Origin of the sequence: Bradyrhizobium sp. HKCCYLS3077, from assembly GCF_051167555.1 — a bacterium.
In the GTDB taxonomy this organism is placed as follows: Bacteria; Pseudomonadota; Alphaproteobacteria; order Rhizobiales; family Xanthobacteraceae; genus Bradyrhizobium.
The window spans coordinates 1-189,880 of the sequence record NZ_JBNPTH010000012.1 but is presented as its reverse complement, the minus strand read 5'-3'; the positions used below and the strand labels follow the sequence as shown (position 1 = coordinate 189,880).

The following is a 189,880-nucleotide window of genomic DNA, read 5'->3' as shown; positions in this document are numbered from 1 at the left end:
TCGGCGGTCTCCTCAGGGTGAGGGGAGGTGCCGGAGCGCGGGGCTTGAAAACCCTCAACAGGCGCTTGGTCCTTCCCTACGAGGGCGCTGAACATGACCAATGTGCAGCTCCGGCCTCCGCCCGTCTCCTCATGGTGAGGAGCGTCGCCCTTGCGACGCGTCTCGAACCATGAGGCCGAGGTCCGGGCCTCGCCCTTCGAGACGACCGCCTTCGGCGGTCTCCTCAGGGTGAGGGGAGGTGCCGGAGCGCGGGGCTTGAAAACCCTCAACAGGCGCTTGGTCCTTCCCGACGAGGGCGCTGAGCATGACCAATGTGCAGTTCCGGCCTCCGCCCATCTCCTCATGGTGAGGAGCGTCGCCCTTGCGGCGCGTCTCGAACCATGAGGCCGATGGCGCTGCAACCTGTCAGCCAACGAGCTATTCCGTCTCGCAGACATGCGCCATCGTCTCCCGCGGCGCATGGCGCCCGAGTTGTGCGTCAGGTTCGCCCTCGAAACAAAAGGAAGGCGCAGGGAAGGCCGGGCGCTGGCCGCGCCCGTGGCCCGCCTGCAGTAAAAAAAGCAGGCGGCAGTCACCACAGGTCTGGCCGAACACACCCGGCCTTCCCTGCGCGACGGTTGGAACGGCTTATACGTGGTCTCCCTGGTGCGCCGGGCTTGTTGGCCACCATCACCGGCGTGATGCGCGAGCACCGCCACCTGCTTGATACCAGCATCGGGGTATCAGGACCGCACGACTTCGCCGTGCGCAACGAACCGTTCGTCCGCGCAGCTCGAGGCCACGCTGCGATTCGCTGCGCCCATCGCATCCCACCTCCCACGTCTCGTGACGGTCGCGGCACGCTCCTCCGGCGGAAGCAGGACGGGGAGGGTTATACATGATTTCGGAAAAAAGAAAAGAACAATATTCGGCCAATCAGAATTGACTCCGGGCAGGCGCGCGGACCTTGCAGTTGGCGCTGCGGGCACCGAGGGGAGGAAAGCCCGCGTGCGCTCCATTCGCGGTTCACTGGTGTTTCTGCTAAATGGTCCCGATGGTCCGGAGCGGAGGCTTTGATGAAGTGCCTACGGGTCTACGCCACCGAAGATGGCGAGTCGCATTTCGATGAGGTCGACATTCCGACCGTCGCGCGGCAGGTTCACCCGGAGGCTGCCATCTTCGACGTGTCCGCAAGATATGCGAGCACACACATCAGCTTTACACGTATTCCGGCTGGGGCAGGGCAGGTCGACTGGCACACCGTGCCGCGGCGCTCGCTCACCGTGCGGCTCGGCGGATCGGCGGAGTACCAGACCAGCGACGGAGACCGAAGGCACGTGCCGGCCGGAGGCTTCATCCTGTTCGAGGACACGCACGGCAAGGGACACAGGACGGTCCATTCTCCGGAAGAGCAGACCGTCATCTGGATCAGTCTTCCGCAGGGGCTCGGTCAAGCCTGACGTTGGTGGCTGCGGTCAGCCTGGTGGTCTGTCGATCATCTGCAGGGGCAAGCAGCCAAAGCCATCCTGAGCGCCGGATCGCTCGGATCCTGTCAATCGACGGCACCGTGGCTGCTGCGCCGCGGCTCTCGTCTGACCGTGATGCTCGATGCGGACTTGTCGCAGCCGCGCACTACGATAGAACGGCGGACAGGGTAGCTCCATGAGTGCATGCAATGACGGACGGCTTTAAATATTCGATCGACCTGTCCCTGGCGCAATCGCGAGCGGAAAAGATCATCGCATGCATCAAGCGGTGGCAGGCGGAGCACGACCTCCGTCCGTTCGAATATACGAGGCATCTGAGGGTTTCGCCGACGTCGATCCCTCACAGCCATCCAGTGTTGACGTTGAACACCGAGCTCTACGATCCGGCCGCGATCTTGTGCGAATATCTGCATGAGCAGATGCATTGGTATCTCACCAAATTGAAGGTCGCTGACGACGGCGCGCCTCTGATCGTCGAGCTGAAGCGTCGCTATCCGGCGGCGCCCGTCGGGGTTCCGGAGGGAGCAAACGATGAATATTCGACCTATCTTCATTTGCTGGTGAATTGGCTGGAGATCGAGGCGGCTTCCGTGTTTGTCGACCGTGACCGTGTAGAGGAGATCGCCCGCAACAAGCGCTATTATCGATGGATGTACCGGACGGTGCTGTCGGATTGGCGTTCGCTCGAAGAACTCTACCGAAGCTACGATGTCGTGCCGGTCAAGCCGGCCGAAGGTTTCCGGGATTGAACGGATTGGCCATGGGAGGTCAATGATCGCCGTAGTCTATTTTCCAAATGTCCAGTTCCGTAGTTTCGCGGACGTCATCGTTCGTGACATTTTGTAACGACGCTGCGTGCGGCCTTCATTAAGCAACACGTGCTGCTATCGTCTGACGACGATGGAGCTCTCGATGTTGCGTTCGACACTTGCCGTTCTGTTAGTCGCGAGCCTGGGGCTCGTGCATCCCGTTTCGCTGATGCCTGCCAGCGCCGGGCCCTTCCTGGAGCGGCTGCAGGCGCGCATGGCGGCGCGCGAGGCCGAGCGCCAAAGTGCGCCGGCCACCGAATATGCCTACGGGACCGATCCGTTGCAGAAGCTCGATTTCTGGCAGGCGAGGGGAGGCGCGGCGGCGCCGCTGGTTGTGTTCGTGCATGGCGGCGGATGGAAGCGGGGCGACAAGCGTAACGCGACGGGAGCTGCGAAGGTCGAGCACCTGCTTGCGCAGGGCTACGCGTTTGCCTCGATCGACTATCGGCTGGTGCCGGCGGCGACGGTCGAGCAGCAGGCGGCGGACGTCGCCGCGGCCGTCGCGTGGCTGCGCAACAATGCCGGGCGGCTTCGGATCGATCCGTCGCGCATCGTGCTGATGGGGCACAGCGCCGGTGCACATCTCGTCGCGCTGGTCGGGACCGATCCGCGCTACTTCACCGCAGCCGGGGTGTCGCTGCGCGACGTCAGCGGCATCATCGCGCTGGATGGCGCCTGCTACGACGTGGCGCGCCAGCTCACCGACAGCGGCCGCTTCATGCTCGACACCTATATCCAGGCGTTCGGCACCGACCCGGCGCGTCAGCGCGCGCTGTCGCCGACGCTCCAGGCCGCCAAGCCGAATGCGCCCGCGTTCCTGATCCTCCACGTCGACCGCGCCGACGGCAAGGTGCAGTCCGAGGCGCTCGGCGCGGCCCTGACGCAGGCGGGGACCCCAGCCGAAGTTGCGGGCGTCGGCGGCACCGGCCTGCGCGGCCACATGGAGATCAACCGCGAACTCGGCGATCCCAGCCATCCCGCCACTGGGATCGTCGACGCCTGGCTGCGCAGGATGATGGGCACGAAGTGACGTTCATCGACTCGTCGCCGCACGGCACGACGGTAACGCTGCCCCCAGCTCGGCGCGGCGCTCCCGTCGATCCGCTCGTGGCCTACAGCCTCACGACAATCTTGCCAAAATGCGATCCGGACCGGAGATGGACACACGCCTCGGGAGCGTCGTCGAAGTCGTAGACGCGATCGACGATCGGATGGATCGCGTGTTCGCTCAGGAAGCGATTCATCGCCGTGAAATGTTCGACCGAGCCCACGGTGACGCCGATGATGTCGGCATTCTCCCATTGCAGGCGGGCGAGGTCGGGCTTCGGGCCGAACCCCGTCAAGACGCCGATCTGAACGATCTTGCCGCTGGATGCGACCGAGCGCAGAGATCGGTCGTAGGTGCCGGGTCCGCCGAGTTCGAGGACATGACTGGCGCCTTCGCCGTCCGTCACCTTCATCACGGCGGCATCCCAATCGGGCGTGTCGCGGTAGTTGATCAGGATCGAGGCGCCGAGCGCCCGGGCGCGGGCGAGCTTCTCGTCCGACGACGAGATCACGATGGCGCGGGCGCCGAGTGCGGCCACGAACTGGAGGCCGAACAGGGCGACGCCGCCGGTTCCCTGGACCAGCAGTGTGGCGGCTTGGCCCATTCCTCCCCGCGCGATCAGGCCGTGCCAGGCCGTCACGCCGGCACAGGGCAGGGTCGCGGCTTCGATCGATGTGAGATGCGCCGGCACGGCGACCAGCGCCGTCTCCGGCAGCACCACGTACTCTGCCAGCATGCCATCCATCGTGCTGCCGCCGAGGGATGACGGAACGTAGCTCGCCTTGAACGGTCCGGAGATCCAATCGCGAAAGAAAGATGCGGCGACACGGTCACCTCTGCGCCATCGAACGACGTCGGGGCCGACGGCATCGACGACTCCTGCGCCGTCGGACAGCGGAACGCGGCCGTCGAACCCGCCTTGGCCCGCTCGGTCGAGGATCAGCAGGTCGCGGTAGTTGAGGCTTGCCGCCTCGACCCGCATGCGAACCTCGCCGCCGGCAGGTTCGGGTTTGTCGAGGTCGGTGCGCACCAGGCGCCCTGCACCTGCGTGGCCATTCAAATGATAGGCTTTCATCGTTGCTCCCAGCACAAGGGAGACTCCACTTGGGCGAGCACGATCTGTAAGGTCTGACAGCACTGTCAGGGTCAAGAGGTTTTCAGATGAAGATCGGCGAATTGTCCCGACGGACGGGGGTGAGCATTCGGATGCTGCGCTACTATGAGGGCGAGGGCTTGCTTGCGCCGCAACGAATGTCGTCCGGTTATCGCGACTACGGTCCGGAGGATGAGGAAGCCGTGCGCCGGATCAAGCTGCTTGGCTCCGCCGGGATGACGCTGGAGACGATCAAGCAGTTGCTTCCGTGCGTGCGGAACACCCGTCCAGACTTCAGACCTTGCGACAATTTGCGAAGGATACTGGCGCAGCAGGTCGGCCTTCTCGATCAACGCATCGAGGCACTCAGCCAGAGCCGGACGATTCTCGCGGGCTTCATCTCGCGCGTGAACTGATCGCCGGAGACGGCGTCGCCCCTTTCCTGCTATCTTGTCGCGGACGGACGGAGCAGTGGAGGGACGGTCATGGCAGTCAACATGGCACAAAAGCGGGCCAAGAAGGCGCAGCGGCGCAAGCAGTTGGCAACCCTGGCGAAACGCGAGGACGCGATTCAGAACAGCTTGCCCGGCCGCGTGGCAAAGGCGGCGCAGGCGCCGATCCAGCATTGTTGCGTCAACGAAGGCCTTTTCGATGTCGGCATGGGGACGCTGCTCCTGGCGCGCGGCCACACCTCCCCCTACACGATGGCCGTGTTTCTGCTCGACAGCTTCGCGCTGGGCGTCAAGGACGTGATGTTCAGGACCATGGAGCGCGAGTATATCGAGCAATATATGGGGATGGCGGATGCGGGCGGGACGATGGTCCCGATCGCTCCGAGCGAGGCGCGCAAGTTGCTGCGCGATCTTTCCGCATGCTCAAAGGCCCATGGCTTCGCCCCGCACCGGGATTTCGCCACGGTGGAAAAGATCTTCGGCGACATCAATGCCGATGATAGCGACAGCGTGTTTCAATTCGGCCGCGATGGAAAGCCGGTCTTGATCGGCGATCTTGATCGCGACGCGGAACTGCTGTTGCCGGACGATGCGCCGGATGCGGAGCTCGAGGATCGCGATTGAACTGAACCGTTGAGCTCCGATGGCGTACCATCAGCCTGCGAGGGGAAGATCGTATCCTGCACTGTGACCGCAGCTGATCGGCCACCGTCACTGCGTTCGGGATGCTGCGGGCTGGCGGCCTGCGCCATCAAGAATTTCTGATCGCTGCAATCAGGCAAACTGACTGGCAATGGGCAAGGCCCTTCTTTAGAAGCGTTCTAAATTTATTCGGAGAACGCAAGATGCCCTTCTGGAAGGTTCGCCAAGGCGTGCGGCTCACAGTGACGGCCGCAGGCCTTGCCGGGCTTGCCTCGCTTGCAATGGCGCCGGGGCTCAGCGCAGAGGCGCCGCCGCAGCCAGCCTATGTGCCGACTGTCAGCGACCTGATGATCGCGACCATCCAGCCGCGCCACGTCCGGCTGTGGATCGCGGCGCACAGCGGCAACTGGGCGTTCAGCGCCTATGAGCTCGGTAATCTCAAGGGCGCGTTCAACCGCGTCAGTCGCGCGCAGCCGCTGGTCGACGGCAACTCGTTCGCCGACATGAACGCAGCGGTGACGCAGGAGCCGATCGAGGCATTGGCGCAAGCCATCAAGCAGAAGGACATCGGCCGCTTCGATCAGTCCTATGCGGCGCTCACCGAAGGCTGCAATTCCTGCCACCAGGCCCTCAACCGCGCGGTCGTCGCCATCAAGGTGCCGAACGGCGCCAGCGTTGCCGATCAGGAGTTTTCGCCGGGCACGGAGTGACCCGTAGGCTCGGCAGCGCCGCGCTTCGCACGATAAAGCGCCTGCGGCACGGCTCACCATGGAAATCGACCTGACCACCGCGATATGATCACGCCGGAGAGGGGGCGGCATGAAGTTTTATTCGTTCTGGCGGTCGCTTGCGAGTTTTCGTGTGCGCATCGCGCTCAACATCAAGGGCGTCGTCTACGAACAGATTGCTGTCGATATCGACCGCCGGGAGCATCGCGAGGATGCCTACGCGGCGCTCAATCCGCAGATGGCGCTGCCGTCGCTGGTGCTCGACGACGGCACCGTGCTCACGCAATCGCTGGCGATCCTCGACTATCTCGACGAAGCCTGTCCCGGCCCGGCGCTGCTGCCTGGCGATGCCAAGGGACGCGCCCGCGTCCGCGCGCTGGCGGCGATGATCGCCTGCGATGCGCATCCGCTGACGACGCCGCGGGTGCAGCGCTATCTCACCGAGGTGCTGCACGTCGGCGATGCGGCCCGCGCGGCGTGGCTCAGGCACTGGGCGGCGGAGATGCTGGCGGCGTTCGAGGCCCAGCTCGCTGGACACGCCGCGACCGGCCGCTATTGCCATGGCGACGCGCCGACCGTGGCCGACATCTGCCTTGCCGGCCACGTCGTGTTCGCGCGCAACCAGGGGCTCGATTTCGCGTCGGCGCCGACGGTCCAGCGCGTGTTCGAGGCGGCGATGGCGATGCCGGCCTTTGCGGCCGCGCATCCTCTGGCGCAGCCGGGTGCGCCGCAGGGGCCGCGCGTCAAGCCTGCGACGCCGTAACCCGCACCGTCACTGCCGCGTGGGCTGATTGCCGTCGCGCTTCATCCAGTCGCGGAACTGCTCGAACAGCACCCTCGTCTCGTCCTCGCTCAGCCGCTTGCCGCCGGTCGGCGCCCGCGTGCTCATCCACTCGTCGAACTGCTGCTTCACGGCGACGTTGCCGGCCTCCGGCGGGCGCGTGCTGGCGAGCAGCTCCTCCGCGGCGCGGAAGCGCGTCCAGCCGGGCAGCGACGACGACAGGCTGATCTCGTTCCACTTCGGATGGAACGGCGGCTGCTTGAACTGGTCGAAGCGCTTGAACAGATAGTCGACGAAGCGCGCGACGCGGCGATAGCGCTCGGTCTCCGCCGGCCAGTTGTAGACCGCGAGCACCTGCGGCACGCCAATGGTCTCGACCGTCTCGCCGGGCTTGAGCAGATTGGGATAGTCCTGCGAGGTCAGCTTGGTCGGCACGTAGTAGTCCTGCAGGCTGCGCGCGAACGGCACGGGGAGGAAGTGGAAGCCCGGCTCGGGCTTGAACTTGGCGAACAGGTCGGTCGGCTTGCCGGTGACGTGGACGACGCCGGCGAGCTCGCCGTTGCGCATCTTCTCCATCGCCACCGAATTGTTGATGAACACCTTTTCGACATTGATCTTGAGCCGGTCGAACACGATACCGCCGGTCAGGTTCGCCGCGCTGCCGACCGTGTTGAACGACACCTTCTTGCCGGCGAGATCCTCGAGCGACCTGATCTCGGGGCGGACATAGACGTGCATCTCGTTGATGTAGAACGAGCAGATGTAGCGGATGCGGTTCTTGATGTTGGCGAGCGTGCCGTTGCGCACGAATTCGTCGAGCACGTCGGCCGAGGTGATGGTGACGTCGACGCCGCGCAGATACAGCAAATCCTCGATATTGCCGAGCGCGCCATAGGTCACCATCGGCAGCACGCGCAGGTTCGGCCGGTCGTCGAGCACCTTGGCCATCTCCGCGGCGAAGCGGATGTTGGTGCCTTCGAGCAGGCCGCCGGCGATGCCGACCGTCCACTCATTGGACTCCTGCAGCTTGCCGCCTTCGCCGACGGCGGTGGCCGTCGCCGCCGTAGGCTTGGCGGCTCGCGCCGTCTGCGCGGCAGCCGGCATAACCCCCGCGGCCAGACTCATTCCGGCCGCAACGACGCAACTCAACAACGCAACCCGCATACCTTGATGTCCCCCGCCTACGGCCGCTTGGTGACCCATCATTTGCGGCTCATTTGCTGCGCGATTATGCGCGCGCCTGTCGCTGGCCGTCTACTACTCTCCGGTTGGTTGACCCGGCGCCGCGAAGCGCGCGCCAATTCGCCACCAAAACGCCACATCCGTATTTTCGCCCTTGCTGCGGCGGAGTTGCGTCGAGGTCTTCGTGTGGATGAGCCGCGATGACGAGCCTGTCGGAGCTCGCTCGGCCAAAATGACCGCGTCCTAGGGTTGTGGTCGCGAGAGGCGCTGATAGTTCGACAGCGGCGCACGTCCGAGCGGACGGCGCGGCAGCGGCCTGAGATGAGAGCCCTGGAACTTATGAGTTCCATCGCTGGAACCCGGTGGCCACGGGTATTCGCGTGCTGCGGCTGAGCGGGTCGAGCTGACGCGCGACCCGTTGCTGCCGCAGGCCAACGCGCCTAGCTGCGCCGCGGAGCGGCGGCGCCGGCGCAGTAGTCGCGCCAGAACTGTCGGTAGCCGGCCTCGACGCAGCGCGTGTAGTGGGCGACGTCGCCGGCCGGCGAGCGCGCGACCATGCCGGGCAGTTCGGCGCGCAGCTTCGACAACAGCTCGGGCTGGGCGGCGAAGGTCTTGGCGATGCGGATGTAGCCGTCATCATCCTCGGCGACCCAGTCAGCGAGCCCGGCCGCGGTCAGGATGCCGCCGGCCGCGCGCGACGCCGCGGCGGTGCCGAGCTTGGCGACGACCGGTACGCCCATGTAGAGCGACTCGAAGGTCGAGATGCCGCCGTTCTGCGGGAACGGATCGAGCGAGATGTCGATGTGCCCGTAGGATTTGAGATGCTCGACGCGCTCGCTGGCGCCGAGGCACACGAGGCGCGCGTCCGGCACGCCCTGGGCGACGAAGCGGGCGATGAGGCCGTCGCGCACCGTGGGATCGTTGAGCGCCAGATGCTTGATCACCAGTTTCGCGTCCGTGACTTCCGCCAGCAGCCGCGCCCAGAGCGCGATCGCCGCGTCGGAGATCTTGTCGATGCGGTTGTAGACGCCGAAGGTGACATGGCCGTTCCGCAGCATCGGCAGCGGCGCGGGCGGCACGTCCAGCACCGGATCGATGGTGATGACCGACGGCAGATCGTAGACGTGCTCGGCGAACAGCGGCCGCACATTCGCAGGCACCGTGACCGGATCGGCAAAGAAGTAGTCCATCGTGGCGAGGCCGGTGCCGGTGCCGCTGCCCCACGCGGTCACCTGGATCGGCGCCGGCTTGCGCGCGAACACCGGCATGCGCATGCCCGTGGTGTAGCCGGAGAGATCGACCAGGATGTCGACGCCGTCGGCTTGGATGCGGTCGGCGAGCTCGTCGTCGGAGAGGGTCGCGGCGTCCACCCAGACGTCGGCAATCGACTGGAAGGTCGCGGTGTAGGCATCGTGCTGCCGCGAGGTCGAGTAGCAGTTGACCTGGACCTGCGTCTTGTCGTGGCCGCGCAGCACCGGCAGGAAGGCGAACGCCGCCGAATGCGTGCGGAAGTCGGCCGAGACGTAGCCGACGACGATGCGCCGGTCGGGATCGAGCGCGCGCGGCGCAAGCGTGCGGCGCTTGAATTTCGATCCGACCGCCATCCACCAATATTGCCGCGCCATCTGCTGGACCGCGAAATCGGCGCCGGGCAGGAAGTCGAGATAGAAGATCTTCTTGGTGATCGCCTCGTCGTAATCGGGCTGCACCGCGAGCGCCTGGTCGAACTGCGCGATCGCGCCTTCGACATCGCCGAGCCGGCCGCGGCAGGCGCCGAGCAGGGTGAGGGCGACCTGCGCGGTCGGATTGGTGTCGAGCACGCGCTTGCAGGCGGCGATCGCCTGGGCGACGTTGCCCTTGATCATGCAGATCTGCGCCTTGCCCTGCCAGCCGACCTGCAGCTGCGGATCGAGCGTGACGGCACGGTCGAAATCGGCTTCGGCTTCCGCGGTGCGGCCCGAGACCATATAGAGCCGGCCGCGATGCGCCAGCAGTTCGGCATGCCGCGGCTGCGCCGCGAGCGCCGCATTGAAGGCCGCCTCCGCCACCTCGTAATGGTGCAGCTCGAGATGGGCGAGGCCCTTGTTGACCATCGCCTCGAAATGGTTGGGATTGAGCGCCAGCGCGCGCTCGGCGCTGGCGGCGGACGCATCCCAGCGCCGCAGCATCAGCTCGGCGACGGCGCGGTTGCACCAGCAGTCGGCGTCGTTGGGATTGAGCTCGAGCGCACGGGTCGCCGCCGCAATCGAGGCCTCGCCCTGCTTCAGCCGCAGCAGCGCGATGGCGTGGTTGCGCAGCGTGATCGGCGCGTTCGGCCGCAGCGCCAGCGATCGCTCGATCGGGGCGAGCGCCTCCTCGAAAAGCTGGCAATTGATCAGCGCCCAGCCGAGATTCGACTGCGCATCCGCCGAATTGGGCCCGAGCTTGATGGCTTCCTTCAGGAACACCGTCGCCTCGCCGAACCGGGCGGACGACACCAGCGAGATGCCCATCAGGTGCATGCCTTCGAAGCAGTCCGGCACCTCCTGCAGCAGCTTGGCGCACGCCGCCTGCGTATCCGCATGGCGACCGGCGCGGTAGGCGGTGTAGGCGGCCGTCAGCTGCGTCTCGATGAGCTTCTTCTGCTTCTTTTCCTGCCGCGCCTTCTGGAAGGCGCGCGAACCGACGGTGCTCAAGGGCTCATTCTCCGGGCTGACAGTGACGGCTGGCTCCGGCGTGCCGCCGACGCACGAGCAAAGCACGCCGCGGCCGCCGGTCGAGCCCGTGGCCGCACGGACCAGGACGCCTCGGATCGGTTGTCCGACGACCGGCCACGCGCAGCGCGACGCGGCAAATCTTGCCGCGCGCATGGTTAGCAAATGGTTAATGGGCGGCCCGCAGGGCCGGGAGAAGCGGAGCTGAGGACGGCGCGGCGGCATGGGATGATCTCTGATGTCACCAGACGTGCCATCGGGATCTCGCGGCGCGTGGCGCCCGAGCTGTGCTTCACGTCTCGCCCTCGAAAGGAGGGCGCGGGGAAGGCCGGGCGCTGGCCGCGCCCATGGCCCGCCTGCAGCATCAAAAGCAGGCGGCAGTCACCACAGGTCTGGCCGGAAACACCCGGCCTTCCCCGCGCGACGGTTGGAACGGCTTATACGTGGTCTCCCTGGCGCGCCGGGCTTGTTGGCCGCCATCCCCGGCGCAATGCGTTGGCACTGCGCCGCGTTGATACCAGCGTCGGGGTATCAGGACCGCACGACTTCGCCGTGCGCAACGAACCGTTCGTCCGCGCGGCACGAAGCCACGCTGCGATTCGCTGCGCCCATCGCATCCCACCTCCCACGTCTCGTGACGGTCGCGACACGCCCCTCCGGCGGAAGCAGGACGGGAAGAGATGTACATGATTTCCGAAAAAAGAAAGATGAATCTGGCGCTGTCGCGGAGAACATTTTCCAGCTTTCCACCCGCATGGCCGGCGATGCCGTCGAATTCAGCCGAGACCACAGGATCACTTGCGGCAGGATCGTCATATGCTGGCCATGGGCTCCCGCCGCGGAGCTTGCCCGGTCGGTTCGGCGCCGATACGGTGAGAAGCGGTTACAGCGGACGCCAGCGAGGAATGCTCGGTCTGGCTGTCTCTCATAAGGAGCGAGCATGCAGCCCTGGCGGCATGCGGAATTGACGGCGCGCCCGCGCGGCGCAGATTGGCTCGATGATCTGTCGATCCACGAGTTCGTCGACTCGACCAAGACGGCGTGTCCCGATCTTCGGCACCGGATCGTGCTGCACAACAGCGATCTCGGCGTCGTACTGACGGAGCGGGCCTTTCCGGAACGAGCCGATTGCGCGGACATTGTGCGCGAGCATGTGCGCCAGGACCTCGGATCAGTCCCCACTTTGGCCGACTGGATGACGACGGCTCAACGGCCGTCTCGCGTGCGATGGCGCGAACCGGATGACCAGGATGTCATCAGCGAGGCATGTGACAAGCTGGGCTTGCTGGACGACACGCTCGTACGTCAGGTGCTGGGAATCCTCACCGCGGCAACGCCGTTCGTGCAGGGACACGAAGATTTCGGACGCGCCATCTTGATGAACAACTTTGGACCCTCGCTGGTGCGTCGCTTGCTTGGACCACCGCGCGCCATCCATGCGCCGGGCCGAAAAGACGTCATCTTCGACGCCTCCTGGGTGGCGGAAGGAATCATCACTGCCAACTTCGGCCGCATTCCACTCCTCGGCGACATATTGGTCCCGTTCTCTGGACAATATCCCAAATGACAGAGCTGCCGAGCGCGGACAGAATTGAATTGCATAAGCTGCTGAGAGCGGCGGCGGAGCCCTGGCTCGTGAGTCCAATCACGCCAGTCATCATCGGCTGGTACCAATATCGCTCATCGCTTCCGCATGCGTCGCAATTTGGCATGTTCCGCCTGCAATTCGGTTCGCGGGCCTGGTCCACCGGAGCCTACGAAATCGGCGGCCGCAAGGAACCGATCGCCCCGAAGTACCAGGCTTCGTTCGAACAGCAGGCGATTGCGCTGAGAAAGGCCGGATGGGATCGGCTGAGTGCGAGCCTGTTGCGGCCGGACAAGCCGTCGACAGATCAGTCAGCGCAGGCGGACGCAGAAATGTTCCTGCTGATCGGCAATCAGTCCTGTTATTTCGGTGTCAGGAGCGCGTCCTCAAAGCAGCAAGCTTATTTCATCGTGAATGACGCGGGCCTGGAGCCTGCCACGGACGTACCCAAGGTCTGGTTCGACGCTTGGCCAGGTCAACTCGATCCACCCGTTTTTTCCCCAATCCCTATGTCTTACGTTCCAAACCTGCGGAGTCCCGCCGATGTGGCGCGGCATGTGAGGTGGTGGTACCAGACGCCGCTCATGCCGGCGGACGAGGCCCGTGAGCGCCTGGGCGATCTCCTGAAACTGCTCTTCGAGCGCCTGTCCCGCCTCGGCAAGGCCGTCGCGATTGCGACGAGTCCGCATCGGTTCAACGACGCCTGCGGCGATGAAAACTGGCTCGCAGCTTTCGTCGACGGATGGCTCTGGGAAAACGGCGTCTATTTCGAGAGCTCGGCAAAGTCTCTTGCGAACGCGCCACGCCAGCTTCACGAAGCCATGGGTTTATTGCAGGAGGTGTTGAAAGGCGGGGTTCGTGCGAAGCTTTCCGAATATCTGGGCAGCGAGAGCGCAGCTCCGGACACGCTCATCCTGTCGTCCGACGAGCGCGGCCATCTGATCGCACTATCACGTTCGATGGACAATGGGGGGCCTGTCTATCGCGTCGATCCGGACAGCGGCCTGCCATCGCTGGTCGGCGTTGCGCCCCGGCTCGATTGGCGCTTTGCAGAGTGCGGCTCACCAGGAGGCGCCAGGGTGGGAGAAGCCGAGCCGATTGGGACATCGGAGGCTGAGACGTCGGGGGCTCAGACATCGGAGGCTGCAGGATCGTCGGGCCGAATTGTCCAGTTCGTTGCTCTTGCCGAGTGGATCGAAACGCTCGGCGGCGATGAAATACCCTTCGATTATCCCGAGTTGAATCACATCTATTCATCTTAGCGTCGCCCTTGCGCAAAGCGGGCAGGGGGCATCGTTGGCGGCTCGGACGTCTATCTCCATGCTCTCCCAAAGCCGACATGCCCGCCTCGCATCAAGCAAGGCGGCACGGCGACCTGCCCGGTCCCCAGGCGGGTCCGCGACGGCGGGATCGAATGCCATTCGCTCAAGGCCGTGACTTTGTCGCGAGAAGCCAGGTGTCCTGTCGAGCTTGTCCTCAAGCTAACTGGGACCGGCGCGAACCGGGTTTTCACACGTCGTTTGTTGCCGTCAGGCGGGCGATTGGGAATGCGACGAACTCGCCCGTATCGGCATGCGAGATGCAAAATCTCGTCTGTCCCTCGACGCCGATGGTTTCTCCGTCGGCCAGACGTTTTCCGGATGTCAGAAGATACTCCGCGGTCGACCAGGCCTGTTGAACGAGGTCGCCCGGTTCGAGCGGGGTTGCTGCATATTCCAACTCCCGCAATCCGAAGATCCGCAATCCCGTCGTCCCCGCCTTCAGGGTCGCTTCGCCCCGCGGCCCGGACTCGCCGTTTGCCAGCATGATGCGGACCCAGAACGGGACCGCATTGGCGCCGGGACGTCCGATAGTCTCGGTCATCTTGAGTAGACCGGCCGCACGCACCAGATTGGCGCTGTCGGCCCAACTCACGCCAAGGGCGGGCACGAGCCGCGCGATGGCGACCGTCACGAGCGTCACGGCGCGCGCCTTTGCCAGCGCAGCCGTCCGATCGATCGGGTTTTCCAGACCGAGAACGATGATATGAGCCTTGTGGTGCTCCGCCTCTTGTTCGGCATTCGGCCATAGAAAGGTCGGGAACGGGCCCGGCCGCAAAATCGCCGCTGGTGCGGGAGCATCGACGACGAGAACCGACAGTTTCTCGTCGCCGAGGGTCAGCATCTCGACGCCGAGGTCGGCGCCGGGATCGGCAATCGGACCAGTCCAGTCTCCGAGATCCTGGTCGGGCGCAAGACGTTTTATCTCGTCCTGCAATTGGCGGAACGAGAGCGTCACGTGACGTTCGAGTATCAGCGTTGCCGTGAATTGCGGCTGGACCCATGCATGTCCGGATTCGCTCACGACGGCGGCTCCATCTCGATGTCGTCCAGCCCGACGAACAGCACCCGCGCCACGCCTTGTTTGCCGATTACCCGCATTTTCGGATGTTGACCCGGGAAGTGCGTGGCGACGAATTCCTCGAGGAAAGGCGGCACGATTTGCGGGTAACCGAACACATCGATGATCCAGAGGATATCACCCGATTGCCACTCGTCCGGAGCCAGGCGTAACGAGCCGGTCTTGTCCTCGGAAAGCCGGCGATCGACGTCTGCAGACACCTTCGCCCAAAGGGCTACGCCGTAAGGCGATGGAGCGCTCTCGTCCTCGCGCATCGCCTGGACGAGCGCGACCTGCCCCGCCAACAACGGGGTCACGATGAGCAATGGCAGATCGCCCAAGGGCAGGTGCATGTGGGACGCACAATGCATCATGAGAGCCACGATCTTCGCAAACGCCGGTCCAAACAGCAGCTCCTGACGTCTGTGCTCCTCCGTCTCGGCGCTGGTAAACGACGAAAGAATTTCGATGCTGACAAATGGGGCGTCTTCGGCAGTCATTCGCACCTTTTCTCAGACGCCCTCGCAGGGCGATCTGGCGAGACGGGGTTGAAATGCGTACGAGGTCGTCGAAGTGCGGATCATGATCGGGCGCCGCGGGGCGCTCCCCCGTAAAATTACGGGAGCGGTTCCACTTAAGCAAGGCTTAGGGAGCGTCGTGCACATTCAGTCAAAATCAAAACATGGATGGACGCCTCTGCGATGAAGATCGGTCGATTGTTTGCGGTCTCGATGCTGTCGGTGACAGCCCTGGCGCTCGTGCCCGCCGCGCAGAACGTGTTCGGGCAATATCGGACCTATGTCGATCGCAACGAGGCGATCCGGTCGGTCGAGGCGTTCGGCGCCGTGCTGAGTTACGGCCAGCATGTGGTCGGGCACCGCGCGCCCTACATCACGCCGCTGTTCCAGGAAGCGCCCGCCACCGAGCCGCAGCTCGCCGCCATCGCGAAGATCAGGCAATTGGGGGATACGAGCTTCGAGAAGGCGAAGGCCGCGCTCGGCGAGCTCGCCGAGTCCAGATCCATCACCGACAGTTTCGCGCAGGCCGGATCCAAGCTCAACGACATCCGCGCCGCGACCGATCCGATCCTGACGCGCCCGCTGAGCGGTCGCGACCAGAACGCGGTGAAGGGATTCCTGCCGGGCGTCACCCAGGTGGCCGCGATGATCGATCCGATCCTGGACGGTCTCGCCGACCGCGTCGCCGCCAACGACGCCTCGTTGACACCCTTGTTGAGCGTTGCGCGGACGGCGCAGGATCTGCGCATCGCCGCGGGCGGCCGTGCGGCCGCGCTGTCGCCCGCGATCAGTGCGCGCCGGCAGGTGACGCTCCCTGAGAAGGCCACGATGGATCGCGGCCTCGGCCGCATCGAGAGCAATCGCGACCGCCTGCAATCCGGCGTCCAGCAGCTCGGCAATCCGCCGCGGCTCGCGACCGCGCTGAAGGAGGCCAACGACGCCTATTTCGGCCGCGCCAATCCGGTCGTCGACCGCGAGATCGCCACCGGCCTGGGCGACGCCAACTACACGATCAATGCCGACCAGCTGGCCGAGACGGTGGTGCCGGCGATCGAGAAGTTCTTCGTGCTGCGCGACGCGACCATTGCCGAGGCCCGCGATCGCGCCACCGCGGCGCGCGACAGCGCGCGGCTGATGCTGATCATCGGCTGCGTCGTGGTCGCCGTGCTGCTCGCGCTGCTGGTCGGCGTCACGCTGCTGCTGCGCCGCCGGGTCATCGCGCCGGTCATCGCGCTCACCGGGGTGATCGGCGAGATGGCGACAGGCCATGACGACATCGCCATTCCCACGAGCCGCCACGACGACGAGATCAGCGCGATGGCCGCCTCGCTGCAGACCTTCAAGGAGGCGCTGCTGGAGAAGAAGGCCGCCGAGCGCGCGGCCAATGCCGAAGCTCAGGCCAAGATCGAGCGCGGCCAGCGTGTCGAGACCTTCACCCGCGAGTTCGAGGCTGCGATCGGCGAGGTGATCGAGGTGGTCGCCTCGGCCACGACCGATCTCGAACATGCGGCCGACGCGCTGACCACGACCGCCGGACGCTCGCTGGAGCTTGCCACGGTGGTGGCCGGCGCGTCCGAGGAGGCCTCGACCAACGTGCATTCGGTGGCGGCGGCGACCGAGGAAATGACGACCTCGGTCGACGAGATCAGCCGCCAGGTCAAGATCTCGGCGCAGATCGCGAGCGACGCCATGGAGCAGGCGCGGCGGACCAACGACCGCGTCGGCGAACTCGCCAAGGCGGCGGCGCGGATCGGCGACGTCGTCGAGCTGATCAATGCGATCGCAGGCCAGACCAACCTGCTGGCGCTGAACGCCACGATCGAGGCGGCGCGCGCCGGCGAGGCGGGCCGCGGCTTCGCCGTCGTCGCTTCCGAGGTCAAGGCGCTGGCGGAGCAGACCGCGAAGGCGACCGGCGAGATCGGCCAGCAGATCGGCAGCATCCAGGGCGCGACCCAGGAGTCGGTCGGCGCGATCAAGGAGATCGGCGAGACCATCGCCCGCATGTCGGAGATCGCCGCGGCGATCGCCTCCGCCGTCGAGGAGCAGAGCTCGGCGACGCGCGAGATCTCGCGCAACGTGCAGCAGGCCGCGCACGGCACCGAGGAAGTCTCCGCCAACATCTCCAGCGTGCGCCAGGGCGCCAACGAGACCGGCTCGGCCTCCTCCAACGTGCTCGCCGCCGCCAAGTCGCTGGGCGGCCAGAGCAGCCGCCTCAAGCAGGAGGTCGCGCGCTTCCTGAACTCGGTGCGGGCGGCGTGAGGCCGGCGCGCGGCGAAGACGCACGGCTACTGCGCCCAGTCAGTTCCGGGACGACTCCATCTCCACGTCATTCCGGGGCATTCGCGGGCGCTTCAGCGCCCGTGAATGAGCCCGGAATCCATAGCCATAGGCCAGCATGAACGCGAAGATCGTTGTGGCCTTCAGCTCGCGCAGCGACTGACAGTCGTGGTTATGGATTCCGGGCTCGCGCTACCGCGCGCCCCGGAATGACGGGCGGAGAGAGTAGGGCCAGCCAGCTACTACTTCCCCTTCTCGATCTTCGTCACCGTGTAGCCCGACGCGTCCTCCTGCGCTTCGAACTTCACCTTGTCGCCGGTCTTCAAGCCTTTCAGCATGGCGGCGTCCTTGACGCGGTAGACCATGGTCATGGCCTCGTCCATGCCGAGGCTCTTGGCCGGGCCGTGATGCAGCGTGATCTTGCCATTCGCCTCGTCGATCTTCTTGACGTCACCGCTGATCGCGTCGGCCGCAATGGCGGGAGTGATGAGAGCAACAAGCAGCGCAGCGGTCGTGAGGTGACGATAAGCTCTCATGATGTGGTTCCTTCTCGTTGGTTGAAACGGTGCGTAAAGCGGATGAGCGCAGCGTCATCCGCCATGTCGCCAAGCGCGGGGGTGGCGGCGGATGACGCTCACGCTCATGCGCCCTACGGGCTCGTGGGCGTGGTTGAAGCGCTGCGCTCATGCGGGCTGCGTTACTTGACGGTGACATGGCCGGTCATGCCGAATTCGCGATGGTCGGGGATCAGGCAGGAGTATTCGAACGTGCCGCGTTTGCTGAACCGCCACAGCAGTTCGGCGGTCTTGCCCGGGGCGAGACGCGCGCCGTTCGGCTCGTCGTGCTCCATGTGCGGATGCTTCTTCATGACGGCGGCATGCTTCAGGTTCTCGCGTCTCGTGGCGAGCAGGAATTCGTGATCCTCCTTGCCGGTGTTGCGCAGCACGAAGCGGATCTGCTCGCCGCGCTTGACCTCGATGCGCGCCGGCGTGAACTCCATTTCGCTGAGCAGCACCTCGATGGTGCGCGACGGCTGCTTGGGATCGCCGGGCTCGCCTGCGGAGTAGGCGGGCGTGCCGTGCTGCTCATGCCCATGCGCCGCTACGACGAGCAGCGCGGTGGCGGCCATGGCCAGTGAAATCGCAATCTTCATCCAGAGCTCCTGATTGTCGTCTGTGTGTCGCGGTTGATCGCAGCCTCAGCGCTGCGCGCGCGTCCGTGTTTTCGCACTGTCGCTCCGCCGCACGGCCTCCGGCGCGCTCGCGACTTCGTAGGCGACAGTGCCTTGCGGAAACTGATAAGGGCCGGGATCGCGATAGTCGTCGCGCGCCAGCCCCTCGCGCACCTTCACCGTGGTGAACATGCCGCCCATCTCGATCGGGCCGAACTGGCCGTTGCCGGTCATCATCGGCAAGGTGTTGTCGGGCGCCGGCATCTCCATGGTGCCCATCGCCATGCCGGTGTGGCCCATCACCATGCCCTCAGGTGCGAGCTTGCCGACGGCGGCGGCCAGCTCCTTGCGCGACACGCCGATCAGGTTGCGCATGTCGTGGCCCATCGCATTCATCGTGTGGTGCGACTTGTGGCAGTGAAACGCCCAGTCGCCGGGGTTGTCGGCGACGAAGTCGAGCACGCGCACCGCGCCGACCGGCACGTCGGTGGTGGTCTCCGGAAATTGCGCCGCTTCCGGAAGCCAGCCGCCATCGGTGCCGGTCACCTTGAACTTGTGGCCGTGCAGATGGATCGGATGGTTGGTCATGGTGAGGTTGCCGATGCGGATGCGCACCTTGTCGCCGAGCCGCACCGGCAGCGGGTCGATGCCGGGAAACACCCGCGCGTTCCAGGTCCACATGTTGAAGTCGGTCATCTCGTTGACCTTCGGCATGTAGCTGCCGGGCTCGATGCGATAGGTCGACATCACGAACACGAAGTCCCGGTCGACGGGCGGCGGCTGGGCTCCGCGCGGATGCACGACGATCATGCCCATCATGCCCATCGCCATCTGCACCATCTCGTCGGCATGCGGGTGATACATGAAGGTGCCGGCATGCTTCATCTCGAACTCGTAGACGAAGGTCTTGCCGGGCTTGATGTGCGGCTGGGTCAGGCCGCCGACGCCGTCCATGCCGCAGGGCAGGATCACGCCATGCCAATGCACGGTGGTGTATTCCGGCAGCTTGTTGGTGACGAAGATCCGGAGCTTGTCGCCCTCGACGGCCTCGATGGTGGGGCCTGGCGACTGGCCGTTATAGCCCCAGAGATGCGTCGTCATGCCGGGCGCGAACTCGCGCGTGACCGGTTCGGCAACGAGATGGAATTCCTTCCAATCGCCGTTCATGCGGAACGGCAGCGACCAGCCATTGAGCGTGACCACGGGCTGATAGTCCGGTCCCGCCGTGGGACGCAGCGGCGGCTGCATCACGGCCTTCTCCATGGTCGGCGCTTCGGGGATCGCGGCGGCCTGGACGCGGCCTGACACGGCGGAGGCGCCGGCCAGCGCCGCGGAGCCGAGCAGGGTTCGGCGTGACAACATGTGGGCTCTCCTGTCAGTCGTTGCTCGGCGCGAGCGAACTCGCGGTCTGTTGCGTGCCATCCTCGGCCGCCGCCACGCCGCCGTTGACGGCTGACAGTTCGGCCTCGGCGAGGAAGAAGTCCCTGACCGCGTCGATCGCGGCGCGGCGTGAGGCCAGGCGCTGCCGCGCCTCGAGCAGCAGCGCGAAGATGTCGACCTGCATGCTCGAATAGCGCAGCTGCATCTCTTCACTGATGATGTTCCGCAGCGGCAGCACTTCGCGGGCGTAGTGGCCGGCGATGTCGAATGCGGCGCGATAGCTGCGATAGGCGTCGCGTGCTTCCGAGCGGACCGTGACGGCGCGCTCGGTCAGGCGGTTGAAGGCGATGTTGTAGGTCTCCATCGCCTGCCGCACGCGCACCTCGCCGCCGTCGAAGATCGGGATCTGGAATTGCACATCGTAGCCACGCTCGCGAATGACGCGGCCGTCAGGCTCTCCCGTCTTGCGCTCGAGGCCGGCGAGGTCGAGCAAGGTCACGAACCGCGTGGCGTCGCTGAGCCGCAGCGAGATCGCGAGCGCCGTGAGCTCGAGCCGCGCGATCTGCAGGTCGATGCGATGCGCCACCGCGTCGCGCTCGACGAACGGCTCGGTCAGCGGCTTGCGCGGCAGCGCGGGCAGCTTGTTGGGCAGGCGGAAGTCGAGATCGTCGCCCCACAATCCCATCAGCCGGATCAGCCGCTCGCGCGCGCTGCCCGCGGCACGGCGGGCGGTCGCGAGCTCGGCCGTGGTCTCGGCGTAGAACACCTGCTCGCGCGCCTGGTCGAGCCGGTTCAGCGCGCCGGTCTCGCCGAGCTTGGCGGCCAATTTTGCGGTGGCTTCCGCGGCGGATTGCGCTTCCACGAGGAGCGCCACCAGCTCGTTGGTGGCGACGACGCGCACGTAGGCGCGGCGGACCTCGGCGGCGAGCCGCAGCGTCGCCAGCGCCGCCCTGAGCTGCGCCTGATGGAAGCGCTCGCGCGCGATCTCCGAGCGCAGCGGCAGGGTGGCAAGCGCCAGGATATCGCCGGCGACCTGGCGCTCGGCCTCGAACGCACCGTCGCCGCTGATGCGCATCAGCGAGAACGTCGGGTTGGGCGGCAGGCTGGCCTCGACCGCATCGGCCTCGCTCAGCGCGAGTTGATGGAAGGCGGCCTGCAGGCCCTTGTTGTTGAACAGCGCGACCTGCACCGCGGCATCGGCCGACAGCGGCCGCGCCAGCAGTTTCCGCGTGGCATCGCGGACGCGCGCGGCGTCGTCCTCGGTTCGCACCGAGGTGACCTCCTTGGCTGTCGTGCGCCCGGTGATGTCGGCGACGACGCCCATGCCGCCGTCGGGCGAGAACGAGGCGCAGCCGGCGAGTGCCGTCGCGGCCAGGCCCAGGGCCATGAGCCGTTTGATCCACTGCATCGGGCGCTCCTAACGGCTCGGCTCGGAGCGCGGGTCGCGCTGGCCCCAACGTGTCGGTGCAGCAGGCCGCAGCGGCGTGTAGGGCGCGACCACGGCCGAGGTCCGCACCGGCGCCACGCGCGCTGAGGGATCGGCGGGGTCTGCCCCCGACAGCGCAACTGTGCGCGGCTGGCAGGCGGCGAGTGCCGTCGCGGCGACCAGTGTCACAGCGATCGGGAGACATGGGAACGGCAGGCTGCGCCGCGCCGGACGTGCGGCTGCGGGCGTCGCCTTGGGATGCGACAACATGATGTGTCCTTCAGTCTGTCGATGACAAGCAAACGGCCGCGCGCGCGAGGCGCGACGAGCCGGCGTCGTTCGCTCAGGCCAGGACGATAGGGGGGCGGTACAGTAGCGGCGGCGCGCGCCCGGGCAGGCCGGCTTCGCCGATGGCTTCGCTGGCGGTGGCGACCGGCGCGGGCAGGGTGACCGCCGGCAAGGCGGCGGTGAGGCCGACCGCGCACATCATGGCGCAGCAGGGGCCGGGCAGCTTGTCGTGGTCGTGATGGGCCGGGAACGGGGCGGGGTCAGGCTGCGTCTGCAGGCTGGCCTCCGCGACCCCGTCATCCTGGTGATGATGCGCATGCGCCGCATGTCGCGGCATGATCGTGCCGTCGTGGCTCTCATGCGGGGCGGCGTGATGGTGCGCGGCGGCGACGGCAACGAACGCTTCGTCGAGGCAGGGCGCCGCGCCATGGGCGAAGGCCAGCGTGACGCCGGGGCTGAGCACGCAGACGAGGTAGGCGAGCACGAGCAACCGCCCCGCCACCATCAGCATGTTCCGAGTGAGCCCCAACGACATCCGCGCGCAAATCGCTCCGTGAGGTGTGCATTGTAGCGCAGGAGGTGCCGGGGGGCAAAGAGGGGAGGACACCCGGTCCACTCTTCACGCTATTGCGCGCCGTGGTTCCGCAACAAATCTCGCCGGGAGCTTGTTCTGCGGCGGTCGTACCGCGCGCTCGCTGTTCACCTCGCCCCGCCAGGGCGAAGCGAAGCTTCGCTAAGGCGGGGAGAGGTCGGATTGCATCGCCAGATGCAATCCGGGTGAGGGGGCTCTCCGCACGGTCGGTGGGTGTGGCTGCCCCTCACCCCAACCCTCTCCCCGTGAAGAACGGGGAGAGGGAGCGCCCCGTGCACTGCGCGAAAGCTTGCCCCACATACACGACGGTCGCTCTCGCGTTGCCCAACACGTCGGGCGGCAACGCAGTTCGCGCAAATACGTGCGCTCGATTGGCCGAAGCGCCTTTGTTGCACTGCTTCTGCATGGGCTGGCCCGCAGCAATGCGGCTTGACCCCGTGGCATGCGGCGACGAAGTTGCGGCCATCGTGCACGGACCCCAGACAAGATTCGAGGAAGCGCCTCACTTCACACCGGACTCGCGCGAGGCCTGGGCGCGGCTGGCGCTTGCGCTTGTCATTGGTTCCATCGGCGGCGCCGGCATGTGGACCGTGGTCGTCGTGCTGCCGACGGTGCAGGCCGAATATGCCGCGAGCCGCGGCGCGGTCTCGCTGGCCTATACGCTGACAATGTTCGGCTTCGGTCTCGGCGGCGTCATCGTCGGCCGCATCACCGATCGCTTCGGCATCGTCACCGCGATGGCGCTGTCGATCGCCACGACCGCCGCGGCCTATCTGCTCGCCGGCGCCTCGGTGACGCTGTGGCAGTTCCAGGCGGTGTATTTCCTGATCGGGCTCGGCTCCTCCGTGACCTTCGCGCCGCTGATGGCCGAGGCGTCGCACTGGTTCGAGCGCTATCGCGGGCTGGCCGTCACCATCGTCGCCTCCGGCAATTATGTCGCCGGCACGGTGTGGCCGCCGCTGGTGAACTACGGCGTGCAGCAGATCGGCTGGCGCGCCACCCATGTCGCGCTCGGCATCTTCTGCGCGGTGACGATGTCGGCGCTGCTGCTGGTGCTGCGCGCCCGGATGGGCGGCGCCGGCGCGCATGACCACAGCCAGGCGCCGCCGCCGCAATTGAGCCTGCCGATCTCCACCAACGCGCTGACCGTGCTGCTCAGCGTCGCCGCGATCGCCTGCTGCGTGGCGATGGCGATGCCGCAGGTGCATATCGTCGCCTATTGCGGTGACCTCGGCTATGGCGTCGCCGTCGGCGCGCAGATGCTGTCCCTGATGATGGCGCTCGGCATCGTCAGCCGGATCGGCTCCGGCTTCCTCGCCGACCGCGTCGGCGGCATGCGCACGCTCCTGATCGGCTCGCTGGCGCAGGGCTTTGCGCTGCTGTTCTATCTGTTCTTCGACGGCCTGACCTCGCTCTATCTGATCTCCGGCATGTTCGGCCTGTTCCAGGGCGGCATCGTGCCGAGCTACGCCATCATCGTCCGCGAGGCGATGCCGGCGCGCGAGGCCGCCACCCGGGTCGGCATCGTCATCTTCGCCTCGGTGTTCGGCATGTCGTTCGGCGGCTGGGTGTCGGGCGTGATCTTCGACGCCACCGGTTCCTACGCCGCGGCCTTCGCCAACGGCATCGCCTGGAATGCGCTGAACCTCGCGATCGTGGTGACGCTGCTGATCCTGGCACGGCGGCAACACCGGCTGGCGGCCTGACGTCAAGGCGTTGCGTTGAAGCCACAGCCGGACTGCGAGGTCCCGCTTATATGCACGTCGTCATACAAAATCCCGTTCGCCGCCGCAAATCCATCGAATCCGATTCGACAACTAGGGAACTCGATCGGAGCCGATCGTGGCAATTTGGCCCGGCGCGCTCCGCATCGCGAAGTTGGTTGTCGCGAGGTCTCAGCCGAGGCCGCGGTCGCCCGTCGCATGCCCAGGGCCGGGCAAGCCGCGCGGTGAAAGCTCCGGACCGGTCGAGAACGCTGCGGCGCATCGCGATGGTGCAGGAGGCCGTTGCGCTATGTCCATCGTCTCGAAGGCAGCTTCGCTCATCGCGCTCGCCGGGCTGGCATCCGGACTCTTGATGAGCCAGGCGCCCGCGCAGGTGTGGCCGCAGTTTCAACAGCAGCCGCCGCCCGCCCAGGCGCAGCCGCAGCGCCCGGCCGCAACCCGATCGGTCATCGTGCCGGTATCGCCGGCGCCGGCCAAGCCCAATGCGGCCAACGCTCCGGCGCCGCCGCGTCCCGCCGGCCTGCCGGCGTCGCTGTCGCCCGCGCCCGGCAGCGGGCCGGACGTCTGGCGGCTGCCGAACCCGAACGACGTCAACGACGGCACCGTCACTATCATCACCGCGCCGGCCGGCGGCGCGACCTCGGTGTTCGGGTCGGACATGGCGCGCGTGCTCGACGACCAGAGCAATGTCCGTGTGCTGCCGGTGCTCGGCAAGGGACCGGTGCGCAACGTCTCCGACATCCTCTTCCTGAAGAGCATCGACATGGGCGCGGTCGCCGCCGATGTGCCCGAGTTCTATCGCCTGCAATACGGCATCCCCGACATCACCTCGCAATTCCGCTACATCGCGCGGCTCTATCACAACGAGATCCACGTCATCGCGCGCTCCTCGATCCGCTCGATCGCCGACCTCAACGGCAAGCGCGTGATCGCGCCGACCGATGTTGGCTTCTATTCCGCGCGCGTGATCTTCAACCGGCTCGGCCTCACCGCATCGTTCGACTACGCGACCGACGACGCCAAATCGATTCAGAAGCTGATCGACGGCGAGGCCGACGCCTACATCGTCTCGACCGGCAAGGTGTTCCAGCTCGCCCGCAACATCAGGAACGACAATCGCGCGCTGCACCTGGTGACGATCCCCTATGACCGCCGATTGCAGGATCTCTATCTGCCGACCACGCTGTCATCCGAGGAGTATCCGAACCTGCTCAATCCCGGCGAGACCATCGAGACGGTGGCGATCGGCATGCTGCTGGTCAGCTACAACTGGCCTGAAAATACCGAGCGCTATCGCAAGGTCGCCCGCTTCGTCGAGGCGTTCTTCGCCAACTACGATGAGTTCATGAAGCCGCCGCGGCATCCGAAATGGCGGGAGTCGAGCATCGTCGCGACCATCCCCGGGTGGAAGCGCTTCAAGGCGGCGGACGATTGGCTGGTGGCGCGCAACATGGTGCCGCGGCCGCAGGTGGCCGATGTCCAGCAGCAGCAGTTCGAGACCTTCGTGCGCCAGAGCGGCGGACAGGTGTCGAACGATCCGGCCGAGCGCAGCGCGCTGTTCAAGCAGTTCCTGCAGTGGCGGCAGCAGCACGGCGGTCCGCCGACGCCGTCGCGCTGAGCTTGTCAGTTATCGTCAAAGTTACTTGGCGAGCTCCTTGGAGCGCGCGGTCGCGGCGGCCACCGCCTTGGTCAGCAGCGGCTGAAAGCCGTCCGCAGCCATTAGCACTGACAAGGCCGCTGCCGTGGTGCCGCCGGGCGAGGTGACGTTCTGGCGCAAGGTGGCGGACGGCAGCTCCGACTGGCGCAGCAGCTCGCCGGCGCCCGACACGGTGGCGCGCGCCAAGGTCGTGGCGAGCGCCTCGGGCAGGCCGGCGGCGACGCCGGCGCGGGCGAGTTCCTCGGCCAGCAGGAAGACATAAGCGGGGCCCGAGCCGGACACCGCGGTCACCGCATCCATCAGCGCCTCGTCGTCGACCCATTCCACCGCGCCGGTGGCGCGCAGCAGCGCATCGGTGAGCGCGCGCTGCGCGGCGCTGACATTGGCGGCGGGCACGGCCACGGTGATGCCGCGGCCGATCGCGGCCGGCGTGTTCGGCATCGCGCGCACCACGGCGCCGCCGAGCGTGTTCTGAAGGCTCGCGATGGTGGTGCCGGCCATGATCGACAGCACCAGCGTGGCATCGCCGACCCACGGCTTCAGCGCCGGTCCGGCCTCGGCGAACATCTGCGGCTTGACGGCTGTGATGACCACCTCGGCCGGCGCGCTGGTCGTTGGATTCAGCCGCACGCCTTTGGCCACGACCGCGGTGATCTCCGCCGACGGCATCGGCTCGATGACGACCACGCGCTCAGGCGCGAGCCCGCCGGCCAGCCAGCCGGTCAGCATCGCCCCGCCCATCTTGCCGGCGCCGGCCAGCACGATTGTGCCGGTGGTGTGTTGGAGTTCGGAGATGGTCGTCATCAAGCCACCATTCGTCATGGCCGGGCTTGACCCGGCCATCCATCGACTGAAAGGAGCGGCTTTTTGATGCGAGATGGATGCGCGGGTCAAGCCCGCGCATGACGAGAGGGGGGGCTTTACGCCTCGCCTTCCGTATCGAACAGCGCGGCCGCCATGGCGTCCTGGGTCGACTTGCCGGCCCAGACGACGAACTGGAACGCCGGGAAATAGCGCTCGCAGGCGTGGATGGCGCCGGCGAGCATGCTCTCGCATTGCGGACCCGAGGCGGTGATGCCGCCGGGCAGCACCAGCGCCTGGCGATGCATCACCATGCCGGTGTGGGTCCAGATGTCGAAATGGCCGAGCCAGAGCTGCTCGTTGATGGCGGCGATCAGCCGCTGCACCTCGGCGCGGCGCGCTTCCGGAATCTTCATGTCGAAGGCGCAGGCCAGATGCAGCGCCTCGATCTCGGCCATCCAGGTGAAGGAGATCTGGTAGTCGGTCCACTGCCCCTTGGAGGCGATCGTGATCTCGTCCTCGCCGGAACGCTCGAACATCCAGTTGTTGTCGGCGGCGATGTTCTCGACGACGCTCAACGGATGATTTCCGGAATCGATAGTGCTTTCGAGCAGGGACATGCCGTCTCGACCTCGTCTTCTTGATCTCGTTGGTACTTACGCGGCGACCCGGCCCACGCCCTCACGGCGCATCGCGACCCGGCTTGCAGCCCCGGAGGTACCCCGGGCGTGCGAGGACAAACTGATGTGATTTGCGGAATCTGCGCAACGGGGGGGCGAGTCCGTCCACAGCGAAACACCGCTTCGTCCACAACTCCTGTCCAGCCTGTGGAATCATGCCGTTTTGAGAACAAAACGGAATCGGATTCGCCGCAAACCGCCCGTTCGGGCCAATTTGGCCGCGGAAAAGGCCGCAGGACGCTGCATGGCGGGGCTTCGCCGGCCGCGGGCGTGAGGCCTTGCCGCCGCTGCCGGGGGCCTGCATAGTTCCTCCGGGCCGTCCATCCGGGCGGCTCATGTTCTCAGGGCGGGGTGAAATTCCCCACCGGCGGTAAGCGGTCTCGGTCGAGAGCGCGAGCCCGCGAGCGCCTTGTCGGCAAGGTCAGGTTTGGAGAATCCCGTTCTCCGGATCGCGCCGAACGGAGAAGGGTCAGCAGATTCGGTGCGACTCCGAAGCCGACGGTCACAGTCCGGATGAAAGAGAACGGGTCCCGGCACCCCGCGCACTCCGCGTGGGGGCGTCGTCGTTCCGTGTGCCCTGATTCTGGTCTCTCAACGAGGACAACCATGAATCAGATGTTGCAAGACTCCATCGACACCACCGCCACCGACACTCCCACCGATATCGCGACCGAAGCCGCTTCGCCGGCGGACACGCCGGTGGCATCTCCGCCTGAGGACCAGCCTCCGGCACCCTCGCATCCCCGCTTCACCAAGCCGCAGCGCGTCGCCTTCGTGCAATCGGCCTGGCACCGTGATGTCGTCGCCGAGTGCCGCACGGCGTTCCTCGACGAGATCGAGGCACGCCACATCGCCCGCGACCGCGTCGACATCTTCGAGGTGCCGGGCTCGTTCGAGATCCCGCTGCATGCGCAGCTGCTCGCTAAGACGCGGCGCTACACCGCGATCGTCGCGGCCGGCCTCGTCGTCGACGGCGGCATCTATCGGCACGAGTTCGTCGCCGACACCGTCATCAAGGCGCTGATGGACGTGCAACTGCGCACCGAGGTGCCGGTGTTCTCCGCGGTGCTGACGCCGCAGCAATTCCACGAGACGCAGGCGCATTTCGATTTCTTCCGGAAGCACTTCGCGACCAAGGGCGTCGAGGTGGCCACGGCCTGCGCGGAGACCCTGCTCAGCCTGGAGCGCCTGCGCAGCCAGGTGGCGGCGGGGATCATCTGAGTAGGTGAGGGCGTGTGGCTGGCGAGGCCAGCCACACGCCCTTCTCACGGTAAGAGCTGTAATTCTCGCTCTTTGCGGCACGGGCAGTGCGCTCCCCTCCCCCTTGCGGGGAGGGGTTGGGGGTGGGGGTCTCCGGGCGCCGAAGCCCATGGGACTCACATCCGCCAAGATGCTTTCTCGGAGTCGAAGCTCATCATTTTGAGCGGAATGCGTGGACCCCCACCCCCAACCCCTCCCCGCAAGGGGGAGGGGAGCGCACCACCTCCGCGGTGAAAGTCCGGATCTCACTCGCGCCCGATAGCCACGGTTCAACGCTCCCCGCCCAGCGACATCACGCCCCCTCGTACTCCCCGCCTTGTGTTGTCATCCCCCGCTCGCCCCCTGTAAAACCTCCTCCGGGAGGAGGCTGGCCCGTGGCGACGGGCGGCCGGCAAGGATGATCGAAGGATACGATCCTTATCTCGTCGCGCTCTCGGTCGTGATCGCGAGCCTGGGTGGCTATACCGGATTCAGTCTCACTGCCCGCATCCGCAGCGGGCCGGGGGCGAGTCCGCGCGTGCTGCTGTCCGGGGCCGCGGGCATTCTCGCGGTCGGCATCTGGACCATGCATTTCGTGGGCATGATGGCCGCGCCGCTGCCGGCGGATGCGGTCTATCTGGTGCTGCCGACCATCATCTCCTTCCTGATCTGCGCGCTGGTCGTCGGCGTCTCCCTGTTCTTCGTCAGCATCGGCGATGCTTCGCCGCAGCGCGTCGTGCCCTCGGCGCTGCTGCTCGGCGCCGGCATCGCCAGCATGCACTATGTCGGCATGCACGGCCTCGCCGGCCGCTTCGGGCTGACGCATGATCCGCTGCTTGTGGCGCTGTCGGTCGCCATCGCGATCGTCGCCGCTTACGGCGGCCTGCGCATCTTTCTCGCTCGGCAGGATGGCCTGCGGCTGGCCATCAGCGCGCTCGCGTTCGGCATCGCCGTCTCCGGCATGCACTACACGGCGATGCTGGGCATGCATGTCGTGCCGGCCGGAGAGGGACATCAGCATGCCCCGGCGGGATTGGCCGCATCGCCGCAGGTGCTGGCGATCGTCGTGGCCGTGCTGTGCTTCGTGGTCGCCGCCGGCTTCCTGCTGTCGCTGGTGCCGGACCCGCGCCGTACAGCGGAGCCGGCCACGGCTCCCCCCATCACTGCCCCTGACCTTGCGCCGGAGCCGGTCACTCCTGTGGCGCAACCCGTTGCGGTGGCTCCTCCCGACGCGCTCGAAAGCGCTCCACCCGCACGCATCAAGGCCGCGCCGCTCGGGGGCATCGGCCAGCCGCCGCGCATCGCGGCAGCGCGGCTGCCGCTCGAAGGCGCAAACGGCACCCATTTCATCGATGCCGGCGACGTCCGCAGCGTACGCGCCGATGCGCACTACACCAGGGTGCATGACGGCACCCGCGAGCGGATGTGCCCGTGGTCGATCTCCGAGGCCGAGGCGCAGCTCGATCCCGGCCGCTTCATCCGCGTCCACCGCAGTCACATCGTCGCGATCGAGCATGTGACATTCGTCGGCAAGGAAGGCGAGGGCGCGATCATCGAGCTCGACGGCCCGTCCAAGCCGCGCGTGCCGGTGAGCCGCGCCAAAGTCGCCGAGGTCAAGGCGCGGCTCGGGTTGCGGCGGCCGGCGTGATCTCACACTGTCATTTCGCGATCGCAGCATCAGGCGCGCGCTTCGTCGCAACGCACATCGGCTGACACCGAGCGTCTTACGCCGATGCGGCGTCGCGCAACCAACTGCGTTCGTCATTCGCATCATTAGGTCGTGTCGACTGACGCAATTCGTGCGCGATCATCCGCCGTTCGTGCGAATTCATCGCTCTCCGTGCCCGCTTCGTTGCGCGGCCGGCAATCCCGATCGACTCTCCCGCCCAATCCGCGATCCGCTGGCGTTCACACTTCGCTCCTGCAGCACGAACGTTCGCCGCATCGACGCAAACGGCCAAGCCGGCAAGGCAGGCCAGAATGAGGGAAGGGAAACGAGATGATTCCTGGTCCGTTCGACTATCACCGGCCCGCGAGCGTCGGCGATGCGATCAAGCTGCTCGCCGATCTCGGAGACGAGGCGCGTCCGCTCGCCGGCGGCCACAGCCTGCTGCCGATGATGAAGCTGCGGCTGGCCACGCCGGCGCATCTCATCGACCTGCACGGAATCGCCGGCCTCAAGGGCATCTGCCGCGACGGCGACCGTATCGCGATCGGCGCGATGACCACACAAGCCGAGCTGTTGGCCTCTGCCGAGATCGGCGAGGCATTGCCGATCCTGCACGAGACCGCGCTGCTGATCGCCGATCCGCAGGTGCGCTATCGCGGCACGCTCGGCGGTAACGTCGCCAATGGCGATCCCGGCAACGACATGCCGGCGCTGATGCTGGCGCTGGATGCGAGCTATCGCCTGGAGGGGCCGAACGGCGCCCGCGAGGTGGCGGCGCGAGAGTTTTACCAGGGGGCGTATTTCACCGCGCTGGAGCCCGGCGAGATCCTGACCGGTGTGAGCATTCCCGTGCCGCCCGCGGGACATGGCTACGCGTATGAGAAGTTGAAGCGCAAGGTCGGCGATTATGCGACCGCGGCGGCAGGTGTCGTGCTGACGATGGCGGGTGGCAAGGTGGCGAGCTGCGTCATTTCGCTGACCAATTTGCACGAGACGCCGCTGCTGGCGACCGATGCGGCGAATGCCGTGATCGGCACCACGCTGGATGAGGCGGCGCTGAAAGCCGCCGCGACGGCGGCGCGCACGATCATGCAGCCGGCGTCCGATGCGCGCGGCCCGGCCGAGTATCGCGTGCATGTCGGCGGCATCATGGTGATGCGCGCGCTGCAACGCGCGGCGAGCAGGGCGAAGTAGCAGCTTTTGCCAGAACCGTGGCCGCGCAGGCGGTTCCTTCTCGCCTCACGGCACGCTTTCTCCTCTCCCTCCCCCCTTGTGGGGGAGGGGCGGGGAGGGGGGTAGCCCCAAGCGAGACCGCCGCCGTGGACCCCCACCCCCGACCCCTCCCCGCAAGGGGGAGGGGAGCGCACCGAGATCGCGGCTGATAGCTCGGCCCAAAGTTCAAAGACGTCTTCAGGGAGCACCGAATGCCCAAAACCCACGTCACGATGAAGGTGAACGGCAGCGAGGTCGAGGGCCTCGCGGAGCCGCGCACGCTTCTGGTCCACTTCCTGCGCGAGCAGGCGCAGCTCACCGGCACGCATATCGGCTGCGAGACCAGCCATTGCGGCGCCTGCACGGTCGATATCGACGGCATGAGCGTGAAGAGCTGCACCATGCTGGCGGTGCAGGCCAATGGCTGTGAGATCACCACCATCGAAGGCATGGCCAATGCCGATGGCACGCTGTCGCCGCTGCAGGAAGGCTTTCGCATGATGCACGGCCTGCAATGCGGCTTCTGCACGCCCGGCATGATCCTGCGCGCGCACCGGCTGCTGAAGGAAAATCCGTCCCCGACCGAGGCCGAGATCCGCGCCGGCATTTCCGGCAACATCTGCCGCTGCACCGGCTATCAGAACATCGTCAAGGCGATCCAATACGCCGCCGCCAAGATCAACGGCGTGGAATTCCAGGAGGCCGCGGAATGAACGACATGACTCCCACGCGGGAACAACGCGAAGCCGCCCTCGAAGGCATGGGCTGTCGGCGCAAGCGCGTCGAGGACATCCGCTTCACCCAAGGCAAGGGCAACTATGTCGACGACGTCAAGCTGCCCGGCATGCTGCATGGCGACTTCGTGCGCTCGCCGCATGCCCATGCGCGCGTCAAGGCGATCCACACCGAGGAGGCGCTGAAGGTGCCGGGCGTGCTCGCGGTCATCACCGCCGAGACCTTGAAGACCGTCAACCTCGCCTGGATGCCGACCCTGGCCGGCGACGTGCAGATGGTGCTCGCCGACGGCAAGGTGCTGTTCCAGAACCAGGAGGTTGCCTTCGTCGTCGCCACCGACCGCTACGCCGCCGATGACGGCGTCTCCAAGGTGGTCGTCGACTACGAGCCGCTGCCGGTGCTGGTCGATCCGTTCAAGGCGATGGACCCGGATGCGCCGGTGCTGCGCGAGGACCTCGCCGGCAAGACATCAGGCGCGCACGGCCCGCGCAAGCACCACAACCACATCTTCGAATGGACCGTCGGCGACAAGGAGCTGACCGACGCAGCGTTCAAGAAAGCGGATGTGACGATCAAGGAGATGATCTCCTATCACCGCACCCATCCGTCGCCGCTGGAAACCTGCCAGTGCGTGTGCTCGTTCGACAAGATCAAGGGCGAGCTGACGATCTGGGGCACGTTCCAGGCGCCGCACGTGATCCGCACCGTGGTGTCGCTGATCGCGAAAATCCCGGAGCAGAAGATTCACGTCATCGCGCCGGACATCGGCGGCGGCTTCGGCAACAAGGTCGGCGCCTATCCGGGTTACATCTGCGCGGCGGTCGCCTCGATCGTCACCGGCAAGCCGGTGAAGTGGGTCGAGGACCGCATCGAGAATCTCACCGCGACGGCCTTCGCGCGCGACTATCACATGACGACCGAGATTGCCGCGACCAAGGACGGCAAGGTCACAGGCCTGCGCGTCCACGTGCTGGCCGATCACGGCGGCTTCGATGCCTGCGCCGATCCGTCGAAATGGCCGGCCGGCTTCTTTAACATCGTCACCGGCTCCTATGATTTCCCGGTCGCGCATCTCGCGGTCGACGGCGTCTACACCAACAAGGCGCCGGGCGGCGTCGCCTATCGCTGCTCGTTCCGCGTCACCGAGGCGGCCTATTGCATCGAGCGCGCGATGGACATTCTGGCGCAGAAGCTCGGCATGGATCCGGCGGAGCTCCGCTTGAAGAACTTCGTCAAGCCGGAGCAGTTTCCCTATCACTCCGCGCTGGGCTGGGAATATGATTCCGGCGACTATCACACCGCCATGCGCAAGATGATGGAGACCGTCGACTACGCAGGCCTGCGCAAGGAGCAGGCTGAGAAGCGCGCGGCGTTTAAGCGCGGCGAGACCCGCGAGATCATGGGCATCGGCATCGGCTTCTTCACCGAGATCGTCGGCGCCGGCCCGTCGAAGAACTGCGATATTCTCGGCATCGCCATGTTCGATTCCTGCGAGATCCGCCTGCACCCCACGGGCGCCGGCATCGCGCGGATGGGCACCAAGAGCCAGGGCCAGGGCCACGAGACCACCTGGGCGCAGATCATCGCCAGCGAAATCGGCATTCCCGCCGACAACATCATGGTCGAGGAGGGCAACACCGACACCGCGCCTTATGGCTTGGGCACCTACGGCTCGCGCTCGACGCCGGTCGCCGGCGCGGCGATCGCGATGGCGGCGCGCAAGATCAAGGCCAAGGCCCAGATGATCGCGGCCTACAAGCTCGAGGTCCACGAGGACGATCTCGAATGGGACATCGACGGCTTCCGCGTCAAGGGCCTGCCGGAGAAGGCGATGTCGATGAAGGACATCTGCTGGGCGGCGTACAATTCGGTGCCGCCGGGCATGGAGCCGGGGCTGGAGGCTGTCAGCTACTACGATCCGCCGAACATGACCTATCCGTTCGGCGCCTATCTCTGCGTGATGGACATCGATGTCGACACCGGCGTGTACAAGGTCCGGCGCTTCTACGCGCTCGACGATTGCGGCACCCGCATCAACCCGATGATCATCGAGGGCCAGGTCCATGGCGGCCTGACCGAGGCCTTCGCCATCGCGATGGGCCAGGAGATCCGCTACGATTCCGAAGGCAACGTCGTGACCGGCTCGTTCATGGACTTCTTCATGCCGACCGCGGTGGAGACGCCGCATTGGGAGACGGACTACACCGTGACCCCGTCGCCGCACCACCCGATCGGCGCCAAGGGCGTCGGCGAAAGCCCCAATGTCGGCGGCGTGCCGGCGTTCTCCAACGCGGTCAACGACGCGTTCGCGTTCCTCGGCGCGACCCACATCCAGATGCCCCACGATTTCTGGCGCAACTGGCAGGCGGCGAAGAACCTGGGGGTGGTGGCGTAGACTGGATCCTTGAGCACTGCCGTCATTGCGAGGAGCGAAGCGACGACGCAATCCAGAGTCCCACCCGAGCCCCTGGATTGCTTCGCTTCGCTCGCAATGACGCAGAGAGAGCGAACGAAATTGCTGGAAAAGACATAGCGGCATCGGCAGTGCGCTCCCCTCCCCCTTGCGGGGAGGGGTCGGGGGTGGGGGTCTCCGGCGGCAGTGTCGCTTCGGGCCAACCCCTCACTAGCCCTCCCCCACAAGGGGGGAGGGAACGCACCGACTTCGAGGCGAGATCGAGAACCCAACCAACATGAAAACCCGCGACGACATCGCGCAATCTCTCGCCGCCTGCGGCTACATCGCCGATGGCGAGCTGGCGACGGCGATTGCGCTGATGCAGCTGCTGAAGCGGCCGCTGCTGCTGGAGGGCGAGGCGGGCGTCGGCAAGACCGAGGTGGCGAAAGCGCTGGCCGCGGTTGAAGGCACCGAGCTGATCCGTCTGCAATGTTATGAGGGGCTCGACCAGAGCGCCGCGCTCTATGAGTGGAACTATCAGCGCCAGCTGCTGGCGATCGAGGCGCATCGCGGGCATGCCGATGTCATCGAGGACCAAATCTTCTCCGAGAAATATCTGCTCGAGCGTCCCTTGCTCGCCGCGATCCGCCGCGCCACGCCGCCGGTGCTGCTGATCGACGAGATCGATCGCGCCGATGACGAATTCGAGGCGTTCCTGCTGGAGCTGTTGTCCGACTTCCAGGTCTCGATCCCAGAACTCGGCACCATCACGGCGACCAGCATCCCGCATGTGGTGCTGACCTCCAACGGCACCCGCGAGCTGTCCGACGCGCTGCGCCGGCGCTGCCTGTACCACTATGTCGACTATCCCGACGTCGATCGCGAGGCGCGGATCATCCTGGCGCGGATCGACGGCGCCTCCGCGCAGCTCGCGCTGCAGATCGCGCGGATGGTCGAGGGCCTGCGCAAGGAGGAGCTGCGCAAGGTGCCCGGTGTCGCCGAGACGCTGGACTGGGCCGCGGCGCTGGTCGGGCTGGATATCCGCGATCTCAAGGACCAGCCGGAGGTCATCCACGACACGCTGATCTGCCTGCTGAAGACCCATGAGGACCGCGCCCGCATCACCCGCGAGGTCTCGGCGCGCTTGCTGGGGAAGGTCGCATGAGCTGCTGCGGCGCCACGCCCGATCATGAGGACCTGGACGCGGTGGCGCGGCTGGTCGCCGGCCGCCTTGGCGCCTTCCTGCGGACGCTGCGCGACGACGGCTTTGCAGTCGGAATGCCCGAAGGACAGGACGCCGCTGCGGTGATGGCAGCTGGCTATGCCGACAGGCCCGGCCTGCTGCGCTCCGCCTTCAAGCATCTGTTCGCGGCACGCAAGAGCGAATGGGATCGTTTCGACGGTCTGTTCGACGCATTCTGGCTCGGCAAGCGCGCGCGTTCGCGGGTGCTCGCGTCGGGATCACAGCAGGCGGCAAATAGTCCATCGCTGAAGAGCCTGCAGGATGCCGGCGTGGGCGAGCGTGGTCCGCAGGGCGCGACGGACCAGGTGCCCTCCGATGAGACACCGCGTGAGGCGTCCGGTGAGGGCCAGCGCGAAGGTGCCTCGCGCGTGGAGGCGATCAGCGACACGGACTTCCGCAGGCTCGCCGATCCCGACCAAATCGCGCTGGCGCATGAGGCCGCGGCGCGGCTTGCGCAGGCGATGCGCACGCGGCTGACGCGGCGCGATCAATTGCGCCGCAAGGGCGAGCGCTTCGATCTGCGCCGGACCATTCACCGCAACATCAGCCATGGCGGCGTGCCGATCGCGCTGGTGCATCGCCGACGCAAGGTGAAGCCGCTGCGCCTCGTCGTGCTGCTCGACGCGTCCGGATCGATGAGCGCCTACACGGCGGTGTTCCTGCGCTTCATCCACGGCGTGCTCGATACGTTTCGCGAGGCCGAGGCGTTCCTGTTTCACACCCGGCTCGCCCACGTCTCCGACGCGATGAAGGAGCGCGACGCGGCGCGCGCGCTCGACCGTCTCTCGATGATGGCGCAGGGCGCGGGCGGCGGCACCCGCATCGGCGAAAGCCTGCAGACCTTCAACCGCTGGCACGCCGCGCGCGTGATCCATTCGCGCACCTGCGTGATGATCGTCTCCGATGGTTACGACACCGGTGATCCTGATTTGCTTGGTCGCGAGATGGCGCAGCTACGCCGCCGCTGCCGCCGCATCGTCTGGCTCAATCCGATGCTCGGCTGGGACGGCTACGCGCCCGAAGCGCGCGGCATCAAGGCCGCGCTGCCGCATGTCGACCTCTACGCGCCCGCGCACACGCTGAATTCGCTCGCGGCGCTGGAGCCGTATCTGGCGAGGTTGTGAGGCCATGCCGTCAAGAGGAGCTCGTCCATGACGACGTCCACGGAGATGCTCGACCTCGCCGCGCAGCTGAAAGCGAACGAAGAAAGTTTCGTCCTGGCCACCGTCGTGCGCACGGTGTCGGTGACCGCCGCCAAGGCCGGCGCCAAGGCGATCATCCGTCCCGACGGCAGCATCGTCGCAGGGTGGATCGGCGGCGGCTGCGCGCGGGGAGCGGTGCTGAAGGCGGCGCGGGAGGCGCTCGCCGACGGCGTGCCGCGGATGGTGTCGGTGCAGCCGGAGAACCTGCTGGCGGAGCTCGGCGTCAAGGCTGGCGAAACCAAGGAGGGCGTGCGTTTCGCCGCCAACATGTGCCCGAGCAAGGGCACGATGGACATCTTTGTCGAACCGGTGCTGCCGCATCCGTCGCTCGTCATTCTCGGCGCGAGCCCCGTGGCGCTGGCGCTCGCCGCGCAGGCGCGGCCACTGGGCTATCATGTGACGCTCGCCGCGCCTGCCGCCGATCTCACCGAGATGCCGCAAGCTGATGCGCATGTCGACGGCTTCGCGCTGGACGACCTCGCCGGCGGCCGCCGCTTCATCGTCGTGTCGACGCAAGGCAAGGGCGACGAGGCCGCACTGCGGGCGGCGCTGTCCTGCGAGGCGGCGTATCACGCCTTCGTCGGCAGCCGGCGCAAGATGGACAGTTTGCGCGACAAGCTGCTGAAGGACGGCATCGACGCGGCGTTGCTGGACAGAGTGAAGGCGCCGGCCGGGCTCGATCTCGGCGCGATCACGCCGGAGGAGATCGCGATGTCGATCCTCGCCGAGATCACGCTGACGCGCCGGCGCGGCCAGCGCGATTGAGCGTCAGGCCGTCAGCGGCAGATCGAACGTCACCTTGAGACCATCGGCTCCGAAGTCGCGCGTCACCTCGCCCTTCAGCGCGCTGCCGAGGATGCGCTCGAACAGCAGCGAACCGAAGCCGGTGCGCGAAGGCGGCGTGACTACAGGCCCGTCGCTCTCCTGCCATGACAGGGACAGCCGGTCGTCGGCATGGCTCCAGCTCAGCGCCACGCGTCCCGCCTCGTTGGAAAGCGCGCCATATTTCACCGCATTGGTGACGAGCTCGTGCAGGCCCATCGACAGATACAGCGCGATGCCCGGTGATAGCTGCACGTCGGGACCGTCGACGACCACCCGATCGGATTGCAGCGGCGCCAGCTCGGCGCAGACCAGCTCCTTCAGCGCGATCGCCTCGCGGCCGCGGTCGAGCGCCAGCGCGTGGCTGCGGGTCAGCGCGGCGATACGGCCGCGCAGCGTCTCGCCGAACTCGGACAGCGCGGAGTCGTCGCGGATGCTGAGCGCGATCACGCTGTCGACCAGCGCCAGCGTGTTCTTGACGCGATGATTGAGCTCGTGGACCAGCACGCGCTGATGCTGTTCGATCGTCCGTCGCCGCGCATTTTCGGCGCGCAGCGCGATCTCGTCCATGACGATCTCGCCGAGCTCTGTCAGCTGCGCGACGTCGTCGTCGCTCCACTGCCGCGGCTGGTGATCGATGGCGCAGAGCGCGCCGATGACCTCGCCGCTCGGCAGCTTCAGGGGCACGCCGAGATAGGCGATGACGCCGAGGCTTGGGATCGCGAGATTGTCCTTCACCAGGGGATGCTGGGTGGCGTCGTTGACGACCAGCGGTCCGGACGAGGTCACCACATGCTGGCAGAACGAATGGCTGAGCGGCGTCTCGCGCAGCGAGGCCCAGGGCTCGCACAGCCCGACCGAGCTCTTGAAGAACTGCCGGTCGCGGTCGACCAGCGCGATGATCGCCGCCGGCGCCTGCAACAGGCGCGAGGTCAGCCGCGTGACGCGGTCGAAGCCGGGCTCGGGAGGCGAGTCCAAGAGCTCGGTCTGCAACAGGGCAGTCAATCGGTCAGGCGCGGAGGCGTCGCGATCGGACGTCATGCAGCTTTCGTCGGTCGGGCATTCAGCCGGTGAGAGATCTGCACGACAGACCGACGAGAGCGCCAATCCCGGTTCGGTCGATCGCGCGGGCGCAGGGGTATTCGGCTGAAACGAAGCCGGCACGGAAACAGTCAGAGACCTTTGGAGACGAGCGCAGCTCGCGTCAAGCCGTTGGCCGAATCCTGGTTCCATCAAGGTAACCAAGGTGCAGATCATGGCCTGACCAAGGCAGACAGGACATTCTGTCGCGGCTCTCGTCAGGCATATCATATACCGAACTGAGGTGCGGCAGAGGCTGTGTCAGCGCACCGCTCAACCTCCCTTGACGGCGCCCGCCGTCAGTCCCGCGACGATCTGCCGTTGTGCCGTGACTGTTAGCAGCAGCACCGGTAGCGTCACGATCAGCGCCGCCGCCGCGAGCGGTCCCCAGCTCAACTGATCGAATGAAATCATATTATATACGGCCACCGGTAACGTGCGCGTCTCGCGCCCCGCCAGCACGATCCCGAACACGAAATTATTCCACGAGAAGATCACCGCGAGGATGAAGGCGACGGCCAGCCCGGGCTTCGCCACCGGCAATGCCACGTGGCGGAAAACCTGCCAGCGCGTGGCGCCGTCGATGCGCGCGGCCTCCTCGAGCTCGATCGGCGTGGTCTCGAAATAGCCGATCATGATCCAGATCACGATCGGCACGGTGACCACGAGATGGATGATGATCTGCGGCCACAAGGTGCCGAGCAGGCCGAGCCACTGAAACAAGAGAAACAGCGGAATGAGATAGGACAGGCCGGGCGTGATGCGCGCGATCAGGATCACGATCGCGGATTTATGCGCGGCCATCCGCGCGATGCCGTAGCCGGCGGGCACGCCGACCAGCATCGCGAGCGCGGTCGCGCCGCCGGTCACCAGCAGGCTGTTCTTGAAGTAGGTGAAGAAGCGGTTCGACGACAGCACGTCGGTGTAGTTCTTCCAGGCAAAATGCTCCGGCCAGAACACCGGCGGATAGGCGGCGTTGTCGACCTCGAACTTCACCGACAGCGAGATCATCCAGAGGAAGAACAGGATCGCCGGCGAGACGATCAGGAAGACTCCGAAGGCGAGGCCGAGCCGGCCGAGCAGGGTGTTCACGCTCATGTCTCGTTCCCCAGCGCATTCCACTGCGCGCGCCGGCGCAGCAGGAGCAGCAGCGCGGTCAGCGCGATGATCAGCGCGAAGAACACCACCGCGATCGCCGAGGCATAGCCAAGGTCGTAATAGACGAAGGCGACGCTGTAGAGATAGAGGTTGATCGTCTCGGACGCCGAGCCGGGCCCACCTTGCGTGATCGCGAAGATGATGTCGAAGCTCTTGATGGCGTCGATCGCGCGGATCATCGCGGCGATGAACAGAAACGGCATGATCAGGGGCAGGGTGATGTAGCGGAACATCTGCCAGGTCGAGGCGCCGTCGATCTGCGCGCTCTCATAGGGCTCGGTCGGCAGCGAGGCGATGCCGCCGAGCACGATCAGCATGACCAGCGGGGTCCACTGCCAGGTTTCGACCAGCACCAGCGACGGGATCACCGTGCCCGGATGAAACACCCAGAGCTGCGGCGGCAGGCCGACGAGGGAAAGCAGGTAGTTCAGGATGCCGAGCTGCGGGTGGAACATCATCGTCCACACCAGCGCGATCGCCACCGGCGTCGCCATCATCGGCATGATGAACAGCGCCCGCAGCAGCCCGCGTCCCGGAAAGCGGGCGTGGAAGATCACCGCCGCGAAGGTGCCGAGTACCAGCGGCAGCAGCACGGACAGCGCCGTGTAGGACAGCGTGTGCCCGACCGATTCGACGAAGCGCGGATCAGCCGGCAGCCGCAGATAGTTCGACAGTCCGACGAAGGTCGTGGGCGAACCGACCTTCCATTCCTGAAAGCTCATCCAGATCGTGAACAGCCAGGGAAAGATGATCACCGCCAGCACGGTGATCAGCGCCGGCACCACGAACGGCCAGTAGGACGGTGGCCGCAATGCGCGTTCCGGCGCAGCAGCTTCCGCTGCCGCGCCAGCCTGTTCGACGATCGTGCTCACGCTTTTTCGCTGCGCTCCAGGATCGGGCGGAACTGCTCGTGCGCCTTCTTCAGCTCGGTCGCGGGATCGGCGCCCGATAGCGTGGCGGTCAGCGCCGCGCCGACGAGATCGCGGAATTCAGCCACCGGAATGATCACGGGCAGGCCGAGCTTGGAGATCTTGCCGGAGTCGATCGCCGACTGCAGCCACTCCTTCGGCATCTTCACGCCGCTCTGGATGCCGGGATCGTTGAGCACGGAGTTGCGGAACGGCACGCCGCCGCCGGCCTGCACCAGGCGCGCGCCCTGCGCCTTCGAGACCATCCATTGGCACAGCAGCCAGGCGGCCTCCTTGTTCTTGCACGCCGCGGGAATGCCGACGCCGTCGCCATAGGTCGCCGAGAACTGCCCCTTCGGCCCGGCGGGCACCACGGTGTAGCCGACTTTGCCGACGACGCGCGAGGCATTGGGATCCTCCAGCGGCGGCGCCCAGCCGACGCCGTCGATCCACATCGCCGAGCGGCCTTGCGTCAACGAGGCCATCGACTCCATCCAGTTGAAGCCGGCGACGCCGGGGGGCGCGCAGGTCGTCAGCAGCTTCTGATACAGCTTGGTCGCCTCGACCGCCTCGGGGCCGTCGGTCTGGATGTTGCCCTTGGCGTCGAGGAACTCGCCGCCGTAATTGAGGAAGAAGTTCGTCCACAACGTCATGTTGGCGTTGCGCAGGCCGCGGCCGACGAAGCCGAAGGTGCCGTCCTTGGGATCGGTCAGCTTCTGCGCGGCCGTGACCATTTCGTCGAGCGTCTTCGGCACCTCGACGCCCTTCTTCGCGAACAGCTCCTTGTTGTAGTAGAGGATGAAGTAGTCCACCGACCATGGCAGCGAGAACATGCGGCCCTTGTCGTTGCTGGCGTAAGTGAGGCCCGCGGCGGAGAAATCGGTGGGGACGAGGTCTGGCGCGGTGAGGTTCGGGTCCTTCATCATGTCGGTGACGTCGGTGAGCCAGCCGGCCTTCTCGAACTGCCGCTTCTGCACGTGATAGCTCAGGTGCACGACGTCGAAGCTCGGCTTGCCCGACGACAGCTCGATCACCACCTTCTGGCGCTGCTGCTGCTCGGGGATCTGCTCGGATTCGACCTCGATGCCGGTCAGCGCGGTGAATTCCTTGATGTTCTTCTGCAGATTGTCGCCGCGCGGCCCCTTGGCCAGGATCACCTCCAGCTTGGTGCCGGCATACTTCTTCCACTGCGGCTCCGACCAGGCCGGCTGGCCGGTGAGCGCCAGCGCGCCTGCTGCTGCCGTGCCCGCAAGCATGTTGCGGCGCGTGATCGCGGTCATTGGTATCCTCCCCGAAGACTTTTTGTTTGGTCGGGAAGTGTAGCGCGATTGAGCGGCGCTGCAACAGCGTGTTGCCCGCTCGGCCGGGATAGCGACATCAAAGCGTGGTGCGATGCGGCAGGCGCGTCAGGCGCTTGCCTCCGCGTTGAAATCAGCGCGCTCCAGCAGCCATGACAGCGCGAACCCCGCCACCAGGCCCCAGAACGCAGCGCCGATGTTGAGCAGCGGCACATCGGCGACGGTGACGAGAAAGGCGATGAGAGCACCGAGCGAGAACCGTGTCTTGAACGCGGTCACGAACGCCGTCTGCAGCACGCGCAGCATGGCAAGCCCGGCGAGCGTGGTGATCAGCGCCTTCGGCGCGATCAGCAGCAGCGCGGTGAAGGTCGGCGCCAGCAGCCCGAAGCCGAGCGCGAGCACGCCCACCGCGATCGCCGCGGTGTAGTGGCCCGTGCGCTCGCCGCCGGAGACGACGATCGCATTGGTCGGTCCTGTCAGGCAGGTCGAGACGCCGCCGACGATCGCAGCCAAGGCCGAGCCGAGACCGCAGGCGACGGTGACGAGATTGACCGGCGGGGTGTGCCCGGCGGCGGCGAGCACGGCAAAACCCTGGCTGTTCTGCACCACCAGCACGGTGACCGCGAGCGGCACCACCAGCTCGATCATCGCCGCCAGCGACCAGGACGGTGTCGGGATCACCGGCGTGATCAGCGCAAGCTGCAACGACGCGCCGTGATCGAAATTACCGAACACGATGGCGGCCAGCGTGCCGACCACCAGCGCGCCGATGATCGGCGGGCAGCGCCGGCCGAGCGCGGGCAGGGCGGTCAGCACGAGCCAGATCGCGACCATCGGGCCCGCGATGCTGAATTCGCCGAGCACGGCGCGCACGAGATCGAGCCCGAAGCGCAGGAACACGCCCGCGACCATGCCCATCACGATCGGCATCGGCACCAGCAGCATCGCCCGCTTCACCCAGCCGGAGAGGCCGAGGACCAGCATCAGCAGCGCCGTGCCGTAGAACGCGCCGACGACCTGCGCGAAGCTGAGATGCGTCAGCGCCTGTCCGACCAGCACGGTGCCGGGAATGGTCCAGAACAGCACCAGCGGCTCGCGATAGCGCCATGACAACAGGATCGTGATCAGCCCGTTGATGAAGAACACGCCGAAGATCCACGACGCGAGCTCGCCTTGTGACAGCCCGTCCTTGGCGCCGACCGACAGGATGATCGCGACGGGCCCGGTGATCGCGAACAGCCAGCCGATGAAGCCATGCGAGGCATGGAGCGGTCCGAAATCACGGGCGATCTGACGGAGGCCTGGCGGCGGCCCTGCGGGCCGTTCGATGGCGCTGAACATGAGGGGCAGGGCTCGATGCGTGTTCTTGTTGTTGTCCTTGGGGTCGTCGGAGATGTTTTGACTGAATGGGGCGAACCGTGCAAGGCGCGGGGAATGGCGACTGCCGGTCAGCCGGGCGGTGGCTCGTTCGGCCCCCCTCTTTCCACACGTCATTCCGGGGCATTCGCGTTCGCGAAATGGCGAAGCCCTTGCGTGAACGCGAATGAGCCCGGAATCCATAACCACAGGCAGTCGTTTGTGACGTGAAAGGAGCCCCGAGCGAACATTTCGATTCACGGCAGGTGATCGTGGGTATGGATTCCGGGCTCGCGCTCACGCGACTTCGTCGCTCCGCGCGCCCCGGAATGACGACGGAGTGAGAGTCTCTGCTTCCGACGATGTAGGCCGGGAATGCGTAGGGCGGATTAGGCGCAGCCGTAATCCGCCGCCAGGCCGCGCGCTCGGCCGGGGCTAGCTTGTTGGGTCGCCTCCTTTCGGATAGCCTCGCCACAATCAATCACAACTGGCGTTGGTCCATGCCCAACTACCGGCGCGCATTCGTTCCAGGCGGTTGTTGGTTCTTCACCGTCAACCTCCTCGATCGGCATCGAGATCTGCTGATCGAGCACATCGATCTCCTGCGGTCGGCAGTGGCTGCAACCCGAGTGCGCTTTCCCTTCGAGATCGATGCCTTTGTCGTCATGCCGGAGCACCTCCACGCGGTCTGGACCTTGCCGCCCGGCGATGCCGATTTCTCAACCCGATGGCGGCTCATCAAGAGTCGTTTCGCCCGCGAGCTGTCACCGACCGAGCAGCTGAGCGCGGTTCGGATCGCGAACCGTGAGCGAGGTATTTGGCAGCGCCGATTCTGGGAGCATCTGATCCGCGACGAAGATGACCATGCTCGGCACGTCGAGTATTGTTACATCAATACAGTCAAGCACCGTCTGGTCAGCCGTGTGGTCGATTGGCCCCATTCGTCATTTCACCGCGACGTGCGTGCTGGCCTGTTTCCAAGCGACTGGGCGGGGGATGTCAATTCAAGCGGTGAGTTTGGGGAACGATGATCATTACGACGCACCTTGAATTTGGCGGGCGACGGCGGATTACGCTGCGCTAATCCGCCCTACGGTCCCGCGCGCGCGGCGGAGTGTAGGGCGGATTAGGCGCAGCCGTAATCCGCCGCCATCTGCCCAAGGAGTAGCTCAGTCGGTTACTTCCAGGGAATATCTGACTTCGGATAAAGATAAATTACTTGACGACTTCGCCAAATCAGCAGTATGGTGCCGCTCGTTCCGTTGCGTCGGAGGGGACGTATCGCGGTCGTCACGGACGTCGGCAGCGGAATGCGGTGGGTGTGTCGGGTCGCAGCGTGGCTGATGTCGCGCCGACGAACGATCCGGCACGCACGGTCAAGTCGCACGGTCCTGGCACCCCGATGCTGGTGTCACGCTTGTGCCGGCGCTCACGCGCCGCGCAGGCAACGGTGGCCAGAAAGCCCGGCGCACCGGGGAGACTGCGAAGCAGCCGTTAAAGCCATCGCGCAGGGAGGGCCGGGTGTATCAGGCCAGACCTGTGGTACCTGCCGCCTGCATTTTTTCCGCAGGCGGGCCACGGGCGCGGCCAGCGCCCGGCCTTCCCTGCGCCCTCTTTTGGATGAGGGCGATTGCGAGATCAAAGCTCGGACGCAACATGCGCCGCGAGATCGCGAAGGTGTACCTGCGATGCTGTCGATAGTTGCTGTCGTGGAAGAACTCACAGGCGAGGCGTCATTGCGAGGAGCGCAGCGACGAAGCAATCCAGAGTCGTGGGCGGGACTCTGGATTGCTTCGCTTCGCTCGCAATGACGGAGTGCAAGCGAACTGATTGCGACAAACTCTGCCGTCATCGCCCGGCTTGACCGGGCGATCCAGTACTCCGAGACGCTTGTGATTGAACCGATGCGCCGCAGCGTACTGGATTCCCCGCTTTCGCGGGGAATGACAATGGGGACCAAAGCGAGGCTTCCGATGCGGGACGATCAGCTTGGTGCAAGAGCCTTCGAGAGTCGCAGCCGCGATGCCTCGGCCAGCCCCTTGCAGCCGGCAATCTCAGTCGAACAGGCTCGACACCGACTCTTCCGCCGCCGTGCGGCCGATGGCTTCCGCGATCAGCGGGGCGATCGGCAGCGCGCGGATGTTGGGCGCGTTGCGGACGGCTTCGGTCGGCAGGATGGAGTCGGTGATGACGAGCTCCTTCAGCCGCGACGAGCTGATGCGGGTCGCCGCACCGCCGGAGAGCACGCCGTGGGTGATGTAGGCGTAGACGTCCTTGGCGCCGTATTTCAGCAGCGCATCGGCGGCGTTCACCAGCGTGCCGCCGGAATCGACGATGTCGTCGATCAGGATGCAGGTGTGCCCCGAGACGTCGCCGATCACGTTCATGACCTCGGACTCGCCGGGACGCTCGCGGCGCTTGTCGACGATGGCGAGCGGCGCGTTGATGCGCTTGGCGAGGCCGCGGGCGCGCGCCACGCCGCCGACGTCGGGCGACACCACCATGACGTTGGAGAGGTCGAACCGCTCCTTGATGTCGCGCACCATCAGCGGCGCGGCGAACAGATTGTCGGTCGGGATGTCGAAGAAGCCCTGGATCTGGCCGGCATGCAGGTCGAGCGTCATGACGCGGTCAACGCCAGCATGGGTGATCAGATTGGCGACCAGCTTGGCGGAGATCGGCGTGCGCGAGCCGGACTTGCGATCCTGCCGCGCGTAGCCGAAATACGGAACCACGGCGGTGATGCGGCGCGCGGAGGCGCGGCGCAGCGCATCGGTGATGATCAGCAGTTCCATCAGCAGGTCGTTCGCCGGATAGGACGTCGACTGGATGATGAAGACGTCGGAGCCGCGGACGTTCTCCTGGATCTCGACGAAGATCTCCATGTCGGCGAAGCGCCGGACCACCGCCTTCGTCAGCTGCAGACCGAGCTCGGTCGCGATGGCGGCGGCGAGAGGCGGATTGGAGTTGCCGGCGACGAGTTTGATGGAGCCGTTCTTGGCCGACATCGCGATTTCTCCCCGCGGCTCGCTGGAGACCTTGTTCAGCATATCGGGCTATCCGTGGAACCGGCAGTTTTGCACGGGCGAGGTGATATCAAGGACATAGCGCCGCTGGCAACCCGCCGCGGGTGTTTTCCCGGTCAAAAAACGGCGCAAAATGCGCCGCTTTGCCTAATGGTCGGTGTAGCCGAGGGCGGCGACGCTGGTGCCGTCGGAGGCGGGCGAGGCCGGCTCGACCGCTGCAATCGCAGGACCTCGGGGCGCAGGCGCTGCCGGCGGCGTGGTGGCGGCAGGTGCGCTGCCATTGAGCATGTTGGCGAGGCCGCTGAAGCCGGCCTGCGCGATCTTCCGCAGCACCATGTCATCGACCGCTGCCCACGGATCGCGGCCGCCGCGGCCGATCGGCTCTTCGCCGGAGAGGCGCAGCGCGCGCTGCTGATTGCGATCGTAGACGTCGAACACCCAGGCGATCACGCTCTTGCCGCTCACGACCTGCGCCGAAAGATAGGTGCGGACACGATAGGCGGACGGCGCCTCGCGCGACACGATGGCCAGGCTGCGCAGCTTGGACTCGCTGTCGAGCACGTTCACCATGCGGTCGAAGATCTGCGGTGGCGGGCCGTCGATCTGTTCGAACGCGATCGTCGCGCCATCAGCGGCGGGCGCCATCGCATAGGCATTGGCAGGACCCCCACTGCCGCTGCTCGCGCAGCCGCCCAGCGTGGCCGCGGACAGGATCAGCACGGCGGCAACGCAGGCGTGCTGCGTCGCGCGGCTGATCAGTCGAAGTGGTGTCGGCGCTCCCGTCATCATCGGGAGCGATATCGTTAAAATCGATTAACGTCTAGGTCGCCGCTGCCACAGATTGGGACAGAACGCACTCAGTTGTAGAGAAAGGGTTAAGCAATCCGGATGCGGCCACAATGGCGCCCAGCTTCAGCCTTCGAGCATGATCGCGTGCACGTGCCGGCCGTAGTCCGGTTCTTTACGGTGCACCGAGCGGCGGTAACTGAAGAAGCGCTCATCGGCATAGGTGTCGACACCAAGATCGTCGATCAGCAGCACGCCGGCCGTTTCCAGTCGCATCCGGATGAAGCCGCCGAGGTCGAACATCGCGTGGCCCTCGCGCTCGGCGGGCAGGAAGAAGCGCGCATGCTCGGCATCGTCATCGACGAAACGGGTCACGAATTCGGGTCCCACTTCGTAGCTCGGCTGCCGGATCAGCGGACCGATCGCCGCGATGATCTGCCCGCGTTCGGCACCGAGCTGCTCCATCGCCTGCAGCGTGGCTTCGAGCACGCCGGTCAGCGCGCCTTTCCAGCCCGCATGCGCCGCGCCGATGACGCGCCTTTCGGGATCGACGAACAGGATCGGACCGCAGTCGGCGGTGGTGACGCCGATCGCCAGATTCGGTGTGACGGTCACGAGCGCGTCGGCCTTCGGCCTGACGGCGCCGTCCCACGGCCCGGTGGCGACCACGACGCCGGGCGAATGAATCTGGTGCAGGCTGAGGAAGTGTTCGGGCGCGACGCCGAGATGCGCGGCCATGCGGCGGCGGTTTTCCCGGACATCGTCCGGTACGTCATTCGATCCGAGGCCACCATTCAGCCCGGCATAGATGCCGCCGGAGACGCCGCCCTCGCGGGTGAAGAAGGCGTGGCGCAGGCCCGGAATCGCGGACATCACATCCGATGACACCAGCATCACGCGCCTCCTGTCTTGTCGTTGGTGTGTTCGTCGCTGATCCCGGCCAGCACCGGGATCGAGCGATCGGACACGCCGAGCACCTTGAACAGCGATCCCATGCCGCCGCGGCCGCCGCCGATCAGCCGCTTGAGACCGCCGGCGATATCTTCGGAGACCTCGGGCGACGCCTTCTGCATCAGGGTCAGCGCCCGCGTCTCGATGCCGAGCCGCTGCAGGAACTCGCCTTGCGTGATCGGCCCATGCACGCGCGCGCCGACCGCTTCCGCAGTGCGCGACAGCGCGTCGAAATCGACATGCGCGGTGATGTCGGCGAGCCCGGGCGTCTTGAGGGGATCGGCGAAGCTGTGCCGTGCGATGGCCTGGAACGTATCGCCGACGTCGCTGCGGACGTGGCCGTAGTCGATGATCACGGCAGCGCCCCGCTGCTCGCGGAGGCGGCGCGCGATCGCCATCATCTGGGTATCCGGCCGCCATTCGAAGATCGCGCCGGCCGGCGCGGCGCGCACCAGCGGCGACAGCAGCAGCTCGAAGCCCGGCGTTGGATCTGCGGCGGTGCCGTAGACGAAGTTCTCTTCCTCATCGAGCTCGACCACGCGCTCGTGCCAGCCGGTCTCGCGCCGGACCATCTGGTGCACCGGCAGCACGTCGAAATACTCGTTGGCGAAGATGACGCTCGGGCCGTCCGGCACCTCGTCGAAGCTCTCGTGCCAGTTGACGTTGCGCAGTCCCGTCAAGGTCGCCTTCTGCTTCTCGCGCAGGACCGGGTTGATCTCCACCAGATGCACCGAGATGGTCTGGTACAGCGGCGGCAGCACGCGCAACGCCCGCAGCGCGTCCGACATCATGGTGCCGCGACCGGGCCCGAGCTCGATCAACCGAAATTCTTGCGGCGATCCGGCCGCCTTCCAGATCGAGGCCGCCCACAGCCCGAGCAGTTCGCCGAACATCTGGCTGACCTCGGGCGCCGTGGTGAAGTCGCCTTCGCGTCCGAGCGGGTCACGCGAGATGTAGTAGCCGTGCTCCGGATGCATCAGGCACAGCTCCATGTAGCGCCAGACCGGCATCGGACCCGATGCCTTGATCAGCCGCTTGATCTCGGTGTGGAGCGGAGAGGTTTCGATCACGGATTGGCCTGCAGCGACGGAGTGGTTTGATGACCGCTGGGCTTGCGCAGCGCCCGCGCAACGAGGATCGCGCCGACGATCAGCATCGGCACCGACAGGATCATGCCCATCGTGAGGTGGCTCCAGAAGAAGCCGAGCTGCTCGTCCGGCTCGCGAAAGAATTCGCTGACGATGCGCGCGACGCCGTAGAGGCCGATGAAGCTGCCGAGGATCAGCCCCGGCCGCTTCAGCGCGCCGAAGCGGATCATGATCGCCAGCACGATGAACAGCACGATGCCCTCGAGGCCGGCTTCGTAGAGCTGGCTCGGATGACGCGGCAGATGGGTCGGATCGCGCGGGAAGATCATCGCCCATGGCACGCTGGAATCGGCCGGGCGGCCCCACAATTCGCCGTTGATGAAATTGGCGATGCGGCCGAGCAGCAGGCCGATCGGCGCGACCGCGGTGGTGATGTCGCCGAGAGAGAGAATCGGCAGGCCGTTGCGGCGAGCGAACCACATCACCGCGATCACGCAGCCCATGAAGCCGCCATGGAAGGACATGCCGCCGTTCCACAGCTGGAAGATCTCTAGCGGGTGCTTGATGAAATGCGGCAGGTTGTAGAACAGCACATAGCCGGTGCGGCCGCCGAGAATGATGCCGATCGTGACCCACAGGATGAAGTCGTCGAGCTGGATCAGCGACACCGGTGCCGGGCCGCCCCACAGCCGCTCCTTCTTGAGCAGCGACCGTCCGTAGAGCCAGCCGATCACGATGCCGGAGATATAGGCCAGTGCGTACCAGCGGATCGCCAGGGGGCCGATCGCGATCGCCACGGGATCGAACACGGGGAAGTCGATGAGGAGAGGCGTCATTCCGTGACTTTGTTCGAGGACTTCGTGGACTGGCGTCCCGCTTCAGCACGCACGCGGAGGGAGCAAGCGTCCGACAGGTCCCGCCCGATGACAGACGGTCCTGGCGCGACATGATCGCGGTTCGCTTATGCCGCAGGGCGTGCCGGCCTCACAAGTACGATGACAAGGAAACCGAGGCATGACAAGACGAGCGCATCTTGAAGCCGGCGGGCCGGATCGCCATTGTGTGATCGCGCGCGTCGCGCCAGCGGAGCTTGAGCATGACCCAGACCAACAACCGGTTTTTCGACGAGATCGGCCGCCTGATGAACGACGCCGCCGGCGCGGCCCAGGGCATGAAGCGCGAGGTCGATGCCGTCATCCGCAACCAGGCGGAAAAGATCCTGAACGACCTGGATCTCGTGAAACGCGAGGAGTTCGAGGCGGTCAAGGACATGGCCCGGCTCGCCCGCGAGGAGAACGAGGCGCTCAAGGCGCGGATCGCGGCCCTGGAGGCCAAGCTGGGCGGCGCGTCCGGCGGTCAGCCGGGGACCGGCAGCGCCGACGGCTGACGCCGCGGCGGCTGCGCGGGGACGGGACGGCGGACGGAGCCCCCTTCATTTCCTTGTCATTTCCCGGGTTTGCGGCTAGAAGGCCGCCACGTCCGCGGCCCCCGCACCCCTGGAGGCTTGCCGAAGGACGTCCAGCAACGGGCCGCATTGCGGCCTTTAACTTTTTAAAACAAGGACTTAACACGATGGCGACCGTCAGAGAACTGAAGGCGACCGCCCGTCCGTCAGTCGGCAAGGGGGCCGCACGGGCAGAGCGTCGCGCCGGGAGAGTGCCCGGAGTGATTTATGGAGACAACCAGCCCCCGCTGCCTATCTCGGTGGAAGACCGCGAGCTGCGCCAGCGCATCCTCGCCGGCCGGTTTCTGACCACGATCTTCGACATCAGCCTCGACGGCAAGAAGCACCGGGTGATCCCGCGCGACTTCCATCTCGATCCGGTCAAGGACTTCCCGATCCACGTCGACTTCATGCGGCTCGGCCAGGGCGCGACCATTCGCGTTAGCGTGCCGCTGCACGTGGTGGGCTCGGAAGGCTCGCCGGGCGTGAAGCGTGGCGGCACGGTCAACATCGTGACCCACACGCTCGAGCTCGAGTGCCTCGCGGAGAACATTCCGCAATTCATCGAGGCCGATGTCAGCGCGCTGGAAATCAACCACTCGCTGCACGTCTCCGACGTCAAGCTGCCGACCGGCGTGAAGACGCTGTCGCGTAGCGAGGACGCGACCCTCGTCACCATCGTGCCGCCGTCGGGCTATGGCGAAGAGCAGAAGGCCGCCGCTGGCGCTGCCGCGGCTCCCGCTGCCGCCGCTCCGGCTGCCGGTGGCAAGGCGCCTGCCGCCGCTGCGAAGGCTCCTGCTGCCGCGGCCAAGGCCCCCGAGAAGAAGAAGTAAGCCGATCCGCTGTCGGGGCGCGCGGGCTTACCTCGCGCGCCCCGGAGCGACGGCAGGTCCCGGTGCCGCGCCATGCTGCTGTTCGTCGGTCTCGGCAATCCCGGCGCGAAATATGCGCGCAACCGGCACAATATCGGCTTCATGGCCGTGGACGAGATTTCCCGGCGCCACCGCTTTTCGCCCTGGCGCCGCCGGTTTCAGGGCGAGACCTCGGAAGGCACGCTCGACAGCGAGCGCGTCATTCTTCTGAAGCCGACGACCTATATGAACGAGTCCGGCCGCGCGGTGCAGGAAGCGGCCAGCTTCTTCAAGCTCGGCGTCGGCGACGTCACGGTGTTTCAGGACGAGTTGGAGTTGGCACCGGGCAAGCTGCGCGTGAAGGTCGGCGGCGGCATTGCCGGACATAACGGTTTGCGCTCGATCTCGGCGCATCTCGGCAACGACTACCGCCGCGTCCGCCTCGGCATTGGCCACCCCGGCGTCAAGGAGCTGGTACACGGCCACGTGCTGTCGGACTTCGCCAAGAGCGAGATGCCCTGGGTCGAGGCGCTGTGCGAGGCGGTAGCCGACAATGCTGAACTGTTGACGGGCAAGCGCGACTCCACCTTCGCCAACAAGGTGCATCTGGTGCTGCAGGCCAAAGGTTTTCTGGACAAGGGCGACGCCGGCGCCGCGTGACGCGCGCGGTGGCTGCCACAAGAGGATGCGAGACGGATCATGGGATTCAAATGCGGGATCGTCGGTCTGCCCAACGTCGGCAAGTCGACGCTGTTCAATGCGCTGACGGAGACGGCGGCGGCGCAAGCGGCGAACTATCCGTTCTGCACGATCGAGCCGAATGTCGGCGAGGTGGCCGTGCCGGATCCGCGGCTTGAGAAGCTCGCCGCGATTGCCAAGTCGGGTCAGATCATTCCGACGCGGCTGACCTTCGTCGACATCGCCGGCCTCGTGCGCGGCGCTTCCAAGGGCGAAGGCCTCGGTAACCAGTTTCTCGCCAACATCCGCGAGGTCGACGCGATCGCACATGTCGTGCGCTGCTTCGAGGATTCCGACATCACCCATGTCGAGGGCAAGATCGCCCCGCTCGCCGACATCGAGACTATCGAGACCGAGCTGATGCTCGCCGACCTCGACAGCCTCGAGAAGCGCGTCGACAACCTCGCCAAGAAGGCCAAGGGCGGCGACAAGGACGCCAAGGAGCAGCACGATCTCGTGACCCGCGCACTGGTGCTGCTGCGCGACGGCAAGCCGGCGCGGCTGCTGGAGCGCAAGCCGGAGGAGGAGCGCGCCTTCGGCATGCTCGGCCTGTTGAGCTCGAAGCCGGTGCTCTACGTCTGCAACGTCGAGGAAGGCTCGGCCAAGGACGGCAACAGCTTCTCGCAGGCGGTGTTCGCCCGCGCCAAGGAAGAGGGCGCGATCGCCGTCGTGATCTCGGCCAAGATCGAGTCGGAGATCGCGACCCTGTCGCGCGAGGAGCGCGTGGACTTTCTGGAGACGCTCGGGCTCGAAGAGGCCGGTCTCGACCGTCTGATCCGCGCCGGCTACCAGCTGCTCGACCTGATCACCTACTTCACCGTCGGCCCGAAGGAAGCGCGCGCCTGGACCATCCACCGCGGCACCAAGGCGCCGGCGGCGGCCGGAGTGATTCATACCGATTTCGAGAAGGGCTTCATCCGCGCCGAGACGATCGCCTATGCCGACTACGTCGCGCTCGGTGGCGAAGCGGGGGCGCGCGAGGGCGGCAAGCTGCGGCTCGAAGGCAAGGAGTATGTCGTCGCCGACGGCGACGTGATGCACTTCCGCTTCAACAATTAAGGGGCTTGGGGGCGGCTACATCCGCCCCTGCTCACGGATCGCGCCGAGGTGCTCGTTGATGCGGAAGACGATCAGCACGAACTCGGCGATGATGCGCGAGAACACCATGCCGACGATGATGCCGGCGAGCGAGGACAACAGCATCAGGAAACCGCCGAACGGGCTGATCGCCATCTCGGAGAGGCCCGTGAAGACGCCGCGAATTCCGGAGAGGATGATCAGCACGATCACCAGCCAGTAGAACGTCTTGATGATGGTGGGCGTGATGAAGCGGTCCCACTGGAACAAGTCGCGAAATTCCAACATCCTGATCCCCCAGCACCTTCCGAATCGCAACGCGCGTCTGTCTTTAAGTCCTGCTCGAATCCGGCGCCAGACGACATCAGCGGCGGCCGAACTCAGCCCGGTATCAGGCGCCTTCTGGCGCTCTCTTACGACCGGACCGGGCGTCAGCCATGCGAGCGGCCCGGTTGTGATTGCTGCAAAGTGCGGCCACAATCGGGCTTCTTTCAGCCATTCCCGCCCCCATGACCCTCACCTTCGAAGATTTTCCGCAAGGCCATTTCGGCAGCTTCGGCCCGCGACACGTCACGCGTGACGAGATCATCGCGTTCGCCTCCGAGTTCGATCCGCAGCCGATGCATCTCGATGAAGAGGCCGCCAAGCAGTCGATGCTCAACGGCCTTTCCGGCTCGGGATGGCATCTCTGCTCGCTGATGATGCGCATGATGTTCGACGGCTTCATCGGCCGCACCGCCTCGCTCGGCTCGCCCGGCGTCAACGAGGTCCGGTGGATGTCGCCGCTACGGCCGGACGACGAGTTGATGCTCGATGTCGAGGTCGTGGAAGCGCGGTTGTCGCGCAGCCGTCCGTCGACGGGCATCGTCACCTTCAAATGCAGCGTGCGTAACGAGACCGGTGAGCGGCTCTGCGAGATGGTCTCGCCGATCATCGTCGAGCGCCGAGCGGCCGGCGCGGAGGTGGGCTGATGCGCTTCTTCGAGGATCTTGAAGTCGGCCAGCGTCGCGAACTCGGCTCCTACACGTTCACGGCCGAAGACATCATCCGTTTCGCGCGGCAATTCGATCCGCAGCGCTTCCACCTCGACGAGGAGGAAGGGCGCAGCTCGTTGTTCGGCGGGCTGGCGGCGTCGGGATGGCACATCGGCTCGGTCTGCATGAAGCTGATCGTCGCCGACAATCAGCGGCTCGCCGAACTCGCGCGCTCGCGCGGCGAGCCGGTGTCGGTCGGTGGACCGTCGCCCGGATTTCGCGAACTGCGCTGGCTCAAGCCGGTGCTCGCGGGCGATACGATCACCTTCTCCAGCGAGATTGATTCGCTGCGCGCCTCGGCCTCGCGCCCGCAATGGGGCATCCTGCAAGCGCGCAATACCGGCATCAATCAGCGCGGTGAGCTGGTGTTTTCGGTACTCGCATCGGCATTTGTCCCGCGACGGAACAACCGTTGAGGCGAAAAGGTCACGCTCGATAGGATTGTCGGGGCGGAACGAACTTCGCGCTAACGCATTCTGAACCCGGACTCTATAAGACAGCCAATCAGGGATCAGGATGTGGGGGATGAGTATGGCAGATCGCAGCGGTCTGAAACTCCTCGGCTTTATCTTTGCCAGCGTGACGCTCGCGGTGATGCTCGCGACGGGAATGGTCGTGAAGGGCTATGCCGATGGCTCTTACTCGCTGGAGACGTCGGCCTCGATCGAAGAGTGACGTCCTTAAGTAGTTGTTAACTACGACGAAGACGACAACCGTCTTCATGCCGGCGGTCTAGCGGCTCCAGATGAGCACCAGCACCGCCATTGCAATCACCAGCAGACCGACGAACCGAACCATGATGATCCCGATCCGCTGAGGCTGTGGCCGCAGCGGAATGGGATCGGTGTTATCAGGTCGGATCGTTTCCATGAAAATGACAGCCCTGCATCGCCTGGTCCGCCCCGGGGAGGGCAGGGGTTGGTCGTGGGGCGGGCAGGCCACGTTCAAAGAACGGCCGCTCAAAGCTGAAAACCGCCGCGCGATGGCTCGCACGGCGGTTCTCGTTCAACTTCGATGCGCTGCCGCTCAGCTGCTGCGCAGCCCGTCGGCGGCGCGCTTCCACTGGGTGACGTTCTCGGCGATCGCCCGAGTCGACTTCATCGCCGCCTGGCTGAGCTGGGCGTAGCTCGCGATCTCGCGCTGGACGCGCTGACCCTCGGCATGCAGCAGCTCACGCAGGCTCTCGAGCTCCCCGATCAGGTTCTCGATCTCCGACAGCGAGGTGCCTGCGACGCGCTGGATCAGCGAGGTGACGCTGTTCACCGCGGCATCGGCGTCGATCGCGGGCTCGGCAGCCGCGGCGGCGGCATTGGGGCGGCGCAGATAGGCGATATCGTTACGAACGAAATCACGAATGCCGGCTTCGACTTCGGACACCGCCGCCAGATCCGTATCGAGCTCGGTTTCGGTTCCATCGATCTTGTCCGGACGACTGACATTCATCGGCTATTTCCTCAATTCGCGTTCAAGCGAGCGCGGTGTCCCCGCACGACGAAATTCTCAAAGCCTATCAGTGCGGCCAAATTGGGCCACACCGCGGCGAAGCTGCGGCGATCGTTCGACCATTCGTGGCGGGCTGCCGCAATCGTAAACGCTACCAGCTCCGCTTGAAACCCGCCGAAATGCTCTTGCTGGTGCCGCCCTGCGGCGTTTCGCCGATCGCGCCGGAGACAGTCAGGCCATCGGTGAGCTTCTGCTCGGCGCCGACCTTGCGCAGCCATTTGTCGTCATTCGACGACAGGGTCTGGCCCGCCGTGACGCTGGTGCCGGTCTCGCCGATCGACAGCTTGGCCGACTGCTCGGTGTCGAAGCTGCGGCTGGTCTTGGTCGCCGCGCCCGGCAGCGCCACCACGCCCTGCTGAGTGACGTTGTAACCGTTCTGCAGGGTCAGATTATAGTGATCGATCGGCACCGCCTTGGTGATGGTGGTGCCGAGCCGGCCCTGGTCCGAGCCGGGATCGACCCGCGCTTCGATCGAGGTCTTGTCCCAGATCGAGCCCGCGCCCGGCGCGGTGACCGCGGCCCAGGCCGAGCCGCCGGATTGCGGCGTGCTGCCGCCGTTCTCGGCCTTCTCCGCCAGCAATTCCGACATCGTGGTCGGCTGCCGCGCGACCGTCATGTCGGCGCCGACGCGCGCGTCCCAGAACGGCGACACCGACTGTTTGACCGAAACGCCCGAGGCGAGATTGCCCTTGTTCTGGTTGGACCAATCGAGCGCCGCAGCCTTCTCCGCTGCCTTGCGCTTCGCGGCAGCGGCGGCTTCCGGGCGGTCGAGGAACGTGGTCTCGTCGATCGCCAGCTGACTCCAGTCGAGCTTGTCGACGTCGATGTCCTTCATCGGATCGGCTACCGCGACCTGCTCGTCAGGCTTGTCCTCGTCCTCCGCCGGCGCGATCTGCTGCCAGGGCACGATCTGCAGCGGCTGCGGCGCCTGCATCAGCGACTGCGCCTCCGCGGCCGACGCAAGTAGCCCGAAGCCGGCCGTGAAAACCGCCAGCGCGCAACCGTAAGATGTCATGAGAGCAACCCCCGCCGCCCGAACCTGTGTGCCGGAATATGGTGGAATCTTGGCGCAAAATTATGGCTGCGCCAGTCACGATGTGTTGGGTTGTCGGTGAGTGTGACTGCAATCCAACAGCCGTCGCGCGGGGTCAGGCGAAGCTGCCGATCCGCGGCAGATCGATCGGACGACCGAGCGTCTGCTCGACCAGATCGAAGGTGTCGATCAGGATGCGGGCCCGCGACAGCCTGCCCTCGCGGAATTGCAGGAATTGCGCCAGCCGCGCCGTGATCGGCTTGTCGGAATCCTGCGTCGTCATCGCGCAGCGGACCATCGTCGCCGCGCCGCTGTCGTCCAGCATCAGGGTCTCGCGATCGAGCCTTCGAATGCTGACATTGGCGGCGATCTGCCTGACGGCCTCGATCACGGCCTCCTTGCCGCGCCGCGCGCCGAGGAACGGAAACATGTCGATCGGTCCATAGATGGCCCAGTCGATGTCGTCGTCGAGCGCTTCGGCAAAATCGTCGAAACGGCGTTCGTTGATCGCGGCGTGCAAAGCGCGCGACAGACGCCAGAGGCTGTGCTCCGTCATCGGCTTCAGATCCTGAACTGGCTTGCGGGGGCGGCCCCTCTCTCGGCGACGTCACAGCGGAAGTCGCGCCGGGGCGCCGAATCTATTCTTGTCTATCTCTTGGACCCTCCACATAAGCCAACCACCTCCGCGAGCAAGGGGCGTTTTTGCATTGCACAAATGCACGCCACTGCCCGATCGCTGGCAGGAAGGAAGCGGTTCGTCAGTACTCGTGCGGCGTCCGCTGCCGCGCCACCGCCACTTCCTGATCGCGGAAGGCGGCCATCCCGAACAGCGTGGCGCCGGCGAGGCCACCGACCAGCGCGCCGAGCGGCATGAAGGTGAAGAACACCAGCATGCCCGCATAGCCTTCGAACTCGCTGGTGTTGAACATCTCGATCCAGGCCAGGCCAAGCCCGATTCCGATCGTGGCGCCGCCCACGACGCCCATCACCAGGCCTGCCAAGGCCAAAAATGCGATCTTCATGTCGTCAACGCCCCCGTCTCCGCACCCGCTGATGGGGTGTGGGGCGTGCGCACCAGGTTCAACGCAACGGCGCAGCCGTCGGTGACGTTTCCGTGAACGCCAGAGATTCCGGCTTCAGGGCCGCGAGGCACCTGCGATCACCAGGCGGCTGAGATCGCATTCCAGCACCTGCTGCACCAGATCGTAGGTATCCATGATCTCGCGGATGCGGGTGATGCGGCCGTCGCGCAGCGTGTAGAAGGCGGCGATGTCGTATTGCACGATGCGGTCGTTGTCGCGCTTGCGCAGGAAGATGCGGAGATCGGCGGCGACCTGGTCGCCCTCGCAGATCAGCGTCTTGATCTCGTGCCGGACCTCGGAATAGCGGTTGCGCGCGGCTTCCCACATCTGCCGCACCTCGGCCTTGCCGCGGCGGCCGCCGAGATGCGGAAAGATGTCGATCGGCGCCGAGGCGAAGTGTTCGACGTCGTCGCTGCAATGCGCCAGAACGGCGTCGAAATCGCCGGCCGCGTGAGCCTCGAGCAGCTTGCGGACCCGCTGCTTGTTGATGTGCTCGATCATCCTGTCTCCGTCGACGGGAAGGCGTGCGTCACTGCCGGACGTCTTGCTGATATCGGCCCTTGGCCGTCAACCGTCAGCGTCGCCGGACTCAGGCAGAATACGCGGGCAGGGTGAACGGATGCTTGGCGCCAGCCGATCGACGCGATCGGTTTTCAAGCCGTAGGTCATGCGACGCTATCAAAAGGTTCGCGCGAGAGTCCCTGCGGGCTCGCATGGCAGTTGCGCACGGGAACCGCGGCGCCCGCTTCGAAGTTGACGGGCATCATTTCGGGAGCTCGATCATGAAGACCATCCTGGCCAACTCTCTTGCCAAGTCCGTTGCCATGTCCGTCGCGGCGCTTGCGCTGTTCTCCGCCCCGGCCGCCGAGGCCAAGGGCTGCATCAAGGGCGCGATCGTCGGCGGCGTCGCCGGCCATTATGCCGGCCATCACGGCGTGCTCGGCGCAGCCGCCGGCTGTCTCTATGGCCGTCATCGCGCCAAGGAGCAGGAACGTCAGCAGCAACAGCAGGGCCAGGTCAACGGCCAGGGTCGGACGTAGTTGAGGTCGTTGTGCTAACTTGACGGATCAATCCGTCAAGGCGCGCGGCGCGGCTGCGTGACGAGTCTCACTGTCCGGCCGAGGCGCTCCGGCTACACGGGAGCGGTCTGGTCTTCAGAGGAAGACCGCCGCAACCGGATGATCAAGCCATGCTCGCCGTCTCGTCCCCCAGCTCCGTCTCGCCCAAGGCGTCGTCCCTCAATCTGCTCGAAGGCATGCTGCTGACGGCGCTGTTCCAGGCCATTCCGACCTATGCCGGCGCGGCCCTCATCCTCAAGGTCGCTCACAGCACTGCGCTGCGTCCCGGCATCATCGGCTTCGTTGCCACCGCGACCATCATCCACGTCCTGATGACGTCTGCTTTCGGCCCGCGCTATCCGCGCGTGCTCAAGCAGGCCTATGCGGCCGAGTTCTACGACCCCACGCTCGGCCTCGCCGACAAGGTGCTGCGCTGGCGCACCCAGCCGGAGGGCTCGCTGCAACTGCTGGCCTCGACCGTGATGCTGGCGCTGCTCGCGGTGGCCGCGCTGGCGATGGGGTGAGGCGCTCGCGATGGCTTGAGACGCGTCGGTGCGTTTCAATCCTGTACGAATGTCAAACAGCCCACTTCGCCCAGCTTGATCGCGAGCCCAGCGCGAAGCGTCAAACTCCGCCGTCATTCCCTGCGAAAGCAGGGAATCCAGTACGCCGCGGCCCCTCGGTGGATCACAACCGCCGCGGCGTACTGGATCGCCCGGTCAAGCCGGGCGATGACAGCGGAGTTTGTGGCAATCAGCTCGCCCCGCACTCCGTCATTGCGAGCGAAGCGAAGCAATCCAGAGTCCCGCCCACGACTCTGGATTGCTTCGCTTCGCTCGCAATGACGCCCCGGGGCAGCTTTCGTGCGGATCATTCGACAGCATCGCAGGTACACCTCCGCGATCTCGCGGCGCGTTTTGCGTCCGAGTTTTTGATCTGATCTCCACCCTTCACGTGAAGGGCGCAGGAAAGGCCGGGCGCTGGCCGCGCCCGTGGCCCGCCTGCAGAAAAGAAAGCAGGCGGCAGTCACCACAGGTCTGGCCGAACACACCCGGCCTTCCCTGCGCGATGGCTTTACGACTTATACGTGGTCTCCCTGGTGCGCCGGGCTTGTTGGCCACCATGGCGACAATGCGCTCGCGCGCCTTGTGCTGGACACCAGCATCGGGGTGTCAGGACCGCACGATTTCGCCGTGCGAAACGAACCGTTCGTCGGCGCGGCACGAAGCCACGCTGCGATCCGCTACGCCCATCGCATTCCGCTGCCGACGTCCGTGACGACCGCGATACGTCCCCTCCGACGCAACGGAACGGGCTGAGACTAATGCTGATTTGGCGAAACCACCAAGCGGTTTATTTTCGTTGGAGGGACTGGACAGGTTTTCGGGAGCGCGGACTGATTTGCCCGACGAGCGGGCGACCGCGACCCGGCCGCTCCTCTATCGGGCCCGCTTGATCTAGGATCAAACGTGCTGATCGATCGATGCTCCTCGTTTAGGACGCTGCATGCGTTGTTGGCGCCATGACCCGCTCTACGATTATTGGAAGTACGGCTGGGGTCTCGTCTTTGCACTGATCTATCTGATCGGCGTCGTTGCCTTCCTCCGTCACGCATGGCGGTCTCGATCGGAGGACGTCACCTACAATTGGCGCCGTGTTGTCGTGTTGTTCCTGACGATTGGCCTGATGATCTACCTGGTTTTTATCGTCCAGGTCTGAGCGTAGCGGTCTTGCCGATGGTAGCCTGGATGATTGGTCTCAATTCATTGCCTAGCCACAACCTTCTCTCGTTCGCAGATATGACGTATCTCTTCAAAAATTGCTTGAATCTTTCCCTTGGGAAATCGTATCTGGCCGATACCGTGAATGTTAGAAAATTCCTCACAGCCTTCTTCAAGTAAAACAATCGCGCGCGTAAACCCCAACCTTCCCTGAAAAAGGCCGAGTTCATGGACCACGTTTTGACGAGCCAGGATCTTATTATCGCTCGTCTCATCTTCCGCGGAAAGAACAAGGAAAGCGATTGCTGCACTTTCCATCATCTCGGTCAAGCGCTCGGCAGTGGATCTTCCCGCAACGGGCACTCTATTGAACTCGTCGACTTCCAACCCTAGCCGTTCTACTAAAAAGTTCTTTAACACAAGCCAGCTCGGCGAGTGACCATGTCCAATAAAGGCTCTTGTGCGTCTCATAACCCGACTCCTGGATTCTTTTTTGCTGCCTTTCCGTGCCTTGCTTGATTCAGTGTTGGTCGCGGCTTCATGACTATGGTCCAATATAAACGGAGCTGCTAATTCTTTGATTAATTTTTCTAAATCAAGGAGATTGCCTACTTTTGAAAAGTTGTGCACCGATTTGTAGTCCCGTTGGAATGAAAGCGTTACCTGCTCAAGGCTCGGAAGCCCCGACACAATTATAGCCGGTATTTCCATTCCTCTCGCTTTCAATTCCGCAAGAACTTCGCTGCAGCCAAATCGACCTAGTTCATTTCCTAAGTCCGCATCGAGTAGAGCTAAGACGTATTCTTTCTTATCGATCAGTTCGATGGCCCGCGGAGCGGCGGAAGCTGAATCCTGCTTTAGCCCAGCACGTTCGACGGCGCGGGATAAGATGTCCCTCCATGTGCCGTCATCATCAACGATTAATGCGTAGTGCGACATTATTTAAGCTGTTCAAACTGTGAGAATTCTAACCCTTCTAAAATATGAGCGGTGCCGCTCATCCCACTCAGTGAGCTGCTCGCAATCTGACGTGTGCTAACGAGTGATTCGCTATCAAAACCCAAATTATTGATTAGATCGTGTGGTGTGTAGTTTGTTGTGCGACCAAAACAAATCAAGATGGGTGCTGCGATTCGTCTGGACCAAAAAATTCCTGCTGCGATCCCGTGAGAGACGATAGTGCAGCCGGATCGATCTATATTCTTTAGTAATGGAGTTAGGTCGCGCAATAGGTCAGACAAACATTTATAAAGGCCGTCAGCGCCTCCTTTTGGAGAGCAGGCTCTTAAAACGCGATCTTCCCATTCCCAGACTTGCTCTGTTGGAGGGCGTAGTAGTTCTGAATACTTTACTGTCGTACGACGTATCTTGGTTTTGAACGAGTCAAGTGCTTTGGAAATTGAATCCTCTAGCTCGGAATAGTGCATGTCACGTTTTGCGAATGTAGCAAATGCTGAGTTTAGGTGGGCTTCCCATCCTATCTTCATAGATCCGTGGCCAGTAACTACAATCGCTTCCGTTGGATCTCCGACCTCGCGAATGTGCTGCAATACTGTCAGACCATCCTCGTTCTTGTCGTCAACTTCATCCAATCTAATGTCAATTAGCGAAACACAGAATTGCTGTCGACTAATTGCTGATATCGCTTTTTCGAGTGTGTCCGCAACTAGCGGGACTCCACCGCGTCGCTTAACAGCTCTGCTGTATATGGCTTGATAGTGCGGTGTATCTTCGACAATCAGGACCGTAAACTCGTTCACCTTTGCTCTCCCTCGGTGGCCTTTGCAACGGGAAAACGAAGTCGAAACGTCGACCCGCGTCCGACAATGCTGTCTACGGCGACAGCTCCGTTTACTCGGTCTACAAACGTCTTTACCCAAGGCAGACCCCAGCCCAGGCCTCCTCGCCCTCGTTTCTCTTTGGTTGTGAAGTCCCAGTCGAATATCCGGTCTAGATGATGCGTTGGAATTCCGCGCCCCTCGTCTCTTATGGAGATTTCGAAAAACTCGTCCGTCAAGTTCGAAAAGCGAACGTTTGCGGAAGTCACAAATATGCGGCCGCCGTTGGGCATGGCGTCTACGGCGTTCTCTAACAGAGTGTGAAGGACCGCTCCGAGTCCCTGGCACCTCAGTTTTGATAGTTCTGCTGATAGGTTGGATACTATCGTGATGCCCGTCTTTTCTGGGAATGTCTGTAGTATTTCGATAATTATTTTGTTGGCGTCGACGTATTCGATTTCCTCAAATAGCCGCCTCATTTCGGCGGGCAGGGTCAATGCGTCGGTGGCGGCTTTTCTAATGCTTTCGATAACAGAGGCGAACTCTGTCTCCTTGGCTAGTATTTCCTTTTGATATATCTGAAGTTCTTCCGCTTGCATTTTTATTGGTCCAACAATGTTGTTGAGACGATGTATTAGATTTCCTGTTTGATCTCCGAGAGCTTTCAGAATTTCGTTGGCGCGGTCAGTTCGCATTCGGGCGCTCATTTCGAATCGGATGCTCAAAAGAGTTAGCAGCCAAGCCATTTGCGCAGAGAAGTGCCTGACGATTTCGCTTGCAAAGTTATCGAAGTAAGAAATCTCTTCACTCTCGAAATTAAGGATGCCAGTTATGTCGCCTTGAACAATAATTGGAACGGCCATCTCTGATTTGATTGAGTCTCCCAGCATTCGCACGTATTTTGGGTGATCAGTAACATCATCAAGAATGATTGGGCGGCTAGTCATTACTGCTTCGCCAGATACGCTGTCTGTAATGTTGATTCTTACGTTTATATCTTTTCCGGACGAGCTGTATGCGACAACTAGTCTATCGCCTTCAATGAATAGTATCTGAAAGTGTTTAACTTCGCCTAGGAAGTCACTTAGCTGGCCGAGGGCCGTCGAGAGTATCGTTTGAATTGCGATATCAGCAGAGGGCGAATCGGATAATAAGAATGGCTGCAGCGATTTGAATACCTCTGCCTCGTTGAACAATCGGAGTTTCTTAAAGGCTAGGGAGGTCTGTCCTGCGAGAGTCTCGGTGATTCCTTTGTCGTGTGCATCAAAGGCTTGCGATCGAGAGCATTCGATGTTGATGACGCCGACGGCGACGTTGCCAAATTTAATCGGGGCAGCTAATTCGCTTCGCATTCGAGAGCCGCTTGCGGAATTGAAGCTTTTGTAAAGCCGCTGAAACTTCTGATCTTGGAGAGTGTCATCAATTTTAACCGTTTCAGCGTTGATGACACACCATCCTGTTACGCTGTCGTTGATCGGAAGAGGGAGCGGTTTAGGGGTTTCGGGCTCTGATGCGATCACGTCAAGAACGTTCCGTCGCCGCATCAACACTGCTGCCTGATCGGCTCCTGTCAAGTCGATGAGCGCTTGGGCGATAAATTCACAGGTGTCCTTAAGGGATGTATTCTCTCGCAAGAGGTACTGATCTAGCTCTCTTAGTACCTTTAGTTCGGCTTCTCTTATCTCGAATTCCTTATCAAGCTTGGCTAATGCCGTTTTCCATCTTGGAGTAGAGGAGTCCATAAGGAGTCTCGGAAGTCGCCTGAGGGAAAGGGCAGAACAATTATAAGTAGATTTGTGCCAAGTTGTGAAGTGGTCCGGTTGAGCTAACCGTCCGGAATAAATTACCATCTGGATGGGGTTGGATCTTGACGGCCCGCAAGGGGGCGGGGCTCGGTTCGCCTCCGTCCACTTTGTTGGTCGCCTTAGGCCGACGCAGAATTGGATGCGAGATCACGTCTGAATTCCTGAGCAAGCCTTCCGTAGGCTTGCAGAATTCATACATGATGGATTGTCGGAAGGATATTTTGCCAGTCACCGCAGTTTCGGAGCGACTTTTTCAGTTGGTAGCTCTTCGAGCCCGAGTTCTGACAGATGGCCACAACTGATCTCTCACCGCTTCTTCCAGCCACCCCGCTTCCCCGGCGCACCACCCGTCGAGCGCGGCGCTGGGCCGAACTCCGGGCCGGACTCGCGCGAGTTGGTTGGCTGGATGATCTTGCTGCTGCTGCCGAAGGGTTTGGGCGGCAGCTTGGCGTTGGGGCGGTAGGGCAGGGACTCCGGGCCGTGCATCTCGTCGAGATGGGGTTTGTGGACCTTGGAGGGAGCCCCCGTGGGGCGCCCCTCACCCCGACCCTCTCCCCGTGAAGGACGGGGAGAGGGGGCGGAGGCACCGTCTTCGCGGCGGGAGCCGCCGCTGAGGATATCGTCGAGCGACGGCGCGAGCGGGTCGCGGTTGGCAGACTTTCCGCTGCCACGGCCGCCACGACTCGCGGGCCCCCCTCCCTGACCCTCCCCCACAAGGGGGGAGGGAACGGAGGGACCGCCGCTGCGGGACGAAGAGCTCCGCGCGGACGCGCCGCGGCCTTTCAGCGCCGTGGTCGGCAAATTGGCGGCGTCGCCGTATTTCTTCGCGCCCGCGTAGCTTCCCGCCTTGTCCTGCACGGTGCGCTGCTTGGCGGTGGGGTCGTCGACGACCGCGAGCTCGGTGGCGCGGAGGCGCTTGACCTCGTCGCGGAGGCGGGCGGCTTCCTCGAAGTTCAGGTCGGCGGCGGCCTCGCGCATGCGGGTTTCGAGATCGGCGAGCACGGCCTCGAAATTGTGGCCGATCGAGATGACGTCGTCGGTCGTGGTGCCGCCGCCGGTTTCGATCAGCACGTGGTCGCGCTCATAGACCGAGTTGAGGATGTCGCCGATCGACTTCTTGACGCTCTCCGGCGTGATGCCGTTGAGCGTATTGTACTCCATCTGCTTCTCGCGGCGGCGCGTGGTCTCGGCCATCGCGCGCTCCATCGAGCCGGTGACCTGGTCGGCATAGAGGATGACCTTGCCGTCGACGTTGCGCGCGGCGCGGCCGATGGTCTGGATCAGCGAGGTCTCGCTGCGCAGAAAACCTTCCTTGTCGGCATCGAGGATCGCGACCAAGGCGCATTCGGGAATGTCAAGGCCCTCGCGCAGCAGGTTGATGCCGACCAGCGCGTCGAACGCACCCAAGCGAAGATCGCGGATGATCTCGATTCGCTCGATCGTGTCGATGTCCGAGTGCATGTAGCGGACGCGGATGCCCTGCTCGTGCAGATACTCCGTGAGGTCCTCGGCCATGCGCTTGGTCAGCACCGTGATCAGCGAGCGGTAGCCCTTCTGCGCGGTCGCGCGGACCTCGCCGAGCAGGTCATCGACCTGGGTGCGGGCGGGACGGATATCGACCGGAGGATCAATCAGGCCGGTCGGGCGGATGACCTGCTCGACGAACACGCCGCCGGCCTCGTTGATCTCCCACGCCGCCGGCGTGGCCGAGACCGCGACCGTCTGCGGCCGCATCATGTCCCACTCCTCGAAGCGCAGCGGACGGTTGTCCATGCAGGAGGGCAGGCGGAAACCGTATTCGGCGAGCGTTGCCTTGCGGCGGAAGTCGCCGCGGAACATGCCGCCGATCTGCGGCACGGTGACGTGGCTCTCGTCGGCGAACACCAGCGCATTGTCGGGCACGTATTCGAACAACGTCGGCGGCGGCTCGCCCGGTAGGCGACCGGTGAGGTAGCGCGAGTAGTTCTCGATGCCGGCGCAGCTGCCGGTCGCCTCCATCATCTCGATGTCGAACGTGGTGCGCTGCTCCAGCCTCTGCGCCTCGAGCAGGCGGCCCTGCGCGTGCAGCTGGTCGAGCCGGATCTTCAACTCATGCTTGATCGACTTGATCGCCTGCACCAGGGTCGGGCGCGGGGTGACGTAGTGCGAGTTGGCGTAGACCTTGATGAACTCCAACTCGTCCTGCTTGTGGCCGGTGAGCGGATCGAACTCCTCGATATTCTCGACGGTGTCGCCGAACAGGTTCACGCGCCAGGCGCGGTCCTCATAGTGCGCCGGGAAAATGTCGATGACGTCGCCGCGGACACGGAAGGTGCCGCGGGTGAAATCGTGTTGCGTGCGCTTGTATTGCAGGGCGACGAGGTCGGCGATCAGCTGGCGCTGGTCGATGCGCTCGCCCTTCTTCAGCGCGAAGGTCATCGCGGTGTAGGTCTCGACCGAGCCGATACCGTAGATGCACGACACCGAGGCGACGATGATGACGTCGTCGCGCTCCAGCAGCGCGCGCGTCGCGGCGTGGCGCATGCGGTCGATCTGCTCGTTGATCGAGGAATCCTTCTCGATATAGGTGTCGGTGCGCGGGACGTAGGCCTCGGGCTGGTAGTAGTCGTAATAGGAGACGAAGTACTCGACCGCGTTGTCGGGGAAGAAGCTCTTGAACTCGCCATAGAGCTGCGCCGCGAGCGTCTTGTTCGGCGCCAGGATGATGGCGGGGCGCTGCGTCGCCTCGATCACCTTGGCCATGGTGTAGGTCTTGCCGGAGCCGGTGACGCCGAGCAGCACCTGGGTGCGGTCGTTGCGGTTGATGCCCTCGACCAGCTCCTTGATCGCCTGGGGCTGGTCGCCCTTGGGCTCGTAGGCCGACTTGATCTCGAAGCGGACGCCGCCCTCGGACTTCTCCGGGCGCGGCGGACGGTGCGGGGTCCAGACCTTCAGCGAGCCGTCGTTTTTGCGGAACTCGGGGCGGCCCTCGCGGATCAGGGATTCCAGCGCTTCCGCGGTCGCCTTGACGCCGAGCGCCTCCATCTTGCTGCGCGGCGGGCGGGCGAGGGCTTCCTCGTCGTCCTCGGCGGTCGGCAGGCCGAGCTGCCGCGCGAGTTCGGGATCGAGGGTGGGGATGGTGGCGGAGGTACCGAAATTGGCCTGCGGGGCTTCGGCGAAGCCGGGATACGGCTCGCCTTCGTCTGTCGTAGCGGGACCTGCCTCACCTTGCACAGCTGCGCTCCCTCCCCCCTTGTGGGGGAGGGCTGGGGAGGGGGGTGTTCCGGAACGAGCTGTTTCGGGGGCGTTCTTCTCCACCTCTCCTCGAGGGGAAGAATTCGGGGGGCGGCCGTGAGCAGCGTCGCTCGGGGTACCCCCCTCCCCAGCCCTCCCCCACAAGGGGGGAGGGAGCGCAGCGTCGGGCTGGGCTGATGCAGGTGACTTGCCGACGGCCGCACGCCCCCCGACAGGCTGCGGATTCGGCCGCAGCGGCATGGCGCGAGCGGCATCGCCCGTCGCCACATCAGCGCTCTTGCCCTTGGTCGACGCCCGCGCGCGGTGCGCGGCGGCTTCGCCGCCGCTGCGGCGGTCCCAGGAATTGTCCGGCGGCGGCTTCAATCCGGTGGAGGAACCGATGCCGCTCTCGCCGCGGTTGATCGCGGGGTTCAGCAGTTCCGCGAGCGCGGGCGCGATCGGCTGCACATCGGGGCGATGCGCTTTGGATTTCGGGGTACGGCCGGGCTTTTTGGGGGTGTCGGGGGTCTTCGCCATGGCCCAAATATGGGACCGAAGGGGGCGACATGAAAGAGCGATCGGGCCTTGTCACCAGCCCTGCTGACAGCATGGTGGCAGCAGGCGAGCCCCGATGATCACGACGGCAGGCCGCTGCGATTTCGGTCTCACCTTCTCCTGGAGGGGGAGGGCCGATCGCGCGCGAAGCGGGCGAGCGGGGTGGGGTGAGCCGTGGAAACCGGTGCACGTGGAGAGATCACCCCACCCCGGTTCACGCGCGCGTCGCGCCCATGAGCCGACCCTCACCCTTCAGGGGAGGGTGATCGCCTGTGGCGATCGCCGTTTTGTGCTCGTCTCTCTCCGCGTCGTCATGGCCGGGCTCGTCCCGGCCATCCACGTCGGCCGGCATGCTGAGAACGACGTGGATGCCCGGGACAAGCCCGGGCATGACGGAGTCACTCACTTGCAGGATCGTTGGTCGCGACAGCCCGCAATTTCCACATGCGATTGCCCTGCCCTTTCAGGGGAGGGTGAAAGCGGGGCTGATGGCGAAGCTGCGCGCGCGATGGAATCGGAAACGTACGCAAGGCGACCGCGCCGCGATGACGCAAAAGCAAATCATGCTGTCGATCGCGCCGGCACAGCCACCGTTCGATGAAGCGCCGAGCGGATCAGCCGGCGTGACGTGTGTCGATGGTCGCTGGGGCCGTGATCACTGTGTCGGCGATCAGTGCTTTGTCGGCTGCTCGACGATATCGAGATGCACGCCGTGGCAGGCGACGCATTGCAGCGCCCAATATTCGGAACCGCCGCGGCCATTGATGACGCTCAGGATGCTCAGCTCCGCATCGCAATCCGGGCATCGCGTACGCACGGAATAAGTGAGGTGTTTGACGGCAGGCTCAGCCATGAATTGCAGTCCGCATTACGAATATACTCGGCATTTGAATTGGCGTTTCAATGTCGCCTTTGAGCCAACTGGCAGCGGAGGTGGACTCATTGAGACTTCACTCTCTGAGATTGTTTCACGCCGCGCTATCCGTCTTTTCCCGGGGGTGGGTCGATATCCTCCGTCGTGTGCCTCGAATGACGACGCATGCGCTTGCGGAGCTCAGCCCCAACGCTTGCGGAAACGGTCGATGTGGCTCTTGGCATCGGCAACGGCCATGTCCGCATCCGACCATGCGAAGCCGACCTCGAGCGATGGGAACGACACGCCATTGATCACCACCGGAGTCATGTCTGCGCGGCGAATCCGCGCGTGCCACAAGCCGCGTCCCGCCTCGAACGGCTCGATGGCGAAATCCTCATACAAGTACGTCATTGCGCAGTCCTGGATGTCCCGAACGGCAACGACAGCATGAATTGGTCCAGCCATATGTGAACAGGTTCACACACTGGCGTCTTTTTTCATCGCCTCTTTTCGTTGCGAATTCCGTGCGGCGGGCTGTCCGGCCGCGCGCATGATCCAGCGCCGGAACGCCGCGAAATCGCGTTGTCCGGCCTGGAAATGCCGGTACACGAGATACCAGCGCTCGCCTTTCGGGACGGTCAGCGCGAACGGTGCAACCAGACGTCCTGCGGCAAGGTCGTCGTCGATATAGGGACGGATGCCCATGGCGACGCCGAGGCCGTCGATCGCGGCCTGCAATGCGTGGCCGTAATATTGAAACTCGGTGCCGCGTGCGCTGACGCGCGAGACACAAGCGGCCTTCAACCATAGCGGCCAGTCCTCCGCCGCATGCGACACCCGCAGCAGGCTCGGGCCCTTGAGATCGCTCGGCCGTTTCAACGTCGCGGCGAGCCGCGGCGTGCACACCGGCACCAAATCGGCGGCGAACAATGGCTCGGCGACCAGGCCCGGCCAGGCGCCGTCGCCGAGCTTGATGCCACAGCTCCAATCGTCGCCGAACGGCACCGCCGCGCCGCCGGTGGTGATGCGCACCTCGATGTCGGGTTCCTCGGTGCTGAAATCGGCCAGCCGCGGGATCAGCCATTTCATCGCGAAGGTCGGGCCGACGCCGAGCGTCAGCACCCGCATCGACGACGGCGCCATGATCTGCGCGGTGAGACTCGACAGCGCATCGAAGATCGGCGTCAGGCCGCTCTGATAGGCGCGCCCCGGCGCGGTGAGCGCGAGACGGTTGGCCTTGCGCTCGAACAGCACCACGCCGAGCCGCTGCTCCAGCAGGTTGACCATGCGGCTGATCGCTGCCGCCGAGACGTTGAGCTCGCTGCCGGCCGCGGCGAAGCTGCCGGTCCGCGCCGCCGCCTCGAATGCCTTGATGCCGTTGAGAAACAGGAGCCGCCGCATGTTGCCCTCAGGAAAACTGATGGAGGGCAAGATAACCCCGTTTGTGCTCGCCTCGCCAGTAGGCGATCATTGCTGACGAAGGAGACCAGCCATGACGCCCGTCCTGATCGCAGCGCTCGGATTGCTGATGGTGGCGACCGCGTTCCTGTCGGGCCTGTTCGGCATGGCCGGCGGACTGATCCTGATCGGCGTGCTCTTGGCGATCATGCCGCTGCCGGCGGCGATGGTGCTGCACGCGGTGACGCAGATGGCCTCCAACGGCTGGCGCGCGGTGCTGTGGCGGCGGCACATCCGCTGGCGGCCGGTCGCGGTCTATCTCATCGGCTGCGCGCTGGCGCTCGGGCTGTGGGCGCTGGTGCGCTACGTGCCGGACAAGCCGGTCGCGCTGCTGCTGCTCGGCGTCACGCCGTTCCTGGCGCGGCTGATGCCGGCCTCGCTCAAGCCCGATCCGGAGAGCGTCTGGCAGGGCGCGGTCTACGGCATGATCTGCATGGGGCTGATGCTGATGACCGGCGTCTCCGGCCCGCTGCTCGACACGTTCTTCCTCGGCGCGCGCTTCGATCGCAAATCGATCGTCGCCACCAAGGCGACCTGCCAGGTCGCGAGCCACCTCACCAAGCTGATCTATTTCGGCGGGATCATCGACCAAGCGGCGCAGCTCGATCCGGTGCTCGCGGTCGTGGCGATCGCGGCGTCGATGCTCGGCACGACCTTGGCGCGGCGCATCCTGGAGGCGATGAGCGAGCAGCAGTTCCGGGTCTGGGCCAACCGCATCATCACGGCGGTGGCGAGCTACTACATCCTCTATGGCGGCTGGCTGCTGCTGGTTGCGCAGAGCTCCGTTGCAGCCGAATGAGGTGAGCGATGACCGGATCAGCCGACGCCCTGGTGCTCGATTTCGTCGAGTGGATCGCGCTGAAGCCGCGCAGCCATGCGGAGGTGGTCGAGACGTGGCGGACGAGCTGTCCGCGCCTGACGATCTGGGAGGATGCCGCTGACGCCGGCTATGTCGCGCGCAGGCCGGCCGCGGGCGGCGGCGTCATCGCCGTCACCGAGGCCGGCGCGCAGCTGCTGCGCGACAATGGCCGAGTCGTGAGCTAGAACGATCTCCTCGCAGGAAGAGGGGATCGAAGCATGTCACTGAAGCTGTTCGAACTCGTGGGCACCGATGCCGGCCGCCCGTTCAGCCCGTTCTGCTGGCGGACCCGCATGGCGCTGGCGCACAAGAGGCTGAGCGCGGAGACGATCCCGTGGCGCTTCACCGAGAAGAGCGCGCTTGCGCCGCATGGCTCCGAGAAGGTGCCGGTGCTGCTCGACGGCGACCGCACGATCGTCGATTCCTGGGTGATCGCCGGCTATCTCGAAGACACTTATCCCGATCGTCCGTCGCTGTTCGGCGGCGCCGGCGGCCACGCGATGGCGCGCTTCATGAATGCGTGGGGCGACATCGCAATCGTCGGCGGCATCTTCCCGCTGATCATCGCCGACATCCCGAAGAACCTGGCGCCAGAGGACGCCGCCTATTTCCGCACCTCGCGCGAGGCGCGGTTCGGCAAGCGGCTGGAAGAGGTCATGGCGCCGCGCGACCAGGCGGTGATCGGCTTCCGCAAATCGCTGGAGCCGCTGCGCCAGACCTTAAAGGCGCAGCCCTTCATCGGCGGCCATGCGCCTGATTATGCCGACTACATCGTGTTCGGCGGCTTCCAATGGGCGCGCGTGGTCAGCCCGTTCAAGCTGCTGGAGGAGACCGACAGCGTCTATGCCTGGCGCGAGCGGCTGCTCGATGCCTTCGACGGACTGGCGCGGAAGTCGCCGGGATTTGCCGTCTAGCCGGAGACGCGTGGCGGCCGGCGTTCGCGCCAGGCCGCCAGGCCTGCGTCGAGGTCGCGGCTGCCGACCAGCGCCGCGAACTGCTCGGCTTCGACCTGCAGGCCTTCGCCGATCGCCATGTTGAGGCCGCGCGTCGCCGCTGTGATCACGGCCGCGACGGCGTCCGGGCCGTGGCGGATGATGCGTTGGGCGAGCGCGCGAGCCGCCGGCAGCAGCTCAGCATGCGGCACGACCGCGTTGACCAGGCCGATCTGGAGCGCGCGCTGTGCCGGGAACGGATCGCCGGTGAGCAGCAGTTCGAGGCCGCGCTTGCGCCCGACCAGCCGCGGCAGCCGCTGCGAGCCGCCGAAGGTCGGCGGCATGCCGAGCCGGATCTCCGGCTTGGCGAAGCTCGCGCGGTCGCTGGCGACCGCCAGATGCACGGCTTCCGTGATCTCGCAGCCGCCGCCGAAGGCGAGGCCGTTCACCGCGGCGATGACCGGTTTTGAGAACGCTTCCAGACGCGCGGTCATCGCCTGGCCGCGGCGCACGAAGTCGCGCAGCGCGGCGGCGCGCCCGTCGGCGACGTTTGTGCTGAACTCGTCGATATCGGCGCCGGCCGAGAAGGCGCGGTCGCCCGCGCCGGTGAGGATCACGGCCCGGACGGCGGGATCGGTTTCGATCCGGTCGAGAGCGGCCATCAGCGCGTCGATCAAGGCGTAGCTCAACGCATTGAGCTTGTCCGGACGGTTGAGCGTGAGCAGGGCGATACGGTCGGCAACGTGAAACAGGACAGGCTCGGTCATGACGGCGCCTCGCGGACTGTAAGAATGCCGCAGAGACTAGGCGTGGCGCCGCGCAAGATATATTCACTGGTCAGTATACATTGACGGAGCGCTGCATGGCCCGTTCTTCCGATCCGACCCGGGCGCGCATTGTCGCGGCGGCGAGCAAGCTGTTCTATGCCGAGGGCATCCGCGCCGTCAGCGTCGATGCCGTGGCCGAGACGGCCGGGATCACCAAGAAGACGCTGTACTACCATTTCCGCAGCAAGGACGACCTCGTCGCCGCCTATCTCGCCGCGCGCGACCAGCCGAACCTCGCGCTGTTCAAGCGCTGGTTCGACGAGGCAGGTGGCGCACTGCCGGACAAGGTCGCGGCGATCTTCAGCCATCTCGCGGAGTCCGCTCGGCATCCGAAATGGCGCGGCTGCGGCTTCCTGCGCACCACCGCCGAGCTCGCCAATCTGCCCGGCCATCCCGCGATCAAGATCGGCGCCGCGCACAAGAAGAAGTTCGAAGCCTGGCTGCAGGCCACGTTTGCCGAGGCGGGCATTGCCGGCGCGAGCGAACTGGCGCGGCAGATGCTGCTGCTGCTCGACGGCGCGTTTGCCGTCGTGCTGCTGCACCGTGATGCCAGCTACATGGAAACCGCGGGCGAGGCGGCGCGGGCGCTGGTCGCGGCGGCGCTGCCGCGCAGGACGCTCAGCCGCCGCAGCCGCGGCCCCTGATCTGCTCGCCGCGCACGACCGTCGCCACCACCTGGCTGGCCATGGAGTCGAAATCGGACGGCTTGATGTAGCCGGCGGCGTAGGCTTCCTGGGTGAGGCGCTCGATGCGGCGATCCTCGGCCGTGGTCCAGACGCCGGCGATATAGGTCGCGCCGGCCGGGCCATAGATCTCGGGATAGCGCTCGTTCTGGTTCTGGCGGTGATAGTAGTAGTGGCCGAGGCCGCTGATGAAGTCCTTGCGCTTGTCGCCGCAGCGATCGCTCCAGGCGCGGTCGAGCGCCTTCAGCGCATCCTGCCGCTGCGACTCCCGCGCATCCCTTGTGTACTTCTCGTGGTCCTCGAACTCCGCGCCGCTCACCGGCGGAAACACCCTCGCTTGCGGCGGCGCCGGCTTCAGGAAGATGTGTCCGGCGACCTGCCAGACGACGATGGCGGCGATGATGAAGATGAGCCGTTGCATGGCAGCGCCCGCTTGCTAGCGCCGGTCGCGCTGCGCCTGCCGGATGCGGCAGACCGATGATTCATCCGACCAGAGACCTGGCCCGGCAAACATCGGGACGTCCTCGCGGATGTCGGCCGGGAAGTCCGCCTTGGTGACACCCTTCTCGTCGAAGGCCTCGTGCAACGCCTCCCGCACACGCTGGTCCAGCGGGGTGCCGACGCTGGCAGCGGCTTCCTCCCTTGATTTCTCAGTACAGATCTTTGCGCCGAGGAAATTGCGCTTGCAATCCAGCTTGGCGACGTAGGCGCGCGTATAGGCCGAGACCGCGTCGACGAGATTCTGCTTCTGGGTCTTGTCGCAGGGCGACAGCTTGTAGGCGGTCGCGGCCTGCAGCGCGTCCATCCGCAACGCGTCGAGCTTGGGGTTCTTGTCGCTCTGCGACGTGTGCTCGGCGAGCCAAGCCTTGCGTTCGAACTTCTCCTTGGACCTGGCATCGCCGAACTGCATGTCCACCGTCGCGGACAGCGGTGCCACCACGGCCACTGTCTGGGAGCCACCAGCAAGGTTCGACACGGTTTCGATCGGGCCCGACCAGGTCGAGGCGCCCGGCAACGGAAAGCCCCTGACGGCCCAGCTCACACCACCGAATGCCAACACGAATGCCGCGCCCACGGCGCCAATAAATCGCAACATGAAACGACCCATCCACGAACGCCGCTAAGGTAGTCCATGCGGGTTAATTCATCCACCAGCGCCGCGCGATGCGTGCATCGACGTGAAGAGAAGGTGACCGTCTTCGGCGGCTTTTGAAGACAATGGCTGATGAACGCCGTCGCTTCAGGTCCTGACGGACAGCACCGAACGTTCGGCGAGCAGTGCGATGGTCGCGTCGAGGTCCGGCAACACGGCCGCGCATTTCGCGCGCGACTGCTCGGTCGGTGGCACGATGTCGGGCACCATCAGCGTGATCGCGCCGGCGGCGTGCGCCGCGGCCACGCCGGGATTGGAATCCTCGATCGCGATGCAGGCGTGCGCACGCGTGCCCAACCGTTCGGCGGCCAACAGATAGAGATCGGGATGCGGCTTGGCGCGGGTGACATCGTCGCGCGTCAGGATCGCGTCGAAGCGATGATGGATTCCGGCGAGCCGAAGATGATCCGCCGCCGTGCTGCGCGAGGACGAGGTGACGATGGCCTTGGGCAGACCGGCGGCCTCGATCGCGGCGAGCAGGTCGATCACGCCGGGCTTCAGCGGCATCCCCGCCTGCAGGATCTCGGCGGTCTTGGCGGCGAACAGCCGGTTGACCTCATCGAGGGGGAAATCGTCGCCGAAATGGTTGCGCAAGGTGCGCTCATTGTCGGGCCCAGGAATGCCGATCATGGCATGACAGAGCTCGGTCACACCCTCGACATGGCCGAGCGAATTGAAGGCCGCGATCGAGGCTTCCAGATACACCTTCTCGGTATCGAGCAGGGTGCCGTCCATGTCGAGCAGGACGGCATCGACGTTCCAGCGCGTCATGAGCCCAGTTCCGCCTTGGCCAGCCGCTTCAGGCAATCGGCGCACAGGCAGTCCTTGAAGGCGCTCTGCCCATCCTTCGGCAGCGGCAGGCGGACGCTCTCGTCGAAGCACCAGCAGGACCCGTGGGGATCGCAGGTGAATGTCGTGCCGCAGGACTCGCACACGAGCTTCCGCGCGGTAACGTTTGCTAAACGATTTGTCACGTTCGGAACCACGCGCGGCGCGTCCTTTTCATGTCCGGTTCATCTGTCGCGGCAAGTATAGTCCGTGACAATCGGCCGCGCCATCGCCCTCGACGGTAGCGGCAACAAAGCTGTGCGGGCTCCTGCGCTCGCGCGACCTGCTGATGAAGCGGTCTGCTGATGAGGATGAGACATGGCGCGTGATGCGAAGGCCGCCCTGGTCGCGTTGAACCGTTTCGGTTTCGGCGCCCGCGGCGGCGCCTCGGGCGATCTCGTCAGTGCCGCCTCGGATCCGCGCGGCTATGTCAAGGCCGAGCTCAGCCGTCCCACCGGCGCGTTGCTCGAAGTGCCCGGCCTGCAGCCGACGCCGGCGCTCGCCGACACGGTCTTCGCCTATCAGGAGGAGGTCAAGCGGGCGCGCGAGGCAGTCGCGAAATCGGCCGCCGAAACGCCGTCGATGGATCAGCCCGGCCAGACGCGGGGCCTGTCCATGAACCGCGCCGACGCGCCGATGGCCGCCCCAGCCTCCGCTGCACCGGCCACAGGCGCCAGCATGGCGCCTGCTGCGGCAGATCCGGCCCAGGCGAAGCCGGCGCAACCGCAGCAACCGCCCAACGTCGTCCAGAAGACGTTCCGCGCCGAGGCGCTGGCGCGGCTGCAGCGCGCGATCCTCGCGGATTGCGGCATCACCGAGCGCCTGGTGGCGTTCTGGTCGAACCATTTCTGCATCTCGGCCGCGAAGGGCGAACTGGCGCGCATGTGGGCCGGCGCGTTCGAGCGCGAGGCGATCCGGCCGCATGTGCTCGGGCGCTTCGCCGACATGCTCAAGGCGGTCGAGCAGCACCCGGCGATGCTGTTCTTCCTCGACAATCAGGAATCGCTCGGCCCGGACTCGCGCGCCGGCCAGAACCGCAAGCGCGGCCTCAACGAGAATCTCGCGCGCGAGATCATGGAGCTGCATACGCTCGGCGTCGGCGGCGGCTACACGCAGGACGACGTGACCTCGCTGGCCCGCATCATCACCGGCTGGAGCTTCGCCGGCCGCAATGCCCGCAACGGCGCGCCCGGCAGCTTTTTGTTCAATGCGAACGCGCATCAGCCGGGACCGCAGACCCTGCTGGGCAAGGTCTATCAGGACAACGGTCTCGCGCAGGGCGAGGCGGCGCTCGCCGATATCGCGCGCCATCCGTCGACGGCGAAGTTCATCGCCACCAAGCTGGCCCGGCATTTCGTCGCCGACGATCCGCCGCCCGCGCTCGTCGCCAAGCTCGAAACAACGTTCAAGACCAGCGAGGGTGATCTCAGGGCGGTGACGCTGGCGCTGCTGGATTCCGACGAGGCCTGGTCGGCGCCGCTGACCAAGATCCGCTCGCCGTATGAGTTCCTGGTTGCCGGCGGCCGCCTGCTGGCGCGCGTCCCGGAGGACCCCGGCTTCTATCTCAATGCGCTGAACACCTTGGGCCAGCCGCTCTGGGCGCCGGCCGGTCCGAACGGATTTGCCGATACCAATGCGATGTGGGCGGCGCCGGAGGGCATGAAGCTGCGGCTCGACATTTCTGCGCAACTCGGCGCGCGCCTCGGCAACAATCTCGATCCGCGCGATCTGCTCGACCTCGTGGCGGCCGGCGCCGCGTCATCCGAGACGCGGCAGACGATCGAGCGCGCCGAGACCCGTCAGCAGGCGCTGGCGCTGCTGTTGATGTCGCCGGAATTCCAGAGGAGATGACGATGGATCAGGCCACGATCTCGCTGCTGCCGTCGCGCCGCCATCTGCTGCTGGCGGGCGCATCCTTTGCCGCCTGGGGCTACCTGCCGAAATTTGCCCGTGCCGCCGACCAGCGCGATCCGCGCCTGATCGTCGTCATCCTGCGCGGCGCGCTCGATGGGCTCGCCACCGTCGCGCCGATCGGTGATCCCGACTACACCGGCCTGCATGGTGCGATTGCGCTCGCGACGGACGGCGCGCATCCGGCATTGCCGCTGGATTCGTTCTTCGCGCTGCATCCGTCGATGCCGGAATTCGCGCGCATGTATCGCGCCAGGCAGGCCGCGGTGATCCATGCGGTCGCCACGCCATATCGCGAGCGCTCGCATTTCGACGGCCAGGACGTGCTTGAAAGCGGCTTTGCGGGGCCGGGCCGCGTGCAATCCGGCTGGCTCAATCGCGCCCTCGAAATCCTGCCGCGTGGGTCCCGTGTTGCCGGTGCGCTCGCCGTCGGACCGACCGCGCCGCTGGTGCTGCGCGGCGGCGCGGCGATCGTCGGCTGGGCGCCGGTGACGTTGCCGCAGGCGGATGACGACACGGCGATGCGGCTCGTCGATCTCTACAGCCAACGCGATCCCGCCTTGGCCGCGGCGCTTTCGCAAGGACTGAAGCTGGAGAAGGTCGCGTTCGGCGACGACATGAAGCCGAAAGCCGGCGGCAACCAGATTGCAGCCATGCGCCAGGTCGCGCGCGGCGCAGCCAAGCTGATGGCCGCCGACGAGGGCCCGCGTGTCGCGGCGCTGGCGTTCGATGGCTGGGATACGCATGCCAATGAGGGCGGCGCGGTCGGGCGGCTCGCGCAATTGCTGTCGGGGCTCGACGGCGCGCTCGCGGAGTTCGAGAGCGGATTCGGCCCGCGCTGGCGCGACACGGTGGTCGTGGTGGCGACCGAGTTCGGTCGCACGGCCAGGATCAACGGCACGCAAGGCACCGATCACGGCACCGGCACGATCGCCCTGCTTGCGGGCGGCGCGGTGAAGGGCGGACGCGTCATCGCCGATTGGCCGACGTTGAAGATGGCGAGCCTCTATCAGGGGCGTGACCTCGCGCCGACCACGGATCTGCGCGGCGTGTTCAAGGGCGTGCTGGCCGATCACCTCGGATTGAGCGAGCGCGCGCTCGGCGAGACCGTGTTTCCGGAGAGCGCGGCCGTGAGGCCGCTCAAGGGTCTCCTGGCCTGAGGATCGCGCGGCGTTTCGTTCGATTGCTCAAAACATCGCCGCAGCGGCGGCGATGACCGCAGGCGCATGGCGGCGTGAAGTCTGCTATGCCTGGATGCAGCGGCATATCATCCAGGAGATCACCATGTTCATCGCCATGAATCGGTTTCGCGTCGCCAAGGGCTCGGAAGCGGCCTTCGAGCAGGTCTGGCTGTCGCGCGACAGCCATCTCGACAAGGTCCCCGGCTTCGTCGAGTTTCATCTGCTGAAGGGGCCCGAAGCCGAGGATCACACGCTCTACGCCTCGCACACGATCTGGGCATCGAAGACGGCTTTCGAGGACTGGACCAAGTCCGAAGCCTTCCGCATGGCCCACAAGGGCGCCGGCGACAACAAGCCGCTCTATCTCGGCCCGCCGCAGTTCGAGGGTTTCGAGGTGAAGCAGACGGTGGGCGGGAAGAAGTAGTTCGCGTTTCTTAAGCCACGCTGCTGCCGCCAGAGGCGGTGTGCTCCCTCTCCCCGTTCTTACGGGGAGAGGGCTGGGGGGAGGGGCAGCCGCACGGGCGGTGATCATTTAGGCACGTCGGATATCGGTTGCAGCGTTGAGATGTTCAGCGTTGCAAGTTCTTCGAGACGAACGACACATCTCGAGCCGGCTGGTAGGTCCATTGGCCTCGCGCGTTACTATGCGCTGATCTTAGTTGCCGCCGAAGCCATCCTGTACCCTGATCAAGGCAACACTTCCCGTGCGGCTGCCCCTCACCCCAACCCTCTCCCCGTGAAGGACGGGGAGAGGGGGCGCAGCGCGTGCGGGGCGGCTATCTCGTCAGCGAAGCGTCTGTAATCACAAAAGACACCTAGGCTGTTGAGGCGAGGCCTCGACGCCGCTGCTCGCGTCCATGCGACGAAAGGCGCAGCCGGGGAACTGGACGCTCACGGCCTCGTTATTGCGTGTCGGGATGCGGGCGAACCGAAGCTGGGGACCGCGCTTTCAAGTTCGTGGGTTCATCGAGCCAAGGCCCCGACGGTCGTGCGCGCAGCGGTTCCTCGCTCGGAAAGAGAGATTGATGATCAGCCGACAGCCGCTCAAGGCCCGCAGCACCGAGGATGTTCTCGGGCTCATCAATGCCCTGGCGGTCGCGATCTTCGCGGTCATCATCATCGCGCTGCTGTATTTTGGCCGGGACATTCTGGTCCCAATCGCGCTTGCCATCCTGCTCAGCTTCGTCCTGGCGCCAGTGGTGACACAGTTGCAGCGGCTTCGGGCTCCGCGCGGACTGGCTGTCGTCACCGTGGTCTTCTTTGCATTCGTCGCGATCTTTGCGCTGGGCAGCCTGCTCGCCACTCAGCTCGCGCAGCTCGCCAGCGAGTTGCCGAAGTATCAGTCCACGATGAGCGAGAAGATCCAGTCGTTCCGCGACACCAAAGCCGGGCGGGGGACGCTGGAGCGTGCCTCGGACATGCTCAAGGATCTGGGCAAGGAGCTCGACAGGCCGAAGGAGCCGGAGGCAACTCCGGTCCCGAGTGGTCGTCGGACGACGCCGTCAGGGCCCGTGGCCCCCATTCCGGTCGAGGTCCGGCAGCCTGATCCCGGCGCGCTCGACAGCCTTCGGACGCTGATCTCGCCGCTGATTCATCCGCTGGCGACGACAGGCATCATCGTCATCTTCGTGATCTTCATTCTGCTGCAACGAGAAGACCTGAGAAATCGGCTCATTCGCCTCGCCGGCTCATCCGACCTGCAACGCACCACGGCGGCCCTCGATGACGCGGCTTACAGGCTGAGCCGGCTGTTCCTCACGCAACTCGCCCTCAATGGCGGCTTCGGCGTGGTGATCGGCGTCGGCTTGTGGATCATCGGCATTCCCAGCGCCATTCTCTGGGGCATCCTCGCCGCGGCGCTACGGTTCGTACCCTATATCGGCGCCGTCATCGGCGCGGCGTTTCCGCTGGCCCTGGCCGCCGCGGTGGACCCTGGCTGGACGATGCTGATCTGGACGCTGGCGCTGTTTGTCGTGGTCGAACCGGTGCTCGGCCACGTCATCGAGCCGATGGTCTACGGGCGCAGCACGGGCCTGTCTCCCGTGGCCGTCGTGGTGTCCGCGGCGTTCTGGACCGCGCTGTGGGGGCCGATCGGACTGGTGCTCGCCACACCATTGACGGTCTGTCTCGTCGTCATCGGGCGTCACGTGGAAAGCCTCGAGTTCCTCGACGTCATGTTCGGCGATCGACCTGCGCTCTCGCCTCCGGAGATCTTCTACCAGCGCATGCTCGCGAGCGATCCGACGGAGGCGGCCGAAAAGGCGGAAGAGTTTCTCAAGGAGCGCTCGCTGATCGCCTATTGCGATGAGGTCGCGGTGAAAGGGCTTCAACTGGCCCAGGCCGACGCCGAGCGAGGGGCGCTCGCTTACGATCGCCTTGCAACGATCCGCGATGCCGTCACCGAGCTGACGGACGATCTGTCCGATCAGTATGAGGGCCCGGCCGCGGCAGGCGAGACGACCACGGATCCGGAAGCGGCATCAGCCATCGACGACGCCGCGCGCAGCGAGGCGATCGACACCATCCCCGTTCTCAGCAAGGAGGAGCTTGCGGAGGGGTGGAGAAGCGAGCAGCCGCTCCTGTGCATGGCCGGTCGAACGCCGATCGATGAAGCGGCCGCGGTGCTTCTCGCGCAGCTGTTTTCAGCGCACGGATTGGGCGCGAAAGTCTCAGGCGCGGAGGCGCTTTCGACCGTCAACGTCATCAAGCTGGAGCCGGCCGGCGTTGCGATCGCGTGCCTGGTTTATCTCGGCCATCCCGGCGTGGCCCATATGCGCTACGGCGTTCGCCGCTTGAAGCGGCGTATGCCCCGGGCCAGCGTGATGCTGCTGTGCTGCGCGGCGGATCTGGACCAGGGAGCAGCAAAGGCGCTGCAGGACGCGACCAAGGCGGATCGGGTGGCAACCAGCATGGGCGAGGCCGTCAGAATGTGCGTTGAAGCCGCGCAGAACAAGCCGCCTGAGCCGGTGCCGTCAGCCCGGTTGGATGCGACGACGAACGTGGCGTGAGACCCGCATCGACGATCCAGAACGGGAGATAAAAAAAGCGGCCCCGGTCAGAGACGGCGACTGACGGGGACCGCTGAAACGCGTGACCGGTGACGGGGAATGATCAGGCGTTGGCGAAAGCCTAGGTCCGAGCCATGACAGTCACGTGACAGGTCCGGTGGCGTGAGGAGGGCTGGCGTCAGAGCGTCTTGCGGTAGACGATGAACCCGGAGCGCTCGGCAATCTTGTCGTACAGCGCCTGCGCTGTCGTATTCGTTTCGTGGGTCTGCCAATAGACCCGGGTCGCGCCGGCCTGGCGTGCCTCAGCATAGACAGCTTCGATCAGGGCGCGACCAACGCCCTTGCCGCGTGCGGCCTCGCTGGTGAAGAGATCGTTGAGATAGCAGAGCGGCACGATCGAGGTGGTGGCGCGGTGATACAGATAATGCGCGAGGCCGATCAGCGCGCCGTCGCTCTCCGCGACCAGGGCATGCACCGGCTCGGCAGAATCGAAAAACCGTGTCCAGGTCGTCGCGGTGATCTCGAGCGGGAGCGCCGTCGGACCTGACCGGCCGTAGAATGCGTTGTAGCCGTCCCAGAGTGGCCGCCAGCGCTCATAGTCGTCGCGCTCGATCGCGCGGACCGTGAGAGTTCTTTCCTGAGCGTCTTGCATGAAGGAGTGCCCGCTGTTCGAGACCGATACGTTCTCGATAAGCGCAGCCGCGCCTTCGATCAATCGGGGACTGGCAGCGACGGGTCTGAGGCCGGCGGCCTTGCCAATTCAACCAGAGCCGCCTCGCCCTCTGCGGTCCTCGGCGACAGCGAAAGCTCGCCGCGCCGTTCGATGATGATCAGCAGTGACGCCGCCAGCAGGATTGCGAGGGCCAGAGTCACGGCAACGATTACGACCGTTGATTTCATCGCCATTTGGAGTGCGAGACAATCATCGCCTGTTGTCGCGAAAACCGCGAAGGGTTGTCAAAATGGCTTCCTGCTAAGCGAGCAACGACAAGACGGCGCGAACCGACAGCACGGTGAGTGTGAAGCTCAGTGAGATCGTGCTGGCGGCGATGACCACGGCGACGGTGGTGGTGAGGCCGGGCGAAAGGGTCAGCGTCGCGTTGTCGTGGAAGCCACTGACCGTGGTGCTCAGGTCTTGATGATGTTCCGATCGCTGCGGCGATGCCTGGCCGCGGACCCAACTGAACCTCGGAACGGAAGCTCGACGCCACCGGGACATACGACGAATCCCTTACCCCTACATCCGCGAGCGAATCACTCGCAGAGGTAAATTCTAAGGTTACGGTGGGCAGGAATGCGGCGGTCAACGCCCAAAGGCGGCAAAAAGATGGTGCTGGCGGTATCTGTTCCCGCCAAAACGCGTATTTTCCCCGCTGTTCTACGGGCGGTCGGTAGTCTTACGGAACCTGTTCAGCCGTAGTCGGCGGCGATTCCGGCGGAATCGATCAGCGCCGGCTGCCAGTCCATCGCGACGAAGCCGGGCGACTGCTCGACGCGGCGGAGCCAGCTGCGAATCCTGGGAAAGGTCGACAGGTCGAAGTCGCAGCGATCGGCGACATGCGTGTAGCCATAGAGCGCGATGTCGGCGACCGTCAGTTGTTTCGCCGCGAAGTAGTCGTTGCTCTTGAGATGATTCTCCATGACCTGCAGCGCCGCGTAGCCGCGCTCCATCCAGTCCTCCAGCGCGTGGGTCTGCAGGTCGCGTCCGCCCTTCACCAGCAGCAGCCAGAAGTAGGCGGCGCCGATGTTCGGCTCCAGCGCATGCTGCTCGAAGAACATCCATTGCAGCGCCTCGGCGCGCTCGATGCGGGATTCCGGCACCAGCGGCGTGCCGCCGGCGACATACCAGAGGATCGCGTTGGACTCGGCGATGTAACGGTCCTCACCGACTTCCAACAGCGGCACCTGGCCGCTCGGATTCTTGGCGAGGAAGTCCGGTGTGCGGCTTTCACCACGCAGGATGTCGATCTCGATTGCCTGATAGGGTGCGTTCAGCAGCGCCAGCGCAAGGCGAACCTTGTAGCTGTTGCCCGACCGCTGCATCGAATAGAGCTTGTACATCCGGCCATTGTCGAGTTCGAGGAATCATCGTGTCGTGAAATCACGCATTCGGACGCCCAATCGTCCCGCAATGCGGCCAGACAATGATGCCGATGGGCGCGGGCTGCAAGACCCGAGACATGGAAAAAGTCGAAAAGCGCTACTGCACTGCACGCGCGAGCAACAACTTTTCAAGAGAATCAAACTGTAGAGATCACGCTTGTGCGATGCGTGCGTGTGCCTCGATCTCGATGGTGCGATCGGTGAGCGCGCGGCGCAGCGTCAGCGCGAACAATGCGATCAGCACGAGCAGGCCAAGCGGGATCGTCGTCGCGCCCGCCACGCTTCGCGACAGCAGCGGGACGATCCAGGCAGAAGCGAGCACGCTGAGCTCGTAGTCGCGGAAGCCATGGGCGAGGCCGTGGCGGACGAAGAAGATGATCGCGACCGCGATCACGACGAGGTCGTAGTCCAGAACGTAGGGCGTGGCCAGCAGACTCGCGCTGGCGAGCGCCGAGGCCTTGAGGTCGAACGCCGCCTCGCTGTGCCACAGCCAGGCGAGACCTGTTGCGAGCGACAGCGCCAGCAAGGTCTGCAGCGCATAGGCGGATTTGACATCGGCGCCCCAATGGCGCGCGGCCGAGAACACCGACTGGATTTTCTCCCAGCCGGTGCCGCCTTGCTCGAGCACGACGTTCTGCGTGAACGTCATCGATTGGAAGAAGGCATGCCAGACGTCCTGGCCGAGCGCGGCGAAGCTGATGAGGACCAGCGCGGCCACGGTCGCGGCTGCCGCCGCGATGGTGGGCCAGCGAGCGCCGGCGATCAGCGCGACGGGAATGAGGACACCGAATTGCGGCTTGTAGGCCAGCAGGCCGATCAGCACGCCGGCCACCCAGGGCCGGCCGCGTTCCATCGAAAGCAGCGCGCCGCCGAGCAGGGCCGCGGTGAAGAACGCATTCTGGCCATGACCGATGTTGACGAACACCGCGGGAAACGCGGCCGCGACCAAGAGCGTCTCAGGTCGCGGCAGGATCGCGCGCATCACGGCGAGATAGGCGATCAGGCTGGAGACGACCCACAGCGCCAGCCCGCCGGCATAGGGCAGCAGCGCGGTGATGGCAGCGATCGCGAAGAAGAACGGCGGGTAGTGCCAGCCGAAGAACGGCACGTCGCGGCCGTCGAACACGGCCTTCTCCATCGCGTGCTGCAGCGGCGGGTCATAGGCATCGGGCGCCTGGCCCTGAAGGGTCAGCACGCCTGCCGCATAGACATTGGAAAAATCGGTGCCGATCGGCTTGCCGTTGCGGTCGATCAGTCCATCGGACAGCGCGATCCAGCCGGCGATCGCCGCCATCGTGACCGCGAGCAGGATCCAGCTGTAGGATTTGATCCGTGCGGCCGTCAGCCAGTCGCCGGATCGCAGGGCGCACGCGAGTGTGGTCATTTCGGCCTGAAAAATGGGACAATCGTTGGCCCACGCTAGCCCGGCTGCTTTAACGTTCCCTAAACTCTTGGGAGCCATGTGCCCAAGCTTCTTGCGATGCGGCTCTGCGGGCCTTAAAAGCAGGCGTTTCCCTGACATGACCGGTCGTGGCCCGAAAAGGGTGATCCACGACGCGTGATCCAAGACGCCTGCATAGGAGCTGATGATGTCCTTTCTCGCCGCTGCGCTCGACCGTGTGAAGCCGTCCGCGACCATCGCGGTCACGGACAAAGCGCGCGTCCTCAAAGCGGCGGGCCGCAACGTGATCGGCCTGGGTGCCGGCGAGCCGGATTTCGACACGCCCGACAACATCAAGCAGGCCGCGATCAAGGCGATCCAGGACGGCAAGACCAAGTATACCGCGGTCGACGGCATCCCGGAGCTGAAGGAAGCCATCATCGGCAAGTTCCAGCGCGAGAACGGGCTGACCTACAAGCCGAACCAGGTGATCGTCGGCGTCGGCGGCAAGCAGGTGCTGTACAATGCGCTGATGGCGACCATCAATCCCGGCGACCAGGTGATCATCCCGGCACCGTATTGGGTCAGCTATCCGGAGATGGTCGCGCTCGCCGGCGGCGAGCCGGTGCCGGTGGTTTGCACCGCTGCGCATGGCTTCAAGCTGCAGCCGGAGGCGCTGGAGAAGGCGATCACGCCGAAGACCAAGTGGCTGATCCTGTGCTCGCCGTCGAACCCGACCGGCGCGGCCTACACCAAGGCCGAGCTGAAGGCGCTCACCGAGGTGCTGGTCAAGCATCCGCATGTCTGGATCATGACCGACGATATGTATGAGCACCTGGTCTATGACGACTTCGTGTTCACCACGCCGGCCCAGGTCGAGCCGTCGCTGTACGACCGCACGCTGACCGTGAACGGCGTCTCCAAGGCCTATTGCATGACCGGCTGGCGCATCGGCTATGCCGGCGGTCCGGCGCAGCTGATCAAGGCGATGGCGACCATCCAGTCGCAGTCGACCTCGAACCCGTGCTCGATCGCGCAATGGGCGGCGGTGGAGGCCTTGAACGGTCCGCAGAGCTTCATTCCGGCGAACAACAAGGTGTTCAAGGAGCGCCGCGACCTCGTGGTCTCGATGCTGAACCAGGCCAGCGGCATCGAGTGCCCGCGCCCCGAGGGCGCGTTCTACGTCTATCCGTCCTGCGCCGGCACGATCGGCAAGACCGCGCCGTCCGGAAAGGTGATCGAGAACGACGAAGGTTTCGTCACCGAGCTGCTGGAGACCGAAGGCGTCGCGGTGGTGCACGGCTCGGCCTTCGGCCTCGGCCCGGCGTTCCGCATCTCCTACGCGACCAAGACCTCGGACCTCGAGGACGCCTGCAAGCGCATCCAGCGGTTCTGCGGCAATCTGAGGTAATCGGGCAACAGCCGCCTCGAAACACCAGAAGCCAAGTTCCAGGCCGAAAGGCGCCATGTTTTGAACATGGCGCCTTTCTTTTGTCCGGAGGTAAGTTTGGGTTGCGTAAGGTCTGAGTTCGATGCGGCTGCTTGTGCTGGCGATTCCTCTGCTTGTGTCGATTGCGCCGTTGGCGCAGGCCCACGCCAACCGGCCGATGCGGGCCGGGGTGCTCGAATGCGAAGGGCGTAAGACGGCCGGCAAGCTCGTGATGTCCCAGGCCCGCCTGCGCTGCGTGTTTCGCAGCCAGGGCCGCCAGCCGGAGCGCTATGTCGCAAAAGTCCGCCGCTACGGGCTCGACCTCGGGCTGACGGATGAGACCCGGATGGCGTGGGCGGTGAATGCGCCCGTCAATGATTTCGGCCGCAGCGAGCTGCGCGGCCGTTACGGCGGAGTGTCCGCCAATGCCGCCGCGCTGGTCGGCTTCGGCGGCAGCTTCCTGGTGCGCGACACCGACCGCGCCGCGGCGCTGCAGCCGATCAGCCTGCAGGGGCAGACCGGCATCAACCTCGCGGCGGGGGTCACCGAGGTCGAGCTGGTGCCGCTGCTGCCGATGCATCCGAGCCCGAGCCAGCCCTCGTCCTACTTCTCGCGCTACTACCGCTGAACACGACGACAATGCCTCGCAGCAGCGCTGCATGAGTCGATCCCTTCAGTCGTTCAGGCAGATGAACGCGTGTGCTTCTGGTACGGCTGTAAGCCTTGTGGCATAGATGTGATCGCCCGCGATCATCGGCGGGTCAGCATCACGTCGTTCATTTCAGCCGGAGTTTATTCATGCGCTCGACCATCCTCGCCGGGCTCACCGCCGTGGGTCTCTGCCTTGCCGGCGCTGCCCATGCGCAAGATCGCGTGCGGGTCGGCGTCCTCGAATGTCGCGGCGGCGCCAGCGTCGGCTTCATTGTTGGCTCGGTGACGCATCTCGGCTGCGTGCTGCGCGCCGACGGCATTCCGGAAGACCGCTACGTCGCGACCATCCGCAAGGTCGGCCTCGATCTCGGCATCACGCAGGAATCGCTGCTGGCGTGGGTCGTCTATGCCCCGGTCGCGCGGCTCGGGCCGGGCGATCTCTCCGGCGACTATGCAGGCGCGCAGGGCTCGGCGGCGGTGGGCGTCGGCGTCGGCGGCAACGTGCTGGTCGGCGGCTCCGCCAATTCGATCGCGCTGCAGCCGCTCAGCGTGCAGGGCCAGGTCGGCCTGTCCGTCTCGGCCGGACTGCAAAGCCTCGAATTGCGCCCTGGGCGTTAATTGAGCGTTGATTCGACGTTGATCTTCCCTTTGCCGTGAACAGCGGTCTTCCCGCAATTGTGCGGGAAGAACCCTGCGTTCTCCGCACTGCAGCGACGTTTTTCGCGCGACCCCTGCTTGCCAAAGCGGCAGACGAGGCAGAGCATTCGGCTTTGCCGACCCAATCACGGGCCGAGCTCCACAACCAGGAGGCGGCGAAATGGGACAAGACCTGAGAAGTCCCCGAGGTCCACGGTGCATCGCGCTGGTGGGCCCTTTCCAAAGCGGTAAAACCACCCTGTTGGAGGCGATCCTGGCGCGGACGGGAGCGATCCCGCGCGCCGGCAGTGTCGATGCCGGCACCGCCGTCGGCGACGCCAGCGCCGAGGCGCGTCATCACAAGATGAGCGTCGCGATGACGGCTGTGACCACGAGCTTCATGGGCGACAGCTACACTTTCCTCGACTGTCCCGGCTCGATCGAGTTCGCGCACGACATGCGCGCCGCTCTGCCGGCCGTCGATGCCGCGATCGTGGTGTGCGAGGCGGATGAGAAGAAGCTGCCGCAATTGCAGATCATCCTGCGCGAGCTCGAGGAGCTGCGCATTCCGCGCTTCCTGTTCCTCAACAAGATCGACCGCGCCAATGCGCGCATCCGCGAGACGCTCGCGACCCTGCAGCCGGCGTCGCGCGTGCCGCTGGTGCTGCGCCAGATTCCGATCTGGAACGGCGAACTGGTCGAGGGCTTCGTCGATCTCGCGCTGGAGCGCGCCTTCATCTATCGCGAGCACAAGGCATCCGAGGTGATCGCGCTGGAGGGCGGCAATCTCGATCGCGAGAAGGAAGCGCGCTTCTCGATGCTGGAGAAGCTCGCCGATCACGACGATGCGCTGATGGAGCAGTTGCTGGAGGACATCCCGCCGCCGCGCGATGCCGTGTTCGACGACCTCGCACGTGAATTGCGCGACGGGTTGATCTGCCCGGTGCTGCTCGGCTCGGCCTTGCGCGAGAACGGTGTGCTCCGGCTGATGAAGGCGCTGCGCCACGAGGCGCCCGGCGTGGCCGCCACGGCGAAGCGGCTCGGGGTCAAGGAGACGAAGGAGGCGCTCGGCTACGTCTTCAAGACGCTGCATCTGCAGCATGGCGGCAAGCTGTCGCTGACGCGCGTGTTGTCCGGCCATCTCGACGACGGCGACACGCTCCACGCGGCCTCGGGCGAGGCGGCGCGCGTCTCCGGCATTCTCGCCGCGACCGGTGCCTACGACAGCAAGCGCGCGTCGGCCGAGGCCGGCGACACGATCGCGCTCGGCAAGCTCGACACGGTGAAGACGGGCGACACCATCGCGACCGGCAAGACCGCGCCGCAAGCGCTGGTGAAGGTCGATCCGTGCCCGCCCGTTCTGGCGCTCTCGATCGCCGCCGTCGACCGCAAGGACGACGTCAAGCTCGGCCAGGCCCTGCAGCGGCTGCACGAGGAGGATCCGTCGCTGACCATGGTGCAGAACCCGCGCACCCACGACACGGTGCTGTGGGGGCAGGGCGAGATGCATCTGCGCGTGGCCTTGGAGCGACTGCGCGACCGCTTCGGCGTCAATGTGAAATCGCATGCGCCTGGGATCGGCTATCAGGAAACCATCCGCAAGCCGATCACCCAGCGCGGCCGCCACAAGAAGCAGTCGGGCGGCCACGGCCAGTTCGGCGACGTCGTGCTCGACATCAAGCCGCTGCCGCGCGGCGAGGGTTTTCTGTTCACCGAGAAGGTGGTCGGCGGCGCGGTGCCGCGCAACTACATCCCGGCGGTGGAGGAGGGCGTCGTCGATGCATTGACGCGCGGCCCGCTCGGCTTCCCCGTGATCGACCTCGCGGTGACGCTGACGGACGGCTCCTATCACAGCGTCGACTCGTCCGATCTCGCGTTCCGGACCGCGGCGCGGGTCGGGGTCGGCGAGGCGCTGCCGCAGTGCCAGCCGGTTCTGCTGGAGCCGATCCACACCGTCGAGATCGTCTGTCCGACCGAGGCGACGGCCAAGATCAACGCCATCCTGTCGGCGCGGCGCGGCCAAATCCTGTCGTTCGACACCCGCGACGGCTGGCCCGGCTGGGACTGCGTCCGCGCGATGATGCCGGAGGCGGAGATCGGCGACCTGATCGTCGAACTGCGCTCCGCCACCGCCGGGGCCGGCAGCTTCACCCGGACCTTCGATCATATGGCCGAGGTCACGGGCCGCGCTGCGGACCACATCATCGCCTCGCATCGCGACGCGGCGTAGCGACGTCATCCATGAGACGTCATCCATGACACGCGGCCGGGCTTTCATGGCCCGGCCTGCCGTTGCAGCCACGGACGCGCTCTCCGGACCGGCGGCGTGCGTCGCCCTGCATTGCGGCGCAATGTGCACTTGTGCACCTACCGAGTTCCCGGCATGGTGCTATGATAACGCCATCCGACGTTCGGACCTGATATGCCGTCATTGGCCGAGCGATGATCCTCGGCTGCCGCCCGCGCCCTTCGGCCCGTTCGAGCCGGACGGGGCGATGGCGGGCTTGAGAGTTTCTCCGTACCCAGCCCGTTTGCCGTGATCCAGAAACTCTCGTCCGCCCCTTTTTACCTGCGCGCCTCCCAGGCCACCGAACGATTCCGTCAGCATGCCCTGCTGGGCTATGCGATCGCCATAGGTGCTGCGATCGCAGCCTTCGCGCTGCGCCTCGCTTTGGTCGATACGCTGCCGGACGGCTTTCCCTATCTGACGTTCTTTCCGGCCGTCATTCTCACGACCTTCTTCTGCGGTGTCGGGCCCGGCACGGTGTGCGCGGCGCTCTGCGGCGCGCTGGCGTGGACCTTCTTCATGCCGGCGTCGGGCTATCAGAATGCGTTCGCCGTTGGCTTCTACGCGCTCATCGTTGCGGTCGACATCACGCTGATCCATCTGATGCACGAGGCGGCGCGGCATCTGCGCCAGGAGCGCGCCGTGTCCGAGCGGCTCTACGAAAACCAGCGTGTTCTGTTCCAGGAGTTGCAGCACCGCGTCGCCAACAACATCCAGTTCATTGCCGGGCTGTTGATGATGCAGAAGCGGCAGGCCGCCGCCGATCCGTCCCGCGCCGGCGCCATCCTCAGCGAGGCCCAGTCGAGGCTCGAGACGATCTCGCGCGTCCACCGCATGCTGCACGATCCCGGCCGGATGGATCTCGACATCGGTCCCTATCTGCAGACCATCTGCAACGACGTGCTGGCGTCGAGCGGAGCGCGCGACGTTGCCTGCGTCGTCGATTTCGCGCCGGCGCAGCTCGATCTGACACGCCTGACCGCGCTGTCGCTGCTGGTCGTCGAACTCGTGACCAACGCGCTGAAGCATGCCTTTGGAGCGGACGAGGCCGGCACGATCACGGTGAGCCTCAAGCCGCTCGATGACGCGCGTTATGTCCTCACGATCGCCGATGACGGCAAGGGCCTTGCTCCTGGCGTCGATCCGAGCAAGGGCGACAGCCTGGGCCTGCGGATCTGCGAGGGCCTCGCCGCGCAACTGCACGGCAAGCTCACCACCAGCAGCGACCGCGGCACGACGGTTCGGCTCGAATTTCCCAAACAGGTTCCGGCCTGACGCCGGACTCAATCCCGCGCCCGCAGGCAGCCCTGGCGGCCGCTGTCGCAACGCTTGCCATTGACTTCAGATGATGTATTTTACATCATTGTCTTTGTCTCAGACATCACTTATGGTGTGTGCTACGTGAGGCCATCGTGATCACGTCGTTCCAGATGCGGGCAGCCCGCGCGCTGCTCGGAATTGATCAGAAAACCTTGGCCGAGCTGGCCGGCGTGTCGTTGCCGACGATCCAGCGGATGGAAGCCTCCACGGGCAACGTCCGCGGTGTGGTGGACTCGCTGACCAAGGTCGTCGATGCGCTCAATCGTGCGGGCGTGGATCTGATCGGCGAGCATGCCCGCAGCGAGGATGGCGGGCGTGGCGTTCGCCTGAAGGACCCCGGGCCGCCCAACCGCGTGGGCCGTCAAACTGACATTGCGCGCGATGGCGCGAGCTAGCTTCATCGCGCGGCACGGGGCTGCTGAACGCTCCGTGTGAGACGTGTCCCGGCGGCGGGAGCCCCGGTGATGCGACGGGAGCGTGATGGGCATGAGCATCGCAAGCGAGCACGGCACGCGGGGGCGGGTCGGACAGCATGAGCCGACTTTCACCGAGCTGTATTCCCCGAAACTTCTGACGGTCCTGCGCGAGGGCTACGGCCTCGCCGACTTCCGCGCCGACGCGGTTTCAGGTCTGACGGTCGCGATCGTCGCGCTGCCGCTGTCGATGGCGATCGCCATCGCTTCCGGCGTGTCGCCCGGTCGCGGCCTCTACACCGCCGTGGTCGGCGGTTTCCTTGTCTCCCTGCTCGGCGGCAGCCGCTTCCAGATCGGCGGCCCGGCCGGCGCCTTCATCGTGCTGGTCGCCGCCACGGTCGACCGGCAGGGCCTCGACGGGCTGCTGCTGGCCACGATGATGTCCGGCGTGATGCTGGTCATCGCCGGCTATCTGCGGCTCGGCACCTACATCAAGTTCATTCCCTATCCGGTCACGGTCGGCTTCACCGCCGGCATCGCCGTCATCATCTTTGCCAGCCAGCTGAAGGATCTGTTCGGCATTACGTTGACAGCCAAGGAGCCTGGCGAGCTGATCCCGAAGCTGGTCGCGCTCGCGCATGGCGCGCCGACGACGAACATGGCCGCGGTCGCGCTGGCCGCGCTGTCGATCGTGATCATCGTCGGGCTCAAGCGCCTGCGGCCGACCTGGCCCGGCATCCTCATCGCGGTCGTGGTTGCGGCAGCCTTCACTTATGCACTACAGCTGCCGGTCGAGACCATCGGCACCAAGTTCGGCGGCATTCCGCGCGAGCTGCCGGCGCCCTCGCTGCCGCCGTTCTCGCTGGCCAAGATCCAGGCGGTGTTTCCCGACGCCATTGCCTTCGCGCTGCTCGGGGCGATCGAATCGCTGCTCTCGGCGGTGGTCGCCGACGGCATGACCGGCCGCCGCCATCGCTCGAATTGCGAGCTGGTGGCCCAGGGCTTCGCCAATGTCGGCTCGGCGCTGTTCGGCGGCATCTGCGTTACCGGCACCATCGCCCGTACCGCCACCAACGTTCGCGCCGGCGCGCGCGGGCCTGTGTCGGGCATGCTGCATTCGGTGTTCCTGCTGGTGTTCATGCTGATCGCAGCCCCGCTGGCGAGCTACATCCCGCTGTCTGCGCTGGCCGCTGTGCTCGTCGTCGTCGCCTGGAACATGGCCGAGAAGCACGAGTTCGCCACCCTGGTCCGCTCGTCCTGGGGCGACGCCACCGTGCTGCTCGCGACCTTCGGGCTCACGATCTTCCGCGACCTCACCGAGGGCATCCTGGTCGGCTTCGCGCTCGGCGCGGTGCTGTTCATCAACCGCATGGCGCAGATGACCGGCGTCGAGGACGGCTCGCCGCTCGTGGCCGAGGACCGCGCCGACTTCGAGGACGGCGCGCGGGTGCCGTACAATTCCAAGCTCAGCGCCGACAAGGACGTGCTGGTCTATCGCATCACCGGCGCGTTCTTCTTCGGCGCCGCCTCGACCGTCGGCACCGTGCTCGATTCCATCGCCGACCGCCGCAAGGCCTTCGTGGTCGATTTCGCCGCCGTGCCGTTCCTGGATTCGACCGCGGCCAACGCCATGAGCCGGGTCGCGGCGAAGGCGAAGCGCCAGGGCATCCGCCTGTTCATCACGGGCGCTTCGCCCACGGTGCGCCGGGCGTTGCTGACCCATGGCGTGCGGCCGCCTCTGGTGCGCTATCGCGAGACGATCGAGCGCGCGGTGGCCGACATCAAGGGCAAGGAGACACCGCGCGAGGAGATCGCCGACGGGCTGGCGGCGAGCTGATCCGCCCGGCCTTGGCGGGCCGTAGTGCTTGCCGGGGCGAGAGCATTGACTCCAAGCGGGGCTTGTCCGATGTCACGGCCATGACCCGTGCTGCCAAACTCCCCGCCGCGTGCCTGATCGGCTGGCCTGCCGCGCATTCGCGCTCGCCGCTGATCCATCACCATTGGCTGCACGAACTCGGCATCGCCGGCGGCTACACCATCGAGGCGGTCCCCCCGGAAGAGCTGGCCGATTTCGTCGCCCATCTCCACAGCCGGGGCTTCATCGGCGCCAACGTCACTATTCCGCACAAGGAGCGGGTGCTCGAACTGACCGAGCCGGACGCGCGGGCCCGAGCGGTCGGCGCCGCCAACACCCTGTGGTACGAGAACGGAATTCTGCGCGCGACCAACACAGACGTCGAAGGCTTCATCGGCAACCTCGATGCGTCCGCCCCAGGCTGGGACCGCACCGACGAGGCCCTCGTGCTGGGCTCCGGCGGCTCGGCGCGCGCCGTCGTGTTCGGCCTGCTCGAGCGTGGCATCGGCCGCATCCATGTCATCAACCGCACCGCGTCGCGTGCGCAGGCACTGGCCGATCAGTTCGGTGATCGCGTCGTGGCCGAGGGCTGGGATCGCGTCGATGCGCTGCTGCCGCGGGCGGGCCTGTTCGTGAACACCACCTCGCTCGGCATGCACGGCCAGCCGCCGCTCATGCTCGAGGTCGATCTTCTCCCGCAGCAAGCCGTCGTCGCCGACATCGTCTATGTGCCGCTGCAGACGCCGCTGCTCGGCGTGGCGCGGGCGCGGGGGCTGCGCACGGCGGACGGGCTCGGCATGCTGCTGCATCAGGCCGTCCGGGGTTTCGAACTGTGGTTTGGTCGACGCCCTCAGGTCACGCCCGAGTTGCGCGCGCTGGTCGAGGCCGATCTCCGGAGCAGATAGCAGCAATGCTGATGTCGCCATCCTGTCCGCGATATGGCCGCAATGGCGCGGTCGATATCGCCGGCCGGGCGCGGTAGAACATCGTCCGGATTTGAGGACGGACGATGCGACGATCGGTTTTTGGTATTTTGGTCTTCCTGGTGCTCGGCATCCTGCCGGGCCGGGCGGCGACGCAGGTCGCTCTCGTGGTCGGCAACTCCGACTATCAGAGCGTCGGCAAGCTTGCCAATCCGGCCAATGACGCGCGGCTGGTGGCCGAAACGTTTCAGCGTCTCGGTTTCACGTTGATCGGCGGCGCCGCGCAGCTCGATCTCGACAAGGCGCGGTTCGATCAGGTCATCCAGACCTTCAGCAAGCAGCTCATGGGCGCCGATGTGGCCGTGTTCTACTACGCGGGCCACGGCATTCAGGTGCGCGGCACCAACTATCTCGTTCCGATCAGCGCCAACCCGGCCCGCGAGGCCGATGTCGATTTCATGATGGTCGATGTCGGGCTCGTGCTGCGTCAGATGGAAGCGGCCGGGACCAAGCTGAACATCGTCATCCTGGACGCCTGCCGCAACAATCCATTCGGCGGAAGGGGCCTGAGAGCGAGTGATGGCGGCCTCGCACAGATCCGCGCGCCGGAGGGGACGATTCTCTCTTATGCGACGCAGCCCGGCAATGTCGCGCTGGACGGCGATGACGGGCACAGTCCCTATACGCGCGCGCTGGTCGATGCCGTGCAGCGGCCGGGGCTGGATGTGCTCCAGGCCTTCAACCAGGTCGGCCTCACGGTGAAGAAGGCGACCGCCAGCGCGCAGCAGCCCTGGGTGGCCTCGTCGCCGATCGACGGCACCTTCTACTTCGCAGGACCGGGGAGCGGGCAGCCGTCGGCTCCCGTCGTCGCGGCCGTGCCGCCGCCATCCGGGCCGGCTCCCGCCCAGGCAAGTGCGTCGCGATCGCCAGATTTCGTGTTTGCCGACTCCGATCAGCGCTTGCTGTCCGCGGCCGACCTGCAGGGACGGACGAAGGACGAGCTTCGCATCGCCCGCAACGAGATCTTCGCCCGCCGCGGCCGCTACTTCTCCTCCCCCGAGCTCACGACCTATTTCAGCAGGTTCGCCTGGTACGTGCCGCGCACCTGGGATCCCGTCCTGAACCCGGTCGAGTCGGCCAATGTCGATTTTCTCGATCGCGCCGAGAATGGCGGGGCGCAGCCGAGCGGATTCATCTTCGCCGATTCTGATCGTCGCCTGCTGACGCCAGGCGAGTTGGCGCGGCTGTCCAAGGCGGAACTGCGGCTCGCCAAGAACGAGATCTTTGCGCGGCGCGGACGCTTCTTCGATGCGGCTGATCTCAAGGCGTATTTCGGCCGGTTCGCCTGGTATGCCCCTTCGACCTGGAACCCGGTCCTGAGCGGCGTCGAGGAAGCCAACGTCAAGCTGATCGATCAGATGAGCAAGCGGCCGTGACCCGTCGCGACCTCCGCTGGCTGACACGGATCTGCATCGCGCTATCCTTGCTCTCGGCCTCAGTCGCACGATCCGAGACAGCGGCCGATCTGCTCGATCGCCTCGTGCAGGCCTATCCGGCTGCGCTGGCCGGACACGATGATGAGGCGATCATCTGGCGCGACGGCACGCGTATGCCGGTGGGCAAACTCGATCCGCAACGGCCCTTCGCCGACAAACTGCGCAACGCGACCATTCTCGATCAGCTCAGCCTGTCCTATCCGTCGGGAGCGCCGTCCGCGCCGGCGGTCAATGCCGATCCCGGGCGCTTTCGCAACGAGGCCTTCTTCAAGAAGATGTATGGCGACTGCACCGCTGATGGTGTGAACCGGCATCTGGTGACCATCACCTGGCTGCCGAAGAGCTGGGGCAGGACGGTCCGCGTGACCAGTGTGAATGGCGTGGCCGAACGGTTGAAGCAGATCTCCGCCGAGATCGATGAGCTCGACCCCAAGATCAGGCGCGCCGCCTTTCCGATCGCGGGCGTGCTGTCCTGCCGGCCTGTCGCCGACACCGGCCGGATGAGCATGCATGGCTACGCCGCGGCGATCGACCTGAATCTGGACTATTCCGACTATTGGCTCTGGAACGCGAAGAAATCGGCGTCCACTCCCTACAAGAATCGCTTTCCGCAAGAGATCGTCGAGATCTTCGAGCGGCACGGCTTCATCTGGGGAGGCCGCTGGTATCACTACGACACGATGCATTTCGAGTATCGGCCGGAGTTGCTGCCCGTCGGGTCGCGTTGATCCGTCCCGGGGAAGGTCATCCCTCGGATCTGTTCGGGTCCGCATCAGGACACGCGTTCTCACAATGGCTTGAGAATGGAATAAGGGCCGCCATCCGGCGTCTCAATCCACGTAGTCTCGCTGGACCGCTTGCGGACCTGAACGAGAGCCCAAGCCAGTAAATTTCGGAGCCTCCTGCATGTCATCCCGTTTCACCCTGATCCGTCCGGCTGTCGCACTCGTCATGGTAGCGATGACATCGACGTTCGCCATTTGTCAGCAGGCTCCCGTTCCGACGCGTCTGCGCGGCGCCATCGAGAGTGTCGATGCCGACATGCTCACGGTGAAGGCCCGAAGCGGTGAAATCTTCAAGCTGCACATGGCCGGCGACCTCAAGGTGTCCGGCGTCGTCAAGGCGGAGCTCTCCGACATCAAGCCGGGATCGTTCATCGGCGCCACCACGGTGCCCGGTCCGGACGGCGCGCCCAAGGCGGTCGAGATCCACATCTTTCCCGAGGAGATGCGCGGCACCGGCGAAGGCTCGCGGCCTTGGGACCTGAAGCCGAATTCGAGCATGACCAACGCCACCGTCGCTGACAGCTCGGTCTCGACCGATGGTCATACGCTGCTGGTCAAATACAAGGGCGGCGAGAAGCGCGTCGACATCACGCCAGACACGCCGATCGTCACCTTCGTGCCCGGCGACAAATCCGAGCTGAAGGCCGGCGCGAAAGTCATGGCCACCGTCAAGCAACTGCCGGACGGCTCGCTCGAAACCAGCCGCGTCAGCGTCGGCCGCGATGGGCTGACGCCGCCGATGTAGCTTTGCCCTAAGTCGTCGCGCTCAGGCGTGCCTTCACAAATGGTGTCGTCCCGGCGAACGCCGGGACCCATACCCACAGGGAGCGGTTTGAGGCAGGCTGGCGATTGGCTTTTTGCCCAACACGACGGCTGCGGAGTATGGGTCCCGGATCGGCGCCGCAACGCGCTGACGCGCGTCACGGCTTGTCCGGGACGACAGCCTTGATGTGGTGCAGTCCGGATCACATAAGCTGATTAGTCCGAACCCTGCTCGACGATTATCCCCGAACTAATCCGCCAGCACCTTGCGATCGATCTCCGCGACCGTGTTCACGCCGCACAGGCCCATCGTGGTGAGCAGCTCGTTGCGGATGATGTCGATGGCCTTCGCGACGCCGACCTGGCCGCCGGCGCCGAGGCCGTGGGCATAGGCGCGGCCGATCATGCAGGATTTTGCGCCGAGCGCGAGCGCGCGCATGACGTCCTGGCCGGAGCGGATGCCGCCGTCGAACATGATCTCGATCTTGTCGCCGACAGCTTCCGCAATACCCGGCAGCACGTGGATCGACGACGGCGCGCCGTCGAGCTGGCGGCCGCCATGGTTCGACACCACCAGCGCCTGCGCCCCGGTCTCGGCCGCGAGCTTGGCATCCTCGATGTCATGAATGCCCTTGATGATCAGCTTGCCCGGCCAGATCGAGCGGATCCAGTCGACGTCCTTCCAGTTCAGCGAGGTGTCGAACTGAGCGGCGGTCCAGGCCGAGAGCTTGGTGAGGTCCTCGGTGTTCTTCACATGGCCGGCGATGTTGCCGAACGTCCGGCGCTTGCCCTGCAGTACGCCCTGCACCCAGGCCGGCTTGGTCGCGAAGTCGAACAGTTTCGACAGCGACCATTCCGGCGGCACGCTCATGCCGTTCTTGATGTCCTGGTGTCGCTGACCGATCACCTGAAGATCGACCGTCAGGCACAACGCGGTGCACTTTGCGGCGATGGCGCGCTCGACCAGGGCCTTGATGAAGCCGCGGTCCTTCATGACGTAGAGCTGGAACCAGAACGGCTTCTCGACGCTAGCCGCAATGTCCTCGATCGAGCAGATCGACATCGTGCTCTGGGTAAACGGAATGCCGGCGGCCTGCGCCGCGCGGCAGGCATGGATCTCGCCGTCGCCATGCTGCATGCCGAGAAGACCCACCGGCGCCAGGATCAGCGGCATCGACGAAGGCTCGCCGAGGATGGTGGTGGAGAGGTCGCGCTTGGAGACGTCGACCAGGATGCGCTGCCGGAACTTGATCTTCTGCAGGTCGTCGCGATTGGCCCGCAGGGTCTCTTCGGCATAGGAGCCGCGGTCGGCATAGTCGAAGAAGGCTTTGGGAACGCGTCGCTTGTGGAGCAGGCGCAGGTCTTCAATGCAGGTGACGTGTTTCATCGCAGGCTTCGGCTCCCCCACCGATGGTCTCTTCTTGGGCTGCCTGTCCTCTAGCATCTTTGCGGCGGCTGCCAAATCGGACATCGGTCGTCCCGGTCGACGTCGAGCCGCCCCTCGCCGCGCCCTGGTCTCGGACCTTGTGATCCGCGAGGGTTGAGCGTCGATGATGGGCGGTTTTCCCCCTCAGCGCATGCGGCGCTGCGTCATGCACGCCTTGCGTGTGGCTTGGGCGGCTGGGGAAATATTAGTGTTAACAATGTCTTATGGGGGCGGCGACAGTTTTGTCGTAATGATTCATCACATTTTTTGAAGCCATCTTAGCTTTAAGCCGACTATAACCCGCGGGCTGACCGGACGGGCGCGGAGCATGATTCGCGGCTGCCGGTAACGAAATCCAGAAAGCCGCTGCTGGGGGTCAAATGAGCCGTAACTATTTCGGGACCGATGGGATTCGTGGCCGTGCCAACGGCCTGATCACGCCGGAACTCGCGCTCAAGGTGGGGCAGGCCGCAGGTCTTCTGTTCCAGCGCGGCGAGCACCGCCACCGCGTGGTGATCGGCAAGGATACGCGCCTCTCCGGCTACATGATCGAATACGCGATGGTCGCGGGCTTCACCTCGGTCGGCATGGACGTGCTGCTGGTCGGCCCGATGCCGACGCCGGCGGTGGCGATGCTGACCAAGTCGATGCGCGCCGATCTCGGCGTCATGATCTCGGCCTCGCACAATCTGTTCGAGGACAACGGCATCAAGCTGTTCGGTCCGCAGGGCTTCAAGCTGTCCGACGACGTCGAGAAGCAGATCGAGCAGCTGCTGGATGAATCGCTCGACAAGAAGCTGGCGCAGAGCGCGAGCCTCGGCCGTGCCCGCCGCATTGACGGCGTGCATGACCGCTACATCGAATTCGCCAAGCGTACCTTGCCGCGCGATCTCTCGCTGGACGGCCTGCGCGTCGTGATCGATTGCGCCAATGGTGCGGCCTACAAGGTCGTGCCCGAGGCGCTGTGGGAACTCGGCGCCGACGTGATTTCGATCGGCGTGGAGCCGGACGGCTTCAACATCAACAAGGAATGCGGCTCGACCTCGCCGGAGGCGCTGTGCCGCAAGGTCCGCGAGATGCGCGCCGACATCGGCATCGCGCTCGACGGCGATGCCGACCGCGTCATCCTGGTCGACGAGCGCGGCCACATCGTCGACGGCGACCAGCTGCTCGCGGTGATCGCGCAGAGCTGGAAGGAAGACGGCCGCCTGGCGCGGCCCGGCATCGTCGCCACGGTGATGTCAAACCTGGGCCTCGAGCGCTTCCTGCAAGGGCAGGGGATGGAGCTGGTGCGCACGCCGGTCGGCGACCGCTACGTGCTCGAGCGCATGCTGGCCGATGGCTACAATCTCGGCGGCGAGCAGTCCGGCCACATCATCCTGTCGGACTACGCGACGACGGGCGACGGCTTCGTCGCGGCGTTGCAGGTGCTGGCCACGGTGCAGCGGCTGCGCCGTCCCGTCTCCGAGGTCTGCCACAAGTTCGATCCGCTGCCGCAGATCCTGAAGAACGTGCGCTATCGCAGCGGCAAGCCGCTCGACGCCGACGAGGTGAAGTCGGCGATCGACACCGGCCAAAAGCGCCTCAACGGACATGGCCGCCTGCTGGTGCGCTCTTCCGGCACCGAGCCGGTCATCCGCGTGATGGGCGAGGGCGACGATCGCAATCTGGTCGAGGAAGTCGTGGACGAGATCGTCGCGGCGGTCGGCAACGCAGCTGCTGCGGCCTGATCGTCGACTGATCAATCCATTGGAAAGGCCTGCCATCCTTCGATGGCAGGCCTTTTGTTTGTTGGCTCGTCGGCTACGTCGCGCAAGCGGCTCTCTGCGCTCGGTTGAGGCAACCTGCGTCGGCGCGGCCGGTGCAACCTCTCCCCGCCCTTTGCGGGGAGAGGTCGGATTGCGCAGCAATCCGGGTGAGGGGCATGGCACATAAGAAGCCAAGATCAAGTCCGTCGGACGGGCAACGACTTCGCGTTTATGATAAGTATTGTTGTGCTGAGAAAACACGCGATTAGTTCGCTGCATAAGAGCTGCACCGCCCGTGCCGCTGCCCCTCACCCCAACCCTATCCCCGTGAAGAACGGGGAGAGGGAGCGCACCGCCGCCGCGACGACGACGTAAAGTCGCGGTTGTCTGAGCGGACTGATGAGTGAGGCGGTCTGAACTCAACTAATGAGTTGGCAATCCACATAGAGGTGTGCCGGCCGCTAACCAATCGTTAGGACACGTTGCGTGGCCGTTAACGATCGCCGCGCGCTCACGAAATATCAACCCTAATTATTAGGGTTAAGCGCTGCTTAAGCATTTGGTGCGATTGTACAGCCGTCAGTTGTGATGTGGGGCCCATTTCCGAACGCCTCACCGGCCAAAGGGACGAAGCCAATGCGTAGCGTTATGTCTTTGATCGCCGCCGGAGCGGCCTCTCTGTTTTCCACTCTGGCCTTTGCGGCCGACATGCCGATCGCGCCCCCGCCGGTCTACGCACCGCCGCCGGCAGCCGATTTCGGCGGCTGGTATCTGCGCGGCGATATCGGCTTCAGCAATCAGAAGGTCAAGGACGTCCACTACACCCGCGAGTCGGCCTACACGCCGATGACCTCGTTCGACCAGACCTCGGGCTTCGACACCGCCGGCATCTACGGCGTGGGCGTCGGCTACCGCTTCAACAGCTGGTTCCGCGCCGATGTCACCGGCCAGTATCGCGGCAATTCCAATTTCAAGGGCACCGACCGCTTCAATGCGACGGCGGGTGGCGTGCCGTACAGCGGCATCGACAACTACACCGCCAGCAAGTCGGAATGGGTCGTCATGGCCAACGCCTATGTCGATCTGGGTACCTGGTGGTGCATCACGCCGTTCATCGGCGCGGGCGTCGGCGGTTCGCGAGTCACGATTTCGAACTTCACCGACACCGGCATCAACAACCTGCCGTTCACCACCACGAGCTTCGCCACGGCGCCGACCTCGTCGAAATGGAACTTCGCCTGGGCGGCGCATGCGGGTCTGGCCTACAACGTCAATCCGAACCTCGTGCTCGAACTGGCCTACAGCTACGTCGATCTGGGGCAGGGGCAGACCGGCGTGCTGTCGACCTATACCGGCACCACCACCGGCAACTTCTTCAAGTTCAAGGACATCACCTCGCATGACCTGAAGCTCGGCGTGCGCTGGAACTTCGACAATCCTCCGCCGCCTCCGATGATGCCCCTGATCCGCAAGGGCTGAGCTGAACTACCCTTCTGACGAAGCAGACGGCGCGGGCCAGTCCCGCGCCGTTCTGCGTTTTTCGGCCGTCGTCTCATCGCGCGGGATCTCGCGCGTCGCCTGAAAGAATTGCCGACAACGGCGTTTCGGAAACGGATGATTAAGGTTAACGCGCGATGATCGGAACAGAGAGTTCAAGTTCTGATTGGAGCGTTGCGATGCGTAGCCTGGTGGTGGCGGTTTCGATGTGCGGCATGATCTCGGCTGCCCAGGCCGCCGATATGCCGGACATTCCGATCCTGCGCGGCGGCCTGACCGAGGGCCTGAGCACCGCGCGGGTCAACTGGGACGGTTACTACGTTGGTGTGCAGGGCGGCTACGGTTCGTCCGACGAGAACTTCAACGGCTCGACCAAGAACATGACGGCCGCGCTGCTCGCCAATACGATCATCGAAAGTCAGATGCAGGTTTCGTCCTGGGACAGCAACCTCGGCAAGCAGTCGTCGCGGAGCTCGGCCTGGGGCGCATTCGCCGGCTACAACAGCCAGTGGGATGACGTCGTTCTCGGCGTCGAGGCGAGCTACATGCACGGCAAGTTCGGTGGTTCGGCGTCGTCGAGCCGCGCGCTGATCAGCACCAGCGCGCTGTCCGACGGCTTCTACCATGGCGTCATGGTCAACCCCACGTCGCAGATCTCGATTTCGGATCTCGCCACGATCCGTGGCCGTGCCGGCTACGCGATGGGATGCTTCCTGCCCTATGCCTTCTTCGGCCTCGGGCTCGGCAATGCGACGATCGGCCAGACAGTCACTGTTCGGGACGTCAGCTATAGCGCCATCACCAACACCTACGGCACGCCGGTCACGCTGACCGCCAACAACCTTCAGCACAATCACCTGGTCTATGGCTACAGCGCAGGCGCGGGCGTCGACATCAATCTGGTCGGCGGCCTGTTCGCGCGGGCCGAGTACGAGTACATCCGCTTCACCTCGACGGTCGATACCAGCATCAATACCGTGCGCGCTGGCCTCGGCTACAAGTTCTGAGTCTGCGTTCGACTGAGCAAAACTCCATGCCCATCACCATCCGGTCCGCGCAACGCGACGACGTCGGCGCCATCGTGGCAATGCTCGCCGACGATCATCTCGGCCGCGCGCGCGAGCGGATCGAAGATCCGCTGCCGCAGTGCTACTTCGCCGCTTTCGACGCCATCTCGCGAGATGCGAACATTACGCTCGTCGTCGCCGAGGAGGCGGGCAGGGTGGTCGGATGTCTGCAATTGTGCATTCTGCCGGGGATCAGCTCGCAAGGTGCATCACGCGCGCTGGTCGAAGATGTGCGTGTGGCGACCGACCGGCGCAGCCTGGGGATCGGCGAGCAGCTGCTGCAATGGGCGATCGCCGAGGCGCGCGCCCGCCGCTGCAACCTCGTCGAACTCATGACGCATCAGAGCCGCGTCGATGCGCAGCGCTTTTATGAGCGGCTCGGCTTCGCCAAGAGTCATTTCGGCATGGTGTTGCGGTTCTGATCAGACCCGCAGGCGGTAGGCGGCGGCGGCGTTCGGGCCGAACGCCTTGTCGCGCGTCTCGGAGCCGAGCTGCGTCAGGCAATGCTCCAAGGCCGTCTTGACCACGCCATAGCGGCCGGCGAGCAGGCACACCGGCCAATCCGAGCCGAAGATCAGCCGGTCGGCGCCGAAGCAGCGCGCCACGTGCTGAACATATGGAAATAGCCGCTCGGCATCCCAATCGGTCCAGACCGCTTCCGTCGCCAGCCCGGACACCTTGCACCAGACATTCTGGCAGGCCGCGAGCTCGGCGATGCGGTCGGCCCAGACCTGATCGAACCCGGTTGCGATCGGCGGCTTGGCGCAATGATCGAGCACGAAGCGTCCTTGCGGACACGCGCGCGCCGCGGCGATCGCCGACGGCAGCTCGCGCGTGCGCACCAGGAGGTCGTAGGTCAGGCCGTGCGCGAAGACGATATCGAGGCCGCGACGGACATCCTTCCGGTCGAGCCAGGCCGCGTCGTCCTCGTCATGGACCTGATGGCGAATGCCTACGAGCTTGCTGCCGCCCGGCAGCGCGCGCAGCCGGTCGAGGGTTGATCCGAGAGAGGGATCGGTCAGGTCGGCCCAGCCGACCACGCCGGCGATGAACGGCGTCGCCGCAGCGATGCCGAGGAATTCCTGCGTTTCGTCCAGCGAGGACCGGGTCTGCACCAGGATGCTGACATCCAGGCCGTTCTCTGAAAGCAACGGCGCGAGGTCGCCGGGACCATAGGGCCGGCGGATCGGCGCCAGCGCGTCGCCAGCCATCCAGGGATAGTCGGCGCGGCCGGGATCCCAGAAATGCTGATGCGCGTCGATGCTGCGTGTCATGGCGCATCTCCCGGGAGCGGCGCGCGCGCGTCGACCAGATGGCTGGCACGCAGCGCTTGCCAGAACGCTTCGGGGATCGGCGCCTGCGCCATCGCGATGTTCTCGGCGGCCTCTTGCGCATTGCGAGCACCCTGCATCGCGACGGTGATGGCGGGATGCGCGAGGCAGAACTGGATCGCGGCCGCCTTCAGTTCGGTGCCATGTTGCTTGCACAATTCATCGAGTGCGCGGGCGCGGGCGACCAGCGCGGCGTCGGCGTCTTCGTAGTTGAACTTCGCCTTGCTGTAGGGACTGGCCAGGATGCCGCTGTTGTAGATGCCGCCGAGCATGATGCCGATGTTCTGCCTCTGGCAGAGCGGCAGCAGCGTCGTCAGCGCACCCTGGTCGAGCAGGGTGTAGCGGCCGGCGAGCAGGAAACAGTCGACCGGAACGGCCTCGGCAAACCGCATCAGCATCTCCGACTGGTTCATGCCGGCGCCGATCGCCTTGATGCCGCCATCGTCGCGCAGGCGCTGCAGCGCGCGAAACGCGCCCGACACCGCGTCGTCATAGTGATCATCCGGATCGTGCACGAGCAGGATGTCGATGCGGTCGAGACCGAGTCGCGCCAGGCTCTCCTCGACCGAGCGCATCACGCCGTCATAGGAATAGTCGAAGCGCGGCCGCAGGGCCGGCACGCCCTTGTAGTGCGGGTCCTCCTCGGTCGCATCAGCATCAGGCCGCAGCAGCCGCCCGACCTTGGTCGAGATCACATAGCTGTCGCGGGGCTGCTTGCTGAGGAAGGCGCCGAGCCGCTGCTCGGCGAGGCCGAAGCCATACAGCGGCGCGGTGTCGTAGAAGCGCACCCCGCGCGCCCAGGCGGCCGCGATCGTCGCCTCCGCATCGCCATCACTGACCGGCTCGAACAGACCGCCGAGCGGCGCGGTGCCGAGGCCGAGCCGGGTGACGTCGAGTGAGCTCCTCCCGAGACGGACGCGTTGCATTGTTCTATCCTTGTTGTTCGTCGCGTGCAGATCGCTTCATTGTGCATGAGCCTACCTGACGACACAACGCCGCGAATTTGTGCGACACGGCACGAGGAGGGGAACGATGGCGGATATCAATGCCCTGACGGCGCTCGGCGTGACATTGGCAACGGCTCTGACTGACGCGGTCTACGTCATGTTCACGTCGGCCGTCGTCGCGCGGCGGCGTCTGCCGGCCGCGAACTGGAGCGCGATCTGGTACACGTTGTCGTCCTTCGCCGTGATCAGCTACACGGAGAATTGGATCTATGTCGGCTTTGCGGCGGTCGGTTCCTGGATCGGCGCCTACGCATCGATGACCTTCCTGCATCGTCCGCCGCGCGGGCAGGCGCCGATCGGCGCCGCGCCGGAATGAGCGTGGCTTGCATGCCAGCCACGTCTGCGTGAACAGTCCTGCGGGAGCAGGCGAAGTTCCTTGACGAGGAACGGCCCTTCGAATAATCACGCCGGCGGGACACCTCCCCCCAACGGGAGGCTTACTATCTGGAAGGATAGACGATGACTGCAGCGAAGCCCTCGCAGCGGCCTGCCGTGCCGCATTTCTCCTCCGGCCCCTGCGCCAAGCGCCCCGGATGGACCGCCGAAAATCTCAAGGACGCTCCTCTCGGCCGCTCGCATCGCGCGAAGGTCGGCAAAGCCAAGCTCAAGCAGGCCATCGAGCTGACGCGCGACGTCCTCGAAGTGCCGGCCGACTACAAGATCGGCATCGTGCCGGCGTCGGACACCGGAGCCGTCGAGATGGCGCTGTGGTCGCTGCTCGGCGCGCGGCCCGTTACCACCATCGCCTGGGAATCCTTTGGCGAAGGCTGGGTGAGCGACATCGTCAAGGAGCTCAAGCTCAAGGACGTCACCAAGCTTCACGCGGGCTATGGTGAGATCCCGGATCTGTCGAAGGTCGATCCGGCGAGCGACGTCGTCTTCACCTGGAACGGCACCACCTCGGGCGTGCGCGTTCCGAATGCCGACTGGATCAGCGCGAGCCGTGAAGGCCTCACGATCTGCGACGCCACCTCGGCCGCCTTTGCGCAGCCGCTCGATTGGCCGAAGCTCGACGTCGTCACCTTCTCCTGGCAGAAGGCGCTCGGCGGCGAGGCTGCGCATGGCATGCTCATTCTGTCCCCGCGTGCGGTCGAGCGTCTCGAGACCTACAAGCCGGCCTGGCCGCTGCCGAAGATCTTCCGCATGACGAAGGGCGGCAAGCTCAATGCCGGCATCTTCGAGGGCGAGACCATCAACACGCCGTCGATGCTGTGTGTCGAGGACTATCTGGACGCGCTGAACTGGGGCAAGTCGATCGGCGGCCTCAAGGCGCTGATCGCGCGCGCCGACGCCAACACCAAGGTGCTGGCCGACTGGAAGGCGCGCACGCCCTGGATCGACTTCCTCGCCAAGGATCCGGCGATCCGCTCCAACACCTCGGTGTGCCTCAAGGTGGTCGATCCCGCGATTACGGCGCTCTCGGCCGATGCCCAGGCCGAGTTTTCCAAGAAGCTGGTGTCGCTGGTCGAGAAGGAGAACGCCGGCTTCGACTTCGCGCATTATCGCGACGCGCCGGCCGGCCTGCGCATCTGGTGCGGCGCCACGGTGGAAGCGAGCGATGTCGCGCTGCTGACGCAGTGGATCGACTGGGCGTTCGCCGAAGCCAAGGCCGCGCTGCCGAAAGCGGCCTGAGCTACGAGCCTTCTTCGTAGGGTGGGCAAAGGCGCGCGAGCGCCATGCCCACCATCAAACTGACCTCACGCGCGAGAGCGGTGGGCACGCTTCGCTTTGCCCACCCTACAGGCTTTCCTCCCATCTCGGCGCCCGGCGCCGTCCCTCGCATAGAGGGCGTGAAGGACCATCGTCATGACCAAACCGAAAGTTCTCATTTCCGACGCACTCTCTCCGGCCGCCGTGCAGATCTTCAAGGACCGCGGCGTTGAGGTCGACTTCCAGCCCAACCTCGGCAAGGACAAGGACAAGCTCGCCGACATCATCGGCGACTATGACGGCCTCGCGATCCGCTCCGCCACGAAGGCGACGGCGAAGATCATCGAGCGCGCCAAGCGGCTCAAGGTGATCGGCCGCGCCGGCATCGGCGTCGACAATGTCGAGATCCCCGCGGCGACCGCCAAGGGCATCATCGTGATGAACACGCCGTTCGGCAATTCGATCACGACCGCCGAGCACGCGATCACCATGATGCTGTCGCTCGCGCGCGAGATCCCGCAGGCCGACGCCTCGACGCAGGCCGGCAAGTGGGAGAAGAACCGCTTCATGGGCGTCGAGATCACCGGCAAGACGCTCGGCGTCGTCGGCTGCGGCAATATCGGTTCGATCGTCTGCGATCGCGCGCAGGGCCTGCGCATGAAGGTGATCGGCTTCGATCCCTTCCTCACCGAGGAGCGCGCGCGCGATCTCGGCGTCGAGAAGGTCGAGCTCGACGAACTGCTGAAGCGCGCCGACTTCATCACCTTGCATACGCCGCTGACCGACAAGACCCGCAACATCATCGATGCCGCGGCGATCGCCAAGACGAAGAAGGGCGTCCGTATCATCAACTGCGCGCGCGGCGGCCTGATCGACGAGGCGGCGCTGCTCGATGCGCTCAACTCCAAGCATGTCGCGGGCGCTGCCCTCGACGTGTTTGCCGAGGAGCCCGCGACCAGCAATCCGCTGTTCGGCCACGCAAGCGTGATCTGCACGCCGCATCTCGGCGCCTCCACGACGGAAGCGCAGGAGAACGTCGCGCTGCAGATCGCCGAGCAGATGTCGGACTACCTGCTGACCGGCGCGATCTCGAACGCGATCAACTTCCCCTCGATCACGGCGGAGGAAGCGCCGAAGCTGAAGCCGTTCATCGCGCTCGCCGAGAAGCTCGGCTCATTCGCGGGCCAGCTCACCGAGAGCAGCATCACCAAGGTCCAGATCACCTATGAGGGCCAGGTCGCGGAGATGAAGACCAAGGCGCTGACCTCGGCGGTGCTGGCCGGTCTGCTGCGGCCGATGCTGGGCGAGGTCAACGTCGTCTCGGCGCCGGTCATCGCCAAGGAGCGCGGCATGATCGTGGACGAGGTGCTGCGCGCCGCCGAGAGCGACTATGAAAGCCTCATCACCGTGGCCGTGATCACCGAGCAGCAGGAGCGCGCGGTGTCCGGCACGGTCTACGCCGACGGCAAGCCGCGCCTCGTCGACATCAAGGGCATCCGCGTCGATGCCGAGTTCGGCAAGTCGATGATCTATGTCACCAACGAGGACAAGCCGGGCTTCATCGGCAAGTTCGCGAGCCTGCTTGGCGATGCCAAGATCAACATCGCCACCTTCCATCTCGGCCGTGTCGCCGCCGGCGGCGATGCCATTGCGCTGGTCGAGATCGACGGCGCCGTTCCGGCCGAGTTGCTCGCCAAGATCCAGGCGCTGCCGCAGGTCAAGCAGGCCAAGGCGCTGGCGTTCTGACGTCACGTCCGAGCCGGTCTCGGATAGGGCAGCACGGCTCTCGCCGCGTTGCCCTTTTTGTTCGAGATGCGCCCGGATGGCGTTTGAACCGGTCTCGTTTTGCTCGCGTCTAACGCCCGACGAAGGACCGGCTGTTCCGGTCCCGAGGGTGCTGTGCTGCGGAGAAAATGATGACCATGCGACACAAGGGTCTGATGGCCACGGGACTCGTTCTGGGTGCGGCATTCGCCGCAGCCCCGGGTTACGCGGCCGATCTCGATGCGACGTCCTCCGTCGATGCCGTCACTGTCTATCCCGATGGCGCGAGCGTCACGCGGCTCATCTCGCTCGATCTTCCGGCTGGCGAGACGACGGCCATCGCCAAGGATTTTCCGCTCGGACTCGATGTGTCCTCGCTGCGCGTCGAAGGTGAGGCCGGTGCGAAGCTCGTGATCGGCACCGTCGATGCCAAGCCGCCGCGCGCCGCCCCGCCGGTCAACCTGCCCGAGATCGACAAGCGAATCGAGGCGCTGAAGGACGAGCGCGCCAATCTCGACGGCGCCATCGCCGCCGCCCTTGCGCGCAAGAAGTTCGCGGAGCGCTTTGCCGAAGCGTCCCCCGCGGGGCTCGGCGAAAAGGGCGAGGCGCGTCCGATCGCTGAATGGCGCACCGCCTTTGCGGCCGTGGCGGAAGAGGTGGGGCAGGCAGACGCGGCGATTCGCGACAGCGAGCGCAAGCAGCGCGAGCTCGACCGCGAGATCGCGCGATTGCAGGCCGATCGCGCCGCGAAGCCCCCGAGCAAGATGGAAGTCCAGATCGAACTCTCCGCCGCGGCGGCGACGAAAGCGAAACTGCGCGTCACCTACGCCGTGCGGCACGCTCGCTGGGTGCCGCTCTACGACGCCCGCCTCGATACCTCGGCGAAGGACCGTAAGCCGGTGCTCGAACTGGTGCGTCGCGCCGAGATCCAGCAGACCACCGGCGAGGATTGGTCTGACGTCACGCTGTCGGTGTCGACCGTGCGGACGGGGCGCGGCGGCAGCGCGCCTGAGCTTCGGACCGTGATCGCGCAATATCCGCCGCCGCCGGCGCCGCCGATGGCGCAACTCGGCACGATGTCGGACAACGTTGCCAAGCGCCGGAGCATGGAGGCGCTCGCGCCCGCACCGGCAGCTCCGGAGCCAGCCAGGAAGGCCGAGGAGCGCGAGACCGCGGTCGAGATCGGCGCCTACCAGACCGCCTTCCGGCTTCCCGGCCGCGTCAGCGTCGGCACCAACGAGGGCGCCAAGAGCCTGCGCATCTCGACGGCGACGATCACGCCCGAATTGATCATTCGCTCGGCGCCGGTCGCTGATCCCACGGCCTATCTCGAAGCCAGCTTCACACAGGCAGAGGATGCGCCGCTTTTGCCGGGCAAGGTGTCGATCTATCGCGATGGCATGTTCGTCGGCAATTCGAAGCTGGTTTCGGCAGCCAAGGACGAATCCGTACGTCTCGGCTTCGGCGCCGACGACAAGGTCAAGGTCGAGCGCAGCGTCGTGAAGCGGAATGAAGGCGCGGCGGGTCTGATCGTCACCACGGCGAAGATCGACGAGCGCGCTTTCAAGACGACGATCCGTAACGCGCATGACTTCCCCGTCAAGGTCGCGATCCAGGATCAACTGCCGGTCAGCGAGAACGAGGAGATCACCGTCGAGATGCTGCCGTCGACCACGCCGCCGACTGCGATCAATGTCCGCGACCGGCGCGGTGTCACCGAGTGGCTCGTCGAGGCCAGACCCGGCGAGACCAAGGAGATCTCTTTCGCTTGGCGCGTCCGCTGGCCGAAGGACAAGACCATCACGATGAGTCCCGCAGGTTAGAACTCATCGACGTTCCTCGTTTGCCGCGAGCTGCAAGGCGAGCGTTCTGCGCATGATCTGCATGTCCTATCAACTCAGGATCAGAATGCGGACTGTGTTGAAACCCGAAGTATGAGCGCTTGCCCGGATGGAATTTGTCCGGGCAAGCACAGCTGCGCCTCAATCGCCGAAGCTTGCCCTCATCCGAACGCAAAGCGGTCGTAGATCGCGGCCAAGCCGTGTCTGCGCGTGAGACACGGACGCAGGTAGCGATGGACGGGCGTTCGACGCGTGGCGACTGCGGGACTTGGGGACGATACGCTTGCGACGATGCAAGGGACGTCGGCCAGAATGGCCGCCCTCGATCATTCGTCGTCGCTGGCGAACTGATGTCCCGATGTTTCTCCGCATTCCAAATCGTCATGACGATATCCGAAATACCGTCAAGGATGGTCATCTCGACCGGCCTCGCCCTTGCGTCCGGTCTGCGGGTGTGGATCGGCGCGCTTGAACGGAGGTTTCGGTCTATCAGATGCAGTATCCGTCTTTCGCCTCGCGCATCGCGCGGCGTTCGCATCGCTGGGCGGCGCTGTCCGCCGTCATGCTGGCTGGAAGTGCAAATGCGGCCGTCGCGGCCGATAGTGTGAACCTGGTTCGCGAACTTGCCGGCCGTGTCGGTCCGATCCTTGGTTCGTCCCAAGCCTGCACGAGCATCCCGTCACGTCGCGTTCAGATCATCCTGGTCAAGTTTCAACAGGCGATCCGCGAAGCCTCGACCAATCCGAACGAGCTCAACGAACTGGCCCGGGACTTCGAACGCAACCTCGCCGAAGGTCGCGCTGCGGTGAACGGCGGCCGGGCTGACTGCAGGCTGGTCGAGCGCCAGTTGACGGAGCTCGAGCGTAGCGTCAACGCGCCGCCGGCGGCGGTGTCGGCCACCGTCGCGCCGTCGGCGGCTGCGGCCGCGCCGAGCCCGATGAGACCCGCGGCCGCATCCGGCAGCGTGCGCGGCGTGACGGATCAGGAAATCCGCTTCGGAATGGTGATCCCGTATACCGGCAGCGCCAAGGAGAACGGGCAGAGCTACAAGCGCGGCATCGAGGTCGCGTTCGCGCGCGTCAACGCCGCCGGCGGCGTTCATGGACGGATGCTCAAGCTGATCGCGGCCGATGACGGCTTCGAACCGACGCGAACGCCGGACGCGATGAAACTGCTCTGGGAGCGGGAGCAGGTGTTCGGCTTCGTCGGCAATCTGGGCACGCCGACCGCGGCCGTGGCCGTGCCGTTCGCGCTCGAACGAAGGGTGCTGTTCTTCGCGCCGTTCACCGGCGGCAGCGTGGTGCGGCACGACCCGCCGGATCGTTACGTCTTCAACTACCGGCCAAGCTTCGTCGAGGAGGCCGACGCCGCGGTGCGCTACCTCCTGAAGATGCGAAAGATCAGGCCGAATCAGATTGCGGTGTTCGGACAGAACGACGATCTCGGCGAGCAGGGCTTTGCCGGCGTCGCCAGGGCCTATCGCGCAGCCGGCCTCAACGACAAGGCGATCGTGCGGCTGCTCTACGCCCGCAACTCGATCGACATGGACGAGGCGGTCAACCAGCTCAAGGCGCAGAAGGTGCCGATCAAGGCCATCGTGATGGTCGGCACGACGCGCCCGGCGGCAAAGTTCATCGAGAAGACGCGCGACCTGTATCCCGGCATGATCTACACCAACATGTCGATCGTCGGCGCGACCGCGCTGGCGCAGGAGTTGATGCTGCTGGGTCCGCGCTTCACCGAGAACGTCATCGTGACCCAGGCGGTGCCGGCCGTGTCGGGCTATTCGAGCACGGTGCTCGAGTTCAAGACGGCGCTGGCGCAAGTCGCGCCTGGCGAGGTTCCGGACTACATCTCGCTCGAGGGCTACATCGCCGCCAACCTGCTGATCGATGCGCTGAAGCGCTGCGGGCCGCAGCTCGACACCGAGCGATTGGTCGAGGCGCTGGAGAACACGCGCAATCTCGACATGGGACTCGGCACCCCGCTCAATCTGAGCCGCGGCGATCATCAGGCGCTGCACAAGGTCTGGGGCACCCAGCTCGACAGGTCCGGCGTCTACCAGCCGATCGATCTGGAATGATGCTCTCGCGGGCCAGCGCGAGAGCGGAGACGGGGCCGGCCGGCATCCGGCCAAGCCGCCGCCCGTTCCGTATCGGCTGGACTTGATCCAGAACAAGCGCGGGGAGGGGTGCGCTTGTTACACGCTGTTGCAAGTCCCGCGGCATTGATCATCTTCGATCGCGCCGTGGCGCTGCAACGCGAGTGCCCGACATGGAATCCGATCCGAACGCCCGCAAGCAGGCCATCGCCGTCGGCTATATCTTCCTGGCCGGCGTCGGCATGCTGCTGCTGCAATGGCTGCTCACGACCTACAACACCGTCGAGACCATTCCGTACAGCCAGTTCGAGCAACTCGTCGTCGACGGCAAGATCGCAGAAGTTTCGGTCAGCCAGGACACCATCCAGGGCAAGTTCAAGGACAAGCAGGCGGACGGCAAGACAGCCTTCGTCACGGCGCGGGTCGATCCGTCTCTGTCGGAGAAGCTGGCGGCCAAGGGCGTCACGGTCACCGGTGTTCCGTCGGGCGGCGTGATCCAGACCTTGCTGTCCTGGGTCGTGCCGGCGCTGATGTTCTATCTGATCTGGGTCTTTCTCGGCCGCAAGGTCATGGACAAGCAAGGCTTTGGCGGCCTGATGTCGATCGGCAAGTCGCGCGCCAAGGTCTATGTCGAGACCGATACCAAGGTGACCTTCGCCGATGTCGCCGGCGTCGACGAGGCAAAGTTCGAGCTGCAGGAGGTCGTGCAGTTCCTGAAGGACCCGAAGAGCTATGGCCGGCTCGGCGCGCACGTGCCGAAGGGGATCCTGCTCGTCGGCCCGCCCGGCACCGGCAAGACGCTGCTTGCGCGCGCCGTGGCGGGCGAGGCCGGTGTCGCCTTCTTCTCGATCTCGGGCTCCGAGTTCGTCGAGATGTTCGTCGGCGTCGGTGCGGCGCGTGTGCGTGATCTGTTCGAGCAGGCGCGCAAGGCTGCGCCCTGTATCATCTTCATCGATGAGCTCGATGCGCTCGGGCGCAGCCGTTCCGCCGGAGCGCAGTTCGGCGGCTATGACGAGAAGGAGCAGACGCTCAATCAACTGCTGGCCGAGCTCGACGGCTTCGATCCGAGTTCGGGCGTCATCCTGCTCGCCGCCACCAACCGTCCGGAGATCCTCGATCCCGCGCTGCTGCGTGCCGGCCGCTTCGATCGCCAGGTGCTGGTCGACCGGCCCGATCGAAGCGGACGGCTCGCGATCCTCAAGGTGCATGTCCGCAAGATCACGATGGCCGGCAATGTCGATCTCGACAAGGTCGCGGCGCTCACCGCAGGCTTCACCGGCGCCGATCTCGCCAACCTGATCAACGAGGCCGCGATCGCCGCGACGCGCCGCAAGGGCCACGAGGTGACGTTCGACGACTTCACCGTCGCGATCGAACGCATCGTTGCCGGCATCGAGAAGAAGAGCCGCGTGCTCAGCCCGGCCGAGCGCCGCCGCGTCGCCTATCACGAGATGGGGCATGCGCTGGTCGCGGCCAATCTCGCCGGCGTCGATCCGGTGCAGAAGGTCTCGATCATTCCGCGCGGCGTCGGCGCGCTCGGCTACACCATGCAGCGGCCGACCGAGGACCGCTTCCTGCTCGCGATCAGCGAGCTTAAGAACCGCATCGCCGTGCTGATGGGCGGCCGGGCCTCGGAGCAGTTGATCTTCGACGGCGACGTTTCCACCGGCGCCGCCGACGACCTGCAGCGCGCCACCGAAATCGCCATCGAGATGGTCACGAAGTACGGCATGGACGCGACCGTTGGCCAGCGCACCTACGCGCCGCGGCCGCAGGCGTCGTTCCTGCAGCCGCAGGACCAGATCGTCTCGGCGGCCGAGGTGACCGGGCGCGAGATCGATCTCGCCGTGCGCGACCTGATCGCGGAGGGCGGCGCCCGTGCGCGCGCGATCCTCGAAGGCCACCGCGAGGACCTCGAGCGTGGCGTCACGCTGCTGATCGCGAAGGAGACGCTGACCGCCGAGGAGTTCGCGCCGCTGCGGCCGGCAGCCTCTGCGATTCCTGCGCCGGAGGCCGCGGCCGCGAGCTGATCCGGGTTTCTACGGGCGCCGTTCGCAACCGAACCCTAACCATGCCCTGCTCAATTCATCGGCAGTCAATCTTGACAAACGATGACAATGATCAGGGTGGAGTTCGCTGCGTGCTGCTGAATAACATGAAGATTGCGCCCAAGCTCGCCATCGTGGTTGGCGTCGCGCTCCTGGGCCTCGCCGCAGCCGGAACCTTCGCCGCCAATCTGATGCATCGGGAGATGGTCAACGCCCGCATCGAACAGTGCCGGGCGATCGTCGAGACGGCGCGTAACATGGCGCTGGGCCTGATCAAGGAGGTCGACGCCGGCAAGATGACGAAGGAAGCCGCGCTCGACGAGTTCGTCAATCGCGGCCGGACCATGACCTTCGACAAGGGCATGGGCTATCTGTTCGCCTACACGATGGACGGCACCGTCGTGATCTCGCAGGACATGAAGCAGCGCGGCTCGAACGTGATCGACTTCGAGCTCAACGGGCGCAAGCTCGTCGTCGAATTGCGAGATGGCGTTGCCAAAGACGGCGAGGTCACGCTGCGTTACGAATATCTCCGCCCGGGTCAGGAGCAGCCGACCCGCAAGATCTCCTACGCGATGGCGATCCCCGGCTGGAATATGTTCGTCGGCACCGGCGTCTATGTCGACGATCTCGACGCCAAGCTGCAGCCGCTGAAGTGGATGATGTGGCTGGCCTGCGCCGGCATCGCGGTCATCGCCGGCGCCATCGCCTGGTTGATCAGCCGCAGCATCAGCATTCCGCTCAATCGTCTCGGCAACCGCATGCAGGAGATCGCCGACGGCCGGCTCGACGGCGAGATCCCCGGCGTCGGCCGCGGCGACGAGGTCGGCGCCATGGCGGCCACGGTGCAGATCTTCAAGGACAACGCGCTGCGGATGCGCGAACTCGAGCAGGCGGAGGCTGCGACCAAGCAACGGACGGAAGCCGAGCGGCGCGCCGCGATGCAGAACCTTGCGGCCGATTTCGAGCGCAGCGTGAACGGCATCGTCCGCTCTGTGGCCTCTGCGGCCGAGGGCATGCAGCACACCGCGCAGTCGATGACGGCCACGGCGAGCGACGCCAGCGTCCGCGCCTCGACCGTCAGCAACGCCACCCAGAGCGCGAACGACAACGTCGGAACGGTCGCGGCCGCGGCGGAGGAGCTGTCGAGCTCCGTCAACGAGATCTCGCGTCAGGTCGCCCGCTCCACCGAGATCGCGAGCAAGGCTGTCGGCGATGCCGAGCGCACCAATGCCACGGTGCAGGTTCTCTCGACCGGCGCCGAGAAGATCGGCGAGGTCGTCAAGCTGATCCACTCGATCGCCGCGCAGACCAACCTGCTGGCGCTGAACGCCACGATCGAAGCGGCGCGCGCCGGCGAGTCCGGCAAGGGCTTTGCGGTCGTCGCCTCCGAGGTGAAGGCGCTGGCCAACCAGACGGCCAAGGCGACCGAGGAGATCTCCGCGCAGGTCGCGGCGATGCAGACCTCGACCCAGGATGCTGTCGCGGCCATCACCGGCATCACCCAGACGATCGCGCAGATGAGCGAGATCACCAACTCGATCTCGAGCTCGATCGCGCAGCAGGGCGATGCAACGCGCGAGATCGCCCGCAACATCCAATCGGTCGCGGCCGGATCCAATGAGATCAGTGCCCATATCGGCGGCGTCACCAAGGCCGCTGAAGCGACCGGCACCGCCGCGTCCGAGGTGCTGTCGAGTGCCCGCGAGCTCGACAGCCAGTCGGGCCTGCTGCAGCAGGCCGTCGACGGCTTCATGGCCAAGGTGCGGACGGCCTGATCGAACCGTCGCCGTTGCCCTTGGGGACAACGGCGACGCTCACGATGGTGAGGCGCTTACTTCGCCTTCAGGAAGTCGCCCACCTCGAGCAGCACGAACTCGTTGTCGTCGGCCTTGTTGGGATCGCGGCTCGACGAGAACGGCAGGTTGTTGTCGTTGCCGACGATGATGTGGGTGTCATCGACGCGATCGACATTCTCGATCGTGAAGAATGGGAAGGCGAGCACGCCGTCATTCAGCGGCTTGCGCGCCTTCTTGTCCGGATCCCGGATCTTCATCAGGTCGATATAGGCGATCTTGCGGACCGGCTTGCCGACATTGGCGTCCGAAAGCTCGATCTTGTAGACGCGCTTGAACTTGGCCAAGTCAGGGAAGCAGTTGTCGCCGCGGGTGCCCTGCGGGCAGGCCTTGTCAGCGGTGCCCTCGCCATTGTCACGCTCGATGATCAGGCCCTGTGTCGGGTCGATCATGTTGAAGTCGCCGATGGCGTTGCCGTTCTGCTCGAACACATATTGCCAATAGCGGCCGGTGAACTTTTCCGCGGCGACGTCGAATTCGAGGATGCGCGAGGCTTCCTTGCCGTCGACCTTCTCCCAATCCTTCTTCTCGGCGTCCCACAGCGGCCCTTCCAGCAGGCCGTAGATGAACTTGCCGTCGGTGGATGCCGCGAAGCCCTCATAGCCCTTCGAGCGCCGCAGATTGACGTTGGTGTAGCTCGCGCCGGGCGCGCCGGGGGACTGGACCGCCCAATGGTCGGGCGAGCGCACCGGCTTGCCGTCAGCAACCGTCTCGAATACGGCGAGCACCTTGCCGCTCTTGTCCGCCTTGATAAGGTAGGGGCCGAACTCGTCGCCGATCCAGATGTGATCGCCGATGATCTGGAAGCCCTCGGTGTCGAAATCGGCACCGGTCAGATAGCGCTTGGCCGTATTCTCGTGGACGATGCGGAACGGCACCTTCTTGTCGGGATCGTGCAGGAAGATGGTCGCGAGCCGCTCCACCTTGCCGGCGGTCCAGTCGATCTTGTGATGATTGAGATAGAGCATCGAGTCCGGGGAGTTGTAGCGCGAGCCCATGCCGTTGTCGGTCAGCACCCAGAACGTGCCGTCGGCCATTGTCTTGATGCCGGAATGCCCCTGCAGCGGCTGTCCCTTGAACGGCAGCGACACGCTGGTCGGCCGCTCGTAGGACTTGCCCATCACGGTGCCGATCGCCTCGACGCGCTTGCCAGTGGTGTATTTGCCGGAGGTCTTGAGATCGTCCGGAGCGTCGGCGGGCGCGTCGATGAAGGACTCGGCTGGCAGCACGGCGTGGCCAGCGAGCTTGGCGGGGAATTCGCCTTCGCCCTGGGCGAGCGCGGCGCCGGTGCTGAGGGCCAGAGCGGCCACGGTCGTCAGAAAAAATCGATGCATGGAAAGCCTCCTGAGCTTGAACCACGCGTGGTTCTGAACAGGCGCCCTGACGCTCCGTTGACAGTTCCATGACAGCCGGATGATGCGCGCTGTTCGTCCTGGGGCGTGTTGCCGCACGCTTAGTTCTTGGGCGCCTCTCCGGCGGCGCGGGGCTGCTTGAGCGGCACGCGCGAAGCGATGATCACACCGGCGATGACCAGCGCGTAGCCTGCGAGGTGGAACAGCTTCAACTCTTCGCCGAGCAGCAGGATCGCCAGCACCGAGCCGAACAGTGGCACCAGATGCAGGAACGGTGCGGCGCGGTTCGGTCCGATCAGGCTGATGCCGCGGTTGAAGAACAGATAGGCGAGCGTCGAGGCGAACACGATGACGTAGCCGAGCGTCAGCATCGAGAGCAGGTCGAGCCTCAGCACGAATCCGGAGCTGTATTCCCAGGCCGCGAGCGGCAGCAGCAGCACGGCGCCGGCCGCCGTGCACGATGAGATAAGTGACAACTGGTGCACTGCGGGCTTGCGGGTCATGGCCGCCGAGTAGAGCCCGAACACCCAGAGCGCGCCGGCGAACATCAGGTCACCCCGATTGAATTGGATGCCCGCGAGCGCGCCGAGATCGCCGCGCAGCAGGATCACCAGCACGCCGACAAGCGACATCGCGATGCCCGCGAGTTGCCCCCAGGTCAGCCGCACGCCGAACAGCAGCAGCGACCACAGCGCCACGAATAGCGGCGTCGACGATTGGATCAGCAGCCCGTTGAGCGCCTGAGTATATTGCATCGCCCAGTAGGACAGCGCGTTGTTGATCGCAAAGCCGGTGAGCGCGAACAGCAGGATCAGCGGCCAATGCGCGAGCAGGGTACGCCAGTCCTTCGCCAGATGCTCCCGCGCGAACGGCCATAGCATCAGGAAGGTTCCGATCCAACGAATGCACGACAAGGTCAGCGGCGGCACGTGGCCGGCGACATAGCGCGCCAGCACGATGTTGCCCGCCCAGAACAGCGAGGCCAGCGTGAGCAGCAGATAAGGCTGGTTGTTGAGCCAGGCGACCGGCGATGTGGACTGGGATGGGGCGGGCAAGGATTCGGCTTCTGTTGCGCGGGCCGAGTTGTGCCCGAAAGCGCGGCGGAGACAAGAGCGCCCGGCGGATTGCCGCCATGCCGAAAGGCGGCAGAACGTCCCCTCTTTACAAAACGAATATTCGTTTTGTATGGTGATTGTGCTCGAAGGCGATTGGTCGCTCGGCCAGGAGGTGCGCATGCCGAAGCTGAAGCCGGCGACGATGGCCGCCCGCCGCGAAGAAATCCTGCGCGCCGCAGCGGCCTGCTTCGCGCGTCAGGGCTTCCACCAGACGACGATTGCCGACGTGATCGCCGAGTCCGGCCTCAGTGCCGGCGGCATCTACGGCCATTTCGCCAGCAAGGAGGAACTGATCCAGGCGATCGGTGAGCATCGCCATGCCCGCGATGCGGCGCTGCTCGCGGCCGCGCGCGACAGTCAGGACCCGCTCGAAGGCCTGCGCGCGATCGCGCGCGCCTCGCTGGCGGACATGCAGAAGGAGGAGGGGCTGCGCAGCCGACGGATTGCCCTGCAGCTCTGGGCCGAGGCGCTGTGCGACGATGCCGTCCGCGATCAGGTCGTGGATGGCGTCCGCAAGCCGATCGCGGTCATCGCCGAGCTTCTGCAGCGCGGCCGGCGGCTCGGCGTGATCGACCGCGCGGTCAACCCGCGCAGTATGGCACGCACCATGGTCGCGATGTTCCAGGGCTTCGTGCTGCAGCGGCTGTGGGGCGAGCCGTTTTCGCCGGCCGAGGCGCTGGCCAGCTTCGAGGTGTTGCTGGCCGGGCTCGCGCCGAAACGATGATGCCCGCGACGTTGCCGAAGTCTCCCGGGAGGACGAGATGATGAGCGGACTCGATCTCCTGGGCGGCCTCGGCACCGGCTTGGTGGGCGGATTCACGTCCGGCCTGCTCGGCGTCAGCCCCGGCGGCGGTCTCGTGGTTTTCGCCGTGCTGCTGCTCGGCGCCGAGCAGCACGTCGCGCAGGGACTCTCGCTGGTCGCGCAGGTTCCGCCGACCAGTGCCGCCGGCCTCAAGCGCTATTGGGACGAAGGCAGCCGGGCGCCGCTGCGCGTGCTGCTGTGGCTCGGGCTTGGATTTGTCCTCGGCGCTGCGATCGGCGCGCTCCTGGCCAACGGCACGGCGTCGGCGATCCTGCGATGGGCCTACGTCATCTATCTGCTGCTGCTCGATGTCCTGCTCCTGCGCCGCTCATCGAAGCGAGGTGCCGTCGAGACCACGGTTTGCGCAGTCGATCCGAGCGGATTTGCGCTGCTCGCGGTCGGCAGCGCAGCGGGTGTGTCGTCCGGCTTTCTCGGCATCGGCGGCGGACTGGCGACAGTCGTCGGCTTGAGCGCGGTCCTTGGCATGGCGCAGCACCGCGCGCAGATGATCAGCCTGGCGCTGACGCTGGTGCCGACGACGATTCCGTCAGCCTGGATCTATTGGCAGCACGGTGCCTTGCCGTCCTGGCCCACCTTAGTCGCCGTGATCGTCGGACTGGCCGCCGGCACCGATCTCGGCGCGCGGCTCGCGACCCGCGTTTCGCCCGAGCGGCTGCGGATCGTGCTGATCGGCTTCGTCTCGCTGATGACCATCGCCATGGCGCTCAAGGCCATCGGATAGCGCGCCTCCGGCAATGCCTCAGGTCGCCTGCTTGCGCGAGGCGACGTAGACACCGCCGAGCACCAGGACGAAGCCGATCAAATGAAAGATCTGCGGCTGCTCGCTGAGGAAGACGAACGCCATGATCGAGCCGAACACCGGAACCACGTGAAAGAATGGCGCGGCACGGTTGGCGCCAATCAGCAGTACGCCGCGATTGAAGCAGAGATAGGCGATGGTCGAGGGGAAGATCGCGACGTAGAGCAGCGACAGCAAATTCTGCGTATCGAATGCCATCACCGGGCGGGCATTGAGCTCCCAGATCAAGAGCGGGATCAGGCTGGCCGCGCCGCAGCCGAAGGTGAAGGCGACCATCGACAGGCCGTGGATCTGCGGACGCTTGATCGTCAGCACCGAATAGAATCCGAACACCGCCATCGCCAGCAGGAAGATCAGGTCGCCCTTGTTGAAGCGGATGCTGGCGAGCGCGGTGGGATGGCCGCGCGTCAGGATCAGCAGCACGCCGACGAGCGACAGCACGATGCCGATCGCCTGCGCCAGTGTCAGGTGGACGCGCAGCAGCAGCATCGACCACACCGCTACGATCAGCGGTCCCGCGGATTGCAGCAGCAGCGTGTTGAGCGCCTGGGTGTATTCGAGCGACCAATATTGCAGCGTGTTGAAGGCGCCGATGCCCGTCACCGACAGCGCGATCATGATGCCGAGCTTGGAGCGGATCGCCGGCCAGTCCTGGCGCAACTGTTTCCAGGCGAGCGGCAGGATCAGCAGGAACGCCAGCGACCAGCGCAGGAACGACAAGGTCACCGGCGGGATGTGGCCGGCAGCGAGCCGGCCGACGATCGAATTGCCGGCCCAGCACAGCGCGGTGATGCTGAGCAGCACATAGGGCTGGTTCGCGATCCAGGCCCGCGCGGGCGCGGCGGATGCTGGGGGATCGGCGGCGGACATCAGCGGTGTTAGACCCGGTTCGGTGCGCCGCGGCATTCGACCCGGTGTGTCCGGGCCGCGGTTTCCTCCCCGGCCCGGTCGACAGACACCAATTGGTGCTGCCTATCAAGAGGGCAGATGCATCGCGACTATGCAATGATGACCGTCATCGGAGCCTCGCGCGGCGATGATGCGGGTTCCGAGGATCGCCTTGGATCGCGAACGCCTTGAGTCGTTCCGCGCTGATCAGATAGGCGACGACGAGCGCAGCGATCGCGGCCAGCAACGTGACGGGCGGCGCCACGAAGCCGAACCAGGCGCCGATCGGCGTGAACGGGATGATGAGCGCGGCGGCCAGCGCGATCAGCGACGAGGCCGTCAGCATCGGATCGGCGCGGTTGCTCCACGGCCGTCCATTGGTGCGGATGATGAAGATCACGAGGATCTGCGTCGCCATCGACTCCAGGAACCAGGCGGTCCGGAACTCGTCCGGCGTCGCGTGGAAAAGATAGAGCAGGGCGCCGAAGGTGAGGAAATCGAACAGCGACGAGAGCGGTCCCATGATCGCTGCGAAACGCAATAGCCGTTTCATGTCCCAGCGCTGCGGTCGTGCGGTCGCTTGCGGGCTGACGCGATCGAAGGGGATACCGAGCTCGGACAGATCATAGAGCAGGTTGTTGAGCAGGATCTGCGTCGGCAGCATCGGCAGGAACGGCAGCATGATCGAAGCGACCGCCATCGACAGCATGTTGCCGAAGTTCGAGCTCGCGCCCATCCGCACGTATTTCAGGATGTTGGCAAAGGTGCGCCGTCCTTCCTCGACGCCATCGGCGACGACATCGAGATCGGAGGCCAGCAGGATCATGTCGGCCGCGGATTGCGCCACACCGGTGGCGCCATCGACGGACAGCCCGATATCCGCGACCTTCAGCGCCGGCGCATCATTAATGCCGTCGCCGAGGAACCCCACCACCTCGCCCGAGGCCTGCAGCGCCTTGACGATGCGCGATTTCTGATCGGGCGCGAGCCGGCCGAAGGCGTCGGCCGAACGGACCTGCACCGCGAGCGCATCGTCGCTGAGCTCGGCAATATCGCTGCCGGACAGTACGCGGTCGGCCTTCAATCCGACCAGACCCGCAAGCCGCTTGACCACGACAGGATCGTCGCCGGAGAGGATCTTCAGCGCGATGCCGGCGCGCGCCAATTGAGCGATCGCGGCTGCCGCCGTCGGCTTGGGCGGATCGGCGAAGGCGCACAGGCCCTCGAAGATCAGGTCCTTCTCATCCTCGGTCTCGATCTCGCGCGGCGCGCCGCTCCACGGCTTCGAGGCGATCGCGACCGTGCGCAAGCCGTCCTGCGCCAGCGCATGAACGCGCGCGCGCATCTCGGCGCGGCCATCGTCGTCGATCGCTGCGATCGTGCCGCCCTGCCGCTGCTGCGTGCAGAGCTCGATCACGGCTTCCGGCGCACCTTTCACGATCAGGAGCTGATCCAATCCCCTGATGGCCAGCACCGAGCCGAGCCGGCGCGAGAAGTCGAAGGTCTGCTGCCCGCCCAGGATCCAGCCCGCCGCGGCATGATCGGCGCCTGCGATCAGCGCCGTATCGAGCGCCCCGCGATCGCCTCCCAGCGCCGCGGCGATGGCGCCGAGCTCCGCCGCGCGCGGATCGTCGCGTCCATCGGGCGCGATGCTGCGCGCGAGCGTGATCTCGGCGGATGTCAACGTGCCCGTCTTGTCGGTGCACAGCACGGACATCGCGCCGAGATCGTGAATGGCCGCGAGCCGTTTCACGATCACCTTTCGCTTGGCCATGCGCAGCGCGCCGCGTGACAAGGTCACTGTCGTGATCATCGGCAGCAGTTCCGGCGTCAGTCCGACCGCGAGCGCCACCGAGAACAACAAGGAATCGAGCACGTCACGCCCGAACACGACGCGCACCGCGAGCACGATGACCACGAGCGCCAGCGTCAGCCGCGCGATGACCAGGCCGAACTCATGCAGGTCGCGCTCGAACGGCGTGCGCCCCTGCGCTTCCGCCAGAGCCGATGCGGCTGCGCCGAACATCGTGTTCGCGCCGGTATTGATGACCAGCGCCGTGGCCTCGCCGGTCTGCGCCACCGAGCCCCGGAACAGCGCATTCGACGTGTCGTCTGCATCGCTCGGAAGGGCAGCCTGCTTGGTCACGGGGTAGGGCTCGCCCGTGAGCGCGGCCTCGCCGGCCGTGAACGCCTTGCTCTCGATGATCAACGCATCGGCAGGAACGATGTCGCCGGCGCGCACGCGCAGGAGGTCGCCGGGCACGACCAGGTCGACGTCGATCTCGCGATAGGCGCCGTCGCGCTTGACCTCGGCCGTCAAGGCCACCGAGCGCCGGAGCTCCTCGGCCGCCCTGACGGCATGTCCTTCCTGAACGGTATCGAGTCCGATCGACAGCGTCAGGATCAGCACGATGATCGCGCCGCCGATCACGTCGCCGGTCGCCATCGAGATGATGCCCGCGACGAGCAGGATCAGCGATAGCGGCTCGAGCAGCCGGCGCAGGATGGCGCGCAGGGGACCTACGATGTGTGACGGCGAGTCGGTATTGCGGCCGTAGCGCTGCAGCCGCTCCGCGGCGCTGGAGTCGCCGAGGCCGTTGAGGTCGCAGTCCAGCGCTTGGGCGGCCTGCGGGGGCGCAAGACGCCAGAACTGATGCAGGCCGGAGGTCGTTTCAGTGGTCACGCGCGTCGGCCGTTATGGCTGATGAGGTCCTTGGCATCGCGCCTCCTTTGCACGACGGCCCGCCGGGCGGTTGACCTGCCGCAATGTCCGCCGCCCGCGGGCATGGCGCCCGGCCGGCTTGGAGCGGTGGCTTGGCCTGAACGCTCATTGAGGTTGTCGATCCCGGGACATCGCGAGACGTTGAGAAATCGCCGATGTGCAGGGTTTGCGGCATTCGATCGTAGATTCGCCGCCGTTGCAGTGCTTAATCCGGCTGCCAGGACCAGGACGCCGCCAGAAGCGCCGGGCCGGGCATCCGGGCCACGGCCGGGGTGGCTTGAAATTTTGGGGCTTATCAAAGGCTTGGTGGCGCTGTTGTGTGCTCCGGGGGCCCGTTCTTGCTTGCCTAGCCCGGCGGCTTCCTTTATCCGGTGGGTCGCCTCGCAAGCGAGCGGTCCCGGCCGCGATTTGGGCTGGGCGCATGGTTGGCCAGGCTGGCCCCTCATCGGAAGCGATATCGACTGAGCCGATCGTGCTGTTTTGGATCTTGGCAGAGGAAAGAGCTGCGAATGGCTAACGTCGTCGTCGTCGGCGCCCAATGGGGCGACGAGGGGAAGGGCAAGATCGTCGATTGGCTGTCGGAGCAGGCCGACATCGTCGTGCGCTTCCAGGGCGGCCACAACGCCGGTCATACGCTGGTCATCAACGGCGCAACCTACAAGCTGGCGCTGCTGCCATCCGGCGTGCTGCGCGCCGGCAAGCTGTCGGTGATCGGCAACGGCGTCGTATTCGATCCGCAAGCCTTCCTTGACGAGGTCAGCAAGCTGCAGTCGCAGGGCCTGTCCATCAGCCCGGACAATCTGCGCGTCGCCGAGAACGTCACGCTCATTCTGCCGCTGCACCGTGAGCTCGATGCGCTGCGCGAGTCGGCGAGCGCGGCGACCGCGATCGGCACCACCCGCCGCGGCATCGGCCCGGCCTATGAGGACAAGGTCGGCCGTCGCGCGATCCGCCTGATGGACCTCGCCGATCTCGACACGCTGCCGCACAAGATCGATCGCCTGCTCGCCCACCACAATGCGCTGCGCCGCGGTCTCGGCCTCGAACTGATCGACGGCAAGATCATCCTGAACGAACTGACTGCGCTGGCGCCGAAGCTGCTGCCTTATGCGGAGACGGTGTGGCGGCTGCTCGACATCAAGCGTCGCGAGGGCAAGCGCCTGCTGTTCGAGGGCGCGCAGGGCGCGCTGCTCGACGTCGACCATGGCACCTATCCTTACGTGACCTCGTCCAACACGGTGGCGGCGCAGGCCGCGACCGGTGCCGGCCTGGGGCCGGGCGCAATCGGCTATGTGCTCGGCCTCTGCAAGGCCTACACGACCCGCGTCGGCCAGGGACCGTTTCCGACCGAGCAGGACAATGAGATCGGCCGCAAGATCGGCGAACGTGGCCGTGAATTCGGAACGAATACCGGCCGGCCGCGTCGTTGCGGCTGGTTCGATGCCGTCCTGGTCCGCCAGGCGGTCCGGACTTGCGGCATTAACGGTCTTGCGCTGACCAAGCTGGACATTCTCGACGGTTTCGACACCATCGAGGTCTGCACCGGCTACAAGCTGGACGGCAAGGAGATCGATCACTTCCCGGCCGGCGAAGGCGCCCAGGCCCGGGTCGAGCCGATCTACGAGACCATCGAAGGCTGGAAACAGCCGACGGCGAATGCGCGATCCTGGGCCGATCTTCCTGCCCAGGCCATCAAATACGTTCGGCGCATCGAGGAACTGGTGGGTTGCCCGATCGCGCTGCTTTCCACCAGCCCCGAACGCGAGGATACTATCCTGGTCCAGAATCCCTTCGAGGCGTGACGGGACCTGACAGCGAAGCGCGCGAATTGAGTTGATATGGCCGACTACTACCCGCTGATAGCCCGTGCCATTGCCGGATTGGACCCCAACGCTCCCGGCGAAAGCCGGCGCGCGCTTTACGAGCGGGCTCGCGCGGCGCTGATCGCGCAACTGCGCAGTGTTCAGCCGCCGCTCAGCGAATCCGAGATCACGCGCGAGCGGTTGTCGCTCGAAGAAGCCGTCCGCAAGGTCGAGGCCGAAGCGGCCCAGCGCGCCCGCGAAGCGCAGCGGGCCGCCAGCGGCGCGGGGCGTCCGGGAGATGCGTTGCGGCGTGCCGGGGCGCGCAATCCCGAGGCGCCTCCGGCTCCAGCGGAAAAGCCAGGTCCCGCGTCGGATCAGCCGGCGCCTGCTCCCCCCCGGCCGCGGCCGGCAGCGGCACCCGCGCCGGCCCGGGCGGAGCGCCCGCCGCTCGGCGGCGAACCCCTCGAGCCGCGGCCGCCGCGCAATCCGCGTCCGGATGCCCCGCCGCCTGTCGCCGGCGCGCCGGCTGCTCCGCCGCGGTCGCAGCCGCCCCAGACGCCTCCGCAGGATGCACCGCCTCCCGTGCGTGAGCGCCCGGCCGCGCCCCGTCGTGGCGCCCAGGACAACGGCAATCCGGCAGCCCCAGCCGCGATGCGCGGCTTTCGCGATATCACCGCCGATGTCGACGATCTCGGCAAGGCCACGGCGCAAGCCAACCGGGCCGCCCGGAAGACCTACGCCAACGTGCCGGCCACGGATCTCGACCGGCTCGAGGACGATGACGATCGGCCGCCGCTGCCCGAGCCGGCGTACTCCTATGACGAGTCGGTGCAGGAAGCGGAGCGTTACGCGCTGCCGGCCACCTCGACCCGCCAGCGCGGCGGTCCGGCCGAGCGCGAGGCCAAGAAGAAGCCGGAGCGCAGCGGCTCGACCTTCCCGTTCAAGGCCGCGATCGCGGCCGGCATCGTGCTGATCCTGGTCGGCGCCGGAATTCTGTGGGGCCGGCCGCTGGTCGGCGTCGTCTCGGGTCTGTTCAAGTCGAACGCGACTGTCGAGGCGCCGAAGGACAATGGCGCGCCGCTGAGCAAGCCGAAGATCACCGACCGCGTCGGCCAGGCGCCGTCGTCCGATCAGATCGCGCCGGTCGCCCAGCGCGTGGTGCTCTATGACGAGGACCCCGCCGATCCCAAGGGCAAGCAGTATATCGGCTCGGTGGTCTGGCGGACGGAGCAGATCAAGGCGAGCGGCACGCAGAAGGCGGACATCGCCGTGCGCGCCGACATCGAGATTCCTGATCGCAAGTTCAAGATGACGATGTCGTTCCGCCGCAACACCGATACGTCGCTGCCGGCGAGCCACACCGCCGAGCTGACCTTCATCCTGCCGCAGGACTTCTCCGGCGGCGGCGTCGGCAACGTGCCGGGCATCCTGATGAAGTCCAACGAGCAGTCGCGCGGCACGCCGCTGGCGGGTCTTGCGGTGAAGGTCACCGACGGCTTCTTCCTGGTTGGCCTCTCAAATGTCGATGCCGACCGGACCCGCAACGTGCAGCTCCTGAAGGAGCGCTCCTGGTTCGACGTCCCGCTGGTCTACAGCAACCAGCGCCGGGCGATCATCGCCATCGAGAAGGGAGCTCCGGGCGAGCGCGCCTTCAACGATGCTTTCGCAGCGTGGGGTGACTGACCGGGCGGCAATCGCCTCGCGCGCTCGACGGAGCGGCGGGGCAGGAGGTTGGGCATGAAGCGATATCTGATCTTCGTTGCCGTGGGCCCGGCGCTGGGCGGCTTCGCGCTGCTGCTCGTCACCACCTATTTGTCCGGCTATTGGACCGACACCAGCGCCGGCGAGGTGGCCAAGCTGTTCAAGGTCTTTGTCACCTCGCTGCAATACAGCTATCTGTTCGGCTTCCTGCCCGCGCTGATGATGTGCGCGATCGACGACATCCTGTTCCATGTCCGGCGGATACCGTCGACGGCCCGCATGCTGATCGTGGGCGGCGTCGGCTTTCTGCTCGCCGGCTTCAACTATGCCTCGCATGGCTCCGACTATGGTGCCCTGCAGTGGATTCTCTACGGGCTCGTTGGCTTCATTCCGGCGACGGTGTCGTCCTGGCTGGTGCACAGATTCGTCGATGAAACCCCGCCCGGCACTCCGGCGGCGCAGCCGAGCGAGCACGGCGCGTGACGGCGTGACGCAACTTGCGCCGCGGTGCCGCGTTTCTATGTGATGGGCATGCAAGACCAGGTCTCCCCCTCCCGCCGCGCTTCCGGACGCGCTTCCCAGGCGAATTTCAGCGCCAAGGAGGCGCGTGGGCCGATCATCGACCAGGACGGGCGGGAGATCCCGCAAGGCGGGCAGTTCCAGTCCTCGTTTAACGGCGCTTTCGCCGGCCCCGGCGGCGTCCGCTTCGACTTCCAGGGTGCCAACCCGTTCGGCAACCTCACGCGAGAGCAGCGCATCGCCCGGCTCGAGGCCGTCGCCAAGCTGCTCGACGTCGCCTTCGTCGTGCCTGGCACCAACATCCGCTACGGCATCGACGGCATCATCGGCCTGATCCCGGTGGTCGGCGACCTCATCGCCACCGCGCTGTCGCTGTGGCTGGTGCGCGAGGCCCGTGCCCTCGGCGCGCCCTGGCATGTCATCACCCGCATGCTCGGCAATGTCGCCGTCGAGGGCGTGATCGGCATGGTCCCGGTGGCCGGCGACGCGTTCGACGTGCTGTTCCGCGCCAACATGCGCAACGCCAAGATCCTGCGGCGGTGGTTGGATACCCAGCCGCGGTGAGCCCCGGCAAAAGCGATTAAAAGCACCTCCAGAAAAAAACTGCCCCGCACTGGGCGGGGCAGGGTGTCGTCGGATGGTTGGGCTGCCGTCAGGCCGCATCGGCGTCGGGCGCCTTCTCCTCGACGGCCCGGCGTGGCAACGGGAACGCCTCGCTTTCATACAGGGTGCGGATGCCGTTCTGGTCGAACCGGGCCTCCTCGACCTGCAGATAGGCGCCGTTGAGCGAATCCGCCGGCAACTCCTCCATGGCGAAGCGCACGGCCTCGGCCGCGGTGCCGAACCGCCGATAGGCGAAGCCCGCCCGCTTCTTCTTGCGAATGGCGGCGGGGAACAGTTCGGCAGAGGTGTTGAAGTTGAACGGACGCAGTGGACGCATGGTCTGAGACCTCTTCTTGTCGGCTAAGAGCGCTGACGCGAGCTTTCGAACGATCAAGCTTGGCAATGACGCCAGCGATTGCGGGTGTGGAGGGCGGTATCTTTGCCGCTCCAGGCGGCCCAGCCCTGCATGTCAGTTACAGCCCCTAATATAGGCCGATTTGACAGAAATGCGAATCCTGCCGGCTCACATCGTAAATCCGGCCTGCCCGCAGCTCTCTCGGAATATCCTCTTTTTTCAATAACTTAATTGCTCTGCAACTTGTGAATGCAAGAGAGCTCCATGCGTCCAGCGAAAATCTGGGCTGTTGTGGCCGATTTCGGTCCCGCGGGACCCCCCAACCGGGGGCTGCCAGCCCCCGGATACCGTCAATGCAACGGCACCGAAGGGCCGGCTCGCGATGTCAGCGCGGCTTCAGCTTCAGGGCCGCCGAGTTGATGCAATAGCGCAGGCCGGTCGGCCCCGGACCATCGGGGAACACGTGGCCGAGATGGCCCGAGCATTTCGAGCACAGCACCTCGGTGCGGACCATGCCGTGGGTATAGTCCGTCTCCTCGTCGATATGGCTCTCTGCCGCCGGCTGGGTGAAGCTCGGCCAGCCGCAGCCGGAATCGAACTTGGCATCGGATTCGAACAGCGTCTGCCCACAGCCGGCGCAGACATAGGTTCCGGTGCGATGCTCATGCTCGTATTCGCCCGAGAACGGCCGCTCGGTCGCCTTCTCGCGCAGCACGGCGTACTGCATCGGCGTGAGCTCGCGGCGCCACTCCGCCTCGCTCTTGACGACCTTGTCGGTCGTCCGCGGGTCACTCGTCTTCGTGTCGCTCATCCTCTTGATCCTCCGGCGGACCCGTGCGGTCCGCCCCTGTCATTGCGCTGGTCGGGCTGTTGCCAGGCCTCAGTTCGTCGCCTCGGCTCGTCGCCTCAGTTCGTGGCCTTGGCGTCCCTGACAAGCGTCGGCTTGTCGATATAGTTCTCGGCGAAGATCTTCTTCAGATTGTCGATCTTCGGCAGGTCGTTGTAGGCAATATAGGGTTGGTTCGGGTGCAGCGTCAGGTAGTCCTGGTGATAGTCCTCGGCCGGGTAGAACGCCTCGAGCTTGCCGACCTTGGTGACGATCGGCTTGCCGAACACCTTGGCCTTGTCGAGCTGGGCGATATAGGCCTCCGCCACCTTCTTCTGCGCGTCCGAGGTCGTGAAGATCGCCGAGCGATATTGCGGGCCGGTGTCCGGACCCTGCCGGTTCAACTGGGTCGGATCGTGCACGACCGAGAAGAAGATCTGCAGGATCTTGCCGTAGGAGACTTTCTTCGGGTCGAACTTGATCTGGACGGACTCGGCATGGCCGGTGCTGCCGGTCGACACCATCCGGTAGTCGGCCGTGGCCTTGGTGCCGCCGGCATAGCCGGAGACCGCGCTGACGACGCCCGCGGTGTGCTGATAGACGCCCTGGACGCCCCAGAAGCAGCCGCCGGCGATGACCGCGGTCTCGATCCCATCAGCGGCCGGCTGATCCTGCGTCGGCGGCGGGATCACGACCGCCTCTTCGGCGGCGTGCAGCGGCTGCCACGCCACGATACCGGCCACCGCGAGGGCGCCGAGCACGGCTGTCTTGACGAAATGGGAGCGGGTGAGGCGCATCTGTCGGATCCTCGCTTTGGTGATTGTCTCATGTCGCCGGCCGGAACAGTGGCCCGGTCCGGCCTCTGTCGCAAGATACGTCGGCGGCCTGCGGGCGTTACAAAGGCAGCCACACGACTGCGTGAACGATGCGCCGGCGGATCTGGATGGGTCCCTTGGGCCTTTCCTTGGGCCTTTCTCGTCGCCGCGCTGGTCTCGGCCGAACCGCGGCGATATTCGTTCGACACATGATCGACCCCGCCCGTCACGCGAGATCAGTCCCGGACATGCCGCGCCTCCTGCTGTCGTTCCTCCTGCTGATCGCAACCCATGTCGCCGGCCTTGCCGGCCCCCTGCTGAGCGACGACCTCGCGGTCTGTCGCAGCCGTCAAGGCGAGTTGCCGGCTCGCGCGGAAGCCTGCGAACGGCTGCTCGACGGCGGCAACCTGACCGGCAAGGACCTTGCCCTGGCGCTCGACATTCGCGGCCTCGTCGCGCTCAACAAGCGGCAGGACGACAAGGCGATCGAGGCGCTGACGGCCGCCATCGCCGCCGATCCGGACAATGTCGCCATTCTCAACCGGCGCGGCTACGTCTATGAGCGCAAGGGCAAGGACGAGCTGGCGCTGGCCGATTACGATGCGGCCGTGCAGAAGCGGCCGACCTTCGGGATCGCCTTCAACAATCGCGGCACCATTCATCTGCGCCGCGGTGCGTTGCAAAGCGCGCTCGACGATTTCAACGCGGCCATCCGTGCCGTGCCGACGCTCTATCTCGGCCATGTCAATCGCGGCCGGGTGCGCGCCCTGATGGGCGACTATGACGGGGCGCTTGCAGATCTCGACCAGGCCGAGAAGATCGATGCGGCCGCGCCGCTGACGGCGATCTACCGCAGCGAGACGCTGTCGATGATGGGGCGCAGCGATGAGGCGATCGCAGGCTGGAGCGGCATCATCGAACGATCGCCGAAACATCAGTTTGCCATGGTCGGTCGTGCCGACGCCTATCTGCGCAAGGGCGATCTCGATGCCGCGCTGAAGGATCTCAACGCGGTCCTGGCCATGAATCCGAACAACGTCCACGCCCATGCCAGCCGCGGCCAGCTGTTCGAGAAGCGCGGCAACCTCGCCCAGGCGCGCGCCGATTATCGTGCGGCCGCCTTCGCGCTCACCACCTACGATCCGTTCGATGTCGCCCGGGCGCGCAAGCTTGCCCAGGAGCGGCTCGCGTCGCTGACGCCCCAGACCGCGGGCGCCGCGTCCAACACGCGCCGTGTCGCGCTGGTGATCGGCAATGGCGGCTACAAGTCCGTGCATCCCCTGCCGAACCCGCCGCGCGACGCCAAACTGATCGCGGATACGTTGCGCAATACGGGCTTCCAGTCGGTGACGCTGCTGAATGATCTCTCCCGCGACAGGTTCTTCGAGGCGCTGCGCAACTTCGAAGCCGAGGCCGAGAAGGCGGACTGGGCCGTGATCTACTACGCCGGGCACGGCTTCGAGATCGGCGGCGTCAACTATCTCGTGCCTGTCGATGCCCGGCTCGTCGCCGACAAGGACGCCGAGACGGAAGCCGTCGCGCTCGAGCAGGTGCTGGGCGCGGTCGGCGCCGCGCGCAAGCTGCGCCTGGTCATCCTCGATGCCTGCCGCGACAATCCGTTCGCGCCGGGCATGAAGCAGACCCTGGCGCTGAAGCTGGTCGACAAGGGCTTCTCCAACATCGAACCGGGCGCCGGCATGATGGTGGTCTATGCCGCCAAGCACGGCGCCACCGCGCTCGACGGCGATACCGGCAACAGCCCGTTCGCGACCGCGCTCGCCCGCACCATCAAGGAGCCGCGCCTCGAGGTGCGCAAGCTGTTCGACATCGTCCGTGACGATGTCTGGGCCGCCACCAAGCAGCGCCAGCAGCCCTTCACCTACGGCTCGCCGCCGGGACGAGAGGATTTTTTCTTTGTGGCGGCGAAGTGAGCGCGGTGCGGGTTGCGTGCATCGTATCGGTCGCGAATGGGACGCGTGATGTCTGCGCCACCTTCCGTCGTCCCGGGCTTGACCCGGGACCCATACGCCGCGGCGGGCGTGGTGGAAACGAGATGGCCGCCATTTGCGCGTCAAATCACGGTCGGTGGTTATAGGTCCCGGCGTTCGCCGGGACGACACTGTTAGTTGTAGCGCGACCTCACCAGACATGACTGTTTCAGACATAACGACTCGTTCTCGCGGCCTGCTCGGCCCGAGTGATGCTCGATCCTTGTCCCTCCTGAATCGGAGGGCGCAGGGAAGGCCGGGTGCCGACCGACACCCATGGTCCGCGTGCAACACATAAGCACGCGGCAGAACCACAGGTTCAGCCGGATCATCCCGGCCTTCCCTGCGCGATGGTGTTAACGCTTATACGTGCTCTCCCCGGGGACCGGCTGTCTTGCCCCCGTCGCGCGCGGATCATCACCGCCCGTTTGGCCTCAGCGTCGGGAGGCCAGGACCACACGCTTTCGCCGTCCGCGCCATGCTGTTCGTCCGCAGGTCGAGACCCGCTGCAACACGTCGCGTCCATCGCTCCCCAGCCCAACGTTCGTGACGATCGCGAAGCGCCCCTCCTGGCGGGCCGGGATACGCCAGAAGGTGCCAGTGATTTGCCCGACGACACAAGGCCCGTCGGGTTGCGACAAAGTAACCCGACGGGCAACGGGGGGCGCTCATCAGCTATCGTCGCGCCGACGCGCGCGACATGCAGGAGAGAAACCGTCCACTTGGCTGCTACGGCTTCATCGCCGTTGCGCCCGGCACGCGGAACAGATCGATCAGCTGCTTCGATTGGCGCGGATAGGCATCGAACAACTGAAAGTCCAGATCCTTCGAGCCTGCGAACTTGCCGTGGCAGTTGATGCAGCCGTTCGGCTGCTGCGGGGTCTGGAGATAGGTCTCCAGCGTGGTGTTGGCGAGGAAGGGCGGCTGGCTCGGCATGCCGATCGGCACGCCCTTGCCGGCCCATTGCGCATTGACCAGCCGGTAGTACTGCCAGACATTGTCCGACCGCAGCGTCTTCAGCGCCGTCTGATAGAGCGTCGTCTTCTGCGCCGCGACGTCGTCGAGCGGGATCACGCGCATCACCTGGGTCGGCGTCGTCGAGCCCTTGGCCGGCGGCTGATTGACCTTGCAGTCGGTGCAGCTCAGATTGAAGAAATTGTACTTGGCGCCCGTCGGGATCGGCTGGTTCTGCGTCGGCGCGTTGTCGACCTGCTCGAACGTCGCCCATAGCCATTGCGGCAATTGGTCGGTCTTGATGACGATGTGCAGGCCGACGAGCCCGAGCTTCCTGACGTCGCAGCGCTTGGTGTCGGGATCGAACACCAGCGCGTCGGTGGTGTAGAAGCGGGTCGCGTCGTCAGGCTGTTTGCTGCCGGGGCCGCCGATCACCTTCCACGCCGCCTTGACCTTCACGGTCGCTGCACGGTCCGTGGTGTTGGAGGATGCCGGAAACGCGATCTTGGCGCCGCTCTGGTTGCGGCTGTCGTAGAACTTGTTGGTCACTACGTAGTCGTAATAGACGCGGTTGAGCTTGACCTCGTACCAGACGTTCTGGCCATTCTGGTCGACGAGGCGGTTGCCGTCGGCCTGCTTGTCGCCGGCGATCAGGACATCGCTGATCTTGGCGGTGCGCACCAGCGTGCGGCGCGCCGCAGCCGGATTCTCCCTGGCCTGGATCAGGCATTGCGGAGGGACACGCTCAGCGGCGTCGAACGGCGCCGGCTTGACCGGCGGGTTGAGATAGATGTCGTCGGAATCCTTGTAGGTCTCCCACACCACCGGTCCGGTCGGCATCGTCTTGGGGCCGCCCTCGGTCCTGTAGGTGAAGCCGCCGATCACGTTCTCGCGGTCGGGCACGCCGCGCTCGACGATCGGGTTCGGCGCCGGCCAGTTGAGCGCGATGAAGGAATCCCAGGCCATGTTGTCGACATAGACCTGCAGGCCGATGGCGCCGACATTCTGGGTCACGATATCGGCCGGAATGTCCGGGCTGAACACGTAGTAGGGCGGCGTGAACTGGCGGCCGTTGACCGTGGGCCCGGCCGCCATGTCGGTTTGTTGAGCCTGGGCGACCGCGCTGGGCAGCAAGACCAATGCGGTCCATGCAATGAGCTTTTGTCTCAAATTGACCTCCATCGACGGGAGCTTCGTGAATCAACCTATAGGTTAATATCATAAAATAATCGCGCAAAAGATGATCTGGTTCACATTTGCTCGCATCCTTTCCGCGCGTGCCCCTTGGTGCCCGGGCTGGACAGCAGCGGTCGTGACGATGCGATGTGATCGGCCGCCAGCGCGCAGCGCCATGACGGTCGCGACGGCGAATGGCCGTCGGATCGCGCAGTCGTGATTGGGGAGCTGCTTTCGCCCGCCTACATCATCCTTAGCGCGCTGGTGCGCAGCAGGGGGAGCCTCATCATGATCGCATCCAGGAGCCTGGCGGCCGCGCTGCTGATGTCGGCATTGACAGCCAGCGCGGCGTCCGCGCAATTCTCCGAGCCGGCGGCCTATGAGGCCATGCATCCCGACCGCGACGTGCTCAATGGCGGCGCGCTGACGCCGGCGGGGCAGGCGGAGCTCGCCCGCCGTGGCGCGTCCGCTTTTCCGAATGCAAATGCGGCGGTCCCGCCGGCCGATCCCGTGAGGCCGCCTCGGCGCCATCGGCGCTGAGTGCGGCGAATGCGACGAGTGATTAAGTAGCGTCGGCAAAGCAGCCGCTGTCAGGCGGCAGCGTGCCCACCGTCGGGCGGCGTTCGCGGCGAGACCGTGAGCACGGCGCCATCACGATCGTGCGCGTCGAAAGGGCAGTGGCGCGCCTTTGTCCACCCTACACGACTGCGGCTTCGCATCAGCTCGCATGCTCCTCGCGCTCGTGAATCACGCTGGCGCGGCCGACGATGAGGTCGTCGACATGGCCGATGCGCGAGACGTCCTTGCCGGCATAGGGCAGGGAGTGCAGCACGCAGCGCATCGCGTTCAGCCGCGCGCGCTTCTTGTCGTCGGACTTGATCACTGTCCACGGGCAGTCGGCGGTGTCGGTGGAGAAGAACATCGCCTCCTTGGCGCGGGTGTAGTCGTCCCATTTGTCGAGCGAGGCGGTGTCGATCGGCGACAGCTTCCACTGCTTCAGCGGATGCGCCTCGCGCTCCTTGAAGCGCCGGCGCTGCTCCTCGCGGCTGACCGAGAACCAGAACTTGATGAGATGCATGCCGCTACGCACCAGGTTACGCTCGAACTCCGGCACCTGGCGCAGGAACTCGTCATATTCGGCCTGCGAGCAGAAGCCCATCACGCGCTCGACGCCGGCGCGGTTGTACCAGGAGCGGTCGAACAGCACGATCTCGCCGGCTGTCGGCAGGTGCTCGACATAACGCTGGAAGTACCATTGGCCGCGCTCGACATCGCTCGGCTTGTCCAAGGCGACGACGCGCGCGCCGCGCGGGTTGAGATGCTCCATGAAGCGCTTGATCGTGCCGCCCTTGCCGGCGGCGTCGCGGCCCTCGAACAGCAGCACCAGGCGCTGGCGGGCGTCCTTCATCCAGTTCTGCAGCTTGAGCAGCTCCGTTTGCAGGATGAACTTCTGCTCCTCATAGTCCTTGCGGTACATGCGGTATTTGTAGGGGTAGCCGCCCTGGCGCCAATTGTCGGCGAGTTCGTCGGAGGTGTGACGCTTGTCGCGCTTGGCCTTGCCGTCGATCAGCGCCTTCATCAGCTTGGCGTCGTCGGGCGCGGCGCCGTCGAGCATGGCCTTGATTGGCGCGCTATCGGCATCGAGCGCCGGCGGCCCGTTGAGCACGCTCTCGAAGGCCGACAGCGACGTGATCTGCGCCGCCTGCATCGACTCGTCGACCAGCGACTGCGCGACCGGATCGAGCTTCGCGGCGGATTGTCGGCGGGCCACATGCGCCGTGGCACTGGCGCGCCTGGTGCGCTGCCCGTTGGTAGCCTTGCCCTTGGTCGTGTTCTTGGCCATGCGACTCCGCCCCGCCTGTTGGTGATGTACAGACATGTGAATCGTTTTTTATCCGCCAAGCGTGCTGCGGCAGGTTGACCTGGATCAATGGGTCGCGGGAACAAGGCAGGGCGATACCGTTCTCGGTTAAATTCGTCTTGAGCCAAGACCGCCGTCATTCCCAGGGCTATCGCATCTGGGTAGGACGTCGCGACGAGCGAACAAGCAAGTTAGTGACTCGGTCATGCCCGGGCTTGTCCCGCCTGCGCGGCCGTAGCCGCTTCGGCGCGGCGAAGGCCCGGGCATTCACGTGGTTCTCAGCATGCCGAACGACGTGGATGGCCGGGACAAGCCCGGCCATGACGACGTTGTGAGAGGCAAGAACAAAACTGCGGTCGCCCTATGCAATTGTCCTGCTGTCATTCGGGGGCAAGGCCGTAGGCCTTGAACCCGCAATCTCGAGATTGTCTTGCGTTCTTTGCTAACAAGCTCGGGATTCCGGGTTCAATCGTCAGAGCGCGATCGCGCTCTGACGATTGCCCCGGAATGACGATAGGTGCTGCCTGCGAGGGCGCAACGGGCTCACACCACGATGCTCAGCCGCTTCGCGGCCCGCGTGATGCCGGTGTAGAGCCAGCGTGCGCGGGCTTCCTGGAACGCAAAGCTCTCGTCGAACAGCACGACGTCGTCCCATTGCGAGCCCTGCGACTTGTGCACGGTCAGCACATAGCCGTAGTCGAACTCGTCATAGGGCTTGCGCTGCTCCCAGGGGATGTCCTCGATGCCGCCGGCGAAGCACTCGCCGCGCACCGAGACCTTGGTGACCTTGCGGCCGAAATCCTCGTCGGGCGCGACGCGCATGGTCACGATCTTGGACTTCGAGGTCGCGCGTGACTTCACCCGCCACAGTCCGCCATTGAACAGGCCCTTCTTGCGGTTGTTGCGCAGGCAGACCAGCTTGTCGCCGGCCACCGGCAGCGCGTCCTCGATGTCCAGGCGCTGGCGAAAGCGGTTGTTGTAGGCGCGGCGGGTCGCGTTGCGGCCGACCAGCACCTGGTCGGCCTCCATCACGCGCGACGGATCGAGTTCGCGGCGCTCCACCACCTCGCTCTCGCCATAGCGGCCGACATCGAGCGTATTGCCCTCGCGCACGTCCATCGACATCCGCACGATCGGATCGTCCTGCGCCTGGCGATGCACCTCGGTCAGCATCACGTCCGGCTCGCTGTCGGTGAAGAAGCCGCCGCCCTTGACCGGCGGCAGCTGGGCGGGATCGCCGAGCACCAGCAGCGGACAGTCGAACGAGAGCAGGTCGCGGCCGAGATCGGCGTCGACCATCGAGCATTCGTCGATGATGATCAGCTTGGCCTTGGACGCCGGCGCGTCGTCCCACAATTCGAAGTTCGGCTGCTCCTCGCCGCTCTCCTGGGCGCGGTAGATCAGCGAGTGGATGGTGGAGGCGTTGTCGCAGCCCTTGCTGCGCATGACGAGCGCCGCCTTGCCGGTGAACGCCGCGAACTTGACCTCGCCATCGACCCCCTCGGCGATGTGGCGGGCGAGCGTGGTCTTGCCGGTGCCGGCATAGCCGAACAGCCGGAACACCTGCGGCGTGCCGTTCCGGCCGGGCTTGTCCTTCAGCCAGTCGCTGACGGCCTTGAGGGCGGAATCCTGATGCGGGGAGAAGGTGGTCATGGCTCACAGGGAAGGAGCCGCGGGGCGACTCGGGACATTCCGTGAACCTAAGGGCTGTTTCGGCGAGATCAAGCTGGAATGGGTGCAAGAGCTACTCTGACGAGACAACCAGCCAGGTGCCCGAGGGACGGTGCGCTCCCCTCCCCCTTGCGGGGAGGGGTCGGGGGTGGGGGTCCACTCCGGCAGTCTTTGCTGAGACCCCCACCCCCAACCCCTCCCCGCAAGGGGGAGGGGAGCCGACCGGTCGCGTAGTGACAGCATCGGACAGCTTCGAGATGGAGGAAAGTGGAAGAGGCAGACGACGGTGCGCTCCCTCTCCCCGTTCTTCACGGGGAGAGGGTGGGGTGAGGGGCAGCCGCACGGGAAGTGTCTCGACGGGACGCAGTAAGAACCCTACTGCCAGCCGGGCACACCCCTCATGTCCGGCAGGTGGTGCGCGATGCCCTTGTGGCAGTCGATGCAGGTTTTTTCGCCGGTGAAGAGGAAGCGCTGGTGGGCCTCCACGGCGCGCGGCGACTGCTTGGTGATGTCCATCGACTGCGCGCTGTGGCAGTTGCGGCACTCAAGAGAATCATTCGTCTTGAACCGCGCCCATTCATGCAGCGCCAGCTCCAGCCTGCGATCGCTGAACTTCTCGCGGGTGTCGATCGAGCCGAACAGGTGGCCCCAGACCTCCTTCGAGGCCTGCATCTTGCGCGCGATCTTGTCGGTCCAATTGTGCGGCACGTGGCAGTCCGGGCAGGAGGCCCGCACGCCGGAGCGGTTGGAGAAGTGCACGGTCGTCTTCAGCTCGGCGAACACGTTGTCTTTCATCTCGTGACAGCCGGTGCAGAATTTCTCCGTGTTGGTGATTTCCAGCGCGGTGTTGAAGCCGCCCCAGAAGATCACGCCGGCGACGAAGCCGGCGAGCACCAGCACGCCGAGCCCGAAGATCGAGCTCGGCTTGAGCAGCACGTCGATGAGGTCGAGCAGGAATTGCCAGGCGCGGCGGACGAGGCCGAGCCGTTTCTCGGGGGCCGGCGTTCCCGTCCCCTGCGGGATGTCGGCGCTGCTCATCGCCTGGCCCCGGGCTTATCGTGCGACAGCACGGTGTCGATGTCGACGAAGTCGTTGCTGACCGGGGGCGTGGCTGTGCTCTGCGGCACATGGCATTGCGTGCAGAAATAGCGCCGCGGCGACACCGAGGCGAGGAACTGGCCGTCGCGGTCCATGAAGTGGGTGATCGACAGCATCGGCGCCTTCGATTCCGCCGTGCGCGCACGCGCATGGCAGGACAGGCATTTGTTGCCCTGCATGTCGACCTGATAGCCGTCGATGGCATGCGGGATCACCGGCGGCTGCTCCGGATAGTTGCGCACCTCCTTCTCGGCGGTGTTCTTGGTCGGCTGCATCGGCGGCGCCGGGCCTTCGTCATTCAGCGGCGTGGGGCCGCGCAGCGACGACGAGACGCTCTGGGCGAGCAGGGCGCTCGAGCCAGCCGCCAGGCTGGCCGCGAGCAGCATCATGGCAAGTTTCTTGATCATCTCAGTCACACCCGCTCGATGCGCACGGCGCATTTCTTGTAGTCGGTCTGCAGCGAGATCGGATCGGTGGCGTCGAGCGTCACCTTGTTGATCAGCTTGGACTCGTCGAACCACGGCACGAACACCAGCCCGCGCGGCGGCTTGTCCCGGCCGCGCGTCTCGACGCGGGCGCGGATGAAGCCGCGCCGTGAGGCGACCTTCACTTCATCGCCGCGCCTGAGGTTGGCCTCCTGCGCGTCGTCCGGATGCATGAAGCAGACGGCCTCGGGGAACGCCTTGTAGAGCTCGGGCACGCGGCGGGTCATCGTGCCGGAATGCCAGTGCTCGACGACGCGCCCCGTCGACAGCCAGAACGGATAGTCCTTGTCGGGCGATTCCGCCGGCGGCTCGTAGGGCAGCGCGAAGATGCGGGCCTTGCCGTCCGGGAAGCCGTAGAACTGCACGCCAGTGCCGGCCTTCACGTAAGGGTCGGAGCCTTCGCGGAAACGCCAGCGCGTCTCTTTGCCGTCGACCACCGGCCAGCGCAGGCCGCGTTCCCGGTGATAGGTCTCGAACGGCGCGAGGTCGTGGCCATGGCCGCGACCGAATTCGGCGTATTCCTCGAACAGTCCCTTGTGGACGTAGAAGCCGAACGCCTTGGATTCGTCGTTGGCGTAGCCCGGCTCGATCTGATCGAGCGGAAATTTGTCGACTTGGCCGTTCTTGTAGAGCACGTCGAACAGCGTCTTGCCGCGGACGTCAGGCTTCTTGGCGATCAGCTCCTCCGGCCACACTTCCTCGATCTTGAAGCGCTTGGAGAACTCCATCAACTGCCACAGGTCAGAGCGCGCCTCGCCCGGCGCGGCGACGAGCTGGTGCCAGAACTGGGTGCGGCGCTCGGCATTGCCATAGGCGCCTTCCTTCTCGACCCACATCGCGGTCGGCAGGATGAGATCGGCGGCGAGCGCGGTGACTGAGGGATAGGCATCCGAGACGACGATGAAATTGTCGGGGTTGCGGAAGCCGGGATAGGTCTCCTCGTTGGCGTTGGGACCGGCCTGGAGATTGTTGTTGACCTGCACCCAATAGGCGTTGAGCAGGCCGTCCTTCAGCATCCGGCTCTGCAGCACGGCGTGATAGCCGGGCTTGTCGGGAATTGTGCCTTCCGGCAGTTGCCAGATGTGCTCGGCCTTGGTGCGATGCTCCTTGTTGGTGACGACCATGTCGGCCGGCAGGCGGTGCGAGAAGGTGCCGACCTCACGCGCTGTGCCGCAGGCCGAGGGCTGGCCCGTCAGCGAGAACGGGCTGTTGCCGGCCTCGGCGATTTTGCCCGTCAGCAGATGGATGTTGTAGACGAGGTTGTTGCACCAGACGCCGCGGGTGTGCTGGTTGAAGCCCATGGTCCAGAACGAGACCACCTTGGTCTTGGGATCGGCATAAAGCTCGGCCAGCGCCTGCAGCCGGTTCAACGGCACGCCGGACATCTCGGCCGCCTTCTCCAGCGTGTAGTCCGAGACGAACTTGGCATACTCGTCGAAGCTGATGTCGGTGGCGTCGTTGGCTTTGGCCGCACCCGTCGCCTTCTTCTGCAGCGGATGCTCGGGCCGCAGGCCGTAGCCAATGTCGGTCTGGCCCTTCTTGAACACGGTGTGCGCCTGGACGAAGTCCCTGTTGACGCGGCCTGTCGTGATGATGTGGTTGGCGATGGCGTTGAGGATGTAGAGGTCGGTCTGCGGCTTGAACACCATGCCGACATCGGCGAGGTCGAACGAGCGGTGCTCGAAGGTCGAGAGCACGGCGACCTTGACATGCGGCGCTGACAGCCGGCGGTCGGTGACGCGGGTCCACAGGATCGGATGCATCTCCGCCATGTTGGAGCCCCACAGCACGAACGCGTCGGTGGCCTCGATGTCGTCGTAGCAGCCGGCCGGCTCGTCGATGCCGAAGGTGCGCATCATGCCGGCGACGGCGGAGGCCATGCAGTGCCGCGCATTGGGATCGATGTTGTTGGTGCGGAAGCCGGCCTTGAACAGCTTCGACGCCGCATAGCCTTCCCAGATCGTCCACTGGCCCGAGCCGAACATGCCGACGCCGGAGGGACCGCGCTTCTTCAAGGCGTCCTTGAACTTCAGCGCCATGATGTCGAAGGCTTCGTCCCAGGACACCGGCGTGAACTCGCCGTTCTTGTCGTATTTGCCATTCGTCTTGCGCAGCATCGGATGCGTCAGGCGGTCATGGCCGTACATGATCTTGGACAGGAAGTAGCCCTTGACGCAGTTCAGCCCGCGGTTGACCTCGGCCTTGATGTCGCCATGGGTGGCGACGACGCGGTTGTCCTTGGTCGCGACCATCACGCTGCAGCCGGTGCCGCAGAAGCGGCAGGCGGCCTTGTCCCATTTCAGCTCGGTGGCCTCGCGTTCGGTGACGAGGTTCGCGGCGCGTGCGGCCACGGGCATGCCGGCGGCAGCCGCGGCAATCGCGGCGGCTTCCAGCTTCAGCATCTGGCGGCGGTCGATCTTTGGTTCGGTCATGATGGTCTCGGTTGATTAGCCGGCGTCGATGGCGTGGAAGACGAGGCAGGCGGAATGCACGTGGGGCAGCAGCCCGATGCGGTTCATGGTGGCGCCGAGCGCGCCGGCATCGGGCGCATCGACGACGACGATCAGCTTGCCGCGCTCGTCGCGTGCGTGGATCTCGCAGCCGTCGAGCGCGAGAATGTCCGAGGCGACGCGATCGAGCTGATCGGGGCGGGTCTGCACGATGATGCTGGCGATCTCGCCGGCCGGCGGCGTGACCACGGGCTCGGCTGTCAGGACGCGGCCGGTGATCAGGGCCCGGCGATCGAAGGAGGTGCGGTGATTGAGCATGGGAGACGTCCTTCCGATCAGTGTGCGGCGGGCGGGCCGGGAGGGCCGGCCATCATCTGGTAGACCCACACCGCCAGCCCGTAGGAGCCGACGGTGGCGACCGCCAGCGCGGGCATGATCACGGCGGTGAGGAACAGGAAGGCAAAGACTTCCATGCGTCTGCGACGCGCACGCGCGTTCGCATCGCTGCCGACGAGCGACATGAGAGAATTCTCTGTGATGTGTGCGGGGGGAGGGTTTGCGGCATCCGGGCCGCGCCTGTTGCCAAATTAGCGGATGCCGCGGAACCGGCGTTGACGTGGATCAAGGCGGGAACTTGCGCTCCTGACCGGCCACTCGTCACAGCGGATTCGCCAGCTCTCTGTTTGCGATCGTGGTTGATGCCGCGTGAAGATGCGTGATTGCGTCGCAGGCGCCTGAGAAAATATGCTGCTTTGGCTTGCCTGCTTGAAACAAACATCCCCTGGGATTGCGACCGGAGAGGACCGGCATCGCTATTTTTCCGGGGTGCTCGACACCCGTTCGGCCCGCCACCATCATCCCTTGCACCGCATCAACGCGGATGCGCAAGCCGAGCGGAGAGGGCAATGGAGCGTCGTGATTTTCTGAAACTGTCATTGGCATCGGCTGCGGTGATGGCCTGCGCGGCGCCGCTGCGGGCTCAGGACAAGCCGAAGGAAATCCGCATCGGCACCCAGAAGGGCGGCTTCTTCCCGGCCGTGCGGGCACGCGGCACGATCGAAAATGCCTTCAAGGCCGATGGGATCAGCGTCGTCTGGGTCGACTTCCAGTTCGGTCCGCCGCTGCTTGAGGCCATCAATGTCGGCAGCGTCGATTTCGGCTATGTCGGCGACGCGCCGCCGATCTTCGCGCAAGCCGCCAATGCCAAGATCCGCTATGCCGCGGCCGTCAAGCAGAACGGCAGCACCCAGGCGATCATCGTGCCGAAGGACTCGCCGATCAAGACGCTGGCCGACCTGAAGGGCAAGCGCATCGCCTTCGGCAAGGGCTCGAGCGCGCACAACCTCCTGGTCGCGGCGCTGGAAAAGGCCGGCATTGCCTGGAGCGACATCACCCCGGCGCCGCTGGCGCCCGCCGATGCGACGGCGGCTTTCGTCAAGGGCTCGGTGGACGCCTGGTCGATCTGGGATCCCTATCTCGCGCTCGCCGAGCTGAAGGAGAACGCGCGCGTCGTTGCGTGGGACAAGGACGTTCACAAGCCGAATGCCTTCTACATCGTCGGCTCGGACTTCGTCGAAAAGTATCCGGCCGTGGTCGCCAAGCTGAATGCCGCCTTCGCGGCTGAAGGCATCTGGGCCAACAGCCATCACGAGGAAGTCGCCAAGGCGCAGGCGGAGGCGACCGGCGTCGACATCGAGGCGGTGAAGCGCTTCGTCGACCGCTCGGTCTACAGCGTCGTGCCGATCGATGACGAGATCATCAAGAGCCAGCAGGCGGTGGCGGATCGTTTCGCCCGCGTCGGGCTCATTCCCAAGCAAGTCAACGTCGCCGACATCGTCTGGAAGTGGACGCCGTCCACCTGACGTTCTCCTGCGACACCGAAAGAGATCGATATGAGTAACGCTTCGAAGCCCAACGTCCTCTGGTTCCTGCCGACCCATGGTGACGGCCGCTATCTCGGCACCTCCGAAGGCGGCCGCGAGGTCAACTTCAACTATCTGCGCCAGATCGCCCAGGCCGCCGATCAGCTCGGCTATTACGGCGTGCTGCTGCCGACCGGACGCAGCTGTGAGGATTCGTGGATCGTTGCCTCGGCGGTCGCGCCGTTCACCGAGAAGCTGCGCTATCTCGTGGCGGTGCGCCCCGGTCTGCAGTCGCCGAGCGTCGCCGCGCGCATGACCGCGACGCTCGACCGCGTCAGCAATGGACGGCTGCTGATCAACGTCGTCACCGGCGGCGATCCGGTCGAGAACAAGGGCGACGGCATCTTCCTGTCGCATGAGGAGCGCTACGAGGTCACCCGCGAGTTCCTCACTGTCTACAACAAGCTGCTCGAAGGCGAGGCCGTCAACTTCTCCGGCAAGCACATCACGGTCGAGGACGGCCGGCTGCTGTTTCCGCCGGTGCAGTCGCCGCGGCCGCCGCTGTTCTTCGGTGGCTCGTCGGATGCCGGCATCGACGTCGCCGTCGACACGGTCGAGAAGTACCTCACCTGGGGCGAGCCGCCGGCCGACGTTGCCGCCAAGGTCGCCAAGGTCAAGGCCGCGGCCGACAAGCGCGGCCGTAAGCTGTCCTTTGGCATCCGGCTCCATGTCATTGTCCGTGAGACCAACGAAGAGGCATGGGCTGCCGCCGATGATCTGATCAAGCACGTCACCGACGACACCATTGCGTCGGCGCAGAAGATCTTCGCGCGGATGGACTCGGTCGGGCAGCAGCGCATGTCGCAGCTGCATGGCGGCCGCCGTGACAAGCTCGAGATCAGCCCGAATCTGTGGGCCGGCGTCGGCCTCGTTCGTGGCGGTGCAGGCACCGCGCTGGTCGGCGATCCCGATACGGTGGCGGCACGCATCCGCGAGTATCAGGACATCGGCATCGATACCTTCATCCTCTCCGGCTATCCGCATCTCGAGGAAGCCTATCGCTTCGCCGAGCTGGTGTTCCCGAAGCTCGGGCTGAACACGGTGGAGCAGGGCGGCAACGTCACCAAGCTCCGCGCGAATACGGGCCCATTTGGCGAGACCATCGCCAATGAGCATCGTCCCCTGCAGCGGGCGTCGCAGTCATGAGCCTGATCGACAGCCTTACCAAGGTTCGCAAGCTGACCGTCCCCAAGGCGGATGGTCTGCTGCCCTGGCTCGTCCCGCTCGCGATCCTCCTAGTCTGGCAGGCCGCCTCGGTCGCAGGCTTCGTCTCGCCGCGCGTGCTGCCGGCGCCGAGCGATGTCGCGCGCGCCGGGTGGAAACTGTTGTGGTCGGGCGAGCTCGGCCGCAACATCTGGGTCAGCTTCTGGCGCGCCTCGATCGGCTTCCTGATCGGCGGCAGCATCGGCTTCGCCTTCGGTCTCGCCAACGGCCTGTCGCAGCTGTCGTCGAAGCTCACCGACACGACATTGCAGATGGTGCGCAACGTGCCGCATCTGGCGCTGATTCCGCTCGTGATCCTGTGGTTCGGCATCGACGAGAGCGCGAAGCTGTTTCTCGTCGCGCTCGGCGTGTTCTTCCCCGTGTACCTGAACACGCTGCACGGGATTCGCACCGTCGACCCGCAACTCATTGAAATGGGCCGCGTCTACGGCATGACGGATGGCGAGCTGTTTCGCCGCGTGATCTTCCCCGGCGCGCTGCCCTCGATCTTCGTCGGCCTGCGCTTCGCGCTCGGCATCATGTGGCTCACCCTGATTGTCGCGGAGACAATCGCGGCGTCCTCAGGGCTCGGCTACATGGCGATGCAAGCGCGCGAGTTCATGCAGATCGACGTCGTCGTCCTCTCCATCCTGATCTACGCCCTGCTGGGCAAGGTCGCCGACAGCGCCTCGCGGCCGCTGGAGCGGCTGACGCTGTCCTGGCATCCGGCGTTCAGCACGCATTGAGGTCTGTAATGCAGCAAGTACTCCGGCTTCCCGTGTCCAATGCCCAGGCGATCGACGCTCCCGAGGTGATCGGGCATGCTGAGGCTTCCCGTCGGTACAGGAAGCCCGGCGTGACCCCAGCCCCATCAGAGACGCGCGGCTTGCCGCTGGTGATCCGCGATCTCCGCAAGGCGTTCGGCGACAACGAGGTGCTGCGCGGCATCGACCTGGAGATTCCGGCCGGTCAGTTCGTCGCCATCGTCGGCCAGAGCGGCTGCGGCAAGAGCACGCTGCTGCGGCTGATCGCTGGCCTGGACAAGCCGACCTCGGGCACGATCAGCTTCGGCGAGACGGAGGCACGCGCGGAGGACGTCCGCGTCATGTTCCAGGAGCCGCGGCTGCTGCCCTGGGCGCGGGTGCTGGCCAATGTCGAAGTCGGCCTCGGCCGGGAGCGCAAGACAGCAGGCGCGCATGAGCGCGCGCGGCAGGCGCTGGAGGAGGTCGGTCTCGCCGAGAAGCGCGACCAATGGCCGGCGGTGTTGTCCGGTGGCCAGAAGCAGCGCGTGGCGCTGGCGCGCGCGCTGGTCAGCGGGCCGCGCCTGCTGGCGTTCGACGAGCCGCTCGGCGCGCTCGACGCGCTAACCCGGATTGCGATGCAGCGGCTGCTGGAGCGGGTCTGGGCCGACCAGACCTTCACCGCAATCCTGGTCACCCATGACGTCGCCGAAGCCGTCGCCCTGGCTGATCGGGTTCTGGTGATCGAAAACGGGCAGATTGCCGAAGATATCATCGTTGACCTGCCGCGCCCGCGCCAGCGCGGCTCTGCCGAGCTTGCCGCGCTGGAAGGTTCGATCCTGGGCCAGTTGCTAGGACCGGGCACGACAGGTTAGGAAAGATCAACGCAATGAACTTCGTCGCCCGTCACATGTCTGATGCCCCGGCGCCTGCGCCTGATTTCCGCTCCGCGATGCGCCAACTGGTCGGCGGCGTCAGCGTCATCACCGTCGGACGGGGTGACGAGGTCACCGGCATGACCGTGAGTTCGCTGTCCTCGCTCGCGGTCGACCCGCCGTCGATCATCGTCAGCCTCAATCGCAACGCCTCGTCGTGGCCGATCCTGCAGCGGGAGCGCGTGTTCGGCGCCAATCTGCTGGCGGCTGACCAGATCGGCGTGGCGGAGCGGTTTGCCGGCAAGGGGGGCTTGCGCGGCGCCGAGCGTTTCGCCGGCGCCGAGTGGCGCAAGCACGTCACCGGTGTGCCGCTCCTGGTCGGGGCACTGGCGACGCTGGACTGCGAGGTCGAGGAGATCATCGAGCGCCATTCCCATGCCATCGTGATCGGCCGCGTGGTGCACGTCGCCGTCGCGCCGCAATCGGCGGCCCTGGCGTATTGGCATGGCAGCTATGTCACCGTCGATCGCGACGACGATGACCTCGGACGGCTGGCCGCGCTGAGCGTGCCTGATCCGCGGGCAACCCCCTGACGTCTCGAACCGTCGGGCCTGCGCTGGCGTCGGTCGGCCAGACGCCGTAAAAGCCGTTGTCGACGTCGGCAGCGGATATCATGAAGCGGATCGGAACCTGGGCTCTCTACGTGGTCGGCACGGTCGCGATCCTGTATCTCGCGCTCTATGCCTATGCCGCGTTGACGCAGCGGACGCTCACGCCCGGCGATCCCATCCACATCTTCCGCAATCCCGAGGCGCCAAGCTATTCGTAGAGCTGATGTGTTCTACGGAATCGTATCTGGTCGCCTTGCGCACGTTTCCGCGTCTTCGCCCGGAGCTTGCGGGTCAGCCCGCTGTCCCCCTCCAGGGCAGGGCAATCGCCTATGACCAATCTGAGTTTGTCGCGAAACTTTAGCCACATCGTCATGGCCGGGACGGAGCCCGGCCATGACGACGTGGAAACAGACGGGCGCAACACTTCGATCGTCAAATGCGATTGCCCTGCCCTCAAGGGGAGGGTGAGAGTGAGACCGCCGCTCGTGGCCGTCCTCATCGGCTTTTTGTGATCATCGCGCAGAGCCGTCGCCAAGCCCTGTCCTAATCGTCGGCCAAGGTGCGGGCTGCGCGGCGCCGCTGTTGCGGCGGCTCGCGCACCCACGGGTCTGTCGACTGTTCGCAACCCTGCAACTGCATCCAGTCAGCGGAAAGAAATTGCACCCGGCAGCGGCGCCAGACGCGCGTCTGTGTCTTGCTGTCCGGTGAGGTCTCGATGTCGGACAGAGACAGATAGGGTGGCCGCCAGCGATAGCGGCGCTCATTGTCCCAGCCGTCGCAGCCGCCTGTCCCGCACGCGAGGGTGCGCGAGATCAGCTTGCCCCTGCTGGCAAAGCACCAGCTGCGCGCGCCCCATTCCTCCCGGGAGGATGGCTTCACCAGCGGCGCGTGCGACGTCTGCTCCCAGCAGCCGGCCAGCACGCCACGTGTCTCGGCCATGGCCGTTGAAATGAAAAGCGGCGCGCTCGGCGTGAGCGCGCCGCCAAGAACGAGTCCGAAAGCGTGTGCCAGTCTAGACAGCGCTCGGCATGCGCGGCGTGTCGCCGGCGCCCGGCGGCGGGATCGGCACGCCGCCATCGGCATATTCGTTGAGCTTGTTGCGCAATGTGCGGATCGAGATTCCCAGAATGTTGGCCGCATGAGTCCGGTTGCCCAGGCAGTGCTTCAGGGTTTCGAGGATCAGGTCGCGTTCGACATCGGCGACGGTGCGGCCGACGAGGGCGCGTGTGACCTGCTCGGCGGCCATCGTAGCATGGGCGACGGCGGGTTGCGTCTTGCCGATGTCGAGCCGGGCGCCATCGGGGGTGAGGATCGCATCCGGCCCGATTTCGTCGCCCTGCGCCATCAGCACGGCGCGGTGCATCGTGTTCTCCAGCTCGCGCACGTTGCCCGGCCAGCGGTTGGTGGTGAGGATGCGCTTGGCTTCCGGCGAGATCGGCCGCAGCGGCACGGCGTTGGCATCGGAGTATTTGCGCGCGAAGTGCTGGGCCAGTTCGAGGATGTCGGCCGGACGCTCCCGCAGCGGCGGGATCTTCAGGTTCACGACGTTGAGCCGGAACAGCAGATCCTCGCGGAAGGTGCCCTCGCGCACGGCGTCCGCCAGGTTGCGGTTCGAGGTCGCGATGATGCGGATGTCGACCGGGACGGGGCGAGTGCCGCCGACGCGGTCGATCACGCGCTCCTGGATCGCGCGCAACAGCTTCGACTGCAGCCGCACGTCCATCTCGGAGATTTCGTCGAGCAGCAGCGTGCCGCCATTGGCCTCCTCGAACTTGCCGACGCGGCGTGCGACCGCGCCGGTGAAGGCGCCCTTCTCGTGCCCGAACAGCTCGGACTCCAGCAGATGCTCGGGGATCGCGGCGCAGTTGATCGAGATGAAGGGACGCTTGGCGCGGGCGGAGCGGGTGTGGACGTAGCGCGCCAGCACCTCCTTGCCGGTGCCGGATTCACCGGTGATCATCACCGAGGCGTCGGAGCCTGCGATCTGCTGCGCCAGCTTGATCACCTTGGCCATGGCGTCGTCGCGATAGACCAAGTCGCGGCTGTCATTGGCGACGGCGGCGAGCACAGCCGCGATCAGCTCCGGATCCGGCGGCAGCGGAATGTATTCCTTGGCGCCGGCATGGATGGCGGCGACCGCGGCGCGGGCGTCGCTGGTGATGCCGCAGGCGACGATCGGCACATGGATGTGCTCGGCGTCGAGCCGCATCACGAGGTCGCGGATGTCGAGCGCGACGTCGACCAGCAGCAGGTCGGCGCCCTTGCCGCCGCGCAGCACGCGCATCGCCTGCTCGTTGTCCTCGGCATGGGTGACGGTGGCGCCATTCTCCATGGCGATCTTGGTGGCCGCGGTCAGCTGACCCTTCAGCGTTCCGACGATGAGAAGCCGCATGGTGGTCTCCTATTCGGTCGCGCCGCTCTCGGTCAGCGCGCGGGGATCATGTCCGTCAGTTGCGGTCGGATTTGATGATTTCGGTCATGGTGACGCCGAGCTTGTCCTCGACCAGCACGACTTCGCCGCGGGCGACGAGACGGTTGTTGACGTAGATGTCGATGGCTTCGCCGACCTTGCGGTCGAGCTCGAGCACCGTGCCGGGCCCGAGCTTCAAGAGCTCGCCGACATCCATCTTGGAACGGCCGAGCACGGCGGAGACCTGGACGGGAACGTCGAACACGGCTTCCAGGTCGGCCGCGATGCGCGAGGCGTGCTCTTCCTCGTTGTAACCGACGTCGCCGGTGAGCGGCGGAGCGTCGGCCGAATTCAGGTCCGGAAGCGGGATCTCGTTGTCGCTCATGACTTAAACTCCATGGCCATTCGTGGCGGCCTAGTTCTTCCGGGACGCCATGTAGCGTCCGACCAGTTCGTTGATCTTGGCGTCAATCGCGGCGCGCTCCAGCACGACGCCGCCATCCGCCCATTCGATGCGGCAGTCGCCGGTCGCGATCTCCGGCTCGGCGAGAATGACAAGGCGCCCCTCGAAGCCGCTCTGCTTGGCGAGCCTCTCGATCTTCTCGCGGGCGAGCTCGTAGAGGGAGTCGTTGATGCGGAGCACCAGATGCGGCGTGGCCACCAGATGCGCAAAGCAATCGTGCACGAGACCGGTGATCTCGCCGAGCGGCTCGGCGTCGATCAGCGCCGCGCACAGCTTGCGCGCCACGGCCACCGCGACATCCACCGCTTCCGTCTCCATCCTCGATTCGATGCCAGCGAAACGGGCGGAGATGCCCTGCAGCTGGATGTTGATCTGCTCCAGCGCCGATGCGACACGGCGGTCGGCCTCGACCTTGGCCTCGCGCTGCGCCGCCTCGTAGCCGTTGCGATAGGCGGCGGCTTCGGCGGCTGCGACCTTCTGTGCGATCTCGGCGGCCGAGGCGCCGCGCTCCCGCGTCTTCTCCGGCGCGGCGAAGTCGGTATCGAACAGGAACTTCGCGGGCTGAGCCATCAATACACCAGTTCGTCGTCAGCGCGGTTCTTGCTGAGCATGATCTCGCCCTTGGCGGCGAGGTCCTTGGCGAGGTTGACGAGCAGGGCCTGCGCCTCGTCGACGTCGCGCAGGCGCACCGGTCCCATCGCGGCCATGTCGTCCTGCAGCATCTTGGCGGCGCGGGACGACATGTTGCCGAAGAAGAAGTTGCGCACCTCCTCGTTCGCGCTCTTGAGCGCCACGCCGAGCTTGTCCTTGTCGACGTTGCGCAGCAGCGTCTGGGCGGAGGCGGAGTCGAGCTTGATCAGGTCGTCGAAGGTGAACATCAGCGCCTTGATGCGCTCGGCGGATTCGCGGTTCTCTTCTTCGAGCGAGGTGATGAAGCGGGTCTCGGTCTGGCGGTCGAAATTGTTGAAGATCTCGGCCATGACCTCGTGGGCGTCGCGGCGGCGGGTCTGCGACAGGTTCGACATGAACTCGACGCGAAGCGTCTGCTCGACCCGCTCGATGACTTCCTTCTGCACCGCTTCCATGCGCAGCATGCGGCCGATGACGTCGAGGGCCATGTCCTCGGGCAGGATCGCGAGCACGCGCGCGGCATGCTCCGGCTTCAGCTTGGACAGCACGACGGCGATGGTCTGCGGATATTCGTTCTTGAGATAGTTCGCCAGCACCTCTTCCTGGACGTTGGAGAGCTTCTCCCACATGTTGCGGCCGGCGGGACCGCGGATCTCGTCCATGATGCCGGAGACGCGCTCCGACGGCAGATATTGCTGCAGCAGCCGCTCGGTCGCGTCGAAATTGCCCATCAGCGCGCCGGAGGCCGACATGCGCGAGACGAACTCGAGCATCAGGTCCTCGACGACGTCGGCTTCGACGGTGCCCAGCGTCGACATCGCCAGTGACAGCTCGCGCACCTCGTCGTCGTCGAGCTGCTGCCAGATCTTGCCGCCATACTGCTCGCCGAGCGCCAGCATCATCACGGCTGCCCGCTTCGGGCCGCTCAGCGGCTCGGTCTTCTCGCGCTGCGCCTGACGGCTTGCCAGCGTCGCGATGACGGTGGAGATGTCGGCGGTGTTGGCGTTGGCGTTCTGGGTCTGCGGAAGCGACATGGCGATCTACGTTCGATTCGGTTGCGACGGTTCAGACGGAGCGGATCATTGCTGCTGCGGCTCGGCGAGCCATTGGCGGATGATGGAGGCGGCTTCGCCCGGGTTGCGGTCGGCAAGTTCGCCGACGCGGTGGACCGACTGGGCGTGGACCTGGCCCTGCACCTGGGCGACGTCGATCATGGTCGCGGTCTGCTGAGCGTGGGCGACCTGGGCCTGGGTCTCGTCGGTGATTGCCGGCACGCCGCTGGTCAGGGCTGCGATCTCCTCCGTGGCGATGATCTTCTTCACCAGCGGCCGCACCACCATGAACACGACCACGATGCCGAGCAGCATCATCACCGCGAGCTCGATGACGTACATCACGTCATCCTTGGTGAAGTGGAGCATGCCGAGGAAGCCGGTGGGCTCGTTGATCTGCGGCACGGCCGGAGCGTCGGCGAATTTCAAATTGACCACTTCGACCTGGTCGCCGCGCTTCTGGTCGAAGCCGATGGCGGAGCGGACCAGGGCCGCGATGCGGTCGAGTTCTTCCTTGCTGCGCTCCTTGTAGACCAGCTCGCCCTTCTCGTTCTTGGAGTAGGCGCCGTCGACCAGCACCGCGACCGAGATGCGGTTGACCCGTCCGGCCTCGGTGACTTCGGTCTTGGTGGTCCGGGAGATCTCGTAATTGTTGGTCTCTTCGGTCTTCTTGCTCTGGTCTTTTGGCTGCTGCGGCGGCTGGTTCTGCTGGTTGCCCGGCAGCTCGTTGTTGACCGAGACCTGACCGTTGCTCTCCGACGTCGCCGACTGCTCTTCGCGGGTCTGGCTGGAGCGGAGCACTCTTCCTTCCGGATCGTAGCGGTCGGAGGTCTGGGTGATGCGGTTGAAGTCGAAATCGGCTGACAGTTGCACCCGGGCGCGGCCGGCGCCGACGACCGAGGACACGATGTCCTCGACCTGCTTGCGCATCCGCTTCTCGAAGCTGTTGCGCCGCTCGTCGCCGACCTGCTGGTCGATGTCGGTCTGGGTGCCGTCGGCGAGCAATTGGCCCGCCTCGTCGACGATCGACACCCGCTGCGGCTTCAGGCCGTTCACGGCCGAGGCGACGAGGTGGCGGATGGCGCGGATCTGATTGGCTTCGAGGGCGCCGCGCACGCGCACGACGATCGAGGCCGACGGCTCCGGGGTCTCGCGCGAGAACAGCGGCCGCTCCGGCAGCACCAGGTGGACACGGGCCGCCTGCACGCGGTCGATGGCGCGGATGGTGCGGGCGAGCTCGCCCTCCAGGGCGCGCAGGTGGTTGATGTTCTGGACGAAGCTCGTGGTGCCCAGCGCATCCGACTTGTCGAAGATCTCGTAGCCGACGCCGCCGCCCTTGGGCAGGCCACCCTCGGCGAGCTTCATGCGCAGCCGGGTCACCTTGTCCTTGGGGACCAGGATGACGCTGCCTTCATTGCGGATCTCGAACTGGATGCCCTGCCGCTCCAGATCCTTGATGATGCTGGAGGAGTCGTCCATGCTCAGGTCGGTGAACAGGGTGGTCATCTGCGGCGCCGTCACGCGCATGATGACGAAGCCGAAGAAGCCGACCAATGCAGCCGTGACCGCCACCATCGCGGTGAGCCGCGCGGCGCCCAAACCCTTCAGGAAGTCCAAGAGACCTTGCAAGCAACTGCCCCATAGTTCGGCATTCGACGGGTGGCTGCTGAAGGGTGTGATTGGAGCTTCGCGGGCCTTTACGGCCGGTTGCAGAGATCGCGAAATTCAATCCTTAAACCTTCACCGACACCCGCATTCCAGGTGGTGATCCGATGCCTGCCTCTGCGTCCGCCGTTCGGGACGTGCCGCGGAGGTTGAATCGAACCACTGGGCAATTATTGCCTATGGGAAGGTTTCGATATGGTTAACGATCGTTAAAGGGTCCTAACAAAGTGTCGACATGCAAAAAATCGGCTTGGCGGAGCCAAGCCGATTTTCGAAGAATCCCGTTCGCGTCGTTAACGCTTTATTGGCGATATTGTTGAATTCGGGTGGTGCGCAGCCCGGCGAGACCATGCTGGTCGATCGAGAACTGCCACGACAGGAATTCGTCGACGGTCAGGGTGTAGCGGCTGCACGCCTCTTCCAGGGACAACAATCCGCCGCGGACCGCAGCGACGACTTCGGCCTTGCGGCGAATGACCCACCTCTTGGTGCCTGGCGCAGGCAAATCCGCGATGGTGAGCGGGCTGCCGTCAGGCCCGATGACGTATTTCACCCTCGGGCGATGGGGTTCTGTCATGGCGTACTCACAAACTCTTAACCACTGAACTCACGGTAAGACCCTACGCCGCCTCGCTTAAAATTTGCCTAAGCAAAGGGCGGGAATCCGGCGCTCTTTGCGAACGCCGGCTCGTCCGGCGGCCAAAGGCCCCGGGAACGAGATCGTGGTAAATGATTGGTTAAGAATTTCCGGCGGTTACGCCGGTGTGTCGCCATCGTGGCTGAGCTTGATGTTCAAGCTCAGCTGCAAGCGTATCCGCTGTCTTAACTGTCGGAACAGCCGTTAAGGGCTAGTTAACGATCCGCTGGATCTGGTTCACGGTATAGGTCTGGCCGCCGATCGACAGCATAGGCGGCTGCTGGGTCAGATCGACCGAGGTGACCGTGCCCTTGACCTGGGTCGAGATGGCCACCGGCGCGCCATTGGTCGCATCGGTGCCGACCACCGTGATCTTGTACTGCCCGTCCGGCCATTGCGTGCCGTCATTGCCCTGGCCGTTCCAATTATACGTCTGGTTGTCGCCGGCGCTGGCCGAATATTTGCCGCTGAAGACGGTCTGCCCGACGCTGTTGGTGATGCTCACCGTCAGGTTGCTGTCCTTCGGGATGCTCAGATCCCAGCTCGCCTTGGCGTCGGTCATGGTCGTCGTCGCGCCGTTCACGACGGCGGTCTTGCCGACGAAGGCCAAGGCCTGGGTCGCCTGAGTCGTCTGCTGCATCGAGATCAGCGACGACAGCTGGTCATTGGTCTTGAGCTGCTGCTCGACGCCGGCGAACTGGACGAGCTGCTGGGTGAACTGGTTCGTATCCAGCGGATCGAGCGGGTTCTGGTTCTGCAGCTGCGTCGTCAGCAGCGTCAGGAAGGTCTGGAAGTTGCCCGCGATGGTCGAGCCCGCGGTCGAGCCGAGGCTGCTGTTGGATCCGGTGGTGGATGTCTTGGTCGTGCCCGAGACTGCCGGGCTTGCCGTGATTGCGTCGCCGATTGCCATGGAAGCCTCCTGTTAGACCCTGATATCCACGCCGCCCTGCGCGCCGAACATCCGTCCATAGGACCGTCCGGCGAGCTGGACCGGGACGTTTTCGTCCTCGGTCACGATGAGGCGGAGGGAATTGCCGTTCTGTTGATTGTCGCCGCCGTTCTGGCCGGACGAGTTCTGGTCGCGCAGCGAGAATTGCAGCCCGCTGTCGTTGCTCTTGAGGCCGGCATCCTGCAGCGCCTGCTGCAGTTGCGGCGCGGTCTGCTGCAGCATCGCCAGCGTCTCCGGCTTCTCGACCCGCAGATGCGAGGTGACCTGGCCGTTGCGGTCGACGTCGATGCGGACATCGATGCGGCCGAGTTCGGCCGGATCCAGCCGGATCTCGAAGCGGCTCTTGCCGTTGAGCGCGGACGCCGCGATCTCGACCGCTAGCCCGTGCAGCGGCACGCTGGCCGTCGTCGCGGCGGTCGCGGTGAGGTTGGCCGCGGTGAGCTGGGGCGTTGTCGAGGCCGGTGTCGAGAGCTGCGGCTGCAGGACGTTCGCGGCCTGGGCGCTCGGGTCGGGCAGCGGCGCATTGGCCGAGGCGTTGGTTTGGCCCGCGCCGCGCTCATGCGTAGCCGGAGCCGGTGCATTGCCGTTGGCCTTGGCGGAAGCGTCGATCTCGCCACCGTCGGTCTTGGCGCCGGCCGTCGGCTGCTGGGTGAGACCCGCGGCGTGGTTGGGCTGGGGCGCGCCCTGCGCGGCCGGATTGCCCTGGTCGGCAATCTTGCCGGCTTCGCCGGCTGTCAGGCCGGTCTTGGATTGTGCACCGGGCTTGCCGGCCGTCTTGGTGCCGCCGGGCGTGGCGGCCTCGAGCGCCGTTGTGAATGTCTGATCCGTCGAGGCGGCGGCTTCGCCGGTCGGAGTCGTGGTCCCCTCGGATGCGGTGGCCGCCGCGGCCGATCCGTCGGCCGCCTTCGCGCCGCCGGTCACCTTGGCCGTTGCCGCCATCAGGCCGGCAGCGGCATCGACCGCGCCATTCGGCCCCACCCCGGCCACTCCCACCGGTGCCGTTGCGGCGGAAGGCGTGGCTGATCCATCGGTCTGCGGCGTGGCCGTGCCAGCCGCGGCGTTGGCGAGCGCGACCTCGGAGGGAATCGCGACCGCCACGGGCGAGGTCGCTGCCGCGGACTGATCGGCGGCGCCGGAGGCGGCGGTCGTCTCCGTGCCGGCGGTGTCGCCGTCCTTCTTGTCGCTGGCGGTGTTGTCGGCATCCGCCGTATCGGCCGCAGCCTTGTCGGTCGTGGTCTTGTCGGACTTGCCGGTCGCGGCCTCGGCCGCCGTATCCGAACCGCTCTTGTCGGTGCGCGGCGTGCTGTCGTCGGCCTTGTCCGGTGCTCTGGCCTTGCTGGTGCGATCCATGTCGCTGCGCGCGGAGTCGCGGCTGCTCGTCGCGGCTGTGCTCGCCCGTGGCGCCGGTGTCGAAGCTGGCGACAGCGACGGACTTGGCACGTCCGGCGGAGTCGCGGCATCGACCAGCGCCGAGAAGCTGTCGGACAGCTGCGAGGCGTCCTGGCGGGACGGCTTCGGCGCCGTGGTCTTGAGAGCCGGGCCGGCCTGGATGTCTGACGTGACGCTGAACACCTTGGAACCTCTCGCAATGAAACTCGACGAGGCAGGTCAGCAAGGAGCGGGCCAGAGCGGAATGAATCAAAAAACTAAGTAATATCAATTGCATGAAAGGTGGGTGCGGACGCGCCGTCACGGCGGCGGCCCCGCCATTTCTGCCCGCCCGGCAAGATTTGCCGCTGGCCTCCGCGGCGAGCGCGATTGCTTCGCAGGACATGCGCCTATATTAAAGACCGATGCTTCTCATGTTGTTTCCGACCAGGAGACCGTGTCCGGAGACCGCTGAAAGCAAGCCATCCGCAAAGACGGCGCATGCTGGGCGTTCCCGCGCCGGGAACCTCTTGCCTGACGCCGCGATCGCAGTGACCTGACCATGCTCAACAGTCTCGATCTCGAAGGCCGTCCTGAGGACACCAGGGTCGTCGTCGCCATGTCCGGCGGCGTGGACTCGTCGGTCACGGCTGCGCTGTTGAAGTCGGAAGGCTACGACGTCGTCGGCATCACCCTGCAGCTCTACGATCATGGCGCCGCCACGCATCGCAAGGGCGCCTGCTGCGCCGGCCAGGACATCCACGACGCGCGCAACGTCGCCGAGCGCCTCGGCATTCCGCATTACGTGCTGGACTACGAGGATCGCTTCCGCGAGTCGGTGATCGACAATTTCGCCGCGAGCTATGCCTCGGGCGAGACGCCGGTGCCGTGCATCGAATGCAACCGCGCCATCAAGTTCGGCGATCTCCTGAAGACCGCGCGCGAGCTCGGCGCCCAGGTGCTGGCGACCGGCCATTACGTCGCCTCGCGCCGCCTGGCGAACGGTTCGCGCGCGCTCGTTTGCGCCGCGGATGCCGATCGCGACCAGAGCTATTTCCTGTTTGCGACCACGCGCGAGCAGCTCGACTATTTGCGCTTTCCGCTCGGCGACATGACCAAGCCGGAGGTGCGCGAGCTCGCGCGCCGCTTCGGCCTGGAGGTCGCCGACAAGCACGACAGCCAGGACATCTGCTTCGTGCCGACCGGCCGCTACACCGACATCATCGGCAAGCTCCGTCCGAACGCGATGGAGCCGGGCGAGATCGTCGATCTCCACGGGCGCGTGCTCGGCACGCATCAGGGCATCGCCAACTACACGATCGGCCAGCGCAAGGGCCTCGGCATCGCCGCCGGCGCGCCGCTCTATGTGGTCAAGCTCGACGTCGCGACCCGTCGCGTCGTGGTCGGTCCGCGCGAGGCGCTGCGCACGCATCGAATCACCTTGCGCGAGGTCAACTGGATCGGCGACGGCGCGCTGGACACCGCCGTGCGTGACGGCATCGAGCTGTTCGTCCGCGTGCGCTCGACCCGTGCACCGCAGCCCGCCTGGCTGCGCGGCGCGGACGGTCATTACGAGGTCGAGCTCGTCGGCGGCGAGGAGGGCGTGTCGCCCGGCCAGGCCTGCGTGTTCTATGACGCAGCTTCGGGACGCGCGCGCGTACTCGGCGGCGGCTTCATCCAGAGCGCCGAGGCGGAGAGCCGCAGCGCGGGCGGCATGGTTCGGCCGCAGCGCGTGGCCGAGCCGGTTCGCGGCTGATCAGCATCCAAAATTCAGGGCAGGGGCATGGGGGACATCGACCGCGCGGGGGTCGAAAAGGCCTACGAGCGCTGGGCGCCGGTCTACGACCTGGTGTTCGGCAAGGTCTTCGATCAGGGCCGCCAATCGACCATCGCGGAAGCCGATCGCATCGGCGGCCGCATTCTCGATGTCGGCGTCGGCACCGGCCTGTCGCTGTCGGACTATGCCCGCACGACGAAGATCTGCGGCGTCGACATCTCCGAGCCGATGCTGCGCCGGGCGCAGGCACGTGTGCGCGAACTCAAGCTGTTGAACGTCGAGACGCTCGCGGTGATGGATGCGAAGCATCTCGCCTTCCCGAACGATTTCTTCGATGCGGTGGTCGCGCAATACGTCATCACCGCGGTGCCGGATCCCGAGGCCACGCTCGATGATTTCATCCGCGTGCTGAAGCCGGGCGGCGAGCTGATCCTCGTCAATCATATCGGCGCCGAGAGCGGACCGCGCCGCCTGTTTGAACTCGCCTTTGCGCCGATCGCGCGTAGGCTCGGCTGGCGGCCGGAGTTCCCCTGGGCGCGGCTGGTGAACTGGGCGGCGAAGCACGGCGGTGTGACGCTCGCCGAGCGCCGGCCGATGCCGCCGCTCGGGCATTTCTCGCTGATCCGCTATCGCAAGGGCTGATCGGCGGATCTTCCGATGTCGCGCCTGCGCGCTGTTGGCGCGGGAACGCCAGCGCGATCGTCGCGTTGCTCTGCTATGAGCATCAGGACATCAGTGTTCCTCTCTTTCGCGCTGGCATCGGCCGCGACGGCGGTCCTCGCCCAGGCGCCCCCCACACCGGCGACGCCGCCACAGGCGACCGCGCCGGCCCCCAATGCGAATGCCGCCTGTGCGCCCAATGCGCGGGCGACTCCGACGCCCGACGGAATCACCACCGGCCGCGCCGGCGAGCCCTTGGGCGACAAGCTCGCCAAGACCAACGGCGTGCTGTGCCCGCCGAGCGGCGTCGATCCGGAGATGCACGCGCCGACGCCCGACGCGGGCACGACACCGGTGATCCCGCCGCCCGGCAGCCCCGGCGGCAATCCAAACGTGCAGCCGAAGTGAGGTCTTAGCCGCTGGACGACGAGGTGTGCCCTGCCGACGGATCAGCCCCGCAGCGCGCTCACGAATCGTGCAAGCGATTGAGTTCCGGCGACAAAAATCGGCCGCCAGGAAAACCGTGGCTGGCCGCGAGGTTTGCTTGACAGGGCAGGGAACGGCTCCTTATATGCCGCCCGTTCGCAAGGTTTCGCCGCGCTCTTTGACCGGCTTCACTCTTGATCGAATGCCGTGGCGGGGTAGCTCAGCTGGTTAGAGCACGGGAATCATAATCCTGGGGTCGGGGGTTCGAGTCCCTCCCCCGCTACCACCTTTCCCCACACTCCCTTCACTCTGCTTGGGTATGCGTCCCCGCCAATAAGCGAGTTAAGACGACCTGCAATTTCGACACATACCCCGCCCGAGCGTGTGTCATTTCTCGTCACCGTCACCGTCTCCACGAGATCTCGGATTGCTTCCGCAGCCTCCTCGTCACCTGCGCTCACACTTTTGCCGAGCGCGCTTTCGAGCCGCATCAATTGCTCTTCGTATCGCCTTAGAATGACGGGGTGGAGCGCTACCGGCTGTGGGGCAGGGGGCTGGCTTTGCAACTCAGCCATAATCCGCTTCCGATCGGCATCCAGAGCCGTGGACCGCGGGCCGAGAACCGAGGGATCTCCATGGCCCTTTGCGATGGCGTCAACCAGCCGATCGATCTCGCGGTTCAGTTGCCCGAGTTGCTGTTCCAATCGCCCTCTTTTCGCGCTGGCTAAAGCTGCCAACCGCTTCCTCTCCTCCAGGTAAGTCGTCACATACTCTGCAATCACCTTCGGCGAGCGCATTTCGGCACGCAGACCGCCAAGAACCGCGCGCTCGATCGAGTCGAGGTAGAAAGTCTTCGCGTCAGAACAGGTGCCGCTTTCCTTCGCTGCCGAGCATCGAACACGAACCCGTCCAGATTTGTCGCGGCCATTCGTTGACAGGCCCGACCCACAGGCTCCGCAGCGCAGAAGGCCAGACAGCATCCTGCGGGGACGGCGCTGATGGCTCGGATGGGTGGAACTGCGTTCACCCTTGCGTCTTTGTGCCGCCTCAAACAGGTCCGCGCTCACGATGGCAAGGTGTGGCACTTCGACAGTCCGCCAATCGTTCTTCTGGTTTGGTCGAGAGAGGCGTTTGCCAGTGTCTGGATCCTTCACCATACGGACCTTGTTCCAGACGAGTCGCCCGACATAGAGCTCATTCTGCAGGATGCCCGAGCAGCGCATGCGGTTTCCGTTAATAGTCGAGGCATTCCACGATCGCCCACGCGGAGGCGGCACGTTTTCCCGGTTCAGGTCGTGTGCAATGTCTCGTGGCGTTCGACCGTCGACATAGTTCCGGAAGATCCGCTACACGATCTGGGCTTCGGCCTCCACTATTGCCCGCTCTCCGCTCTTGCCGGCTACAGGCTTATAGCCATAGGTCACCCCCCCGCCGGCGAGACCTTGACTAACTCGGCCAGCCTGACCGCGTCGCACCTTGTGTGCATTGTCCTCACGGTAGAGCTGGCCAACCAATCCCCTTAGTCCGACAAGCACCGTGTTCACGACCCCCTCATGAACGGCTCTGATCTCGATACCGAGAAACGAGAGGCGCTTGTGGATGCCTGCGAGATCCTCCATGTCGCGTGACAAGCGATCGAGTGCCTCCACGATCACGACTTCAAAACATCTGTCCCTTGCCTGATCAAGCAACCGCAGAAGGCCGTCGCGTCCCATGACAGAACCGCCAGACCGCGCGCGATCTTCGTGAATATTGATGACCTCGAGGCCTTCGCGCTCCGCGTAGCTTTGACAAAGCCAAACTTGATCTTCAATCGATCGTTCGTTCTGCAGGTCTGTGGAGAAGCGAGCGTAAATTGCTGCCGTCTTCCTCTTCCCGTCGGGAAGCGATCTCGCGTTCATGATCTTCCCTCGCTGCTATCCGAGCAAGTGCGCGTGCGAGACGCAAGATCGCTCTATCTGGAGTCGCCGGCAAGGACCATTTGCGATCACGGGTCCGCACGGTCGTGCTCCAGGATGTTGCACGCGTAAGGAGCCCCGTCGTCTTCGGCGGGGTACACCTCGCAAATATCGACTGCGCTGACCATGCTCCGTGGTTATGCTAACGGAGTAGGCGAGAGGAATGGTTGCCCAAATCGAGCCGTAAGGCTGGATGCCACAGCGAAGAAAAAGAAGTTCAGTCCTGCAGCATGATGGCCGGGACGGGGGTGCCCGCCACCTCACAGACCGCCTCGATGAGCAGGCGAACCGCTTTGGCATGCCAATCGATTTGGTCGATCGGCTTGTCCCAGTACTCTGACACGACGTGGGCAGTGTGACGCGCCTTCACGCCCAATCCGGCTATGCTACGAGCAGGCACTGTCATGAGTGCATGTTCGACGGGATACAGCTTTGCCAGGATGTGCTCGACCTCAGGTTGATGGGACCCCGCTTGTTCATTTTGCATCCTGGCAAGTTCATCCAGGAGCGCCGTCAACTGCGCTTCCAAAGTGAGCAACCTTTGGTCATCGGCCGCAGACGACGCGATTGCAGCTGAGCTCTCCTGCGCGTTCTGGGCGGCATCGCTCTCTCCGACGGTCTGATTTCCCATGGTGGAGCCTCCTATCGAGCGCGCATTTGCGTCCGCCTGTTGAGCCATCTGGCTTTGTTGAGTATACTCAATTGATGGGTATGCTCAACAGGCCGCATTCGTTCACGAATGAACGATTTGCGAGATACTGTTGCTCGGAATTTGCGTCGCCTCCGAACGGGAAAGGGCTGGACGCAGGAGGAGCTCGCGTTCCGAGCAAAAGTCGACCGGAGCTATGTCAGTCAGCTGGAGACGGGGGTGTACAGCGCATCTGTGACGATGCTCGGTAAGCTGTCAAAGGCGCTCGGCGTAGATCCCAGCGAATTTCTAAAACCTTGACCAGAGCCTGGTACTCGTTCGCTTGGGTACTCTGGAAGAACATTCAGGCGGCACGCCGTATCCCGGCGCATCAAGTACGTCGGCTGTGAGTTGCTCGGTAATGAGCCAGGAGGACTTGGCCGACACCGCGAAGCTTTCCCAAGGCCAGAGCAGCGAGATTGAGAACGCAAAGCACAGCACCACGCTAGACAATATTCAACGGCTAGTATTTGCTCTCGGCGTCCCTGTAGCCGACCTTCTCCGTGAAGAGCGCAGTTAATCGAAGCGTTCAAAGGGCGAGGCTGTCGCCATTCTCAAACAGGAAGATTATAGGTCGGCCTTCCTGCGGGTCGGCATCATCCCACCGCGTACAACTAACGTATCGGGATGATTGTGCACCAAGAGGCAATCTTACGCATAGCATTGAATCAACGATGATTCTTCGATCTGCAATCGCGATTGGGGACGCGAATAGGGGACTGTACGCGGTAGATGTTCGTCACTATCAGATCTAGGAACTGGTGCTACCGAGAAGGCCCTCTCGATCACTGATAGTCACGCGCCGAGGCCAGTGCTGCCTGTGGTTGCGAAGGGAGCGGGCCGCCTGTCGTAGCCCGCTTACTAGTGTGCGAGCCTCGCGAATTCGGAGACGTTCCGCCTCGCCTGGGGATTTTGGTTTCTAAAAGGCAAGCGTTGAGAGACCGCCGGGTCTCGCTCAGAATTTAAAGCTTATACTAGAAAGTTGCCCGTGAGTATGCTTTTCTTACCGAAAGGGGGGTAAAGCAAATGAGCGGGCTCCATTCACCTGATGAAGTATCTCTTCGCCCGGGCCAGCGTATAGGGTCGCTCTTCAGAAAGTGCTTGAGCGCGAAGAAAACGGCGGACTTTCAGAAGCCTTTTTTGATTCTAAATTCGCCAAGCTACCGCGCTGAACGCTTTATCGACATCAATTCCGTTGTTCGACAGAATATTCCGTCCACATATTATGTTAGGGCGGACTACGAACTTGGAAAGCGCTTAGAGCCTAACCGCCGTCTTCCTCACAGCGCCCAGTTCGAAGAATTTAGGCGGAGATTACAAAGTGGTTGGACGCTGATTTCCGACGGTACGGAACGCGTTTGTTCCGAGATACTTGAGCTGTCCCAAGCGATCGCCGAGGCCCTGGGCTATATTTGCCGAGCGAATTTGTACATTACGCCATCGGGCGTGAGGGGATTCCCGCCCCATTACGATGCGCACGATGTGCTCGTTCTTCATCTTCATGGGACGAAGGTCTGGAAAGTCGCGAATGAGCAGGTGCGTGTTCCGCGGCGAAATGAACTGTCGCCGCCTGATTTGGAGATGGATAGCGAGTGCCAGACAATATTCACGCTGCGGCCAGGAGACATTTTGTACATACCGAAAGGATTTCCCCACGTCGTAGACAATACCAGCGACGGAGTCGGTGCGCAGCTGACGTTCGCGTGCGCGAGTATCCACCTTGAAGACATTGTGCTCCAATGCATCGCCGAGCGTCTAAAACAGTCCGATCCTTACAGCCGCAACTTCCCGTATCGTGGGTCAGCAGATGACCTTGCGGTCGCAAGGGAGAGCATACTCTCAATCGCCGTTCCCTTCAGCGATTCTGAAATCGATGCTGCCATCAAGAAGGTAAGGAGAAATCATTCGTTCCAAATGGATCATCACACGACACAAGATCTTTTAGGGCGAACCGGCCAGGGCGACTGATCGGTTTCGAAGACTAAGTCGAATATGGTCGTCGTAGCTCAATATTTCAGTTGTGCAAGGATAAGTCATGTCGGTTTGCCTGATCTTTCCGCCTCCCTGGGACACATCGCAAGCCTATCTTAGCACGCCATCCCTCGCTTCATACCTGAAGAAACATCACCATCAGGCCTTTCAAATCGATCTCAATTTGGAGTTCGTTTCTTATCTGACGCACTCCGAAAACTTCGCTCACGCGATATCCAAGCTCCACGAGAACGCTCGTCTTTCTGATCTCCGCGCCTCGAACGCCGCTAAGTGGAATCTTAAGGTCGGCGAGCATCTACAGAAGAGGCTAGGTGATTTCGATCGGATCATGAGATCACCAACGGATTTCTATGATTCCAAGAAATATTTTTCGGCTCAAAGAATTCTCGGCAAAATCTACGATCTGTGGTCCACAGCGTATAGCCCAACGACAATCACTCCGATCTCATTTCGAATAAATCGCGAAGGAGATCACTTGGTCAGCGCCAAGGACTTCATTGTTAATGCGCGGTCAAATCCTTTACTTCGGTTTTTAGATTCCGTCTTTCCAGAAGATGGACCCCAATACAGCCAGGTTAGCTTGTTCGGGATCTCGATCATTTATGACGACCAGATTGTTCCTGCCCTGACTGTCGCAAATTTTCTCAAAGCGCGATACCCCGGCGCAAAAGTGGTGTGCGGTGGTGGTGCTATTTCTCAATACGCGCGCGTATATCTGGACACGTTTTTTGAAGCCGCGCCCTACGTCGATTTTGTCGTTATAGATGACGGATATGGGCCTCTGCTTAAAATCGCCGAGGCTTTAAGGCACAAACGGGTACTCGCGCCTACCGACAACATCTTAATAAACCGCGGGCTCGGCAAAGCTAAGGTGCGTCCGCCGCAGGCAGAGTCGCACTTTGCCCCCCCAGATCCGGATTATTCTGGTCTCGCGCTTGGCAGGTATCATTCCCCTGAACTCATACTGTCTTTTAAGACAAGCAAAGGCTGCAAATGGGGGCGCTGTACGTTTTGCAGTGAGTCGGCTTTTAAAGAGTACTCGGCCGGGGATGTAACTGACGTGGTCGCCAGCATAAAGCGCCAATCAGAAGAGTCTGGCTTGCGGTTCGTAAATTTCGCCGACTCGGACATTTCACCAGCTCGATTTGTAGAGCTTTCGGAGGAACTGTCTCGTCAAGACGTCGAAATCGGATGGTCAATTAGGGCTCGCCTCGATCCTCTGTTCACAAGCGAGGTGCTAAGAGCTGGAAGTCGAGCGGGCTGCCGAAAAATCTTCTTTGGCCTTGAATCTGCATCGCAACGTCTACTCAAATTGATGAAGAAGGGAACTCAGATTCGTCATGTCCCTGATCTCCTGCAAAGCTGTCGCGATGCTAAGATCTTGAGTCATCTGTTCACATTTGTTGGCTTTCCGTCAGAAACGCGAGCGGAAGCGGAGATGACCAGGGATTTCCTTTGGGAGCATATTTCGAATATCGCTTCGTTCAACATCGGCATTTTTCAGTTGCGGACTTTCTCGGATGCCTTTCGGAGTCGCGAGCAGCTCGGGCTAAAGCTCTCGATGGAAAAATCCCTTCGCTCGTCGGTCGACTCGAACGCCTACGAGATCACAGAAGGCCTCTCTCAAAGAGCGGCGGCCGAATTGCAGCAGGAATTTTTGCTGTTCTTCCGGAAGCGTTTCTTCGAGAATAATCTGCCGTATGATGTGAACAAATGGTCCGGATACGTCAATTTGGCTGGGATTCCATACTGGGACAGTCACAACTTGGCCTACTATGATCAGGCGCTTAGGCGGTTGGATGAACGGAAGCCGACGCCTCGTATTGTCGATGTGCCTCGTCAGCGCTTTGAGATCCTTCGACTTGATCACGAAGCCGTCACGATTGTGCTAATTGATGAGCTCCGCACAATAACCATGTCTCGTAGAGCATTTTCTCGATACCAGGAAGTGGTGGGTACGAAGCGTGTCTGCGATGATGCGCAGTTTGCGTTCATGCTGGTTACGAGCGGGCTTGGCACCTTGCTGGAGTCGTTATCATGACGAGTCCGCTTTTGCTGGTGGTACCGCCAGTGATTGACCCTCGAAGCACTTACTTGGGGGTCTCAATGTTGGCCGGCCGCCTGGCCGCCAACTCCATTGCTTTCGAGATCGAAGATCACAACGTTCGGTTTTTCGATTGGTTTGTCTCAAGCGACAAAGCCCAATATTTGTATCAGGCTACTGGAAACGACCTGTTCAAGCGAATTGAACGGGATATCGACTGGGCGAAAGCTCTTTTGCGTGGTTCCCAATTTTACGTTGACGCTTACAGGAATAAAGCCAGGAATCTCATTGATCTGTACTGTCGAGCCAGCGGTCTCCTCTACCCTAAGAGTGACTTCAGGATGCACAGCTACAGTTACGATGGAGTAGAGAACAGCGCAGCGGAGCTACTGAATGCGATAGCCAACCCAGAGCGTAACCCGTTTGATGAGTACTACCACTCTGAGCTTTTTCCTAAGGCGAGGTCGGAATCTCAGTTAATCGCCATTTCCATCACGAACAACCACCAGCTATTTCCTGGTCTCCGGCTAGCTCGGCTAAGTAAGCAGCGCGGGAAGAAAGTCATTGTAGGAGGTGCTTGCGTTACTAAGATCATGCAAGCCATCAATCGGAATTCTCAATTTTTTGAAAACTTCGATGTTTCTGTTTTCTTTGAGGGAGAAGATTTCATCGAGGATATTTGCCGCGACTCGGGATCGGAGCTGCAGAGCGGGCGGTATCGTGGCACGTATAGTGTGATCGGAGATAAGGGCATCGTCTATCACGAAGACGCGGCTCCGATACCGTCGCATTCTTGGTCCAAGCCAATCTTTTCCGACATCGACTTGGCGCGAGCTTTCCGACCAAGGGCCGTCTTGCCGGTTATCACCGGTAAGGGATGCTCCTGGGGTCGTTGTGTATTTTGCACGATTCCGGACTCGAGCGGTGCAGGGGAGAAAATTCATCGTGATGATGATATCTCAAAAGCTGTTTCGATTATTGAGCAGCTGCAGTCCGATTATTCATGTGATCACTTCCTCCTGACTGACGAGAACTTCTCGTGTCGTCGGCAGGTTCATTTTGCTGAAGAACTGTTGCGCAGGGGACATTCAATTAGCTGGATTTCCTACTCGCGCTTCGAAGTTGGCTATACGCTCGAAGTTTGCAGAAAGTTGAAGGCTTCCGGATGTAAGAAGCTGCTAGTCGGGCTCGAGGCTGTCTCAAATGAAACACTCAAGCGTATGAAGAAGGGTACGACAAGGGAGGTAATAGAACGAAATCTGCGCGCGTTCGCTTTAGCAGAAATTCCTGTACACCTTTACTGCATGGCTGGCTTTCCTGGTCAGGACCTGCAAGACGCAATTCAAACGCTTGCTTTCGTTATTGACTATATCCGCAAAACGCCATCATCCCTTGTCAGCGCAAGTTTCAGTGAGTTCATGCTGAGCAAGGGCTCAGGCATATTCAACAATCCGACTGAATTTGGAGTGCGAATTACGAGCAATTCAGACGACGATTTGCTGACGTCTCAATTCGAAACCCTCACCCCAGACGATGTTCAATGGGGTCAGTTTAGAAAGCAGGCGAACAAGTTGATCGTACAAGAGTTCGACGATGACGGTATGGTTGGCTGGGAGGAATTCTCGTTGCTACTTGCGGACCGGCCCCGCAACAACCGAAAAGGATGTAGAATTGCTGGCATCGGTCAAGAAGACTGGACGAGATACAAAATCAATCTAAGGCCGCGCGAAAGATTTTCAGTGTGCTCCAAAGCGGCCGATGGTGCACTCCTTGTGTCGCTTGACACATTCAAGAGTATCACCGTTTCCGATGCTATCGTGAGGGGACTAAGCGCTTTTGAAGACGGCGCGACGCTCGCCGAGAACTATATTCGTTTTACGAAAAATGGAGCGCAAATCCCGCCATCGTATTTCCTTGGCGTTGCCGAGTCGCTTCAGTCCGCGGGACTAATCAGCGTCGATAGCTCGCGGTAATCCAGAGTTGCTACCACTCACTCAAACCAAGGAGGTTGCCAATGGTGGTTTGTACGTTCTGTCATGCAGGCGTGGGCGATAAGCATCCAGTCACTGAGAAGGCGGTGCAAAGCATCATCGCAAATAGCGGGAAGAATGGAACGCCCAAGGATCTATATATATGTGGCGAGTGCGTCACACTATGTGTCGGCATCCTGGCGAGCAATAAAGTGTTGAAGAAGGGCTCTGGCAAAACAGAAGGAAAGAAATGATGAGTACGCCGATCACCAAGAAAACCCAAGCGAGCGAGCAAGAAGATCAAAAGCTTTGGATTGAGGAGGTTGACGAAGTAATGTTTCAACCTACCGAAATTGTGCCAAACTCGGAGCGCGCCTACAAGCCGGCTTCGGACTTGCAGCAGCAAATTGAAGAGGCGCTGAAGCGAGGCGAGCGCTGAACCTAGCTTTTGGCTAACCAAAACGATGATTTACTTGTAGAGACACTGCATCGGCAGTTGCAATGCCGATGCAGTTTTAGGTCATGGTTGGCCGGCAAATACACGTGCCAACAACATCAACCATTTGTTCGACTTAGAAGCCCTGCCGAGTGCACCCCGGGGTCCATACTAACCGAAGGCCTCAGCCGCAGTCAGCGAGCGCCGAGTGAGAATCTCCTCCGCGTCAGGTGCATCTCGAATTGTTCGTTTGAAGACCAGAGTCGGCCGATCGGGATATGCCCTTTTGCTCGATGGGCTTTGGAATTGTCGCTCAATAAGTCTGCAACCTCGGTCTGATAGTGCGCTGATTACGTCTTCTTCGGTCAACCAGACGCTTCTCGTGCTGTCAATCGATCCCCAAGGATTGCCGCCCGTTGACTTTGGATCTGCGTATTCGACGATCTCTCTGCCCCGATAGGCTCTACCCTCAAAGTGAAAATATTTAAGGTCCGATAGAGGCACGTAAGATGTGTGAACGTCTTCGTAGGCAAAGTAGCTATCTATGATCAAGAGATCGTTCGACACAACGGCGATGTCGCGGAGGAACTTCACGCAATCGGGAAAATCTAGATGATAGAGAATTCCTGCCGCGAGCACGACGTCGAAATTTCCGATCTCGATTGGGAGACTTCGCACGTCTCCCCTTATAAATCGGCAATTGGTTAACTCGAGTGTAGATCGCGCGAATTCTGCTTTCACGAGGTGAGCGTCTCGGGCGTCGATTCCGACCGTAGTTAGCCCCCGACGTGCAAACTCAATTGCGAAAAGCCCCTCAAGGCAAGCCAAGTCCAGTAAGCTTTTCGGTGAACGGCCCGCGGCCCGGATGATAGAATCGAAGAAGTCGACCCGCCACTGCTGAGTCGGTCCGTCTGGACGCGTGATAATTTGCTCAGTCAGAGCTATGTTGTGGGCCGTCCATGGTCCGAAGGTAGAGACGATCGCTTCGAGAACGGCCGAGATACGTTCTGGCTTGGAAATTGTTGCCCTTTCGGCTTTCTGCTGGCGGCAACCTAGTTGAACCGAAAGAGAGGCGACATAGTATTCAAAACCGTCAATCAATCGTGGTTCTGGTTTCATCATTAGTTGCTCGCGACCAGTAATCGGATTGCGAAGGAGCGATTTGCGTACGAGCCGAGCCCGCTTCAAGTAACTAACTGAAATCGAGCCCATCCATTGTTGCGCACCGTATTAGAACTTGCAAGTCTAAGTCGCGCCTCTATCTGCGATGATTTCCCAGAAGCCACGACTGCCTTGGGCCCGGCCCGGCTCGGAAATTATTCCTGTGCGCGAACACTGATTTGCTGTCTTGATGGAGAATTTATCGCTCAATGCCTTGGGCTACTCTCAGGAGCAGACGTCGAGACTGCCCGAGCAGGATCGCCAGCCGGCTTTTTGTGCATGAGCGTAGCGCCGCAGCTATCTAAATGAAGAATAACGGATTTTGCAGGCCGACCATCAAGCGGGGGACGGAGAGTGGGGACGGTAGTGCACGCCAAATCGTGATCGTCACGTCTGGTCAGGCCCAGTCACCGGCGATCGTCCTGGCGCACGGCAAGACACCATGTTTCTCTTGTCCCATGCATCGAGTTCACCAATTGGATATAGGACCGCTTTCCCGATTTTGACGAAGGTGGGGCCAACGCGCATCGCTCGCCAGTTGCGAAGGGTACCGACGCTGATCGCGCCACGGTAGCGATCCGAGACTTCCTCTGGCGTCAGGTATTTTCGACCGTCCATTGCTGCTGCACTCCCGATCACGCGACCATGAATGCTGTAACTTACGGTCCTGATCGGTCTCGGAAACGCGATGTATCGCAGATAGTAAAAGAGAAGGCGAACGGCGGTGCAAAGGCGTATTGTCCGGGTCAGCCAGCAAAGCGATTTCTGATGTGCTCAAGAAGCGACGTCTCCTTTGACGAGTGATATGGCGGGCCGGGGGCCACTTTGCGACATCCAGCCGCGCGTCTCGGCCGCCAAAAGTGGTCATGATAAACCACCGTTTTCGGACCTGATCATCGCTAGCTACTCGCAGGTGCACGGCAAGACGGGTAGCATATCTGCATGCCCGACTTTGAAGTCAGCTATTCTGCTTTGCAGCGGCGTGATCCATCCCTGGATGGGGTCGTGTTCGCAGCCGTCAAAACGACGGGGGTTTATTGCCGGCCCGTCTGCCGAGTCCGAACACCGCTGGCGCGCAATGTTTGCTTCTACCCAAGTGCCGCTGCAGCGGAACGCGCCGGCTACCGTCCCTGCTTACGCTGCCGCCCCGAAACGGCCCCCTTCTGTCCGGCCTGGAAGGGAACGCGCACTACCGTCGAGCGTGCGTTGGCTTTGATTCAGGCAGGAGCTCTCGACACCGACGGTGTCGACGCGCTAGCTACGCGGCTCGGCATTGGGCCGCGACATCTTGCGAGGCTCCTTGCAGAACACCTTGATGCATCACCTCTGCAAGTCGCCCAATCGCTTCGTATCCAGCGCGCGAAGCGGCTGCTTGACAGCTCGGACCTCTCCATTGCGGCAATCGCTCAACACGCAGGGTTCAAGAGCCCCCGCAGGATGGCGGCAGCTTTTCTATCCCTCTACGGAAAGCCGCCTTCAGCCATGATGAGACCCTCCCCAAAGGACGCGCGGCCGACACCCGATCTCACTCGGATCAACAACTTGGAGGTCAGTGGATGCAGGAACGTGCTCCGATTAAAACCTACGGGACAGTCGGTGCCGATCGGCAAATGGAGATGACCGGCCTCGAATTTGTTCGGGGCCTTGCCAGCGGAACACTGCCGCTCAATTCGATTGCTCAAACGTTGGGTTATGACGTGACAGAGGCGGAGAGTGGTCGCGTGCTGGTCACCGCTATCCCGACAGCCGCGCTTCTCAATCCGGCGGGCACCCGTTCATGGCGGCTTCACCGCCACGCTGCTCGATAGCTGTATGGGTTTGGCTATCCAATCAACCTTGGAGAAAGGATTTAGCAGCACCACGCTCGAGTTTAAAATTTCTCTGGTGAGGCCGATCACCCCGGAGACGGCGTTGATCCGAGCGGAGGGAATAGTTCTCAACTGCGGCCGCCGTGTTGGCACGGCAGAGGGACGCGTCGTCGACAACAAGGGGCGCCTGCTCGCACATGGCACAACGACGTGCCTTGTCTTTCAAGGCTAGACTCGAGGAAAGGCCGACTTTCCGCGGACGCTGCTTGCGACCACGACTTGGGCTCAAAAGCAGCCTTCCGGCCGGCAAAGGCCACACGTCCGGCTGTACCCTGCGAGCAGACATCTCTTGCGCGGACCGGAGGGGCCGAGATGGGCCAACAGCGGTCATTCAAGCATTCGAGCGGCGCGCCAAACGACAGCTCCACGGGCCAAAGCTGGATCCGTTTGGTAGCGCTACCAAGTTCCAACAAGCGCAGCACCCGCCAGAAGCGCTCCTGTCAGAACATTAGTGAGGAACAGACCGAAGTTTACTGCTGGGCGCTTTAGGTCAAGCTGCCAAGTCTGCCACGCAAGATGGCCGGCTATCACCGCCACGCCAACGGCGTATACGCTCGACATTTCCAACATCCAGCCGCCGAGCGCCCATGCGGAAACCGCGCACGCGTAGCACAGGCCAACGCAAATCTTGCCGTGAGCACCGAAGAAAATCGCAGTCGACTTAAGGCCGAGCCGAACGTCGTCCTTCACATCGACATAGGCGTAGACGGTATCGTAGCCGATCTGCCATGCAATGGCCCCAAACCACATCAGCACCGCGCCCGCCGGAATGTGCCCGCCGATCTCGGCCCAGGCCATTAGCATCCCCCAATTGAACGCTGCCCCCAAAACCGCCTGAGGCCAATGCGTTATCCGTTTACAGAACGGATAGATGAAAACCAGCGGCAATACGCAAATGGCGATCAAGCGTGTGTAAGGCGTCAATAGAAGTAGGAGCAATCCGGAGAGCACCAGCTGAGCGCAAAGAAAGACAGTGGCCTGCGTTGTATCAATTTGGCCGCATGCCAGAGGACGAAGCCGGGTCCGTTCGACATGGCCATCGTAATTGCGATCCGCGATGTCGTTGATCGTGGATCCTGCGCTCCTCATGAGAAGCGCGCCCAGGGTGAATATCACGGCCGTTCTCAGGTGAGGTACGCCATGCGCCGCCTGAATGAGCGCCGCCCAACAGGGGAGCAACGTCAGCCATATGCCTACCGGGCGGTCCAGCCGTGCGAGCCGAGCATAGGGCCGCCAAGCGATTGGCAACCGGCGATCCACCCAATCGCCTGGCTGAATATCACTCAGGTCCTCGCGGCTCGAAGTCGTCATGATAGCGATCACAGTCGTGCGGAGACGTTTGGACCAAGTCTGCCAGAAGCGCACATGGACCGCTACGGGTCAAAAGTGGAACTTCGCTTCTATAGTTGCTTGCTTCCGGTTGAATGCCATCAGCGGACATGGTCCTGGGCCACCCGAAAGATCCGAGAGGGATAGAACTTTCTCTTGGACCTTAGGCAGCTGCAATCCCTTCGATCTCTATCAGAAGCGCTTCTGCGAACAGTCGTGAAACTTCGACCAGCGTGATCGCCGGTGCCGCAGCGGGCTCAACGCTGGTGAGGAAACGGTCTCTGGCTCGCCGGTATTCGGCCAATTTGCTTATGTCGCGCATGAACACAGTCAGTTTGATAAGATTTCCCGCCGGGCAGCCGACAGAAGCAAGAGCAATCGAAACGTTCTTGAAGGCTTGGTCAGCCTGAGCTTCGAGATCAGTGCCGCCGACAATTTCGCCGTTTAAATCGAATGCCGCCTGACCCGACAGGAAGATCAGTCGGCTGCTCCGAACATCAACGACGTGAGAATATCCGGGCGGCTTCTCCAGTTCGGGTGGATTGATGAATCTGACTTCTGACATCCTACTTTCCCTCGTCGGGATCTAAGCCCGCCATGTGAGATCTGCAAAGGTCAAAAGCGGCCCTGTCCTTCGGAAGGTTGCCAAAGCCCGGTAGCGCACCGATGGCAGACGTCGCAAGCACCGGCCAGTGGGTGCAAGATGGTCCGATCGAGTCGCCTCTGATCAGCCAGGATCGCTTCTGTCGTTCATTAAACCTGACCTGCCGCGCTACTTCAATCTGCGATTAGTGCAGCCGTCCTCATTAGAAGCCGTCAGCTGGTAGAGGCCACTGGGCCAGCCGGACCGCGGTCAAGGCCGCCGAACTGCGATGGTACGGCAGCTGATTTCCATCGGTTCACGGCTGTATGTTCTGCGAGCCAGTTCGCCAAGCTGCGATTAGTGCCACTCGGGGCGTTGATCTCTTGCGTCTTTTTTCTCCTAATAACACTGCGGGTATCGGAGCAGTGCCATACTGTGACGAGTGAGTACAAGAGCTTACGACCGCCGAATCTACGCCGCGGAGAGGCGCTTTTATCTTGCCGTCGAACCCGCCCTACGGTCGCTCCTCTCCAATCACATGCTAAACTGCGCTTAGACACCGCGCGGTAGCTACACGGGTAGTGAGTTTCAGGCAGCGTCTCTGCTACGGCTCCGGTCGGACCATTGGTATCCGAGCGCAGGGTCTTAGCGATCTATCGACAGAATCCAGAATGATCGAACTGAATTGGCGATGCTATTTGTCCACAGATCCGAGATGGAATGTCGGAGTGCTCACCAGCATCAATTGAACACGGACCGGTCCTGTATCGAGTAAAACTGGTGTTAAAGCCGCAGGCAAATCGCCGGTACGGATGGCTCAGATCGCGTGTCGATCGGCGGCAGGTCGGCAGCCGCAGCGCGCATGGTGGCCATTAAGGGGGAGGGCTGTAGCGTGCCACGTCGCGCAATTGGGCCGTTCTGCTCTGGCTTCGGACATGCCACCTTTGCGGGACACCTGCGCGTAGGGCAGGGCTCGCGAGACTTGATCCGCCTTCGCCAAGCGGCGGTCAGAATCGCCGGCCATCCGGCTCCACTGCGCAGGGCCTCTCCGTATTGTCTCGACCGGGCGGGCGGGAGGGATGACCGATCCCGGTCCGAGCAGGCAGCTCCCCGTTCCGGTCGCGAAGGTCAGTGTCATCGTTTTGGAGCAGCCGGCATTTCGCGCGTCTCCGATCGCGCGGGTCCGAGATGCAAGGAGCAGCATCTGATTATGACCGAGTCCGTTCCGCCCCATCCATTCGATGACATGGAGGCGCTGGCCTGGTTGCGCTCCCAGCCCGAGCGACACGTGACGGTCAGCGCCGCTGAGCTCGGGCGCCAATGGGGGTGGAATAGGATGCGGACCAGTCGTCGCCTGAAAGCCTGGGAGCGCGCGGGCCTGATCAGTCGTAACGCTGAAGCGATCATTGTAACGGAGACCGTAACACCGACCGTTCCAGATGGTACCGCCGGCGTTACGGACGGCGCCGGCGTCACAGGGATGTCCAGAGCGGAGGAATCCCATCGTTCCCCGACACGCGTCAAGCTCGCCGCCTTGATCGTGGCTCTGGCGCTGGCTTGTGTATCGGCCGCCTTTTCCATCGACGGCCTAACCGCGATCTTTGCCGGAGCCTTCTGGCCTGTCATCATCATGGGCGCCGTGCTGGAGGCCGGAAAGCTCGTGGCGGCGGCTTGGCTGACGGAGCATTGGATGTCTGCGCCGTCCCTCCTGAGGTTCGTCCTCGTCCTGATGATTGGCGTGTTGATGGGCCTGAACGCCGTTGGCGTATTCGGCTTTCTCACCCGCGCTCACCTCGACCATATGGCATCCATAGATCTCACCCTTGCCGACAGAACCGCAGACGTTGAGGCCCGCCTCGGGATGCAGAGCCGAGTGGTCACCGACATTGACCGGCGCATTGCCCAGATCGACGCAGCCATCGACGAGGCAACACGCCTTGGCCGGCCCGTCGGAGCGATGACGATTGCTGACCAGAGGCGTCGCGAACGTGCCGACATCGCGGCGGAACGCCAACGTGAGTCCCAGGCTCTCGCTAATCTACAGATCGAAAAAGCCAAGATTGACGCGCAACGCAGGCGTGCCGAGGCCGAGGTCGGACCGATACGATATCTCGCCGAGCTGATTGGTATACCCGCTACGGACTTTGAGCGAGCCGTCCGGTTGCTCACGCTGGCGCTCGTTGCCGTTCTTGATCCGATGGCAGTGGCGCTGTTGCTCGCTGCCGGAGTTCACGCGAGGCGCGCGGGTTCATTCTGACCGTTGCCGCTTCGTCTCGGAGCAAGCTCTTGGTGCGATACGGGTCTTGACCAAATCGGCGAGCAAAAATGCGGGCATCAGCGTTGCACTGGAAGTCCACGGTACGAAAGCTACTACGCTGGTCGTGAGTGGCGTCAGCATCGCCGGCGCGGCCAGCGACCGCATCATTAGCAGCATCAACGGGTCGCCGAGCAGACCAGTGACACTGTCCGTTGCCAGGCTAGTGTCTGGTCGCGGTCATTCAGCCTGCAGAAATGCCTTCCCCTATCTCAAGGTGCTCCGCCGGACGATCGGGTGTGGAAGTCATTTGGTGCTGACCGTCACATGGGAGGTCACTGGCTTCTATGCAAGAAGGCGTGCAGCGCCCGGTGGTCCGGAGGGAGGGCTGCCTCCACGAGACCGTCCAGGACGCTTCAACAGGATGCCTTACAGGCGCGAGGAGCCGTTATCGGGCTTTCCGGACTTCCTTTGAGGGAGTTGCCGGCTTCCCCCGCGGCTACTTCCGGTTCTCACCAACAGAGCCGGCGGCCATTACCGACATGGCCGTGACGCACAGCTTAAGGAGGCTTCCTTTCCTTGGGACGCCGGCAAGTAAAGGATATCGGGTTTTCCTTTACCTAGGCGACTGGTCAGTCGTCGTCCGTGCCCCCTCCTGTCCAGCTCGCCCATATCGGAAACCCGGGGAAAAACGCCCGTTGCCGTTGTGCATGGCTTGACCGTGCAATCCGAAATGTTCTATTTTTGTTCTTGTTATCGGGCGAACCTCTGCCGCGCCGCCATTTCTGGCCGGTCGGAGCAGGTTCCCCTTTTTGGACAACCGCAGCTGCCTCAACATTCGGACAGGAAAAATGCACGAGATCATCTGTCCTCACTGTGACAAGGCTTTCAAGGTCGACGAATCCGGCTACGCCGAGATCCTGAAGCAGGTCCGTGATGCCGACTTTGAAAAGCAGCTGCACGACCGGTTGGAATTGGCCGAGCGCGACAAGGAGAACGCTGTTGAGCTGGCCAAGACCAAGCTGAGCGGCGATCTGCAGAAGACCGCGGCCGCGAAGGATGCCGAAATCCAGGAATTGACGGTCAGGCTTGAGGCGAGCGAGGTGTCCCAGCGGCTCGCCGTCACCCAAGCGCTTAGCGTCGTGGAGAAGGAGCGTGACGGGCTTGCCAACGCGCTTGCCCAAGCCGAGCGCGAGAAGAAGGCGGCATCCGAGCTTGCCGAGGCTCTTCTGGCAACCGAGGTTCACAAGGTGTCTGCTGCCAAGGAGGAGGAGATCCGCGAGCTGAAGGCCAAGCTTCAGGCTGTCGAGCTTGAGAAGAAGCTCGCTGTGACCGAAGCCGTTGGCGCTCTCGAAAAGGAGCGCGATGAGCTGAAGAGCGGCATCAAGCAGGTGCAGCTCGAGAAGCAGCTGTCCGAGCAGTCCCTGAAGGACAAGTACGAAACGCAGATCAAGGATCGCGATGACGCGATCGAGCGCCTTAAAGATATGAAGGCCCGCCTCTCGACCAAGATGGTCGGAGAAACCCTTGAACAGCACTGCGAGACAGAGTTCAACCGGGTGCGCTCGATGGCGTTTCCGAGGGCTTACTTTGAAAAGGACAACGACGTGCGGACCGGCAGCAAGGGCGATTATATCTTCCGCGACACTGATGAGGCCGGCACCGAGATCATCTCTATCATGTTCGAGATGAAGAACGAGAGCGATCGAACCACGACGAAGAGCAAGAACGAGGATTTTCTAAAGGAGCTCGATCGGGATCGCACTGAGAAGGGCTGCGAATACGCGATCCTGGTCTCGCTGCTCGAGCCTGACAGCGAACTCTACAATTCTGGAATTGTCGACGTCTTCCACCGTTATCCGAAGATGTACGTCATTCGGCCGCAGTTCTTCTTGCCGATGATCACACTTCTGCGGAATGCCTCTGTCAACTCGTTGAAGTATAGGAATGAGCTGGCGCTGGTTAAGGCGCAGAACATCGACATCACGCAGTTTGAGAACCAGTTGGAGACATTCAAGAACGGGTTCGCCAAGAACTACGATCTTGCCTCACGGCATTTCCAGACGGCGATCGCCGAGATCGACAAGTCCATCGATCACCTCCAGAAAACGAGGGATGCGCTGATCGGCGCGGACCGTAACCTGCGGCTTGCGAATGACAAGGCTCAGGATGTCACGATCAAGAAGCTGACTCGGGGCAATCCGACGATGGCGGCCAAATTTGCGGAGCTGAAGGGTCAGGCAGCTGAATAAGGCAATATTTCATGTGTCGCGCATCAATCCCGCCGAACCAGGGAAGCGAACAAACCGTAAAGGTCGGCGTTTGAGAAGCTGTCAACTGCTCGCGAAAGACCGGGACTGGGCTCTGAATGGCTCAAGGGAGGATTCTCAGCAAGATGTTCTATTCGTCTATGTACGTCTGCAACGGCAGAGGCGAGTTCAGACTCGCTCACCTTTGCTCGCTCCGCCAATTTGCGAATAGACTTCTCGTGATCGTCTAAAACAGATTCTGCATCGACGTCCGTCAGGTAATCGGAGGTCTCGCGCAAGTTCGCGCGAATAGCGTCATCTACACCATCCAAGATCTGGTGCGGTATATCGTCCCTATGGCGTTCGATCGCATCGGATATCATCTCTAGATCGTCGATCTGCATTGGCCTGGTCAAAATATCAAGGATGACGCCTTCCAAGTTAGCGATCAGCGACTCCCTCTGAGTCTCAGTGAGGGCCGGATAGCATGAATTAATCAAATCACACATCAACTCTACGGCGTCGCGACCATCTTGCCAGACGTCGAATCGCTCGGACGGACTGGAGCCAAGGTTTGTCGCCAGCTCAGCGAATCGATATTCCTCTGTGTGATCAAACCATTCCAAAAGCAAGGATATTCGGTCCACGTAGGAGAGATCAATATTATAGATCCGCCATCCGTCCCGCTCCTGCTTTCTGTGGAAGACGGGAAGCACTAAGAAGCGCTTTGCCGGCTCCAAGAAGCTAATCGCGAGCCGCCGGGAATTAGGGTCACCTCTCTCATGCTTCCACAGGTTCCATACGTTGCGAGCCCAGTTGGCGCGACTGGCCGAACGGGCGCAATCGATGAGGAGAGGTAAATCGTTTAAATACTTAGTTAAGAAATCTCGCAATGAGGGGTTTATAAAGCTGACGTGATCGCCTGAGATCGCGATGAATCCTCCTTCGAGGATGCGCAGAGACTCTTCGAAATCCTTTGGATCGGTGCTCTGACCATGCTTCGCGCTGAGAACCAAGTGCAGGAGCTCAAATGACTCACGTAGCTGATCTATAGACTCTCGAAACTCAGAGCCGAAAAACAAAGCAATGAGGAGATGTCGGCAAGCTGGGGGGATATGCTTCCTGAAGGCGATGTTCCACAAATCTTCGGGATTTGTCAGAGCATTGAGGAATGCCGCCGGATAGCTGGCGGCATCAACGTCATTTAGCTGAGTTCTATCCGTCATCCACTCAACTATCCGGGGATTATAATTTTTGTGATCGACAATGTCCGCCAGTGTTTTACTCTCAATTAGAGCTGCTACATGCGCGAGGGAGGTCCCAGAAGAGAGCAGATGGTTGTATAGAATCCGTGCCCTTATCCGCCTGGTATAGACGCCAACGTCCAAAACATACTTGGAGACATCCAGAGAGTTGTCCGCGAGATACTCGGAGATTCGGCGCGCTTCCTCAAAGATGTAGGCTCGAGTGGTGAGGATGAATTTCGCATGTGGGGACGATCGAACTCTCTTAATGAACTTCGAGATTTGTGAGTCTTTGTGGACCAGAGCGTCTTTGTCGAGCGCGACGCGGCCCAGGAAGTCATCGAACAGAAATACCTGCTTCTTGTGGTCGTTTAGATTGAGAAATCCATCATCCAGATTCCGGATGCCGACCAGATCCCACCCTTCAGCAAGGAAAGCGAAGGTGACCATTTCAGCCAGCGTGGTCTTTCCGACGCCCGGAGGGCCCGATATTATCAGGACGTTGTTGCTGGCCAGCCGCTTCAAAGCCTGATCATAGCTGGGGTTCGAGGCGAATACTCGTATTTTTGCGTCAATCTCTTCGCGGGTGATCGCCGTGAAAGTGTGAGAAGCCGCATGCAGGATGCGCTCAAGCATTGGCGCGCCGGATAGCCAAAGCTTTATGTGGGATTTCTGAATATCCGGGTATTTTCGGAGAAGTGCATTGAGTTCGCGCGGTCCGAAGATATCACTGGTATGCTGAAGCGAGCTGCCAATCGTCTCTTTAATAGTGTCCTTATTCAGTTTTGAGAGTCGGCAGGAGGTGGTCAGCAGATAACGTGTTGCAGCCAGCCTGTCGATCGCTGGGCGCTCCTGTCGAAGCTGGGCAAGGAGTTTTGCGACAGGAGAGCCCGCGAAATGCTTCGCTTGGAGGATAAGCTTGTCCTGACCTTTACTATGCCTCCCGTCCGCGCCGCCGTCGGGACCAGGAGAAAAGACCTCAAACCGAACGCCCAGTTCTTTGCCCAGTAGGTCGGTCGACAGATCCTCGAAGTCTGGCGGCGAAAGAGGACTGAAGTTGTAATTCATAACGGCTTTCGTTGATTCTCTTGGTCGGTTGTGCTGCAATTATAACACATTTTGGTGGGGGCGTGGCATTGGAGCTGTCAATCTAGGCGTGTTGAGCCGCTTTCGGTGCCTTCAAAACCTATGGCGCACCGAGCGCTTCTTGTCTTTGTGATGGATCGGGAGGGATATAGTGAAAGCCAATAAGGCGGATCGTGATGAGACTGACGAGGAGAGTGCACTTCGGGAAGAGCACGACCGACAAATTGCGCTGATGGTGGTGGATGCACTCTGGCAATCCCAATGGATACGCGGCGCGCTGCAGGATTACGAGTACCGCGGCAAGGGATTTGATGGTCTTCGGCAAGCAATTCGGATGATGCCGCCGGAATCGGAGCGCCCCAATATCTCAGCCATCAAACGAAGACTAGAGGAGTTCGTGCTCAGAGAATTGTTAGAGCGTCATGTTGACATGCATCGTCACTCAAAGAAGAGCAAGCGGACGATAACAGCCGACGAGTTGTACAAGCCTAATAAAAGGCTGCTCAACACCTATGGTCGTAACCACTGGGAGGTGTCTCTTACAAGAGGCGATAGCAAGCTGTTCGAAAATACAGGCCGTGGGGTTTCGGAGCTCGAAGCCTATTGTCGGGCGAATGGCGTCGATCCGAAAAGTCTCCTAAATATCGGCTATGCCTAGAGGGAGGCGCTCAGCCCTCGCGCTCAGCTGATATCGGTAATATTCTAGCTCAAGCCAAGCTTCTTCAACAGCTCATGCAGTCCTGGCTCAACCGTTGCTGCCAGACGAATTTCGGTGAGCGTTATCCGCTTTGCCAACTGTAGGGCAGGCATTCCCTTCTGATAACCGGGCCAATGACGAAGCAGCGCAGGCATGCTCTCGCCTGGCGGAGGTCGGAGTTTTTGGCAACCCGGCAGGTGATGGAGGAGAAACGCTTCAAAATCGGGCTCCTGCCAAATCAAATCGATTCCGTTCCGCTTGGCGAGAGCTTCAGCTGCTTCGTTCTTTTGCGCGGTGCCGCGATCGAGAAAAAGGGCCTTGGCTGCAAAAGTGTCTCGGCGCCTTTCAAGGTCCGTGATTCGCTGCACTGCGCGAAGGACCAGCGCTTGAGGATCTCCAGCGCCTGGCTGTAACGACTCGGCAAGGATATGGATGTGGACGGTGTCGACTTCTTTTGCCAGGCGGTTGAGAAGCGCCCCATACCCTTCCTCGCTTTGGCCTTCGCCTCCGAGGAAGATGGGTTTCCGCTGCGGGATCCGGGCGATGCGGCGGCGGCTCATCCGATTTGCGGCACCGCGCCGTAAGCACCCGACAGATACTTGCGGTATCGATTATCCGTCCGCCGGACATTCTCGATATCCTGCATCCCGTAGATGCTGGTTTGGCCCTGAGAGTCCTTCTCGCAGAAGAAGACCTCTTCCTTCAGAAGCTCCTCGAGCAGCGAGGCCGAGTGGCAAGTGACCCAAAGCTGGGCGCCGTGCGGGTTCTTCTGCCGATCTGCAAACCACCGGATAATCTCCGGCAGCACCAGCGGGTGTATCGACACGTCGATTTCATCGATCAGGACGATGCCCCCACGGAACAATCCGATGTACAACCACGGGAAATTCTTGATGAAGCTTCGTGTCCCGTGGCTTTCCAACCCCCAAGGCATAGGTGATTGAAGCCCTTCGTGCTCGAAAAAGGCCATAGGGCCGGTCGCCTGCGGTACAACTTCCATCTTACGGATGCCGAGGTCGATTCGTTGGATCTCCCGATTGAGGGCTTCCACGACCGAGCTATTAGTGGCGTAGTACTGGATGGCACTGGTGTCCGTCAGCTCGTTACGATCGCTTCCGGAGATGTTGCCTCCGATCGTAAGAGCGACTTCTCTGAGCTTAAGCGAAAGGGGATGATCAAACTGCGCCAAGGTTGCAATTAGGCTCGCATTATCGCGAACCTTGTCGATGACCTTGCTGAAGCCACTCAGGCCAAACACCTTGCTCGCCTGAACGCTGTCTCCGACGCGTTCGAACACGCGTGTCCATTTGCCTCGCCCATTGGCGCGCTGCCGAAGAGCCTCGGTTCTCACGATGTAGCGATTGTCCAGCTTGACGATTTCAAGCTCATACCGCCAGGCGCCGTATTCGGTGGTCTCGTCGAGCTCGGTTGCGAGCAGATCGAGGGGGCCGCTGGCCTCTAATGCAAGCCTTAGCGGAAGCTCCTGTCCTTCTGCGTCATTGAACCGTTCACAAGGCAAACTCGTCCCCGGCGGAAGTTGGAACGAGCCATGAATGAACCAGCCTATGAAAGCCAGCGCTCGCAGAATCGTTGATTTCCCGGATGCATTCGGCCCAAAAATCGCGACTATGCGCGGTGCGCGCTCTTTTGATTCTGGGAAAAGGGGCTCGAAACGGCCTGGCGCTTCTGGGACGCCTTTGCCGACCCGCAGGTCGACGACCTGTGGCTTCCTGACGGAGTAGAAGTTTTCGAGTTCCAGCCTGTAGAGCATGTCAAAGATCTTTCTTCGATGCTCCCAATATGGGTCTATAATTCCAGAGTTGCAAGTTTTACGGTGCTTTCACCCGCAGAGGTGCATCCAAAGGGCTCTATGCCCTTGGCGAGTCTGTCAGGGAGGTAACATGTGCAGGTTGAGCGATAGAACCTCTAGTTCATATTTCAAACGTCTTAGTGGGTTGGTCGCTCAAGCAGTCGTTTCGAGCAGCAACTTGAGATGGTTGCACGCCCCCGCAACCACCCGATCCCAAAGCCATGTTTGAGCGCGCATAAGCCTGAAGGCGCGGGCGGTATGTATGCGTCGGCAAGATTTAGGCGAATGACTGGATAAGATATCGCAAGTTTGGTTGGTGTGGGGAAAGGCGGTAGCGTTCCCCCGCTACCAACGGTCACCCCACTCCCCTCACTCTGCTCAGGCATGCCTCACCGCCGATCAGCGAGTTGAGACGGCCTGCAATTTCGACACAGACCCCGCCCGGGCGTGTGTCATCTCTCGACACCGTCACCGTCTCGACAAGATCTCGGATTGCTTCGGCAGCCTCCTCGTCACCTGCACTCACACCTTTGCGCCGCTCTTGACGATGCTCGGCCCGGAAACGTGGGAGGGTCGACCCGGCTCCGCCCTGCTCATCGAACGTCTGCCGAGTTGCACCACACCCGGGACACGATCTGCCGATCGGAAGCGGATCATGGCTGAATTGCAAAGCTACCAGCCGCTCCGCAGCGACGGCCGAAGGCGTCGAGATCGTGCAGCAACTCGACCAGTTGCGAGAGCAGGGCCGCGATCCGCGACTACATGTCGACGCTGCCGCTGTGCGTTCACCCCGAGGACGGTCGCGACAACGAAGCAGGCGGGGTGAGGTCGAGAAAACCGACCTCGCCGAGCGCATCCATGAGTGCGCGCTCAGGTTCATGGCGACGACGAGCAGCGCAAGCTTGACGTCCAGAACGCTGCTGCGCGCGAACGGTTCAGCGCCGCATTGGACGATGCCTTTGCATCCATCCGGGCTCGCATGGACGTAGAGCACGCCGCTTTCATGATCAACCTGACCAAAATCCGGAATCCGCCATCCCCCGGCTGCAATCCATCGACCGCCCCCTGGACGACAGTCCACACGTGACGTCATCGGCTGGCGCGTCTCGAACACAAGGCCGCTTTGGTCGTTGGACTAACACGCCGCATGCTTTGGTAACATGGTAGCTATGCGAAAATACCGCACTGCACAACCCTCGGGCGTAGCTGAAGTTCAGTCGAGACGCTGAAAAGTGTGTTTGTTCGCCTATCAAACGACACATTTTCGCCACTCGGCATTTGAGCAAGCGAGGTCAACGTTACAATTCTAGGTAGTGTTCAGCGGCTTCGAGGAGGTAATCGGTTAAGTTTTTTATTACGGGCAGGGGCGAAACTCGTTTCCAGTCGGGTTGAAGTTTATTTTTGTTGCAACCCGAGGGCGTGGGAAAGATCAGCAATGCAAGATACAATCGAGTCGCGGCGATCGCTGCGGCTCCCGGCTGATTGCAGCATCGCGGCGATACGCGGCGTGCATGATCAGATCCGAGAAGCGTTCGATGGGCAGCGCCCGCTCGAGATCGATTGCTCCGATGTCGTCAAAGCCGATGTGACGTCGATTCAGCTCCTGCTCTCCACCACGATGACCGGCGCGGCGCAAGGTCGATCGGTGATCCTGACCTCGTTCTCCCAAAACCTTCGGCGCATCCTGCAGCGCGCGGGCGTTCTGCGCGCGGCGCCGCCGAAACATGTCTCCAAAGATAAGGCTAGCACCTGATGGCGATCGTCCTGACTGTCGACGACTCCCCCAGCATCCGGCAGATGGTCAAGGTGACGCTTGAGCCAGCCGGGCATCAAGTGATCGAAGCCGGCGACGGCGTCCAGGGACTAGCGAAGGCGCAGACCAGCCGTCCCGATATCGTCATCACCGACCTCAACATGCCGGCGATGAATGGACTCGAGTTGATCCGCGCGCTGCGCAAGGAGCGCACCCTGACCGGGATGCCGATCCTGTTCCTCACCACCGAGTCCAACGATGCGGTGAAGCAGGAGGCCAAGAGCGCCGGGGCCACCGGCTGGATCACAAAACCCTTCAAGCCCGAGCAGCTGCTCGCCGTGGTCGGCAAACTGGTGCGGGCATGAACAGCGTGGACCCTGTCGAGGTCTTCCGGCAGGAAGCCTCCGAATTGTTCGAGACCCTCGAAGGCTCGCTGCTCGATCTCTGCCAGCGCCCCGACGACCGCGAGCTGATCGACGCCGCCTTTCGCGCCCTGCACACGATCAAGGGCTCAGGCGCCATGTTCGGCTTCGACAAGGTCGCCGCGTTCACCCACGAGTTCGAGACGGCCTTCGAGCTGATCCGCCGAGGTGAAGTCAAGCCGACCCAGGAACTCATCTCGGTGGGGCTCGCGGCCAAGGACTACATCCGCGCCCTGATCCACGCGCCGGAGACTGTCGATTCCATCATCGGCGACGCCATTCTGGACGAATTGAAGCAGCTCGTCGCGCCCGGCATCCCGGCCTTCGAATCCACGCCGGACAGGCCTGCGGCGGTGCCGTCCGAGCACCATGCGGCGGGCTGGCTGCTGCGGCTGGAATTCGATGCGCAGATCCTGCGCAACGGCTCCAATCCGCTCGACATGCTCGAAGATCTGGCCAAGCTCGGGCCTTGCTTCGCCGTGCCGATCACCGCCGACATTCCCCTGCTCGACGCCCTCGAGCCCGAGGACTGTTATCTCAAATGGGAGGTGACGCTGTCCTCCGATTGCGACAAGGCCGCGATCGAGGATGTCTTCATGTTCGTGCTCGACGAAATGAAGCTCGGCATCACGCCGATGGCCCGCGTCGAACTTCCGGAGTTTGCCCCCTTGCTGCAGGAGGCGGACAGCGAGCCGCCGTCGTCTGCGACCGTGCCCGTGTGTGCCCCGCCGGATGCTGCGGTCGCCGAGCGACCTGCTCTACCCGCCGAGCCCCGGCGCGAGGAGCCGAAGCGCAACGAAGAGCGCGGCATCGCGACCGTCCGGGTGCAGGCCGAGCGTCTCGACGAACTGATGGACCGGGTTGGCGAGCTCGTGATCGCCCAGGCACGGCTGAGCCAGCTCGCGGCGACGGGCTCCGACCTCTCGATCAAGCTGATTGCCGAGGAGATCGAGCGTCTCGCGGCAAGCCTGCGCGACACCACGATGGGCGCGCGCATGGTGCCAATCGGCTCGTTGTTCGGGCGCTTCCGGCGCCTGGTGCACGATCTGTCGCGCGAGCTCGCCAAGCCGGTGGAGTTCGTGACCACCGGCGAGGACACCGAACTCGACAAGACCATGATCGAGTGCCTCGCCGATCCGCTCGTGCATCTGATCCGCAACGCGATCGATCACGGCATCGAGGATGCCGGACGGCGTGCCGCGGCTGGCAAGCCCGCTCAGGGCCGCATCGAACTGTCCGCCGTTCATGCCGGGGCGCAGGTTCTGGTGACCGTGAGCGACAATGGCGGCGGCCTCGATACCCGTCGCATTCGGGCCAAGGCAGAGGAACAGGGACTGATCGCGCCGGGTGCGGCGCTGACCGATCATGAAATCCATCAGCTGCTGTTTCATCCTGGATTCTCGACCGCGCAAACGGTGTCCGCCCTGTCCGGGCGTGGTGTCGGCATGGATGTGGTCAAGAAGACCATCGAGAACATGCGCGGCTCGATCGATCTGATCACGAGGCCCGGCGAGGGGACGACGGTCACGCTGAGGTTGCCGCTGACGCTGGCGATCATCGAGGGACTCCTGATTCGAGTCGGCGCCGGCCGCTACATCATTCCGCTGTCGGCGGTCGAGGAATGCGTGGAGCTGACGGCGGCCGATCAGCGCTCGCGCGGCCGCAGCTTCCTCAATGTGCGCGGCGGACTGGTGCCGTTCCTGCGGCTCCGGGAGGTGCTGCAGATGGACGGCGAGGCCGAGGAGCATCAGAAGACCATCATCATCTCGACCGGCGACACCTGCGTCGGCCTGGTCGCCGATCAGATCATCGGCAACCACCAGACCGTCATCAAGTCGCTGTCCAAGCTGCATTCCGATGTGACCATCTTCTCCGGTGCAACCATCCTGGGTGATGGCACCGCGGCGCTGATCCTCGATGTCGGGCAGCTCGTCGCGCTCGCGCAGTCGCAGGCCGAGAAACTGCAAATGAACGAGGCCGCCTGATGACTGCATCACCGACGCAGCCAGCCGGAGCCCACGCCGCCGGCGCCATGCAGGTCGTCATGATCGGTCTCGGCGAGGAGAAGTTCGCACTCGACGCCGGCCTGGTGCGCGAGATCATCGATCCCGTGCCGGAGACCAAGGTCGCCGGCGCCAAGGCTTACGTGCCGAGCCTGATCAATGTCCGCGGCAATGTGATTCCGCTAGCCGACCTGCGGATCCGCTTCGGGATGCCGCCGACCGAACATTCGGTCGACAGCCGGATCGTCGTGATCGAACTCATGCTCGACGGCGAGCCGGTTCTGGTCGGCGTGACTGCGGACAAGGTCTACGAGGTCACCGAGATCTCGCAGACCGACGTGCAGCAGACGCCGCGTGTCGGCATGCATTGGAAGCCGGAGTTCATCCGCTTCATCACCAAATGGCGTGAAGAGTTCGTCATCGTTCCGAACATGGAACGCATTCTGAACTGAAATACGTCTCGGGGGCGAGACGCGAGGGGCTGAAGATGAGATTCACCGTAAAGGCAAAGCTGGCGGTCGCGTTCGGACTGATTATCGTGTTGTCCGTCGCCGCGAGCGTCATCGCCTACATGAAATTGGCCGATCTGACCGCCGTCTCGGAGGCCATTGTCCTTCGCGCCGGGCGCATGGAGAAGGCTGCGGAGATCGAGATCGAAATCCTGCGCCAGGTCCGCGCCGAGAAGAATGCGCTGTTGACGACCGGCGCCGAGTCCGAGCAGTTCATCGCCGACATCGGCCCGGCGCGCGAGCTCGTGTTCAAGTCGAAGGACGCCGTCTACGCGATGGCCAGCGAGGGCGGCAAGAAGCTGCTCGAGGCTTTCGCCGCGACCTACGCCAAGATGAATGCGTTCGAGGACGAGACCATCAAGCTGTCGAGGATCGACAGGGCGGCGGCAACGGATCGATCGGTCCGTGAAGGCAAGAAGCTCGTCACCGATACGCTGGACGCGGCGGACGCCTATATCACCTACACCAGAAAGGGCATGGCGGACCAGGCCGCTCAGGCACGCGAGGAGGGCGCCCGTGCGCAGTTCCTGCTGACGGTTCTGGCTGCGGTCTCCACACTCATTGCCGTTGCCGCGGCGCTCTGGATGTCGTTCACGATCAGCCGCGCCCTTGGCCGCGCCGTCGGCCTTGCCGGCGCCGTCGCCAACGGTGATCTCAGCCAGACCATCAGCATCTCCAGCAATGATGAGATCGGCGATCTGGTCAAATCTTTGAATGCGATGGTCGAGAAGCTCCGGCAGATCGTCGCCGATGCGCTGTCCGCCGCGCACAACGTGTCGGCGGGCAGCCAGGAGCTGTCGGCGAGCGCCGAGCAGCTGTCGCAGGGCGCGACCGAGCAGGCCTCGTCGGCCGAGGAGGCCTCCTCGTCGATGGAGGAGATGGCGGCGAACGTGAAGCAGAACGCCGAGAACGCCAGCCAGACCGAGAA

180 protein-coding genes, 1 tRNA gene and 1 riboswitch are annotated in these 189,880 nt (G+C 64.2%); of the genes, 97 read left to right on the top strand and 84 right to left on the bottom strand.

Going from position 1 to position 189,880, the window contains the following annotated elements; genetic code table 11:
- Positions 1-1,055: 1,055 nt before the first annotated feature.
- The 3 genes from ACQR0Z_RS34195 (at position 1,056) to ACQR0Z_RS34185 (ending at position 3,305) form a co-directional block, all read left to right on the top strand.
- Positions 1,056-1,439 (top strand): hypothetical protein, encoded by a 384-nt coding sequence (locus ACQR0Z_RS34195; RefSeq protein ID WP_434921570.1) that lies wholly within the window; start codon positions 1,056-1,058, stop codon positions 1,437-1,439.
- Between the two features lie 389 nt (positions 1,440-1,828).
- Positions 1,829-2,215, top strand: a complete 387-nt coding sequence (locus tag ACQR0Z_RS34190; protein ID WP_434921569.1) for a hypothetical protein — start codon at positions 1,829-1,831, stop codon at positions 2,213-2,215.
- 163 nt (positions 2,216-2,378) lie between these two features.
- On the top strand, positions 2,379-3,305 hold the full coding sequence (locus tag ACQR0Z_RS34185; RefSeq protein ID WP_434921568.1) for an alpha/beta fold hydrolase: 927 nt from the start codon (positions 2,379-2,381) through the stop codon (positions 3,303-3,305).
- A gap of 82 nt (positions 3,306-3,387) precedes the next feature.
- On the opposite strand, the gene ACQR0Z_RS34180 is transcribed toward ACQR0Z_RS34185, so the two are convergent.
- Complete coding sequence (locus tag ACQR0Z_RS34180) at positions 3,388-4,398, bottom strand: zinc-dependent alcohol dehydrogenase family protein (protein WP_434921567.1); 1,011 nt, start codon at positions 4,396-4,398, stop codon at positions 3,388-3,390.
- 86 nt (positions 4,399-4,484) lie between these two features.
- On the opposite strand from ACQR0Z_RS34180, the gene ACQR0Z_RS34175 reads away from it, so the two are divergent.
- The 4 genes from ACQR0Z_RS34175 to maiA all read left to right on the top strand — a co-directional run bounded on the left by ACQR0Z_RS34175 (position 4,485) and on the right by maiA (position 7,001).
- Positions 4,485-4,832: a MerR family transcriptional regulator gene (locus tag ACQR0Z_RS34175; RefSeq protein ID WP_434921566.1), complete on the top strand. Its 348-nt coding sequence runs from the start codon at positions 4,485-4,487 to the stop codon at positions 4,830-4,832.
- 69 nt (positions 4,833-4,901) lie between these two features.
- Complete coding sequence (locus ACQR0Z_RS34170) at positions 4,902-5,492, top strand: hypothetical protein (protein ID WP_434921565.1); 591 nt, start codon at positions 4,902-4,904, stop codon at positions 5,490-5,492.
- 221 nt (positions 5,493-5,713) lie between these two features.
- The gene (locus ACQR0Z_RS34165) at positions 5,714-6,220 is read left to right on the top strand and encodes a cytochrome family protein (protein ID WP_434921564.1); all 507 of its coding nucleotides are present in this window, start codon (positions 5,714-5,716) and stop codon (positions 6,218-6,220) included.
- Between the two features lie 109 nt (positions 6,221-6,329).
- On the top strand, positions 6,330-7,001 hold the full coding sequence (gene maiA, locus ACQR0Z_RS34160) for a maleylacetoacetate isomerase (RefSeq protein ID WP_434921563.1): 672 nt from the start codon (positions 6,330-6,332) through the stop codon (positions 6,999-7,001).
- A 9-nt stretch (positions 7,002-7,010) separates the two neighbouring features.
- Here maiA and ACQR0Z_RS34155 read toward each other — a convergent pair whose 3' ends face one another.
- Positions 7,011-8,183, bottom strand: coding sequence for a TAXI family TRAP transporter solute-binding subunit (locus ACQR0Z_RS34155; protein ID WP_434921562.1), 1,173 nt, complete (start codon positions 8,181-8,183; stop codon positions 7,011-7,013).
- 458 nt (positions 8,184-8,641) lie between these two features.
- Positions 8,642-10,876, bottom strand: coding sequence for a tetratricopeptide repeat protein (locus ACQR0Z_RS34150; protein ID WP_434921561.1), 2,235 nt, complete (start codon positions 10,874-10,876; stop codon positions 8,642-8,644).
- A gap of 958 nt (positions 10,877-11,834) precedes the next feature.
- Between ACQR0Z_RS34150 and ACQR0Z_RS34145 the strand changes: the two genes are divergently transcribed.
- On the top strand, positions 11,835-12,461 hold the full coding sequence (locus ACQR0Z_RS34145) for a DUF6915 family protein (protein ID WP_434860554.1): 627 nt from the start codon (positions 11,835-11,837) through the stop codon (positions 12,459-12,461).
- A complete protein-coding gene (locus ACQR0Z_RS34140; RefSeq protein ID WP_434860553.1) occupies positions 12,458-13,741 on the top strand; it encodes a hypothetical protein in 1,284 nt (427 codons plus the stop codon). The genes ACQR0Z_RS34145 and ACQR0Z_RS34140 overlap by 4 nt, the downstream gene beginning before the upstream one ends.
- A 247-nt stretch (positions 13,742-13,988) precedes the next feature.
- Here ACQR0Z_RS34140 and ACQR0Z_RS34135 read toward each other — a convergent pair whose 3' ends face one another.
- Together ACQR0Z_RS34135 and ACQR0Z_RS34130 are read right to left on the bottom strand one after the other, a co-directional pair.
- Positions 13,989-14,822: a DUF4261 domain-containing protein gene (locus ACQR0Z_RS34135; RefSeq protein WP_434921560.1), complete on the bottom strand. Its 834-nt coding sequence runs from the start codon at positions 14,820-14,822 to the stop codon at positions 13,989-13,991.
- Entirely contained in the window at positions 14,819-15,358 is a 540-nt protein-coding gene (locus ACQR0Z_RS34130) for a toxin-activating lysine-acyltransferase (protein ID WP_434860551.1), read from the bottom strand. The genes ACQR0Z_RS34135 and ACQR0Z_RS34130 overlap by 4 nt, the downstream gene beginning before the upstream one ends.
- Before the next feature lie 201 nt (positions 15,359-15,559).
- Here ACQR0Z_RS34130 and ACQR0Z_RS34125 point away from each other — a divergent pair, with 201 nt between their 5' ends.
- Positions 15,560-17,635: a methyl-accepting chemotaxis protein gene (locus ACQR0Z_RS34125; RefSeq protein WP_434921559.1), complete on the top strand. Its 2,076-nt coding sequence runs from the start codon at positions 15,560-15,562 to the stop codon at positions 17,633-17,635.
- Between the two features lie 260 nt (positions 17,636-17,895).
- On the opposite strand, the gene ACQR0Z_RS34120 is transcribed toward ACQR0Z_RS34125, so the two are convergent.
- The 6 genes from ACQR0Z_RS34120 to ACQR0Z_RS34095 form a co-directional block, all read right to left on the bottom strand.
- Complete coding sequence (locus tag ACQR0Z_RS34120) at positions 17,896-18,189, bottom strand: copper-binding protein (protein ID WP_434921558.1); 294 nt, start codon at positions 18,187-18,189, stop codon at positions 17,896-17,898.
- Positions 18,190-18,350: 161 nt separating this feature from the next.
- On the bottom strand, positions 18,351-18,806 hold the full coding sequence (locus ACQR0Z_RS34115; RefSeq protein WP_434921557.1) for a cupredoxin domain-containing protein: 456 nt from the start codon (positions 18,804-18,806) through the stop codon (positions 18,351-18,353).
- A 45-nt stretch (positions 18,807-18,851) separates the two neighbouring features.
- Positions 18,852-20,186 (bottom strand): multicopper oxidase family protein, encoded by a 1,335-nt coding sequence (locus ACQR0Z_RS34110; protein WP_434921556.1) that lies wholly within the window; start codon positions 20,184-20,186, stop codon positions 18,852-18,854.
- Between the two features lie 13 nt (positions 20,187-20,199).
- Positions 20,200-21,612 (bottom strand): TolC family protein, encoded by a 1,413-nt coding sequence (locus ACQR0Z_RS34105; protein ID WP_434921555.1) that lies wholly within the window; start codon positions 21,610-21,612, stop codon positions 20,200-20,202.
- A 9-nt stretch (positions 21,613-21,621) separates the two neighbouring features.
- On the bottom strand, positions 21,622-21,900 hold the full coding sequence (locus tag ACQR0Z_RS34100) for a hypothetical protein (RefSeq protein WP_434921554.1): 279 nt from the start codon (positions 21,898-21,900) through the stop codon (positions 21,622-21,624).
- A 73-nt stretch (positions 21,901-21,973) separates the two neighbouring features.
- Positions 21,974-22,453 (bottom strand): hypothetical protein, encoded by a 480-nt coding sequence (locus tag ACQR0Z_RS34095; RefSeq protein WP_434921553.1) that lies wholly within the window; start codon positions 22,451-22,453, stop codon positions 21,974-21,976.
- Between the two features lie 524 nt (positions 22,454-22,977).
- Between ACQR0Z_RS34095 and ACQR0Z_RS34090 the strand changes: the two genes are divergently transcribed.
- On the top strand, positions 22,978-24,216 hold the full coding sequence (locus tag ACQR0Z_RS34090; protein ID WP_434921552.1) for an MFS transporter: 1,239 nt from the start codon (positions 22,978-22,980) through the stop codon (positions 24,214-24,216).
- Positions 24,217-24,523: 307 nt separating this feature from the next.
- A complete protein-coding gene (locus ACQR0Z_RS34085) occupies positions 24,524-25,852 on the top strand; it encodes a TAXI family TRAP transporter solute-binding subunit (RefSeq protein WP_434921551.1) in 1,329 nt (442 codons plus the stop codon).
- Between the two features lie 21 nt (positions 25,853-25,873).
- On the opposite strand, the gene proC is transcribed toward ACQR0Z_RS34085, so the two are convergent.
- Both proC and ACQR0Z_RS34075 read right to left on the bottom strand, forming a co-directional pair.
- Positions 25,874-26,695 carry a pyrroline-5-carboxylate reductase gene (gene proC, locus ACQR0Z_RS34080; RefSeq protein ID WP_434921550.1) on the bottom strand — a complete coding sequence of 274 codons (822 nt, stop codon included), beginning with the start codon at positions 26,693-26,695 and terminating at the stop codon, positions 25,874-25,876.
- Between the two features lie 116 nt (positions 26,696-26,811).
- Positions 26,812-27,312 (bottom strand): YbjN domain-containing protein, encoded by a 501-nt coding sequence (locus ACQR0Z_RS34075; RefSeq protein WP_434860540.1) that lies wholly within the window; start codon positions 27,310-27,312, stop codon positions 26,812-26,814.
- 393 nt (positions 27,313-27,705) lie between these two features.
- Positions 27,706-27,901, top strand: a riboswitch (FMN riboswitch).
- Positions 27,902-27,978: 77 nt separating this feature from the next.
- Between ACQR0Z_RS34075 and ACQR0Z_RS34070 the strand changes: the two genes are divergently transcribed.
- From ACQR0Z_RS34070 to ACQR0Z_RS34035, 8 genes are all read left to right on the top strand, one after another.
- On the top strand, positions 27,979-28,593 hold the full coding sequence (locus ACQR0Z_RS34070; RefSeq protein WP_434860539.1) for a 6,7-dimethyl-8-ribityllumazine synthase: 615 nt from the start codon (positions 27,979-27,981) through the stop codon (positions 28,591-28,593).
- A gap of 436 nt (positions 28,594-29,029) precedes the next feature.
- Positions 29,030-30,259: an MHYT domain-containing protein gene (locus ACQR0Z_RS34065; protein ID WP_434921549.1), complete on the top strand. Its 1,230-nt coding sequence runs from the start codon at positions 29,030-29,032 to the stop codon at positions 30,257-30,259.
- Between the two features lie 351 nt (positions 30,260-30,610).
- Positions 30,611-31,474 (top strand): FAD binding domain-containing protein, encoded by an 864-nt coding sequence (locus ACQR0Z_RS34060; protein WP_434921548.1) that lies wholly within the window; start codon positions 30,611-30,613, stop codon positions 31,472-31,474.
- 230 nt (positions 31,475-31,704) lie between these two features.
- Entirely contained in the window at positions 31,705-32,205 is a 501-nt protein-coding gene (locus ACQR0Z_RS34055; protein WP_434921547.1) for a (2Fe-2S)-binding protein, read from the top strand.
- Entirely contained in the window at positions 32,202-34,622 is a 2,421-nt protein-coding gene (locus tag ACQR0Z_RS34050; RefSeq protein ID WP_434921546.1) for an aerobic carbon-monoxide dehydrogenase large subunit, read from the top strand. The genes ACQR0Z_RS34055 and ACQR0Z_RS34050 overlap by 4 nt, the downstream gene beginning before the upstream one ends.
- A gap of 295 nt (positions 34,623-34,917) precedes the next feature.
- Positions 34,918-35,787: an AAA family ATPase gene (locus ACQR0Z_RS34045; protein ID WP_434921545.1), complete on the top strand. Its 870-nt coding sequence runs from the start codon at positions 34,918-34,920 to the stop codon at positions 35,785-35,787.
- Positions 35,784-36,989: a vWA domain-containing protein gene (locus ACQR0Z_RS34040; protein WP_434921544.1), complete on the top strand. Its 1,206-nt coding sequence runs from the start codon at positions 35,784-35,786 to the stop codon at positions 36,987-36,989. The genes ACQR0Z_RS34045 and ACQR0Z_RS34040 overlap by 4 nt, the downstream gene beginning before the upstream one ends.
- Before the next feature lie 27 nt (positions 36,990-37,016).
- On the top strand, positions 37,017-37,832 hold the full coding sequence (locus ACQR0Z_RS34035; RefSeq protein ID WP_434921543.1) for an XdhC family protein: 816 nt from the start codon (positions 37,017-37,019) through the stop codon (positions 37,830-37,832).
- 3 nt (positions 37,833-37,835) lie between these two features.
- Here ACQR0Z_RS34035 and ACQR0Z_RS34030 read toward each other — a convergent pair whose 3' ends face one another.
- From ACQR0Z_RS34030 to ACQR0Z_RS34010, 5 genes are all read right to left on the bottom strand, one after another.
- Positions 37,836-38,930, bottom strand: a complete 1,095-nt coding sequence (locus ACQR0Z_RS34030; protein WP_434921542.1) for an HWE histidine kinase domain-containing protein — start codon at positions 38,928-38,930, stop codon at positions 37,836-37,838.
- A gap of 312 nt (positions 38,931-39,242) precedes the next feature.
- Complete coding sequence (locus ACQR0Z_RS34025; protein ID WP_006609281.1) at positions 39,243-40,067, bottom strand: carbohydrate ABC transporter permease; 825 nt, start codon at positions 40,065-40,067, stop codon at positions 39,243-39,245.
- Positions 40,064-40,999, bottom strand: coding sequence for a carbohydrate ABC transporter permease (locus ACQR0Z_RS34020; RefSeq protein WP_434921541.1), 936 nt, complete (start codon positions 40,997-40,999; stop codon positions 40,064-40,066). Before ACQR0Z_RS34020 ends, ACQR0Z_RS34025 begins: the two co-directional genes overlap by 4 nt.
- The gene (locus tag ACQR0Z_RS34015; protein WP_434921540.1) at positions 40,996-42,315 is read right to left on the bottom strand and encodes an ABC transporter substrate-binding protein; all 1,320 of its coding nucleotides are present in this window, start codon (positions 42,313-42,315) and stop codon (positions 40,996-40,998) included. The genes ACQR0Z_RS34020 and ACQR0Z_RS34015 overlap by 4 nt, the downstream gene beginning before the upstream one ends.
- Before the next feature lie 126 nt (positions 42,316-42,441).
- A complete protein-coding gene (locus ACQR0Z_RS34010) occupies positions 42,442-43,674 on the bottom strand; it encodes a benzoate/H(+) symporter BenE family transporter (protein ID WP_434878851.1) in 1,233 nt (410 codons plus the stop codon).
- A 515-nt stretch (positions 43,675-44,189) separates the two neighbouring features.
- On the opposite strand from ACQR0Z_RS34010, the gene ACQR0Z_RS34005 reads away from it, so the two are divergent.
- Positions 44,190-44,720, top strand: a complete 531-nt coding sequence (locus ACQR0Z_RS34005; RefSeq protein WP_434878852.1) for an REP-associated tyrosine transposase — start codon at positions 44,190-44,192, stop codon at positions 44,718-44,720.
- A 1,023-nt stretch (positions 44,721-45,743) separates the two neighbouring features.
- On the opposite strand, the gene ACQR0Z_RS34000 is transcribed toward ACQR0Z_RS34005, so the two are convergent.
- The 5 genes from ACQR0Z_RS34000 to lgt form a co-directional block, all read right to left on the bottom strand.
- Positions 45,744-46,697, bottom strand: coding sequence for a ribose-phosphate pyrophosphokinase (locus ACQR0Z_RS34000; RefSeq protein ID WP_434860590.1), 954 nt, complete (start codon positions 46,695-46,697; stop codon positions 45,744-45,746).
- Between the two features lie 165 nt (positions 46,698-46,862).
- Positions 46,863-47,504, bottom strand: a complete 642-nt coding sequence (locus ACQR0Z_RS33995; RefSeq protein WP_434878853.1) for a hypothetical protein — start codon at positions 47,502-47,504, stop codon at positions 46,863-46,865.
- Positions 47,505-47,627: 123 nt separating this feature from the next.
- Positions 47,628-48,374 (bottom strand): peptidoglycan editing factor PgeF, encoded by a 747-nt coding sequence (pgeF, locus tag ACQR0Z_RS33990; protein ID WP_434921577.1) that lies wholly within the window; start codon positions 48,372-48,374, stop codon positions 47,628-47,630.
- Positions 48,375-48,394: 20 nt separating this feature from the next.
- The gene (locus ACQR0Z_RS33985; RefSeq protein WP_434878854.1) at positions 48,395-49,522 is read right to left on the bottom strand and encodes a class I SAM-dependent methyltransferase; all 1,128 of its coding nucleotides are present in this window, start codon (positions 49,520-49,522) and stop codon (positions 48,395-48,397) included.
- A complete protein-coding gene (gene lgt, locus ACQR0Z_RS33980; protein ID WP_434921539.1) occupies positions 49,519-50,376 on the bottom strand; it encodes a prolipoprotein diacylglyceryl transferase in 858 nt (285 codons plus the stop codon). The genes ACQR0Z_RS33985 and lgt overlap by 4 nt, the downstream gene beginning before the upstream one ends.
- Positions 50,377-50,636: 260 nt before the next feature.
- Between lgt and ACQR0Z_RS33975 the strand changes: the two genes are divergently transcribed.
- The 4 genes from ACQR0Z_RS33975 to ychF all read left to right on the top strand — a co-directional run bounded on the left by ACQR0Z_RS33975 (position 50,637) and on the right by ychF (position 53,632).
- Positions 50,637-50,927 (top strand): accessory factor UbiK family protein, encoded by a 291-nt coding sequence (locus ACQR0Z_RS33975; RefSeq protein ID WP_434860525.1) that lies wholly within the window; start codon positions 50,637-50,639, stop codon positions 50,925-50,927.
- A 185-nt stretch (positions 50,928-51,112) separates the two neighbouring features.
- Positions 51,113-51,817, top strand: a complete 705-nt coding sequence (locus ACQR0Z_RS33970) for a 50S ribosomal protein L25/general stress protein Ctc (RefSeq protein ID WP_172112399.1) — start codon at positions 51,113-51,115, stop codon at positions 51,815-51,817.
- Between the two features lie 72 nt (positions 51,818-51,889).
- Complete coding sequence (gene pth / locus ACQR0Z_RS33965) at positions 51,890-52,495, top strand: aminoacyl-tRNA hydrolase (RefSeq protein ID WP_434921538.1); 606 nt, start codon at positions 51,890-51,892, stop codon at positions 52,493-52,495.
- Between the two features lie 39 nt (positions 52,496-52,534).
- On the top strand, positions 52,535-53,632 hold the full coding sequence (gene ychF, locus ACQR0Z_RS33960; protein ID WP_009029536.1) for a redox-regulated ATPase YchF: 1,098 nt from the start codon (positions 52,535-52,537) through the stop codon (positions 53,630-53,632).
- Between the two features lie 15 nt (positions 53,633-53,647).
- On the opposite strand, the gene ACQR0Z_RS33955 is transcribed toward ychF, so the two are convergent.
- Positions 53,648-53,938, bottom strand: a complete 291-nt coding sequence (locus ACQR0Z_RS33955) for a DUF4282 domain-containing protein (protein WP_035644382.1) — start codon at positions 53,936-53,938, stop codon at positions 53,648-53,650.
- 221 nt (positions 53,939-54,159) lie between these two features.
- Here ACQR0Z_RS33955 and ACQR0Z_RS33950 point away from each other — a divergent pair, with 221 nt between their 5' ends.
- From ACQR0Z_RS33950 to ACQR0Z_RS33940, 3 genes are all read left to right on the top strand, one after another.
- Positions 54,160-54,621, top strand: a complete 462-nt coding sequence (locus tag ACQR0Z_RS33950; RefSeq protein ID WP_434921537.1) for a MaoC family dehydratase — start codon at positions 54,160-54,162, stop codon at positions 54,619-54,621.
- A complete protein-coding gene (locus ACQR0Z_RS33945; RefSeq protein ID WP_434921536.1) occupies positions 54,621-55,100 on the top strand; it encodes a MaoC family dehydratase in 480 nt (159 codons plus the stop codon). The genes ACQR0Z_RS33950 and ACQR0Z_RS33945 overlap by 1 nt, the downstream gene beginning before the upstream one ends.
- Before the next feature lie 109 nt (positions 55,101-55,209).
- Positions 55,210-55,359, top strand: a complete 150-nt coding sequence (locus tag ACQR0Z_RS33940) for a hypothetical protein (protein ID WP_434860593.1) — start codon at positions 55,210-55,212, stop codon at positions 55,357-55,359.
- 57 nt (positions 55,360-55,416) lie between these two features.
- Here ACQR0Z_RS33940 and ACQR0Z_RS33935 read toward each other — a convergent pair whose 3' ends face one another.
- From ACQR0Z_RS33935 to ACQR0Z_RS33910, 6 genes are all read right to left on the bottom strand, one after another.
- Positions 55,417-55,554 (bottom strand): hypothetical protein, encoded by a 138-nt coding sequence (locus ACQR0Z_RS33935; protein WP_434921535.1) that lies wholly within the window; start codon positions 55,552-55,554, stop codon positions 55,417-55,419.
- A gap of 156 nt (positions 55,555-55,710) precedes the next feature.
- Positions 55,711-56,127 (bottom strand): hypothetical protein, encoded by a 417-nt coding sequence (locus tag ACQR0Z_RS33930; RefSeq protein WP_434860522.1) that lies wholly within the window; start codon positions 56,125-56,127, stop codon positions 55,711-55,713.
- A 151-nt stretch (positions 56,128-56,278) separates the two neighbouring features.
- Positions 56,279-57,202 carry a hypothetical protein gene (locus ACQR0Z_RS33925; protein ID WP_434921534.1) on the bottom strand — a complete coding sequence of 308 codons (924 nt, stop codon included), beginning with the start codon at positions 57,200-57,202 and terminating at the stop codon, positions 56,279-56,281.
- 133 nt (positions 57,203-57,335) lie between these two features.
- Positions 57,336-57,776, bottom strand: coding sequence for a nuclear transport factor 2 family protein (locus tag ACQR0Z_RS33920; protein WP_434860520.1), 441 nt, complete (start codon positions 57,774-57,776; stop codon positions 57,336-57,338).
- A 202-nt stretch (positions 57,777-57,978) separates the two neighbouring features.
- Positions 57,979-58,242: a hypothetical protein gene (locus tag ACQR0Z_RS33915; RefSeq protein ID WP_434921533.1), complete on the bottom strand. Its 264-nt coding sequence runs from the start codon at positions 58,240-58,242 to the stop codon at positions 57,979-57,981.
- Between the two features lie 114 nt (positions 58,243-58,356).
- Positions 58,357-58,803 carry a nuclear transport factor 2 family protein gene (locus ACQR0Z_RS33910; RefSeq protein ID WP_434860518.1) on the bottom strand — a complete coding sequence of 149 codons (447 nt, stop codon included), beginning with the start codon at positions 58,801-58,803 and terminating at the stop codon, positions 58,357-58,359.
- A gap of 281 nt (positions 58,804-59,084) precedes the next feature.
- Between ACQR0Z_RS33910 and ACQR0Z_RS33905 the strand changes: the two genes are divergently transcribed.
- The 4 genes from ACQR0Z_RS33905 (at position 59,085) to ACQR0Z_RS33890 (ending at position 61,079) form a co-directional block, all read left to right on the top strand.
- Entirely contained in the window at positions 59,085-59,342 is a 258-nt protein-coding gene (locus tag ACQR0Z_RS33905) for a hypothetical protein (RefSeq protein ID WP_434860517.1), read from the top strand.
- 149 nt (positions 59,343-59,491) lie between these two features.
- The gene (locus ACQR0Z_RS33900; protein ID WP_434860516.1) at positions 59,492-59,884 is read left to right on the top strand and encodes a hypothetical protein; all 393 of its coding nucleotides are present in this window, start codon (positions 59,492-59,494) and stop codon (positions 59,882-59,884) included.
- A 468-nt stretch (positions 59,885-60,352) separates the two neighbouring features.
- The gene (locus ACQR0Z_RS33895; RefSeq protein WP_434921532.1) at positions 60,353-60,679 is read left to right on the top strand and encodes a hypothetical protein; all 327 of its coding nucleotides are present in this window, start codon (positions 60,353-60,355) and stop codon (positions 60,677-60,679) included.
- A gap of 187 nt (positions 60,680-60,866) precedes the next feature.
- Positions 60,867-61,079: a hypothetical protein gene (locus ACQR0Z_RS33890; protein WP_434921531.1), complete on the top strand. Its 213-nt coding sequence runs from the start codon at positions 60,867-60,869 to the stop codon at positions 61,077-61,079.
- A gap of 44 nt (positions 61,080-61,123) precedes the next feature.
- On the opposite strand, the gene ACQR0Z_RS33885 is transcribed toward ACQR0Z_RS33890, so the two are convergent.
- The 7 genes from ACQR0Z_RS33885 to ACQR0Z_RS33855 form a co-directional block, all read right to left on the bottom strand.
- Positions 61,124-62,020, bottom strand: a complete 897-nt coding sequence (locus tag ACQR0Z_RS33885; RefSeq protein ID WP_434921530.1) for a TIR domain-containing protein — start codon at positions 62,018-62,020, stop codon at positions 61,124-61,126.
- Entirely contained in the window at positions 62,020-62,841 is an 822-nt protein-coding gene (locus tag ACQR0Z_RS33880; RefSeq protein WP_434921529.1) for a response regulator, read from the bottom strand. The genes ACQR0Z_RS33885 and ACQR0Z_RS33880 overlap by 1 nt, the downstream gene beginning before the upstream one ends.
- Positions 62,838-64,601, bottom strand: a complete 1,764-nt coding sequence (locus ACQR0Z_RS33875) for a GAF domain-containing protein (protein ID WP_434921528.1) — start codon at positions 64,599-64,601, stop codon at positions 62,838-62,840. Before ACQR0Z_RS33875 ends, ACQR0Z_RS33880 begins: the two co-directional genes overlap by 4 nt.
- Before the next feature lie 369 nt (positions 64,602-64,970).
- Entirely contained in the window at positions 64,971-68,414 is a 3,444-nt protein-coding gene (uvrB, locus tag ACQR0Z_RS33870; protein ID WP_434921527.1) for an excinuclease ABC subunit UvrB, read from the bottom strand.
- 688 nt (positions 68,415-69,102) lie between these two features.
- Entirely contained in the window at positions 69,103-69,285 is a 183-nt protein-coding gene (locus tag ACQR0Z_RS33865; RefSeq protein WP_434860512.1) for a hypothetical protein, read from the bottom strand.
- A 201-nt stretch (positions 69,286-69,486) separates the two neighbouring features.
- Positions 69,487-69,699: a hypothetical protein gene (locus ACQR0Z_RS33860; RefSeq protein ID WP_434860511.1), complete on the bottom strand. Its 213-nt coding sequence runs from the start codon at positions 69,697-69,699 to the stop codon at positions 69,487-69,489.
- Positions 69,700-69,765: 66 nt separating this feature from the next.
- Positions 69,766-70,689: a LysR substrate-binding domain-containing protein gene (locus tag ACQR0Z_RS33855; protein WP_434878866.1), complete on the bottom strand. Its 924-nt coding sequence runs from the start codon at positions 70,687-70,689 to the stop codon at positions 69,766-69,768.
- Between the two features lie 91 nt (positions 70,690-70,780).
- Between ACQR0Z_RS33855 and ACQR0Z_RS33850 the strand changes: the two genes are divergently transcribed.
- Genes ACQR0Z_RS33850 through ACQR0Z_RS33840 form a run of 3 tightly spaced genes read left to right on the top strand, consistent with a single transcriptional unit; the run spans position 70,781 to position 72,519 of the window.
- On the top strand, positions 70,781-71,545 hold the full coding sequence (locus ACQR0Z_RS33850) for a TSUP family transporter (protein WP_434860509.1): 765 nt from the start codon (positions 70,781-70,783) through the stop codon (positions 71,543-71,545).
- A gap of 8 nt (positions 71,546-71,553) precedes the next feature.
- Positions 71,554-71,790 carry a hypothetical protein gene (locus tag ACQR0Z_RS33845; protein WP_434878868.1) on the top strand — a complete coding sequence of 79 codons (237 nt, stop codon included), beginning with the start codon at positions 71,554-71,556 and terminating at the stop codon, positions 71,788-71,790.
- A gap of 33 nt (positions 71,791-71,823) precedes the next feature.
- On the top strand, positions 71,824-72,519 hold the full coding sequence (locus ACQR0Z_RS33840; protein WP_434921526.1) for a glutathione S-transferase family protein: 696 nt from the start codon (positions 71,824-71,826) through the stop codon (positions 72,517-72,519).
- On the opposite strand, the gene ACQR0Z_RS33835 is transcribed toward ACQR0Z_RS33840, so the two are convergent.
- Positions 72,516-73,304 carry a crotonase/enoyl-CoA hydratase family protein gene (locus ACQR0Z_RS33835; protein WP_434921525.1) on the bottom strand — a complete coding sequence of 263 codons (789 nt, stop codon included), beginning with the start codon at positions 73,302-73,304 and terminating at the stop codon, positions 72,516-72,518. The genes ACQR0Z_RS33840 and ACQR0Z_RS33835 overlap by 4 nt on opposite strands.
- 95 nt (positions 73,305-73,399) lie before the next feature.
- Between ACQR0Z_RS33835 and ACQR0Z_RS33830 the strand changes: the two genes are divergently transcribed.
- Positions 73,400-74,008 (top strand): TetR/AcrR family transcriptional regulator, encoded by a 609-nt coding sequence (locus ACQR0Z_RS33830; RefSeq protein ID WP_434921524.1) that lies wholly within the window; start codon positions 73,400-73,402, stop codon positions 74,006-74,008.
- On the opposite strand, the gene ACQR0Z_RS33825 is transcribed toward ACQR0Z_RS33830, so the two are convergent.
- The 4 genes from ACQR0Z_RS33825 to ACQR0Z_RS33810 form a co-directional block, all read right to left on the bottom strand.
- The gene (locus ACQR0Z_RS33825; protein WP_434921523.1) at positions 73,983-74,468 is read right to left on the bottom strand and encodes a hypothetical protein; all 486 of its coding nucleotides are present in this window, start codon (positions 74,466-74,468) and stop codon (positions 73,983-73,985) included. The genes ACQR0Z_RS33830 and ACQR0Z_RS33825 overlap by 26 nt on opposite strands.
- A 15-nt stretch (positions 74,469-74,483) precedes the next feature.
- On the bottom strand, positions 74,484-75,143 hold the full coding sequence (locus ACQR0Z_RS33820; RefSeq protein ID WP_434921522.1) for a hypothetical protein: 660 nt from the start codon (positions 75,141-75,143) through the stop codon (positions 74,484-74,486).
- A 144-nt stretch (positions 75,144-75,287) separates the two neighbouring features.
- Positions 75,288-75,971: an HAD family hydrolase gene (locus ACQR0Z_RS33815; protein ID WP_434878873.1), complete on the bottom strand. Its 684-nt coding sequence runs from the start codon at positions 75,969-75,971 to the stop codon at positions 75,288-75,290.
- A complete protein-coding gene (locus ACQR0Z_RS33810) occupies positions 75,968-76,186 on the bottom strand; it encodes a cysteine-rich CWC family protein (protein ID WP_434921521.1) in 219 nt (72 codons plus the stop codon). Before ACQR0Z_RS33810 ends, ACQR0Z_RS33815 begins: the two co-directional genes overlap by 4 nt.
- 160 nt (positions 76,187-76,346) lie before the next feature.
- On the opposite strand from ACQR0Z_RS33810, the gene ACQR0Z_RS33805 reads away from it, so the two are divergent.
- The 4 genes from ACQR0Z_RS33805 to ACQR0Z_RS33790 all read left to right on the top strand — a co-directional run bounded on the left by ACQR0Z_RS33805 (position 76,347) and on the right by ACQR0Z_RS33790 (position 82,128).
- Positions 76,347-77,879, top strand: coding sequence for a DUF1800 domain-containing protein (locus tag ACQR0Z_RS33805; RefSeq protein ID WP_434921520.1), 1,533 nt, complete (start codon positions 76,347-76,349; stop codon positions 77,877-77,879).
- Positions 77,876-79,099 carry a DUF1501 domain-containing protein gene (locus ACQR0Z_RS33800; protein ID WP_434878876.1) on the top strand — a complete coding sequence of 408 codons (1,224 nt, stop codon included), beginning with the start codon at positions 77,876-77,878 and terminating at the stop codon, positions 79,097-79,099. The genes ACQR0Z_RS33805 and ACQR0Z_RS33800 overlap by 4 nt, the downstream gene beginning before the upstream one ends.
- Positions 79,100-79,223: 124 nt before the next feature.
- On the top strand, positions 79,224-79,544 hold the full coding sequence (locus tag ACQR0Z_RS33795; protein WP_006609227.1) for an antibiotic biosynthesis monooxygenase family protein: 321 nt from the start codon (positions 79,224-79,226) through the stop codon (positions 79,542-79,544).
- 601 nt (positions 79,545-80,145) lie between these two features.
- The gene (locus ACQR0Z_RS33790; RefSeq protein WP_434860497.1) at positions 80,146-82,128 is read left to right on the top strand and encodes an AI-2E family transporter; all 1,983 of its coding nucleotides are present in this window, start codon (positions 80,146-80,148) and stop codon (positions 82,126-82,128) included.
- Between the two features lie 178 nt (positions 82,129-82,306).
- On the opposite strand, the gene ACQR0Z_RS33785 is transcribed toward ACQR0Z_RS33790, so the two are convergent.
- The 5 genes from ACQR0Z_RS33785 to ACQR0Z_RS33765 form a co-directional block, all read right to left on the bottom strand.
- Positions 82,307-82,780 (bottom strand): GNAT family N-acetyltransferase, encoded by a 474-nt coding sequence (locus ACQR0Z_RS33785; RefSeq protein WP_434921519.1) that lies wholly within the window; start codon positions 82,778-82,780, stop codon positions 82,307-82,309.
- A gap of 59 nt (positions 82,781-82,839) precedes the next feature.
- On the bottom strand, positions 82,840-83,034 hold the full coding sequence (locus ACQR0Z_RS33780) for a hypothetical protein (protein WP_434860495.1): 195 nt from the start codon (positions 83,032-83,034) through the stop codon (positions 82,840-82,842).
- Between the two features lie 67 nt (positions 83,035-83,101).
- On the bottom strand, positions 83,102-83,347 hold the full coding sequence (locus ACQR0Z_RS33775) for a hypothetical protein (protein WP_434878879.1): 246 nt from the start codon (positions 83,345-83,347) through the stop codon (positions 83,102-83,104).
- 191 nt (positions 83,348-83,538) lie between these two features.
- Positions 83,539-84,189 carry a glutathione S-transferase family protein gene (locus tag ACQR0Z_RS33770; protein ID WP_434860493.1) on the bottom strand — a complete coding sequence of 217 codons (651 nt, stop codon included), beginning with the start codon at positions 84,187-84,189 and terminating at the stop codon, positions 83,539-83,541.
- Positions 84,190-84,382: 193 nt separating this feature from the next.
- Positions 84,383-85,615 (bottom strand): glycosyltransferase family 87 protein, encoded by a 1,233-nt coding sequence (locus ACQR0Z_RS33765; protein WP_434921518.1) that lies wholly within the window; start codon positions 85,613-85,615, stop codon positions 84,383-84,385.
- 205 nt (positions 85,616-85,820) lie between these two features.
- Between ACQR0Z_RS33765 and ACQR0Z_RS33760 the strand changes: the two genes are divergently transcribed.
- From ACQR0Z_RS33760 to ACQR0Z_RS33710, 11 genes are all read left to right on the top strand, one after another.
- Positions 85,821-87,023 (top strand): pyridoxal phosphate-dependent aminotransferase, encoded by a 1,203-nt coding sequence (locus ACQR0Z_RS33760; protein ID WP_434921576.1) that lies wholly within the window; start codon positions 85,821-85,823, stop codon positions 87,021-87,023.
- 121 nt (positions 87,024-87,144) lie between these two features.
- Positions 87,145-87,669, top strand: coding sequence for a DUF992 domain-containing protein (locus tag ACQR0Z_RS33755; RefSeq protein ID WP_434878882.1), 525 nt, complete (start codon positions 87,145-87,147; stop codon positions 87,667-87,669).
- Between the two features lie 170 nt (positions 87,670-87,839).
- Complete coding sequence (locus ACQR0Z_RS33750; RefSeq protein ID WP_434860489.1) at positions 87,840-88,310, top strand: DUF992 domain-containing protein; 471 nt, start codon at positions 87,840-87,842, stop codon at positions 88,308-88,310.
- 199 nt (positions 88,311-88,509) lie between these two features.
- A complete protein-coding gene (locus tag ACQR0Z_RS33745) occupies positions 88,510-90,558 on the top strand; it encodes an elongation factor G (protein WP_434921517.1) in 2,049 nt (682 codons plus the stop codon).
- Positions 90,559-90,864: 306 nt separating this feature from the next.
- Positions 90,865-91,890: an ATP-binding protein gene (locus ACQR0Z_RS33740; protein WP_434921516.1), complete on the top strand. Its 1,026-nt coding sequence runs from the start codon at positions 90,865-90,867 to the stop codon at positions 91,888-91,890.
- 137 nt (positions 91,891-92,027) lie between these two features.
- The gene (locus ACQR0Z_RS33735) at positions 92,028-92,330 is read left to right on the top strand and encodes a helix-turn-helix domain-containing protein (RefSeq protein WP_172112371.1); all 303 of its coding nucleotides are present in this window, start codon (positions 92,028-92,030) and stop codon (positions 92,328-92,330) included.
- 91 nt (positions 92,331-92,421) lie between these two features.
- On the top strand, positions 92,422-94,185 hold the full coding sequence (locus ACQR0Z_RS33730; protein WP_434921515.1) for a SulP family inorganic anion transporter: 1,764 nt from the start codon (positions 92,422-92,424) through the stop codon (positions 94,183-94,185).
- An 80-nt stretch (positions 94,186-94,265) separates the two neighbouring features.
- Entirely contained in the window at positions 94,266-95,108 is an 843-nt protein-coding gene (locus ACQR0Z_RS33725) for a shikimate dehydrogenase (protein ID WP_434921575.1), read from the top strand.
- Positions 95,109-95,212: 104 nt separating this feature from the next.
- Positions 95,213-96,562 (top strand): YARHG domain-containing protein, encoded by a 1,350-nt coding sequence (locus tag ACQR0Z_RS33720; RefSeq protein ID WP_434921514.1) that lies wholly within the window; start codon positions 95,213-95,215, stop codon positions 96,560-96,562.
- Positions 96,559-97,350 (top strand): M15 family metallopeptidase, encoded by a 792-nt coding sequence (locus ACQR0Z_RS33715; RefSeq protein WP_434921513.1) that lies wholly within the window; start codon positions 96,559-96,561, stop codon positions 97,348-97,350. The genes ACQR0Z_RS33720 and ACQR0Z_RS33715 overlap by 4 nt, the downstream gene beginning before the upstream one ends.
- Positions 97,351-97,582: 232 nt before the next feature.
- Positions 97,583-98,152, top strand: coding sequence for a hypothetical protein (locus tag ACQR0Z_RS33710; protein WP_434921574.1), 570 nt, complete (start codon positions 97,583-97,585; stop codon positions 98,150-98,152).
- Positions 98,153-98,419: 267 nt separating this feature from the next.
- Here ACQR0Z_RS33710 and ACQR0Z_RS33705 read toward each other — a convergent pair whose 3' ends face one another.
- Complete coding sequence (locus tag ACQR0Z_RS33705) at positions 98,420-99,556, bottom strand: alpha-hydroxy acid oxidase (protein ID WP_434921512.1); 1,137 nt, start codon at positions 99,554-99,556, stop codon at positions 98,420-98,422.
- A 419-nt stretch (positions 99,557-99,975) separates the two neighbouring features.
- Here ACQR0Z_RS33705 and glmM point away from each other — a divergent pair, with 419 nt between their 5' ends.
- From glmM to ACQR0Z_RS33685, 4 genes are all read left to right on the top strand, one after another.
- A complete protein-coding gene (glmM, locus tag ACQR0Z_RS33700; RefSeq protein WP_434921511.1) occupies positions 99,976-101,325 on the top strand; it encodes a phosphoglucosamine mutase in 1,350 nt (449 codons plus the stop codon).
- A gap of 654 nt (positions 101,326-101,979) precedes the next feature.
- Positions 101,980-102,822 carry an outer membrane protein gene (locus tag ACQR0Z_RS33695; protein ID WP_434921510.1) on the top strand — a complete coding sequence of 281 codons (843 nt, stop codon included), beginning with the start codon at positions 101,980-101,982 and terminating at the stop codon, positions 102,820-102,822.
- A gap of 197 nt (positions 102,823-103,019) precedes the next feature.
- Complete coding sequence (locus ACQR0Z_RS33690; protein WP_434921509.1) at positions 103,020-103,847, top strand: outer membrane protein; 828 nt, start codon at positions 103,020-103,022, stop codon at positions 103,845-103,847.
- A 26-nt stretch (positions 103,848-103,873) separates the two neighbouring features.
- Positions 103,874-104,329, top strand: a complete 456-nt coding sequence (locus tag ACQR0Z_RS33685) for a GNAT family N-acetyltransferase (RefSeq protein WP_434921508.1) — start codon at positions 103,874-103,876, stop codon at positions 104,327-104,329.
- Here ACQR0Z_RS33685 and ACQR0Z_RS33680 read toward each other — a convergent pair whose 3' ends face one another.
- Both ACQR0Z_RS33680 and ACQR0Z_RS33675 read right to left on the bottom strand, forming a co-directional pair.
- On the bottom strand, positions 104,330-105,181 hold the full coding sequence (locus ACQR0Z_RS33680) for an amidohydrolase family protein (protein ID WP_434921507.1): 852 nt from the start codon (positions 105,179-105,181) through the stop codon (positions 104,330-104,332).
- Positions 105,178-106,164 carry an aldo/keto reductase gene (locus ACQR0Z_RS33675; protein ID WP_434921506.1) on the bottom strand — a complete coding sequence of 329 codons (987 nt, stop codon included), beginning with the start codon at positions 106,162-106,164 and terminating at the stop codon, positions 105,178-105,180. Before ACQR0Z_RS33675 ends, ACQR0Z_RS33680 begins: the two co-directional genes overlap by 4 nt.
- 106 nt (positions 106,165-106,270) lie before the next feature.
- On the opposite strand from ACQR0Z_RS33675, the gene ACQR0Z_RS33670 reads away from it, so the two are divergent.
- From ACQR0Z_RS33670 to ACQR0Z_RS33640, 7 genes are all read left to right on the top strand, one after another.
- Positions 106,271-106,561 (top strand): hypothetical protein, encoded by a 291-nt coding sequence (locus ACQR0Z_RS33670; RefSeq protein ID WP_434921505.1) that lies wholly within the window; start codon positions 106,271-106,273, stop codon positions 106,559-106,561.
- 143 nt (positions 106,562-106,704) lie between these two features.
- Positions 106,705-107,877, top strand: a complete 1,173-nt coding sequence (locus tag ACQR0Z_RS33665) for a phosphoserine transaminase (protein ID WP_434860474.1) — start codon at positions 106,705-106,707, stop codon at positions 107,875-107,877.
- A gap of 174 nt (positions 107,878-108,051) precedes the next feature.
- The gene (gene serA, locus ACQR0Z_RS33660; RefSeq protein WP_434921504.1) at positions 108,052-109,641 is read left to right on the top strand and encodes a phosphoglycerate dehydrogenase; all 1,590 of its coding nucleotides are present in this window, start codon (positions 108,052-108,054) and stop codon (positions 109,639-109,641) included.
- Positions 109,642-109,817: 176 nt separating this feature from the next.
- Positions 109,818-111,482, top strand: coding sequence for a mucoidy inhibitor MuiA family protein (locus ACQR0Z_RS33655; protein ID WP_434921503.1), 1,665 nt, complete (start codon positions 109,818-109,820; stop codon positions 111,480-111,482).
- A gap of 511 nt (positions 111,483-111,993) precedes the next feature.
- Positions 111,994-113,583: an ABC transporter substrate-binding protein gene (locus ACQR0Z_RS33650; protein WP_434921502.1), complete on the top strand. Its 1,590-nt coding sequence runs from the start codon at positions 111,994-111,996 to the stop codon at positions 113,581-113,583.
- A gap of 191 nt (positions 113,584-113,774) precedes the next feature.
- Complete coding sequence (gene ftsH, locus ACQR0Z_RS33645; RefSeq protein WP_434921501.1) at positions 113,775-115,631, top strand: ATP-dependent zinc metalloprotease FtsH; 1,857 nt, start codon at positions 113,775-113,777, stop codon at positions 115,629-115,631.
- Between the two features lie 110 nt (positions 115,632-115,741).
- Positions 115,742-117,427, top strand: coding sequence for a methyl-accepting chemotaxis protein (locus ACQR0Z_RS33640; protein ID WP_434921500.1), 1,686 nt, complete (start codon positions 115,742-115,744; stop codon positions 117,425-117,427).
- 56 nt (positions 117,428-117,483) lie between these two features.
- Here ACQR0Z_RS33640 and ACQR0Z_RS33635 read toward each other — a convergent pair whose 3' ends face one another.
- Together ACQR0Z_RS33635 and ACQR0Z_RS33630 are read right to left on the bottom strand one after the other, a co-directional pair.
- Complete coding sequence (locus ACQR0Z_RS33635) at positions 117,484-118,839, bottom strand: esterase-like activity of phytase family protein (RefSeq protein WP_434921499.1); 1,356 nt, start codon at positions 118,837-118,839, stop codon at positions 117,484-117,486.
- 119 nt (positions 118,840-118,958) lie between these two features.
- Positions 118,959-119,912: a DMT family transporter gene (locus ACQR0Z_RS33630; protein WP_434921498.1), complete on the bottom strand. Its 954-nt coding sequence runs from the start codon at positions 119,910-119,912 to the stop codon at positions 118,959-118,961.
- On the opposite strand from ACQR0Z_RS33630, the gene ACQR0Z_RS33625 reads away from it, so the two are divergent.
- Positions 119,869-120,696 carry a TetR/AcrR family transcriptional regulator gene (locus ACQR0Z_RS33625; RefSeq protein WP_434921497.1) on the top strand — a complete coding sequence of 276 codons (828 nt, stop codon included), beginning with the start codon at positions 119,869-119,871 and terminating at the stop codon, positions 120,694-120,696. The genes ACQR0Z_RS33630 and ACQR0Z_RS33625 overlap by 44 nt on opposite strands.
- A gap of 40 nt (positions 120,697-120,736) precedes the next feature.
- Complete coding sequence (locus tag ACQR0Z_RS33620) at positions 120,737-121,516, top strand: sulfite exporter TauE/SafE family protein (protein WP_434921573.1); 780 nt, start codon at positions 120,737-120,739, stop codon at positions 121,514-121,516.
- Positions 121,517-121,534: 18 nt separating this feature from the next.
- Here the strand turns inward: ACQR0Z_RS33620 and ACQR0Z_RS33615 are convergent, their stop codons facing one another.
- Positions 121,535-122,464 carry a DMT family transporter gene (locus ACQR0Z_RS33615; protein ID WP_434921496.1) on the bottom strand — a complete coding sequence of 310 codons (930 nt, stop codon included), beginning with the start codon at positions 122,462-122,464 and terminating at the stop codon, positions 121,535-121,537.
- 145 nt (positions 122,465-122,609) lie between these two features.
- Entirely contained in the window at positions 122,610-125,165 is a 2,556-nt protein-coding gene (gene mgtA, locus ACQR0Z_RS33610; protein ID WP_434921495.1) for a magnesium-translocating P-type ATPase, read from the bottom strand.
- Between the two features lie 548 nt (positions 125,166-125,713).
- Between mgtA and ACQR0Z_RS33605 the strand changes: the two genes are divergently transcribed.
- Genes ACQR0Z_RS33605 through ACQR0Z_RS33590 form a run of 4 tightly spaced genes read left to right on the top strand, consistent with a single transcriptional unit; the run spans position 125,714 to position 129,790 of the window.
- Positions 125,714-127,006 carry an adenylosuccinate synthase gene (locus ACQR0Z_RS33605; RefSeq protein WP_434921494.1) on the top strand — a complete coding sequence of 431 codons (1,293 nt, stop codon included), beginning with the start codon at positions 125,714-125,716 and terminating at the stop codon, positions 127,004-127,006.
- A gap of 36 nt (positions 127,007-127,042) precedes the next feature.
- Positions 127,043-128,689, top strand: coding sequence for a hypothetical protein (locus tag ACQR0Z_RS33600; RefSeq protein ID WP_434921493.1), 1,647 nt, complete (start codon positions 127,043-127,045; stop codon positions 128,687-128,689).
- A 54-nt stretch (positions 128,690-128,743) separates the two neighbouring features.
- The gene (locus tag ACQR0Z_RS33595) at positions 128,744-129,190 is read left to right on the top strand and encodes a DUF5413 family protein (protein ID WP_434860462.1); all 447 of its coding nucleotides are present in this window, start codon (positions 128,744-128,746) and stop codon (positions 129,188-129,190) included.
- A gap of 48 nt (positions 129,191-129,238) precedes the next feature.
- Positions 129,239-129,790, top strand: a complete 552-nt coding sequence (locus ACQR0Z_RS33590; RefSeq protein WP_434921492.1) for a DUF4112 domain-containing protein — start codon at positions 129,239-129,241, stop codon at positions 129,788-129,790.
- Positions 129,791-129,878: 88 nt separating this feature from the next.
- On the opposite strand, the gene ACQR0Z_RS33585 is transcribed toward ACQR0Z_RS33590, so the two are convergent.
- From ACQR0Z_RS33585 to msrA, 3 genes are all read right to left on the bottom strand, one after another.
- On the bottom strand, positions 129,879-130,166 hold the full coding sequence (locus ACQR0Z_RS33585) for a hypothetical protein (RefSeq protein WP_434860460.1): 288 nt from the start codon (positions 130,164-130,166) through the stop codon (positions 129,879-129,881).
- A 403-nt stretch (positions 130,167-130,569) separates the two neighbouring features.
- Positions 130,570-130,995 carry a peptide-methionine (R)-S-oxide reductase MsrB gene (gene msrB, locus ACQR0Z_RS33580; RefSeq protein ID WP_434860459.1) on the bottom strand — a complete coding sequence of 142 codons (426 nt, stop codon included), beginning with the start codon at positions 130,993-130,995 and terminating at the stop codon, positions 130,570-130,572.
- Positions 130,996-131,090: 95 nt separating this feature from the next.
- Positions 131,091-131,807 carry a peptide-methionine (S)-S-oxide reductase MsrA gene (gene msrA, locus ACQR0Z_RS33575; protein ID WP_434878904.1) on the bottom strand — a complete coding sequence of 239 codons (717 nt, stop codon included), beginning with the start codon at positions 131,805-131,807 and terminating at the stop codon, positions 131,091-131,093.
- Positions 131,808-132,073: 266 nt separating this feature from the next.
- On the opposite strand from msrA, the gene ACQR0Z_RS33570 reads away from it, so the two are divergent.
- Positions 132,074-133,756: a caspase family protein gene (locus tag ACQR0Z_RS33570; protein ID WP_434921491.1), complete on the top strand. Its 1,683-nt coding sequence runs from the start codon at positions 132,074-132,076 to the stop codon at positions 133,754-133,756.
- Between the two features lie 786 nt (positions 133,757-134,542).
- Here ACQR0Z_RS33570 and ACQR0Z_RS33565 read toward each other — a convergent pair.
- On the bottom strand, positions 134,543-135,862 hold the full coding sequence (locus ACQR0Z_RS33565) for a hypothetical protein (protein WP_434921490.1): 1,320 nt from the start codon (positions 135,860-135,862) through the stop codon (positions 134,543-134,545).
- A gap of 369 nt (positions 135,863-136,231) precedes the next feature.
- Between ACQR0Z_RS33565 and ACQR0Z_RS33560 the strand changes: the two genes are divergently transcribed.
- The gene (locus tag ACQR0Z_RS33560) at positions 136,232-136,483 is read left to right on the top strand and encodes a hypothetical protein (protein ID WP_434878907.1); all 252 of its coding nucleotides are present in this window, start codon (positions 136,232-136,234) and stop codon (positions 136,481-136,483) included.
- Between the two features lie 178 nt (positions 136,484-136,661).
- Here ACQR0Z_RS33560 and ppk2 read toward each other — a convergent pair whose 3' ends face one another.
- The 7 genes from ppk2 to napE all read right to left on the bottom strand — a co-directional run bounded on the left by ppk2 (position 136,662) and on the right by napE (position 144,029).
- A complete protein-coding gene (ppk2, locus tag ACQR0Z_RS33555; protein ID WP_434921489.1) occupies positions 136,662-137,786 on the bottom strand; it encodes a polyphosphate kinase 2 in 1,125 nt (374 codons plus the stop codon).
- Positions 137,787-138,347: 561 nt separating this feature from the next.
- Entirely contained in the window at positions 138,348-139,457 is a 1,110-nt protein-coding gene (locus ACQR0Z_RS33550) for an ATP-dependent DNA helicase (protein WP_434921488.1), read from the bottom strand.
- Between the two features lie 393 nt (positions 139,458-139,850).
- Positions 139,851-140,513, bottom strand: a complete 663-nt coding sequence (locus ACQR0Z_RS33545; RefSeq protein ID WP_434921487.1) for a NapC/NirT family cytochrome c — start codon at positions 140,511-140,513, stop codon at positions 139,851-139,853.
- On the bottom strand, positions 140,510-140,962 hold the full coding sequence (locus ACQR0Z_RS33540) for a nitrate reductase cytochrome c-type subunit (protein WP_434921572.1): 453 nt from the start codon (positions 140,960-140,962) through the stop codon (positions 140,510-140,512). The genes ACQR0Z_RS33545 and ACQR0Z_RS33540 overlap by 4 nt, the downstream gene beginning before the upstream one ends.
- A gap of 23 nt (positions 140,963-140,985) precedes the next feature.
- Positions 140,986-143,490, bottom strand: a complete 2,505-nt coding sequence (napA, locus tag ACQR0Z_RS33535) for a nitrate reductase catalytic subunit NapA (RefSeq protein WP_434921486.1) — start codon at positions 143,488-143,490, stop codon at positions 140,986-140,988.
- Between the two features lie 15 nt (positions 143,491-143,505).
- Positions 143,506-143,826, bottom strand: a complete 321-nt coding sequence (locus tag ACQR0Z_RS33530) for a chaperone NapD (protein WP_434878913.1) — start codon at positions 143,824-143,826, stop codon at positions 143,506-143,508.
- Between the two features lie 17 nt (positions 143,827-143,843).
- A complete protein-coding gene (gene napE / locus ACQR0Z_RS33525) occupies positions 143,844-144,029 on the bottom strand; it encodes a periplasmic nitrate reductase, NapE protein (RefSeq protein WP_434860446.1) in 186 nt (61 codons plus the stop codon).
- A 384-nt stretch (positions 144,030-144,413) separates the two neighbouring features.
- Here napE and ACQR0Z_RS33520 point away from each other — a divergent pair, with 384 nt between their 5' ends.
- The 6 genes from ACQR0Z_RS33520 to ACQR0Z_RS33495 all read left to right on the top strand — a co-directional run bounded on the left by ACQR0Z_RS33520 (position 144,414) and on the right by ACQR0Z_RS33495 (position 149,077).
- Entirely contained in the window at positions 144,414-145,370 is a 957-nt protein-coding gene (locus ACQR0Z_RS33520) for an aliphatic sulfonate ABC transporter substrate-binding protein (RefSeq protein WP_434921485.1), read from the top strand.
- Between the two features lie 30 nt (positions 145,371-145,400).
- Positions 145,401-146,576 (top strand): FMNH2-dependent alkanesulfonate monooxygenase, encoded by a 1,176-nt coding sequence (gene ssuD / locus ACQR0Z_RS33515; protein WP_434921484.1) that lies wholly within the window; start codon positions 145,401-145,403, stop codon positions 146,574-146,576.
- Positions 146,573-147,379, top strand: coding sequence for an aliphatic sulfonate ABC transporter permease SsuC (gene ssuC / locus ACQR0Z_RS33510; RefSeq protein WP_434921483.1), 807 nt, complete (start codon positions 146,573-146,575; stop codon positions 147,377-147,379). Before ssuD ends, ssuC begins: the two co-directional genes overlap by 4 nt.
- A gap of 8 nt (positions 147,380-147,387) precedes the next feature.
- Entirely contained in the window at positions 147,388-148,248 is an 861-nt protein-coding gene (locus ACQR0Z_RS33505) for an ATP-binding cassette domain-containing protein (protein WP_434921482.1), read from the top strand.
- 14 nt (positions 148,249-148,262) lie between these two features.
- Positions 148,263-148,841 (top strand): flavin reductase family protein, encoded by a 579-nt coding sequence (locus tag ACQR0Z_RS33500; RefSeq protein WP_434860441.1) that lies wholly within the window; start codon positions 148,263-148,265, stop codon positions 148,839-148,841.
- 80 nt (positions 148,842-148,921) lie between these two features.
- Positions 148,922-149,077: a hypothetical protein gene (locus ACQR0Z_RS33495; RefSeq protein ID WP_434921481.1), complete on the top strand. Its 156-nt coding sequence runs from the start codon at positions 148,922-148,924 to the stop codon at positions 149,075-149,077.
- A gap of 325 nt (positions 149,078-149,402) precedes the next feature.
- On the opposite strand, the gene ACQR0Z_RS33490 is transcribed toward ACQR0Z_RS33495, so the two are convergent.
- The 9 genes from ACQR0Z_RS33490 to ACQR0Z_RS33450 all read right to left on the bottom strand — a co-directional run bounded on the left by ACQR0Z_RS33490 (position 149,403) and on the right by ACQR0Z_RS33450 (position 158,237).
- Positions 149,403-149,798 (bottom strand): hypothetical protein, encoded by a 396-nt coding sequence (locus tag ACQR0Z_RS33490; RefSeq protein ID WP_434921480.1) that lies wholly within the window; start codon positions 149,796-149,798, stop codon positions 149,403-149,405.
- Positions 149,799-149,871: 73 nt separating this feature from the next.
- The gene (gene flbD, locus ACQR0Z_RS33485; RefSeq protein WP_434860438.1) at positions 149,872-151,251 is read right to left on the bottom strand and encodes a sigma-54-dependent transcriptional regulator FlbD; all 1,380 of its coding nucleotides are present in this window, start codon (positions 151,249-151,251) and stop codon (positions 149,872-149,874) included.
- A gap of 55 nt (positions 151,252-151,306) precedes the next feature.
- A complete protein-coding gene (fliN, locus tag ACQR0Z_RS33480) occupies positions 151,307-151,654 on the bottom strand; it encodes a flagellar motor switch protein FliN (protein WP_434860437.1) in 348 nt (115 codons plus the stop codon).
- 30 nt (positions 151,655-151,684) lie between these two features.
- Entirely contained in the window at positions 151,685-152,302 is a 618-nt protein-coding gene (locus tag ACQR0Z_RS33475; RefSeq protein ID WP_434921479.1) for a FliH/SctL family protein, read from the bottom strand.
- On the bottom strand, positions 152,302-153,396 hold the full coding sequence (gene fliG, locus ACQR0Z_RS33470; RefSeq protein ID WP_006614920.1) for a flagellar motor switch protein FliG: 1,095 nt from the start codon (positions 153,394-153,396) through the stop codon (positions 152,302-152,304). Before fliG ends, ACQR0Z_RS33475 begins: the two co-directional genes overlap by 1 nt.
- Positions 153,397-153,441: 45 nt before the next feature.
- Positions 153,442-155,043, bottom strand: coding sequence for a flagellar basal-body MS-ring/collar protein FliF (fliF, locus tag ACQR0Z_RS33465; protein ID WP_434860435.1), 1,602 nt, complete (start codon positions 155,041-155,043; stop codon positions 153,442-153,444).
- 337 nt (positions 155,044-155,380) lie between these two features.
- A complete protein-coding gene (locus tag ACQR0Z_RS33460; protein ID WP_002714638.1) occupies positions 155,381-155,656 on the bottom strand; it encodes a DUF1153 domain-containing protein in 276 nt (91 codons plus the stop codon).
- Between the two features lie 271 nt (positions 155,657-155,927).
- Entirely contained in the window at positions 155,928-156,626 is a 699-nt protein-coding gene (locus ACQR0Z_RS33455) for a flagellar hook assembly protein FlgD (RefSeq protein WP_434860434.1), read from the bottom strand.
- Positions 156,627-156,638: 12 nt separating this feature from the next.
- Entirely contained in the window at positions 156,639-158,237 is a 1,599-nt protein-coding gene (locus ACQR0Z_RS33450; RefSeq protein ID WP_434921478.1) for a flagellar hook-length control protein FliK, read from the bottom strand.
- A 358-nt stretch (positions 158,238-158,595) separates the two neighbouring features.
- On the opposite strand from ACQR0Z_RS33450, the gene mnmA reads away from it, so the two are divergent.
- From mnmA to ACQR0Z_RS33430, 4 genes are all read left to right on the top strand, one after another.
- On the top strand, positions 158,596-159,789 hold the full coding sequence (gene mnmA, locus ACQR0Z_RS33445; RefSeq protein WP_434921477.1) for a tRNA 2-thiouridine(34) synthase MnmA: 1,194 nt from the start codon (positions 158,596-158,598) through the stop codon (positions 159,787-159,789).
- A gap of 27 nt (positions 159,790-159,816) precedes the next feature.
- A complete protein-coding gene (locus ACQR0Z_RS33440; protein WP_434860431.1) occupies positions 159,817-160,452 on the top strand; it encodes a class I SAM-dependent methyltransferase in 636 nt (211 codons plus the stop codon).
- A 75-nt stretch (positions 160,453-160,527) separates the two neighbouring features.
- Complete coding sequence (locus ACQR0Z_RS33435; protein WP_434860430.1) at positions 160,528-160,878, top strand: hypothetical protein; 351 nt, start codon at positions 160,528-160,530, stop codon at positions 160,876-160,878.
- A gap of 227 nt (positions 160,879-161,105) precedes the next feature.
- A tRNA-Met gene (locus tag ACQR0Z_RS33430) sits at positions 161,106-161,182 on the top strand.
- On the opposite strand, the gene ACQR0Z_RS33425 is transcribed toward ACQR0Z_RS33430, so the two are convergent.
- The 3 genes from ACQR0Z_RS33425 to ACQR0Z_RS33415 all read right to left on the bottom strand — a co-directional run bounded on the left by ACQR0Z_RS33425 (position 161,139) and on the right by ACQR0Z_RS33415 (position 163,485).
- Positions 161,139-162,239, bottom strand: a complete 1,101-nt coding sequence (locus ACQR0Z_RS33425) for a recombinase family protein (protein WP_434921571.1) — start codon at positions 162,237-162,239, stop codon at positions 161,139-161,141. The genes ACQR0Z_RS33430 and ACQR0Z_RS33425 overlap by 44 nt on opposite strands.
- Before the next feature lie 3 nt (positions 162,240-162,242).
- Positions 162,243-162,797, bottom strand: coding sequence for a recombinase family protein (locus ACQR0Z_RS33420; protein ID WP_434921476.1), 555 nt, complete (start codon positions 162,795-162,797; stop codon positions 162,243-162,245).
- Between the two features lie 274 nt (positions 162,798-163,071).
- Positions 163,072-163,485 (bottom strand): hypothetical protein, encoded by a 414-nt coding sequence (locus tag ACQR0Z_RS33415; RefSeq protein WP_434921475.1) that lies wholly within the window; start codon positions 163,483-163,485, stop codon positions 163,072-163,074.
- Between the two features lie 108 nt (positions 163,486-163,593).
- Here ACQR0Z_RS33415 and ACQR0Z_RS33410 point away from each other — a divergent pair, with 108 nt between their 5' ends.
- The 6 genes from ACQR0Z_RS33410 (at position 163,594) to ACQR0Z_RS33385 (ending at position 169,987) form a co-directional block, all read left to right on the top strand.
- A complete protein-coding gene (locus tag ACQR0Z_RS33410) occupies positions 163,594-163,803 on the top strand; it encodes a helix-turn-helix domain-containing protein (protein WP_172181405.1) in 210 nt (69 codons plus the stop codon).
- Between the two features lie 100 nt (positions 163,804-163,903).
- Entirely contained in the window at positions 163,904-164,062 is a 159-nt protein-coding gene (locus ACQR0Z_RS33405) for a helix-turn-helix domain-containing protein (RefSeq protein ID WP_434921474.1), read from the top strand.
- A gap of 581 nt (positions 164,063-164,643) precedes the next feature.
- On the top strand, positions 164,644-165,510 hold the full coding sequence (locus tag ACQR0Z_RS33400; RefSeq protein WP_434921473.1) for a JmjC domain-containing protein: 867 nt from the start codon (positions 164,644-164,646) through the stop codon (positions 165,508-165,510).
- A gap of 67 nt (positions 165,511-165,577) precedes the next feature.
- Positions 165,578-167,575, top strand: coding sequence for a B12-binding domain-containing radical SAM protein (locus ACQR0Z_RS33395; protein WP_434921472.1), 1,998 nt, complete (start codon positions 165,578-165,580; stop codon positions 167,573-167,575).
- On the top strand, positions 167,572-169,551 hold the full coding sequence (locus ACQR0Z_RS33390; RefSeq protein WP_434921471.1) for a B12-binding domain-containing radical SAM protein: 1,980 nt from the start codon (positions 167,572-167,574) through the stop codon (positions 169,549-169,551). Before ACQR0Z_RS33395 ends, ACQR0Z_RS33390 begins: the two co-directional genes overlap by 4 nt.
- A 247-nt stretch (positions 169,552-169,798) precedes the next feature.
- Positions 169,799-169,987: a hypothetical protein gene (locus ACQR0Z_RS33385; RefSeq protein ID WP_434921470.1), complete on the top strand. Its 189-nt coding sequence runs from the start codon at positions 169,799-169,801 to the stop codon at positions 169,985-169,987.
- 168 nt (positions 169,988-170,155) lie between these two features.
- Here ACQR0Z_RS33385 and ACQR0Z_RS33380 read toward each other — a convergent pair whose 3' ends face one another.
- Positions 170,156-171,106: a class I SAM-dependent methyltransferase gene (locus ACQR0Z_RS33380; RefSeq protein WP_434921469.1), complete on the bottom strand. Its 951-nt coding sequence runs from the start codon at positions 171,104-171,106 to the stop codon at positions 170,156-170,158.
- Positions 171,107-171,532: 426 nt separating this feature from the next.
- Positions 171,533-171,763 (bottom strand): helix-turn-helix domain-containing protein, encoded by a 231-nt coding sequence (locus ACQR0Z_RS33375; protein ID WP_434921468.1) that lies wholly within the window; start codon positions 171,761-171,763, stop codon positions 171,533-171,535.
- Positions 171,764-172,087: 324 nt separating this feature from the next.
- Between ACQR0Z_RS33375 and ACQR0Z_RS33370 the strand changes: the two genes are divergently transcribed.
- The 3 genes from ACQR0Z_RS33370 to ACQR0Z_RS33360 are packed head-to-tail and all read left to right on the top strand — an operon-like array spanning position 172,088 to position 173,185.
- Positions 172,088-172,765, top strand: coding sequence for a bifunctional transcriptional activator/DNA repair enzyme AdaA (locus tag ACQR0Z_RS33370; protein WP_434921467.1), 678 nt, complete (start codon positions 172,088-172,090; stop codon positions 172,763-172,765).
- Positions 172,702-172,953: a hypothetical protein gene (locus tag ACQR0Z_RS33365; RefSeq protein ID WP_434921578.1), complete on the top strand. Its 252-nt coding sequence runs from the start codon at positions 172,702-172,704 to the stop codon at positions 172,951-172,953. The genes ACQR0Z_RS33370 and ACQR0Z_RS33365 overlap by 64 nt, the downstream gene beginning before the upstream one ends.
- A gap of 4 nt (positions 172,954-172,957) precedes the next feature.
- Positions 172,958-173,185 carry a PaaI family thioesterase gene (locus ACQR0Z_RS33360; protein WP_434921466.1) on the top strand — a complete coding sequence of 76 codons (228 nt, stop codon included), beginning with the start codon at positions 172,958-172,960 and terminating at the stop codon, positions 173,183-173,185.
- 224 nt (positions 173,186-173,409) lie between these two features.
- Here ACQR0Z_RS33360 and ubiA read toward each other — a convergent pair whose 3' ends face one another.
- On the bottom strand, positions 173,410-174,324 hold the full coding sequence (ubiA, locus tag ACQR0Z_RS33355) for a 4-hydroxybenzoate octaprenyltransferase (protein ID WP_434921465.1): 915 nt from the start codon (positions 174,322-174,324) through the stop codon (positions 173,410-173,412).
- A gap of 181 nt (positions 174,325-174,505) precedes the next feature.
- The gene (locus ACQR0Z_RS33350) at positions 174,506-174,907 is read right to left on the bottom strand and encodes a RidA family protein (protein ID WP_434921464.1); all 402 of its coding nucleotides are present in this window, start codon (positions 174,905-174,907) and stop codon (positions 174,506-174,508) included.
- Positions 174,908-176,135: 1,228 nt separating this feature from the next.
- Between ACQR0Z_RS33350 and ACQR0Z_RS33345 the strand changes: the two genes are divergently transcribed.
- Both ACQR0Z_RS33345 and ACQR0Z_RS33340 read left to right on the top strand, forming a co-directional pair.
- Positions 176,136-177,182: a hypothetical protein gene (locus ACQR0Z_RS33345; RefSeq protein WP_434921463.1), complete on the top strand. Its 1,047-nt coding sequence runs from the start codon at positions 176,136-176,138 to the stop codon at positions 177,180-177,182.
- A gap of 848 nt (positions 177,183-178,030) precedes the next feature.
- On the top strand, positions 178,031-179,431 hold the full coding sequence (locus tag ACQR0Z_RS33340) for a DUF2130 domain-containing protein (protein WP_434921462.1): 1,401 nt from the start codon (positions 178,031-178,033) through the stop codon (positions 179,429-179,431).
- A 23-nt stretch (positions 179,432-179,454) separates the two neighbouring features.
- Here the strand turns inward: ACQR0Z_RS33340 and ACQR0Z_RS33335 are convergent, their stop codons facing one another.
- Positions 179,455-181,740, bottom strand: coding sequence for a restriction endonuclease (locus tag ACQR0Z_RS33335; protein WP_434921461.1), 2,286 nt, complete (start codon positions 181,738-181,740; stop codon positions 179,455-179,457).
- A 169-nt stretch (positions 181,741-181,909) separates the two neighbouring features.
- Between ACQR0Z_RS33335 and ACQR0Z_RS33330 the strand changes: the two genes are divergently transcribed.
- Positions 181,910-182,416: a hypothetical protein gene (locus ACQR0Z_RS33330; RefSeq protein ID WP_434921460.1), complete on the top strand. Its 507-nt coding sequence runs from the start codon at positions 181,910-181,912 to the stop codon at positions 182,414-182,416.
- Between the two features lie 44 nt (positions 182,417-182,460).
- Here the strand turns inward: ACQR0Z_RS33330 and ACQR0Z_RS33325 are convergent, their stop codons facing one another.
- Positions 182,461-183,015: an RloB domain-containing protein gene (locus ACQR0Z_RS33325; RefSeq protein ID WP_434921459.1), complete on the bottom strand. Its 555-nt coding sequence runs from the start codon at positions 183,013-183,015 to the stop codon at positions 182,461-182,463.
- Positions 183,012-184,226, bottom strand: coding sequence for an AAA family ATPase (locus ACQR0Z_RS33320; protein ID WP_434921458.1), 1,215 nt, complete (start codon positions 184,224-184,226; stop codon positions 183,012-183,014). Before ACQR0Z_RS33320 ends, ACQR0Z_RS33325 begins: the two co-directional genes overlap by 4 nt.
- A 1,474-nt stretch (positions 184,227-185,700) precedes the next feature.
- Here ACQR0Z_RS33320 and ACQR0Z_RS33315 point away from each other — a divergent pair.
- The 5 genes from ACQR0Z_RS33315 to ACQR0Z_RS33295 form a co-directional block, all read left to right on the top strand.
- The gene (locus tag ACQR0Z_RS33315; protein WP_434860429.1) at positions 185,701-186,018 is read left to right on the top strand and encodes an STAS domain-containing protein; all 318 of its coding nucleotides are present in this window, start codon (positions 185,701-185,703) and stop codon (positions 186,016-186,018) included.
- Complete coding sequence (locus ACQR0Z_RS33310) at positions 186,018-186,383, top strand: response regulator (protein ID WP_434860428.1); 366 nt, start codon at positions 186,018-186,020, stop codon at positions 186,381-186,383. Before ACQR0Z_RS33315 ends, ACQR0Z_RS33310 begins: the two co-directional genes overlap by 1 nt.
- Positions 186,380-188,425, top strand: coding sequence for a chemotaxis protein CheA (locus ACQR0Z_RS33305; protein WP_434921457.1), 2,046 nt, complete (start codon positions 186,380-186,382; stop codon positions 188,423-188,425). The genes ACQR0Z_RS33310 and ACQR0Z_RS33305 overlap by 4 nt, the downstream gene beginning before the upstream one ends.
- Positions 188,425-188,895, top strand: a complete 471-nt coding sequence (locus ACQR0Z_RS33300) for a chemotaxis protein CheW (protein WP_434921456.1) — start codon at positions 188,425-188,427, stop codon at positions 188,893-188,895. The genes ACQR0Z_RS33305 and ACQR0Z_RS33300 overlap by 1 nt, the downstream gene beginning before the upstream one ends.
- A gap of 35 nt (positions 188,896-188,930) precedes the next feature.
- A partial coding sequence (locus tag ACQR0Z_RS33295; protein ID WP_434921455.1) for a HAMP domain-containing protein occupies positions 188,931-189,880 on the top strand: 950 nt, incomplete at its 3' end.

Excerpts from the sequence above, each read along its gene's own strand:
- ACQR0Z_RS33855 (WP_434878866.1), bottom strand. The coding sequence starts at position 70,689 with ATGCGGCGGCTCCTGTTTCTCAACGGCATCAAGGCATTCGAGGCGGCG.
- ACQR0Z_RS33950 (WP_434921537.1), top strand. The coding sequence starts at position 54,160 with ATGACCCTCACCTTCGAAGATTTTCCGCAAGGCCATTTCGGCAGCTTC.
- ACQR0Z_RS33600 (WP_434921493.1), top strand. The coding sequence starts at position 127,043 with ATGGCCGACTACTACCCGCTGATAGCCCGTGCCATTGCCGGATTGGAC.
- ACQR0Z_RS33890 (WP_434921531.1), top strand. The coding sequence starts at position 60,867 with ATGCGTTGTTGGCGCCATGACCCGCTCTACGATTATTGGAAGTACGGC.
- ACQR0Z_RS33305 (WP_434921457.1), top strand. The coding sequence starts at position 186,380 with ATGAACAGCGTGGACCCTGTCGAGGTCTTCCGGCAGGAAGCCTCCGAA.
- ACQR0Z_RS34170 (WP_434921565.1), top strand. The coding sequence starts at position 4,902 with ATGGCAGTCAACATGGCACAAAAGCGGGCCAAGAAGGCGCAGCGGCGC.
- flbD (WP_434860438.1), bottom strand. The coding sequence starts at position 151,251 with ATGCGGCTTCTCATCGTCGGAACGCTGAAGGGTCAGCTGACCGCGGCC.
- maiA (WP_434921563.1), top strand. The coding sequence starts at position 6,330 with ATGAAGTTTTATTCGTTCTGGCGGTCGCTTGCGAGTTTTCGTGTGCGC.
- ACQR0Z_RS33350 (WP_434921464.1), bottom strand. The coding sequence starts at position 174,907 with ATGTCAGAAGTCAGATTCATCAATCCACCCGAACTGGAGAAGCCGCCC.
- ftsH (WP_434921501.1), top strand. The coding sequence starts at position 113,775 with ATGGAATCCGATCCGAACGCCCGCAAGCAGGCCATCGCCGTCGGCTAT.
- ACQR0Z_RS33490 (WP_434921480.1), bottom strand. The coding sequence starts at position 149,798 with ATGGCCGAGACACGTGGCGTGCTGGCCGGCTGCTGGGAGCAGACGTCG.
- ACQR0Z_RS34010 (WP_434878851.1), bottom strand. The coding sequence starts at position 43,674 with ATGTTCAGCGCCATCGAACGGCCCGCAGGGCCGCCGCCAGGCCTCCGT.
- ACQR0Z_RS34175 (WP_434921566.1), top strand. The coding sequence starts at position 4,485 with ATGAAGATCGGCGAATTGTCCCGACGGACGGGGGTGAGCATTCGGATG.
- ACQR0Z_RS33345 (WP_434921463.1), top strand. The coding sequence starts at position 176,136 with ATGACCGAGTCCGTTCCGCCCCATCCATTCGATGACATGGAGGCGCTG.
- ACQR0Z_RS34055 (WP_434921547.1), top strand. The coding sequence starts at position 31,705 with ATGCCCAAAACCCACGTCACGATGAAGGTGAACGGCAGCGAGGTCGAG.
- ACQR0Z_RS33945 (WP_434921536.1), top strand. The coding sequence starts at position 54,621 with ATGCGCTTCTTCGAGGATCTTGAAGTCGGCCAGCGTCGCGAACTCGGC.
- pgeF (WP_434921577.1), bottom strand. The coding sequence starts at position 48,374 with ATGTCCGCGATTCCGGGCCTGCGCCACGCCTTCTTCACCCGCGAGGGC.
- ACQR0Z_RS33730 (WP_434921515.1), top strand. The coding sequence starts at position 92,422 with ATGAGCATCGCAAGCGAGCACGGCACGCGGGGGCGGGTCGGACAGCAT.
- ACQR0Z_RS33780 (WP_434860495.1), bottom strand. The coding sequence starts at position 83,034 with ATGGCGATGAAATCAACGGTCGTAATCGTTGCCGTGACTCTGGCCCTC.
- ACQR0Z_RS33415 (WP_434921475.1), bottom strand. The coding sequence starts at position 163,485 with ATGGGAAATCAGACCGTCGGAGAGAGCGATGCCGCCCAGAACGCGCAG.
- ACQR0Z_RS33785 (WP_434921519.1), bottom strand. The coding sequence starts at position 82,780 with ATGCAAGACGCTCAGGAAAGAACTCTCACGGTCCGCGCGATCGAGCGC.
- ACQR0Z_RS33790 (WP_434860497.1), top strand. The coding sequence starts at position 80,146 with ATGATCAGCCGACAGCCGCTCAAGGCCCGCAGCACCGAGGATGTTCTC.
- ACQR0Z_RS34100 (WP_434921554.1), bottom strand. The coding sequence starts at position 21,900 with ATGTTGTCGCATCCCAAGGCGACGCCCGCAGCCGCACGTCCGGCGCGG.
- ACQR0Z_RS34125 (WP_434921559.1), top strand. The coding sequence starts at position 15,560 with ATGAAGATCGGTCGATTGTTTGCGGTCTCGATGCTGTCGGTGACAGCC.
- ACQR0Z_RS33695 (WP_434921510.1), top strand. The coding sequence starts at position 101,980 with ATGCGTAGCGTTATGTCTTTGATCGCCGCCGGAGCGGCCTCTCTGTTT.
- ssuD (WP_434921484.1), top strand. The coding sequence starts at position 145,401 with ATGAGTAACGCTTCGAAGCCCAACGTCCTCTGGTTCCTGCCGACCCAT.
- ACQR0Z_RS34165 (WP_434921564.1), top strand. The coding sequence starts at position 5,714 with ATGCCCTTCTGGAAGGTTCGCCAAGGCGTGCGGCTCACAGTGACGGCC.
- ACQR0Z_RS33795 (WP_006609227.1), top strand. The coding sequence starts at position 79,224 with ATGTTCATCGCCATGAATCGGTTTCGCGTCGCCAAGGGCTCGGAAGCG.
- ACQR0Z_RS33650 (WP_434921502.1), top strand. The coding sequence starts at position 111,994 with ATGCAGTATCCGTCTTTCGCCTCGCGCATCGCGCGGCGTTCGCATCGC.
- ACQR0Z_RS33500 (WP_434860441.1), top strand. The coding sequence starts at position 148,263 with ATGAACTTCGTCGCCCGTCACATGTCTGATGCCCCGGCGCCTGCGCCT.
- ACQR0Z_RS33340 (WP_434921462.1), top strand. The coding sequence starts at position 178,031 with ATGCACGAGATCATCTGTCCTCACTGTGACAAGGCTTTCAAGGTCGAC.
- ACQR0Z_RS33865 (WP_434860512.1), bottom strand. The coding sequence starts at position 69,285 with ATGGCTGAGCCTGCCGTCAAACACCTCACTTATTCCGTGCGTACGCGA.
- ACQR0Z_RS33590 (WP_434921492.1), top strand. The coding sequence starts at position 129,239 with ATGCAAGACCAGGTCTCCCCCTCCCGCCGCGCTTCCGGACGCGCTTCC.
- ACQR0Z_RS33940 (WP_434860593.1), top strand. The coding sequence starts at position 55,210 with ATGAGTATGGCAGATCGCAGCGGTCTGAAACTCCTCGGCTTTATCTTT.
- ACQR0Z_RS33760 (WP_434921576.1), top strand. The coding sequence starts at position 85,821 with ATGTCCTTTCTCGCCGCTGCGCTCGACCGTGTGAAGCCGTCCGCGACC.
- ACQR0Z_RS33910 (WP_434860518.1), bottom strand. The coding sequence starts at position 58,803 with ATGATCGAGCACATCAACAAGCAGCGGGTCCGCAAGCTGCTCGAGGCT.
- ACQR0Z_RS34140 (WP_434860553.1), top strand. The coding sequence starts at position 12,458 with ATGACAGAGCTGCCGAGCGCGGACAGAATTGAATTGCATAAGCTGCTG.
- ACQR0Z_RS33360 (WP_434921466.1), top strand. The coding sequence starts at position 172,958 with ATGGGTTTGGCTATCCAATCAACCTTGGAGAAAGGATTTAGCAGCACC.
- ACQR0Z_RS34110 (WP_434921556.1), bottom strand. The coding sequence starts at position 20,186 with ATGTTGTCACGCCGAACCCTGCTCGGCTCCGCGGCGCTGGCCGGCGCC.
- ACQR0Z_RS33605 (WP_434921494.1), top strand. The coding sequence starts at position 125,714 with ATGGCTAACGTCGTCGTCGTCGGCGCCCAATGGGGCGACGAGGGGAAG.
- ACQR0Z_RS33885 (WP_434921530.1), bottom strand. The coding sequence starts at position 62,020 with ATGTCGCACTACGCATTAATCGTTGATGATGACGGCACATGGAGGGAC.
- ACQR0Z_RS33620 (WP_434921573.1), top strand. The coding sequence starts at position 120,737 with ATGAGCGGACTCGATCTCCTGGGCGGCCTCGGCACCGGCTTGGTGGGC.
- ACQR0Z_RS33505 (WP_434921482.1), top strand. The coding sequence starts at position 147,388 with ATGCAGCAAGTACTCCGGCTTCCCGTGTCCAATGCCCAGGCGATCGAC.
- ACQR0Z_RS33405 (WP_434921474.1), top strand. The coding sequence starts at position 163,904 with ATGAGCCAGGAGGACTTGGCCGACACCGCGAAGCTTTCCCAAGGCCAG.
- ACQR0Z_RS33390 (WP_434921471.1), top strand. The coding sequence starts at position 167,572 with ATGACGAGTCCGCTTTTGCTGGTGGTACCGCCAGTGATTGACCCTCGA.
- ACQR0Z_RS33565 (WP_434921490.1), bottom strand. The coding sequence starts at position 135,862 with ATGGCGGCCGGGCCCACGGTCAACGGCCGCCAGTTCACGCCGCCCTAC.
- ACQR0Z_RS33720 (WP_434921514.1), top strand. The coding sequence starts at position 95,213 with ATGCGACGATCGGTTTTTGGTATTTTGGTCTTCCTGGTGCTCGGCATC.
- ACQR0Z_RS33680 (WP_434921507.1), bottom strand. The coding sequence starts at position 105,181 with ATGACACGCAGCATCGACGCGCATCAGCATTTCTGGGATCCCGGCCGC.
- ACQR0Z_RS33765 (WP_434921518.1), bottom strand. The coding sequence starts at position 85,615 with ATGACCACACTCGCGTGCGCCCTGCGATCCGGCGACTGGCTGACGGCC.
- ACQR0Z_RS34060 (WP_434921548.1), top strand. The coding sequence starts at position 30,611 with ATGATTCCTGGTCCGTTCGACTATCACCGGCCCGCGAGCGTCGGCGAT.
- ACQR0Z_RS33375 (WP_434921468.1), bottom strand. The coding sequence starts at position 171,763 with ATGGACGGTCGAAAATACCTGACGCCAGAGGAAGTCTCGGATCGCTAC.
- ACQR0Z_RS33915 (WP_434921533.1), bottom strand. The coding sequence starts at position 58,242 with ATGAAGATCGCATTTTTGGCCTTGGCAGGCCTGGTGATGGGCGTCGTG.
- ACQR0Z_RS34005 (WP_434878852.1), top strand. The coding sequence starts at position 44,190 with ATGCCCAACTACCGGCGCGCATTCGTTCCAGGCGGTTGTTGGTTCTTC.
- ACQR0Z_RS33585 (WP_434860460.1), bottom strand. The coding sequence starts at position 130,166 with ATGCGTCCACTGCGTCCGTTCAACTTCAACACCTCTGCCGAACTGTTC.
- ACQR0Z_RS33595 (WP_434860462.1), top strand. The coding sequence starts at position 128,744 with ATGAAGCGATATCTGATCTTCGTTGCCGTGGGCCCGGCGCTGGGCGGC.
- ACQR0Z_RS34145 (WP_434860554.1), top strand. The coding sequence starts at position 11,835 with ATGCAGCCCTGGCGGCATGCGGAATTGACGGCGCGCCCGCGCGGCGCA.
- ssuC (WP_434921483.1), top strand. The coding sequence starts at position 146,573 with ATGAGCCTGATCGACAGCCTTACCAAGGTTCGCAAGCTGACCGTCCCC.
- ACQR0Z_RS34185 (WP_434921568.1), top strand. The coding sequence starts at position 2,379 with ATGTTGCGTTCGACACTTGCCGTTCTGTTAGTCGCGAGCCTGGGGCTC.
- ACQR0Z_RS33460 (WP_002714638.1), bottom strand. The coding sequence starts at position 155,656 with ATGACAGAACCCCATCGCCCGAGGGTGAAATACGTCATCGGGCCTGAC.
- ACQR0Z_RS34155 (WP_434921562.1), bottom strand. The coding sequence starts at position 8,183 with ATGCGGGTTGCGTTGTTGAGTTGCGTCGTTGCGGCCGGAATGAGTCTG.
- ACQR0Z_RS33475 (WP_434921479.1), bottom strand. The coding sequence starts at position 152,302 with ATGGCTCAGCCCGCGAAGTTCCTGTTCGATACCGACTTCGCCGCGCCG.
- ACQR0Z_RS33935 (WP_434921535.1), bottom strand. The coding sequence starts at position 55,554 with ATGGAAACGATCCGACCTGATAACACCGATCCCATTCCGCTGCGGCCA.
- ACQR0Z_RS33540 (WP_434921572.1), bottom strand. The coding sequence starts at position 140,962 with ATGATGCTGCTCGCGGCCAGCCTGGCGGCTGGCTCGAGCGCCCTGCTC.
- ACQR0Z_RS34045 (WP_434921545.1), top strand. The coding sequence starts at position 34,918 with ATGAAAACCCGCGACGACATCGCGCAATCTCTCGCCGCCTGCGGCTAC.
- pth (WP_434921538.1), top strand. The coding sequence starts at position 51,890 with ATGCTGCTGTTCGTCGGTCTCGGCAATCCCGGCGCGAAATATGCGCGC.
- ACQR0Z_RS33830 (WP_434921524.1), top strand. The coding sequence starts at position 73,400 with ATGGCCCGTTCTTCCGATCCGACCCGGGCGCGCATTGTCGCGGCGGCG.
- ACQR0Z_RS34120 (WP_434921558.1), bottom strand. The coding sequence starts at position 18,189 with ATGAGAGCTTATCGTCACCTCACGACCGCTGCGCTGCTTGTTGCTCTC.
- ACQR0Z_RS33995 (WP_434878853.1), bottom strand. The coding sequence starts at position 47,504 with ATGATGACGGGAGCGCCGACACCACTTCGACTGATCAGCCGCGCGACG.
- ACQR0Z_RS33520 (WP_434921485.1), top strand. The coding sequence starts at position 144,414 with ATGGAGCGTCGTGATTTTCTGAAACTGTCATTGGCATCGGCTGCGGTG.
- ACQR0Z_RS34105 (WP_434921555.1), bottom strand. The coding sequence starts at position 21,612 with ATGCAGTGGATCAAACGGCTCATGGCCCTGGGCCTGGCCGCGACGGCA.
- ACQR0Z_RS33655 (WP_434921503.1), top strand. The coding sequence starts at position 109,818 with ATGCGACACAAGGGTCTGATGGCCACGGGACTCGTTCTGGGTGCGGCA.
- ACQR0Z_RS34040 (WP_434921544.1), top strand. The coding sequence starts at position 35,784 with ATGAGCTGCTGCGGCGCCACGCCCGATCATGAGGACCTGGACGCGGTG.
- ACQR0Z_RS33705 (WP_434921512.1), bottom strand. The coding sequence starts at position 99,556 with ATGAAACACGTCACCTGCATTGAAGACCTGCGCCTGCTCCACAAGCGA.
- ACQR0Z_RS34095 (WP_434921553.1), bottom strand. The coding sequence starts at position 22,453 with ATGTCGTTGGGGCTCACTCGGAACATGCTGATGGTGGCGGGGCGGTTG.
- ACQR0Z_RS33675 (WP_434921506.1), bottom strand. The coding sequence starts at position 106,164 with ATGCAACGCGTCCGTCTCGGGAGGAGCTCACTCGACGTCACCCGGCTC.
- lgt (WP_434921539.1), bottom strand. The coding sequence starts at position 50,376 with ATGACGCCTCTCCTCATCGACTTCCCCGTGTTCGATCCCGTGGCGATC.
- ACQR0Z_RS33850 (WP_434860509.1), top strand. The coding sequence starts at position 70,781 with ATGACGCCCGTCCTGATCGCAGCGCTCGGATTGCTGATGGTGGCGACC.
- ACQR0Z_RS33365 (WP_434921578.1), top strand. The coding sequence starts at position 172,702 with ATGCAGGAACGTGCTCCGATTAAAACCTACGGGACAGTCGGTGCCGAT.
- ACQR0Z_RS34115 (WP_434921557.1), bottom strand. The coding sequence starts at position 18,806 with ATGAAGATTGCGATTTCACTGGCCATGGCCGCCACCGCGCTGCTCGTC.
- ACQR0Z_RS33750 (WP_434860489.1), top strand. The coding sequence starts at position 87,840 with ATGCGCTCGACCATCCTCGCCGGGCTCACCGCCGTGGGTCTCTGCCTT.
- ACQR0Z_RS33825 (WP_434921523.1), bottom strand. The coding sequence starts at position 74,468 with ATGCAACGGCTCATCTTCATCATCGCCGCCATCGTCGTCTGGCAGGTC.
- ACQR0Z_RS33800 (WP_434878876.1), top strand. The coding sequence starts at position 77,876 with ATGACGATGGATCAGGCCACGATCTCGCTGCTGCCGTCGCGCCGCCAT.
- ACQR0Z_RS33370 (WP_434921467.1), top strand. The coding sequence starts at position 172,088 with ATGCCCGACTTTGAAGTCAGCTATTCTGCTTTGCAGCGGCGTGATCCA.
- serA (WP_434921504.1), top strand. The coding sequence starts at position 108,052 with ATGACCAAACCGAAAGTTCTCATTTCCGACGCACTCTCTCCGGCCGCC.
- ACQR0Z_RS34085 (WP_434921551.1), top strand. The coding sequence starts at position 24,524 with ATGTCCATCGTCTCGAAGGCAGCTTCGCTCATCGCGCTCGCCGGGCTG.
- ACQR0Z_RS33495 (WP_434921481.1), top strand. The coding sequence starts at position 148,922 with ATGAAGCGGATCGGAACCTGGGCTCTCTACGTGGTCGGCACGGTCGCG.
- fliN (WP_434860437.1), bottom strand. The coding sequence starts at position 151,654 with ATGAGCGACAACGAGATCCCGCTTCCGGACCTGAATTCGGCCGACGCT.
- napE (WP_434860446.1), bottom strand. The coding sequence starts at position 144,029 with ATGTCGCTCGTCGGCAGCGATGCGAACGCGCGTGCGCGTCGCAGACGC.
- ACQR0Z_RS34130 (WP_434860551.1), bottom strand. The coding sequence starts at position 15,358 with ATGACTGCCGAAGACGCCCCATTTGTCAGCATCGAAATTCTTTCGTCG.
- ACQR0Z_RS33300 (WP_434921456.1), top strand. The coding sequence starts at position 188,425 with ATGACTGCATCACCGACGCAGCCAGCCGGAGCCCACGCCGCCGGCGCC.
- msrB (WP_434860459.1), bottom strand. The coding sequence starts at position 130,995 with ATGAGCGACACGAAGACGAGTGACCCGCGGACGACCGACAAGGTCGTC.
- ACQR0Z_RS33905 (WP_434860517.1), top strand. The coding sequence starts at position 59,085 with ATGAAGACCATCCTGGCCAACTCTCTTGCCAAGTCCGTTGCCATGTCC.
- ACQR0Z_RS33635 (WP_434921499.1), bottom strand. The coding sequence starts at position 118,839 with ATGCATCGATTTTTTCTGACGACCGTGGCCGCTCTGGCCCTCAGCACC.
- ACQR0Z_RS33665 (WP_434860474.1), top strand. The coding sequence starts at position 106,705 with ATGACTGCAGCGAAGCCCTCGCAGCGGCCTGCCGTGCCGCATTTCTCC.
- ACQR0Z_RS33325 (WP_434921459.1), bottom strand. The coding sequence starts at position 183,015 with ATGAGCCGCCGCCGCATCGCCCGGATCCCGCAGCGGAAACCCATCTTC.
- uvrB (WP_434921527.1), bottom strand. The coding sequence starts at position 68,414 with ATGGCGAAGACCCCCGACACCCCCAAAAAGCCCGGCCGTACCCCGAAA.
- ACQR0Z_RS33845 (WP_434878868.1), top strand. The coding sequence starts at position 71,554 with ATGACCGGATCAGCCGACGCCCTGGTGCTCGATTTCGTCGAGTGGATC.
- ACQR0Z_RS33315 (WP_434860429.1), top strand. The coding sequence starts at position 185,701 with ATGCAAGATACAATCGAGTCGCGGCGATCGCTGCGGCTCCCGGCTGAT.
- ACQR0Z_RS34195 (WP_434921570.1), top strand. The coding sequence starts at position 1,056 with ATGAAGTGCCTACGGGTCTACGCCACCGAAGATGGCGAGTCGCATTTC.
- ACQR0Z_RS34050 (WP_434921546.1), top strand. The coding sequence starts at position 32,202 with ATGAACGACATGACTCCCACGCGGGAACAACGCGAAGCCGCCCTCGAA.
- ACQR0Z_RS33545 (WP_434921487.1), bottom strand. The coding sequence starts at position 140,513 with ATGAGCAGCGCCGACATCCCGCAGGGGACGGGAACGCCGGCCCCCGAG.
- ACQR0Z_RS34065 (WP_434921549.1), top strand. The coding sequence starts at position 29,030 with ATGATCGAAGGATACGATCCTTATCTCGTCGCGCTCTCGGTCGTGATC.
- ACQR0Z_RS33955 (WP_035644382.1), bottom strand. The coding sequence starts at position 53,938 with ATGTTGGAATTTCGCGACTTGTTCCAGTGGGACCGCTTCATCACGCCC.
- ACQR0Z_RS33435 (WP_434860430.1), top strand. The coding sequence starts at position 160,528 with ATGAGCATCAGGACATCAGTGTTCCTCTCTTTCGCGCTGGCATCGGCC.
- ACQR0Z_RS33410 (WP_172181405.1), top strand. The coding sequence starts at position 163,594 with ATGAACGATTTGCGAGATACTGTTGCTCGGAATTTGCGTCGCCTCCGA.
- ACQR0Z_RS33970 (WP_172112399.1), top strand. The coding sequence starts at position 51,113 with ATGGCGACCGTCAGAGAACTGAAGGCGACCGCCCGTCCGTCAGTCGGC.
- ACQR0Z_RS33395 (WP_434921472.1), top strand. The coding sequence starts at position 165,578 with ATGTCGGTTTGCCTGATCTTTCCGCCTCCCTGGGACACATCGCAAGCC.
- ACQR0Z_RS33815 (WP_434878873.1), bottom strand. The coding sequence starts at position 75,971 with ATGACGCGCTGGAACGTCGATGCCGTCCTGCTCGACATGGACGGCACC.
- ACQR0Z_RS33385 (WP_434921470.1), top strand. The coding sequence starts at position 169,799 with ATGATGAGTACGCCGATCACCAAGAAAACCCAAGCGAGCGAGCAAGAA.
- ACQR0Z_RS33775 (WP_434878879.1), bottom strand. The coding sequence starts at position 83,347 with ATGTCCCGGTGGCGTCGAGCTTCCGTTCCGAGGTTCAGTTGGGTCCGC.
- ACQR0Z_RS34030 (WP_434921542.1), bottom strand. The coding sequence starts at position 38,930 with ATGACGTCCGATCGCGACGCCTCCGCGCCTGACCGATTGACTGCCCTG.
- ACQR0Z_RS33770 (WP_434860493.1), bottom strand. The coding sequence starts at position 84,189 with ATGTACAAGCTCTATTCGATGCAGCGGTCGGGCAACAGCTACAAGGTT.
- proC (WP_434921550.1), bottom strand. The coding sequence starts at position 26,695 with ATGACGACCATCTCCGAACTCCAACACACCACCGGCACAATCGTGCTG.
- ACQR0Z_RS34075 (WP_434860540.1), bottom strand. The coding sequence starts at position 27,312 with ATGTCCCTGCTCGAAAGCACTATCGATTCCGGAAATCATCCGTTGAGC.
- ACQR0Z_RS34070 (WP_434860539.1), top strand. The coding sequence starts at position 27,979 with ATGAATCAGATGTTGCAAGACTCCATCGACACCACCGCCACCGACACT.
- ACQR0Z_RS33925 (WP_434921534.1), bottom strand. The coding sequence starts at position 57,202 with ATGACATCTTACGGTTGCGCGCTGGCGGTTTTCACGGCCGGCTTCGGG.
- ACQR0Z_RS34000 (WP_434860590.1), bottom strand. The coding sequence starts at position 46,697 with ATGTCGGCCAAGAACGGCTCCATCAAACTCGTCGCCGGCAACTCCAAT.
- ACQR0Z_RS34025 (WP_006609281.1), bottom strand. The coding sequence starts at position 40,067 with ATGAGCGTGAACACCCTGCTCGGCCGGCTCGGCCTCGCCTTCGGAGTC.
- ACQR0Z_RS33875 (WP_434921528.1), bottom strand. The coding sequence starts at position 64,601 with ATGGACTCCTCTACTCCAAGATGGAAAACGGCATTAGCCAAGCTTGAT.
- ychF (WP_009029536.1), top strand. The coding sequence starts at position 52,535 with ATGGGATTCAAATGCGGGATCGTCGGTCTGCCCAACGTCGGCAAGTCG.
- ACQR0Z_RS33835 (WP_434921525.1), bottom strand. The coding sequence starts at position 73,304 with ATGACCGAGCCTGTCCTGTTTCACGTTGCCGACCGTATCGCCCTGCTC.
- ACQR0Z_RS34015 (WP_434921540.1), bottom strand. The coding sequence starts at position 42,315 with ATGACCGCGATCACGCGCCGCAACATGCTTGCGGGCACGGCAGCAGCA.
- ACQR0Z_RS33930 (WP_434860522.1), bottom strand. The coding sequence starts at position 56,127 with ATGAATGTCAGTCGTCCGGACAAGATCGATGGAACCGAAACCGAGCTC.
- ACQR0Z_RS33570 (WP_434921491.1), top strand. The coding sequence starts at position 132,074 with ATGCCGCGCCTCCTGCTGTCGTTCCTCCTGCTGATCGCAACCCATGTC.
- ACQR0Z_RS33670 (WP_434921505.1), top strand. The coding sequence starts at position 106,271 with ATGGCGGATATCAATGCCCTGACGGCGCTCGGCGTGACATTGGCAACG.
- ubiA (WP_434921465.1), bottom strand. The coding sequence starts at position 174,324 with ATGACGACTTCGAGCCGCGAGGACCTGAGTGATATTCAGCCAGGCGAT.
- ACQR0Z_RS33320 (WP_434921458.1), bottom strand. The coding sequence starts at position 184,226 with ATGCTCTACAGGCTGGAACTCGAAAACTTCTACTCCGTCAGGAAGCCA.
- ACQR0Z_RS33725 (WP_434921575.1), top strand. The coding sequence starts at position 94,266 with ATGACCCGTGCTGCCAAACTCCCCGCCGCGTGCCTGATCGGCTGGCCT.
- ACQR0Z_RS33310 (WP_434860428.1), top strand. The coding sequence starts at position 186,018 with ATGGCGATCGTCCTGACTGTCGACGACTCCCCCAGCATCCGGCAGATG.
- ACQR0Z_RS33745 (WP_434921517.1), top strand. The coding sequence starts at position 88,510 with ATGGGACAAGACCTGAGAAGTCCCCGAGGTCCACGGTGCATCGCGCTG.
- ACQR0Z_RS33530 (WP_434878913.1), bottom strand. The coding sequence starts at position 143,826 with ATGCTCAATCACCGCACCTCCTTCGATCGCCGGGCCCTGATCACCGGC.
- ACQR0Z_RS33860 (WP_434860511.1), bottom strand. The coding sequence starts at position 69,699 with ATGACGTACTTGTATGAGGATTTCGCCATCGAGCCGTTCGAGGCGGGA.
- napA (WP_434921486.1), bottom strand. The coding sequence starts at position 143,490 with ATGACCGAACCAAAGATCGACCGCCGCCAGATGCTGAAGCTGGAAGCC.
- fliG (WP_006614920.1), bottom strand. The coding sequence starts at position 153,396 with ATGTCGCTTCCGCAGACCCAGAACGCCAACGCCAACACCGCCGACATC.
- ACQR0Z_RS34180 (WP_434921567.1), bottom strand. The coding sequence starts at position 4,398 with ATGAAAGCCTATCATTTGAATGGCCACGCAGGTGCAGGGCGCCTGGTG.
- msrA (WP_434878904.1), bottom strand. The coding sequence starts at position 131,807 with ATGCGCCTCACCCGCTCCCATTTCGTCAAGACAGCCGTGCTCGGCGCC.
- ACQR0Z_RS33560 (WP_434878907.1), top strand. The coding sequence starts at position 136,232 with ATGATCGCATCCAGGAGCCTGGCGGCCGCGCTGCTGATGTCGGCATTG.
- ACQR0Z_RS33440 (WP_434860431.1), top strand. The coding sequence starts at position 159,817 with ATGGGGGACATCGACCGCGCGGGGGTCGAAAAGGCCTACGAGCGCTGG.
- ACQR0Z_RS33920 (WP_434860520.1), bottom strand. The coding sequence starts at position 57,776 with ATGACGGAGCACAGCCTCTGGCGTCTGTCGCGCGCTTTGCACGCCGCG.
- ACQR0Z_RS33380 (WP_434921469.1), bottom strand. The coding sequence starts at position 171,106 with ATGATGAAACCAGAACCACGATTGATTGACGGTTTTGAATACTATGTC.
- ACQR0Z_RS33840 (WP_434921526.1), top strand. The coding sequence starts at position 71,824 with ATGTCACTGAAGCTGTTCGAACTCGTGGGCACCGATGCCGGCCGCCCG.
- ACQR0Z_RS33755 (WP_434878882.1), top strand. The coding sequence starts at position 87,145 with ATGCGGCTGCTTGTGCTGGCGATTCCTCTGCTTGTGTCGATTGCGCCG.
- ACQR0Z_RS33685 (WP_434921508.1), top strand. The coding sequence starts at position 103,874 with ATGCCCATCACCATCCGGTCCGCGCAACGCGACGACGTCGGCGCCATC.
- ACQR0Z_RS33455 (WP_434860434.1), bottom strand. The coding sequence starts at position 156,626 with ATGGCAATCGGCGACGCAATCACGGCAAGCCCGGCAGTCTCGGGCACG.
- glmM (WP_434921511.1), top strand. The coding sequence starts at position 99,976 with ATGAGCCGTAACTATTTCGGGACCGATGGGATTCGTGGCCGTGCCAAC.
- ACQR0Z_RS33420 (WP_434921476.1), bottom strand. The coding sequence starts at position 162,797 with ATGAACGCGAGATCGCTTCCCGACGGGAAGAGGAAGACGGCAGCAATT.
- ACQR0Z_RS33690 (WP_434921509.1), top strand. The coding sequence starts at position 103,020 with ATGCGTAGCCTGGTGGTGGCGGTTTCGATGTGCGGCATGATCTCGGCT.
- mnmA (WP_434921477.1), top strand. The coding sequence starts at position 158,596 with ATGCTCAACAGTCTCGATCTCGAAGGCCGTCCTGAGGACACCAGGGTC.
- ACQR0Z_RS33710 (WP_434921574.1), top strand. The coding sequence starts at position 97,583 with ATGACATCGACGTTCGCCATTTGTCAGCAGGCTCCCGTTCCGACGCGT.
- ACQR0Z_RS33805 (WP_434921520.1), top strand. The coding sequence starts at position 76,347 with ATGGCGCGTGATGCGAAGGCCGCCCTGGTCGCGTTGAACCGTTTCGGT.
- ACQR0Z_RS34035 (WP_434921543.1), top strand. The coding sequence starts at position 37,017 with ATGACGACGTCCACGGAGATGCTCGACCTCGCCGCGCAGCTGAAAGCG.
- ppk2 (WP_434921489.1), bottom strand. The coding sequence starts at position 137,786 with ATGGCCAAGAACACGACCAAGGGCAAGGCTACCAACGGGCAGCGCACC.
- ACQR0Z_RS33975 (WP_434860525.1), top strand. The coding sequence starts at position 50,637 with ATGACCCAGACCAACAACCGGTTTTTCGACGAGATCGGCCGCCTGATG.
- ACQR0Z_RS33900 (WP_434860516.1), top strand. The coding sequence starts at position 59,492 with ATGCTCGCCGTCTCGTCCCCCAGCTCCGTCTCGCCCAAGGCGTCGTCC.
- ACQR0Z_RS33550 (WP_434921488.1), bottom strand. The coding sequence starts at position 139,457 with ATGACCACCTTCTCCCCGCATCAGGATTCCGCCCTCAAGGCCGTCAGC.
- ACQR0Z_RS33615 (WP_434921496.1), bottom strand. The coding sequence starts at position 122,464 with ATGTCCGCCGCCGATCCCCCAGCATCCGCCGCGCCCGCGCGGGCCTGG.
- ACQR0Z_RS33820 (WP_434921522.1), bottom strand. The coding sequence starts at position 75,143 with ATGTTGCGATTTATTGGCGCCGTGGGCGCGGCATTCGTGTTGGCATTC.
- ACQR0Z_RS33335 (WP_434921461.1), bottom strand. The coding sequence starts at position 181,740 with ATGAATTACAACTTCAGTCCTCTTTCGCCGCCAGACTTCGAGGATCTG.